The 224,609-nt window shown below is 71.5% G+C and carries 221 protein-coding genes (1 of these 221 only partly in view); 117 read left to right on the forward strand and 104 right to left on the reverse strand.

Features of this window, described 5'->3' with window-relative positions; genetic code table 11:
* The 6 genes from ABFJ78_RS29830 to ABFJ78_RS29855 all read right to left on the reverse strand — a co-directional run.
* On the reverse strand, nt 1–603 hold the 5' portion of the coding sequence (locus ABFJ78_RS29830) for a hypothetical protein (protein WP_436389889.1). Its footprint begins 393 nt before the window's first position; only the first 603 of its 996 coding nucleotides appear in the window; its start codon is at nt 601–603; its stop codon lies off the left edge, out of view.
* A gap of 77 nt (nt 604–680) precedes the next feature.
* Nucleotides 681–1,835, reverse strand: coding sequence for a sensor histidine kinase (locus ABFJ78_RS29835; protein WP_436390159.1), 1,155 nt, complete (start codon nt 1,833–1,835; stop codon nt 681–683).
* Between the two features lie 21 nt (nt 1,836–1,856).
* Nucleotides 1,857–2,246, reverse strand: coding sequence for a DUF1707 SHOCT-like domain-containing protein (locus ABFJ78_RS29840; RefSeq protein ID WP_436389890.1), 390 nt, complete (start codon nt 2,244–2,246; stop codon nt 1,857–1,859).
* A gap of 7 nt (nt 2,247–2,253) precedes the next feature.
* Nucleotides 2,254–2,796: a DUF1707 SHOCT-like domain-containing protein gene (locus ABFJ78_RS29845; protein WP_436389891.1), complete on the reverse strand. Its 543-nt coding sequence runs from the start codon at nt 2,794–2,796 to the stop codon at nt 2,254–2,256.
* 58 nt (nt 2,797–2,854) lie between these two features.
* Entirely contained in the window at nt 2,855–4,648 is a 1,794-nt protein-coding gene (locus ABFJ78_RS29850; protein WP_436389892.1) for an acetyl/propionyl/methylcrotonyl-CoA carboxylase subunit alpha, read from the reverse strand.
* A 106-nt stretch (nt 4,649–4,754) separates the two neighbouring features.
* A complete protein-coding gene (locus tag ABFJ78_RS29855) occupies nt 4,755–5,030 on the reverse strand; it encodes an SAV_915 family protein (protein WP_086673790.1) in 276 nt (91 codons plus the stop codon).
* 130 nt (nt 5,031–5,160) lie between these two features.
* Between ABFJ78_RS29855 and ABFJ78_RS29860 the strand changes: the two genes are divergently transcribed.
* Nucleotides 5,161–5,886, forward strand: a complete 726-nt coding sequence (locus ABFJ78_RS29860) for a hypothetical protein (RefSeq protein ID WP_436389893.1) — start codon at nt 5,161–5,163, stop codon at nt 5,884–5,886.
* A 75-nt stretch (nt 5,887–5,961) separates the two neighbouring features.
* Here the strand turns inward: ABFJ78_RS29860 and ABFJ78_RS29865 are convergent, their stop codons facing one another.
* Together ABFJ78_RS29865 and ABFJ78_RS29870 are read right to left on the reverse strand one after the other, a co-directional pair.
* Nucleotides 5,962–7,314, reverse strand: coding sequence for a dicarboxylate/amino acid:cation symporter (locus ABFJ78_RS29865; RefSeq protein WP_436389894.1), 1,353 nt, complete (start codon nt 7,312–7,314; stop codon nt 5,962–5,964).
* A 99-nt stretch (nt 7,315–7,413) separates the two neighbouring features.
* A complete protein-coding gene (locus ABFJ78_RS29870; RefSeq protein WP_436389895.1) occupies nt 7,414–8,043 on the reverse strand; it encodes a Maf family protein in 630 nt (209 codons plus the stop codon).
* A gap of 118 nt (nt 8,044–8,161) precedes the next feature.
* On the opposite strand from ABFJ78_RS29870, the gene ABFJ78_RS29875 reads away from it, so the two are divergent.
* Nucleotides 8,162–10,009 carry a glycoside hydrolase family 3 protein gene (locus ABFJ78_RS29875; protein WP_436389896.1) on the forward strand — a complete coding sequence of 616 codons (1,848 nt, stop codon included), beginning with the start codon at nt 8,162–8,164 and terminating at the stop codon, nt 10,007–10,009.
* 62 nt (nt 10,010–10,071) lie between these two features.
* On the opposite strand, the gene ABFJ78_RS29880 is transcribed toward ABFJ78_RS29875, so the two are convergent.
* The 3 genes from ABFJ78_RS29880 to ABFJ78_RS29890 form a co-directional block, all read right to left on the reverse strand.
* Nucleotides 10,072–11,685: a DHA2 family efflux MFS transporter permease subunit gene (locus ABFJ78_RS29880; RefSeq protein WP_436389897.1), complete on the reverse strand. Its 1,614-nt coding sequence runs from the start codon at nt 11,683–11,685 to the stop codon at nt 10,072–10,074.
* Complete coding sequence (locus tag ABFJ78_RS29885) at nt 11,666–12,295, reverse strand: PadR family transcriptional regulator (protein WP_436389898.1); 630 nt, start codon at nt 12,293–12,295, stop codon at nt 11,666–11,668. The genes ABFJ78_RS29880 and ABFJ78_RS29885 overlap by 20 nt, the downstream gene beginning before the upstream one ends.
* 151 nt (nt 12,296–12,446) lie before the next feature.
* Nucleotides 12,447–14,024 (reverse strand): TROVE domain-containing protein, encoded by a 1,578-nt coding sequence (locus tag ABFJ78_RS29890; protein ID WP_436389899.1) that lies wholly within the window; start codon nt 14,022–14,024, stop codon nt 12,447–12,449.
* A 415-nt stretch (nt 14,025–14,439) separates the two neighbouring features.
* On the opposite strand from ABFJ78_RS29890, the gene ABFJ78_RS29895 reads away from it, so the two are divergent.
* Together ABFJ78_RS29895 and ABFJ78_RS29900 are read left to right on the forward strand one after the other, a co-directional pair.
* Nucleotides 14,440–15,333 carry an LLM class flavin-dependent oxidoreductase gene (locus ABFJ78_RS29895; RefSeq protein WP_436389900.1) on the forward strand — a complete coding sequence of 298 codons (894 nt, stop codon included), beginning with the start codon at nt 14,440–14,442 and terminating at the stop codon, nt 15,331–15,333.
* A gap of 9 nt (nt 15,334–15,342) precedes the next feature.
* Nucleotides 15,343–15,795: a MarR family winged helix-turn-helix transcriptional regulator gene (locus ABFJ78_RS29900; protein WP_436389901.1), complete on the forward strand. Its 453-nt coding sequence runs from the start codon at nt 15,343–15,345 to the stop codon at nt 15,793–15,795.
* Here ABFJ78_RS29900 and ABFJ78_RS29905 read toward each other — a convergent pair.
* Entirely contained in the window at nt 15,792–16,013 is a 222-nt protein-coding gene (locus ABFJ78_RS29905) for an acyl-CoA carboxylase subunit epsilon (RefSeq protein WP_436389902.1), read from the reverse strand. The genes ABFJ78_RS29900 and ABFJ78_RS29905 overlap by 4 nt on opposite strands.
* Nucleotides 16,010–17,647 carry an acyl-CoA carboxylase subunit beta gene (locus tag ABFJ78_RS29910; RefSeq protein ID WP_436389903.1) on the reverse strand — a complete coding sequence of 546 codons (1,638 nt, stop codon included), beginning with the start codon at nt 17,645–17,647 and terminating at the stop codon, nt 16,010–16,012. Before ABFJ78_RS29910 ends, ABFJ78_RS29905 begins: the two co-directional genes overlap by 4 nt.
* Nucleotides 17,648–17,701: 54 nt before the next feature.
* Here ABFJ78_RS29910 and ABFJ78_RS29915 point away from each other — a divergent pair, with 54 nt between their 5' ends.
* Nucleotides 17,702–18,484: a GNAT family N-acetyltransferase gene (locus tag ABFJ78_RS29915; protein ID WP_436389904.1), complete on the forward strand. Its 783-nt coding sequence runs from the start codon at nt 17,702–17,704 to the stop codon at nt 18,482–18,484.
* A 40-nt stretch (nt 18,485–18,524) separates the two neighbouring features.
* Here ABFJ78_RS29915 and ABFJ78_RS29920 read toward each other — a convergent pair whose 3' ends face one another.
* Genes ABFJ78_RS29920 through ABFJ78_RS29935 form a run of 4 tightly spaced genes read right to left on the reverse strand, consistent with a single transcriptional unit; the run spans nt 18,525 to nt 21,546 of the window.
* Nucleotides 18,525–19,172, reverse strand: a complete 648-nt coding sequence (locus ABFJ78_RS29920) for a response regulator (protein WP_436389905.1) — start codon at nt 19,170–19,172, stop codon at nt 18,525–18,527.
* Nucleotides 19,172–20,272, reverse strand: coding sequence for a sensor histidine kinase (locus tag ABFJ78_RS29925; RefSeq protein WP_436389906.1), 1,101 nt, complete (start codon nt 20,270–20,272; stop codon nt 19,172–19,174). Before ABFJ78_RS29925 ends, ABFJ78_RS29920 begins: the two co-directional genes overlap by 1 nt.
* A gap of 34 nt (nt 20,273–20,306) precedes the next feature.
* Nucleotides 20,307–21,098, reverse strand: coding sequence for an SRPBCC family protein (locus ABFJ78_RS29930; RefSeq protein WP_436389907.1), 792 nt, complete (start codon nt 21,096–21,098; stop codon nt 20,307–20,309).
* Between the two features lie 31 nt (nt 21,099–21,129).
* The gene (locus ABFJ78_RS29935; RefSeq protein WP_436389908.1) at nt 21,130–21,546 is read right to left on the reverse strand and encodes a MarR family winged helix-turn-helix transcriptional regulator; all 417 of its coding nucleotides are present in this window, start codon (nt 21,544–21,546) and stop codon (nt 21,130–21,132) included.
* A gap of 78 nt (nt 21,547–21,624) precedes the next feature.
* Between ABFJ78_RS29935 and ABFJ78_RS29940 the strand changes: the two genes are divergently transcribed.
* Nucleotides 21,625–22,185, forward strand: a complete 561-nt coding sequence (locus ABFJ78_RS29940) for a flavodoxin family protein (RefSeq protein WP_436389909.1) — start codon at nt 21,625–21,627, stop codon at nt 22,183–22,185.
* A 59-nt stretch (nt 22,186–22,244) separates the two neighbouring features.
* Here ABFJ78_RS29940 and ABFJ78_RS29945 read toward each other — a convergent pair whose 3' ends face one another.
* Nucleotides 22,245–22,610 (reverse strand): winged helix-turn-helix transcriptional regulator, encoded by a 366-nt coding sequence (locus ABFJ78_RS29945; RefSeq protein ID WP_436389910.1) that lies wholly within the window; start codon nt 22,608–22,610, stop codon nt 22,245–22,247.
* 82 nt (nt 22,611–22,692) lie between these two features.
* On the opposite strand from ABFJ78_RS29945, the gene ABFJ78_RS29950 reads away from it, so the two are divergent.
* Nucleotides 22,693–23,544: an NAD(P)-dependent oxidoreductase gene (locus ABFJ78_RS29950; RefSeq protein WP_436389911.1), complete on the forward strand. Its 852-nt coding sequence runs from the start codon at nt 22,693–22,695 to the stop codon at nt 23,542–23,544.
* On the forward strand, nt 23,541–24,281 hold the full coding sequence (locus tag ABFJ78_RS29955; protein WP_436389912.1) for an SDR family oxidoreductase: 741 nt from the start codon (nt 23,541–23,543) through the stop codon (nt 24,279–24,281). The genes ABFJ78_RS29950 and ABFJ78_RS29955 overlap by 4 nt, the downstream gene beginning before the upstream one ends.
* A 198-nt stretch (nt 24,282–24,479) precedes the next feature.
* On the opposite strand, the gene ABFJ78_RS29960 is transcribed toward ABFJ78_RS29955, so the two are convergent.
* The gene (locus tag ABFJ78_RS29960) at nt 24,480–25,256 is read right to left on the reverse strand and encodes an NAD(P)H-dependent oxidoreductase (protein ID WP_436390160.1); all 777 of its coding nucleotides are present in this window, start codon (nt 25,254–25,256) and stop codon (nt 24,480–24,482) included.
* Nucleotides 25,257–25,393: 137 nt separating this feature from the next.
* Here ABFJ78_RS29960 and ABFJ78_RS29965 point away from each other — a divergent pair, with 137 nt between their 5' ends.
* Nucleotides 25,394–26,392: a GlxA family transcriptional regulator gene (locus ABFJ78_RS29965; RefSeq protein WP_436389913.1), complete on the forward strand. Its 999-nt coding sequence runs from the start codon at nt 25,394–25,396 to the stop codon at nt 26,390–26,392.
* 8 nt (nt 26,393–26,400) lie between these two features.
* On the opposite strand, the gene ABFJ78_RS29970 is transcribed toward ABFJ78_RS29965, so the two are convergent.
* The 3 genes from ABFJ78_RS29970 to ABFJ78_RS29980 all read right to left on the reverse strand — a co-directional run bounded on the left by ABFJ78_RS29970 (nt 26,401) and on the right by ABFJ78_RS29980 (nt 28,987).
* On the reverse strand, nt 26,401–27,300 hold the full coding sequence (locus ABFJ78_RS29970; protein WP_436389914.1) for a LysR family transcriptional regulator: 900 nt from the start codon (nt 27,298–27,300) through the stop codon (nt 26,401–26,403).
* Nucleotides 27,301–27,546: 246 nt separating this feature from the next.
* On the reverse strand, nt 27,547–28,158 hold the full coding sequence (locus tag ABFJ78_RS29975) for a TetR/AcrR family transcriptional regulator (protein ID WP_436389915.1): 612 nt from the start codon (nt 28,156–28,158) through the stop codon (nt 27,547–27,549).
* Nucleotides 28,159–28,168: 10 nt separating this feature from the next.
* The gene (locus ABFJ78_RS29980) at nt 28,169–28,987 is read right to left on the reverse strand and encodes a class I SAM-dependent methyltransferase (protein ID WP_436389916.1); all 819 of its coding nucleotides are present in this window, start codon (nt 28,985–28,987) and stop codon (nt 28,169–28,171) included.
* Nucleotides 28,988–29,178: 191 nt separating this feature from the next.
* Here ABFJ78_RS29980 and ABFJ78_RS29985 point away from each other — a divergent pair, with 191 nt between their 5' ends.
* The gene (locus ABFJ78_RS29985; RefSeq protein WP_436389917.1) at nt 29,179–29,772 is read left to right on the forward strand and encodes a dihydrofolate reductase family protein; all 594 of its coding nucleotides are present in this window, start codon (nt 29,179–29,181) and stop codon (nt 29,770–29,772) included.
* On the opposite strand, the gene ABFJ78_RS29990 is transcribed toward ABFJ78_RS29985, so the two are convergent.
* Nucleotides 29,756–30,607, reverse strand: coding sequence for a sigma-70 family RNA polymerase sigma factor (locus ABFJ78_RS29990; RefSeq protein ID WP_436389918.1), 852 nt, complete (start codon nt 30,605–30,607; stop codon nt 29,756–29,758). The genes ABFJ78_RS29985 and ABFJ78_RS29990 overlap by 17 nt on opposite strands.
* Before the next feature lie 64 nt (nt 30,608–30,671).
* Between ABFJ78_RS29990 and ABFJ78_RS29995 the strand changes: the two genes are divergently transcribed.
* On the forward strand, nt 30,672–31,715 hold the full coding sequence (locus tag ABFJ78_RS29995; protein WP_436389919.1) for an alkene reductase: 1,044 nt from the start codon (nt 30,672–30,674) through the stop codon (nt 31,713–31,715).
* Between the two features lie 105 nt (nt 31,716–31,820).
* On the opposite strand, the gene ABFJ78_RS30000 is transcribed toward ABFJ78_RS29995, so the two are convergent.
* The 3 genes from ABFJ78_RS30000 to ABFJ78_RS30010 are packed head-to-tail and all read right to left on the reverse strand — an operon-like array spanning nt 31,821 to nt 32,572.
* Nucleotides 31,821–31,949, reverse strand: coding sequence for a hypothetical protein (locus tag ABFJ78_RS30000; protein ID WP_436389920.1), 129 nt, complete (start codon nt 31,947–31,949; stop codon nt 31,821–31,823).
* A 4-nt stretch (nt 31,950–31,953) separates the two neighbouring features.
* Nucleotides 31,954–32,289: a VOC family protein gene (locus tag ABFJ78_RS30005; RefSeq protein ID WP_436389921.1), complete on the reverse strand. Its 336-nt coding sequence runs from the start codon at nt 32,287–32,289 to the stop codon at nt 31,954–31,956.
* A 10-nt stretch (nt 32,290–32,299) separates the two neighbouring features.
* Nucleotides 32,300–32,572, reverse strand: coding sequence for a DUF6223 family protein (locus tag ABFJ78_RS30010; RefSeq protein ID WP_436389922.1), 273 nt, complete (start codon nt 32,570–32,572; stop codon nt 32,300–32,302).
* Between the two features lie 230 nt (nt 32,573–32,802).
* Here ABFJ78_RS30010 and ABFJ78_RS30015 point away from each other — a divergent pair, with 230 nt between their 5' ends.
* Nucleotides 32,803–33,897, forward strand: coding sequence for a sensor histidine kinase (locus ABFJ78_RS30015; RefSeq protein ID WP_436389923.1), 1,095 nt, complete (start codon nt 32,803–32,805; stop codon nt 33,895–33,897).
* A complete protein-coding gene (locus ABFJ78_RS30020) occupies nt 33,894–34,559 on the forward strand; it encodes a response regulator (protein ID WP_436389924.1) in 666 nt (221 codons plus the stop codon). Before ABFJ78_RS30015 ends, ABFJ78_RS30020 begins: the two co-directional genes overlap by 4 nt.
* Here ABFJ78_RS30020 and ABFJ78_RS30025 read toward each other — a convergent pair.
* Nucleotides 34,528–34,674: a hypothetical protein gene (locus ABFJ78_RS30025; RefSeq protein ID WP_436389925.1), complete on the reverse strand. Its 147-nt coding sequence runs from the start codon at nt 34,672–34,674 to the stop codon at nt 34,528–34,530. The genes ABFJ78_RS30020 and ABFJ78_RS30025 overlap by 32 nt on opposite strands.
* A gap of 66 nt (nt 34,675–34,740) precedes the next feature.
* Nucleotides 34,741–35,763 (reverse strand): C40 family peptidase, encoded by a 1,023-nt coding sequence (locus tag ABFJ78_RS30030; protein WP_436389926.1) that lies wholly within the window; start codon nt 35,761–35,763, stop codon nt 34,741–34,743.
* Nucleotides 35,764–35,844: 81 nt separating this feature from the next.
* Here ABFJ78_RS30030 and ABFJ78_RS30035 point away from each other — a divergent pair, with 81 nt between their 5' ends.
* The 5 genes from ABFJ78_RS30035 (at nt 35,845) to ABFJ78_RS30055 (ending at nt 39,639) form a co-directional block, all read left to right on the forward strand.
* A complete protein-coding gene (locus tag ABFJ78_RS30035; protein WP_436389927.1) occupies nt 35,845–36,642 on the forward strand; it encodes a biotin--[acetyl-CoA-carboxylase] ligase in 798 nt (265 codons plus the stop codon).
* An 85-nt stretch (nt 36,643–36,727) separates the two neighbouring features.
* Entirely contained in the window at nt 36,728–37,312 is a 585-nt protein-coding gene (locus ABFJ78_RS30040; RefSeq protein WP_436389928.1) for a PH domain-containing protein, read from the forward strand.
* Nucleotides 37,312–38,241: a hydroxymethylglutaryl-CoA lyase gene (locus ABFJ78_RS30045; protein ID WP_436389929.1), complete on the forward strand. Its 930-nt coding sequence runs from the start codon at nt 37,312–37,314 to the stop codon at nt 38,239–38,241. Before ABFJ78_RS30040 ends, ABFJ78_RS30045 begins: the two co-directional genes overlap by 1 nt.
* A 166-nt stretch (nt 38,242–38,407) precedes the next feature.
* Nucleotides 38,408–39,379 (forward strand): TNT domain-containing protein, encoded by a 972-nt coding sequence (locus ABFJ78_RS30050; protein WP_436389930.1) that lies wholly within the window; start codon nt 38,408–38,410, stop codon nt 39,377–39,379.
* A complete protein-coding gene (locus ABFJ78_RS30055) occupies nt 39,379–39,639 on the forward strand; it encodes a hypothetical protein (protein WP_003105220.1) in 261 nt (86 codons plus the stop codon). Before ABFJ78_RS30050 ends, ABFJ78_RS30055 begins: the two co-directional genes overlap by 1 nt.
* Before the next feature lie 70 nt (nt 39,640–39,709).
* Here ABFJ78_RS30055 and ABFJ78_RS30060 read toward each other — a convergent pair whose 3' ends face one another.
* Nucleotides 39,710–42,952, reverse strand: coding sequence for a GH92 family glycosyl hydrolase (locus tag ABFJ78_RS30060; RefSeq protein WP_436389931.1), 3,243 nt, complete (start codon nt 42,950–42,952; stop codon nt 39,710–39,712).
* 131 nt (nt 42,953–43,083) lie between these two features.
* Entirely contained in the window at nt 43,084–43,869 is a 786-nt protein-coding gene (hisN, locus tag ABFJ78_RS30065; RefSeq protein ID WP_436389932.1) for a histidinol-phosphatase, read from the reverse strand.
* Between the two features lie 42 nt (nt 43,870–43,911).
* Between hisN and ABFJ78_RS30070 the strand changes: the two genes are divergently transcribed.
* Nucleotides 43,912–44,607: a response regulator transcription factor gene (locus tag ABFJ78_RS30070; RefSeq protein ID WP_364460515.1), complete on the forward strand. Its 696-nt coding sequence runs from the start codon at nt 43,912–43,914 to the stop codon at nt 44,605–44,607.
* 3 nt (nt 44,608–44,610) lie between these two features.
* On the forward strand, nt 44,611–45,894 hold the full coding sequence (locus ABFJ78_RS30075) for an ATP-binding protein (protein WP_436389933.1): 1,284 nt from the start codon (nt 44,611–44,613) through the stop codon (nt 45,892–45,894).
* On the opposite strand, the gene ABFJ78_RS30080 is transcribed toward ABFJ78_RS30075, so the two are convergent.
* From ABFJ78_RS30080 to ABFJ78_RS30115, 8 genes are all read right to left on the reverse strand, one after another.
* Entirely contained in the window at nt 45,891–46,316 is a 426-nt protein-coding gene (locus ABFJ78_RS30080) for a Pvc16 family protein (protein ID WP_436389934.1), read from the reverse strand. The genes ABFJ78_RS30075 and ABFJ78_RS30080 overlap by 4 nt on opposite strands.
* A 3-nt stretch (nt 46,317–46,319) precedes the next feature.
* On the reverse strand, nt 46,320–46,952 hold the full coding sequence (locus ABFJ78_RS30085; protein WP_436390161.1) for a response regulator transcription factor: 633 nt from the start codon (nt 46,950–46,952) through the stop codon (nt 46,320–46,322).
* A 119-nt stretch (nt 46,953–47,071) separates the two neighbouring features.
* Nucleotides 47,072–47,716: a response regulator gene (locus ABFJ78_RS30090; RefSeq protein ID WP_086677051.1), complete on the reverse strand. Its 645-nt coding sequence runs from the start codon at nt 47,714–47,716 to the stop codon at nt 47,072–47,074.
* A gap of 18 nt (nt 47,717–47,734) precedes the next feature.
* Nucleotides 47,735–48,589, reverse strand: coding sequence for an NAD(P)H-binding protein (locus ABFJ78_RS30095; protein ID WP_436389935.1), 855 nt, complete (start codon nt 48,587–48,589; stop codon nt 47,735–47,737).
* Nucleotides 48,586–49,905, reverse strand: a complete 1,320-nt coding sequence (locus tag ABFJ78_RS30100) for an MFS transporter (RefSeq protein WP_436389936.1) — start codon at nt 49,903–49,905, stop codon at nt 48,586–48,588. Before ABFJ78_RS30100 ends, ABFJ78_RS30095 begins: the two co-directional genes overlap by 4 nt.
* Nucleotides 49,906–50,147: 242 nt before the next feature.
* Nucleotides 50,148–50,675: a GtrA family protein gene (locus tag ABFJ78_RS30105; RefSeq protein ID WP_436389937.1), complete on the reverse strand. Its 528-nt coding sequence runs from the start codon at nt 50,673–50,675 to the stop codon at nt 50,148–50,150.
* Nucleotides 50,676–50,713: 38 nt separating this feature from the next.
* On the reverse strand, nt 50,714–51,211 hold the full coding sequence (locus ABFJ78_RS30110; RefSeq protein ID WP_372672012.1) for a GtrA family protein: 498 nt from the start codon (nt 51,209–51,211) through the stop codon (nt 50,714–50,716).
* A 10-nt stretch (nt 51,212–51,221) separates the two neighbouring features.
* The gene (locus ABFJ78_RS30115; RefSeq protein WP_436389938.1) at nt 51,222–53,408 is read right to left on the reverse strand and encodes a sigma-70 family RNA polymerase sigma factor; all 2,187 of its coding nucleotides are present in this window, start codon (nt 53,406–53,408) and stop codon (nt 51,222–51,224) included.
* 269 nt (nt 53,409–53,677) lie between these two features.
* Between ABFJ78_RS30115 and ABFJ78_RS30120 the strand changes: the two genes are divergently transcribed.
* The 5 genes from ABFJ78_RS30120 to purE all read left to right on the forward strand — a co-directional run bounded on the left by ABFJ78_RS30120 (nt 53,678) and on the right by purE (nt 58,825).
* The gene (locus ABFJ78_RS30120) at nt 53,678–54,511 is read left to right on the forward strand and encodes a GGDEF domain-containing protein (RefSeq protein ID WP_436389939.1); all 834 of its coding nucleotides are present in this window, start codon (nt 53,678–53,680) and stop codon (nt 54,509–54,511) included.
* 71 nt (nt 54,512–54,582) lie between these two features.
* Nucleotides 54,583–55,932 (forward strand): glycosyltransferase 87 family protein, encoded by a 1,350-nt coding sequence (locus ABFJ78_RS30125; RefSeq protein WP_436389940.1) that lies wholly within the window; start codon nt 54,583–54,585, stop codon nt 55,930–55,932.
* The gene (locus ABFJ78_RS30130; protein ID WP_436389941.1) at nt 55,907–57,115 is read left to right on the forward strand and encodes a glycosyltransferase 87 family protein; all 1,209 of its coding nucleotides are present in this window, start codon (nt 55,907–55,909) and stop codon (nt 57,113–57,115) included. Before ABFJ78_RS30125 ends, ABFJ78_RS30130 begins: the two co-directional genes overlap by 26 nt.
* A 13-nt stretch (nt 57,116–57,128) precedes the next feature.
* The gene (locus ABFJ78_RS30135) at nt 57,129–58,313 is read left to right on the forward strand and encodes a 5-(carboxyamino)imidazole ribonucleotide synthase (protein ID WP_436389942.1); all 1,185 of its coding nucleotides are present in this window, start codon (nt 57,129–57,131) and stop codon (nt 58,311–58,313) included.
* 14 nt (nt 58,314–58,327) lie between these two features.
* Nucleotides 58,328–58,825 carry a 5-(carboxyamino)imidazole ribonucleotide mutase gene (gene purE, locus ABFJ78_RS30140; RefSeq protein WP_436389943.1) on the forward strand — a complete coding sequence of 166 codons (498 nt, stop codon included), beginning with the start codon at nt 58,328–58,330 and terminating at the stop codon, nt 58,823–58,825.
* Nucleotides 58,826–58,829: 4 nt separating this feature from the next.
* Here the strand turns inward: purE and ABFJ78_RS30145 are convergent, their stop codons facing one another.
* Complete coding sequence (locus ABFJ78_RS30145; protein WP_436389944.1) at nt 58,830–59,516, reverse strand: SDR family oxidoreductase; 687 nt, start codon at nt 59,514–59,516, stop codon at nt 58,830–58,832.
* A 106-nt stretch (nt 59,517–59,622) separates the two neighbouring features.
* Here ABFJ78_RS30145 and ABFJ78_RS30150 point away from each other — a divergent pair, with 106 nt between their 5' ends.
* A complete protein-coding gene (locus ABFJ78_RS30150) occupies nt 59,623–60,636 on the forward strand; it encodes an Lrp/AsnC family transcriptional regulator (RefSeq protein WP_436389945.1) in 1,014 nt (337 codons plus the stop codon).
* Here ABFJ78_RS30150 and ABFJ78_RS30155 read toward each other — a convergent pair.
* Entirely contained in the window at nt 60,633–62,306 is a 1,674-nt protein-coding gene (locus ABFJ78_RS30155; protein WP_436389946.1) for a class I adenylate-forming enzyme family protein, read from the reverse strand. The genes ABFJ78_RS30150 and ABFJ78_RS30155 overlap by 4 nt on opposite strands.
* 110 nt (nt 62,307–62,416) lie before the next feature.
* Between ABFJ78_RS30155 and ABFJ78_RS30160 the strand changes: the two genes are divergently transcribed.
* The 3 genes from ABFJ78_RS30160 (at nt 62,417) to ABFJ78_RS30170 (ending at nt 65,609) form a co-directional block, all read left to right on the forward strand.
* Complete coding sequence (locus ABFJ78_RS30160) at nt 62,417–63,574, forward strand: acyl-CoA dehydrogenase family protein (RefSeq protein ID WP_436389947.1); 1,158 nt, start codon at nt 62,417–62,419, stop codon at nt 63,572–63,574.
* A gap of 611 nt (nt 63,575–64,185) precedes the next feature.
* The gene (locus ABFJ78_RS30165; RefSeq protein WP_436389948.1) at nt 64,186–65,115 is read left to right on the forward strand and encodes an esterase/lipase family protein; all 930 of its coding nucleotides are present in this window, start codon (nt 64,186–64,188) and stop codon (nt 65,113–65,115) included.
* A 68-nt stretch (nt 65,116–65,183) separates the two neighbouring features.
* Nucleotides 65,184–65,609 carry a hypothetical protein gene (locus tag ABFJ78_RS30170; protein ID WP_436389949.1) on the forward strand — a complete coding sequence of 142 codons (426 nt, stop codon included), beginning with the start codon at nt 65,184–65,186 and terminating at the stop codon, nt 65,607–65,609.
* Here ABFJ78_RS30170 and ABFJ78_RS30175 read toward each other — a convergent pair.
* Complete coding sequence (locus ABFJ78_RS30175) at nt 65,606–66,001, reverse strand: hypothetical protein (RefSeq protein WP_436389950.1); 396 nt, start codon at nt 65,999–66,001, stop codon at nt 65,606–65,608. The genes ABFJ78_RS30170 and ABFJ78_RS30175 overlap by 4 nt on opposite strands.
* 137 nt (nt 66,002–66,138) lie before the next feature.
* On the opposite strand from ABFJ78_RS30175, the gene ABFJ78_RS30180 reads away from it, so the two are divergent.
* A complete protein-coding gene (locus ABFJ78_RS30180) occupies nt 66,139–66,954 on the forward strand; it encodes a DUF1206 domain-containing protein (protein WP_436390162.1) in 816 nt (271 codons plus the stop codon).
* Here ABFJ78_RS30180 and ABFJ78_RS30185 read toward each other — a convergent pair.
* Nucleotides 66,951–68,795 (reverse strand): GTP-binding protein, encoded by a 1,845-nt coding sequence (locus ABFJ78_RS30185; protein WP_436389951.1) that lies wholly within the window; start codon nt 68,793–68,795, stop codon nt 66,951–66,953. The two genes, ABFJ78_RS30180 and ABFJ78_RS30185, sit on opposite strands and share 4 nt — an antisense overlap.
* Nucleotides 68,796–69,042: 247 nt before the next feature.
* On the opposite strand from ABFJ78_RS30185, the gene ABFJ78_RS30190 reads away from it, so the two are divergent.
* On the forward strand, nt 69,043–69,483 hold the full coding sequence (locus ABFJ78_RS30190) for a DoxX family protein (RefSeq protein ID WP_436389952.1): 441 nt from the start codon (nt 69,043–69,045) through the stop codon (nt 69,481–69,483).
* Here the strand turns inward: ABFJ78_RS30190 and ABFJ78_RS30195 are convergent.
* Nucleotides 69,480–70,190, reverse strand: coding sequence for a TIGR03089 family protein (locus ABFJ78_RS30195; RefSeq protein WP_436389953.1), 711 nt, complete (start codon nt 70,188–70,190; stop codon nt 69,480–69,482). The two genes, ABFJ78_RS30190 and ABFJ78_RS30195, sit on opposite strands and share 4 nt — an antisense overlap.
* 107 nt (nt 70,191–70,297) lie before the next feature.
* On the opposite strand from ABFJ78_RS30195, the gene ABFJ78_RS30200 reads away from it, so the two are divergent.
* Complete coding sequence (locus ABFJ78_RS30200) at nt 70,298–71,128, forward strand: NmrA family NAD(P)-binding protein (protein ID WP_436389954.1); 831 nt, start codon at nt 70,298–70,300, stop codon at nt 71,126–71,128.
* A gap of 63 nt (nt 71,129–71,191) precedes the next feature.
* Here ABFJ78_RS30200 and ABFJ78_RS30205 read toward each other — a convergent pair whose 3' ends face one another.
* Together ABFJ78_RS30205 and ABFJ78_RS30210 are read right to left on the reverse strand one after the other, a co-directional pair.
* Nucleotides 71,192–72,487, reverse strand: coding sequence for an LCP family protein (locus ABFJ78_RS30205; RefSeq protein ID WP_436389955.1), 1,296 nt, complete (start codon nt 72,485–72,487; stop codon nt 71,192–71,194).
* 38 nt (nt 72,488–72,525) lie between these two features.
* A complete protein-coding gene (locus tag ABFJ78_RS30210) occupies nt 72,526–74,052 on the reverse strand; it encodes an LCP family protein (protein WP_436389956.1) in 1,527 nt (508 codons plus the stop codon).
* Between the two features lie 138 nt (nt 74,053–74,190).
* On the opposite strand from ABFJ78_RS30210, the gene rfbB reads away from it, so the two are divergent.
* Nucleotides 74,191–75,180 (forward strand): dTDP-glucose 4,6-dehydratase, encoded by a 990-nt coding sequence (rfbB, locus tag ABFJ78_RS30215; protein WP_436389957.1) that lies wholly within the window; start codon nt 74,191–74,193, stop codon nt 75,178–75,180.
* An 8-nt stretch (nt 75,181–75,188) separates the two neighbouring features.
* Complete coding sequence (gene rfbD, locus ABFJ78_RS30220; RefSeq protein WP_436389958.1) at nt 75,189–76,076, forward strand: dTDP-4-dehydrorhamnose reductase; 888 nt, start codon at nt 75,189–75,191, stop codon at nt 76,074–76,076.
* Here the strand turns inward: rfbD and ABFJ78_RS30225 are convergent.
* The 3 genes from ABFJ78_RS30225 to ABFJ78_RS30235 are packed head-to-tail and all read right to left on the reverse strand — an operon-like array spanning nt 76,070 to nt 80,616.
* Nucleotides 76,070–77,155 carry a glycosyltransferase family 4 protein gene (locus ABFJ78_RS30225; protein ID WP_436389959.1) on the reverse strand — a complete coding sequence of 362 codons (1,086 nt, stop codon included), beginning with the start codon at nt 77,153–77,155 and terminating at the stop codon, nt 76,070–76,072. The two genes, rfbD and ABFJ78_RS30225, sit on opposite strands and share 7 nt — an antisense overlap.
* Nucleotides 77,148–79,649, reverse strand: coding sequence for a glycosyltransferase (locus ABFJ78_RS30230; RefSeq protein WP_436389960.1), 2,502 nt, complete (start codon nt 79,647–79,649; stop codon nt 77,148–77,150). The genes ABFJ78_RS30225 and ABFJ78_RS30230 overlap by 8 nt, the downstream gene beginning before the upstream one ends.
* A 31-nt stretch (nt 79,650–79,680) precedes the next feature.
* The gene (locus ABFJ78_RS30235; protein ID WP_436389961.1) at nt 79,681–80,616 is read right to left on the reverse strand and encodes a glycosyltransferase family 2 protein; all 936 of its coding nucleotides are present in this window, start codon (nt 80,614–80,616) and stop codon (nt 79,681–79,683) included.
* 9 nt (nt 80,617–80,625) lie between these two features.
* On the opposite strand from ABFJ78_RS30235, the gene ABFJ78_RS30240 reads away from it, so the two are divergent.
* The 4 genes from ABFJ78_RS30240 (at nt 80,626) to ABFJ78_RS30255 (ending at nt 84,261) form a co-directional block, all read left to right on the forward strand.
* Nucleotides 80,626–81,702, forward strand: coding sequence for a glycosyltransferase family 4 protein (locus ABFJ78_RS30240; protein WP_436389962.1), 1,077 nt, complete (start codon nt 80,626–80,628; stop codon nt 81,700–81,702).
* 71 nt (nt 81,703–81,773) lie between these two features.
* Nucleotides 81,774–82,904, forward strand: a complete 1,131-nt coding sequence (locus ABFJ78_RS30245; protein ID WP_436390163.1) for a glycosyltransferase family 4 protein — start codon at nt 81,774–81,776, stop codon at nt 82,902–82,904.
* 13 nt (nt 82,905–82,917) lie between these two features.
* Nucleotides 82,918–83,346: a hypothetical protein gene (locus ABFJ78_RS30250; protein ID WP_436389963.1), complete on the forward strand. Its 429-nt coding sequence runs from the start codon at nt 82,918–82,920 to the stop codon at nt 83,344–83,346.
* Between the two features lie 54 nt (nt 83,347–83,400).
* Nucleotides 83,401–84,261, forward strand: coding sequence for a glycosyltransferase family 2 protein (locus tag ABFJ78_RS30255; RefSeq protein ID WP_436389964.1), 861 nt, complete (start codon nt 83,401–83,403; stop codon nt 84,259–84,261).
* On the opposite strand, the gene ABFJ78_RS30260 is transcribed toward ABFJ78_RS30255, so the two are convergent.
* Entirely contained in the window at nt 84,258–84,725 is a 468-nt protein-coding gene (locus ABFJ78_RS30260) for a hypothetical protein (RefSeq protein WP_372671984.1), read from the reverse strand. The genes ABFJ78_RS30255 and ABFJ78_RS30260 overlap by 4 nt on opposite strands.
* A gap of 141 nt (nt 84,726–84,866) precedes the next feature.
* Between ABFJ78_RS30260 and ABFJ78_RS30265 the strand changes: the two genes are divergently transcribed.
* Nucleotides 84,867–85,946: a sugar phosphate nucleotidyltransferase gene (locus ABFJ78_RS30265; protein ID WP_436389965.1), complete on the forward strand. Its 1,080-nt coding sequence runs from the start codon at nt 84,867–84,869 to the stop codon at nt 85,944–85,946.
* Nucleotides 85,947–85,948: 2 nt separating this feature from the next.
* Nucleotides 85,949–86,845 (forward strand): DNA-3-methyladenine glycosylase family protein, encoded by an 897-nt coding sequence (locus tag ABFJ78_RS30270; protein WP_436389966.1) that lies wholly within the window; start codon nt 85,949–85,951, stop codon nt 86,843–86,845.
* 39 nt (nt 86,846–86,884) lie between these two features.
* On the opposite strand, the gene ABFJ78_RS30275 is transcribed toward ABFJ78_RS30270, so the two are convergent.
* The 7 genes from ABFJ78_RS30275 to ABFJ78_RS30305 are packed head-to-tail and all read right to left on the reverse strand — an operon-like array spanning nt 86,885 to nt 91,584.
* Nucleotides 86,885–87,160 carry a hypothetical protein gene (locus ABFJ78_RS30275; protein ID WP_436389967.1) on the reverse strand — a complete coding sequence of 92 codons (276 nt, stop codon included), beginning with the start codon at nt 87,158–87,160 and terminating at the stop codon, nt 86,885–86,887.
* Nucleotides 87,160–87,525 (reverse strand): GntR family transcriptional regulator, encoded by a 366-nt coding sequence (locus tag ABFJ78_RS30280; RefSeq protein WP_436389968.1) that lies wholly within the window; start codon nt 87,523–87,525, stop codon nt 87,160–87,162. Before ABFJ78_RS30280 ends, ABFJ78_RS30275 begins: the two co-directional genes overlap by 1 nt.
* Nucleotides 87,522–87,920 (reverse strand): hypothetical protein, encoded by a 399-nt coding sequence (locus ABFJ78_RS30285; protein WP_436389969.1) that lies wholly within the window; start codon nt 87,918–87,920, stop codon nt 87,522–87,524. The genes ABFJ78_RS30280 and ABFJ78_RS30285 overlap by 4 nt, the downstream gene beginning before the upstream one ends.
* 26 nt (nt 87,921–87,946) lie before the next feature.
* Nucleotides 87,947–88,492: an NUDIX hydrolase gene (locus ABFJ78_RS30290; RefSeq protein ID WP_436389970.1), complete on the reverse strand. Its 546-nt coding sequence runs from the start codon at nt 88,490–88,492 to the stop codon at nt 87,947–87,949.
* On the reverse strand, nt 88,489–89,883 hold the full coding sequence (locus tag ABFJ78_RS30295; RefSeq protein WP_436389971.1) for a coenzyme F420-0:L-glutamate ligase: 1,395 nt from the start codon (nt 89,881–89,883) through the stop codon (nt 88,489–88,491). The genes ABFJ78_RS30290 and ABFJ78_RS30295 overlap by 4 nt, the downstream gene beginning before the upstream one ends.
* Nucleotides 89,819–90,808: a 2-phospho-L-lactate transferase gene (gene cofD / locus ABFJ78_RS30300; protein WP_436389972.1), complete on the reverse strand. Its 990-nt coding sequence runs from the start codon at nt 90,806–90,808 to the stop codon at nt 89,819–89,821. Before cofD ends, ABFJ78_RS30295 begins: the two co-directional genes overlap by 65 nt.
* The gene (locus ABFJ78_RS30305) at nt 90,805–91,584 is read right to left on the reverse strand and encodes a GNAT family N-acetyltransferase (RefSeq protein ID WP_436389973.1); all 780 of its coding nucleotides are present in this window, start codon (nt 91,582–91,584) and stop codon (nt 90,805–90,807) included. The genes cofD and ABFJ78_RS30305 overlap by 4 nt, the downstream gene beginning before the upstream one ends.
* A gap of 58 nt (nt 91,585–91,642) precedes the next feature.
* Here ABFJ78_RS30305 and ABFJ78_RS30310 point away from each other — a divergent pair, with 58 nt between their 5' ends.
* The 3 genes from ABFJ78_RS30310 (at nt 91,643) to dapC (ending at nt 93,334) form a co-directional block, all read left to right on the forward strand.
* Nucleotides 91,643–91,816, forward strand: coding sequence for a hypothetical protein (locus tag ABFJ78_RS30310; RefSeq protein ID WP_436389974.1), 174 nt, complete (start codon nt 91,643–91,645; stop codon nt 91,814–91,816).
* Between the two features lie 109 nt (nt 91,817–91,925).
* Nucleotides 91,926–92,246 carry a ferredoxin gene (gene fdxA / locus ABFJ78_RS30315; RefSeq protein ID WP_003083029.1) on the forward strand — a complete coding sequence of 107 codons (321 nt, stop codon included), beginning with the start codon at nt 91,926–91,928 and terminating at the stop codon, nt 92,244–92,246.
* On the forward strand, nt 92,243–93,334 hold the full coding sequence (gene dapC, locus ABFJ78_RS30320; protein WP_436389975.1) for a succinyldiaminopimelate transaminase: 1,092 nt from the start codon (nt 92,243–92,245) through the stop codon (nt 93,332–93,334). The genes fdxA and dapC overlap by 4 nt, the downstream gene beginning before the upstream one ends.
* On the opposite strand, the gene ABFJ78_RS30325 is transcribed toward dapC, so the two are convergent.
* Complete coding sequence (locus ABFJ78_RS30325) at nt 93,328–93,975, reverse strand: TetR/AcrR family transcriptional regulator (protein WP_436389976.1); 648 nt, start codon at nt 93,973–93,975, stop codon at nt 93,328–93,330. The genes dapC and ABFJ78_RS30325 overlap by 7 nt on opposite strands.
* A 44-nt stretch (nt 93,976–94,019) precedes the next feature.
* On the opposite strand from ABFJ78_RS30325, the gene ABFJ78_RS30330 reads away from it, so the two are divergent.
* Nucleotides 94,020–95,426: an FAD-dependent monooxygenase gene (locus ABFJ78_RS30330; RefSeq protein ID WP_436389977.1), complete on the forward strand. Its 1,407-nt coding sequence runs from the start codon at nt 94,020–94,022 to the stop codon at nt 95,424–95,426.
* Nucleotides 95,427–95,517: 91 nt separating this feature from the next.
* On the opposite strand, the gene ABFJ78_RS30335 is transcribed toward ABFJ78_RS30330, so the two are convergent.
* Genes ABFJ78_RS30335 through ABFJ78_RS30345 form a run of 3 tightly spaced genes read right to left on the reverse strand, consistent with a single transcriptional unit; the run spans nt 95,518 to nt 97,895 of the window.
* Nucleotides 95,518–96,447 carry a CHAD domain-containing protein gene (locus ABFJ78_RS30335; protein ID WP_436389978.1) on the reverse strand — a complete coding sequence of 310 codons (930 nt, stop codon included), beginning with the start codon at nt 96,445–96,447 and terminating at the stop codon, nt 95,518–95,520.
* Between the two features lie 28 nt (nt 96,448–96,475).
* The gene (gene dapD, locus ABFJ78_RS30340; RefSeq protein ID WP_436389979.1) at nt 96,476–97,459 is read right to left on the reverse strand and encodes a 2,3,4,5-tetrahydropyridine-2,6-dicarboxylate N-succinyltransferase; all 984 of its coding nucleotides are present in this window, start codon (nt 97,457–97,459) and stop codon (nt 96,476–96,478) included.
* A gap of 28 nt (nt 97,460–97,487) precedes the next feature.
* The gene (locus ABFJ78_RS30345) at nt 97,488–97,895 is read right to left on the reverse strand and encodes a hypothetical protein (protein WP_436390164.1); all 408 of its coding nucleotides are present in this window, start codon (nt 97,893–97,895) and stop codon (nt 97,488–97,490) included.
* 44 nt (nt 97,896–97,939) lie between these two features.
* On the opposite strand from ABFJ78_RS30345, the gene dapE reads away from it, so the two are divergent.
* Together dapE and ABFJ78_RS30355 are read left to right on the forward strand one after the other, a co-directional pair.
* Complete coding sequence (dapE, locus tag ABFJ78_RS30350) at nt 97,940–99,010, forward strand: succinyl-diaminopimelate desuccinylase (protein ID WP_436389980.1); 1,071 nt, start codon at nt 97,940–97,942, stop codon at nt 99,008–99,010.
* A 174-nt stretch (nt 99,011–99,184) separates the two neighbouring features.
* On the forward strand, nt 99,185–99,985 hold the full coding sequence (locus ABFJ78_RS30355) for a DUF3152 domain-containing protein (RefSeq protein ID WP_436389981.1): 801 nt from the start codon (nt 99,185–99,187) through the stop codon (nt 99,983–99,985).
* Here ABFJ78_RS30355 and ABFJ78_RS30360 read toward each other — a convergent pair.
* From ABFJ78_RS30360 to ABFJ78_RS30385, 6 genes are all read right to left on the reverse strand, one after another.
* Complete coding sequence (locus ABFJ78_RS30360; RefSeq protein ID WP_436389982.1) at nt 99,982–101,034, reverse strand: chitinase; 1,053 nt, start codon at nt 101,032–101,034, stop codon at nt 99,982–99,984. The genes ABFJ78_RS30355 and ABFJ78_RS30360 overlap by 4 nt on opposite strands.
* Nucleotides 101,035–101,202: 168 nt before the next feature.
* Complete coding sequence (locus ABFJ78_RS30365; RefSeq protein WP_436389983.1) at nt 101,203–102,807, reverse strand: M28 family peptidase; 1,605 nt, start codon at nt 102,805–102,807, stop codon at nt 101,203–101,205.
* A gap of 113 nt (nt 102,808–102,920) precedes the next feature.
* Entirely contained in the window at nt 102,921–105,185 is a 2,265-nt protein-coding gene (locus tag ABFJ78_RS30370) for a M4 family metallopeptidase (RefSeq protein ID WP_436389984.1), read from the reverse strand.
* Between the two features lie 302 nt (nt 105,186–105,487).
* Nucleotides 105,488–106,753 carry a helix-turn-helix domain-containing protein gene (locus ABFJ78_RS30375; RefSeq protein WP_436389985.1) on the reverse strand — a complete coding sequence of 422 codons (1,266 nt, stop codon included), beginning with the start codon at nt 106,751–106,753 and terminating at the stop codon, nt 105,488–105,490.
* Between the two features lie 74 nt (nt 106,754–106,827).
* Nucleotides 106,828–108,849, reverse strand: a complete 2,022-nt coding sequence (locus tag ABFJ78_RS30380) for a M4 family metallopeptidase (protein ID WP_436389986.1) — start codon at nt 108,847–108,849, stop codon at nt 106,828–106,830.
* Between the two features lie 288 nt (nt 108,850–109,137).
* Nucleotides 109,138–110,430, reverse strand: coding sequence for a helix-turn-helix domain-containing protein (locus tag ABFJ78_RS30385; protein WP_436389987.1), 1,293 nt, complete (start codon nt 110,428–110,430; stop codon nt 109,138–109,140).
* Between the two features lie 95 nt (nt 110,431–110,525).
* Between ABFJ78_RS30385 and ABFJ78_RS30390 the strand changes: the two genes are divergently transcribed.
* The 3 genes from ABFJ78_RS30390 to ABFJ78_RS30400 all read left to right on the forward strand — a co-directional run bounded on the left by ABFJ78_RS30390 (nt 110,526) and on the right by ABFJ78_RS30400 (nt 113,806).
* The gene (locus ABFJ78_RS30390; protein ID WP_436389988.1) at nt 110,526–112,349 is read left to right on the forward strand and encodes a glycoside hydrolase family 9 protein; all 1,824 of its coding nucleotides are present in this window, start codon (nt 110,526–110,528) and stop codon (nt 112,347–112,349) included.
* Nucleotides 112,350–112,436: 87 nt separating this feature from the next.
* Nucleotides 112,437–113,222, forward strand: coding sequence for a TIGR00730 family Rossman fold protein (locus ABFJ78_RS30395; RefSeq protein WP_436389989.1), 786 nt, complete (start codon nt 112,437–112,439; stop codon nt 113,220–113,222).
* Nucleotides 113,222–113,806, forward strand: a complete 585-nt coding sequence (locus tag ABFJ78_RS30400; RefSeq protein ID WP_436389990.1) for a TIGR00730 family Rossman fold protein — start codon at nt 113,222–113,224, stop codon at nt 113,804–113,806. Before ABFJ78_RS30395 ends, ABFJ78_RS30400 begins: the two co-directional genes overlap by 1 nt.
* Before the next feature lie 71 nt (nt 113,807–113,877).
* Here the strand turns inward: ABFJ78_RS30400 and ABFJ78_RS30405 are convergent, their stop codons facing one another.
* Together ABFJ78_RS30405 and ABFJ78_RS30410 are read right to left on the reverse strand one after the other, a co-directional pair.
* A complete protein-coding gene (locus ABFJ78_RS30405) occupies nt 113,878–117,348 on the reverse strand; it encodes a DEAD/DEAH box helicase (RefSeq protein WP_436389991.1) in 3,471 nt (1,156 codons plus the stop codon).
* Nucleotides 117,349–117,508: 160 nt separating this feature from the next.
* Nucleotides 117,509–118,342 (reverse strand): LysR family transcriptional regulator, encoded by an 834-nt coding sequence (locus ABFJ78_RS30410; RefSeq protein ID WP_436389992.1) that lies wholly within the window; start codon nt 118,340–118,342, stop codon nt 117,509–117,511.
* A gap of 70 nt (nt 118,343–118,412) precedes the next feature.
* Here ABFJ78_RS30410 and ABFJ78_RS30415 point away from each other — a divergent pair, with 70 nt between their 5' ends.
* Nucleotides 118,413–119,129 (forward strand): SDR family oxidoreductase, encoded by a 717-nt coding sequence (locus ABFJ78_RS30415; protein ID WP_436389993.1) that lies wholly within the window; start codon nt 118,413–118,415, stop codon nt 119,127–119,129.
* 1 nt (nt 119,130) lies between these two features.
* On the opposite strand, the gene ABFJ78_RS30420 is transcribed toward ABFJ78_RS30415, so the two are convergent.
* The gene (locus tag ABFJ78_RS30420) at nt 119,131–119,805 is read right to left on the reverse strand and encodes a lysophospholipid acyltransferase family protein (RefSeq protein ID WP_436389994.1); all 675 of its coding nucleotides are present in this window, start codon (nt 119,803–119,805) and stop codon (nt 119,131–119,133) included.
* Nucleotides 119,806–119,856: 51 nt separating this feature from the next.
* Between ABFJ78_RS30420 and ABFJ78_RS30425 the strand changes: the two genes are divergently transcribed.
* Nucleotides 119,857–120,759, forward strand: coding sequence for a glucosyl-3-phosphoglycerate synthase (locus ABFJ78_RS30425; protein ID WP_436389995.1), 903 nt, complete (start codon nt 119,857–119,859; stop codon nt 120,757–120,759).
* Here ABFJ78_RS30425 and cydC read toward each other — a convergent pair.
* From cydC to ABFJ78_RS30445, 4 genes are read right to left on the reverse strand one after another with little or no spacing between them, the layout of a single operon-like run.
* Nucleotides 120,695–122,287: a thiol reductant ABC exporter subunit CydC gene (gene cydC, locus ABFJ78_RS30430; protein WP_436389996.1), complete on the reverse strand. Its 1,593-nt coding sequence runs from the start codon at nt 122,285–122,287 to the stop codon at nt 120,695–120,697. The genes ABFJ78_RS30425 and cydC overlap by 65 nt on opposite strands.
* Nucleotides 122,284–123,843, reverse strand: a complete 1,560-nt coding sequence (gene cydD, locus ABFJ78_RS30435; RefSeq protein ID WP_436389997.1) for a thiol reductant ABC exporter subunit CydD — start codon at nt 123,841–123,843, stop codon at nt 122,284–122,286. The genes cydC and cydD overlap by 4 nt, the downstream gene beginning before the upstream one ends.
* Before the next feature lie 8 nt (nt 123,844–123,851).
* Nucleotides 123,852–124,820 carry a cytochrome d ubiquinol oxidase subunit II gene (locus ABFJ78_RS30440; RefSeq protein ID WP_436389998.1) on the reverse strand — a complete coding sequence of 323 codons (969 nt, stop codon included), beginning with the start codon at nt 124,818–124,820 and terminating at the stop codon, nt 123,852–123,854.
* A gap of 3 nt (nt 124,821–124,823) precedes the next feature.
* Nucleotides 124,824–125,984, reverse strand: coding sequence for a cytochrome ubiquinol oxidase subunit I (locus tag ABFJ78_RS30445; RefSeq protein ID WP_436389999.1), 1,161 nt, complete (start codon nt 125,982–125,984; stop codon nt 124,824–124,826).
* 60 nt (nt 125,985–126,044) lie between these two features.
* Between ABFJ78_RS30445 and ABFJ78_RS30450 the strand changes: the two genes are divergently transcribed.
* From ABFJ78_RS30450 to ABFJ78_RS30470, 5 genes are read left to right on the forward strand one after another with little or no spacing between them, the layout of a single operon-like run.
* A complete protein-coding gene (locus ABFJ78_RS30450) occupies nt 126,045–126,362 on the forward strand; it encodes a helix-turn-helix transcriptional regulator (RefSeq protein ID WP_436390000.1) in 318 nt (105 codons plus the stop codon).
* Nucleotides 126,359–127,027, forward strand: coding sequence for a permease prefix domain 1-containing protein (locus tag ABFJ78_RS30455; protein WP_436390001.1), 669 nt, complete (start codon nt 126,359–126,361; stop codon nt 127,025–127,027). The genes ABFJ78_RS30450 and ABFJ78_RS30455 overlap by 4 nt, the downstream gene beginning before the upstream one ends.
* Complete coding sequence (locus ABFJ78_RS30460) at nt 127,024–127,347, forward strand: DivIVA domain-containing protein (RefSeq protein ID WP_436390002.1); 324 nt, start codon at nt 127,024–127,026, stop codon at nt 127,345–127,347. The genes ABFJ78_RS30455 and ABFJ78_RS30460 overlap by 4 nt, the downstream gene beginning before the upstream one ends.
* Nucleotides 127,344–127,802 carry an SRPBCC family protein gene (locus ABFJ78_RS30465; protein ID WP_436390003.1) on the forward strand — a complete coding sequence of 153 codons (459 nt, stop codon included), beginning with the start codon at nt 127,344–127,346 and terminating at the stop codon, nt 127,800–127,802. The genes ABFJ78_RS30460 and ABFJ78_RS30465 overlap by 4 nt, the downstream gene beginning before the upstream one ends.
* Nucleotides 127,795–128,358, forward strand: a complete 564-nt coding sequence (locus ABFJ78_RS30470; RefSeq protein WP_436390004.1) for a DNA-3-methyladenine glycosylase I — start codon at nt 127,795–127,797, stop codon at nt 128,356–128,358. The genes ABFJ78_RS30465 and ABFJ78_RS30470 overlap by 8 nt, the downstream gene beginning before the upstream one ends.
* An 18-nt stretch (nt 128,359–128,376) precedes the next feature.
* On the opposite strand, the gene ABFJ78_RS30475 is transcribed toward ABFJ78_RS30470, so the two are convergent.
* Nucleotides 128,377–129,171 carry an enoyl-CoA hydratase-related protein gene (locus ABFJ78_RS30475; protein WP_436390005.1) on the reverse strand — a complete coding sequence of 265 codons (795 nt, stop codon included), beginning with the start codon at nt 129,169–129,171 and terminating at the stop codon, nt 128,377–128,379.
* Between the two features lie 197 nt (nt 129,172–129,368).
* Here ABFJ78_RS30475 and ABFJ78_RS30480 point away from each other — a divergent pair, with 197 nt between their 5' ends.
* Together ABFJ78_RS30480 and ABFJ78_RS30485 are read left to right on the forward strand one after the other, a co-directional pair.
* On the forward strand, nt 129,369–129,536 hold the full coding sequence (locus tag ABFJ78_RS30480) for a DUF3117 domain-containing protein (protein WP_013222969.1): 168 nt from the start codon (nt 129,369–129,371) through the stop codon (nt 129,534–129,536).
* An 89-nt stretch (nt 129,537–129,625) separates the two neighbouring features.
* Nucleotides 129,626–131,080, forward strand: coding sequence for a leucyl aminopeptidase family protein (locus tag ABFJ78_RS30485; RefSeq protein ID WP_436390006.1), 1,455 nt, complete (start codon nt 129,626–129,628; stop codon nt 131,078–131,080).
* Nucleotides 131,081–131,215: 135 nt separating this feature from the next.
* Here the strand turns inward: ABFJ78_RS30485 and ABFJ78_RS30490 are convergent, their stop codons facing one another.
* Complete coding sequence (locus ABFJ78_RS30490) at nt 131,216–132,118, reverse strand: LysR family transcriptional regulator (protein WP_436390007.1); 903 nt, start codon at nt 132,116–132,118, stop codon at nt 131,216–131,218.
* 62 nt (nt 132,119–132,180) lie between these two features.
* Here ABFJ78_RS30490 and ABFJ78_RS30495 point away from each other — a divergent pair, with 62 nt between their 5' ends.
* Nucleotides 132,181–133,368: an MFS transporter gene (locus tag ABFJ78_RS30495; protein WP_436390008.1), complete on the forward strand. Its 1,188-nt coding sequence runs from the start codon at nt 132,181–132,183 to the stop codon at nt 133,366–133,368.
* A gap of 424 nt (nt 133,369–133,792) precedes the next feature.
* Here the strand turns inward: ABFJ78_RS30495 and ABFJ78_RS30500 are convergent, their stop codons facing one another.
* Complete coding sequence (locus tag ABFJ78_RS30500) at nt 133,793–134,437, reverse strand: O-methyltransferase (protein WP_372672258.1); 645 nt, start codon at nt 134,435–134,437, stop codon at nt 133,793–133,795.
* Nucleotides 134,438–134,646: 209 nt separating this feature from the next.
* On the opposite strand from ABFJ78_RS30500, the gene sigE reads away from it, so the two are divergent.
* From sigE to ABFJ78_RS30530, 6 genes are all read left to right on the forward strand, one after another.
* Nucleotides 134,647–135,246 carry an RNA polymerase sigma factor SigE gene (gene sigE / locus ABFJ78_RS30505; RefSeq protein ID WP_372672293.1) on the forward strand — a complete coding sequence of 200 codons (600 nt, stop codon included), beginning with the start codon at nt 134,647–134,649 and terminating at the stop codon, nt 135,244–135,246.
* A complete protein-coding gene (locus ABFJ78_RS30510; RefSeq protein WP_436390009.1) occupies nt 135,243–135,890 on the forward strand; it encodes an anti-sigma factor family protein in 648 nt (215 codons plus the stop codon). Before sigE ends, ABFJ78_RS30510 begins: the two co-directional genes overlap by 4 nt.
* 453 nt (nt 135,891–136,343) lie before the next feature.
* Nucleotides 136,344–137,861, forward strand: coding sequence for a trypsin-like peptidase domain-containing protein (locus tag ABFJ78_RS30515; protein ID WP_436390010.1), 1,518 nt, complete (start codon nt 136,344–136,346; stop codon nt 137,859–137,861).
* Between the two features lie 76 nt (nt 137,862–137,937).
* Entirely contained in the window at nt 137,938–138,381 is a 444-nt protein-coding gene (tatB, locus tag ABFJ78_RS30520) for a Sec-independent protein translocase protein TatB (RefSeq protein ID WP_436390011.1), read from the forward strand.
* A 391-nt stretch (nt 138,382–138,772) separates the two neighbouring features.
* Nucleotides 138,773–139,249, forward strand: coding sequence for a transposase family protein (locus ABFJ78_RS30525; protein ID WP_436390012.1), 477 nt, complete (start codon nt 138,773–138,775; stop codon nt 139,247–139,249).
* 100 nt (nt 139,250–139,349) lie between these two features.
* Nucleotides 139,350–140,390, forward strand: a complete 1,041-nt coding sequence (locus ABFJ78_RS30530) for a hypothetical protein (protein ID WP_436390013.1) — start codon at nt 139,350–139,352, stop codon at nt 140,388–140,390.
* Between the two features lie 6 nt (nt 140,391–140,396).
* Here the strand turns inward: ABFJ78_RS30530 and ABFJ78_RS30535 are convergent, their stop codons facing one another.
* Genes ABFJ78_RS30535 through ABFJ78_RS30550 form a run of 4 tightly spaced genes read right to left on the reverse strand, consistent with a single transcriptional unit; the run spans nt 140,397 to nt 144,308 of the window.
* Nucleotides 140,397–141,542, reverse strand: coding sequence for an Mrp/NBP35 family ATP-binding protein (locus ABFJ78_RS30535; RefSeq protein WP_436390014.1), 1,146 nt, complete (start codon nt 141,540–141,542; stop codon nt 140,397–140,399).
* A 10-nt stretch (nt 141,543–141,552) separates the two neighbouring features.
* Entirely contained in the window at nt 141,553–142,053 is a 501-nt protein-coding gene (locus tag ABFJ78_RS30540; protein ID WP_436390015.1) for a DUF1003 domain-containing protein, read from the reverse strand.
* Nucleotides 142,046–143,323: a magnesium transporter MgtE N-terminal domain-containing protein gene (locus ABFJ78_RS30545; protein WP_436390016.1), complete on the reverse strand. Its 1,278-nt coding sequence runs from the start codon at nt 143,321–143,323 to the stop codon at nt 142,046–142,048. Before ABFJ78_RS30545 ends, ABFJ78_RS30540 begins: the two co-directional genes overlap by 8 nt.
* 10 nt (nt 143,324–143,333) lie before the next feature.
* Nucleotides 143,334–144,308 carry an aminoglycoside phosphotransferase family protein gene (locus ABFJ78_RS30550; protein WP_436390017.1) on the reverse strand — a complete coding sequence of 325 codons (975 nt, stop codon included), beginning with the start codon at nt 144,306–144,308 and terminating at the stop codon, nt 143,334–143,336.
* Nucleotides 144,309–144,400: 92 nt separating this feature from the next.
* On the opposite strand from ABFJ78_RS30550, the gene ABFJ78_RS30555 reads away from it, so the two are divergent.
* The gene (locus ABFJ78_RS30555; RefSeq protein ID WP_436390018.1) at nt 144,401–145,282 is read left to right on the forward strand and encodes a slipin family protein; all 882 of its coding nucleotides are present in this window, start codon (nt 144,401–144,403) and stop codon (nt 145,280–145,282) included.
* On the opposite strand, the gene ABFJ78_RS30560 is transcribed toward ABFJ78_RS30555, so the two are convergent.
* Both ABFJ78_RS30560 and ABFJ78_RS30565 read right to left on the reverse strand, forming a co-directional pair.
* A complete protein-coding gene (locus ABFJ78_RS30560) occupies nt 145,279–145,839 on the reverse strand; it encodes a DUF4190 domain-containing protein (protein WP_436390019.1) in 561 nt (186 codons plus the stop codon). The two genes, ABFJ78_RS30555 and ABFJ78_RS30560, sit on opposite strands and share 4 nt — an antisense overlap.
* Before the next feature lie 42 nt (nt 145,840–145,881).
* Nucleotides 145,882–146,205, reverse strand: coding sequence for a DUF4190 domain-containing protein (locus ABFJ78_RS30565; protein WP_436390020.1), 324 nt, complete (start codon nt 146,203–146,205; stop codon nt 145,882–145,884).
* Between the two features lie 132 nt (nt 146,206–146,337).
* On the opposite strand from ABFJ78_RS30565, the gene ABFJ78_RS30570 reads away from it, so the two are divergent.
* The 6 genes from ABFJ78_RS30570 to ABFJ78_RS30595 all read left to right on the forward strand — a co-directional run bounded on the left by ABFJ78_RS30570 (nt 146,338) and on the right by ABFJ78_RS30595 (nt 152,787).
* The gene (locus ABFJ78_RS30570) at nt 146,338–147,534 is read left to right on the forward strand and encodes an acyl-CoA dehydrogenase family protein (RefSeq protein WP_436390021.1); all 1,197 of its coding nucleotides are present in this window, start codon (nt 146,338–146,340) and stop codon (nt 147,532–147,534) included.
* 176 nt (nt 147,535–147,710) lie between these two features.
* Nucleotides 147,711–148,235 (forward strand): general stress protein, encoded by a 525-nt coding sequence (locus tag ABFJ78_RS30575; protein WP_372672246.1) that lies wholly within the window; start codon nt 147,711–147,713, stop codon nt 148,233–148,235.
* A gap of 244 nt (nt 148,236–148,479) precedes the next feature.
* Nucleotides 148,480–149,802 (forward strand): ABC transporter substrate-binding protein, encoded by a 1,323-nt coding sequence (locus ABFJ78_RS30580; protein ID WP_436390022.1) that lies wholly within the window; start codon nt 148,480–148,482, stop codon nt 149,800–149,802.
* Nucleotides 149,799–150,764, forward strand: a complete 966-nt coding sequence (locus tag ABFJ78_RS30585) for a carbohydrate ABC transporter permease (protein WP_436390023.1) — start codon at nt 149,799–149,801, stop codon at nt 150,762–150,764. Before ABFJ78_RS30580 ends, ABFJ78_RS30585 begins: the two co-directional genes overlap by 4 nt.
* Complete coding sequence (locus tag ABFJ78_RS30590; protein ID WP_372672243.1) at nt 150,764–151,603, forward strand: carbohydrate ABC transporter permease; 840 nt, start codon at nt 150,764–150,766, stop codon at nt 151,601–151,603. Before ABFJ78_RS30585 ends, ABFJ78_RS30590 begins: the two co-directional genes overlap by 1 nt.
* A gap of 2 nt (nt 151,604–151,605) precedes the next feature.
* On the forward strand, nt 151,606–152,787 hold the full coding sequence (locus ABFJ78_RS30595) for an ABC transporter ATP-binding protein (RefSeq protein ID WP_436390024.1): 1,182 nt from the start codon (nt 151,606–151,608) through the stop codon (nt 152,785–152,787).
* A 53-nt stretch (nt 152,788–152,840) separates the two neighbouring features.
* Here the strand turns inward: ABFJ78_RS30595 and ABFJ78_RS30600 are convergent, their stop codons facing one another.
* Entirely contained in the window at nt 152,841–153,410 is a 570-nt protein-coding gene (locus tag ABFJ78_RS30600; RefSeq protein ID WP_436390025.1) for a dihydrofolate reductase family protein, read from the reverse strand.
* Nucleotides 153,411–153,494: 84 nt separating this feature from the next.
* The gene (locus ABFJ78_RS30605) at nt 153,495–154,358 is read right to left on the reverse strand and encodes a hypothetical protein (RefSeq protein ID WP_436390165.1); all 864 of its coding nucleotides are present in this window, start codon (nt 154,356–154,358) and stop codon (nt 153,495–153,497) included.
* A gap of 286 nt (nt 154,359–154,644) precedes the next feature.
* On the opposite strand from ABFJ78_RS30605, the gene ABFJ78_RS30610 reads away from it, so the two are divergent.
* On the forward strand, nt 154,645–154,839 hold the full coding sequence (locus ABFJ78_RS30610) for a PspC domain-containing protein (RefSeq protein ID WP_372672240.1): 195 nt from the start codon (nt 154,645–154,647) through the stop codon (nt 154,837–154,839).
* Here the strand turns inward: ABFJ78_RS30610 and ABFJ78_RS30615 are convergent.
* The 3 genes from ABFJ78_RS30615 to ABFJ78_RS30625 form a co-directional block, all read right to left on the reverse strand.
* Nucleotides 154,823–155,071 carry a DUF397 domain-containing protein gene (locus ABFJ78_RS30615; RefSeq protein ID WP_436390026.1) on the reverse strand — a complete coding sequence of 83 codons (249 nt, stop codon included), beginning with the start codon at nt 155,069–155,071 and terminating at the stop codon, nt 154,823–154,825. The two genes, ABFJ78_RS30610 and ABFJ78_RS30615, sit on opposite strands and share 17 nt — an antisense overlap.
* Before the next feature lie 8 nt (nt 155,072–155,079).
* Complete coding sequence (locus ABFJ78_RS30620) at nt 155,080–155,916, reverse strand: helix-turn-helix domain-containing protein (RefSeq protein WP_436390027.1); 837 nt, start codon at nt 155,914–155,916, stop codon at nt 155,080–155,082.
* A gap of 82 nt (nt 155,917–155,998) precedes the next feature.
* Entirely contained in the window at nt 155,999–156,664 is a 666-nt protein-coding gene (locus tag ABFJ78_RS30625) for a TetR/AcrR family transcriptional regulator (protein WP_436390028.1), read from the reverse strand.
* 120 nt (nt 156,665–156,784) lie between these two features.
* Between ABFJ78_RS30625 and ABFJ78_RS30630 the strand changes: the two genes are divergently transcribed.
* From ABFJ78_RS30630 to ABFJ78_RS30640, 3 genes are all read left to right on the forward strand, one after another.
* A complete protein-coding gene (locus tag ABFJ78_RS30630) occupies nt 156,785–158,284 on the forward strand; it encodes an MFS transporter (RefSeq protein WP_436390029.1) in 1,500 nt (499 codons plus the stop codon).
* Between the two features lie 66 nt (nt 158,285–158,350).
* On the forward strand, nt 158,351–158,845 hold the full coding sequence (locus tag ABFJ78_RS30635; protein ID WP_436390030.1) for a SigE family RNA polymerase sigma factor: 495 nt from the start codon (nt 158,351–158,353) through the stop codon (nt 158,843–158,845).
* The gene (locus ABFJ78_RS30640; protein WP_436390031.1) at nt 158,845–159,594 is read left to right on the forward strand and encodes a hypothetical protein; all 750 of its coding nucleotides are present in this window, start codon (nt 158,845–158,847) and stop codon (nt 159,592–159,594) included. Before ABFJ78_RS30635 ends, ABFJ78_RS30640 begins: the two co-directional genes overlap by 1 nt.
* Here ABFJ78_RS30640 and ABFJ78_RS30645 read toward each other — a convergent pair.
* The 3 genes from ABFJ78_RS30645 to corA form a co-directional block, all read right to left on the reverse strand.
* Nucleotides 159,591–160,430, reverse strand: a complete 840-nt coding sequence (locus ABFJ78_RS30645; RefSeq protein WP_436390032.1) for a chromosome partitioning protein ParB — start codon at nt 160,428–160,430, stop codon at nt 159,591–159,593. The genes ABFJ78_RS30640 and ABFJ78_RS30645 overlap by 4 nt on opposite strands.
* Complete coding sequence (locus tag ABFJ78_RS30650) at nt 160,427–161,077, reverse strand: metallophosphoesterase family protein (RefSeq protein WP_436390033.1); 651 nt, start codon at nt 161,075–161,077, stop codon at nt 160,427–160,429. The genes ABFJ78_RS30645 and ABFJ78_RS30650 overlap by 4 nt, the downstream gene beginning before the upstream one ends.
* 172 nt (nt 161,078–161,249) lie before the next feature.
* Nucleotides 161,250–162,332 (reverse strand): magnesium/cobalt transporter CorA, encoded by a 1,083-nt coding sequence (corA, locus tag ABFJ78_RS30655; protein ID WP_436390034.1) that lies wholly within the window; start codon nt 162,330–162,332, stop codon nt 161,250–161,252.
* 327 nt (nt 162,333–162,659) lie between these two features.
* Here corA and ABFJ78_RS30660 point away from each other — a divergent pair, with 327 nt between their 5' ends.
* Nucleotides 162,660–163,163 carry a MaoC family dehydratase gene (locus tag ABFJ78_RS30660; RefSeq protein WP_372672231.1) on the forward strand — a complete coding sequence of 168 codons (504 nt, stop codon included), beginning with the start codon at nt 162,660–162,662 and terminating at the stop codon, nt 163,161–163,163.
* A 7-nt stretch (nt 163,164–163,170) separates the two neighbouring features.
* A complete protein-coding gene (locus ABFJ78_RS30665; protein ID WP_436390035.1) occupies nt 163,171–164,265 on the forward strand; it encodes a DUF2332 domain-containing protein in 1,095 nt (364 codons plus the stop codon).
* Here ABFJ78_RS30665 and ABFJ78_RS30670 read toward each other — a convergent pair whose 3' ends face one another.
* Entirely contained in the window at nt 164,266–164,679 is a 414-nt protein-coding gene (locus ABFJ78_RS30670; protein ID WP_436390036.1) for an NUDIX domain-containing protein, read from the reverse strand. It lies immediately after the preceding gene.
* Between the two features lie 195 nt (nt 164,680–164,874).
* Between ABFJ78_RS30670 and ABFJ78_RS30675 the strand changes: the two genes are divergently transcribed.
* The 7 genes from ABFJ78_RS30675 to ABFJ78_RS30705 all read left to right on the forward strand — a co-directional run bounded on the left by ABFJ78_RS30675 (nt 164,875) and on the right by ABFJ78_RS30705 (nt 171,449).
* Entirely contained in the window at nt 164,875–165,039 is a 165-nt protein-coding gene (locus ABFJ78_RS30675) for a hypothetical protein (protein WP_167379843.1), read from the forward strand.
* A 20-nt stretch (nt 165,040–165,059) separates the two neighbouring features.
* The gene (locus tag ABFJ78_RS30680) at nt 165,060–165,620 is read left to right on the forward strand and encodes a PH domain-containing protein (RefSeq protein ID WP_072481681.1); all 561 of its coding nucleotides are present in this window, start codon (nt 165,060–165,062) and stop codon (nt 165,618–165,620) included.
* 48 nt (nt 165,621–165,668) lie between these two features.
* Complete coding sequence (locus tag ABFJ78_RS30685; protein WP_436390037.1) at nt 165,669–166,532, forward strand: PHP domain-containing protein; 864 nt, start codon at nt 165,669–165,671, stop codon at nt 166,530–166,532.
* Nucleotide 166,533: 1 nt separating this feature from the next.
* The gene (locus ABFJ78_RS30690) at nt 166,534–167,163 is read left to right on the forward strand and encodes a MarC family protein (RefSeq protein ID WP_372672227.1); all 630 of its coding nucleotides are present in this window, start codon (nt 166,534–166,536) and stop codon (nt 167,161–167,163) included.
* A gap of 135 nt (nt 167,164–167,298) precedes the next feature.
* On the forward strand, nt 167,299–169,761 hold the full coding sequence (locus ABFJ78_RS30695) for an alpha-L-rhamnosidase C-terminal domain-containing protein (protein ID WP_436390038.1): 2,463 nt from the start codon (nt 167,299–167,301) through the stop codon (nt 169,759–169,761).
* A 68-nt stretch (nt 169,762–169,829) separates the two neighbouring features.
* Entirely contained in the window at nt 169,830–170,681 is an 852-nt protein-coding gene (locus tag ABFJ78_RS30700; RefSeq protein WP_436390166.1) for a RecB family exonuclease, read from the forward strand.
* A gap of 18 nt (nt 170,682–170,699) precedes the next feature.
* Complete coding sequence (locus tag ABFJ78_RS30705) at nt 170,700–171,449, forward strand: hypothetical protein (RefSeq protein WP_436390039.1); 750 nt, start codon at nt 170,700–170,702, stop codon at nt 171,447–171,449.
* Here the strand turns inward: ABFJ78_RS30705 and ABFJ78_RS30710 are convergent.
* Entirely contained in the window at nt 171,442–172,782 is a 1,341-nt protein-coding gene (locus tag ABFJ78_RS30710) for an Rv3212 family protein (protein ID WP_436390040.1), read from the reverse strand. The genes ABFJ78_RS30705 and ABFJ78_RS30710 overlap by 8 nt on opposite strands.
* A 24-nt stretch (nt 172,783–172,806) precedes the next feature.
* Nucleotides 172,807–174,270 (reverse strand): DEAD/DEAH box helicase, encoded by a 1,464-nt coding sequence (locus ABFJ78_RS30715; RefSeq protein WP_436390041.1) that lies wholly within the window; start codon nt 174,268–174,270, stop codon nt 172,807–172,809.
* 553 nt (nt 174,271–174,823) lie between these two features.
* Here ABFJ78_RS30715 and ABFJ78_RS30720 point away from each other — a divergent pair.
* Nucleotides 174,824–175,477: a ferritin-like fold-containing protein gene (locus ABFJ78_RS30720; protein WP_372672222.1), complete on the forward strand. Its 654-nt coding sequence runs from the start codon at nt 174,824–174,826 to the stop codon at nt 175,475–175,477.
* A gap of 119 nt (nt 175,478–175,596) precedes the next feature.
* On the forward strand, nt 175,597–175,827 hold the full coding sequence (locus tag ABFJ78_RS30725; protein ID WP_013223016.1) for a DUF3107 domain-containing protein: 231 nt from the start codon (nt 175,597–175,599) through the stop codon (nt 175,825–175,827).
* Nucleotides 175,828–175,887: 60 nt separating this feature from the next.
* On the opposite strand, the gene ABFJ78_RS30730 is transcribed toward ABFJ78_RS30725, so the two are convergent.
* The gene (locus tag ABFJ78_RS30730) at nt 175,888–176,205 is read right to left on the reverse strand and encodes a DUF4873 domain-containing protein (protein WP_436390042.1); all 318 of its coding nucleotides are present in this window, start codon (nt 176,203–176,205) and stop codon (nt 175,888–175,890) included.
* The gene (locus ABFJ78_RS30735; protein WP_436390043.1) at nt 176,202–176,975 is read right to left on the reverse strand and encodes a TetR/AcrR family transcriptional regulator; all 774 of its coding nucleotides are present in this window, start codon (nt 176,973–176,975) and stop codon (nt 176,202–176,204) included. Before ABFJ78_RS30735 ends, ABFJ78_RS30730 begins: the two co-directional genes overlap by 4 nt.
* A gap of 55 nt (nt 176,976–177,030) precedes the next feature.
* Here ABFJ78_RS30735 and ABFJ78_RS30740 point away from each other — a divergent pair, with 55 nt between their 5' ends.
* Nucleotides 177,031–177,939 (forward strand): AurF N-oxygenase family protein, encoded by a 909-nt coding sequence (locus tag ABFJ78_RS30740; RefSeq protein WP_436390044.1) that lies wholly within the window; start codon nt 177,031–177,033, stop codon nt 177,937–177,939.
* A complete protein-coding gene (locus ABFJ78_RS30745; RefSeq protein WP_436390045.1) occupies nt 177,936–178,856 on the forward strand; it encodes an alpha/beta fold hydrolase in 921 nt (306 codons plus the stop codon). The genes ABFJ78_RS30740 and ABFJ78_RS30745 overlap by 4 nt, the downstream gene beginning before the upstream one ends.
* 74 nt (nt 178,857–178,930) lie before the next feature.
* Here the strand turns inward: ABFJ78_RS30745 and ABFJ78_RS30750 are convergent, their stop codons facing one another.
* Nucleotides 178,931–179,557, reverse strand: a complete 627-nt coding sequence (locus ABFJ78_RS30750; RefSeq protein WP_160701635.1) for a TetR/AcrR family transcriptional regulator — start codon at nt 179,555–179,557, stop codon at nt 178,931–178,933.
* A gap of 77 nt (nt 179,558–179,634) precedes the next feature.
* Between ABFJ78_RS30750 and ABFJ78_RS30755 the strand changes: the two genes are divergently transcribed.
* The 11 genes from ABFJ78_RS30755 to ABFJ78_RS30805 all read left to right on the forward strand — a co-directional run bounded on the left by ABFJ78_RS30755 (nt 179,635) and on the right by ABFJ78_RS30805 (nt 193,873).
* Nucleotides 179,635–180,648, forward strand: a complete 1,014-nt coding sequence (locus ABFJ78_RS30755; RefSeq protein ID WP_436390046.1) for an alpha/beta hydrolase — start codon at nt 179,635–179,637, stop codon at nt 180,646–180,648.
* A gap of 79 nt (nt 180,649–180,727) precedes the next feature.
* On the forward strand, nt 180,728–181,891 hold the full coding sequence (locus ABFJ78_RS30760) for a DUF3152 domain-containing protein (protein ID WP_436390047.1): 1,164 nt from the start codon (nt 180,728–180,730) through the stop codon (nt 181,889–181,891).
* 93 nt (nt 181,892–181,984) lie between these two features.
* On the forward strand, nt 181,985–183,160 hold the full coding sequence (gene moeZ, locus ABFJ78_RS30765) for an adenylyltransferase/sulfurtransferase MoeZ (protein ID WP_436390048.1): 1,176 nt from the start codon (nt 181,985–181,987) through the stop codon (nt 183,158–183,160).
* A gap of 132 nt (nt 183,161–183,292) precedes the next feature.
* Nucleotides 183,293–184,090, forward strand: a complete 798-nt coding sequence (locus tag ABFJ78_RS30770; protein ID WP_436390049.1) for a TIGR02569 family protein — start codon at nt 183,293–183,295, stop codon at nt 184,088–184,090.
* A 194-nt stretch (nt 184,091–184,284) separates the two neighbouring features.
* Nucleotides 184,285–186,333 (forward strand): molybdopterin oxidoreductase family protein, encoded by a 2,049-nt coding sequence (locus ABFJ78_RS30775; protein ID WP_436390050.1) that lies wholly within the window; start codon nt 184,285–184,287, stop codon nt 186,331–186,333.
* Entirely contained in the window at nt 186,330–187,757 is a 1,428-nt protein-coding gene (locus tag ABFJ78_RS30780) for an FAD-dependent oxidoreductase (protein ID WP_436390051.1), read from the forward strand. Before ABFJ78_RS30775 ends, ABFJ78_RS30780 begins: the two co-directional genes overlap by 4 nt.
* The gene (locus ABFJ78_RS30785) at nt 187,754–189,145 is read left to right on the forward strand and encodes a nitrate/nitrite transporter (protein WP_436390052.1); all 1,392 of its coding nucleotides are present in this window, start codon (nt 187,754–187,756) and stop codon (nt 189,143–189,145) included. Before ABFJ78_RS30780 ends, ABFJ78_RS30785 begins: the two co-directional genes overlap by 4 nt.
* A 1-nt stretch (nt 189,146) precedes the next feature.
* Nucleotides 189,147–191,669 (forward strand): nitrite reductase large subunit NirB, encoded by a 2,523-nt coding sequence (gene nirB / locus ABFJ78_RS30790; RefSeq protein WP_436390053.1) that lies wholly within the window; start codon nt 189,147–189,149, stop codon nt 191,667–191,669.
* Nucleotides 191,666–192,007, forward strand: coding sequence for a nitrite reductase small subunit NirD (gene nirD, locus ABFJ78_RS30795; protein ID WP_436390054.1), 342 nt, complete (start codon nt 191,666–191,668; stop codon nt 192,005–192,007). Before nirB ends, nirD begins: the two co-directional genes overlap by 4 nt.
* Nucleotides 192,004–193,107: a uroporphyrinogen-III synthase gene (locus ABFJ78_RS30800; protein ID WP_436390055.1), complete on the forward strand. Its 1,104-nt coding sequence runs from the start codon at nt 192,004–192,006 to the stop codon at nt 193,105–193,107. The genes nirD and ABFJ78_RS30800 overlap by 4 nt, the downstream gene beginning before the upstream one ends.
* A 100-nt stretch (nt 193,108–193,207) precedes the next feature.
* On the forward strand, nt 193,208–193,873 hold the full coding sequence (locus ABFJ78_RS30805) for a DUF4097 family beta strand repeat-containing protein (protein WP_436390056.1): 666 nt from the start codon (nt 193,208–193,210) through the stop codon (nt 193,871–193,873).
* A gap of 3 nt (nt 193,874–193,876) precedes the next feature.
* Here the strand turns inward: ABFJ78_RS30805 and ABFJ78_RS30810 are convergent, their stop codons facing one another.
* Both ABFJ78_RS30810 and ABFJ78_RS30815 read right to left on the reverse strand, forming a co-directional pair.
* The gene (locus ABFJ78_RS30810; protein WP_436390057.1) at nt 193,877–194,980 is read right to left on the reverse strand and encodes a DNA glycosylase AlkZ-like family protein; all 1,104 of its coding nucleotides are present in this window, start codon (nt 194,978–194,980) and stop codon (nt 193,877–193,879) included.
* A 9-nt stretch (nt 194,981–194,989) separates the two neighbouring features.
* The gene (locus tag ABFJ78_RS30815; protein WP_436390058.1) at nt 194,990–195,385 is read right to left on the reverse strand and encodes a DUF3224 domain-containing protein; all 396 of its coding nucleotides are present in this window, start codon (nt 195,383–195,385) and stop codon (nt 194,990–194,992) included.
* A 63-nt stretch (nt 195,386–195,448) separates the two neighbouring features.
* On the opposite strand from ABFJ78_RS30815, the gene ABFJ78_RS30820 reads away from it, so the two are divergent.
* Together ABFJ78_RS30820 and ABFJ78_RS30825 are read left to right on the forward strand one after the other, a co-directional pair.
* A complete protein-coding gene (locus ABFJ78_RS30820; protein WP_436390059.1) occupies nt 195,449–196,417 on the forward strand; it encodes a helix-turn-helix transcriptional regulator in 969 nt (322 codons plus the stop codon).
* Nucleotides 196,410–197,216: a uroporphyrinogen-III synthase gene (locus ABFJ78_RS30825; RefSeq protein ID WP_436390060.1), complete on the forward strand. Its 807-nt coding sequence runs from the start codon at nt 196,410–196,412 to the stop codon at nt 197,214–197,216. The genes ABFJ78_RS30820 and ABFJ78_RS30825 overlap by 8 nt, the downstream gene beginning before the upstream one ends.
* A gap of 89 nt (nt 197,217–197,305) precedes the next feature.
* Here ABFJ78_RS30825 and ABFJ78_RS30830 read toward each other — a convergent pair whose 3' ends face one another.
* Entirely contained in the window at nt 197,306–198,163 is an 858-nt protein-coding gene (locus ABFJ78_RS30830) for a siderophore-interacting protein (RefSeq protein WP_436390061.1), read from the reverse strand.
* Between the two features lie 28 nt (nt 198,164–198,191).
* Nucleotides 198,192–198,515, reverse strand: coding sequence for an MGMT family protein (locus tag ABFJ78_RS30835; RefSeq protein WP_436390062.1), 324 nt, complete (start codon nt 198,513–198,515; stop codon nt 198,192–198,194).
* Nucleotides 198,516–198,777: 262 nt separating this feature from the next.
* Between ABFJ78_RS30835 and ABFJ78_RS30840 the strand changes: the two genes are divergently transcribed.
* Both ABFJ78_RS30840 and ABFJ78_RS30845 read left to right on the forward strand, forming a co-directional pair.
* A complete protein-coding gene (locus ABFJ78_RS30840; RefSeq protein WP_436390167.1) occupies nt 198,778–201,951 on the forward strand; it encodes an ATP-dependent helicase in 3,174 nt (1,057 codons plus the stop codon).
* Nucleotides 201,952–202,117: 166 nt separating this feature from the next.
* The gene (locus ABFJ78_RS30845) at nt 202,118–205,357 is read left to right on the forward strand and encodes an ATP-dependent helicase (protein ID WP_436390063.1); all 3,240 of its coding nucleotides are present in this window, start codon (nt 202,118–202,120) and stop codon (nt 205,355–205,357) included.
* On the opposite strand, the gene ABFJ78_RS30850 is transcribed toward ABFJ78_RS30845, so the two are convergent.
* Nucleotides 205,358–205,726, reverse strand: coding sequence for a DoxX family protein (locus ABFJ78_RS30850; RefSeq protein WP_436390064.1), 369 nt, complete (start codon nt 205,724–205,726; stop codon nt 205,358–205,360). It lies immediately after the preceding gene.
* Nucleotides 205,727–205,817: 91 nt separating this feature from the next.
* Between ABFJ78_RS30850 and ABFJ78_RS30855 the strand changes: the two genes are divergently transcribed.
* Both ABFJ78_RS30855 and ABFJ78_RS30860 read left to right on the forward strand, forming a co-directional pair.
* A complete protein-coding gene (locus tag ABFJ78_RS30855; RefSeq protein ID WP_436390065.1) occupies nt 205,818–206,900 on the forward strand; it encodes a potassium channel family protein in 1,083 nt (360 codons plus the stop codon).
* A gap of 78 nt (nt 206,901–206,978) precedes the next feature.
* Nucleotides 206,979–207,398: a hypothetical protein gene (locus ABFJ78_RS30860; RefSeq protein ID WP_436390168.1), complete on the forward strand. Its 420-nt coding sequence runs from the start codon at nt 206,979–206,981 to the stop codon at nt 207,396–207,398.
* Here ABFJ78_RS30860 and ABFJ78_RS30865 read toward each other — a convergent pair.
* A complete protein-coding gene (locus ABFJ78_RS30865) occupies nt 207,391–208,410 on the reverse strand; it encodes a neutral zinc metallopeptidase (protein WP_436390066.1) in 1,020 nt (339 codons plus the stop codon). The two genes, ABFJ78_RS30860 and ABFJ78_RS30865, sit on opposite strands and share 8 nt — an antisense overlap.
* A gap of 250 nt (nt 208,411–208,660) precedes the next feature.
* Between ABFJ78_RS30865 and ABFJ78_RS30870 the strand changes: the two genes are divergently transcribed.
* Genes ABFJ78_RS30870 through ABFJ78_RS30890 form a run of 5 tightly spaced genes read left to right on the forward strand, consistent with a single transcriptional unit; the run spans nt 208,661 to nt 213,902 of the window.
* Nucleotides 208,661–209,875, forward strand: a complete 1,215-nt coding sequence (locus ABFJ78_RS30870; RefSeq protein WP_436390067.1) for a hypothetical protein — start codon at nt 208,661–208,663, stop codon at nt 209,873–209,875.
* Nucleotides 209,869–210,510, forward strand: a complete 642-nt coding sequence (locus tag ABFJ78_RS30875; RefSeq protein ID WP_436390068.1) for a DUF4129 domain-containing protein — start codon at nt 209,869–209,871, stop codon at nt 210,508–210,510. The genes ABFJ78_RS30870 and ABFJ78_RS30875 overlap by 7 nt, the downstream gene beginning before the upstream one ends.
* Nucleotides 210,507–211,646, forward strand: coding sequence for a DUF4350 domain-containing protein (locus ABFJ78_RS30880; protein WP_436390069.1), 1,140 nt, complete (start codon nt 210,507–210,509; stop codon nt 211,644–211,646). The genes ABFJ78_RS30875 and ABFJ78_RS30880 overlap by 4 nt, the downstream gene beginning before the upstream one ends.
* Nucleotides 211,643–212,608: an AAA family ATPase gene (locus ABFJ78_RS30885; RefSeq protein ID WP_436390070.1), complete on the forward strand. Its 966-nt coding sequence runs from the start codon at nt 211,643–211,645 to the stop codon at nt 212,606–212,608. Before ABFJ78_RS30880 ends, ABFJ78_RS30885 begins: the two co-directional genes overlap by 4 nt.
* Nucleotide 212,609: 1 nt before the next feature.
* Entirely contained in the window at nt 212,610–213,902 is a 1,293-nt protein-coding gene (locus ABFJ78_RS30890; protein WP_436390071.1) for a DUF58 domain-containing protein, read from the forward strand.
* Here ABFJ78_RS30890 and ABFJ78_RS30895 read toward each other — a convergent pair.
* Nucleotides 213,899–214,906: a stage II sporulation protein M gene (locus tag ABFJ78_RS30895; RefSeq protein ID WP_436390072.1), complete on the reverse strand. Its 1,008-nt coding sequence runs from the start codon at nt 214,904–214,906 to the stop codon at nt 213,899–213,901. The genes ABFJ78_RS30890 and ABFJ78_RS30895 overlap by 4 nt on opposite strands.
* A gap of 34 nt (nt 214,907–214,940) precedes the next feature.
* Between ABFJ78_RS30895 and ABFJ78_RS30900 the strand changes: the two genes are divergently transcribed.
* Nucleotides 214,941–215,951, forward strand: a complete 1,011-nt coding sequence (locus ABFJ78_RS30900; RefSeq protein WP_436390073.1) for an RDD family protein — start codon at nt 214,941–214,943, stop codon at nt 215,949–215,951.
* Here the strand turns inward: ABFJ78_RS30900 and ABFJ78_RS30905 are convergent.
* Complete coding sequence (locus ABFJ78_RS30905; RefSeq protein ID WP_436390074.1) at nt 215,948–216,913, reverse strand: neutral zinc metallopeptidase; 966 nt, start codon at nt 216,911–216,913, stop codon at nt 215,948–215,950. The two genes, ABFJ78_RS30900 and ABFJ78_RS30905, sit on opposite strands and share 4 nt — an antisense overlap.
* A gap of 672 nt (nt 216,914–217,585) precedes the next feature.
* On the opposite strand from ABFJ78_RS30905, the gene ABFJ78_RS30910 reads away from it, so the two are divergent.
* The 5 genes from ABFJ78_RS30910 to nudC are packed head-to-tail and all read left to right on the forward strand — an operon-like array spanning nt 217,586 to nt 224,578.
* On the forward strand, nt 217,586–219,301 hold the full coding sequence (locus ABFJ78_RS30910; protein WP_436390075.1) for a DUF2207 domain-containing protein: 1,716 nt from the start codon (nt 217,586–217,588) through the stop codon (nt 219,299–219,301).
* 2 nt (nt 219,302–219,303) lie between these two features.
* Complete coding sequence (locus ABFJ78_RS30915) at nt 219,304–220,881, forward strand: DUF2207 domain-containing protein (RefSeq protein ID WP_436390076.1); 1,578 nt, start codon at nt 219,304–219,306, stop codon at nt 220,879–220,881.
* A 9-nt stretch (nt 220,882–220,890) separates the two neighbouring features.
* Nucleotides 220,891–222,183, forward strand: coding sequence for a M16 family metallopeptidase (locus ABFJ78_RS30920; RefSeq protein ID WP_436390077.1), 1,293 nt, complete (start codon nt 220,891–220,893; stop codon nt 222,181–222,183).
* A complete protein-coding gene (locus tag ABFJ78_RS30925) occupies nt 222,180–223,559 on the forward strand; it encodes a M16 family metallopeptidase (RefSeq protein ID WP_436390078.1) in 1,380 nt (459 codons plus the stop codon). Before ABFJ78_RS30920 ends, ABFJ78_RS30925 begins: the two co-directional genes overlap by 4 nt.
* Nucleotides 223,559–224,578, forward strand: a complete 1,020-nt coding sequence (nudC, locus tag ABFJ78_RS30930; protein ID WP_436390079.1) for an NAD(+) diphosphatase — start codon at nt 223,559–223,561, stop codon at nt 224,576–224,578. Before ABFJ78_RS30925 ends, nudC begins: the two co-directional genes overlap by 1 nt.
* Nucleotides 224,579–224,609 lie beyond the last annotated feature (31 nt).

Genomic DNA, 224,609 nt, shown 5'->3' on the forward strand with positions numbered 1-224,609 from the left:
CCACAGTGCCGAGCCGGTGCCCGAGTCCAGCAGGATCGTGCCGTCGTCGTCCAGGTCGCGCGGGTTCGCGAGGTCCCCCGTCTCCGGGATGACCACCGGCGCGCTGCCGTCGGCCCGCCACAGGACGATGGCGCTGCCCACCCTGGGCTGGTAGGCCTCGCCCAGCACGTCGCCGCGCGTGTTGATCGCGACGCCGGTGACCTCCTGGTAGCCCGCCGGGTTGTCCTTGATGTGGTAGCCCGACGCGTCCAGGGTGTACGTCCGGCTGACCATGCTCTCGTAGTCGTGGATCGTGCCCACGACTACGCCCGAGTCGTTCTCGTCGTTGGCGTCCACCCGCTCGAACCCGCTCGGTACGCCGCGCAGGATCGGCTGGCCGTTGCGCCAGCTCACGACCTGCGTCACGCCGTTGATCGTGAACGTGCCGGTGTACTCGCCCTTCCCGTCCGTCCCGGTCAGGTTCCCCGCGCCCGCGCCGGGCGGCAGCGGCAGCACCGTCGGCCGCCACGGGATCCGGACCGCCGCGTCCGCCGGGGCACCCAGTGCGGTGACGGCGATCGCCACCGTGGCGAGCACTCCCGCCCGCATCCACGTCTTGTTCATTGCGTCCCCTTTCCCCCGGACCTGCGTGCTCTCCACGTCCGGAGGCGGGAACCGGTTGTCCGGCGAACGGAGCAATCTCAGAGCGCGGGGACCTGGGCACTCACCGCAGTGCCGTCGCCGGGGGTGCTCTCCACCGAGAGTGTGCCCGCGACCCGCTGGACGCGCCGGCGCATGGCCTCCAGGCCGAAGCCCGTGCCGTCGCCGCGGTCGCCCGGGCGGAAACCGACGCCGTCGTCGACGACGTCGAGCAGGACCAGATCGTCCGAATAGGACAGGGTGACCCCGATCCGGGACGCGCGAGCGTGCTTCTCCGCGTTCGCCAGCGCTTCCTGGGCGACGCGGTAGAGCGTCACCTCCAGCTCGGGCAGCAGGGGCCGGGTCTCGCCGGTCGTCTCGACGCGGACCGCGACGCCGGACGTTTCGGCGACGCGGGCGGCCAGCTCGGAAAGCGCTTCCGGCAGCTGGGCCGCGTCGAGGGGTTCCGGCCGCAGTGCCTGGACCGCGCGACGCGCTTCGCCGAGGCTGTCGCGGGCCAGTTCCCGCACCCGCGCCAAGCGCCGGTCGCGGTCGGGGCCCTCGGCGGCCTGCAGCTGCGTGACGATCCCGGTCAGGCCCTGGGCGAGCGTGTCGTGGATTTCACGCGCCAGCCGCTGCCGTTCGTCGAGCACGCCCGCTTCCCGCGCCCGCGCCACCAGTTGCGCGTGCAGGCTCGCGTTCTCCGCCAACGCGGCTTCCAGCCGGACGTTGGCCTTCCGCCGCTGCTCGCTCTCCACCCCGACGAACCACGCCGCGTACAGCAGCGGCCCGGCCATCGACAGGACCAGCACCCAGGTCGGGCTGGGCGAATCCGAGTTCGCGGCCAGCAGCGGCAGCGTCGCCGTCGCGGCCACCGCGAAGAACCCCCACCTCGCCGGAAAGAGCACGAAGGCGAGCGGATATCCGAAGGACGCGAAGCCCATGAACGTGTCGTCGCGCGCCACGAGCACCGTCGCCGCCGCGAGCACCCCGGCGTAGTAGCCCGCGGCGAGCCACGGGTGCGCCCGCCGGTGCGGGAACAGCGGGACCAGCAGCGGCACCCACACCGCCGTCAGCACGACGACGGCCAGCGTGACGCCCCGGATCCCGGGCCCCCAGACCACGCACGCGGCGAGCGCGGCCAGGCCGACCCCGGTGAAGATCGGGCCCGCCAGCCGTTCGCCTCGGGCGTCCAGCGCGCCCGGAACCACGCCCATCACGGGCCGATTCTCGCAGGCTCAGCGCCGCCTGCGGGCCCCCGCGAGCATCGCGATCACCAGCGGCAGCGCGACCGAGACGATCAGCAGCCGGCCGCGGGACAGGATGAGCACCACGATCGCCAGGACGATCGCGATCGGAACCGCGCCGCGCTGCAGGAAGGTGACCAGCGGGCTGTCGCCGGACATCACCGGCACCTGGGGCGCGGTGGCCCCGTTGAGCAGGGCGCTCGGGCGCGGCGACGGCAGGTCGTCGAACAGCGGGACGAGCTCGCTGACCCGTTTGGCCGCGGTGACCTTCGCGGAGCGGGTCCCGTACTCGTCGATGTCGAGGCGCCCGCTGCGGACGTGCTCTTCGAGGACGTCCAGGGCGTCCTGGCGTTCGGCGTCGCTCAACCGCATGTCGCTCACGGCGGGCTCAGCGGTCCAGGCCACGCCGGTGGTCGCGGAACGAGTCGCGCAGCTCGCGCCGGCGCTCCCGGTCGCGCAGGTGCCGGTCGTGGCGGTCGCGGTGGTTCTGGTCGTGGTTCCAGTCGTGGCCCCACATCGACTTGCCGAGCACGGTCAGCCCGATCGGGACGAAGATGATCGGCCAGGCCAGCGTGCCCGTGGCGATCAGCGCGATCGCGGCGATGAAGGCCAGCGGCACGATCGCGGCGAGGAACCGCTGCGGCGGCGACCAGTTGTCGGGTGTCCCCGGCCGCGCCGGCACGGGCGCGGCGGCCGGCTCGGGCGCCGCGACGGCCTGGGGGACGTCCTCGTACTGGGGGTGCGGCGCGGGCAGGTCCGCGAAGATCTCGACGAGCTCGCCGCGCGTCTTGGCCGCGGTGATCCGCGCCGAGCGCTCGCCGTACTCGTCGATGTCGATCCGCCCCGCGCTCATGTGCTCACCGAGCGCGGACAGCGCGGACTCGCGGTTCTGGTCGCTGATCCGCAGCTGCGGAGACGGGACTTCGGTCACGTAGTCGATGGTAGGCCGCCTCGGGGGCGGCCCACCACGACATCTGTAACGAACTGTCCTACTTGATCTCGAGAAGCTGCGTGCCCTGCGTCACGGCGGCGCCGACCTCGACCGCCAGGCCGGTGATCGTGCCCGCCTTGTGTGCGGTGACCGGATTTTCCATCTTCATCGCCTCGAGGACGACGATCAGCTCGCCGGCTTCGACGCTCTGGCCCTCTTCGACGGCGACCTTGACGATGGTGCCCTGCATCGGCGCGGTGACGGCGTCACCGCTCACGGCCGCCTTGCCGCCGCCGGCGCGCTTGCGCGGCTTCGCCTTGACGGCGGTACCGCCCCCGCCGCCGCCTTCGAGCGCGAACCCGCCCGGCAGCGAGACCTCGAGCCGGCGTCCACCGACCTCGACGACGACGTTCTGCCGCGGCGACTCTTCGGGCGTCTCGACGTCCGGCGCGACGAACGGCTCGATCTGGTTGTCGAACTCCGTCTCGATCCAGCGCGTGTGCACGCTGAAGCCGTTCTCGTCGCCGATGAACGCGGGGTCGTCGACGATCACGCGGTCGAACGGCAGCACCGTCGCCATGCCCTCGACGACCATCTCGGCCAGCGCGCGGCGGCTGCGCTCCAGGGCGTTGTTCCGGTCCGAGCCGGTGACGATCAGCTTCGCCAGCATCGAGTCGAACTGGCCGCCGATCACGCTGCCGGACTCGACACCGGAGTCGACGCGCACGCCCGGCCCGCTCGGCGCGACGAACTTCGTCACCGTGCCCGGGGCGGGGAGGAAGCCGCGGCCGGCGTCCTCGCCGTTGATGCGGAACTCGATCGAGTGGCCGCGCGGCTCGGGGTCCTCGGTGATCCGCAGCTTCTCGCCGCGCGCGATGCGGAACATCTCGCGCACCAGGTCGAGCCCGGTGGTTTCCTCCGAAACCGGGTGCTCGACCTGCAGCCGCGTGTTGACCTCGAGGAAGGAGATGGTGCCGTCGGTCGCGACCAGGTACTCGACCGTGCCGGCGCCGTAGTAGCCGGCTTCCTTGCAGATCGCCTTCGCGGACTCGTGGATGCGCTTGCGCTGCTCGTCGCTCAGGAACGGCGCGGGCGCCTCCTCGACGAGCTTCTGGTGGCGGCGCTGCAGCGAGCAGTCGCGGGTGCCGACGACGATCGCGGTGCCGTGCATGTCCGCCAGGACCTGGGCCTCGACGTGCCGCGGCTTGTCGAGGTAGCGCTCGACGAAGCACTCGCCGCGGCCGAACGCGGCGACCGCCTCACGCGTGGCCGACTCGAACAGCTCGGGGATCTCTTCGCGGGTGCGCGCGACCTTCAGGCCGCGGCCACCACCGCCGAACGCGGCCTTGATGGCCACCGGCAGGCCGTGCTCGTCGGCGAACGCCACGATCTCCTCGGCGTCCTTGACCGGCTCCTTCGTGCCCGGCACCAGCGGCGCGCCCGCGCGCATCGCGATGTGGCGCGCGGTGACCTTGTCGCCGAGGTCGCGGATGGCCTGCGGGCTCGGCCCGATCCAGGTCAGCCCGGCGTCGAGGACGGCCTGGGCGAAGTCCGCGTTCTCGGAGAGGAAGCCGTAGCCCGGGTGCACCGAGTCGGCGCCCGCGCGCTTGGCGGCGTCGAGGAGCTTGTCGAAGTTCAGGTAGCTCTCGGCGGCTGTCGTGCCGCCGAGCGCGAACGCCTCGTCGGCCAGGCGCACGTGCGGTGCGTCGCGGTCCGGGTCGGCGTACACCGCGACGCTGGCCAAGCCGGCGTCCTTGGCGGCTCTGATCACGCGTACCGCGATCTCGCCCCGGTTGGCGACCAGGATCTTGGTCACCGGACCACCGGTCGATTCGCCGACCTGCTCGGCCACCCCGCACCTCCTGCGTCCCGACAGCTGCATTGCTGACCGCTTTCGCGGTACGGGGAAGTCTACGGATATGCCGTCGGGAGTCCCTTGAGTGAGAGCTGAACCACGCTCAGACGTGGTGGCGCAGCTCCTGGGGCAGCGGCGAGTCGAGCACGATGACGTCGTAGGGGTTCGCCGCGTGCACCTTCGGCAGGTGCTCGGTGTTCACCAGCACCCACGGCTGGTGCTCGCCGCAGCAGTCGATCAGCCGGTCCAGCGCGGTGAACGCGACCAGCGCGGTGCGGCCGTCGGGTGTGCGGCGCAGCTCGATCGACGCGCCCTCGGTCTCGGCGCTGGCCGGGCCGGTCGGCAGGTACAGGGCGGGGGGAAGATTCGGGTTGGTCACCCGGACAACATAGACGGACACGCTGCGTCAAGCCGGGTTGACCTGGTGGGGTGCCCGGCCGGGGGATTTCGGCCACACCCCGCCGGGGCGCCGCCCACACACAGTCGCGAAGCGGCTTACGCTCTGTCTCATGCGGACTTCGGCAGCGCGGACGCCTCGGTCGGCGTTGCTCACCGCGGTGCTGGCGGCGGTGGTGACGCTCGGCGCGATCGGCGCGGTGTTCCTGCTGCGCCCGCGGCCGGAGGCGCCGTCCGGCGCGGCCGAGCCCGCGGCGGCCCCGGCGCCCGCGGTGGTGACGTGCGGCGGCGGCCCGTGCCGCCAGCTCGCGGCCGTGACGGTCGGCGGGACGCCGGTCGTGCTGCTCGCCGACGCGGCGGGCGGGTCGGCGCGGGTGCGCGTCGGAGCCGAGCCGGGGACGGTGTTCGAGCTGACGATCGCCCAGCTGGGCGTGCGGCTGGACCAGAACTCGCTGCGCTGCATCGACGGCGCGGCGCCGACGTGCCTGGTCCGCGGCGACGTCGGCGACGAGGGCAAAGCGGCGTACGGCGAACTGCTCGTGGCGAGCGCGGGGGTGTGGCGCGCGCCGGGCAAGCCGTACTTCGCGGACGCGGGGACGTTGTCCCTCTACGACGTCACGGCCGACGGGCGCCCCGACGTGATCGTGGTCCGCCACGACTGCCGCGGCGCGGACTCGGGCACGGCCAAGTGCGACGCGGCCCCGGTGCTGGGCCAGGTGTACGACGTGACGGGCAAGTCGCTCGGCTGCACGCGCCGCTACACGTCCCCCTCGGACCTGCGCGGCTGGCCCGACATCCGCCTCACGCGCGCCGACCTCCGCACCTGCCCCACCTCCTGACCCAACCCCGAACTTTCCCCGTGAAAGTGTTGTGGAGGGCGGGGCTCCGGAACACTTTCACGGGGAAAGTGACGGTCAGGCGGGGGCCGGGGCGGTGTGGCGGGCCGCCGAGCCGTCGTCCGTCGTGAGCGGGCGGTCGGTGGGGGCGTTGAGGACTTCGTCGTCGAGGAGGCCTTCGCCGCGGGCCACGATCGTCGGGACCACGATCTGGCCGGCCACGTTCGTCGCGGTGCGCATCATGTCCATGATCGGGTTGACCGAGTAGATCAGCGCCAGGCCGATGGCCACCTGCTTGGCGTCGAGGCCGATGAACGACGTCGTCAGCGTGAACGCCGTCAGCCAGCCGGTGGTCCCGGCCGTCGCCAGGGCGCCGACCACGGCGACCACCACGATGCCGACGTACTGCCAGAAGTTCAGCGACACCCCGGCGATGTTCGCGACGAAGATCGCCGCGATCGCCGGGAAGACCGCCGCGCAGCCGTCCATCTTCGTCGCGCTGCCGAGCGGGGTCGCGAAGGCCGCGTACGCCGGCTGGACGCCGAGGTTCACCGCGGACTGGCGGGTCAGCGGCAGCGTCGCGGCCGAAGACTGCGAAGCGAACGCGAACTGGATCGCCGTGCCGGCCTTCGCGAAGAACTTCAGCGGGCTGACCTTCGCCACGAACTGCAGCAGGATCGGGTAGACGACGAACAGCACGAACAGGCAGCCGACGTAGACCGCGAGCGTCGTCGAGAACAGCGGGCGGAACAGCGCGTCGCCGTAGTTGGACACCGCCGCGCCGATCAGGCCGATGATGCCGATCGGGGCCAGCCGGACGATCCAGCCGAGGTAGCGCTGGATGATCTCGAACACGCTCGTCGTGAAGTCCACGAACGGCTTCGCCTTGTCACCCAGGCTGTACGCGGCCGCGCCGATCACCAGGGCGAGGAACAGCACCTGCAGCGTCTCGCCGTCGGCAAACGCTTTCACGAAGTTCTCCGGCAGCAGCCCGTTCACGAAGGCGCTCCACGAGCCCCAGTGGTCGACGCTGGCCGCGGCCTTGTCGGCGTTCTTGGCGGTCGCCGTGACGCCGCCGAGCCCGCCGGAGCCCGGGTTGAAGATCCGGCCGACCGCGATACCGATCAGCGACGCGATGAACGACGTGATCGCGAACCACAGGACCGTCTTGCCGCCGAGGCGGGCGGCGGTGCGGCCGCCGCCGAGCTTCCGCAGGCTGTTGATGCCGACCACGATCGCCGTGAAGACCAGCGGGATCACCGCGATCTGCAGCAGCGTGGTGAAGATGGTGCCGATCTGGTCGAGGAGATCGGTCAGCCAGCCGGCTTCGGTCTGCCGCGCGACGACGCCGAGCAGGGCGCCGACGACGAGGGAGCCGAGAACCGCGGCCGCGAACACCCGCGGCTTGGTGTATGTTCGTACGAAAGACACGGGGCTACTCCGGTGCTCGAAATTTCCTGTCTTGCCTCGTCAAAAGAACGTTAAGCAAGGCAGGACTCTTCCGGATCACCCGTTCGTGTGGCGTCCTTCTCAGGATGCGGGACGTCGCCAGAGATCCACGACACTCACGCCGACCTCGGCGAGCAGCCGGCGCGTCAGCGGCAGGCTGAGGCCGATGACGCTCGTGTGGCCGCCGTCGAGCCCATCGACGAACCAGCCGCCCAGGCCGTCGATCGTGAAGCCGCCGGCCACGTGCAGCGGCTCGCCGGTGGCGACGTAGGCGTCGATCTCCTCCGGGCTGGGCGTGCCGAACCGCACGGTGGTCGATTCCCAGCCGCTGGTCTCCTTCGCGCGCGTCCCGCCGTCGAGCCGGACGACCGCGTGCCCGGTGAGGAGTTCACCGGACGACCCCGCCATCGCGGCCCAGCGCTGCCGCGCGGTGTCCGGATCGGCCGGTTTGCCGACCATCCGCCCGCCGATGTGCAGCATCGAGTCGCAGGCGACGACGACGGCGTCCGGGTGGACCGCGGCGACCTGGTCGATGACCGCTTCGGCCTTGGCCGCGGCGAGAGCGGCGACCAGCTCCGACGGCGACGGGTCGGTCAGCGAAGCCGCGACGGCGTCCTCGTCGACGCCGGAGACGAACACGGCCGGGTCGAGGCCCGCGGAACGCAGGAGGGCGAGGCGGGCGGGGGACTGGGAGGCGAGGACGAACTGCACGGAGTGAACGTACCCGGGCGCCCGTCGTGACCGAATTGTGACCGGCGCCACTTCGCAACGGAGTTAGTTTGTTGTGGCTCGCAACATATGGGTCGATTGATCGTTTTCGGAGGGAACAATGCCGCTCCCCCGCGCCAAGAGATCGCTGCGCGCCACTGTCTTCGCCGCTCTCCTCCTGTCCGGCACCGCACTGGCACCGGCGGCCTCCGCCGCGGCCACGCCGCTTTACAAGAACCCGCACGCCCCGGTGTCCGCCCGCGTCAAAGACCTGATGTCGCGGATGACGCTCGACGACAAGATCGGGCAGATGACCGAGGCCGAGCGCCAGGCCGCCACGCCCGCCCAGGCCGCGACCGCCCGGCTCGGCTCCATCCTCTCCGGCGGCGGTTCGACGCCGACGCCGAACACGCCGGCCGGCTGGGCCGACATGATCGACGCGTACCAGCGGGCGGCGACGTCGACCGGCCTCGGGATCCCGATCGTCTACGGCGCCGACACCGTCCACGGCCACAACAACGTCTACGGCGCGACGGTCTTCCCGCACAACATCGGCCTCGGCGCGGCGAACGACCCCCGGCTGGTCGAGAAGATCGGCGCGGTCACCGCTTCCGAAGCCGCCGCCACCGGCGTGAAGTGGGGTTTCGCGCCGTGCCTCTGCGTCGCGCGTGACGACCGCTGGGGCCGCACGTACGAGTCCTTCGGCGAGATCCCGCGCAACGCCGTCGCGAACTCCGTGGTCATCGAAGGCCTGCAGGGCCGCTCGCTGTCGGACCGGTCGTCGATCATGGCGACGGCCAAGCACTTCATCGGCGACGGCGGCACGACCGGCGGCGTCGACCAGGGCAACACGCAGATCAGCCTCGACGAGCTGCGGCGCGTCCACCTCCCGCCGTTCCGGGCCGCGGTCGACCACGGCGTCGGCTCGGTGATGATCAGCTTCAACAGCTGGAACGGCGTCAAGGACCACGGCAACAAGTTCCTGATCACCGACCTGCTGAAGGGCGAGCTGCACTTCACGGGCTACGTGATTTCGGACTGGGACGGCATCAACCAGATCGACGGCCAGCCGGGGTTCACCGCGGCCGAGGTCAGCCAGGCCGTCAACGCCGGCATCGACATGGTGATGGTCCCCTACGACTACCAGAAGTTCATCGACACCCTGCGCGCGGAAGTCCAAAATGGACATGTTCCGCTGTCGCGCATCGACGACGCCAACCGGCGGATCCTCACGAAGAAGTTCCAGCTCGGCCTGTTCGAGCACCCGTACACCGACCGCTCGCTGCAGAAAGACTTCGGCAGCGCGGCGCACCGCGCGGTGGCGCGGCAGGCGGTGCGCGAGTCGCAGGTGCTGCTGAAGAACTCCGGGGTCCTGCCGCTGGCCAAGAAGAACAACAAGATCTTCGTGGCCGGGAAGAACGCGAACGACATGGGCAACCAGGCGGGCGGCTGGACGCTCACCTGGCAGGGCCAGAGCGGCGAGCGCGTCATCCCCGGTACGACGATCCTCGACGGCATCCGCTCGGACGCCGGGAAGGGCACGGAGGTGACCTATGACCGTGCGGGTAACGGAATCGACGCCAGCTTCAAGGTCGCAGTCGCCGTGGTGGGCGAAACGCCGTACGCCGAAGGGCAGGGAGACCGGCCGGGCGGACTCGGCCTCGACGCCGAAGACGTCGCCCTCATCGGCAAGCTGAAGGCCTCGGGCGTCCCGCTGGTCGTGGTGACGGTTTCCGGGCGGCCGCTGGACATTTCGGCGCAGCTGCCGTCCATCGACGGGCTCGTGGCCGCTTGGCTGCCGGGTTCGGAGGGCGCCGGCGTCGCCGACGTCCTGTACGGCGACTACAACCCCACCGGGAAACTCAGCTTCAGCTGGCCGAAGAGTTCCGCGCAGGAACCGATCAACGTCGGTGACGGCCAGCAGGCCCTGTTCCCGTACGGGTACGGCCTGTCCTACCGACGGCGCTAGAACCACCGCTCCCGCGGTCCGTGCGAGCCTCCGGTACCCGACCACCGGAGGCTCGCACGGTTTTATGCCGCGGCGGCCTCGGGCGCCGGCGCCGGGGCCTGCCAGCGCGGCTTCACCTGCCGCAGCACCGCGGCCGAGATGACCCCGAGCAGCAGCACCGCCATCGGGAGCAGCATCGTCACGCGGGCCGCGTCGGTCAGTCCACTGTGGACTGCCTCCGTGGCCAGCTTCCCGGCCTGCGCCGCGATTTCCGCGGGGAGACCCGGGATCGGCGCCGGGCCGCCGGCCGACCCGAACTCGCCGGTGCTCGCCGCCGCGTGAGCGATCCCCTCGGCGAACGGCGCCCGGTACTGCTCCGGCAACTGGGCGGCCGCCTTCGTCGCCTCGTCCGCGATCGACGAGCTCACCTGCGCCTGCAGCATCACGCCGATCGCGGCGCTGCCCAGCACGCCGCCGACCTGGCGCGAGGTGTTGAAAATGCCCGACGCCGTCCCGGCCAGCCGGGGCTCCACCGAACCCATCGTCATGTTGCTCATCGGCGAGAAGATGCAGCCGATCCCCAGGCCGCACACCAGCAGCGCCGGGACGAAGCTCCACGGGCTGCTGTCCGGCGACGCCTGGAGCGCGATGATCCCCAGCCCGGCCGCCAGCGCCGCGAGGCCGAACATCACCAGGTACTTGCCGTTGACCTTGTCGGACAGGTTCCCGACGAACGGCGCCACGATCCCGGACAGCAGCGACATCGGCGCGGTCAGCAGCCCGGCCATCGTCGGGGTCAGCCCGAGCACCGACTGGATGTAGATCACCAGCGGCAGGAACATGCCGGTCATCGCGAAGCCGACCGTCGTCGCCGTCAGCGTGCCCGCCGAGAAGTTGCGGTTCGCGAACACCTGCAGCGGCAGCAGCGGCTCGCGCTTGTTGTACCGCTGCCACACCACGAACGCGATCAGCAGCAGCACGCCGGCGCCGATGATCTCGAACACCGTGATTCCGCCGAAGACCGTGCCCCAGTCGTACTGCTGCCCGTTCTGGACGCCGAACACGATGCAGAGCAGGGCCGCGCTGGAGAGAATGATGCCCAGCAAGTCGAACGAGTGCGAGTGCTTCGGCTGCCAGTCCGGCACCAGGACCAGGGTCATCCCGATGGCGATCACGCCGATCGGCACGTTGACGTAGAAGATCCACTCCCAGCCGAAGTGGTCGACGAGCACGCCGCCGAGCAGCGGGCCGGTGATCGTCGCCAGGCCGGCGACGCCGCCCCACATGCCCATCGCCGGGCCGCGCTTGGCCGGCGGGAACAGGTGCGTGATGAACGCCAGCGTCTGCGGCGTCATCAGCGCGGCGCCGAGCCCCTGCACCGCGCGCGCCGCGATCAGCATTTCGACGTTGCCGGACAGCCCGCACCACAGCGACGCGCCGGTGAACACGACCAGCCCGGCGAGGAACACCCGCTTCGGGCCGAAGCGGTCGCCGAGCCGGCTGGTGAACAGCATCGGCACGGCGTAGGTGAGCAGGTAGACGCTGATCACCCAGACGACGGAGTTCAGCCCGGCGTTCAGTTCGCGCAGCATGGTCGGGATCGCGATCGACACGATCGTCGTGTCGAGCAGGATCATGAAGAAGCCGAGGCACAGCGCGCCGAGCGCCGCCCACGGGTTAGCTTGTCTTGCGTTCATCGTCGTCTTCCCCGGTGATGAGCTTCAGGATGGGTTCGTGGTGGTGGTCCTGGAACGGGATCCGCCCGGAGCGCAGGTCGTCGAGCAGCCGCTCGGTCCACTCGAGCTCGAACTTCCGGTGGTCGCACTGGTAGCGCCAGTCGAGCCAGTAGATCTCCGGCGTCCCGTCCCCGGTGAGGTGGTCGAGCACGGCCTGGTCGGCGGCCACGCCGGCGCGCAGCCGCGTGACGCGGTGCTCGAGTTCGAGCAGCGACGCTTCCCGGCCCAGCTCGTCGATGACGGCGAGCCCGGACAGGTAGGTGGGGTACTCCTTCGTGAGGTCCCCCAGGAGCTCGCGGCCGCGCTGGTTGAACTCGTCCAGGCCGGCCTGGGTCATGCCGTAGACGGTCCGTTCGGGCCGCCTGCCGTCGCGCTGCGTGTCGACGACTTCGATGAAGCCGTTGCGCTGCAGGCGTTCCACGGTGTGGTAGAGCGAGCCCGCCTTCACGTTGACCCGCGTGTCGACATACCGCTCGCGCATGAGCTGGGCCATTTCGTACGGGTGCATGGGCTTCTCGTGGAGCAGCTCCAGCACGGCGATGCCGAGCGGGGTCAGCTTGGCCGAGGCCATGATCGTTAGTCCCTTCGGATGACTCCAGGTCGGTTATTCCACGTGGACTATACGGCGCAGACTAGCCTCCGGTCCACGGTCATTCCTGTGACAGCCCGTACACAGCGCGGAGGCCCCCATGATCCCGTCATGGGGGCCTCCGCGGCTTCTCTCAGAACGGCCAGTCGGCGTTCTTCCCCGCCTCGAGCAGGGGAATCATCCGGAAACCCTGGTCGGTCAGGCCGCCGAACACGTGCCGCCGCGCGACCCCGGACGGCGCGTGGCCGAACCGGTAGCCCGCCAGGTTCCACGTGTACAGCGGCACGTGCGACGGCAGCGCCTGCCCGACGTCGCCGTCGCCGGCCTGCTCGTCGGTGAGGATGACGACGCGGTCGTGCTTCGCGAAGTGCTTCCGCACCGCGCCGGCGGTGTTGGTGCCGCCGCCGAGGAAGAACCCGCCGGACTTCCAGCGCTCGACGTCGCTCAGCAGCGACCCGCCGGGCCGCAGCTTGAACACCTTGGTGCGCGTGCCGCCGAGCAGCCGGTCCGAGAACGACACGACGTCGGCATCGGCGCACCGCCGGCCCAGGGCGAGCCCGAAGACCGCGGCGGCGTCCCAGCGCAGCAGGGTGCCGTCGCGGCTGAAGCCCATGTTCATCGACGTCGAGGTGTCGACGAGCACGAGCGTCCGGCCCGGCAGCTCCGGAACGTTCGCCAGCGAGTGCGCGATCGCCTGCTCCAGCGCCCACGCCCACCGCAGCGACGGTGCCGCCCGGTAGGCGGACAGGAACCGCATCGGCAGCTGCCGCGACTTCGCGACCTGCGCCGGATCGGCGAGCTTCGCGGCGACGCGCTGCGCGACGTCGTCCGAGACGCCGGCCTCGTCGAAGTTCCTCAAGTTGCGCAGGAGCGCCATGTAGCCCATGGACGGGATGAGCGCCTCCCAGACGCGCGCGTCCAGGGGACCCTGCAGCCAGCCGGCGACCGACTCCCACGTCATGCCCGCCGCGCGCAGGACGTCCGCCGCGTCCGGCCGCGCGAACAGCTCGCGCCGGCGCGGCGCGTCCCACGCCGTCAGCTCGGCGCGGGCACGCAGCACGTTCAGCTTGGCCGGTAGCGGGTTGCCGCGGTCGTGGCGCTCGTCGAGGACGTGCTTGAACAGCTCGCCCTGGGCGGCGTCGCGGTTGGCCGGGTGCGTCAGCTCGAGAACGTCGGCGAAGCGGAACGCGCGTGCGGCCGAATCCCACTTGACGTACGAGCGCTCGTCGTAGAGCTTCCGCGCCCCGTCGGCTACGCCGCGCTTGACCGGCTTCGGGATGTTCTTGCCGTGCACGGAAGTCCAGTAGGCGAGCAGCTCCCCGGGCTCGTCGGCCCGCTGCAGGACGTCGCCGACGACCTGCCGGCCGAGCCCGTCGAGCCCGGCGTCGAGGCGAGCCTTGGCGAACTCGGCCGCGCCGACGAGCGACGCGGTCCGCAGGTTCGCCTCGGAGCGCAGCCAGCGCAGGAACCGAGCGGTCCACTGTGGATTCTCGAGGGTCGACTTCCGGACCAGCTCGGTGTACCGCGTGTCGCGCGCGTTCGCGGACTCGTAGAAGGTGTGCTCGCCGACCATGTTGGTGACGGCGAGCAGGAAGAGCTCGGACCGGGCGTCGCGCGCGTAACCGGCGCCACCCTCGTAGGTGACCCCAGCCGCCTCGCCGCGGACGGGCGAAGTCGCGGCGGGCGCGCGTGCGGTGTTGAACTTGCTCATTTCTCCCCCTGATTTTCACTGGGAAGCCACGGCCACGGCGATGCCCGAGATCGAATTCGGTGAAGGTACGTTGCTGCTCTGCCGGGCTGAGCTACCGGACCTGCCGGCCCGGGAGGGATTCGAACCCTCGACCTGCCCATTACAAGGAAGTAACCCTCGCCTGCGCACCGGGCACCGATGCGGCCGTGACTCCGCCCGAGATCGAAGTGGTGAAGGCTTTCGGGAGTCGAACCCAAGGGATACCAGAGAAGTAACCCTCACCGCCGCACCGGGCGAGAGCAACGTTAGCCGCCGCGGCGCCCCGGCGAAACCGAATATCCAGCCGGCCGCCGGCAGCGCCTGGCACCTCGGGGTTAGTTCGTGCTAAGAACTATGTATAGTAAGTTCGTAACACGAACTACCACTGGGAGGAATCATGACGCACTTCGGCATCGGCGTCTCCACAGCCGTCTCCGCGGTCCCCGGCACCCTGGACCTCGCCGTCCAGGTCGATCGCGCCGGGCTGGACCTGCTCACCGTCTCCGATCACCCCTACCACGCCGACCGGCTCGACGCGTACGCCGAAATCGGCGTCCTCCTCGGGCGCACCGAACGGATCTCCGGCCTGGTCAGCGTCACCAACCTGCCGACGCGCCCGGCACCCATGCTCGCGCGCACCATCACGAGCCTGTCCGCGCTCACCGGCGGGCGGATCGTGCTCGGCATGGGGGTCGGCGGCCTCTGGGACGACATCGCGCGGCTCGGCTTCACCAAGCTGACCCCCGGTCAGGCCGTCCGGGCCTTCGAAGAGGGCATCCGGCTGGTCAAAATGCTCGGCGGAGGCGGCGACCCCGTGACCTTCGACGGCGAGTTCTACCAGGTCACCGATCTGGCGCCGGCAAAAGAAGAAATGCCGCCGGTCTGGACCGGGTCCGTCGGGCCGAAGTCCCTCGCCGTCACCGGGCGGGTCGCCGACGGGTGGATGCCCGGCCACGCCGCCGACTGGCTCAGCGAGCGCTTCCGCACCTCGCGTCCACTCATCGACAAGGCCGCCGTCGACGCCGGGCGCGACCCCGCCGACATCGCCACCGTCTACAACTTCCCCGGCCGCATCACGGCGGAGCCGCTGCCGCGCACCCGCACCGAGGACGGCCGCTGGATCGGCGGCTCGCCGGACCAGTGGATCGAGGAGCTGACCGGCGCGGTCCTGGAGCACGACGCCGCCGGGTTCGTCCTCTTCGGTCCGGGCGGCAGCACGCCCGACGCGGTGTCCGCCGCGCGCTGGGCCGAGGAGATCGTGCCCGCCGTGCGGGAAGCCGTCGCGAAGTAGGCTGGCGCGATGGGGAAACACGGGGAGGACCTCGGCGTGGTGGCCGGGCTCGTGCGGGCGTCGTTCCTGGTGAACGCCGTCTACGCCGAGTCGGCCCGCGAGTACGGGCTGACCGTGCAGCAGGGGCAGCTGCTGTGCGTGCTGATGGGGCGGCCGTACGGCATGGGCGACCTCGGCGCGACGCTCGGCCTCGAGAAGTCCAGCTTGACGGGCCTGGTCGACCGCGCGGTCCGGCGCGGGCTGGTCCGCCGCGAGCCCGACCCGGACGACCGCCGTGCGGTCCACGTGGTGCTGACGGAGGAGGGACGCGACCTGGCGGAGGAGTTCTACGCGGCGACGTGCCGCCGCGTGGACGAACTGGCGGCCGGACTGCCCGCGCCGGACCGCGATCGGCTCGCGGCGCTGCTGGGCCGGGTCGTGCGGGACAACGAGGTCCCGACGGTGTTCCTGGACGTCGTCTAGAAGCCGGGAAGCCCCGAAGCGCGCCAAGCACCTTCGCCGGGGTGGAGCGGTCGACGCAGCGAAGCAGCGTGATCGCCCCACCACGACGTACGCGGCTTCGGCTTCTCCGCGGGCGGAGCGGCCGACGCCGCGGCGACGACCGCCGTCAGCGCCGCCAGTTCGGCGTCGCTCGGGTTTCCGCGGACCACCCGCAGCAGGGGCTTCTCGTCGTCGCTCACAGCGGGATGTTCCCGTGCTTCTTGGGCGGCAGCGACTCGCGCTTGTTGCGCAGCAGCGACAGCGCCCGCGCGACGTGCCCGCGGGTGTGCGCCGGGACGATCACCGAGTCGACGTAGCCGCGTTCGGCCGCCGCGTACGGGTTCAGCAGCGTGTCTTCGTACTCTTGGATCAGCTCGGCGCGCAGGGCGTCGACGTCCTGTCCTTCGGAAGCCGCCTTCGCGAGGGTCTTGCGGTGGACGATGTTCGCCGCGCCCTGGGCGCCCATCACCGCGACCTGCGCGGTCGGCCAGGCGAGGTTGATGTCGGCGCCGAGGTGCTTGGAGCCCATGACGTCGTACGCGCCGCCGTACGCCTTGCGCGTGATGATCGTGACGAGCGGGACCGTGGCCTCCGCGTAGGCGTAGATCAGCTTCGCGCCGCGGCGGATGATGCCGTTCCACTCCTGGTCGGTGCCCGGGAGGAAGCCCGGGACGTCGACGAAGGTGAGCACCGGGATGTTGAACGCGTCGCAGGTGCGGACGAACCGCGCGGCCTTCTCGGAGGCGTCGATGTCGAGGCAGCCGGCGAACTGCGTCGGCTGGTTGGCGACGACGCCGACGCTCTGGCCGTCGACGCGGCCGAAGCCGACCAGGATGTTCGGCGCGAACAGCTCGTGGACCTCGAGGAACTCGCCGTCGTCGAGGACGCGGGTGAGCACCTCGTGCATGTCGTACGGCGTGTTCGGCGAGTCCGGGATGATCGTGTCGAGCTCGCGGTCCGAGTCGGTCACGTCGTCGAAGAACCCGGGCGGGTTGTCCGACGGCTCGAACACCGGCGGGTCCGAGAGGTTGTTCTGCGGCAGGTAGGAGAGCAGTTCCTTGACGTAGGCGATGGCGTCTTCGTCGTCGTTGCCGAGGTAGTGCGCGACGCCGGACTTCGTGTTGTGGGTCCGGCCGCCGCCGAGCTCCTCGAAGGTGACGTCCTCGCCGGTGACCGTCTTGACGACGTCCGGGCCGGTGATGAACATCTGCGACGTCTCGTCGACCATCACGATGAAGTCGGTCAGCGCGGGTGAGTAGACGTGCCCGCCGGCGTTGGCGCCCATGATCAGCGAGATCTGCGGGATCACGCCGGACGCCTTGACGTTGCGGTTGAAGATCTCGCCGTAGAGGCCGAGCGAGACGACGCCCTCCTGGATGCGCGCGCCGCCGCCCTCGTTGATGCCGATGATCGGGCGGCCGGTCTTGATGGCCAGGTCCATGACCTTGACGATCTTCTCGCCGTAGACCTCGCCGAGGCTGCCGCCGAAGACGGTGACGTCCTGGCTGAAGACGCAGACCGGGCGGCCGTCGACGGTGCCGTAGCCGGTGACGACGCCGTCGCCGTAGGGCCGGTTCTTCTCCTGGCCGAAGTTCGTCGAGCGGTGCCGGGCGAGCTCGTCGAGCTCGACGAACGAGTTCTCGTCGAGCAGCAGCTCGATGCGTTCGCGTGCGGTCTTCTTGCCCTTGGCGTGCTGCTTCTCCACCGCGCGGGCCGAGCCCGCGTGCACCGCCTCGTCGTAGCGGCGGTACAGGTCGGCCAGCTTGCCGGCCGTGGTGTGGATGTCCGGTTCATCCTCGGGCGGCGTCCCGAGCGGCTCCGTCGCACTGCTCATTCCCGGGAGCTTAGCTACTTGCCGGTCACTTCGCGTGTGGCGTAGGCAACGTCCATGGAGATCCGGACGCTGGACGTCGCCGACCTGCCGGCTTGCTCCGACCTGGCCGAGTCCCGGTCGTGGCCGCGCGAGCCGCCGAAGTGGCGGTTGCTGCACGAGGTGGGGCAGCTGTTCGGGGTCGACGCCCCAGGTGGCGGGCTCGCGGCGTGCGCGGCGGTGGTGTCGTTCGGGACGGTGGCGTCGATCTCGATGGTGCTGGTCGCGCCCCGGTTCGAGCGGCGGGGCCTGGGCCGCGCGATCACGGCGCAAACGCTTGCGGCAGCGGGCGAGGCGGTGGTGTGGCTGCACGCGTCGACGTTGGGGCGGCCGCTGTACGAGTCGATGGGGTTCGTCCTCGACGGCGGGTGCCAGGGCCACGTCGGGAGGTTCGTCGATGACGGTGGGCCGGGTGCCGCGCTCGGGTCGGTGGCCGACGTGATCGCGCTGGACCGCGCGGCCCAGGGTGTCGACCGGCGGCCGCTGCTGGAGCGGCTGGGGACGCCCTACGTGACCGACGGCGGCTTCGCGTTCGGGGTCGACATCGGCCACGTGACAGTGATCGGCCCGGTGGTCGCGGAGTCGGAGGAGGCGGCCAAGGCGGTCGTCCGCGGGGTGGCGAGGTCGGTATCGGGTGAGGTTCGGGTGGACCCCGATTACCGGTTCCCTTCCTTCACGACGTGGCTGCGGGAACGCGGCCTGGTCCCGGGACCGCCGGCGCCCCGCCTGGTCCTGGACGGCCGCCCGCTCCCGGGCGATGCCTCACTCCGCTTCGCTCCGTTCACCCGCGCCCTCGGCTGACGCCCTCGTGAGTGAGAAACGTTGGAACACTGTTTCTCACTCACGAGGCGGTGGGTCTCACCAGGCCGGACTCGTACGCGGCGATCACCAGCTGGGCCCGGTCGCGGGCCGCCAGCTTGTGCAGCAGCCTCCCGATGTGGGTCTTCACCGTCGCGATCCCCAGGTGCAGCCGCGCCGCGATCTCGTCGTTCGACAACCCGCGCGCGATCAACGCCAGCACCTCCTGCTCTCGCGCCGTCACCCCCTCCAGCCGCTTCACCGGCCCCGTCGGCAGCCGCGCGAATTCCGCCACCAGCCGCCGTGTCACCGATGGCGCCAGCAACGCCTCGCCGGCGGCCACGATCGAGATCGCCGACAGCAGGTCCGCCGGCCGCGTGTCCTTCAGCAGGAACCCGCTCGCGCCCGCCCGCAGCGCCGCGTACACGTACTCGTCCAGGTCGAACGTCGTCAGCATCAGGACCCGGACGTCCGATCCGGCGCAGATCCGGCGCGTCGCCTCGATGCCGTCCATCGACGGCATGCGGACGTCCATCAACACGACGTCCGGGGTGAACCGCCGGGCCAGCGCGACCGCCTCGACGCCGTCCGAAGCCTCGCCGACCACCTCCAGGCCCGGCGCGCTGTCGACCAGCACCCGGAAGCTGCCGCGCAGCAACGCCTGGTCGTCGGCGATCAGGACGCGGGTCATCAAGCCACCGCCGTCTCGTAAGGCAGCCGCGCGAACACGCGGAAGCCGGGGTCGGCCGGGCCGGCGGAGAACTCGCCGCCGTAGACGGCCACGCGTTCGCGCATGCCGATCAGCCCGTGGCCCGGGGTCGCGGACCCGCCGCGGCCGTCGTCGCGGACCTCGATCGTCACCTCGCCGTCGGCCCCGGTGACGCGGATGCGGCACGTCGCCGCGCTCGCGTGCTTGACCACGTTGGTCAGCGCCTCCTGCACGATCCGGTACACCGACTGGCCGACGCCGCCCGGCAGCTCCTCGAGACCGTCGACGGCGAGGTCGACGGACGGGCCCGCCTGCTCCGCACGTTCGGCGAGCGCGCGCAGGTCGTCGAGCGTCGGGGCGGGCGCCAGAGCCGGGACGCCGGTGCCGTCCCGCAGCACGCCGAGCATCCGCCGCAATTCGGCCAGCGTCTCGCGGCTCGTGTCTTCGATGACGCGCAACGCTTCGCGCGCTTCGGCGGGCTGTTCCAGGGCGACGTGGTTGCCGACCGCGGCCTTCACCGCGATCAGGCTCATGCTGTGCGCGACAACGTCGTGCATCTCTCGCGCGATCCGCAGCCGTTCCGCCGAAACCGCTTCCCGCGCGTGGTTTTCCCGCTCGGCCGCGGCGTACTCGCGGCGACCGTGGACGGCGATGCCGAGCGCGAACCCGACGATCAGCGCCGACACCCCGAAGTTCACGGTGGTGGCGACGCTCGGGTTCGGCACCGCGATGCCGAGCAGGCCGACCGCGAGCAGCCCGGCCACGAACCCGACCCGCGACGCCCGGCTGCCCCGCGCCACGACGAACGTGTACAGCGCACACCCGGCCCCCACGACGGCGACCGCGAGCACCGGGCCGCCGATCGGGATGGCCGCCGCGGTCAGCACGAGCGCGAAGATGTACGCGGGCCGCGGCCACCAGCGCCGCAGCAGGATCGGGCTGACGCTCGCCAGCATGATCGTCCAGCCCAGCCACCCGGGCAGCCACGGCGGCAGCGCCCACGCCCCGGCGGCGAGGTTGCCGCCGGCCCCGAACGCCAGCACCACGACCGCGAGCGCGTCCAGCACCACGCGAATTCGCATGACCCGAACGTAATGCGCCACCCGCGCGCCCGCGTCAACCCTGGGTCGGACGCTCCGCGTAGTGCTTCTTCACGGCCTCGACGCGGTCGGCCGGCCAGTCCGGCAGGTCGACGCCGTGCGTCGCGGCGAACAGCTTGTCGAGCTGCTCGTGCCGCCGCGCCAGCTGAGCGGGGACGTCCGCTTCCGCCGCTTCGGTGAACTCGACGCGGGTGCCGTCGAGGGGATCCTGGGTGACGTGCCAGCCGGGTTCGTCCGGGAGCAGCGCGCGGACCTCGTCGACCGGCTTCCACACGAGGTCACGGCGGAAGCGGATCGTCCCGTCGCCGAGCACTTCCCCGTAGCCGAGGCCGAATTCGTCCACATAGGACGCCATGCGGGCGTGCCAGTTCCCGGGCTGCTCGGCGTCGCGGCCGGACAGGCGCGCGTCGAGGGCGTCGAGGCAGACGTCCCAGCCGGCGGCGGTGCGGCCCGCGGCCAGCTTCGCGATCGCCGGCTCGCCGCGGCCGAAGGTGTGCGTGAACTCCAGGAGGCTGCCGTCGCCGTCCGGGGTGATGAGCCAGCGCAGGGTGTCGTCGTTCCAGACGAAGGTGAACTCGCGCGGCGGTTCGGCCGTGACGACCCGGCCGGTCGTCGAGGTGTCCTCGCCGGGGAAGGTGAACCGGATGGCGCCGCCGGCGCGCAGTTCGACGTCGACCTTCGCCGGGAACCAGTGCTCGAGCTCGGCCGGGTCCGTGATGGCGCGCCAGACCTGCTCGGGCGCGTGCTTCAGCCGGCGTTCCAGCCGGAGGGCGGGGCGGTCCTCGTCGGTCAGCAGTTTGGCGGGCATGCCTTTATATAACCACCGAGGCATATACGGGTCAAGCGCCGCGGACGGCGGCGACCGCGGCGGTGAGCTCCGGGTCGCTCGCGGCTTTGTCCAGCGAGGTCCGCAGCACCGAGCAGTACGTCGGCTCGGTTTCGGCGTAGCGCTTGCGGCCGGCGTCGGTGATCACCGAGTAGACGCCCCGGCGGTCGTCTTCGCACAGGTCGCGGATGGTCAGGCCGGCGTCCTCGAGGCGCGCGCACATCCGGCTGACCGAGCTCTGGTTGAGCCCGATCGCCTCGGCGAGCTCCTGCATCCGCAGGCCGCCGCGCGGGCCCGCGACCAGCTTGCCGAGCGCGCGGTACTCGGACAGGCCGAGCCCGTGGCGCCGTTGCAGTGCCTTGCCCAGTTCCTGCTCGATGCGGGCGTGCAGCACGAGCATGCGGCCCCAGGACTGTTCGTCGACGGTCATTTCCCGCCCTCCTCTTGACTCCAGGATAGTCCATGGGCAGTCTTTATATGTACATGCAAGTAACTGAGGGGATCGACGATGACGCGGAACTTCCTCTTCCTGGTCGGCGCGGCGCGGGCCGGCGGGAACACCGAGATGCTGGCCCGGCGGGCGGCGAAGGAGCTGCCTTCCGACGTCGAGCAGCGGTGGCTCCGGCTGCCCGAGCTGCCGCTGCCGCCGTTCGAGGACCGCCGCCACGGCGCCGGTTCGCACCCGGAGCCGGGGGAGAACGAGCAGCTGCTGATGGACGCGACCTTCGCGGCGACCGACCTGGTGATCGTGTCGCCGGTGTACTGGTACTCGGTCGCGGCGAGCGTGAAGCTCTACCTGGACTACTGGTCCGGCTGGATGCGGCTGCCCGTCGAGTTCAAGCCGAAGATGCGCGGCAAGACACTGTGGGGCGTGAGCGTCCTGAGCGAGACGGCGCGCGAGGCCCAGCCGCTGATCGGCACGCTGGAACTCTGCGCGGAGTACCTCGGCATGAACTGGGGCGGGGTGCTCCTGGGCAACGGCAGCCGCCCCGGCGACGTGCTCCTCGACGCCGACGCGATGTCGGCGGCTTCGACGTTCTTCGCCGGCGCGGACCTGGTTACCGCGTAAGGACGTCGCTCCCGTCGTCGAGGTGATCGAAGAGCTGCCGCTCAAGGCGGGCAACGCGATCACGCTGAAGGAGCATGCGGGGGTGCCGGTGTGACGCCGCGGCGCTTCGCGATGCCGGCCATGTTCTCTTCGCCCCAGTCGCCCAGCGGCAGCAGCGCGGTGTTCAGCCGCTGACCCAGCTCGGTCAGCGAGTACTCGACCTTCGGCGGGATCTCGTGGAACACCTCGCGGTGCACGACTTCGTCCGCCTCCAGCTCCCGTAGCGCCTGGATGAGCATCTTCTCGCTGATGCCGGCCACCTTCCGCTTCAGCTCGCCGAACCGCAGCGGCTCGGCGTGCAGCGCCCAGAGGATCAGGGCCTTCCAGCGGCCGCCGACCACGTCGATCGCCGCGTCCAGGCCGCAGCGGTAGGTTCTCGCCAGCATCCAGGATCCTTACGTTCTGGTGGGTACCTGACTTATTAGTCGGTACTTGTCCATCGTAAAGCGCGTCAGCAGCATGATCGGCATGGGAGAAAGCAAGAAACAGGTGGGCGTGCTCGGCCTCGGGCGGATGGGCGCCGCCCTCGCCGGGGCGCTGCTGGGGGCGGGCCACGAAGTCGTGGTGTGGAACCGGTCGCCGCTCAAGGCGGGACCGCTGCTCGACCGCGGTGCGCGTCTCGCGGCGACGCCCGCGGAGGCGGCCTCGGCGGACATCGTCCTCAGCTGTCTGTCCACATACGACACTCAACGCCCGGTGCTCGAAGCCGCTTCGCCGAAGGTGCTGGTCAACCTGACTTCGGGGACGCCCGCGGAAGCCCGCTCGACCGCCTTGTGGGCGTCGTCGGCGGGCATCGAGTACGTGGACGGCGTGATCATGGCCGTCCCGCAGGGAATCGGGACTCCCGCCGCGCGAATCCTCTACTCCGGTTCGCCGGCGACGTTCGACGGGCAGCGCGACCTGCTGACGGTGCTGGGGGAGCCGGTGTACCTCGGCGAAGACGCCGGGCTGGCGGCGCTGTACGACCTGGCGCTGCTGGGCATCATGTGGTCGACGATGGCCGGGTACCTGCACGCGCTGGCGCTGGTCGGCACGGAAGGCGTGGCGCCGTCGACGTTCACGCCGATGGCGCAGTCGTGGCTCACGGCGGTCGGCGGGTTCCTGCCGGGGATCGGCGCGCAGGTGGCCAGCGGTGACTACGCGACCGATGTGTCGGCGTTGGACATCAACGCGGCCGGGCTCGGTCTCCTGGTCGAGACGAGCCGCGCCCAGGGCATCGGCGCTTCGGTCCCCGCGGCGGTGCGGGAGCTGTTCGACCGCGCGGTGGCTTCGGGCCACGGCGCGCACGCGATCGCGAGTGTCATCGAGGAGATCCGGTGAGGTTTTCGGGGAAGAAGGCGGTCGTGACGGGCGGCACGCACGGAATGGGCCTGGCGGTGGTGCGCGCGCTCCTGGACGGTGGCGCGGAAGTCCTCGCCACCGGCCGGGACGTTTCGGGGTTGGACATCCCGGGAGCGCACCTGGTGTCGTCGGATGCTTCGTCGCTGGCGGACATCGACTCGCTGGCTGCGGCGGCCGAGGACAAGCTGGGGTCGTTGGACCTGGTGTTCATCAACGTCGGGTTCGCCACGCTGACGCCGTACGCGGATGCGACACCGGAGATCTACGACCGCACGTTCGACGTGAACGCGAAGGGCGCGTACTTCACGGCCCAGCGGCTGGCGGGCCTGGTCCGGCCCGGCGGGTCGTTCGTGTTCACGACGTCGGTGGCGGCCGGGGCGGGAATCGCGGGAATGGGCCCGTATTCGGCGGCGAAGGCGGCGGTCAGGTCGTTCGCGCTGACGTACGCGGCCGAGCTGGCGCCGCGCGGGATCCGGGTCAACGTGGTCAGCCCGGGGTACACGGACACCCCGACGATGGGGGTGACGGGGGTGCCCGCTTCGGTGCTGGCGGCGTTCAAGGAGACGGGCGACGAGGTGACGCCGTTGAAGAGGCACGCGACGGTCGAGGAAGTGGCAGCGGCGGTGCTGTTCTTGGCGTTCGAGGCAACGTTCACGACGGGCGCGGACCTGCCCGTGGACGGCGGCTTGGGCCAGCGGCTCACCTTGCCCGCGTAAGACCTCTCGCTGGCGCGGCTCAAGCCTTGCCGAACCTGCGCCGGGCGGCGCCGAGCCCGCGCGAACCTGCGCGGTGCGTCGCCGAGCCCGCGCGAACCTGCGTGGGGCGTCGCCGTGCCCGCGCGAGCCCGCGCGTGCGGCGCCGAGCCCGCGCGGCGCCGGTGCGTCGCCTGCCCGCGCGCCGACCTTCGGTGCACCTCACTCTGCTTGCGTGAGGTGAACGGCCAGGCCCGTCGCGCCAGGCGCGTGTTCCGGGCGCAGCACCAGGTTGTCGTCGTAGTCGCCGCCGTTCTGCGTGCGGAACGGGATCGGGTCCGTTGTCTCCAGCGTGCTCAGGCGCGTGCGCAGCAGTTCCCTCGCCTCGGCGAACTGCTCGGCGGGCAGCCGGTCGGCGCCGTACACCGGCACCGGCGGCAGGACCGACATCCCCGCGTAGAACAGCGTTCCGTGCTGCAGCGGCCACAGGACCTCGTTCAGCGCGCCGTTCACCCCGCGCGGACCCATGGCCGGCTCGCGGGCTCCCGCGGTGAGCACCACCATCGCGCGCTTGCCCGCGAGCCGGCCTTCGCCGTAGCGCACCGTGCGGCCGTCTTCCGCGCGGACGCCGTAGCCGAAACCCTTCACGAACACGCGGTCGAACCAGCCCTTCAGGATCGCCGGCAGGCCGTACCACCACAGCGGGAACTGCACGACGAGCGCGTCCGCCCAGTCGAGTTTCTCCTGCTCTGCCACGATGTCCGGGCTCAGCTCGCCGTTCGCGTGCGCGCGTGCCGACGTCGTTCCGACGACCAGCCGCTCGTCGCCGGCCTCGGCGCCGAAGTCGGCCGCGTCGACCACCGGGTTCCACTTCATCGCGTACAGGTCCGATTCCCGGACGTCGTGACCGAGTTCGCGAAGCGTCCGGAGGCCGTCGTCGCGAAGGGCGCCGCCCAGCGAGCGCGGTTCGGGATGCGCGAAAACCCACAACACGTTCATGACCTCGATGGTCACGCGGGCCGCTCGCTCGATCGAGTGGCCTGATAGCCAACATGTGCAAGAATCGAGCCATGGCTCTGTCATTCGGGGCTGAGCCCCGAACCCCAACCGGGGGGCAAGCCCCCCTGGACCCCCCAGTGCGCGGATTCGTGCACCCGGACCGTCACCACGTCGCCGTGCTGGTCCGGCACGGCATGCTCGTGATGGAGCTGGGCATCGTCCACCGGCTGTTCGGGCAGGCGCGCTCGGCGTCGGGCGAGCCGCTGTACGAGGTCGTGACCTGCGCCCTCGAACCCGGCCCGGTCCGCACCGACTCGGACTTCACCATCCCGATCGACCGCGGGCCGGAGGTGCTGGCCGAGGCCGACACGGTGATCGTCCCCGCGTCCCGAGCCGAATACGAACCCCTGGCGCACGTGCTGACCCCACCGCTCGCGGCCGCGATGGACCGCATCCCGGCGAACGCGCGGATCGCCTCCATCTGCACCGGCGCGTTCGTGCTCGCCGCGGCCGGCCTCCTCGACGGCCGCCGCGCGACCACCCACTGGCGCTCCGCCGACGAGCTCCAGAACCGGTTCCCGGAGGTCGAGGTCGACCCGTGCGTCCTCTACACCGACGACGGCAACGTCCTGACGTCCGCCGGCGTCGCGTCGGGAATCGACTTGGTGCTGCACATGATCCGCCGCGACCACGGCGCGGCCGTCGCCAACGAGGTCGCCCGCGGCACGGTCGTCTCCCCGCACCGCGAAGGCGGCCAGGCCCAGTTCGTCCGGCGGCCGGTGCCGGAGCCGCGCACGTCGTCGACGAAGGCGGCCCGCGCGTGGGCGCTGGAGAACCTGCACCGCCCGCTGACGCTGCGCGAGCTCGCCGCCCGCGAGGCGATGAGCACCCGAACGTTCACCCGCCGCTTCCGCGAGGAGGTCGGCATCTCGGCGCTGCAATGGCTGACGCAGCAACGGATCGAGCGCGCCCGCCAGCTCCTGGAGGAGTCGGACCTCCCGGTCGACCGCGTGGCGGCCGAAGCCGGCGTCGGCACGGCGGCCTCGCTGCGCCAGCACTTCCAGGCCGCGCTCGGGGTGTCGCCGAGCGCGTACCGGTCGACGTTCCGCGGCGAACTGGCGGCGCAGGCGGGCTGATCCGCTCGTCACCCCGCCGGGACGGCTCCCCGCCGAGGCTGTGCTTCGCAGATCTCGACGGCGGTCCGCACGAACCGCGCGATCCGCAGGTCTCGCGCGCCGGCCGGCCAGGCCAGGGCGAGCGAGTACGGCGTCGCGTCGCCGACCGGCCGGTAGACGATGTCGGCTCGCTGGTGCCACTCCGCGAACGACACCGGCAGCAGCGCGATCGCCTGCCCGAGCGCCACCGTCTCCAGCAGCTGGGCGCTGTCGCGCACCACCGGGCCCGGGGTGACCGAGCGGCCGGTCACGTCCTGGCCCGCCCAGTAGGCCCGGTCCGCGGCCGAGGCGTCCGGCCAGCACGGTGTCGGCCGCCCGGCGAAGTCCGCGCACGTCAGCGCCGACCGGCCGGCCAGCTCGTGCCGGAAGGACAGCGCGGCGACGCGCGGCTCGGTGAACAGCACCTCGACGTCCAGGTCGCCGTGGTCGCCCGGGCAGCCGAGCAGGGCCAGGTCGGCCCGGCCGTCGCGCAGCCTGTTCGCCTGCTCGCCGAACCCGCCGACCCGGATCTCGACCGGGCCTGGGAACCCGTCGGCGATCCGCCGCAGCAGTTCGGTGGCCACGCCGGGTTTCGCGGTGACGACGAGCGCCGGCGGCTGCTGAGCCACCCGCCGCGTGCGCCGGACGGCGTTCGTGACCGCGTCCAGCGCCTTCGCCGACTCGGCGAACAGGACGTTCCCGGCCGGCGTCAGCTCGACGTGCCGGCTGGTGCGTTCGAAGAGCTGGACGCCCAGCCGCCGCTCCAGCAACCGGATCGCGCGCGACAGCGGTGGCTGCGCCATCCCGAGCCGTTCGGCGGCGCGGGAGAAGTTCAGCTCTTCGGCGACCGCGCGGAAGTACCGCAGCTCACGGACCTCGACGTCGTCCATACCGCGAGGGTATCGCGGCAGAGTCCATCGGTCTTTCCCTTCTTTGTCGGCGGATGGTGGGGTTGGTGTCGAGAACTCCACAAAGGACGGACAGCGGTGCGCGGGTCGGCGGGCCGGACGCGGGTGGCCGGTGTGGTGGGAGCGGGCTGTGGGCGTGGTCGGCGCGAGCTGTGGCCGAGAGGCGATGCTGTCGGCGCGGCCGAATCGCGCTGGGGGAGTGGGCCTCGTACGCGGTCGGCGCGAGAGCTACGGCGCGATGCCATCGAGCACCGCCCGCACCACCGACTCCGGTGTCGGTGGGTCGAGCGGGCCCGTGTGCGGGAAAACCGCCGCCATGACCGAGGCGTGGCAGTAGCCGACCAGCATGGCCGCCGCCGCGTCCACTTCGGACTCCGGGCGCAGCCTGCCGAGGGTCCGCTCCTCCTTCAGGTACGCCAGTAGTCGGTCGCGCCAGTACCCTGATCGCTCGCTGATCTCCGCGAAGCGCTCCAGCACCCTCGGCTGACCGAGCAGGCCGCTGAACGCCGGCACGATCACCTTGTGCAGTGCCAGCCCGAACTCCAGGTGGCGGTGGAGGTTCTCCGCCACCGTGCCTTCGCCCGCCACCGGCAGGTCGCCCAGTTCCGCTTCCGTCGTGCGCACGTGCTCCAGCAGGGCCCGGGCCACCAGCTCCTCCTTGTCGGAGAAGTGGTTGTAGAGCACGCCGTCGGCGACGCCCGCCATGCGCGCGATCTCGCGCACGGTCATCCCGGTCGTCCCGTGCGTGGCGATCATCTTCTGGGCGGTCTCGACCAGCAGGTCGTGCAGCGACTGGCCGTCCCGCTGCGCCGCGGCTTTCCTCGGTGACATCACCGCCATCGTAAGGGCCTCACGACCTCCTTCCCATGACCAGCCACGCCGTTCCGCGCAGGCGGACCGCGTCCGGGCCCGCGTACGGCGCCAGCGCCGCCGTCAGGGCCTCGGTCGCCTTGGCCGCGGTCTCGCCGTCGACCATGCCCAGGTGGTGGCGGACCGGGCCCCAGTCGCTGATGAACCGGGCCGCGTCCGGGATGTCGCGGCCCCAGACCTGGTCGGCCTCGACGCGGGTGCACACCACGTCCGAGAAGCCGGCTTCGGTCAGGATCGCCGTCGTGTGGTCCGGGTCCGCGAACGACGTCGGCCCGCTGCCGTCGGGGCCCGTGGGCTGGGGCAGGTACTCGGCCAGCGCGCCGAACACCCGGCCGAGGTCGGTGCCCGCCAGCGCCGTCATGCACAGGAACGCCAGCCGCCCGCCGGAGCTCAGGGCCCGCCGGACGTTGGCGAACGCCGCCACCGGGTCGGCGAAGAACATCACCCCGAACCGGCTGACCGCCAGGTCGAACCCGCCTTCGGTGAACGGGTGCACCTGGACATCGCCCTGCTCGAACGCCACGTTCGGCACCTCCGCCGCGCGGGCCCGCGCGGTCGCCAGCATCGGCCCGGACAGGTCGACCCCGGTCGCGGACCGGCCCCGGGCCGCCGCCAGCCGTGTCAGCTGGCCGTTGCCGCAGCCGATGTCGAGCACCCGGTCGTCAGCGCCGACCAGGTCGAGCAAATAACCGTTGAACCCGCTGTTCACGGCGTCATACCGGTCCGCGTGCGACGCCCAGTGTTCCCCTTCGTACCCGTTCCACGCCTCGGCCTGCGCGGTGTTGACGATCCCGGTCATCCCCATCTCCTCCATTGTGAACACGCGTTCATGAACGCGTGTTCATGGTTCCCGGATCCGCCACGGCTGTCAAGGCATCGGCCACCCCGGAGCCGGATGTCGGCCAGGTGGCAGATCTTCCGGCCCGGGAAGCGCGGAAGACTTCTCATCAGCGAGGCAAACCGCCTCCGACCAGCACAAAGGAGCTAGAAATGGCCGACGTTATCGCCAACATGTCCATGTCCCTCGACGGCTTCGTGGCCGACTCCGAGGACCGCATCGACCACCTGTTCGGGTGGTTCGGCAACGGCGACGTCGAGGTCCCGACCGCCGTCGAGTGGGCGACCTTCAAGACCTCCGAGGCCAGCGCCGAGATGCTGCGCAACGCCATGGCCAACGTCGGCGCGCTGATCACCGGCCGCCGCCTGTTCAACCTCACCCAGGGCTGGGGCGGCGCGCACCCGATGGGCGTGCCGGTCTTCGTCGTCACCCACGAGGAGCCGGCGGACTGGCCGCACCCCGACGCGCCGTTCACCTTCGTCACCGACGGCCTCGAAAGCGCCGTCGAGCAGGCCAAGAAGGTCGCCGGCGACAAGAACGTCGCGGTCGCCAGCACGACGATCGCGCAGCAGTGCCTCAACCTCGGGCTGCTCGACGGCATCCAGGTCGACCTGATCCCGGTGCTCCTCGGCGAAGGCGTCCGGTTCTTCGACAACCTCGACGCCACCATCGCGCTGACCGGCCCCGACGTCGTCGAAGGCACCGGCGTGACGCACCTGTCCTACCGGGTCACGCGAGGAGCGTGACGTGCAGCGCGGCCAGGCGGGCGGGCTCGGCGACCACTTCGTACGCCGCCACCCGCTCGCCTTCGACCGCCACGGCGAGCGCGAGCAGCAGCCGGCCGCGCGGGGCCACGACGACGCCGACCGCGCCGTCCACCAAGGCCGCTTCGGCGAAGTGAGCCCGTTTCCCGAACACCTGCGTCTCCTCGGCCACCGCCCGCGCCCCACGCACTTCGAGGGCCGCTCCGACCGGCAACGCGGCCGCGTCGGCGCGGCGGACGACGTCGGGGGCCAGCACGTCGAGGAGCTCGTCGAGGTCGCCCCCGCGGGCCGCGGCGAGGAAGGCGTCGACCACCCGCCGGTGCCTGGCCAAGTCGGCCGGCGGCAGCGGGGACGTGCCCCGGACCCGCTGCCGCGCACGGCTCGCGAGCTTCTTCGCCGCGACCGGCGTGCGGTCCAGCACCGGCGCGATCCGCTCGAACGGCACCGCGAACAGATCGTGCAGCACGAACGCGATCCGCTCGGCCGGGCCCAGCGCGTCGAGCACGACGAGCAGCGCACGACCCACCGAGTCGGCCAGCTCGACTTCGGCGGCCGGGTCCGCGTCGGCCGCCGGCTCCGGCAGGACCTCGAACGGATCCTCGCGACGCGCCTTCCGTGAACGCAGGACGTCGAGGCAGACGCGGGAGACGACCGTCGTCAGCCACGCCGCCAGGTTGTCGACCGAGTCCACGCGGTTCAAGCGCAGCCAGGCCTCCTGGACGGCGTCGTCCGCCTCGGTCAGTGAGCCGAGCATCCGGAACGCCAGCCCGCGCAGCCTGCCGCGTTCGGCCTCGAACTCCTCGGCCAGCTCGTCCATCGGTCACCTTTCGCCCGCACCCACCGTCGCACTCCCGACGAATCCCGGCGACCAGAGGTGACCGATGAGCTTGCTGACCCCCGTCGACCTGGGCGCGTGGCGCCTGCCGAACCGCGTGGTGCTCGCCCCGACGACCCGCGCGCGCGTCCCGGACGGCGTGCCCGGCGACCTGCAGGCGGCCTATTACGCGCAGCGCGCCGGCGCCGGGCTGATCGTCACCGAGGGCACCTGGGTGAGCGAACGGGCCGTCGGCTTCCAGGGCGTTCCCGGGCTGTACACCGACGACCAGGTCGCCGGGTGGCGGCCGGTCACCGACGTCGTGCACGCGCTCGGCGCCCGGATCGTGGCGCAGCTGTGGCACACCGGCGCGGTGTCGCACCCGGACTTCCTCGGCGAGCGGCCGGCCGGGCCGTCGGCGGTCGACCCCGAGGAAACCGTGCACACCGCCTCGGGCCGGCGGCCGACCGTGACCCCGCGCGAGCTGAGCGCGGCCGAAATCCAGGCGGTCGTCGCGGACTACGCCCACGCGGCGGAGAACGCGCGGCGCGCCGGCTTCGACGGTGTCGAGCTGGCGGCCAACGGCGTGTACCTGCTCGCGCAGTTCCTGCACCCACGGCTGAACCGCCGCACCGACGGCTACGGCCGGTCGCGGAGCAAACTGCTGCTGGACGTCGTCGACGCCGTGCGCGCGGCCGGGATCGCCGTCGGGGTACGGCTTTCGCCGTGGTGGACCGGCGGACTGTTCACTGTGGACGAATCCCTGCGCGCCGAGTACGACGAGCTGGTGGCTTCACTGGAGGTCGCTTACCTCCATCTCCGCGGGCCCGATACCGGACCGGACTTCGCCGGCTTCGCCCGGTATCGACGGCTCTTCCGCGGCTCGCTGATCGTGAACAACGGCTTCGACCGCGACTCCGGCGACGCCGTGGTCGAGGCCGGGATCGCCGACGCCGTCTCGTACGCACGGCACTTCGTCGCGAACCCCGATCTTGTGACGCGGTTCGCGCTCGGCCTCCCGCTGGAAACCGCCGATCCGGCGACGTACTACGGCGGTGGCGCCGCCGGTTACGTCGAGCAGGCGGCCGCGCTCGCCGCGGTGTCCCGGTAGAACGGGCGGACTTCGGTGATGCGGCCGTCCGCCACAGCACCACGAGCGGGGACGCGGTGCTGAGGAACGCCTGCTCACCCAGCTCGAAGACGGCCCACGTGCGGCTCAGCTCGGAGAAAAGCCGCCGGTGGCGAAGTACCGGGCTTCGGCGGCATACATGCCTTCGAGAACGGAGACGCTCATGACGATCATCATGGCGGCCCGGCGGGCGGACGACCGGCGGAAACCGGCCATCGCGCTACTCGGGGCACCACACCGCCAGCTCGCTCCCGCCGGGCTCGCGGAAGTGGAAGCGCCGGCCGCCGGGGAAGGCGAACGGTTCCTTCGTCACCTCCCCACCGGCTGACTCGATCGCGGCGCGGGCCGCCGCCAGGTCGTCCGTGCGGACCGTGACCAGCGGCGCGCGGGCTTGCTCGGCCGGGTCCGCCTGGAAGCCGAAGGTGAGGCCGGCGGCCCGGACGTCCGTGTAGTCCGGGCCGTACGGCGTCACCTCCCAGCCGAAGGCGCGCGCGAAGAACTCGCCGGACGCGGTGGCCGACGTGGACGGGAACTCGACGAAGTCGACTTCGTACATGCTCCGGACGTTAGCGGCGGCCACCGACAAAACCGCGCGAGCGAGCCAGCGCCAGCCCGCCCAGCGCGACGGCGGCCAGCCCGATCACCAGGGCCGCCCAGCCCCCGACGATCCCGTACCCGGTGCCGGGACCGCCCTTGGCCATGGCGACGACGACCCCGCCCCCGGCCGCGCCGGCGAGCCCCGAACCCAGCGCGACGACGGCTCCCCGGCCGCGGGTCAGGGCCAGCACGCCGGCGACGACGCCGGCCACTCCCACCACCGCGGCGACCACGGACCACACACGCCCTGGCGTAAAGGCGTAAGTACTGACAGCGGCAAGGGTCATGGCGTACTCCCATCTTCGGTGTCCGGGAAGCATGTCCGCCGGACCGCCGCCCGTCGTCGTGCGGGCGCGGGCACTTCCGGCTGCCGCGGCCGGCGCAGGAACCGCGGATGTACCGCGTCCGCGGTAGCCCGCGACTGCTCTCCGAGCCGGATTCGCCGTCCGGAACATCCGGTTAGGGTGCGGGGATGCGGGTCGTGGACGGAGTGATCGCCGGCGGGGTGGCGGCGACGTTGCTGATCGCCGGGCTCTCGGCGCGGCACGCGCCCACGGACCTCGACGCGCTGGGGTACGCGCTCCTCGTGGCCGGCGGGCTGGCGCTGGTGGTGCGCCGCCGGGCTCCGATCGTCGTGCTGGCGGTGACCGCGGTGTGCGCGCTGGGCTACCAGGCCGCCGGGTTCGAAGTTCCGGTCGTCGCCTACCTGTTCGCGGTGTACGCCACTGTCCGGGCCGGACATCGCGTCGCCGCGGTGGTCGCGTCGGTGCTCATGCTCGGCGCGGTCCCGCTCGCGATCCTGGCTTCGGGCCTGCACGACACCGCCCAGGCGTTCACGCAGTCCCGCGACGTCCTCCAGATCGCGTGGCTGATCGCCGCCGGCGCCGCGGGGGAGGCGTTGCGCCAGGCCGAGCGCCGCGCCGACGAAGCCGAACGGACCCGCGAGGAGACCGCGCGCCGGCGTGCCGACGAGGAGCGGCTGCACATCGCGCGGGAGCTGCACGACTCGCTCACCCACCAGATCTCCGTCATCAAGCTCCAGGCCGAAGTGGCCGTCCACCTGGCGACCAAGCGCGGCGAAGAGGTGCCGGAGGCCTTGCTCGCGATCCGCGACGCGGGCCGTGACGCGGCGCGGGAACTGCGTGCGACGCTGGAGGCGTTGCGCGACGACGGCAAGAACCCGCCGCGCGGGCTCGACGACGTCCCGGACCTGGTGGACCGGGCCCGCTCGGGTGGTCTCGACGCGCGGTTGACGATCGAAGGCCGGTGCGACGACGTGCCGGCGGCGGTCGGCCGGACCGCCTACCGGATCGTCCAGGAGTCGCTGACGAACGTCGCCCGGCACGCCGCCGCGGCCACCGCGTCGGTCCGGATCGACCACCGGCCCGGCGCGCTGGTCGTCCGCGTCGACGACGACGGCAAGTCCACTGTGGACAGTACGCCGGGTGTCGGCCTGACCGGGATGCGCGAGCGCGTCACGGCGCTCGGCGGGCGGCTCCACGCCGGGCCGCGCAGCGAAGGCGGGTTCAGCGTCCGGGCCGAGCTCCCCGTGGACCACCCGGCATGATCCGCGTCCTGCTGGCCGACGACCAGCCACTCATCCGCAGCGGGTTCCGCGCGCTCCTCGACGCCGAGGCCGACGTCGAGGTGGTGGCCGAGGCCGCCGACGGCGGCGAAGCCGTGACACTCGCGCTGCGGCACCTGCCGGACGTCGTGCTCCTCGACGTCCGGATGCCGGGCGTCGACGGCCTCGAAGCGACCCGCCGGATCGCCGCGGACCCCGCGCTGGCCGCGGTGCACGTCGTCATCCTGACCAACTACGGCTTCGACGAGTACGTCTTCGAAGCCCTGCGCGCCGGCGCGGCGGGGTTCCTGGTGAAGGACATCCGGCCGGAGGACTTCCTGCACGCGGTGCGCGTCGCGGCCCGGGGCGACGCGCTGCTCGCGCCGTCGATCACCCGCAAGCTGATCGACCGGTACGTGACGCAGCCGCCGGTGCCCGAGGCGGGGCTGGCCGAACTGACCAACCGGGAGCGGGAGGCGGTCGCGCTGGTCGCGCGAGGCCTGTCCAATGACGAGATCGCGGCGCGGATGGTGATCAGCCCGTTGACCGCGAAGACGCACGTCAACCGGGCGATGGCGAAGCTGCGCGCGCGGGACCGGGCCCAGCTCGTGGTGTTCGCTTACGAGTCGGGCCTCAGCTCGCCGGCGAATCCGTCGCACGGCTGACGGTGAGCAGCAGCGGAACCCCCACGCCTTCCCGGGCGGCCAGGTCGGCGAGGAAACCGCCGAGCCGGCCGATCGCGTCCGGCGACCACTCGCGCAGCGTGCCTTCGAAAGTCACGCGGTGACGCGGCGGGCCGGCCCAGAGCGTGCCGGTACCACCGACCGAGTGCGGCGGGCTGGCGGGTCAGGCCGGGCGGCCCGCGCCCGCGTAGTCGTCGCCCTTCGAGTGGTACGTGTGGATCTGGATGGCCTGGCCCTCGGTCGGCGCGTTGATCATCAAGCCGTTGCCCAGGTACAGCCCCACGTGGTGGATGCGGGTCGCCGGGCTGCCGTAGAACACCAGGTCGCCCAGGCGGGGCTCCTGCGTGGCCGGCACCGGCGGCAGCGCGCGGAACTGGCTGTCCGCCGTCCGCGGCAACGCCACCCCCGCGCTGTCGTACGACGCCTTGGTCAGGCCCGAGCAGTCGAAGCCCGCCGCGCCCGCGTCGGGGCCGTTGCCGCCCCAGACGTACGGGAGGCCGAGCTGGCCCAGGGCGAACCGGGTCGCGTGGACCCGGGGCGATGACGCCGACGCCGGGTCCAGGGAGAGCGTCGCGTACAGCTGGGCCATACCGAGGACGCGCTGGCGGAACAGCTCCGTGTCATTGCCCGGGTGGTAGGCCGCGATCGCCTTCCACCAGCCCGGGCCCGCGCCGAGGTCCGTGCCGCCCGCGCACAGCGCCCGGCCGGCCGCGACCGGGGCCTCGCCGCCGTACTTCTTGGTCTGCGCCGCCGTCAGGCCCAGCAGGTTCCCGCCGCCGCGGCCGTGGTTCGACGCCGCCGAGCCGACGCCCGCCAGCGTGACCCACGAGAGGTGGCACGACGGGTCTTCGCTCCGCAGCGCCAGCTCGCCGTTCGCGTAGCCGATCAGCGCGTCGGCGGGGATGTCCAACGGCCCGGCCAGCTGGTCGGCCCACTGCTGCAGCGGGCTCTTGCCGCCCTGGCCGGACGCGCCCTGACCCGGCTCCTGTGCCTTCACCGGTGCGCTGACCTCGAGGACCGACGGGCCCGACGCCGCGTCGCGCGCCACCGGGAGCGGGGCGGGCGCGGGTTCGGGAGCGCGGTCGGCCAGCAGGAAGCCCGCGGTGACCAGACCCGCGACGAGCGGCAGCGCGACGAGCCCGCGCAGGGCCGCGCCACGAGCCCAGGAGGTCGGCTTGGTCGTCACGGGGTCCAACTTAGAAGAGCGCACCTCTAAGTGAACGACTGAGTAGCTTGCACGTTAGGGGGACTCTCATATGGTGGACACATGACCGAGATCGACGCTGCCCGCCTGGGTGCGGCACTCAAGGACCGGTACGCGCGGATCGACGTCGTCGAGCGCACCGGCTCCACCAACGCCGACCTGCGGAAAGCCCTCGAAGACGGCGCCGTGGACCGGACCGTTCTGCTCGCCGAAGAGCAGACCGCGGGCGTCGGACGCAGGGCGCGGCAGTGGAGCTCGCCGAAGGGCGCCGGGCTGTACCTCAGCGTGGCGCTGCGGCCGGAGGTCCCGTTCACGGCGCTGGGCTCACTCTCCGTCGTCGCCGGACTGGCCGTCCGGGCGGCCGCGGCCTCCGTCGGGGTCGACGCCACGCTCAAATGGCCCAACGACGTCCTCTCCGGCGGGGCCAAGTGCGCCGGGATCCTCGCCGAGGCCGTCGCCGGGAACCCGCCGTCGATCGTGCTCGGCATCGGCCTCAACGTCCTGCCGCTCGGCGACGTCCAGCCGGGCCCGGGCGGCCTGCCCGCGACGTCGCTCGCCGAGCTCGGCGCCACGAACACCGACCGCACCGACGTCGCGATCGCGCTGCTCACCGAGTTCGACGAGCTCGAGCAGCGCTGGCGCCTGGCGGGCGGCGACCTGACCGAGGCGGGCCTGCTCGGCGACTACCGCGCCCACTGCGCGACCCTCGGCCAGGACGTCGAGGTGCAGCTGCCGGACGGCACGTCGCTCACCGGGCGCGCCGCCGACATCGACGCCGCCGGCCAGCTGCAGGTCGACATGGTGGGCGGCCAGCGGCACACCGTGTTCGCGGGTGACGTGGTGCACGTCCGCCCGGCCTGATTCTTCGGGGCGTTGCACTCACCGGCCGGGCGTCTCGCCGGTACGGTGAGGCGACACCGCCGCACCGACCTTGGGAGCGTCCGCCGTGGCTTATCCGGACGATTTGCTCAGCGAGCAAGAGCACGTCGTGGTGCACAGTCACCCCCACTTCAAGATGCTGATCTTCCCGACGCTCGCGTTCCTGGTCACCCTGGGCGCCGGCAGCTGGCTGGCGATCCTCGCGAAGGACGCCGGCTCGCCGTGGAACACGGTCGGGCTGATCGCCATCGGGGTCGTCGCCCTCGTGCTGATCGTGTGGCTGTTCCTGGCGCCGCTCGTCCGCTGGCGGACCACCCACTTCATCGTGACCACCGACCGCCTCATCGCCCGCGAGGGCGTGCTGAAGCGCACCGGCATCGACATCCCGATGGGCCGCATCAACAGCGTCCAGTTCGAGCACGGCCTGCTCGACCGGGTCTTCGGCTGCGGCACCCTGATCATCGAGTCGGCGTCGGACGAGCCGCTGCGGTTCGAGGACATCCCGCACGTCGAGAAGGTGCACACGGTCATCTACCGCGAAGTCAACGACAACCCGTACGACGACTACCGCCCGGGCACCCAGCAGCCCCAGCGGACCGAGCCGTTGCCGCCCCAGGGCGGGCACCCGCCGCGCGGCGATCGCCGGCGCTGATGGGTACGCGCGAACTGGGCCTGCCGGAGCGGGTTCCCTCGGCGGGGGAGCTGCCGGAGCGGGTGACGATCTGGGAGGTCGGCCCGCGGGACGGCCTGCAGAACGAGAAGACGATCGTCCCGGTCGAGGTCAAGCTGGAGTTCCTCGACCGGCTCGCGGGCGCCGGCCTGACGACGCTGGAGGCGACGAGCTTCGTGCACCCGAAGTGGGTGCCGCAGCTGGCCGACGCCGAGCAGCTGCTCGCCGGGCTGGACCGCCGCGACGGCGTCCGCTACCCGGTGCTGGTGCCGAACGAGAAGGGCCTCAACCGGGCCCTCGACGCCGGCGTCGAGCACATCGCGATCTTCGCCAGCGCGACGGAGACGTTCGCGCGGAAGAACCTCAACTCGTCGCTGGACGAGCAGTTCGGGATGTTCGAGCCGGTCGTGACGCGGGCCCGGGAAGCCGGTCTGGACGTGCGCGGCTACCTCTCGATGTGCTTCGGCGACCCGTGGGAGGGGGCCGTGCCGGCCAAGCAGGTCGCCGACGCCGGCCGCCGCCTGCTCGACATGGGGTGCTCGCAGCTTTCGCTGGGCGACACCATCGGCGTCGCGACCGCGGGCCAGGTGGAGAACCTGGTCGGGCTCTTCGGCGATGTCGGTACTTTGGCCGTGCACTTCCACGACACCTACGGTCAGGCTCTGGCCAACACCCTGGCCGCGCTCCGATGTGGAGTGTCGACTGTGGACTCTTCGGCGGGCGGGCTTGGCGGCTGCCCGTACGCCGAGTCGGCGACGGGGAACCTGGCCACCGAAGACCTGGTGTGGATGCTCGACGGGCTGGGTATCGCTCACGGAGCCGACCTGGACGCGCTGGTGGCGGCCAGCACGTGGATGGCGGGACAGCTCGGCCGCCCGAGCCCGTCCCGCGTGGTCGCCGCGCTGAGCTGAGACATCCGGGGCCTCCGCCCCGGGCCGGGGGCTCCGCCACCCGGAGCCCTCGGAAAGAAGCAGACTCGCCCGCGCCCGCACCAGGGAGGTGCGGTATCAAGGGGGACCGGCAGCACCGCGGCCGCGTCGACCAGCACGTGCCCGCGGGCACCGACCGAGCCGGAGGATGGGTGTGACCGAGCCTTCCGAGGCGGGCTCCGAACCGGTCGAGGCCGACCTCGACACGGGGCCGATCCGGCTGCCCGATTACGGGCTGACGGATTCCGGTGCCTTCGAAGAGGCGCCGACCCCGCCCTCGGGCAACCCGGCGGCGTGGCCGCACGCGGTGTCACCGCTGCTGCCGCCGTTCCCCCTGCCCCCGGCCCCGCCGGCCCCGGCACCGGCTCCCGCTCCGGTCGCGCCACCGCCGCCGGTGGCGGGCCCGCCGCTCAACCCCGGTTCGCCGTCGCCGCTGCCGCCGCTCGGGTCGCCGCGCACGGAACGGGAAAGCGTTGTCGCGCTGTTCCTGGTGCACATGTTCCCGATCGGGCACCTCCCGGTCGCCATGGACAAGCCGGCGCTGCAGCTGCCGCTGCCCGACGACCCGGACGGCTTCGGCCCGAACGACCACCCGGACGCCCGGCTGATCTTCGACGACCAGGCGCTCACCAACGTCACCGCCGGGTTCCGCCGCTCGCCGACCGCGCCGTCGCGGCCGGTGCCACGGCACCTGACCGACGGGTACGTGCCGTACGCCCACGCGACGCAGGCGGTGTGGATCCGCCGGTTCGTCGTCGGGCACAGCGACCTCGGACCCGAGTACGCGTGGCCGCCGGGCGACTACTACCCGGAGGGCAGCGTCGACCACGCCGAGCCGGTGATGGTCCCGGCCAACACCGTGCTCGACCGCTTCGGCCCGGCGTACGGCCGCGTGTTCTTCGCCGACGGGACGCCCTTCGCGGAACGCTCGCTGCCGCCCGGGATGCTGGACGCCGAGTACCGCCGGTACGTCGTCGTGCGCGCGGTGCCGATGTGGCGGTCGGAGACGGCGAACTGGTTCGGCCAGGTCGGTGGCGGCACCCGGTACCGTGCGCTGCTGGCGGCCGACGAACTGGTGACCCTCGGCTACCTCGCCGAGGCCAAGGGGGATGAGGACTGATGAACACGCAGTCGATCCAGCGCTGGCTCGGCGTGCTGGGCGTGCCGCCGGAGGTCGTCTCGCTCGGCGCCGAGGTCGACAACGCCTGGTGCCTGATGCAGGGCGAGGACGAGGCTTGGGAGGTCTTCTGGCGGGAGCAGGGCAACCGCTACGACTGGGCGCGGTTCACCAGCGAGCAGGTGGCGTGCCACTACCTCTTCGGCCGGCTGGCCTGGGCGCAGGTCGCCCGCGGCGCCGTCGGCCTGCTGCCCGGCTCCTGAACGCCAAAGCCGCACTTTCACGTGAAAGTGCGGCCCGCAGGTCGGCACTTTCACGTGAAAGTGCGCATTTTCAGCTTATGGCGTTGGTGAAGATGTGTGCCTGACCCGCGCCGGTGGCCGTGGGCAGGGTGAGGGACTTGACCTGCTTGGCCGGGTCGAGGGCGATCGGGGCCGTCGCGAACAGGTACGACGTGTACGGCCGCTGCAGCCGGAACATGTACCGGGGGAACCCGGAATTCACGTACGGCACCGTCGCGACGACCGTGTTCCCGAACTGCGGTGTCTCCTCGCCGCCCTTCAGCAACCACTCCGACAGGCCCAGTTGTGCTTGCTGCGTCGAGCCGTCGGTGTAGGTGACGGTCACGCTGCCCTGCGCGTCACCGCCGGTCGCCGAACCGAGGAACGACAGCTTCGTCGCCCCCTTGGCCGCGTTCACCGCAAGCGTTTGCCCCGCGGCGATCACGTTGTCCGGAGACCCCGCCGGACTCGACGGCCAGGTGAACTCCCGCACCTTCGCGCCCGGCTCGATGCCACTCTTCGCCAGGCCTTGGGCGGAGTAGGCGAACTGGCCCGGGTAGAGGTCGGTCTCGCCGAAGTCGCCGTACTGGACGAACCGGTCGTCCGTGACGCCGACGTTCGTGTTCGCCGCGTGCAGCGACCCCGGCGTCCCGACCGTCACCGGCAGCCGCGCGGGCACTTGACCGCCGAACTCCACGGGCACGCTCGTGTACGCGTCCGCCGCGCCCGCGGCCGCGGACACGCGAACTTGCTGCGAAGCGGACCCGTGCGGGCCCACGGTGAGCGTCCCGCTCGACGGCGTCACGGTGATCCCGGCCGGCGGTTTCGCCTGCCACGTCACCGTGCCGGCGCCGGTGATGCCTTCCGCGATGACCGTGGCCGTCGTCGCGGAGCCGGGCGCGACGACCACGCGACCGGGTCCGACGCGTCCGCGCACCGGAACTTCACCGTCGCGGAAGGACGGTGGGACGTCGGAAGCGCCCGAGCCCCACGACGTCGGCGACGCGCCGAGCGTGAAGTCGAGCCGGCCGCCGTTGACCGCGAAGGACTCCGGCAGCCACGGCTTGGTGCTCGGCTTGCCGTTCACGCGGAGGGCCTGCACGTACTTCACCGAGCTGGACGCGCCGGGCGCGGTGATCGTGATCCGCTGCCCGGTCGCGCGGGTCAGCGTGATCTTCGGGAACATCGGGCTGGCCAGCACCATCTCGGCGCGGCCGGGTGCCTCCGGGTACATGCCGAGCGCGGCGAAGACGTACCACGCCGACGTCGCGCCGAGGTCGTCGTTGCCGGGCAGGCCGTCCTCGGTCGGCTTGAACAGCAGTTCCGCCGAGCGGCGCACGATGTCCTGCGTCTTCGACGGCGCGCCCGCGTACGCGTACTCCCACGGCACCTCGAACGACGGCTCGTTCGACATGAACGCGTACGGCGAATCGGCGTCGCTGTTCAGCTTCGTGAAGAAGAAGTCGAGCCGCTTCTTCGCCGCGTCGTCGCCGCCCATCGCGTCGAAGAGCCCGCGCACGTCGTACGGCACCATCCACGTGTACTGCGCCGCATTCCCTTCCTGGTAGCGCATTTCCTCGTACTTCGCGGGGTCGAACGGCGACAGGAACTGGCCGTCGCGCAGCCGGGTCTGGAGGTAGCCCGTCGCCGGGTTGTAGACGTTCTCCCAGTACTGGGCCCGTGACATGAACCGGTGGTAGGTATCGGAAGCACCGAGCCGCTGGGCCAGCTGGGCGATGCCGAAGTCCGCCGTCGTCTCCTCGAGCATGTCGGAGACGTTGTTGGGGTGGTAGCCGAGCGTCAGGTAGTCCGACAGGCCCGGCCGTTCGAGCGCGCGTTCGCCGGCCTGCTGGACGCGGGTGGCGCCGGTGACCATCGACTTCAGCGCCCGGGACGCGTCGAAATCCGTGGCTCCGAAGGCATATGTGCTCGCGATGATCGAGTGGTACGGGTCGCCGCCCATCACGCCCATGAAGTCGTTGTTCTGCGACCACCGGTCCCAGATCCCGCCGGCCTGGTCAGCCTGGTTGAGCATCGACTGCGCCATGTCGGCGGCCTCGTGCGGCGCCAGCATCGACAGCAGCTGGACCTCGTCGCGGTAGGTGTCCCAGCCGGAGAAGTTGGCGTACTGCGCGTGGCCCGGCTTGGCGAGGTGGATCTTCTTGTCGAAGCCCGCGTACCGACCGTCCACATCGGAAAAGACGTTCGGCTGCATGAGCGTGTGGTAGAGCGCGGTGTAGAACGTCCGGGTCGCCGCGTCCGTGCCGCCTTCGACGGTGATCTGCCGCAGCCGGTCGTTCCAGGCTTGACGTGCTCGCGTCCGCACCGTGTCGAAGGAGTCGTGACGTTGCTCCAGCAAGGCGTTCAGCCGCGCACCGGCCAGGTCCACATAGGACACGCCGACGCGCACCTGCACCGGCTTGGCCGGGTCGAAGGTGAGGTAGGCGCCCGAGCCGCCGTCGGCGGTGACGACCTGCTTGTCCCACGTCGTCTTGCTCAGGTTGCCGCCGCGGGCACTGGTGCCGCCGGGCGTCACGGTGGCGTCTTGCCAGGTCCCGGACGTCGTGAACGGCTGGTCGAACGCCGCCGTGAAGTAGATCTTGTACGTGTTGGGGCCACGGCAGAAGTGGCCGCTGGACACCCACCCGGAGACGGTCCGGTTCGCCGCGTCGACGGTCACGGCCGCGTCGTCGCTGCCCATCGCCGACTGCGCGACGTCGATGAGCAGCGTGGCGGGGGAGTTCTTCGGGAAGGTGAAGCGGCCCAGGCCGGAGCGCTGGGTCGCGGTCAGCTCGGTTGTGATGCCGGAGTCCGTGGTCACCTTGTAGTAGCCGGGCGACGCGGATTCGTTGGCGTGGCTGAAGGTGGGGAAGTACTTCGTCGCGTCGACGGCGGGCGAAGTGGTGATCTTCCCGGCGAACGGCAGGAACGGGACGTCACCGGCGGCGCCGCCGCAGCCGGCGCCGTTGAAGTGGGTGAGGCTGAAGCCGCGGAGCCCGTTCTCTTCCCAGGCGTAGCCGCCGTCGCGGTCGCGGGCGTAGTACCGGCCCTGCCCGGCGGGCGGCTTGGGCTGCAGCGGCGTGTCGGGACTCCACTGCACCATGCCGAAGGGGACGTCGGCGCCGGGGAACGTGTCGCCGGCGTAGGTGTTGGTCTCGGGGGTGTCGCCGGCCTTCGCGCCGACGAACGGGTTGACGTACGAGGCGGGATCGTGGCTCGGGGTCTCGGCGAGTGCGGGGCTGGCCACGGCCGTGACCAGGGGAATGACCAAAGCCGCGGTGACGACTCTGCGCATGCTCTTCCTCCCGGGGAGCGGGCCGCCCGTGGTGACAACGTTGTCAACGGACCGGGTGACCCGGCGAGCACTGGGAGTGAACCACCGGTGGTCGGACCGGTCAAGAAGTTCCCGCCGAGCGGCCTATCCGGTTACCGCTTGAGGAGCGCGAGCGCGTCGTCGTGGAGCAGGCCGTTGGTCGACAGCGCGCTCCCGTTGTCGTACCGCGCGACGCCGTCGAGGTCGCTGAAGCGCCCGCCGGCCTCGGTGACGATCACCTGCGCCGCCGCGACGTCCCACGGGTTCACGATGCACTCCGCCGCGACGTCCAGGGCGCCCTCGGCCACCAGCGCGTGGTGCCAGAAGTCGCCGAACGCGCGGGTCTCCCAGCACGCGTCCACCAAGCCGAGGTACTTCTCGCGCGAGTGGTACTCCGTCCACGAGTTCAAGTCCGTAGTGGACAGATAAGCGTCCGAAAGGGACGAAACCTTCGAAACCGACAGCTGCCGCGTCCCGGCGGAATCCGACGAAAACGCGCCCGCTCCCGAAGCCGCCCACCAGCGGCGGCCCAGCAGCGGCGCGCTGATCATGCCGACGACCGGGTCGCCGTCCTCCACGAGGGCGATAAGGGTCGCCCAGACGGGTACACCTCGGAGGAAGTTCTTGGTGCCGTCGATCGGGTCGAGCACCCACGCCCGGCCGGTCGCCGCCGAGCCGCCGCGCTCCTCGCCGAGCACCGCGTCCGCCGGCCGCGCTTCCGCGAGCACGGAACGGATCGCGTCCTCCACCGCGGTGTCCGCGTCGGTCACCGGGGTGCGGTCGGGCTTGCGCTCCACCGCCAGGTCCAGCGCGCGGAACCGCGCCGTCGTGATCGCGTCGGCGGCGTCGGCCAGCCGGGTGGCGAGGGCCAGATCATCTTCGTAGCCAGGCACGGTCACGATGGTTTCACGCCCGCGCGCCGTAGAGTTGGCCAGGTGAGCATGGTCCTACTTGCCGAAGACGATCCGGCCATCGCCGAACCGCTCTCCCGCGCCCTCGAACGCGAGGGATACGAGATCCACGTCGTCACCGACGGCCCTTCTGTCCTCGACGCGACCGCCGCCCAGAAGGTCGACCTGCTCGTGCTCGACCTCGGGCTGCCCGGCATGGACGGGCTCGAGGTCTGCCGGCGCCTGCGCGCGGGCGGCACCGAGCTGCCCGTCCTGATGCTCACCGCCCGGACCGACGAGGTCGACTTCGTCGTCGGCCTGGACGCGGGCGCCGACGACTACGTCGCCAAGCCCTTCCGGCTCGCCGAGCTGCTCGCCCGGATCCGTGCGCTGCTGCGCCGCCGGGTGCCCGAGGTGCTGGAGGCCGGCGGGGTGCGGATGGACCTCGGCGCGCGGCTGGTCACCGTCGACCTGCACGAGGTCCAGCTCGCGAACAAGGAGTTCGAGCTGCTGCGCGTCCTGATGAGCCGCGCCGGGCAGGTCGTCAGCCGCGACGAGATCCTCGCCGAGGTCTGGAACGACCTCGAGTCGAAGACGTCCAAGACGCTCGACATGCACATGTCGTGGCTGCGGCGGAAGCTCGCCATCGCCGCCGACGAGGCCGCCGGGCGCACCAGCAAGGCCCACGACGGCGAGCGGCGGATCGCGACCGTCCGCGGCGTCGGCTTCCGGTTCAACGCCGAATAAGCCGTGCGCCGCCGCATCCTGCTGGCCATCCTGCTGGCCGTCGCCGTCACCGCGGCGGTACTGGGCATCCCGCTGGGCATCGTGGCGAGCTGGCAGATCGAGTCGAGCTACCGCGAGACGCTCGCCGAGAACGCCCGCGCGGCGGCGGCGATCCTGGACACCGAGATCGCCAACGGCCAGGCGATCGACCTCGACCAGGTGCGCGCGGCGGTCCCGGCGAACGGCCTGCTCACCGTGCAGGTCCCCAATCAGCAGGAGAAGCGCTACGGCAACGACCCGGGCCCGGCCACCGTCGTCGAGACGGCCGATCTGGCCCGCGACGGCAAGGTCGCGATCGCCGTCCCGGCCGGCCCGATGCACGAGCGCCAGACGACCGTGACGCTGGTCGTCGTGCTGCTGGTGCTGCTGTCGGTCGCCACCGGCGCGGTGGTCGCGATCGCGACGGCCCGGCGGCTCGCGAAGCCCCTGCGGCACGTCGCCGAACGCGCGTCCCGCCTCGGCGGCGGCGACTTCCGGCCCGACCCGAGCCGCTACGGCGTCGGCGAGCTCGACATGGTCGCCGAAGCGCTCGACGCGTCCGGCACCGCGCTCGCCCAGCTCGTGCAGCGGGAACGCCAGCTCGTCGGCGACGTCTCGCACCAGCTGCGCAGCCGGCTGACGGCGCTGCAGCTGCGGCTGGAACCGCTCACCGTGCACCCGGACGAAGAGGTGGCCGACGAGTCGAAGGCGGCCCAGGAGCAGGCCGACCGGCTCGCCGAAGCGCTGGACGAGCTGCTGGCCGCGGCCCGTGCGGCGCGCGAGGTCGGCGCCGAACCGGTGGACCTGCCGACCCAGCTGCCCGAAATGGCGCAGGAGTGGCGTGAGCTGCTCCGCTCGGAAGGCCGCAACCTCCGCATGCGGGTGGCCGACGGCCTGATGGCCCGCGCGACCCCGGGGCGCCTGCGCGAGGTGGTCGGCGTGCTGCTGGACAACGCCCTGCGCCACGGTGCGGGCACGGTCATGGTGTCCGCCCGCCGCGGCGACGCCGAGGGCACGGTGGTGATCGAGGTCAGCGACACGGGTTCGGGCGTGCCGGACGAGCTGGCCCCGCACATCTTCGAGCGCGGGTTTTCGGGCGGCGGGTCGACCGGCGTCGGGCTGGCGCTGGCGCGCGCCCTGGTGGAGGCGGACGGCGGCCGGCTGGAGCTGTCGAACCGGCGGCCGGCGGTGTTCAGCCTCTTCCTCAAGGTGCCGCGGCCGAGCGACGTGCCCGAGGTCCGGTGGCCCGCGGAGCGCGTCCCGCGTTAGTCGGCGTCGGCCGTGACGAGCAGGACGAACCCGGCTCGCGCGGGCATGCCCAGGCTGGTCCACAGTCCCGTCGGATCCGTTGCGGCCAACGACATCCGTACCGGGGAAGCGCTTTCCGAGGGCAGCTGCCCGGCGTCGAGGACCGCGTGGAGCGCGGCGTCGAGCAGGGCGTGTTCGTCCTGGACCGCTCCGGCCCGGGCCGTGACGAGGTAGGAAAGCGCGCAGCGCCGGGCCGCGCGCTTCCCTTCCCCCTCGTTTCCCTCCCCGACGGCGTCGCGCAGCGCGAAGAGGAACAGCTCCACGCTCCGCACCTGCGACTCCGTCTGCCAGGTCGGTTTCGGCGGATCGAGCCGGATCTGTGTCCCCGCCGGCAGGCGAGGCCGCAGCAGCCGGCACAGGGCCTCGTCGACCTGGGCGATCATGGGTCAGATCAACCCTTCACGCAGCGCGTACGCGACCGCGTGCGACCGGTTGCGCAGCTGGAACCGGTTGGTCACGTCGTGCAGGATGCTCTTCACCGTGCGCTGCGAGTAGCACAGCTGGTCGGCGATTTCCTGCGTCGAGTACCCCGCCGCGACGAGCCGCAGCACCTCCGTCTCCCGGTTGCTCATCCCGCCCAGGTGCAGGCCGCGTGGCTGGAGCACCTGGCGCTGCAGGCGGGACACCCGGCTCAGCAGCCGGCCGAGCAGGTCGGGCGGCAGCGCGCCCTCCCCGGCCGCGGCCGCCTTGATCAGTCGGACGAGCACCTCCGGCCCGGCGTCGGCGCGGCGGGCGACCGCGCAGACCCCGTGCTCGACGGCGTTCAGGATCTCGTTGTCGTCGACCTCGCCCGCGACCAGCACGATGCGGGTGAAGCCCTGGTGGTGCAGCGCGGACAGCAGCTGGGTCATCGTCTCGTCGAGCCGGTCGGCGACCAGCAGCGCGACCATGGCCGAGTCGGCCGCCTCCCCGTCGACCACCCGGACTTCGTCGCGCGAACGCAGCGTCATGCAGACGCCGTTGTGCAGGATCGGATCGGTGGCGCGGACCACCACCGGCGTCCTGTCGGATTCGAACATCGTCACCCATTCCCCTCGAACGGTGCGAGGGTTTCCACCCCTCACCCTGTCCACAGTGCCCGGAAAGGTGTCCCGAGCGCATGGGACCGGCGTCCCGAATTGCCCGGAAATACTGCCCGTCAGGACCGGCCGAGTCCCGCGTCCCGGGCCCGGACGATCGCTTCCGCGCGGTCGGCGACGTGCAACTTGGCGAAAACGTTGGAAATGTGGTTGCGCACCGTCTTCGGGCTCAGACACAGCGTGTTCGCGATGACGCCGTTGCTGTGCCCGGCCGCGATCAGGGACAGGACCTCGCGCTCGCGCCCGGTCAGCTCCGGGAACACCGGCTCGCTCGTGGGCGGCGGCTGGTTGAAGAAGCCGAGCACGCGGTTCGCGATGTCGGGGCCGAAGATGGCCTCGCGCCGCGCGACGGCCTGGACGGCGCGGATGATTTCGTCCGGCTCGGCGTCCTTGAGCAGGTAGCCGCGGGCACCGGCGCGCATCGCCGCGAAGACCGATTCGCTCTCGTCGGCCATCGTCAGCATCAGCACGCCGGTGTCCGGGCTGACGGCCGCGATGTGCCGGGTCGCCTGGATCCCGGACAGGTCGGGCAGGTGCAGGTCCATCACCACGACGTCCGGGAGCAGCGCGCCCGCGGCCTCGATGGCCGCGGCGCCGCTGGCCGCCTCGCCCACGATCTCGATCTCGGGCTCGGCGTCCAGCAGCGTGCACACGCCGAACCGGAACAACGGGTGGTCGTCCACGACGAGCACGCGCAGACCCATCCGGTCACCTCCCCGCTGTCACCCCCCGTAATGGTAGGTGAATGCGGCCGCGTTCTCACGTGCCCATTTCGCGAAGGTCAGCGGCGGCCGGCCGAGCAGGCGTTCGACGGTGTCGAAGACGACGTGTTCGAACTCGGCGGATTCCCGCTTCAACGCGAAGATTCCGTCGACAGCATCGACGGGCCAGCCGAATCGGTGCAGCATGCGTTCCCGCGCGGCGGTTTCCGGTTCTTCGACGAATTCAATCGGTCGGCCGATCGTGTTGGCGAGGATCGCGACCTGCTGGGCGGTGGTGAGGGCTTCGCCGCCGGTCAGCTCGTAGGTCGCGCCTTCGTGGCCGGACGTCGTCAGGACGTGGGTGGCGACCGCGGCGATGTCCCGGACGTGGACCAGCGCCGACGCGGGGTCGCCCTCGGGCACGTACACGGCGTTCTCGTCGCGGATCGAGCCGAGCCAGGCGAGCCGGTTGTCCATGAACGCGCCGGGCCGCAGGATCGTCCAGGCCGGCCCGGCTTCGCGGACCGCCTGCTCGGCCTCGGCGTGGGAGCGGCTGATCGGGTCGTTCTGTCCGAAGTGGACACCCGTGGTGGACAGCTTGACGAGGTGGGCGACGCCGGCGCGGGCGGCGGCCTGGGCGACCGCCGCTTCGAGGTCGGCGCGGTGGCCCTGGGTCAGCACGAAGACGCGGTCCGCGCCGTCGAGCAGCGTGGGCAGGTCCGCGGTTTCGAGATCGGCTTGGACGACTTCGGCGCGCGGATCGATCCGGGCCTTGGCCAGGTCGCGGGTCAGCGCGCGGACGGCGGCGCCGGCGTCGAGCAGGGCGGGGACAAGGGCGCGGCCGACCTTGCCGGTGGCGCCGAGGACGAAGATCATCGGGGTTCTCCTTTTCCGCGGAGCGGGACGTGGGGAAGCGCGAACGCCGTGACGAGGGCGAGCGCGAGGACCGGCAGCAGGGCGACGAAGACGCCGTGAGTGCCGGCGGTGTAGGCGAAGCCGAGCGCGACCGGGCCGAGGCTCGAACCGAGCGCGCGGGCGAGGTTGACGCCGGCGGCGACCGCGCCACGGTCTTCGGGTGGCGCGGTGTTCTGCGTGGCGAGAGCGAGGACCTGCAGGTTCAGCCCGGCCGCGAGGCCGAAGACGACCAGGCAGGCCACGGACGCCGGGAGGCCGTCGACGGTCAGCAGGCCGAGGACGGCGAGCAGGCCGAGCGCCATGCTGAGCCGCGGGGCCCAGCGGTAGTGCCCGGTGCGGGCGATGACCTTGCTCGCGACGACGGAGGAAGCGGCCACGGCGAGCGTCATCGGCGCGAGCAGGAGCCCGCCTTCGGCCGGTCCCGCGTCTTGCTGGAGGAAGACAGCGATGTAGTTGACCGAGCCGAGGAACGCGAACCCGGCGAGCACGCTGAGGAGGACGGACACGGTGAACGTCCGGTCGTTGAAGAGCCTCAGCGGCAGCACTGGCGCTTCGGCCTTCCGTTCGACGAGCACGAACGCGACGGCGGCGACCGCACCGAGCGCGGCCGACCACGGCGTGAGCAGGGTGAACCCGGTGATGGCGCAGCCGAGCAGGACGACACCGGCGAAGTCGAACGGTGCTTCTCGCCGTCGTCTCGGCAGGTCGAGTTTCCGCAGAAGCGCGACGGCGACCAGGCCGAGCGGCAGGTTGACGAGGAAGATCGACCGCCACCCGGCGACGCCGGTGAGCAGCCCGCCGGCCACGGGCCCGGCGAGCGACGCGACGGCGAAGCAGATCGAGAACCACCCGAAGTACTTCGCGCCTTCGCGGGGCGTGAACATCTCGCCGAGCGAAGCGCCGACGGAGACGAAGAGGCCTCCCGAGCCGGCGCCCTGCAGAACGCGCCCGGCGACGAGCGTCCCGGCCGACGGCGCGAGCCCGCAGGCGAGCGAACCGAGCAGGAAGAGGGCGAGCGCGCCGAGGAGCACGCGCTTGCGGCCGAAGACGTCACCGAGCTTGCCGTAGAGGGGAGCGGTGACGCTCCCGGCGAGCAGGTAGGCGGTGGTGACCCAGGCGTAGGTGCCGGTGGTGCCGAAGTCGGCGGCGATCCGGGGGAGTGCGGTGGCGACGACCTGGGCGTCGAGCATCGCGAGGAAGACGGACAGGAAAAGCCCGGCGAGAGCCGGCGTTTTGACATGTTTCAGCTGAGCGCGTTTCAACGCGGTCGTGCTCAAGAGGAAGTCCTTGGTTCGTCAGAAGGGACGAGAGATGCGGACGTGCTTTGACGCACGTCCCGTCGAGTCGGGAAAAGGCTCCATCGTCACCTGCGGGGCAGGTGCGACCTCTTCGCGCTCGGAAACCACCTCGAATCGTCCCGCTCGCCCGGCCGAACCCGGACGGCGTCCTCACGAAGGAACACTGACGAGGATGACTTTAGACAACTACATGTCAGAAGACAAGTAATTTCCGGAGACGGTCAGCGCAGCCGGGTCACGTCGCCCGTGTCCCGCCGGCGTTCGCCCAGTTCGTCCGGGAACACCCACTTCTTGAACCCCCAGAAGCGGAAGAACATCGCCAGCAGCATGCCGATGATCGAGCCGCTCGCGAAGTCCGCGACCTCCTGCACCAGCCGCGTCACGTGCGGGACTTCCAGGTCCAGCACGTACCGGGACACGTACAGCGGGATCAGGTTCACCACGACCGCGATCCCGCTGATCACGAAGAACAGCGCGGCCTCGTGGTGGCGTTCGCGGCCACCCCGGGTGCGGAACGACCACTCGCGGTTGAGGATGTACGACACGATCGTCGCGACGATGATCGCGATCGCCTTGGCGGTGGTCGGTTTCGGCTCCAGCACCGAGAGCTTGAGCAGGTACCAGACCCCGTTGTCGACCAGGAACGTCGTGCCGCCCACGATCGCGAACTTCAGCAGCTCCCGGTGCTTGATCAGCACCGAACGCAGTGGCTCCGGCGTGCGCTTGAGCACGGTTTCCACAACGGTCACACCACGCAGTCTAGGAGCACACCGCGTTGACCTGTGGTTCAGGCGGCCTTGCGGTCCTGAATGTCCGGATCTTCCGCAACCTGGAGGAGCCGGGCCCCCTCGGCCGGGAACACCCACTTCTTGAACGCCCACCAGCGGAACACCGTGCCCAGCAGCGTCCCGATGACGATCCCGCTCACGAAGTCGGCCACCTCGACGCCGAACGGCGACAGCCGCGGCGCCTGCAGGTCCAGCACGTACCGCGAGAACCACTGCGGCAGCGCGTTCAAGCCCAGCGCGATGCCGCTGATCAGGAAGAACAGCGCGGCCTCGTGGTGGCGCTCGCGGCCGCCGCGGGTGCGGAACGACCACTCGCGGTTGGCGACGTAGGAGAAGATCGTCGCGACGAGGACGCCGATGATCAGCGCCGTCACCGGGTGGGTCCGCAGCACGGTGAACTTCAGGCCGTAGTTGACGGACATCGTGATCACGAAGCTGATCCCGCCGACGACGGCGAAGCGGAGGAGCTCGCGATGCTTCTTCAGCAGCTCGCGCACCGCGCGGACGCTACCCGGTCAGCCAGCCGAAAGCCTTCTCGGGGGTGACGGTCGGCGGCTGGTTGCCCGGCTTGGTGCCCGGCCGCGGCGGCGCGCTGGTCGTCGTCGACGACGTCGGTGGCTCGGTCGTCGGCTCCGTCTCCGAGGTCGTGGTCGGCGGGGTCGACGTCGGCTTCGAGGGCTTCGTCGGAGTCGGCTTGGACGGCGTGGTCGACGGCGCCGTGGACGTCGGCAGCGGGTCCTTGCCGCACCAGTGGTGGTAGCAGCCGAAGTCGATCGTCACCGGTTCCGCCGACGCCTTGCCGAGCTTGGCGGTGATCGTGACGCGCCCGTCGTCGGGTCGGCCCTTCAAGCGCACCCACAGGTTGACGTGCTGGCCGGGGGCGACCGCGGTCTTCGTGGTGCAGGTCGCGCCGTCGGACGTCGTCGTGCAGGGGAAGCCGCGCAGGCTCCACCACTGCCACAGCGGGTGGTCGAAGGTGACCGTGACCGGCCGGGTCGTCTCGCCGGTGTTGCGGACCCGCACGTAGACCAGCGGGTTGCGCGTCCACGGGAAGGCCGAGAGCCCGTCGCCCTGCGCTTCGAGGACCACCGCGTCCGGCGGCTGCTTCACGGTGACCTTGACGCTCACCGCGACGTTGATCCGCACGCCGGCGGTGACCGACCCGGTCACCGTGCCGCCTTCGGTGTCCTGGTCGGCCTGGAGCCGGAAGTTCAGCGTCGCGCTCTGCCCGGGCTGCAGGCCGGTGCCGGTCTTGCACGTCACCGTGCCTTCGCCGCCGGGGCAGTTCACCGAGATCGGGGCGCCGTCCTGGGCGAACGCCATCGGCGCGCCGCCTCCGCCGGTGTCGACCGCGCGGACGCCCGGCGGCAGCTTCAGCGCGACGGCGACCGGCTCGGACAGCGTCCCGCCGTCGTTGCGGACGGTGATCGGCAGGTTCGTCGCGGAGCCGGGGCTGAGCTCGACGCCGTCCGGCGGGGTCGTCGCGGACATCGACGGCGGGGCCGGCGCGGGTGGGGCCGGGGGCGCCGGTGCCGGGGCGGGCGGCTCGACCGCGGGCGGCGGGGGCTCGACCGCCGGCGCCACGGGCGGGGGCGGCGGCTGCGGCGGCGCGGGCGGGGCCGGCGGCGCGGGGGGCGGCGGGGGCGCCGGGGGTTCGGCGGGCTGGGCCGCGGGCGGTGGCTGCTGGGCCGCGACGGGGATCTCCTGCGTCCCCCCGCCGGCGGTGAGCGCGATGACGACGGCCGCGACGATCGCCGTGCCCGAGGCCGCGACCCCGGCGAACTGGCGGGGACCCGCGGCGGCGGCTCCCGCGGCCGCGCCGGCCTTGCCCCCGGCCGCGGCGGCACCGGCGGCCGCGCCCGCGGCCGCCGCGGTGACCGCGCTGGCTTTCGCCGCGCCGATGGTCGCGAGGTAGCCGAGCGCCGCGCCGCCCAGGACGATCGGGGCGATGATCGCGCGCAGCCCGCCGTTGACGTCGGCGAGCTCCGCGGCCAGCGCGCGGCAGTTCTCGCACTCGTCGAGGTGGTTCTCGACCTGGTTGCGTTCGCGTTTGGACAGTCCGTCGCGGGTCCACGCGCCGAGCCGCTCGGCGCACGCGCGGCAGCGTTCTTCGGCGTTCTCCTGCAGGTGGACCTGCAGGTACGCCTGGCGGAGGCCCTCGCGGGCGCGGTAGGCGAGCGCCGAGACGCCGTTCGCGGTCAGGCCCAGCAGCGGCGCGACCTCGGCCGGGCTCTGCTGTTCGATCTCGGTGTGCCAGAGCACGGCCTGCCAGCGTTCGGGCAGCCGAGCGAACGCCTTGGCGGCCATCGTGCGCTCGAGCCCGGCGACGGCGGTGTCGGAGAACGGCACGGTCAGCGCCTCGGCCGAGACGTCGGCCATGTCCTCGTTGAGGTCGACCCGGCGTTCCTTGCGCGTGCGGTCGTAAGCGGTGTGACGCAGCGCAGTCAGCAGGTACGCCCGGAAGGCGGTATCCGGCCCCTTGCCGCCACGGAGCGTGTCCAGCACCTTGGAGAACGCCTCGGACACCAAGTCGTCGGCCTCGGAGCTCGATCGGGCCAGCTGACGAGCGAGGTTGTGCGCCGCTCCGGTGTGGCGTTCGTAGAGCGGGCCATACGATTCGATCTTCCCGGCGCGGACCTCGGCGATCAGCTCGGCGTCACTCTTTCCGCTGAGATCGGCGGGAACGGTGGACACGGCACTCCTCGGTCGGTTAGGGCCAGGACCTGCCATTACAGGCCGGTCCGGGGCGCGAGACAAGTGTGACTGACCCACCCGGGGCCGTCACGCGGTGGTCGGGGTGTTGACTCCGACGGCGGAGCAAAATCACCCATCCCCGGGTCGCGCCGTGGAAAAGCTTCTTAACAAAACTCGCGAGTACGCGTCACGGGATCCGGTGGGGCACGTCCTCACCGTGAAGCACCGAGCAAGATCGACACGGACCGGATGAAAGGGACAGGGGGCCAGTGGACGTTCCGGCTACGCGTTCCGGTCCCGGTGACGCTCCGCCCGCCGACCGCGCCCTGCTCGCGCTGCGGGCCCGCTGGCGCACGGCCAGCCTGGCCGCGGGCTGGCGCTTCCCCAGCGACTGGGCCCTGCCCGAGGTCGACGCCGTCTGCGCGGCGGTGATGGCCAAGGGCCGCGTCGAAGCCGCCGAAACCGCGCTGGCCGGGCTGGCCAGGGCCCGGGCGGCGGCCGGCGCCGGTCTCGCGGAAACCCTCGCCGACCTGGCCGCGCTGCACGCGGTGCTCGGCCACGGTGAGGACGGCTTCGTCTCCCCGGACGTCGACGCCACCCCGGCGCGGCTGCTCCGGACCACCGCGCTGGCCTGGGCCGACGTCGCCACCGACCAGCTCGCGCACACCGAGGTCACCGACCCGCTGACCGGCCTGCCGTCGGCCGCGTACCTGCGCACCCGGCTCGCCGAGGTCTACCAGGCCGCCGCCGCGCGCGAGCGGCCCGCCGCCGAGGACCACGTCCTGCTGGTCGTCTCGATGGACCTCGGCGCGGTTGTCGGGTTCTCGCGACTGACCGGGATGATCCTGGTCGCCGACGCGCTGCGGGCGGTCTTCGACAGCGGGCAGAGCGTTGCGTCGCTGGGACCGTCCGTAGTCGCCGCGTTGGTCCCGAAGGGCGAGGGGGTTGCTTCGCACGGCGTCGCGCTGCGAAGGGCGTTGCATGAGCGGCTGTCGGTCGACTCGCAGCTGGCCGACGCCGGCCGGCCGCGGGTGTCCGCCGTGCGCCTGCCCGCCACCCACGAAATGGCCTGCGACCTGCTGGCCCGTCTCGCCCGGGTGTAGAACGCGGGAAAAGTCCGGTTCGCCCCGGACCCTTCCGACCGGGATCGGGCGGCTCATGATTTCCTGGTGAGGTGACCCGGACCGTACCCACCGACGTCGACGGCGCGATCGCGGCCGGACCCCAGCACCGCCTGGCCCTGCGGAAGTCGCTCGCCCGCCTGTCCGTCCGCCCGCGGTCGATCCTGATCCTCGCGGTGATCCCGCTGGTCGCGATCGGGTACGGCATCTGGGGCTGGCAGCACGACTGGGTGCTCGGCGTCGACAGCGCGGTCTACCGGGCCGGCGCGCTCACGCTGCTGCACGGCGACTCCCTCTACGACGCGAACACCCTGGCCCCCGAGCCGTGGTGGGCGCTGCTGCCGTTCACCTACCCGCCGACGGCCGCGCTGATCTTCGTGCCGCTCGCCGCGTTCCCGACGCAGATCTCCTGGGGCCTGATCACCGCCGTCTCGCTGGGGGCGATGGCGCTGTCGATCCGCATCGCGATCGGCGCGCTGCCGCGGCCCGCCTCCGACGGGCCGCGCTGGTGGGCCTCGCCCGCCCGCTCGACCATCGTGTTCTTCCTGGTCTTCCTCGCCCTCGAGCCGGTGTGGCGGACGATCTTCCTCGGCCAGATCAACCTCATCCTGATGGCCATGATCCTGCTGGACATGCTGGTCATCGGAGCGCGGGGGAGCCGCTGGGGCGGCGTGCTGGTCGGCGTCGCGGCGGCGATCAAGCTGACGCCGCTGGTGTTCCTCGGGCACCTGTTCGTCACCGGCCGCCGGATGGACGCCATCCGCGGCTTCGCGACCTTCGTCGTGCTGCAGGGCCTGATGTTCCTGATCAACGCCCACGACGCGGCGAAGTACTGGACCGTGACGCTGCCGGACACCGGCCGGATCGGGCCGGTGCACTGGGCGGGCAACCAGTCGCTGAACGCGCTGATGAACCGGGCCACCGACCTCGCGCCGTGGGCGTCGAAGGCGGCGATGGGCATCGGGTTCCTGCTCGCGATCCCGGCGCTGTGGCTGCTGATCCGCTTCCACCGCAAGGGCCAGGCGCTGGCGGCGCTGCTCGTCACGGCGTTCTGGACGCTGCTGATCTCGCCGATCTCGTGGACCCACCACTGGGTCTGGGTGATCCCGCTGATCGTGCTGCTGGTCTCGCGGCTGCCGAAGACCACCCCGAAGACGGCGTGGAAGCGCTGGGTCGGAACCGGCCTGGTCGCGTTCGTGTTCGTCAGCTGCGTGCTGCTGATCCTGCCGAACGGCCGCAACGTCGAGCTGCACTGGAAGGTGTGGCAGAACGTACTGGGGGACGCCTACATCCTGATGCCGGTCGTGCTGGCCGCGGCGCTGATCCTGCGCTGGGGCCTGCAGCGGCGGGCGCGGAAGAAGGCGGCTTCGGACGAGCATGTCGACGTCGCGACCGGCGTCTGAGGCGCGCGCCGGCCGCTTCGCCGCCGGCGGGATCGCGCTGCTGGTGCTGGCCTTCGGCGTGGTCGTCTGGCTGGCCGGCTGGCACCTGGGCGCGGACAGCGCCGTCTACCGCGCCGGTGCGTTGACGCTGGTGCACGGCGATCCGCTGTACACGCGGGACGTGCTGACCGCGTTGCCGGACTGGGTGCGGCTGCCCTTCACCTACACCCCGGCCGCCGCGCCGCTGTTCCTGCCGCTCGCGTTGGTGCCGTCCGGCCTGGTGTGGGGCGTGATCGTTTTTTTGTCGGTGGTCGCCCTTATCGTCGTCATCACGGTGGTTTCGTCGCCGCCGGGGCGTGCGTCACTTCTGGGAAGAAGGTGGTGGGCGCTGCCGGCGGGAACGGCCATCGCTCTGGTCCTGGAACCGGTGTGGAAGACGCTGTTCCTGGGCCAGATCAACTTGATACTGATGGCGTTCGTGGTGCTGGACGTCCTGGTGCTCTCCCTGCGCCGGTCGCGGTGGGCGGGTGTGCTGATCGGCGTGGCGGCGGCGATCAAGCTGACCCCGCTGATCTTCGTGCCGCACCTGTTCTTCACGGGCCGGTGGAAGGACGGGCTGCGGGCCCTGGGCACGTTCGTGGCGCTCGAAGCGGTGATGTTCGCGGTCATCCCGGTCGATGCGGCGCGGTTCTGGCGGGATTCGGCGACCGACCCGAGCCGGGTCGGGTCGGTGCACTGGATCTTCAACCAGTCGCTCAACGGGCTCGTCAACCGGGCCACGCATCTGGCGTCCTGGTCGCTGGCGGTGGCGGTCGGGGTGGCGGCGGTGCTGGCCGTGCCCGCGGTGTGGCTGGTCGTGCGGCTGCACCGGCGGGGCGAGGACGCGGCGGCGCTGCTGGTGACGGCGTTCTACGGGCTGTTGCTGTCGCCGGTGTCGTGGTCGCACCACTGGGTCTGGTGCGTGCCGTTGCTCACGCTGCTGGTGGTGAAGGCGCGGTGGTGGGCCGCGGCGGCGGTCGCGCTGCTGTTCGTTTCGCAGATCGTGATGCTGGTGCCCAACGGCGGCGACACGGAATTCGGCTGGGGCCTGGGCTGGTCGGTCCTCGGCAACGTCTACGTCCTCGCGGCGGCGGCGGGGATCCTCGGGCTGGCGGGGCGTGAGCTACGTCTGGTCCGGCGGTCACCCCAGGTCGTGACCGTTTAGGCTGACTGGCGCTATGGACAAACACACCGGTCTGCCCGTCGTGGGCATGGTGGGCGGCGGCCAGCTGGCCCGGATGACCCACCAGGCGGCGATCTCCCTCGGCCAGTCCCTGCGCGTGCTCGCCGCGAGCGAGAACGAAGCGGCGGGGCTCGTCGCGGGCGATGTCACGCTGGGGCACCACACCGACCTCGACGCGCTGCGGAAGTTCGCGGCCTCGGTCGACGTGCTCACGTTCGACCACGAGCACGTGCCGGGCGAGCACCTGCTGACGCTGGCGTTGGAGGGCTACGCGATCCGGCCGGCGCCGACGGCGCTGGGCTTCGCGCAGAACAAGCTGGTGATGCGCGAGATGATGGCCGGGCTCGGCGTGCCGGGTCCCGCCTTCGCCGAGGTGTCCACTGTGGACGACGTCGTGGCGTTCGGCGGCGAGCACGGCTGGCCGGTGGTGCTCAAGGCGTCGACCGGTGGCTACGACGGCCGCGGCGTCTGGATGCTGGACACCGCGCGGCACGCCCGCGAAACCGTGCCGGAGCTGCTCGAAGCGGGCACGGCGCTGCTGGTGGAGGAGAAGGTGGCGATGCGGCGGGAGCTGGCCGCGCTCGTCGCCCGCTCGCCCTTCGGCCAGGGCGCGGCGTACCCCGTGGTCGAGACGGTGCAGGAGGGTGGCATCAACACCGTGGTCCTCGCCCCGGCGCCGGGCCTCGCGCCCGAGCGCGTCCACGAGGCGCAGGACCTCGCGCTGCGGGTGGCGTCGACGCTCGACGTCACCGGGCTGCTCGCGGTGGAGCTGTTCGAGACCGACACCGGGCTGCTGGTGAACGAGCTGGCGATGCGCCCGCACAACTCCGGGCACTGGACGATGGACGGTTCGCGCACGTCCCAGTTCGAGCAGCACCTGCGCGCGGTGCTCGACTACCCGCTGGGCCGGACCGACCTGGTCGCGCCGGCGTGCGTGATGGCGAACGTGCTGGGCGCGCCGGAGCTGCCGGAGATGGGGCCGGACGAGCGGCTGCACCACCTGTTCGCGCGGTACCCGGAGGTGCGCGTGCACCTGTACGGCAAGCAGGAGCGGCCGGGCCGCAAGCTCGGGCACGTCAACTTCACCGGCGAGCGCATGGACGACCTGCGCAACCGCGCGCTGCTGTCGGCGCACTGGCTGTCCCACGCCGTCTGGCTCGACGGCTACGAGATCCACTGACGGGAGTATCGGCTATGGCGCCGCAGGTGGGCGTGATCATGGGCAGCGACTCGGACTGGCCGGTGCTGGAGGCGGCCGGCACGGCGCTGGACGAGTTCGGCGTCGAGTACGAGGTGGGCGTGTATTCGGCGCACCGCACGCCGCAGCGCATGCTGGACTACGCGACGTCGGCGGTGGCGCGGGGCATCCGCGTGATCATCGCGGGCGCGGGCGGCGCGGCCCACCTCCCGGGCATGGTGGCGTCGGCGACGGTGCTGCCGGTGATCGGCGTCCCGGTCCCGCTGAAGTACCTGGACGGAATGGACTCGCTGCTGTCGATCGTCCAGATGCCGGCGGGCGTCCCGGTGGCCACGGTCTCGGTGGGCGGCGCGCGCAACGCGGGCCTGCTGGCGGTCCGGATCCTGGCGGCGTCCGACGAGGGCCTGCGCTCGAAGATGGCGAAGTTCCAGCAGGACCTCGAGAAGCTGGTCCTGGACAAGGACGCGGCGCTGCGCGCCAAGGCCGGTCGCTGACGGTTCACCAGGGGACGGTCTCCCCGTTCCGGTCCAGGTAGTCGAGGCCGGGCTTGCCGAGCTTGGCCAGCAGGACGTCCACGATCAGTGGCACGGTCTCCTCGAGGGTGAACGGCGCCTGGTCGCCGCCGAGAGCGGTGCGGATCCAGCCGGGGGCCACGAGCAGCAGGGCCCGGTCGGCCTGCCGCGCGGCGAAGCTGCGCATCAGCATGTTCAGCGCCGCCTTGCTGGCGCGGTAGACCTCGCGCGAGCCGGCCGTGTTGTTCGTGATGCTGCCCTGCCCCGACGACATCGCGCCGATGAGGCCGTCGGTGGGCACGAGGTCCTGGAGCGCTTCGATGACGCGCATCGGGCTGAGCGCGTTGGTGACCATGACGTCGACGAAGTCGGCGGTCGGCACTTCGCCGATCGGCGTCGCCGGGTTGTTCGTGGTGCCCGCGTTGACGAAGAGCACGTCGAGCCGGCGGCCGGCGAGCCGTTCGCGCAGGGGCGGCAGCTGACCGGGCTCGGTGATGTCGAGGTGCTCGACCTCGACGCGTCCGTCCGACGCGTCCGCCAGGTCGTGCAGCGGAGTCCGGGCCGACGGGTCCCGGACCGTGCCGATCACCTGCCACCCGCGGGTGGCCAGCTCGGTGGCGATGGCGTGGCCGAGGCCGCGCGAGGCGCCGGCGATGAAAGCGGTCTGTGACATGGGGTTCTCCTTCGAGCCGATCTGTCCCCGAGTGTCCGCGCCAGCCGGTCGGGAAGGCGGGTTCAGATGGCCGATCTGTAGGATTGCCTCGCTGAGAGGAGCCTCGATGGCTGAATCCGTCTCTGTGCAGCCCGACGATGTGCGTCTCATCCGGGCGCTTCAAGTGGCTCCGCGGGCTTCGTTCGCCTCGATCGCGGCCGTGTTGGGGGCCACGGAAGCCGCCGTCGGGCGGCGGTACCGGCGGTTGCGGGCCGAAGGGATCATCCGGGTCGCCGGCATCGTCGACCCCGGGATGCTCGGGCAGAGCAAGTGGCTGGTGCGGCTGCGCTGCCGTCCCGGTGCCGTCGAGACGATCGCCGACGCCCTCGCGAAGCGGGATGACGTCAACTGGGTGGCGCTCTGCGCGGCCGGCTCCGAAGTCACCTTCGCGGTCCGGTCCTGGACTCGCGAGCAGCGAGACGACCTGCTGGGCCGTCAGCTGCCGCGGACGGCGGCCGTGCTCGACATCCACGCGGCCGCGATGCTGCGGCAGTTCCTCGGTGGCCGCGGGCACTACTGGGCGGCCCTGGACGGCACGTTGACGCCCGCGCAAGAGGCCGCGCTGGGGGCCGACGGCGCGCCGTTCACCGAGTCGCCGGTCGTCGGGCGCGATCCCGTCCGGCTCACGCCCGAAGACGAGAGGCTGCTCGCCGTCCTGGCCGAGGACGGCCGGGCCGCGCTGGTCGACCTCGCCGAGGCGGCCGGCCTCACGCCCGGCCGTGCCTCGCGTCGGCTGGAGTCCTTCCTGCGGCGGCGGGTCGTCCACATCGATGTCGAGATCGCGGCCGGGGCGCTGGGCTACCGAGCTGGGGCGAACCTCTGGCTGCGGGTGCACCCGTCGGCGGTGAAGGAGGCCGGGCGCACGCTCGCGCAGTGGCCGGACATCGCCTTCGCGGCGGCCGTTTCCGGCCCGCACAACCTGCACGCCGTCGCGCACTGCCGGGACCTCGACGAGCTGTTCGAGCTCACGTCGGACCGCGTCGGCGCGCTGCCCGGGCTGCAGAGCCTGGAGGTCTCGCCGCTGCTCCGGCACGTCAAGCAGGCAGGCACCCGCCTGGCGGGCGACCGCCTGGTGGCCTAGTCGAGCTTGCCGATCAGCTGGTCCCGCAGCTGCCGCTTGAGCACCTTCCCGGCAGCGGACACCGGGATCTGCTCGACGACGTGCACCTCCCGCAACCGCTTGTACGGCAACACCTTCTCGTTCACCGCGGCCATGAGCTCATCGGCGTCCAGCGAGCCGCGGGGGACGACGAACGCCACCGGCAGCTCGCCGACCTCGACGTCCGGCCGGCCCACCACGGCCGCCGCCGCGACGCCCGGCATCGTGATCAGCAGCTCCTCCAGCTCGCGCGGGAAGACGTTGTACCCCTTGTACAGCAGCATGTCCTTCTTGCGGTCCACGATGGACAGATAGCCGTCCGCGTCGAGGATGCCGATGTCGCCGGTGTGGAGCCAGCCGTCGACCAGGGCGGCCGCCGTCTCCTCGGGGCGGTTGCGGTAGCCCTGCATGATCTGCGGCCCGCGCAGGCAGACCTCGCCCTTCTCGCCCGCCGGGAGCGGGTCCTCGCCGCCCTCGGCCGGGACGACCTTGACCTCCGTGTCGAACAGCGGGACGCCCACCGAGCCGACCTTCCGCGTGCCGGAGGCGTACGTCGGCGAGATCACCGCGCCCATCGTCGCCTCGGTGAGGCCGTACCCCTCGCTCACCACCACGCCCGGGAACCGCTCACGCAGCGCGTTGATCATCGCGTGGTTCATCGGCGCGGCGCCCGAGCCGATCGCGCGCACCGACGAGAGGTCCGCGGTGTGGAACGACGGCGTCGCGAGCAGCGCGGCGAACAGCGCGGGCGCGCCGCCGATGCCGGTGATGCGCAGCCGTTCGGCGTCGGCGACGTACGCCGGCGGGTCGAAGCGCGAGTGCAGGACGATCGTCGTGCCGGCGATCACCGCGGCGTTCATGCCGCCGATGATGCCCATCGCGTGGAACCACGGCGTCAGGTTGATCGCGACGCCGGTGCCCAGGCGCGTCGGCCACTCGTCCGGGCTGCCGATCTGGTCGAGGGTGACGTCGCCGTGTGCGTCGAGCGCGGGGACCGAGCCGCTGCCCCAGCACGAGTGCTGGAGGGTGTTGACCACGACGTTGCGGTGCGTGAGCCGCACGCCCTTCGAGCGGCCGGTGGTGCCGCCGGTGTAGGCGAGGTGCGCGAGGTCTTCGTGGACGTCGATGTCCGCCGACGGGCGCGTCTCGGGGTGGCCGGCCTGGAACGCCTCGAACTCGAAGCCACCCTCGGGCAGATCGCCGGTCGGGCCGACCACGACGGTCAGCCGCGCCGGGATCTGGTCGGCGACGCTCGCCAGCGCGCCCGCGACCGGGCCGAACGTCACGACGGCGGCGGCCTCGCAGTCGGTCAGCTGGAAGGCGAGGTCGTCCGGCGGGAGCAGCGGGTTGGCCGGGCTGAAGGTGGCCCCGGCCAGCTGCGTGCCGTAGTAGGCGACCGGGAAGGCGAGGCAGTTCGGCAGGTGCAGCGCGACGACGTCGCCGCGGCCGATGCCGTGGGCCCGCAGCGCGTGGGCGAAGCGGCAGGCCGCGCGGTAGGTCTCGGTGAAGGTGAGGCTGCGGCCGTCGTGGGCGAAGGCGGTCCGGTCGCCCCAGCGCGCGGCGCCCGCGGCGAGGATCGAACCGACCGGGACTTCGGGGTAGTCGAGGGAGGCGGGCAAACCGGGCGGCGTCGTCGGCGCGGTGAGCGGCATCACTCGACCTTACGAATTCTGCGGTCCACGACACAAGGACGCAGCCGGTCGGTGAACGAGCGCTAACATCGAGCAGGACTCTCCCGACGTCGTAGAGAAGGTGACCCGAAGTGACCGACGGCCTGTACCAGCTTGCCGAGGAGCACGAGGAGCTGCGGGCCGCGGTCCGGGCTCTGGCCGAGAAGGAGATCGCGCCGTACGCGGCCGAGGTCGACGAGAACGAGCGCTACCCGATCGAGGCGTACAACGCGCTGGTCAAGTCCGGGTTCAACGCCGTCCACATCGGCGAGGAGTACGACGGCCAGGGCGCGGACGCCGTCGGCGCCTGCATCGTGATCGAAGAGGTCGCGCGGGTCGACGCGTCGGCGTCGCTGATCCCGGCGGTGAACAAGCTCGGCACGCAGCCGATCATCCTGTCCGGTTCGGAGAGCGTGAAGAAGCTCGTGCTGCCGTCGATCGCTTCGGGCGAGGCTTCGGCGTCGTACGCGCTGTCGGAGCGTGAGGCGGGTTCGGACACGGCTTCGATGCGGACGCGGGCTCGGCTGGATGGTGACCACTGGGTGCTCAACGGCACCAAGTGCTGGATCACCAACGCCGGTGAGTCGTCCTGGTACACGGTGATGGCCGTGACCGACCCGGATGCGGAGAAGAAGGCCAACGGGATTTCGGCGTTCGTCGTGCACAAGGACGACCCGGGTTTTTCGGTGGGACCCAAGGAAAAGAAGCTTGGTATCAAGGGCTCGCCGACTCGTGAGATCTACTTCGAGAACTGCACTATTCCGGAGGATCGGATCATCGGTGAGCCGGGTACGGGGTTGAAGACCGCGCTGCGGACGTTGGATCACACCCGGCCGACCATCGGTGCGCAGGCTCTCGGCATCGCGCAGGGCGCTCTCGATGCTGCGGTCGCTTACGTGAAGGACCGCAAGCAGTTCGGCAAGTCGATCGCCGAGTTCCAGGGTGTTCAGTTCATGCTGGCTGACATGGGGACCAAGATCGAGGCCGCCCGGCACTTGGTTTATGCCTCGGCGGCGGCCTCCGAGCGTGGGGACAAGCGGGCTGGGTTCATGGCTTCGGCCGCCAAGGCTTATGCGTCGGATATCGCCATGGAGGTGACTACCGATGCCGTTCAGCTTTTTGGTGGGGCTGGGTATACGCGGGACTTCCCCGTGGAGCGGATGATGCGGGACGCCAAGATCACGCAGATTTATGAAGGTACCAACCAGATTCAGAAGGTTGTCATGGCTCGGGCTCTGCTCAAGGGCTGACCTTCGGAAGACTGGAACGGCCCTCGGCGCGGTGATCGCGCTGGGGGCCGTTCTGCGTGTGGGGTCGGTGTTGAGGTCGGGGCCGGCTTCGCCAGCCCCGAGCCTGGAGCGGCTTCGCCGCCCCTGAGGCCGGGACCTCTGACTCCAGTTGGTCTTCGCCACCCCGCTCGCCCATTGTGACTACGGCCGGCGGTACCGCGTCAAGGCGGGAAAGATGCCTTGACCCGGCACCGCCGGCCGTGTCCTGGCTTCGGATCGGGGTTGCGGGGAGGTCTGGGCCTCTTTGCCCTTCGCGGCCCACGGGCCCTCGGTGGGATCCTCACCGAGGGTCGTGGTTTGCCGGCAACTTCTTGATCAACTTCTTGATAACCACGTCACGTGCGGCGTGCCCCGGCTCGGGCGCGGCCACCAAGCCGCGCGTCGGAGAACTGTCGAACGAGACCTGGCTATCCGCTCCTGATTCTTCCCGACTCCCAGGGGCGGCCGCAAGGCGTCTACCAGGTGCGACCGGGGAAGAAAATGACCCACTCGGGGGAGTGTCCGAACAAGTTACCCGCGCGTTAAGTCACTGGTGACGCGGATCACCATCGGTTCACAGAGAGGTGAAACGGATGGGTGCAACGACGCGCGGGTGGCTCATGACCGCCGCTGCCACGGTGGCGGTGCTCGTACTGGGGCCGGGGACCGCACGAGCGGCCGAACGAGAACCGACCGGGCCCGTTCAGCCCAACATCCTCACCGCCGCCGTCTACTCGCTCGGCAACCCGACCATTGCGCCGCCCGGAGCCAACGACTGGAACTGCAAACCCACCGCTCAGCACCCCAACCCCGTCCTGCTCTCCAACGGGACCACCGCCAACGCCTACGAAAACTGGGCCAACCTCTCCTGGAAGCTCGCCAACGCCGGCTACTGCGTCTTCGCCGGCAACTTCGGCGGGGCGCCCGGCTCCTTCCTGCAGACCGTCGGGCCCATCGCCGACACCACGAAAGCGCTTGCCGCCTTCGGGGACAAGATCCTCGAAAAGACCGGGGCGGCCAAGCTCGACGTCGTCGGGCACTCGCAGGGCGGGATGAACGTCCGTTACTGGATCAAGTACCTCGGGGGCGCCGACAAGATCAGCCGGGTCGTCGGGCTCTCGCCGTCGAACCACGGGACCGATCTCTTCGGCCTGCTCAGCACCCTCGAAATGATCCCCGGCGTGCCCGCCGCGCTCGGGACCGTCTGCCAGGCCTGCAACGAACAGGCCGTCGGCTCGGACTTCCTCACCGACCTCAACTCCGGTGGCGAGACCGTCGACGGCATCCAGTACACCGTCATCCAGACCCGGTACGACGACGTCGTCACGCCCTACACCAGTGCCTTCCTGGCGCAAAAACCCAACGTCAAGAACATCCTGCTGCAGAACGTCTGCGTGCTCGACTTCACCGACCACCTCGGCATCACCTACGACCCCGTCGCCGAGGGGCTCGTGCTCAACGCGCTCGATCCGGCCCACGCCAAGACGCCGCCCTGCGTGCCCGTGCCGCCGGTGATCAGCTGAGTTTCGCCACATGAGACATAACCCACCGCCGGGGCGGATTTCCGCTCCGGCGGTGTCACTCTCGAAGGATGTACTGGCCGGTTCCGGCGTCCTGGACGCCCCACGACGAAGCCGAGCTGGTCGCCGGCTGGCGGCTGTGGCTCGAGCTGTCCGACCGCGCCTGGCCGACGGCCGCCTGGGACGGGACCCCGGCCGGTGCCGTCCGCCAGCTGCGTGACCTGCTCGCCGCCTGTGACGAGATCGAGACGGCCTATCGCGCCGCTGCCGCCGAGCCGTCGCCCGGGTTCCTGAGCCTCACCCAGGGGCTGGCCGTCAGGGCGGGCTCGGCCATCTCGCTCTGGTGGGACGACTTCGACCAGCTCGACGGCGAACGCGCCGCCCTGCTGCACGACGACCTCGCGCGCTTCGCCGAGCAGGCCGAGCAGGTGCTGACGCTGCTGGCCGTCAACGGCGGCTGGGCGCGCCTCGACGAAGTCCGGCGCCGGCCCGCCTAAGCCGGCGTCGGGTCCGTGCCGCCGCCCTCGACCGGCCGGAACCGCGTGCCGCCCAGGAACTCGTCGAGCGGGCGGTCGAGCGTCAGCTCCGGGCCCGGCTCCAGGGCCCAGGCCAGCTCGATGAGCTCGTCGACGTGCTGTCGGCGCTCGACGCGGTGGGCGACCTCGGCGCCGTCCAGCGACCACGTGCCGTCGAGCTCCATCCGCAGCCGCAGGGCGAGCCGGCCCGGTTCCGGCTCCGCCCAGTCGAAGCGGTGGACGGCGAACTCCGTGCTCCAGCTCGACCAGTACTGCCAGCCCGTCCCGTCGGCGCGGAAGCCGAGTTCGGTGTACTCGGGCGAGCCGGGGTACAGCTCCGACTCCGACCAGTAGCCGACCAATCGCGCGTTCACACCGCGATCGTTCCACAGGCACAGCAAGTGATTAGGCCGCTTGGCCCAACCGATCACGACCCGGAGCGGGTACCTGACCAGGCATGAACCGGACATCAGACCGCGCGAACCGGGCCGAGGCGAAGGCCGAAAGAGGAGTGCGCCGGACCGAGGCGGACGCCCAGCGAGGCGAGAAGAGCGACACCGCTCAGCTGCTCGGCCGGATCGGCATGGCCTGCTACGGCGTCGTGCACCTCGTCATCGCCTACCTCGCCGTCCAGGTCGCCTTCGGCGACAGTGAGCAGGCCGACCAGAAGGGCGCGCTGCAGCAGATCGGCTCGACGGCGTTCGGCCAGGTCCTGCTGTGGATCGTGGCCATCGGCCTCGTCCTGTTCGGCCTCTGGCAGTTCATGATGGCCGCCACCGGCTACGAGTGGGTCAGCGGCGGGAAGCGGACGCGCAAGCGGATCGGCGCCGCCGCCCGCGGGGTCGTCGTCATCGTGCTGGGCTTCACCGCCTTCCGGATCGCCACCGGCAGCAGCTCCGGCGGGTCGAGCAGCCAGAACCAGCAGGAGTTCACCGCCGAGCTGCTGAAGCTGCCCGCCGGCCGGGCGCTGGTGGTCATCGCCGCCGCGGGCGTCCTCGGGGTCGCGATCGCCGCCGAGGTGAAGGGCGTCAAGAAGAAGTTCCTCGAAGACCTGAACACGACCGAGCTGCCGGGCAAGACCCAGCGCTGGATCGGCGGCGTCGGCCGGGTCGGCTACCTCGCCAAGGCCGTCGTCTTCACCGTGGTCGCGATCCTCCTCGCCATCGCCGGGTTCCAGGCCGACCCGAACAAGGCCGGCGGGCTGGACACCGCCCTCAAGACGCTCGCCGCCCAGCCCTTCGGCACCGTGCTGCTCACCGTCGTCGCGCTCGGCCTCGCCGCGTTCGGCGCGTACTGCTTCGGCGCCGCCTGGGCGCACAAGCGCTAACGCCGGGCCACCTGGGCGAGGTATTCCTTGCGGTCCAACGGGTTCTCACCGGTCTGCGGCCGCGTCGGCGGCGGACCGGGGTACGGCCGGTAGTCGGCGAACTCGCTGAGGAAGACGCCCTCGCCCTGGCTCAGGGCCGGCAGCGCCTGCTCGAACGCGTGGACGTGCTCTGCCGGGATCGTGCCGTGCAGCGTGCACGACGACGGCCCGGCGACGGGCTCGCCGGGCAGCGCGCGCAGCTGCCCGAGCTTGAGCAGCACCGCGCTGATGGCGTTCGCCGGGATTTCCAGCTCGAAGCGGTGTACCGGCTCGTGCACCCGCGTCCCGGCCTCCTTCAGCGCCGCCATCAGCACCAGCGGCGTCATCTTGCGGAAGTCACTGGCCGCGCTGAGCGGGCTGAAGAACGCCGTGTGCGTCAGCGTGACGGCGACGTCGAGCACCTCCCAGCCGTGCAACCCCTGCTCGAGCGTGCTGTGGACGGTTTCCTCGATCGCCTTGTGGAACGCCAGCGGCAACGAGCCCAGCTCGACCGACAACCCGAACGAAACCCCGGAACCGGGTTCCACCCGCAACCCGACCGTGGCGAAGAAGTACAGCCGCTGCGCCGGATCCAGCTCCTCGACCGCTTCCCCGGCGCCGATCGGCTTCTCGACGTACAGCGTGCGCGTCTCTTCGAACGTGACGTCGATGCCGGCGCCGTCGGCCAGCATCGAGCGCAGCACCTCCTTCTGCACCTCGCCGTAGAGCCGGACCGAGACGTCGTGGCCGCGGCGGCGGACGTCGATCAACGGGTCCTCTTCGGACAGCCGCGTCAACGCCGTGAACAGCGCCGCGGCTTCCCCGGGCCGGACCGGCCGCACCACGGTCTCCAGGCTCGGCGGCGCGAACCCGCCGTCGCGGGCAGTGCCGGGAGTGCCGAGCCGGTCGCCGATCCGGACCTCACGCAGCCCGCGTACCCGGGCGACGTCGCCGGCGAGCGCCACGTCGTCGCCGGCGACCTCGATCGCCGAGACCCGGCCGGTCAGCTCGGTTTCACCGCGGTAGAACGGAATCCGCTGCCGCGGGGCCAGGGAGCCGGAGTGCAGGCGCGCGTAGGCGATCTTCTCGCCCGCGCGGCCGCGGTCGATCTTGAACACCGTCGCGGCCAGCCGGCCGGCGCCGGTGCGTTCGGTCGCCGGGAGCAGCTCGGTCATCGCCGTGACGAGGTCCGCGACGCCGGTACCGGTGATCGCCGAGCCGGTCAGGACGGGGTGCGCCAGGCCCCGCGCGACCTGCCGGGTCAGCTCGGCGCGGCAGGCGGCCTCGTCGACGCGGTCGTCCACATAGGACTCCAGGAACGCGTCGTCGCCGTCGGCGAGGAATTCCGGTGACGTCGCGTCGGTCAGCGGGATCGCCCGCGGCGCCAGCTTCGCGCGGATGTCGCCGAGCTGGTCGCGGGCGCCCATCCGGTCGATCTTGTTGACGAAGATCAGCGTCGGGATGCCGAGGCGGCGCAGCGTCCGCATCAGCACGCGGGTCTGGGCTTGGACGCCTTCGACGGCGGACACCACGAGCACGGCGCCGTCGAGCACGCGCAGCGCGCGTTCGACTTCGGCGATGAAGTCCGAGTGGCCCGGGGTGTCGATCAGCGTGATCCGGGTGTCGCCGACCAGGAACGAGACCACCGCGGAGCGGATGGTGATGCCGCGACGGCGTTCCAGCTCGAGGGTGTCGGTCTGGGTGTCGCCGTCGTCGACGCTGCCGAGGTGGTCGATGGCGCCCGCTTCGAAGAGCAGGCGCTCGGTCAGGCTGGTCTTACCGGCGTCGACGTGCGCGAGGATGCCGATGTTCAGGGTTTTCACGGTGGTGGGAGGTCCTTTGTGATGCGGGTGACAGGCCGGGCAGGACGGTCTGTCGGCGCATCGGGGTCTCCTCACGGTCGTGAACGCAGGTCAGGGCGAAGATAACCCTGGGGCGGGTCGCGCGAAAAGCGAATTTCGATCCCTGTCGGTTCCCTGTCGATCACCCTCCGGAGCTTCGATCCGGCGATCCGGGGCCCTAACTTGGGGCGGGTCAGTTGAAAATTCACCCACCGGGGAGCTGAAACCGATGTTCGGACGATTCAAGGACGTGGCGCTGCTGCTGGGGAGGATCGGCGTCGCGGTCGTCTTCCTCGCGCACGGGCTCCAGAAGTGGAACAACGGCATCGACGGCACGGCGAAGTTCTTCGAGATGACGGGCATCCCGCTGCCCACGGTCGCCGCGGTGTTCGCGATGACCGTCGAAATCCTCGGCTCGATCGCGTTCATCGTCGGGTTCCTGATGCCGCTGGTGGGCATCGGGTACGTCGTGATTTCGGTGGGCGCGCTGCTTTCGGTGCACATCGACAACGGCCTGACCGGGCAGGGCGGGTACGAGCTGGTCCTGGTGCTCGCGCTGGCCGGGCTCGCCCTCGGCTTCAACGGCGGCCGCCTCTCGCTGGACCACCTGTTGTGGGGCCGCAAGCGGGCCCGCCGCGAAGCCGAGGCCGGCGAGCTGCAGAACGCCTAGGCCGGGAGGTCCGCCGTGGTGCGCTCGGCATCACGGCGGGCCTGCAGCTTGGCCTCGTCCGCGTTGCTCACGTGGACCAGGTGGGCGCCCGCGGCGAGGGGGACGAGCAGGCCGTCGAGGATGCCCTCCGGCCCGCTCCAGTCCCGGGTGGACAGCACCCGGTCGGCGGCGGTGAGGCCCAGTTTTGCCGCCCGCGCCCGGGCTTCGGCCAGCACCTCGTCCACAGTGGACTCGAAGAGTGTGGCCGTGTCACCTGGGATGGGGAACAGCGGGCTGTACTGGTCGCCCGCCGCGCGGGACTCCGTCAGGTAGTCGAACGCGCCGCCGCCGGGCGGCTCGGCCAGCCCGCGGCCCATCGGGTCGAGCGTGACGACGGCCGTCGCCGCGGCTCCGGTCGGCTCCGGGTCGTCCGGTCCGACGAACGCGACCCGCGCGCCGGCGCCATCGGTCACGACGCGCGCCCCGCACCACCACGCCCCGAGCAGGACGCCGACGGTCTGCCAGTGCGCCGGGAGCTGCACGGCCACCGCGTCGCCCGGCTCGACGTCGAACTCCTCGGTCAGCCAGTTGGCCGTCTTGGCCGCCCAGTTGGCGGTCGTCACCACGGACAGCTCGACGCGGCTGCCCAGCTGGTCGTCGTAGTGGGTGATCAACGGTTTCGCGGGCGAGGCCAGCAGCGGGCGCAGCAGCTCGTCGGTCAGGCTCATGCGGACAGGCTAAAGCGCGGACCACGCGCTTCGCCGGTTGACACCGACACGTCGGTCTCAGTACGTTTGCTTTGCAAACAAATGTAACTTGGGAACTGGGGACAACCATGACCATTCTCGTCACCGGCGCGCGCGGACACGTCGGCCGCGCCGTGCTCGACGCGCTCGTCGCCGCAGGTCAGGACGTGCGCGCGTCGAGCCGCGACGCCACCACGCTCGACGTGCCCACGGCGAAGGTGAGCGCCGACCTCGAAGATCCGTCCACACTGGACGCGGCGCTCGACGGCGTCGAATCGGTGTTCCTGTACACGCGGCCGTCGGGGATCGAGGGCTTCGTGAAGGCGGCCGAAGCGGCCGGCGTGCGGCACGTCGTGCTGCTGTCGTCGGGCGCGACGCTCGAACCGGATTCCGCGCACAGCCGCATCGCGCGCCTGCACCGGGTGGTGGAGGAGGCGCTGATCGCGGCGCCGTTCGCGGAGACGATCCTGCACCCGGGCGCGTTCGCGACGAACGTCCTGGGCTGGCGCGCGGACATCGCCGAGGGTGTCGTCCGCACCCCGTACCCGGACGCGCGGATCGGGGCCGTCCACGAGCGGGACCTGGGCGACGTCGCGGCGAAGGTCCTCGCGGACGGCTCCCACTTCGGAGCGGCACTGCAGCTGACCGGGCCGGAGCCGATCAGCTTCCGCGAGCAGGCGGCCGTCCTCGCCGACGTCCTCGGCCGGCCGCTGTCGCTCGAGGAGCTGACGCCCGAGCAGGCCACCGAGCGGATGGTCGCGCTGGGCTGGCCGCCCGAGGTGCCGCCGGGGGTGCTGCGGGTCTGGGAACGGACGACTCGCGAGCCGTCGCCGGTGACGGACGTCGTGCGCGAGGTGACCGGGAACCCGCCGCGGACGTTCCGGCAGTGGGTGGAGGACCACCGCGCCGACTTCGCCTGACCGAACCCGCACTTTCACGTGAAAGTGCGGGTTCGGGCCGTAGCTTTCACGTGAAAGCTCCGGTCAGTTGACGCAGGGGACTCCGTCGGAGGCCTGGAGCAGTGGTGCCGCCGCGGGGGCGGCGCCGCTGCCCGAGCCGCCACCCGCGGGGACCGCGCCGCCGGCCGCCGGGGAGCCGCCCGGCGCCGGGCGGCCGGCCAGGCCCGCCACGAACGCGCGGACCGCCTTCGGGTCGATCTCCACGATGCTCTGGCCGTCTTCGCTGCGCCCGTTCGCCGTGATCACCGGGATCGTCGCGAACGACAGGTCGCCCGACGCGATGCCCTTCGCCTGCTGCGCGAACTGCAGCAGGTCGAGGCCCGGGTCGAGGACCAGCGACCGGTGCACCGCGTCCATCAGGTTGTTCAGCGTGCCCGGGCTGGTCAGCGTCCCCGCCGAAAGCACCTGGTGCAGGGCCGAGGACAGGAACGCCTGCTGCCGCACGATCCGGTCGAGGTCGCCGCGCGGCAGGTTCTTGCGCTGCCGGACGAACGAAAGCGCCTCACCGCCCGAAACCGTCTGCTCGCCGCGGTGGAAGTTCGCGCCCGAGTCCTTGTCCTCGGTCGAGTGGTTCAGGCACACCTTGACCCCGCCGAGCGCCTCGGTGAGCAGGTAGAAGCCCAGCAGGTTGATCTCGGCGTAGTGGTCGACGCGCACCTGCGTGAGGTCCTGCACCGTCTGCACCAGGACCCGGCGGCCCTCGGTGTCCGAGTCTCGCTCGATCTTCGCCTGGTCGCGTTCGCCCTGCGCGCGCAGCTGCTGCGCGAAGTGGGCCTTCGCGATGCCGTACGCCGAGTTGATCTTCGCCTTGCCGCGGCCGGGGACGTCGGTCCACGTGTCCCGCGGCACGGACACCGCCGACGGCTTCGAGCCGTCCTTCGGCACCCGCAGCAGGATGACCGTGTCGGTGTTGACCGCGCCGTTGTTGGCCTCGGTCCGCAGCTCCTTCAGCACGCGCAGCGGGAGCTGGTTGCCCTGCGCGTCCGTCCGCGCGTCGCTGCCGACGAGCAGGATGTCGTCGGCGCCGTCGTCGGCGGGCGGCGGCGCGGGCTCGCCGGCCCGCGGGGTGAGCGCGTCGGTCGTCGGGACGTTCTGCTGCAGCTGGTCCTTGGTGACGTAGGCGTAGCCGCTGGCGCCGAGCGCGAGCAGCGAGACGAGCCCGACCGCGATCCGGCGCGTGACCCGCCCGGCGCGTCGCGCCCGCGAAGGCGCCTCGGCCACCGGAGCCGTCCGCGGGAACGGCGACGGCTTCCACTCCGGATCGTCGCGCTGCGTCACCGGCGTTTCGGCCGGTTCCGGCTGTTCCTGCTCGTCTTCCATCCCCTGCTTACCTCCCCCGACCACCCTGCGTGCTCAGTCTAGTTGACGCAGGGAACGTCGCCCGCGGTGATCGCCGGAGCGGCGGGGGTGGCCGGAGTCACGCTGGACGGCGGCGCCTTCGGGGCCGACGACGTCGGCGCGCCGCCCGCGCCGGCGGCCGAGCTGCGGAAGTCCTTGCCCAGCAGCACGCGCACGTGCCCGGCGGTGACGTCGCGGTCCGGCTCGGCCTGGACGCTCGTGCCCAGCGCCTGCTTGACCAGGTCCAGCGCGGCGCTGTCGGCCGGGTTGTACCGGACGACGGTGGTGTTGCGGGTGCTCAGCTTCTGGTCGGCGGCGAGGGTGAAGCCCTTGCTCTGGAGCATCGTGTGGGTCTGGCCGGCCAGCGACGCCGAGCCCGAGCCGTCGAACAGCTCGATCGTGACGGCCTTCGCGCCCGGCAGCTGCGTCGACGTCGGCTGGGCCGGGGTGTCGCCGTCCGAAGTCAGCCGCGTCACCTCGGCCTGGACCGCGGCCTGGTCGACGCGCAGCACGTCGGCACCGCCGATCACCGCGTTGCCCAGCGTCGGGATGGTGTGGAACTCGATGTTGCCGCCGGTCAGGCCGCGCATCTGCTCGGCGAACTCGGTCAGGTCCCAGCCCTGCGAGACCACGACGGACTTCTTCACCGCCGAGACGAGGTCGGCGATCTTCGCCGGGCTGGTCAGGACGTCGCTCGAGATCACCTTGCGGGCCAGCCCGGAGAGGAACGCCTGCTGGCGCGCGATCCGGTCGAGGTCGTAGTTGGGCAGGCCGTAGCGCTGGCGGACGAACGCGAGCGCCTGCACGCCCTCGATCGTCTGGCGCCCGCCCGGCAGGTCCACCCCGGACTTCACCTCTTTGACCGGTCCGTTGAGGCAGACCTCGACGCCGCCGATCGACTTGGTGATCTCGTAGAAGCTCGCCAGGTTGACCTCGGCGTAGCGGTCGATCATGCCCGGCTTGCCGATGAACTTCTCGATCGTGGCGATCAGGTTCTTCCGGCCGGCGACCTTGGCTTCCGCGTCGGCCTGCTTCAGGTCGGTCATGCCCTGGCGCTGCAACGTTTTGTAAGTGTCCGTGTACGCGTAGACAAAGGCGCTGTTGAGCTTGTGCTTGCCGTAGCCGCCGGCGAGCTCCACCCAGGAGTCGCGGGGGAACGAGATCGCGATCGCGTGCTTCCCGTTCTGGGGGATGTGCACGAGGATCATCGTGTCGGTGTTCAGCTCGCCGTCGGAGACGCCGGCGTGCAGCATGTCCAGCACCTCGCGGGGGAGCGGGTTGCCCTGCGCGTCGGTGCGGCTGTCCTGGCCGACCAGGAGGATGTCGATCGCGCCGTCGAGCGGCTTCGCGTGGGCTTCGGTGTCGGCGAAGACGTTCGTGGTGGTCAGGCCGGTGTTCGGGTCGCCGATGTAGTGCCAGCCGTACCAGGTCAGGGCCAGGATCGCGACGGACAACAGGGACACGACGACCTTGCCGCCGCGGCGCGCGAAGACCGCGACGCCGTGGTTGCGGCGCGCCGGGACGGTCGGCGCAGGCCATTCGGTCACGCGCTTCCTCCCCTGTGAACCCCGTGCTTCCCCCAGGGCACCGATGTGCCTCCCACCATGACTCTACTGAGGGTGTTGTCAGGCCTCCGTAGGCTGGGGGCCGATTGCCCCGGTCGGGGCCGAGGGAAAGGCGGGAAGATGCGGGTCCTGGTCACCGGTGGTGCCGGCTTCATCGGGTCGCACTACGTCCGGCAGACGCTGAGCGGCGCTTACCCGGCGCTGCGCGACGCCGAGGTGGTGGTGCTGGACAAACTCACCTACGCCGGCAACGAGGCCAACCTGGCCCCGGTCGCCGCCGACCCGCGGCTGCGGTTCGTGCGCGGCGACATCTGCGACGCGCGGAAGGTCGCCGAAGTCATGCGCGGGGTGGACCTGGTGGTGCACTTCGCCGCCGAGTCGCATGTGGACCGCTCGATCCTCGGGGCCGCCGACTTCGTGCTGACGAACGTGCTGGGCACGCAGAACCTGCTGCAGGCGGCCCTGGAAGCGGGCGTCGCCAAGTTCGTGCACGTGTCCACCGACGAGGTGTACGGCTCGATCGAGACCGGGTCCTGGACCGAGGACCACGTGCTGGAGCCGAACTCGCCCTATTCGGCGTCGAAGGCGTCGTCCGACCTGGTGGCGCGCTCGTTCTTCCGCACGCACGGGCTTCCGGTCTGCATCACGCGGTGTTCCAACAACTACGGTCCGTACCAGTTCCCGGAGAAGGTCATCCCGCTGTTCGTGACGAACCTCCTCGACGGCCGGAAGGTGCCGCTGTACGGCGACGGCCTCAACGTCCGTGACTGGCTGCACGTGGACGACCACTGCCACGGCATCCAGCTGGTCGCCGACGGCGGGCGGCCGGGCGAGATCTACAACATCGGCGGCGGCACCGAGCTGACGAACCGGGCTCTGACGGAGAAGCTGCTCGCGGCGGTCGGCGCGGGCTGGGACAGCGTCGAGCCGGTCGAGGACCGCAAGGGCCACGACCGCCGGTACTCGGTGGACATCACGAAGATCGGTTCGGAGCTGGGGTACGCTCCGCGCGTGTCCTTCGAGGACGGTCTGGCCGCGACAGTGGCCTGGTACACGGACAATCGCGCGTGGTGGGAGCCCCTGGCGGAGCGGGCCGCGCTGAAGAAGTAGGGGTTTTCGTGCCGCTGACGGTGCTTGTGCCCGGGGGATCCGGGCAGCTCGGCCGGGACCTGGCCGCGCTGGCTGGTCCCGGTCTCGAGGTCGTCGCTCCGGGTTCGGCCGAGCTGGACGTGACGGCGACGGGCCAGGTGCTGGCCGCGGTCGGCGCGCTGGCCGACCGGGCCCGCGAGAACGGGTCGGCCCCGGTCGTGATCAACGCGGCGGCGTACACGGCGGTCGACAAGGCCGAGACGGACGAGGAACGGGCGTTCGCGGTGAACGCGGACGGGCCCCGCGTCCTGGCCGCGGCTTGTGCTTCCCGGCGGGTGCCGTTGATCCACGTGTCGACGGATTACGTGTTCCCCGGGGACGCTTCTTCGCCGTACGAGCCTTCGGACGAGCTGGGGCCGCGGTCGGCGTACGGCCGGACCAAGGCGGCGGGTGAAGACGCCGTGCTCGGGTCGGGGGCTTCCTCGTGGGTCGTGCGGACCGGGTGGCTGTACGGGCATGCGGGCTCGAACTTCGTGAAGACCATGGCGCGGTTGGAGTCTTCTCGTCCGGAACTGTCTGTTGTGGACGATCAGGTCGGCGGTCCTACGTGGACTTCCGATCTGGCTTCGGGGTTGCTGGAGCTGGCTTCCCGGGTCGCCGCGGGGGATGGGCCGGAGCGGCGGATCCTGCACTGCACGAACGCCGGGTCGGTGAGCTGGTGCGGGTTCGCGAAGGCGATTTTCCGGCACCTGGGCGCGGATCCGTCGCGGGTCAAGCCGTGCACGTCGGCGGAGTACCCGCAGGCGGCGACGCGGCCGGCGTACTCGGTGCTGTCCCCGGCGTCGTGGAAAGAGGCGTGGCTGACCCCGATGCGGCCGTGGGAAGAAGCCCTGGCGGCCTATTTCGAGGCTCAGTGACGGCCTGAGGCCATCCGGTAGGCGCCGACGGTCAGCTCGGCGCACGTACGCCAGGTGAAGTTCGCCGCGTGCGCTCGACGGGATGCCGACGTCGCCACCGCGTGCGGGTCCGTCACCGCCGTGCGCAACGCCTCCGCCAGCCCGTCCACGTCCCCGTACGGGACCAGGCTCGCGCAGTCGCCCGCTACCTCACGCAACGCCGGGATGTCCGTGCACACCACCGGGACGTCCGAGGCCATCGCCTCCAGTACCGGCAGCCCGAACCCCTCGTCGCGCGACGGCAGCACCAGTGCCGACGCCCCCGCCACCACCGTGCGCAGGTCCACATCGGACAGATAGCCGGTCTGCGCGGTCCGGGACGAGCGCGGGAACGGGCCCGGGCCGGCGAACACCAGGTCCGGCAGGTCCGGGGCGGCCTCGTGCGCGCGCGTCAGCCAGTCCAGGCCCTTGCGCGGCCCCGCCGCCCCCGCGAACAACAAGTACCGCGCGGGCAAGCCGAGGCGCTCACGACGCTCGTCGTCGGGCGGGCGCGCGGTGAACCACGCCGGGTTCACGCCCAGCGGTGTCACCACGATCTTGTCGCGGGAGACGTCCAGGCGCTCCGCCACCGAGTCGGCCACCGCCGCCGTCGGGGTGCAGATCACGTTGGCTCGGCGGGCGCCGCGGCGGACCAGCTCCGGCAGGCCGCGGTCGCTGGGTGCCAGCTCCGCGGGATTGTCCAAAAAGGCCAGATCGTGGATCGTCACCACGCCCGCCGCGCGGAAGCGGGCCGGCAGCACGAAGTTCGTGCCGTGCACGACGTCCGTCGGGCCGGCGAACAGTTCCACCGGCGGGAATTCCGAGCGCATCCACGCCGCCCGCAGCAGCCGCGCCGCCACCGGCATCCCGCGCGCCCGCGCGCCGTACGGGAGCACGTGCCGCAGCCGCCGCCAGCCGCGCAAGGTGAACGCCACCGCGCGCGTGTCCACCTCGGGGATCGACACCAGCTCTTCGATCAGCGCCGAGGTGTACCGGCCGATCCCGGTGCGCGCGCCGAGCAGCGGGGTGCCGTCGAGGAGGACGCTCAGGGACCTAGCCACGGCGGAGCCGCTGCTTCACGATCTTCAACGCCCGGCCGCCCGCACGCCGCGCCAGCTCCGACGGACCGCCCGCGGCGAGGTACTCGCGGATCAGGTCGGCGTCGCGGCGCAGCATCGCGCGGCCGCGAACCGGCGCGGTCGTCGTCAGGTCCGCCGACCCGGGCAGCCGGTCGGCCGCCGGGCGCGGGTCGCGGCAGAACTCCACCAGCGGCTTCAGCGCCTCCGGCCAGGTGTACCGCTGCGCGACGACGGCGATCCGTTCGACGCAGCCGGCGGCGAACTCCTCGTCGTACAGGCACTTCTCGAGCGCGTTCGCCAGCGCGGAAGCGTCCTCGGCCGGGACGACGACACCCAGCCGTTCGGCGCGCACCAGGTCGGCGAACGAGTCGCCGTCGGTGGTGACGATCGGCAGCCCGGCCCACAGGTAGTCGAGCACCCGGGTGCGGAAGGCGAACGTCGTCTCGACGTGCTCGTAGTGCGTGGTGACGCCGCAGTTCGCGTCCAGCAGCCAGTTCTGGCGCTCGTGGTAGGGCACCCACTGCTCGTTGAAGTAGACGTGCTTCCCGGTCAGCCCCAGCGAATCCGCGAGCCGGATCGTGCGCGTGCCGATGTCCATCTCGGCGACCTCGGGGTTCGGGTGCTTCATGCCGAGGAACACCAGCCGGACGTCGGCGCGGCGGCGGCGCAGTTCGTCCATCGCGCGGATCAGCGTCAGCGGGTCGAACCAGCTGTACACCCCGCCGGCCCACAGGATGACGTGGTCGGTGCCGCCGATGCCCAGCGACGAGCGCAGCCCGGGCCCGGTGCGCACCGGGGCCTGCGGTGACAGTCCGAAAGGGACTACCGCGAGCAGCGACTGCGTTGTCGGGTCGGCGTCGTAGAGCCGCGGGGAAAGCCGGCCGAGCGCGGCGAGGTGGCCGAGCCACAGGTGCCGCTGCCGCTCGGACGCGCAGAGGAAGAAGTCGCCGCGCTCGATCTGGGCGTCCAGCACGCGGGTGACGCCGGCGAGGTCGGCCGCGCGCCGGTCGTCGGCGACGCCCTTGCCCTGCTCCAGCAGCTCCAGGTGCATCGGGTCGTAGAGGTCGGCGACGACGATCTTGCCGCTGTGCTCCTTCTTCAGCGACGGCGCGAGCTCGAGCACGTGGCCCTGCAGGACGACGACGTCGGCCCAGGCGATCGGCGCTTCCAGCTCGCGGTGCTTGCCGGCGCTGACGCGGAACGGCGCGGGCGGCGGCGTGGCGAGCGGGTTGGTGGTGACGAGGTGGACGTCGTGCTCGGCGGACAGCGCCAGCGCGATGTTCCAGGCGCGGATCGCCGGGCCGGCCATCCGCTCGGTGAGCGCGTCGCCGGTGATCACCAGGATCTTGCGACGCCGGCCGAACGCTTTCTCGATGCCGAACGCCTCGACGAGGATGTCGTGCGCGGCGAGGTAGCGCGGCAGCGGGTACGCGGGCTCCAACGCCTTGCGCAGCAACGGAAGCAGGTCGGCGTCGGTGCGGACGCGGGCGGCCTGCTCGACCGCGCGCGACTCGGCCAGCGACGGCAGCTGCTCGACGAACTGGTCGATCGCGAGGAGCCCGGCGAGCGTGGTCCGCGGGATGGCGACGTCGCCGGACTCGATCGGGCCGACGCCCTGTTCGAGGTCCAGCTGGGTCGCGTCCAGCTCGCCGCGCGCGGTCGCCCGGCGGACGGCCAGGGCGAGCGCCGCGGGCAGCGCGCGGGCGAGCGTCTCGTCGGAAAGGTTCTTGTAGAGCGCGGCCAGGGCGTTGCGCTCGAGGAGGAAGGTCTCGCGGCCGGTTTCCGGCGCGTCGACCGCGGCCATCGTGCCGTGGTGGCGGTGGTAGGTCAGCGATTCGGGGACGTACCGGACGCGCCAGCCGCGCAGGTTGAGCCGCCAGCCGAGGTCGACGTCCTCGTAGAACATGAAGAACCGCTCGTCGAAGCCGCCGAGCTCGGCGAACACCGACGAGCGCACGAACATCGCGGAGCCCGTGCCGAACAGGACGTCCTTCGCGACCTCGTGCTCGGCGGCCGGGACGTCGGCCAGGGGCGAGCCCGCGTGGCGCTTGTAGCCCATGCCGAACCAGGTCAGGCCGCCGTCGACGAAGTCGGTGCCGGTGCCGTCCCAGTCGAGGACCTTGCTGGCCACGGCGGCGACGCGGGGCTGCGCGCGCAGTTCGGCGACCGCGGCGGAGACCCAGCCGGGCGCCGGGCGGGCGTCGTTGTTGAGGAAGCCGAGGACAGTGCCCTTCGCGTGCTTCGCGCCGAGGTTGCAGCCGCCGGCGAACCCGGTGTTGCGGCCGGCCTCGACGACGTTGGCCTGGGGGACGGCTTCGCGGATGCGCGCGGCTTCGTCGGAGTTGTCGACGCAGATCAGCTCGAGCTCGGGGTAGTCGTGCTCGGCGAGCGCGCGCAGGCAGGTGATCGTGTCGTCGGCGCCGCGGTAGTTGACCACGATCACCGAGACGAGCGGTTGCGGTTCCCCCTGCGCCAAAGCCAGCTCCTTCGTCGGATTGAGCGCCAGCTTAAAGGCCAGCCCAAGCCTCCCAGACCGCGCCTCGGCTGAGCGCGGCGTCACGGCCGATCCGGCGGCGGGCCGCCAGCGTCGCCGGCAGCCGCGTCACCACCTCGGCCAGCACCCGGCAGCGCAGGCCGAACCGGAAGTTCGCCGCGGCGGGACGTCCCGGCCGCAGCGGCAGCACCGCTGTCAACACGGCGAACTTCACCAGCTGGTTCACCGCGATCCCGCGGGGCGCGCAGCGCAGCAGCATGAGCAGCCGGTTGCGCTCGTTCCAGCGGTGGAACAGCGGCGATCCCAGCTCGCTGCTGACGCCATGGGCGTGCCGGACGCGGGCTTCGGGCGCCGCGACGACGTCCCAGCCGGCCAGCCGCAGCCGCCACGCCGTGTCGGTGTCCTCGTAGTAGCAGAAGAAGCCGGCCGGGACGCCGTGCACGCTCTTCAGCACGTCCGTCCGCAGGAGCGCCGCGCCGCCGCAGAAGCCGAACACCTCGGCGGCGGGCTCGGTGAGGTCGGCGCCGTGGCCGTCGGCGGTCAGCCGGACGCCGGCGGACTGCGTGGTGCCGTCGGGGCGCACGAGCCGGGACGTCGCCGCGCCCGCCAAGGGCGCTTTTTCCAGGGTGTCTTCGAGTGTCGCCAGCCAGTCCGGCTCCGGTTCGGCGTCGTCGTTTAGCCACGCCATCAGCGGCGTCTCGACGCGCTTCGCGGCGACGGCGAGCGCGCCCGCGTAGCCCGTGTTGCGCGGCAGGCGAATTACTTGCGGGTGCGAAGGATGGGCCGCGAGCAGGGCGGCGGTGCCGTCGTCGGAGGCGTTGTCCACCACGAGCGTCCGATGTGGACGCGTCTGCGCGGCGAGCGCGTCGAGGCAGGCGGTGACGTGCCCGGCGCCCCGCCAGGTCACGACGACCACCGTGGTGGCGGGATTCGCGGTCACGTCCCGCACAATAGCCGCGTGCCCGAACTGGTCGTGCTCGCCGAGCAGCTCCTCGCGCCCGTGCCCGGTGGCACCGGGCGCTACACGGCCGAGCTGCTGCCCGCGCTCGCGCAGACCGCGCCACGCGGCTGGACGGTGTCCAGCGTGGTCGCGCGGCACGCCGACGTCGGCGCGGCGCGGCTGGACGGCGTCGAAGGGCCGCGGGTGCTGCGGATCCCGCCGCGGGCGCTGGTCGCCGCGTGGCAGCTGGGCCTGCGCTGGTGGCCGGGCGGCGACGCGGTGCACGCGCCGACGCCGTTCGCGCCGCCGCGCGCGCCGGCCGGGAAGACGTTGAGCGTCACCGTGCACGACACCGTGCCCTGGACCCACCCCGAGACGCTCACCGCGCGCGGGGTCAGCTGGCACCGGTCGATGATCGCGCGGGCCGCGCGGCGGGCGTCCGGGCTCGTGGTGCCGACGCGGGCGGTCGCCGACGAGCTGGCGGTGCTGATCGACGTCGACGTCCCGGTGCGCGTGGTGCCGCACGGCGTGCGGGTCCCGGCCGGTTCGGCGCCGCTGGACCTGCCGCCGAGGTACGTGCTGGCCGTCGGGACGATCGAGCCGCGCAAGGGGATCGACGTCCTGGTCGACGCGGTCGCGGCGCTCGACGACGTGGTGCTGGTGCTCGCCGGGCAGCCGGGCTGGGGCGGCGTCGACCCGGCCGCGCTGGCCGCCGACCGCGGGCTTCCCGCCGAGCGGCTGCGGATGCTGGGGAAGGTGTCGGACGCCGAGCTGGCGACGGCGTTGCGCCAGGCGAGCGTCCTGGCGGTGCCGAGCCTGGCCGAGGGGTTCGGGATGGGCCTGCTCGAGGCGATGGCGGCCGGGGTCCCGGTGGTGCACACCGACGTCCCGGCGCTGGCCGAGGTGGCGGGCGGCGCCGGGATCACGGTTCCGCGTGGCGACGCCCGGGCCTTGGCTTCGGCGTTGCGAGAGGTCCTGGGATCACCCTCCGTGTCAGCCGACCTCACTCGATCGGGGCGCGAGCGCGCGCGGACGTTCACCTGGCGCCGCGCCGCGGAAGCCGTTTGGGCGATCCACACCCGCGCCCGTCCCTGACCGGTTTGCCAGTTCCCCACCATGACGCGGGGTCACCGCCGTACCCTGCAGGGGTGAGCGATGACCCCCGGGTGCTGATCGACGCGACCGCGGTTCCCGCGGACCGCGGCGGGGTCGGCCGGTACGTGGATTCGCTCGTCGCCGCGCTCGACGCGGACGGGGCGCGGCTCACCGTCGTCTGTCAGCCCCGGGACCTGCAGCTTTACGATCGGCTGGCGCCGCGCTCGCGCGTGGTGCCCGCGTCGCCGTCGACGACCACCCGCACCGCGCGGCTGACCTGGGAGCAGGCGACGCTGCCCCGGTTGGTGCGCCGCCTGGGCGCGGACGTCGTCCACTCGCCGCACTACACGATGCCGCTGGCCACGTCGGCGGCATCGGTCGTCACGCTCCACGACGCGACGTTCTTCACCGACGCCGTGCTGCACTCCTCGGTGAAGGCGCGGTTCTTCCGGGCGTGGACGGCGACGGCGTTGCGCCGCGCGACGCTGTGCGTGGTCCCGTCGGCGGCGACGGCGGCGGAGCTGGCCCGCGTGGGCCCGGTCCGGCACGCGTCCTTGGAAGTGATTCACCACGGCGTCGACAGCGAACGCTTTCACCCACCGTCACCATCGGAGGTCGAGGCCGCCCGTTCGGCGGTAGGCCTCGGGCGGACGCCGTACGTGGCGTTCCTGGGGGCGTTGGAGCCGCGCAAGAACGTGCCGGCGCTGATCCGCGGGTTCGCCCGGGCGGTGGCGGGACAGCGTGACGCCCCGGCGTTGGTCTTGGCGGGGCAGCCGGGGTGGGACACGCAGGTGGAACGGGCTCTGGACGCCGTTCCGCATCGGCTTCGCGTTATCCGGGCTGGATATTTGCCCTTTGGGACCCTGGCGGGTTTTCTCGGCGGTTCCGAGCTGGTGGCCTACCCGTCGCTGGGCGAGGGATTCGGGCTGCCGGTGCTGGAAGCGATGGCGTGCGGGGCGTGCGTGCTGACCACGCGGCGGTTGTCGTTGCCCGAGGTGGGCGGGGATGCCGTGGCGTACTGCGGGGTTGGGGCCGGCGACGTGGCGGCGGGGTTGTCGGAGCTGCTGGCCGACCCCGGGCGGCGGGCGGAGCTGGCCACGGCGGCTCAGCAGCGGGCCAAGGAGTTCTCGTGGGCCACCACCGCGGAACGGCACCGGGAGGCTTACGCCAAGGCCTGGTCCCGGCACCTCCGGACCCGCTGAGCGCGGCGTACTCGTGTTCACGGAGATCGCCGGGCTCCTGCTGTGCTGCGTGCCGGTGGCGGGCGTGGTCCTGCTCGTCGTCTTCGTCCGGCGGCGGCGTGACCAGCGGCTCGCGGGCGAGTGGCAACGGCTGCTGGACGTGCACGCCCGGCTGGCCGGCGAGGCCGCCATCGCCCTGGTCGACCACGTCGACCAGCACGCCGAAGGCGGTGCGAAGGCCGTGATCCGCTGGCACGCGACCGATCGCCAGCAGGACGCGTGGTTCGAGGGCCGTCATCCACCGCCCGGGAGTGCCTGGCTCGTCCGGAGCCCGGGCGAGCGGAATCCGGGCACCTTCGCCATCCATCCCGGCGACGTCATCGATTTCGCGCCGGCCGGGGCGGTGGCCGCCGCGCGGAGGCAGCGCCGGCGTGCCGCCGAGAAGCCGCGTGACGGCAGGTGAGCACGCCCTGTGGGGTGGCGGGGTCGCGGTCCGTGACCGGTGGACAATGGCCGGGTGACTGAGCACCCCCGCTATGGCGACGAAGTCGGCGTCGTGACCGTGACCTACTTCTCCGAGGACACCATCGAACGGTTCCTCGACACCCTCGAGAAGGCCACCGAGCGCGAGGTCAAGGTGGTCGTCGCGGACAACGCGTCCGTCGAGGGTGCCCTCGAGAAGGCCACCGCCAACCGGAAGAACGTTCAGCTGCTCAGCATCGGCGAGAACGTCGGCTACGGCACCGCCGCCAACCGCGGGGTCGCCGAGCTCGACGACCGCTACGGCTGGGTCGTCGTCGTCAACCCGGACCTCGAATGGGAACCCGGGTCGCTCGATGCCCTGCTCGAGGTCGCGAGCCGGTGGCCGCGGGGTGGGGCCTTCGGGCCGCTCATCCGCGACCTCGACGGCACCGTCTACCCCTCCGCCCGCCTGCTGCCCTCCTTCGGGCGCGGCATCGGGCACGCCGTCTTCGGGAAGGTCTGGCCCGGCAACCCCTGGACCCGGCAGTACCGCCAGGAAACCGGCACCCCGGTCGAGCGCACGGCGGGCTGGCTGTCCGGGTCCTGCCAGCTGATCCGCCGGGAGGCGTTCGACTCCGTCGGGGGCTTCGACACCCGCTACTTCATGTACTTCGAGGACGTCGACCTCGGTGACCGCCTTGCCGAGGCCGGCTGGCTGAACGTCTACGCGCCGTCCGCGCGCGTCACCCACGAAGGTGGCCACTCGACGTCGCAGGCGTCGGAGAAGATGCTCAAGGCGCACCACGACAGCGCCTACCGCTACCTCGCCGACCGCCACCAGGGCCTCGCCTGGAAGCCGGTGCTCGCGCTGGCCAAGCTGGGCCTCGCCGTGCGGCTGAAGCTCGAGACCCGCTAGATCCCGTCGAGCCGGCGCGAGAGGTCGGATTTGCCGTTCGTCTGCGTCACCGTCGGCACCAGGCCGGTGTCCTCCGGATCCGGCTCCTTCAGCGGGCTCGTGATCGGCTCGGCCTGGGGCCGGCGCGCGAGCGGCGTGGTGACCGGCGGTGTGGGCAGCGGGGTCGTCTGCGACGGCGTGCTCAACGGCGTCGTGGCCTGCGGGCGACGGCCGCCCCGGGCCTCGAGCCGCCGCGTCGGCGCCGCGCCGGCCAGCGGGTGGTCGTTCTCCTCGATCAGCGACGCCGGCAGCTGCGTGGTCGTGTCGGGGTCCTGGCTGCGGTCGAGCCCGTCGATCTGCGCCCGGGGTATCTGCTGGGTGTTCGACGAGTCCATCGGTGACGTCGCGCTGTCAGGTGTCACGACGAACACACCGCGCGCCTGGGCTCGTGCGAGCAGGGCGTCCGCCCGATCGCGGGGGTCCATCCCCTCGGCCTCCCGACTGACCCGGGGCCCTCTGGGGAAAGGCCCGCCTGTTTCCTGTCTAGGGTAGGCCCTCCGGGCGACCTCCGTCAGGGTTTCCCGCGGCTTGTCGCTCAGCGGTGCGTGATACAAGAGGAGATTTCCGTGACGTCCGAGGTCGAGATCGACGCCGTCGTGCTGGTCGGGGGCAAGGGCACGCGCCTGCGGCCACTGACCCTTTCGGCACCGAAGCCGATGCTCCCGACAGCCGGGACGCCCTACCTGAGCCACCTGTTCTCCCGCATCCGCGAGGCCGGGATCCGGCACGTCGTGCTGGGCACGAGCTACCGTGCGGAGGTGTTCGAGGAGTACTTCGGCGACGGCAAGTCGATCGGTCTGGACCTCGAGTACGTCGTCGAGGAGGAGCCGCTCGACACGGCCGGCGCCATCCGCAACGTCTACGACAAGCTGCGCGCCGACCACGTGATCGTCTTCAACGGCGACATCATCTCCGGCTCGGACCTCGGCGAGCAGCTGCGCGTGCACCGCGAGTCCGAGGCCGACGTCACGCTGCACCTGCAGCGCGTGCCCGACCCGAGCCGGTTCGGCTCGGTGCCGACCGACGAAACCGGCCGCGTCGAGGCGTTCCTCGAGAAGACGCCGAACCCGCCGACCGACCAGATCAACGCCGGCTGCTACGTCTTCCGCCGCCCGGTGATCGAGGCCATCCCCACCGGGCGCCGGGTTTCCGTCGAGCGCGAGACGTTCCCGCAGCTGCTGGAGCAGGGCGCGCACATCCACGGCTTCGTCGACGCCTCCTACTGGCTGGACGTGGGCACGCCGGAAGCGTTCGTGCGCGGGTCGGCCGACCTGGTGCGGGGCGTGGCGCCGACGTCGGCGCTGCCGGGGCGGCCCGGCGACTTCCTGGTGCTCGACGGCGCTTCCGTCGCCGAAGACGCCCACCTGTGCGGTGGTTCGACCATCGGCGGCGGCGCGGTCGTCGGCTCCGGCGCGAAGATCGACGGTTCGGTGCTGTTCGACGGCGCGGCCGTCTCCGAAGGCGCGATCGTCGAGCGTTCGGTGCTCGGGCACGGCGCGCGCGTCGGCGCCGGCGCGGTGCTGCGCGGCGTGGTGCTGGGCGACGGCGTGTCCGTCGGCGCCGGCTGCGAGCTCCTGGACGGCGCCCGGATCTGGCCGGACACCGTGCTGCCCGACGGTTCCGTCCGCTTCTCGAGCGACGCGTAGCGATGTTCTGGCGTCCCGCGTTCGAGGTCGACTTGGGCAGTGTCCTGAGTCCGCTGAAGCGCGGGCGCGGGTCGCTCAACATCCTCACCGACGAGCGCGGCATCACGTGGCTCGCGTCGAACACGCCGGACGGCCCGGGCACGCTGGCGCTGCGCAAGCTCACCGACGGCCGGATCGAGGCGGCGGCCTGGGGCGACGGCGCGGACCGGCTGCTCACCGGCGTCCCGGCGCTGCTCGGCGCGGACGACGACGATTCGGAGTTCGTCGCGCACCACGACGTCGTCGCGCGCGCCCGGCGGGAGAACCCGGGGCTGCGGCTGGGCGCGACGGGCGTGGTGTGGGACTGGCTGGTGCTGGCGGTGCTGGAGCAGAAGGTGACCGGCAAGGAGGCGATCCGGTCGTGGGCCGAGCTGTGCCGCCGGTTCGGCACGCCGGCGCCCGGGCCGGGGCCGGAGCGGCTGCGCGTGCCGCCGACGCCGGTGGCGCTGCGGTCGTTGCCGGACTGGCACTGGCACCGCGCGGGCGTCGACATCAAGCGGCGCACGGCGTTGCTGAACGCGGCGCGGGTGGCGCACCACCTGGAGCGGGCGGTCGAGCTGCGCGGGCTGGCGGGCCGGCACCTGCTGCGCAACGTCCCGGGCATCGGGGTCTGGACGGCGGCGGAGATCGCGCAGCGCGCGTGGGGCGACCCGGACGCGGTCAGCTTCGGCGACTACAACATCCCGTCGATGGTGGGGAACGCCGTGCTGGGCGTGAAACTCGACGACGCGGGGATGGCGGAGGTGCTGGCACCGTACGCGCCGCAGCGGCAGCGGACGGTGCGGTACCTGGAGGCGGCCGGGCACCGGCGGCCGCGGTTCGGGCCGCGCATCGAGCTGCGTGACTACCGCGCCATGTGACCAAGCCGAAAGCCGTGAATGGCACATTCACGGACTTGGTTACTGCTGCGGGGGATAGCCGCCCTGCTGGGGTGGGTACGGCGGCTGCTGGCCCGGATAGCCTTGCTGCGGCGGGTATCCCGGCGGCTGCTGACCGGGGTAGCCCGGGTAGCCCGGCTGCTGCCCCGGATAGCCCTGCTGGGGCGGGTAACCCGGGTACTGCTGCGGCGGGTACGGCGGCTGCTTCGGCTTGTTCATGTTGACGATCAGCAGCACCGCTCCGGTGAGGCCCCCGAGCACCACCACGATGATCAGCAGCATCAGCAGGCTCACCATCAGTTCTTCCCCTCGTCGAGTGCGGCCCGGGCGATCGCGAGCGCTTCCGCGTCGGCCAACCCCAGTTTGCGGGTCAGCGCAGCGTATTCCGCCGCCGCCTGCTGGGCGCGGCGGCGGCTCTGGTCGCCCGCCGCCGCGACGAAGCTGCCCGCCCGGCCGCGCGTCTCGATCAGCCCGGCCTCCTCCAGCTCGCGGTACGCGCGGGCCACCGTGTTCGGCGCGATGCCCAGGTCGGCCGCCAGGGCGCGGACCGTGGGCAGCTTCGTGCCGACCGGCAGGCTCCGGTCGGTGATCCGCGTCGCGAGCCCGGACCGCACTTGCTCGAACGGCGGGACCGGGGAAGCGCTGTCGAAGGCGATGATCACCAGCTCTGCGGACCCGCTCCCGGGCCCGGCGGCCGCTGCCCGTACGGCCCCTGCGGCACCGGCTGCGACGGCGGGAAGCCCGGTTGCTGCGGCACCGGCTGCGACGGTGGGAACCCGGCCTGCGGCCCCGGCGCGAACCCCGGCGGCGGGTACGCCTGCTGCTGGAACCCCTGCGGCGGGAATCCCTGCTGCGGCGGGAAGTTCTGCGGCGGCGGGAACTGCCCGCTCTTCTTCATCGCCTCTTCGCGGCGCATCTTCGACACCCGCACCGCCACGACGATCACGAACACGATGATCGCCAGGATCAGCAGGCCGACGACGATGTAGCCGAACACCCCGTCGCCGCCGCCCCCTCCCGAGTGGTAGTGCACGCGCTGCGGAAACTGCGTAGCCATGTGGTCCCTCCCTGTCCGCACCCAGGCTAGTGCCCGGCACCGACAGGAACGGCCGCTTTCACCAGATCGGCGAGATCTTCCGACCCCGCCGGCAGCGCGTCCACCGGCCACCACCGCAGGTCGTCGGACTCGTCGCTGCGCACCGGCGAAGCACCCTCCGGGGCGTGCACCGCGAACCGGACGTCGAAGTGCCGGGTCGGCACGCCGAGCGAGCACGTGATCGGGTGGACGTCGAGGTGCACCGGCTCCGGGGCGATCCGCAGCCCGGCCATGCCGGACTCCTCGGTGGCCTCCCGCAGCGCCGCGCCGGCCAGCGAAGCGTCCGCGGGCTCACAGTGCCCGCCCAGCTGCAGCCACCGGCCGACGCGCGGGTGCAGCGTCAGCAGCACCCGCGTCCCGGTGTGGTCCAGGACCACCGCCGACGCCGTCAGGTGCCCGGCCGCGCACGACCGTTGACACGAGTCCTCGCGCGCCGCCAGGAACCCCAGGAACGCTTGGCGCAGGGACTCCTGGGAAGCGAGAGCAGGCCGCCACGAACCCAGCGTCGCGATGGCTTCCGCGTGCAGGCTCACAGCTCCAGCAGCCCCTCTCCGGGCGTGATCGGCCCGCGCGGGCCGGGGTCGGACAGCGGGACGCCGATCGCGACCGAACCCAGCGGCTGCCAGCGCTCGTCGAGGCCCAGGACGTCCCGGACGACGTCGGCGGCGAAGATCGTCGACCCGATCCAGCACGAGCCGAGCCCCTCGGCCGCCAGCGACACCAGCAGGCCCTGCACCGCGGCGCCGCCGGCGACGGTGAACATCGTCTTCTCGCAGTCGTTGCGGCGGTCGTCGCGGTAGGTGTGCGCGCCGTCCGGCACCAGGAACGGGATGACGACTTCCGGGGCCCGGTAAAGGATGTCGCCGCGGCTGAGCCGCTTCGCGATCTGCTCCGGCGTGAACTCGTCGCCCTCGAGGTCGGCCCGCCACGACTCGCGCATCGCGTCGAGCAGCTTGTGCCGCAGGCCGGCGTCGCGCAGCCAGGCGAACCGCACCGGGTGCGTGTGGTGCGGCGCGGGCGCGGTCAGCGCGGACGCCACCGCGCGGCGCATCGCGGCGGGGTCCACCGGCTCGTCCGAGAACTGCCGCACCGACCGCCGCGACGGGACGGCGGCCCGCCGCCCCTGCTCGATGGCCTCGTTCGTGCCCAGCCGGAAGAGGTCCTCCTCCAGCGGGCGGACCAGGTTCCGGGCGGTCGAGCCGTCGTCGAAGATGTCGAGCCCGCGCACGACCGCGACCGGCGTCCCGCCGAGCTTGCCCTTGACCAGGTCGGCGGCCGCGGCCAGCTCGTCGGCGACGGCGACCTCGGTGACGGCCAGCTCGTTGCCCTGCCCGTCGACCTCGCCGCGGTAGGCGTGCAGCACGCGCAGCCCGGACGAGCCGATCGCGGCGTCGGTCTGCCCGACCCGCCACGCGCGGCCCATCGTGTCCGTGACGACCACCGCGACCTCGACGCCGAGCCGCTCGCGCAGCCCGTTGCGCAGGGCCAGCGCCGACGCGTCCGGGTCGGCGGGCAGCAGCGCGACCTCGTCGCCCTCGACGTTCGACGCGTCGATGCCCGACGCCGCCTGCACGATCCCGAGGTGGTTCTGCGTGATCACCGTGCGCGCGATCCGCGCGACCACCCGGATGGCCTCGCGCTCGACGAGCTTCCGGCGTTCGGCGTCGCGGGCTTCGGGGTCGGCGGGCACCTTGACGAGTCTGCCCTCGGCCTTCGAGACGATCTTGCTGGTCACGACCAGGACGTCACCCGAGCGCAGCCACGGCGCGGCCTTGACGATCGCGCCGGTCAGGTCGTCGCCGGGGCGGAACTCCGGCAGCCCGGTGACGGGCAGGATCTCCAGTTTGGGGGAGGCGTGGTCAGTCAACGGGGGCTCCGGCCAGTTCGAGCGCCGCGCGAGCCATCGCCGCGGTCGCGTCCACATCGGACATCAGCAGCGGGACGTCGCGGACGGTCACGCCCGGCACGTCCGCCGTCTCGCCTTCGGCGATCAGCCAGCCGTCCAGCACGCCGCCGTCCTGGCGCGAGCCGTAGTGCCGGCCCACCGCCTCCGCCGACGTCTCGACGCCGATCGCGGTCAGGCACGCGTCGGCCATCCCGCGCAGCGCCTTGCCGCCGATGATCGGCGACACCCCGACGACGCCCGCGGACGTCTTGCGCAGCGCGTCCCGGACCCCCGGCACGCCCAGCACGGTCCCGACCGAGACCACCGGATTGGAGGGCGCGAACAGCACCGCGTCGGCGTCCTTGACGGCGTCGAGCACGCCTGGCGCCGGCTTGGCCTCGTCGGCCCCGACCGCGACGATCGAGTGGGCCTTCGGCTCGGCGCGGTAGCGCACCCACCACTCCTGGAAGTGGATCGCCTTCTGCTGGCCGTCCTGCTCCGGGTCGTCGATCACGACGTGCGTTTCGACGCGGTCGTCGGACATCGGCAGCAGCCGGACGCCGGGCTGCCAGCGGTCGCACAGGGCCTCGGTCACCGCCGAGAGCGGGTAGCCCGCGCGCAGCATCCGCGATCGGATCAGGTGGGTGGCGATGTCCTTGTCGCCGAGGCCGAACCACGTCGGCTCGGCGCCGTAGGCGGCCAGCTCCTCCTTGACGACCCAGGTCTCGCCCGAGTGCCCCCAGCCGCGTTCCTTGTCGATGCCACCGCCGAGCGTGTACATGCAGGTGTCCAGGTCGGGACAGATCCGCAGCCCGTGCATCCAGACGTCGTCGCCGGTGTTGACCAGCGCCGTCACCTCGTGCTCCGAGTCCCCGGAACCCTCCGCCGGCATCCCCAGCGCTGCCTTGACACCCAGCAGGAAGCGGGCCCCGCCCACTCCGCCGACCACTACCACGATCTTCACGACGTCGAATCCTCGCACGAGCCGGGTGCGGGCACCCAGTACCGGTATCTGTGGTGCGGGGCGTAGCCGAGCCCCGCGTAGAGCGCGAGCGCGCCCGCGTTCCCCTCCGCCACCTGCAACACCGCGTGGTCGGCCCCGTGTTCCGCGCCCCACGTGTGCAGTGCGCCCATCAGCGCCTTCGCGAGCCCGCGGCGGCGGAACTCCGGGGCGACCTCCAGGCGGCCGACGTGCAGCCAGCCGTCGACGAGGGCCCCACGGACGACGCCGGCGGTGGCGCCGTCGAGCGTCGCGACGCCGTAGCCGACCTTCCCACCGGTCAGGACGCTCCGCGCGGCCGGGATGTCCTCACCAGGCCCCAGCGTCAGCGCCCACCACTCCGGCGCCGGCTCATCCGCCACTTTCGTCGAGAAAGATGCGTCCGAGAGGCCGGAGGCGTCACTTTCCCTAGGAAAGATGCGTCCTGTGGTGAGCACGACGACCTCGTGGCCGCGGTGGTGGCGCGTCGCCTGGAACCAGCCCTCGGTGGCGATCGCGCGCTCGTTCGGGCTGTCGCGGATCACCTGCACCATCGGCTCGATGCCCCGATCGTGGGCGAAGTCACACACCGCCCGCAGGGCGTCCGGGATCGGCCGGCCGGGGGCGCCGACCGCGAGCGCGCTGTTCGCGCGGCCCGTGAAGCCCCCTGCCCAGCGCAGCCGCCAGTCGTTCAGGGGTTCCTCGACCAGGGGCGGCCATGCTCTGCTGCAGACGATTTCGAGCGCTTCACGTGCGTTCACGACTAGATTGTGACCGAGGCCGTGAAAGGCGCGGAGCGGATTTCCCGAGGAGGTGGCCGTGGGCATCCAGCGCAAGGACGAGCGGCACAACGAGAAGCTCGTCGACGAGATCTCCGAGGGGTTCAACCGGGCCGTGGGGGAGAAGAAGGACGAGGACGAAGCGCCCAAGCCGCGGTTCGTCATCACCGGCGACGCCCGGGCCACCCCGCCCCCGCGCCGTCGGCAGAGGTGAGCGCCATACCCCGGGTATGGCTAAGGCTTGCCTCACCAACCGAACGGGTGGCCGAACCGCGTAGTGTCGGCCACGACTGGCTGTTTGCAGAGAAAAGCAGGAGTGCGCAGTGACCTACGTGATCGCCGAGCCCTGCGTCGACGTGCTCGACAAGGCGTGTATCGACGAGTGCCCCGTGGACTGCATCTACGAGGGCGAGCGGATGCTGTACATCCACCCCGACGAGTGCGTCGACTGCGGCGCCTGCGAGCCGGTCTGCCCGGTCGAGGCGATCTACTACGAGGACGACGTCCCCGACAACTGGTCGGACTACACCAAGGCCAACGTCGACTTCTTCGACGAGCTGGGCTCGCCCGGCGGCGCCTCCAAGGTGGGCAAGACCGCGCACGACCCGGCGTTCATCAAGGCGCTGCCCCCGCAGGGCGAATGAGCCCGGTCGCGCTGCCCGACTTCCCCTGGGATTCGCTCGCCGAGGTCAAGGCCAAGGCGAGCGCGCACCCCGGCGGGGTGGTCGACCTCTCCATCGGCACGCCGGTCGACCCGGTCCCGGCCGGCATCCGCGACGCGCTCGCGTCGGTGTCGGAGATCCCGGGCTACCCGACCACGCACGGCATCCCGGCCCTGCGCGCGGCGGCCATCGCCGCCCTCGGCCGCCGGCACGGCGTCACCGGCATCGAGCCGGACGCGGTGCTGCCGACGATCGGGTCGAAGGAGGCCGTGGCCTGGCTGCCGCGCCTGCTCGGCTTCGGCCCGGGCGACCTGGTGGTCATCCCGGAGCTGGCGTACCCGACGTACGAGGTCGGCGCGCTCCTGGCGGGCGCGTCGATCCTGCGCGCCGACAGCACGGTCGCGCTCGGCCCGCAGCGGCCGGCGATGATCTGGCTGAACTCGCCGTCCAACCCGACCGGCAAGGTGCTTCCGGTGGAGCACCTGCGCAAGGTCGTCGAATGGGCCCGCGAGCGTGACGTCGTGGTGGTGTCCGACGAGTGCTACCTGGCGCTCGGCTGGGAGACGTCCCCGCTGTCGATCCTGCACCCGGACGTCTGCGACGGCCGCACGGACGGCCTGATCGCGGTGCACTCGCTGTCCAAGTCGGCGAACCTGGCCAGCTACCGCGCCGGCTTCCTGACCGGTGACCCGCGGCTGATCAAGCGGCTGCTCGACATCCGCAAGCACGCGGGCATGATCGTGCCGCGCCCGGTCCAGGAGGCGATGGTCGCCGCCCTGACCGACGACGAGGCACTGGCCGCCCAGCGCGAGCGGTACGCCCGGCGCCGGCTGTCGCTGCGGAAGGCGCTGCAGGACAACGGTTTCCGCATCGACCATTCCGAGGCGGGGCTGTACCTGTGGGCGACCCGGGACGAGGACGCCCCGGCGACCGTCGAGTGGCTGGCCGACCGCGGGATCCTGGTGGCACCGGGGACGTTCTACGGGCCGAAGGGCGGCAAGCACGTCCGGGTCGCCTTGACCGCGACCGATGAGCGCGTCGACGCCGCTGTGGAGCGCCTCGCTCAGTAGTCCCGGCCGGTGAAGCCCCGGTAGACGAACCGGGTGAGCGCCTCGACCGCCTCTTCGTCGGTCGGGGCCGTCCAGCCCGCCGGGGCCGGGGCGAGCAGCCACATCTGCGCGAAGCTGTCGATCAGCTGGTACATCATCGCGATCGACAGCTCCGTGCTCGCCGGCAGCCGCAGCCCGGCCGCCGTCACGTGGGCGAGGTGGCCGGTGAGGTCCGCGGCCTGCGTCGCGCCGAACCCCGCCACCGTCCGGGCGAACGTCTCGTTGACCATCGCCGCCTGGCGCAGCGCCTGCATCGTCGGCGCGTGCTCCTTGTAGAAGTCCCAGTACTGGGCGACGTGCCAGCGCACGGCCGCCGGGTCGCTGAAGTCCGACAGGTGCCCCTCGGTGCGCGCGCTCTCGTCACCTGACGCCGCCAGGTCGGCGAGGAGCGACTCCAGCAGCTCCTCCTTGCCCGCGAAGTGGTTGTAGAACGACCCCGCGGCGCGGCCCGCCTCGGCGGTGATGTCGGTGATCTTCGTGTTCAGGTAGCCCTTGCGCGCGAACACGCGCCGGGCCGCCGCCTTCAGCGCCGCCTCGGTCTCCGCGGCCTTCTCCCTGCGGTTCACCGCCACCTCCTTGACGCCGGACGCTAGCAGTGTCATTCTGAATCCAGATTCACTGAATTTCAATTCACTGGGAGGGCGACATGGATACTCGGGTGCTGATCGCGGGGGCGGGACCGACCGGGCTGACGCTGGCCATCGAGCTGACGCGGCGCGACGTCGCGGTACGGATCATCGACAAGGCCGAGACTTTCTTCGTCGGCTCGCGCGGCGACGGGCTCCAGCCGCGCACGCTGGAGGTCTTCGAGGACCTCGGCGTGCTCGACGCGGTGCTGGCGCGGGGATCCGCGCCGGTCCCGATTCAGGTCCACGTCGGCGGCGAGGTCGTCGGCGAACGGATGATGTTCGACGTCGTCGACCCGACGCCGGACCGGCCGTACACCACCGGCTGGTTCCTGGGCCAGTCGCAGACCGAAGGCATCCTTCGCGACCGGCTCGCCGAGTTCGGCGTCCACGTCGAACTGGCGACCGCGTTGACCGGCTTCGAGCAGTCCTCTGACGGCGTCACGGCCACGCTGAGCACGGGCGAGACCGTCCGCGCCGAGTACCTCGTCGGCGCCGACGGCGGCAAGAGCTTCGTGCGCAAGGCGCTGGGGATCCCGTTCAAGGGCACCACCGACGAGTCGATCCGGATGCTGCTCGGCGACGTCCACGCCGAAGGCCTCGACCGCGGCTACGGGCACTGGTTCGGCGACGCGGAGAACCCGATGCGCGGCATGATGTTCAGCCCGCTGCCGGGTACGCCGTGGTTCCAGTTCGGTTCGCCGCTGGGCGACGGCGACCTCGACGCCGAGACGGCGCTGCCGGCGATCCAGGCCCGCCTCGACGCGCTGAGCGGCGGCGGGATCACGCTGTCGGACCTGGCGTGGTCGACGGTGTGGCGGCCGAACGTCCGGCTGGCCGCGCGGTTCCGCGACGGGCGCGTCTTCCTGGCCGGCGACTCCGCGCACGTCCACCCGCCGACCGGCGGCCAGGGCCTGAACACCGGCGTCCAGGACGCGTACAACCTGGGCTGGAAGCTCGCGGACGGCTCGCCCGAGCTGCTCGACAGCTACGAGGCCGAGCGCCGCACGGTGGCGGCGCGCGTGCTCGGGGTCTCGACCGGGCTGATGCAGAAGTACGTCGACGGCGACGAGGACGCCCACCACCGCGGCGAGGAGACGCAGCAGCTGGACATCAGCTACCGCGGCGGCCCGCTGTCCCCGGCCGGGACGGGCGCGCTGCGGCCGGGCGACCGGGCACCGGACGCACCGCTGGTCTCTTCCGACGGCCGGAAGGTTCGGCTGTTCGAACTGTTCCGCGGGCCGCACGCGACGCGGCTGGCGTTCGGCGACGGGCCTTCGGAGGGTGTCCGGATCTTGCCGGCGGGGAGTGCGCCGGCGCCGGGAGCGCTGGTCGACGAGGGCGGCCACGCGTACGCGGCCTACGACGTCAAGCCGGGTGCCGAGGTGCTGGTCCGCCCGGACGGTTACGTCTGGTCCATCGCCTGATCACGACGTTCCGCTGGGAGCAGGACCACTCCGCCGAAATGACGTGAATGACTCATTCATGTCGTCTGGTGACATGAATGAGTCATTCACGTCATTTGGTCAGGGCGTGGGCCGCCTTGTCGACCTTGGCCCAGGCGTCTCGCCAAGCCGCGCGGGCCTCGGCACGGCGAGCCAGCTCACGCTCGGCGATCCGCCCGGCGACGAACCCCATCTCGCCGTCCGCCGTAGCGAGAACCGTGCGCATCCGTTCGGCCGCGATCACGGCGTCTTGGTGGTCGCCCAGCACGGTCTGGAATTCCCTCGTCGCCTTGATCAGCTTCTTGATCCGCTTCGCGCGCTTCTTCTTCGCTGACGTCTGGGCCAGCTCCGCCGCGTACCGCAGCTTCTTGCCGTGGATGCGCAGGGCGTGCAGGTCGTCGTCCGGCGGGTCGGCCGGCAGCGCGCGGACCGCCTTGGCCAGCTTGCGATGCGGCTTCGCCAGCCCGGTCACCAGGTCGTGCGGCTCGCCGGGCGCCTCGCCGGACGACCGGGTCAGCAGGCTGACCTCCCGCAGCAACGTCGAGTAACGGGCGCTCGACAGCGCCCGCGTCAGCCGCCGCTTCGCCGCCGCGCGCTCGGTGACGAAACGGGAGATCAGCCGGCGGCCGGCCGGCTGGTCGCGAACCTCGAAGTCGGCGATGACCTCGCGCAGGTGCCCGATGAGGACGTCGTGGTCGCGCACCTCGCCGAGCGACTGCCCGAGCCAGCCCAGCTCCGCGCGCACCGGCTCGGCGCCGTCCCCGACCAGCCGACCCGACAGCTTCAGGACGCTGCGCATCCGCCGCAGGGCGACGCGCATCTGGTGCAGGTCCTCGGGGTCGGCGCCGGAGCGCGTCCCGGGTTCGTGCGCGAGCAGGGCGCGGATCTCCCGGTCGAGCTTGGCGCGCACGTGGTGGACCGCCGGATCCGCCGGGCCCACCTCGACCGGGAGCTCCGGCAGACCCAGCTCCGCCGGCGTGCGAGGCAACGATTCGGTGGTCACCTCATGAATACTAAGTGAACAGCCGGCCTCAGTCGTTCGCGTGCAACATCGAGTTCAGCTCGACGCCGACGCCGGTCCGCGGCACGACCTCGACCGCGCCGGTCGCGGAGTTGCGGCGGAACACCGCGCCCGAGATGCCGTTGAGTTCGCGCGCCTTGACGACCTTGCCTTCGACGACGACCTTCGTCCCGGCCGTGACGTACAGGCCGGCCTCGACGACCGTGTCGTCGCCCAGCGAGATCCCGACGCCGCCGTTCGCGCCGATCAGGCAGCGCTCGCCCAGCGAGATCGTCTCCTTGCCGCCGCCGGAAAGCGTGCCCATGATCGACGCGCCGCCGCCGACGTCCGAGCCGTCGCCGACGACCACGCCGGCCGAGATCCGGCCCTCGACCATCGACGCGCCGAGCGTGCCGGCGTTGAAGTTGACGAAGCCCTCGTGCATCACGGTGGTGCCGGACGCCAGGTGCGCGCCGAGCCGGACGCGGTCCGCGTCGCCGATCCGGACGCCGGACGGCAGCACGTAGTCGACCATCCGCGGGAACTTGTCGACGCTGTAGACGGTCACGGCGCCGCGCGAGCGCAGCCGCAGCCGGGTCGTCTCGAAGCCCTCGACCGGGCACGGGCCGTGGTTGGTCCACACGACGTTGGCCAGCAGGCCGAACATGCCGTCGAGGTTCTGGCCGTGCGGGCGGACCAGCCGGTGCGAGAGCAGGTGCAGCCGCAGGTACATGTCGTGCGTGTCGGCCGGGGCGTCGGCCAGCTTGCCGATCGTGGTGCGGACGGCGACGACCTCGACCCCGCGGTCGGTGTCCGGGCCGAGCAGCGCCGCGGCGGCTTCGCCGAGCAGCTCGGTGGCCTCGTCCGCGCTCAGGCGCTCGGTGCCGGCCGTGCCGCCGTCGGTCAGCTTGGGGTGCGGGTACCAGGTGTCGAGGACCGTCCCGTCGGTCGCGACGGTGGCCAGCCCGACGCCGCTGGCGCCGGTGGTTTCGGGGTTCGGGCTCTGCTCGCTCACGCCCGACACGGTAGTCGAGTGACGCGGATCAACCACTCGTGGGCCGGGCCGCTACCTGCTTCTTCAAGTCGGTCAGCGCGCCGGCGATGTCGACGAGCGCCTGGGTGCACGGGCCGCCCGGATCGGGCACGGTCGTGCAGCCCGCGCCGCGGAACGACTTGACCGCCTGGTCGAGCTTGTCCGCTTCGGCGACCAGCTGCGGGTCGCGGTCGTCGGCGCGCTTGCGGGCCGAGCCGGGGACGTTGCCGACCTCCGTGACGTACTTCTCACAGCCCTTCGGCAGCTGGGTGCGGGGGCTCGCGTAGCACTGGTCGACGGTCAGCGCGTCCAGCTTGGTCGGGAGCGCGTCCGGGCCCGGCTCGCCGCCCTGCTTGGGCGTCGGGCCCGCTTCGTTGCCGCAGCCGGACAGGACCAGGACCAGCAACGTGCCGCCCACGGCGACTCCGAACCTACGCACACCCTCACGGTAGCGTGCCGGGCATGAGCCTCGACCTGCACGCCGACCCCGTCGACCTGACCGCCGCGCTCGTGGACACCTTCAGCGTGTCGGGCGCGGAGGCCGAGATCGCGGCGGCGGTGCAGAAAGCGCTGCAGGAGCAGGCATCCCACCTCGAAGTGGTCCGCAATGGCGACGCCGTCCTCGCGCGCACGAACCTCGGCCGCGCGTCGCGGATCGTGCTCGCCGGGCACCTGGACACGGTGCCCGAGAACGGCAACCTGCCTTCGCGGCGCGAAGGCACCGGCGACGACGAGGTCCTGCACGGCCTGGGCACGGTCGACATGAAGGGCGGCGACGCGGTCTTCCTGCACCTCGCGGCGACGCTGGCCGAGCCCAAGCACGACGTCACGTTCATCTTCTACGACAACGAAGAGGTCGAAGCGGTCAAGAATGGCCTCGGCCGGATCGAGCGCGAGCTGCCGGAGTGGCTGGCGGGCGACCTGGCGATCGTCGGCGAGCCGTCGAACGGCGTGATCGAGGCCGGCTGTCAGGGCACCATGCGCGTCGAGCTGCGGCTGTCCGGCAAGCGCGCGCACACGGCGCGGGCGTGGATGGGGGAGAACGCGATCCACGCCCTGGCCGAGCCCCTGCGGCGGCTGGCGGAGTACGCGCCGCGGGTCGTCGACATCGACGGGCTGACCTACCGCGAGGGCCTCCAGGCGACGAAGATCGGCGGCGGCGTGGCCGGCAACGTGGTCCCGGATTCGGCCGTGCTGACGGTCAACTTCCGCTTCGCGCCCGACCGCACGCCGGAGGCGGCGGAACGCCACGTGCGCGAGGTGTTCGACGGGTACGAACTGTCCGTTGTGGACATGTCCCCGGGCGCGTTGCCGGGCCTGTCGGCCCCGGCGGCGGCCGAGCTGGTGACGGCGGCGGGCGGCCGCGCGGCGGCCAAGCTGGGCTGGACGGACGTGGCCCGGTTCGCGGCGCTGGGCATGCCGGCGGTCAACTTCGGCCCGGGCAACCCGACGCTGGCGCACACGAAGCAGGAGAACGTCCGGACGGCGGAGATCCGCCAGGTCGCCGAGGTCCTGCGCAAGTTCCTCAGCTGAACGTCCCAATGTGGCCTTGGTTGCGTCTGACGCACCGAAGGCCACATTGGGGCGCTGTGGCCGTGGTCACATCCGGGGGTCCTGAGCTGCGGTGACGCTCCGCCATCGCGCGTCACCGCAACTTTTCCGGGTTCCCGGCCGTATCTCCCGGTGAAGCCGCTTCCTGGAGGAGTCATGCCCAAAACCGCCGGACGGGCCGCGGCCGTCGCCGTGCTCGCGCTGGCGGTGGCCGGGGTGCTCACCGCCTGTGAACAGCAGCCCGTCGCCGCGCCCGCGGCCGGGCCGGTCGTCATGGCCATCGGGGAGGCCACCTCCGTTCCGCCGCCGCCCGACGAAGCCGCGCCCGTCACCCAGGCCGCGCCCGTCGAGGTCGCCATCACCTTCCCGCGCACCGGCTCGGGCCAGTGGATGTTCACCCCGGGCAGCGCCGAGGTGGCCGGGAAGTCAGGCAAGCTCATGCGGTACCGGATCGCCCTGGAGACCGACATCGACGGCGTCGGCCCCGCCACTTTCGCGAAGCAGATCCGCGGCATCCTCGGCGACCCGCGCGGCTGGACCGGCGGCGGCGAGTGGCGGCTGCAGCAGGTCGGCCCGGACGACGACGCCGACTTCACCATCTACCTGGCCACCCCCGCCAGCCGCGACAAGCTGTGCGGCGGCACCGCGGACGGCTACACGTCCTGCCGCAACGGCAGCAACGTCGTGCTGAACGTCGCCCGCTGGGCCAACGCCGTCCCGAACTACGGCGCGCCGCTCGACGTCTACCGCCAGTACATGGTCACCCACGAGACCGGGCACCGGCTCGGCCACGGCCACGAGCTGTGCCCGGGCGCGGGCCGGCCGGCGCCGGTGATGGAGCAGCAGACGCTCGGGCTGCACGGCTGCGTCCCGAACCCCTGGCCGTTCCCGAACGGCAAGTCCTACGCCGGCCCTTCGGGCGAGTACGACGACCCGATCCCGGCCGGCGACTCCTAGCGGCCCTGCAACGACTTCACGTTGTCGCCGAACGTCCAGCCCTTCGAGCCGTCCCAGTTGATGGACCAGTCCATCAGGCCCTTCAGTCCCGGAACCGACCGCCACGCCTGGGAAACCAGGCTCGGCGACATGTACCCGCCGCCCGCGCCGGGCTGGGCCGGCAGGCCCGGGACCTGCTTGTCGTACGGCACCCGGATCGTCGTGCCCTGCACGACGAGGCCGTTGTTCAGGCACTGCGTCTGGACGGTGAAGCCCTGCACGGTCCCGGCCTGGTAGGAATCGCCGGAGCAGCCGTACATCGACCCGTTGTAGTACTGCATGTTCAGCCACCACAGCCGGCCGTTGTCCGCGTACTTCTTGACGATCGGCAGGTACGCGCCCCAGATCGAGCCGTACGTGATGCTGCCGCCGGTCACGTACGCCGTCTCCGGCGCCATCGTGAGCCCGAAGCCCGCGGGCATCTGCGCGAGCACGCCGTCGATGATCCGGATCAGGTTCGACTGCGACGCCGAGAGCGTCTTGATGTTGCCGCTGCCGGTCAGCCCGGTCTCGATGTCGATGTCGATCCCGTCGAAGTTGTACTGCTTCAGGATCGGGACCACCGTGGCGACGAACCGGTCCGCGACCGCCGACGAGGACAGGTCTATACCAGCGGCCGCGCCGCCGATCGACAGCAGGATCGCCGCGCCCGCGGCCTTCGCCGCGCACATCTCGGTGGGCGTCGACACCTTGACGCCGGCGTCCATCCCGTTCTCCCACAACACGGTCCCGTCGGAGCGGATCACCGGGAAGGCGGCGTTGATGACGTTGTAGCCGTGCTGGGCCATCCGGCTGTCGGTGATCGGCACCCAGCCCATGCCGGGGTGGACGCCGTTCGCGCCGCCGTCCCAGTTCTCCCAATAGCCCTGGAGGACCTTGCCCGCGGGCCGCGGTTTCACCGCGCACGTGTCGGCCTGCACCGCCCCCTGCGCGGGGGCCGACACGAGCAGCGGGACGGCCAAAGCCACTGCCAGAAGGGTTCCGAACAGGCGGTTTCTGCGACCGGACATACCGATTCCCATCGTCGTTGAGGGCGAACGCGGCGTGTCCGATCACGATATGGGCCGACGGGAACCGTTGACTACCTACGATCGGGTGGTCTAGACAAGTCGCACTTTCACGTGAAAGTGCCCACCTGGGGGCGGCACTTTCACGTGAAAGTGCCGCCCACGACGGGATCAGACGGTCAGCGTCCAGGAGGACAGGTAGCCGGTGTCGGCCGGGCCGACGTCCCGGATCCGCAGCTGCCAGGCACCGTTCGCGGCCTCCGAAGAAGCGTTGACGGTGTAGGTGGTGTCGAGGTTCGGCGTCGAGTCGCTGCTCGAGTTCTTCAGCCGGTACGCCGTGCCGTCCGGGGCGACGAGGTCGATGACCAGGTCACCGCGGTAAGTGTGGGTGATGTGCACCTCGGCCTTGGTGGTGCCGGACGCGTTGCGCGCGCAGCCGGCCACGGTCGCCGTGCTGTTCACCGCGGCGGCCGGGTAGTCCGGGATGTCGAGGCGCGTCGAGTTGGTCACCGGCGCGCACGACGACGTCCCGACGCCGAGCGAGAACGACGCCGTGTGGTCGGCGCTGGCGCCGTCGGCCGTCACGGTGACCGGGAACGTGCCGGTCGGCGTGGAAGCCGACGTCGAGATGGTCAGCGTCGAAGAGCCGCCGGACTGGATGGTGGCCGGGCTGAACGACGCCGTCGCGCCCGCGGGCAGACCCGACGCCGACAGCGAGATCGACTGCGCGCTCCCGGACGTCGTCGTGGTGTTCACCGCGACCTGCAGCGACTGTCCCGGTTGGACGGTCCCGGCGGTCGGGTTGAGCGCGACGGAGTAGTCGTTGCCCTGCGTCGTGGCGACGGCGAGCTTCCAGAGCGCGTACCCGATCGCGTCGGAGTTCTTCTCCAGCGGCGTGTCCGGGATGTTGGCCGTCGTGTCGCAGGCGCGGTGGTAGCAGTTGTCGAACGGCGAACCCGCGGTGCCGCCCCACTTCTGCGCCTGCGCCGAGCTCTTGATGTCGCCGGCGCCGGTGGCCAGGCCGCCGACCGGGATGCCCGCGCTCTTGAAGGATGCGTGGTCGGAGCGGCCGTCGCCTTCGCTGTCGCCCTCGGTCTGGATGCCGATGGAAGAGAAGTACTCGTCGAAGATCGCCTTGACCGAAGCCACGTCGTCGTAGACGAAGTAGCCCCAGTTCTTCGAGCCGATCATGTCGAAGTTGAGGTAGGTCTTGATCTTCGTGCGCTCGGAGCTCGGCAGGTTGTTGACGTAGTACTTGGAGCCGACCAGGCCGGACTCCTCGTCGGCCCACCAGCCGAACCGGACGCGCTTGGCCATCGCCGGGTTGGTACGGGCCAGCGTCAGCGCGACCTCGAGGATCGACGCGCTGCCCGAGCCGTTGTCGTTGATGCCCGGGCCGGCGCTGACGGAGTCGAGGTGCGCGCCGAGCATGATGACCTGGCTCGCGTCACCCTGCGGCCACTCGGCGATCAGGTTCTGCGACTGCCCGATGCAGCTGGTGCAGGTCTGACGGGTCGTCGTGTACCCCGCGTTCTTGAGCAGGTTTTCCACATAGGACACCGATGCCGCGTACCCGCCGCCGCGCGGCGACCGCGTGCCGCCGTTGTTGTTGGCGATGGTCTGCAGCTGGTTGAGGTGGGTCTTGATGTTGGCCAGCGAGATGTCCGGCGCGGCGAGCGCGGTGGCGGGCGCGGCGGTGGCCGCGGGCGCCGTGACGACGCCCAAAACGGCGGCCAGGGCGGTGACCCCGGCTCCGAATCTGGTCTTCCACTTCATGGCGGTGAGTTCCTTCGGTGGGGGTTGGGGACAACTCTGGGGGCGGCACTTTCACGTGAAAGTGCCGCCCCCAGGTGGTCACTTCCACGTGAAAGTGACGGCTTCGGGATTCATCAGACGGTCAACGTCCAGGAGGACAGGTAACCGGTGTCGGCGGGGCCGACGTCTCGGATGCGGAGCTGCCACGCGCCGTTCGCGGCTTCCGAAGAAGCGTTGACGGTGTAGGTGGTGTCGATGTTCGGGGTGGAGTCGCTGCTGGAGTTCTTCAGCCGGTAGGCGGTGCCGTCCGGCGCGACCAGGTCGAGGACCAGGTCACCGCGGTAGGTGTGGGTGATGTGCACCTCGACCTTCGTGCTGCCGGACGCGTTGCGCGCGCAGCCGCTGACGGTGCTGGTGCTGCTGACCGCGCTCGCCGGGTAGTCCGGGATGTTCAGCCGCGTCGAGTTGGTCACCGGCGCGCACGACCCGGTGGTCCCGACGGACAGCGTGTACGTCGCCGTGTGGTCGGTGCTCGCGCCGTCGGCGGTGATGGTGACCGGGAAGCTGCCGGTCGGCGTCGACGACGTCGTCGCGATGGTCAGCGTCGAGCTACCGCCGGACTGGATCGTCGCCGGGTTGAACGTCGCGGTCGCGCCGGCCGGGAGACCCGACGCGGACAGCGTGATCGACTGCGCCGCGCCGGAGGTGACCGCGGTGCTGATCGTGGTGGTGGCCGAGGCGCCCGGCTGCACCGAACCCGAAGCCGGGTTCAGCGCGACGGAGAAGTCCGGGCCGCCGCCGCTGCACGAGGTGGGCTCACCGGTCGCCGCGGTGACGGAGATGGCGTCCCACGCGGCCTTGGTGGCGTTGTACTCGGTGCAGCTGCCCGGGAAGAGCGCGATCGCGGCTTCGAGGGTCGCCTTGCGGGCGGCCTTGTGGTTCCACGACGAGGTCTTCTTCAGCAGGCCGTTGTAGAAGATCTTGCCGGCCTTCTGGATGCCGATGCCGGTGACCGAAGAGTTGTTGCAGGTCGGGCTGGTGGGCTTGCCGCCACCCGGGTTCGAGCCCTCGGCCAGCAGGTAGAACCAGTGGTTCTGCGGACCGGCCGCCGCGTGCACCTCGGTGCTCGGGATCGACGACGAGTAGCAGTTCGGGTCGCCGACCTTGGACGGCTGGTACATGTAGCGGATCGGGCCCTGGTCGACCAGGTTGACGCCCTCGCCGACCTCGTAGTCCGGGGTGTCCTTGGCGTTGTTCGCGTACGCCTCGGTCAGCGCGCCGAAGATGTCACCGGTGGACTCGTTCAGCCCGCCGTTCTCGTTGCCGGAACCCGCGCCACCCGGGGTGGTCTGGAAGATGGCGTGCCCGTACTCGTGGGCGACGACGTCGATCGAGGTGGCCTGGCGCTGGTTGTCCTGCGAGTGGCCGAAGTGCGTCGACGAACCGTTCCAGTAGGCGTTGACGTCGGACAGGCCGACCGACGCCGGGTAGCCGCCGCCGTTGCCGTTGATACCGTTGCGGCCCAGCCAGTCGCCGAGCATCTTCCACTCGGTCTGGGACCCGAACAGCGTGTCGACGCAGGCGGTTTCCAGGTCGGTGCCGGAGCCGTTGCCCCAGTTGTTGTCCGGTCCACTGTAGACGGACCCGCCTTCGCGGCCGCAGCTGAGGCCGGTGCGGGCGGGGTCGCGCAGCGTGTACGTGCTGCCGGACTGCGTGGTGTCGATGGAGACCTGGCCGACGTAGTAGCTGTTGCCGGTGCCCACGACGTTCACCGTGGCCGGCTGGGCCTGGCCCTTCGCCCCGGAGGCGAACACCTTGACGTCGTCCCGCTTGTCGAGCACCGCGCCGGTCGCCGCGTCGACGAACACGTGCAGGTTGCTCGGCGCGGTCGCGGTGCGCCCGGTGACGACGACCTCGTACGCGAGCTTCGGGTTCGCCCCGGCCAGCACGACCTTCTCCGGCGTGCTCACACTGTCCACAGTGGGCAGTCGAGCGCGCGCGGTGGCCGCGGCCTTCGCGGCGTCGACGAGCGCCTGCGTCCCGACGCTGATCGGGGCGGTGTCGGCGGCACTGGTGCCGCGCACGCGACCGGCCCCGTCGGCGACGACGACCGCGTCCCCGCCCACGACCCGCAGGCCCTGGTAGGTGCGCTGGTAGGCGCCGTAGAACAGCCCGCCGCCGCCGGCCGTGAGGCCGACGCGCTGGAAGGCTTCGGCGGGGCCGCGCTTGAGCGCGTCGAGCCCGCTGGCGGCCGCTTGGTCGGCGGCGCGGGCGGCGGCGACGTCCGGGGCGGCGGGCTGGGCCGCCGGGGTCGCGCTCGCCGGGGTCACCGGCAGCGCGAGCGTCATGGCGAGCCCGGCGGCGGCCGCCAAGCCCGTTCTGAACCCACGATGGGTCATCGAGGTCTTCCTTCCACGAAGATGGGTGTGGCGAAGGAAAAGGGGACGTGTCCCGGGGACTAACAGGAGGTATGCGTCCGGACGCATCCGAGTAAAGGATCAGCGGTTCCGGGCGTCAATGCGCCGAACGGACCAACACCATGTTCCGGATTCACCGGTCAATTCGTACAAACCCCGCCGGTGCTGGGGATTCGCCGCGCGTTCCGCGCCGGAACGACTTTCGTAGGGACTGTCCCGGACACCATCCGAACGCCGGACGATCTCGATCATCGGGATTCCTCAGCGCCGCTTAGGAAAACGATTCAGTCGGCTTCGGCGCCCAACGCGATCAGCCCGTTCCGCAGCACGTTCGCGGCCTCTTCCTGCTTTCCGATCTCACCCAGCAGTTCGCTCAACGGCCGCAAAGCGCGCACCAGCACGCCCCGCGCCCCGAGCCCGGTGGCGAGCTCGACCGCCGCCCGCAGGTACTCCGCCGCACCGCGGGCGTCGCCGCGCGCCCGGGCCAGCGACCCGAGCTGCAGCCGCAGTTCCGCCGCCAGCGCCGTGCCCGCGACGACGGCCGGGCGGACCTGGTCGAGCAGCGCCGACGCCGTCTGCAGCCGGCCCGCCGCCAGGTACTCGGCCGCCAGCTCGACGGTGATCGCCGGGACGTCGTCCGGCCACGCCGTCTCCCGCGCCGCGCCGAGGTCGGCCAGCGCGCCTTCGACGTCGCCCGCGCGGCCGCGGACCCGAGCCCTGGCCAGCAGGCAGTGCGCCATCGCCGGGTGCAGCGCCCGCTCCTGCATCAGGTCGTAGGCCGCGGAGACGGACGCGGCCGCGTCGGCGAACCGGTCGGCCGCCAGGTGGCTGCGGCACACCTCGAGGTGGCTGCGGGTCAGCTCGGCCAGCACCGCCGGCCCGCCCCGGGCGAGCCGCAGCGCCGACTCGGCGTACTCCGCGGCCCGCTCCAGGTCGCCCTGCCGCAGGTGCCGCTCGGCCAGGCACGCCCGCAGCGTCAGGAGCATCGACGGCTGCGGGTAGCCGTCGCGCAGCAGCTCCGCGTGGCAGGTTTCCAGCAGGTGCAAGGAATACTGCGCCTCGCCCCAGCCGGACAGCACCGCCGCGCGCAGCGGCACGACCATCGCCCGCACCGGCGGCGGCTCGCCCGACAACGCCGTTTCGGCCTCCGCGACGTATTTCGTGCGGACGTCACCGGTCGAGTACCCGGCCAGCCACAGCAGCGCGATCCCCGCCTGCCGCGGCCGGTCGAGGCGTTCGGCCTGGCGCCGGATCCGTTGCATCCGCGGGACCGCGCGGCGGGCGTCGCCGGCCAGGAACCGTTCCGCCGTCTCGATCAGCTCGAGGTCGAGCTCGATCAGCTCGCGCGGGGAGCTGCCGCCGAGCAGCTCGTCCGGCTCGATGCCCAGCTGCTGGGCGAAGAACCGCAGCGCGTCGCCCGACGGCGTCCGCGCGCCGGTCTCGACCGACGACACGTACGCCGCCGAGTACTGCGGTCCGGCCAGTTCGCGCTGCGTGAGCCCGCGCTCGGTGCGCAGCTCACGCAGGCGTTCGCCGACGCTTTCGCTCACTCGGGTCGCCCTTCCACCGGTTCAGGGTAGGCCGCGCGGCGGCGGGGGAGTCGCCCGCCGCCGCACGACCGGGATCAGCAGGCGCCGGCGTCGCTCCACACGGCCCACGAGCCGGGCGCGCCGGGCTCGGCACCGGTCGAGTACCACAGCGACGTCCACTTGTGACCGTTGTGGCCGACGACGTCGTTGGGCACGTACGCCTTCGCGGAGTCCCACTCCGCCAGCCCGTCGCAACCGGTCGGCGGGGTGCCGGTACCGACGGTGAGCGAGAACTGCGCGGTGTGGTCGGCGTCGGTGCCGTCGCCGGTGACCGTCACCTGGCTGGTGCCCTGCGGCGTGGTCGCCGAGGTGGTGATGGTCAGCGTCGCGGTGCCGCCGGACTGGACGCTCGCCGGGCTGATCGTCGCCTTCGCGCCCTCGGGCAGGCCGGTGGCGAGCAGCTGGACGGTCTGGGCGTTGCCCGAGGTGACCCGCGTGGTGATGGTCGTCGTCGCGGTCTGTCCGGGTTGGACGGACGCGGACGTCGGCGAGAGGGTCAGCGAGTAGTCGTTGCCCGCGGGCGGCTGGCCGCTGCAGGTCGGCTCACCGCTGACGGCCGCGACGCTCACGGCGTCCCACGCGGCCTTGGTGGCGGTGAACTCCGCGCAGCTGCCGGGGAAGAGCGCGATCGCGGCTTCGAGTGTGGCCTTGCGGGCCGCGCGGTGGTTCCACGACGACGTCTTCTTCAGCAGGCCGTTGTAGAAGATCTTGCCGGCCTTCTGGATGCCGATGCCGGTGACGGTCGAGTTGTTGCACGTCGGGCTGGCGCTGCTGCCCTGGGAGAGGAGGTAGAACCAGTGGTTCTGCGGGCCGGCCGCGGCGTGCACCTCGGTGCTGGGGATCGACGACGAGTAGCAGTTCGGGTCGCCGACCTTCGACGGGTTGTCCATGTAGCGGATCGGGCCCTGGCCGACGAGGTTGACGCCCTCGCCGACGGTGAAGTCCGGCCGGTCGACGGGGTTGTTCGCGTAGGCCTCGGTCAGCGCGCCGAAGATGTCGCCGGTGGACTCGTTGAGCCCGCCGTTTTCGTTGCCGGAGCCGGCGCCGCCCGGGGTGGTCTGGAAGATGGCGTGCCCGAACTCGTGCCCGACGACGTCCATCGGCGTCGCCTGGCGGCGGTTGTCCTGCGAGTGCCCGAAGTGGGTCGAGGAGCCGTCCCAGTACGCGTTGACGTCGTTGAGGCCGACGCTGGCGCGGAAGCCGCCGCCGGCGCCGTCGATGCCGTTCCGGCCCAGCCAGTCGCCGAGCATCTTCCACTCGGTCTGGACGCTGTAGAGCGCGTCGACGCAGGCGGTTTCCAGATCGGTGCCGGAGCCGTTGCCCCAGGTGTTGCTGCTCTTGGTGAAGATCGAGCCGCCTTCGCGGCCGCAGGCGATGCCGCGGCGGCCCGGGTCGGTCATCGAGTAGGAGCTGCCGGAGCCGGACGTGTCGATCGAGACGGTGCCGCCGTAGTAGGAGTTGCCGGTGCCGGCTTCGCGGACGTCGTCGCGGGTGTCGAGGACCTGGCCGGTCACGCTGTCGACGAAGACGTGCAGCCTGGTCGGACGGGCTTGGTCGTGTCCGGAGACGACGACCTCGTAGGCGAGCTTCGGGGCGTCCCCGGCGAGCACGACGAGCTTCGGCGGGGTCGCGCTGTCCACTGTGGACACCTTGCTCCGGGCGATCTTGGTCGCTTGACCGGCGCTGAGCGTGGCCTGGGTCGGCACTTCGATGGGCGCGGTGCGGGCGGCTTCGGTACCGCGAACCCGGCCGGCGCCGTCCGCGACGACGACCGCGTCCCCGCCGACGACCGGCAGGCCGTGGTAGGTGCGCTGGTAGGAGGCGTAGTAGAGGCCGCCGCCACCGGGGGTGACGCCGGTGCGGACGAAGGCTTCACCGGAGCCCTTGGCGAGCCGGTCGACGCCGTTGAGCGCGGCCTGGTCGGCAGCTCGGGCGGCGAGCGCTTCGGGCGGGGCGGCTTGTTGTCGGGCTGGGACGGCGGCGGCCGGGATCGCCGGCACCGCCGCGAAGGTCAGGGCCAGGCCGGCGATCGCCGCCAGCCCTCGTGGGGATCTCATGGGGCACCTTTCCGGGGAACGCGGGGAGTGTGACCGGCGGAATAACTGGTGTTATTGCGCCGGACGCGTCCGAGTAAAGGTTCCGGTCGTGCGCCGGTCAATGGGCCGAATGGCCTAGTGGTGTCGGTTGAAGATCACGGCTTTGCGGGCGAAACCGCAGGAAGCGGCGAGGTTGACGACTGGTCTGAACCAATTCACCAACTTTGGTAGGGAGTTGGGTTTGGTTCGGACCAGTGAGCCCAGTGGTCCGGCGGATCGGGGTGGTTGCCCGAGCCGGAGCCTGTCGCGCTACCCCTCGGTGCCCGCCGCCGAGTCGAGTCCTCGCCGGTACGCCTCGATGGCCTCGTCCACATGACCACGTTGCCGGAGCACGTCACCCAACCTCAACGCCGTCGAAACCGCCGCCCCGTGCAGCGATGCCCGAGTCTGGATCTCCGCCGCCTCCCGCAGCAGCCGCGTGGCCGTCTCCAAATTCCCCTCGGCCTGCGCGATCTGCCCGCGCAACCCCGTCGCTTCCGCCAGCCCCTCCACATCGCGCTCCAGCAGCGGCCACACCTCCGAGACCAGCGCAGCCGCCTCCGAGGCTGCCCCTTGGCGGAGCCGGACCTCGGCCAGTTCGACCGTCGCCCCCGCGACGCCCTCCTCCGAACCGATCGCCGCCAGCTGGTCGCGGGCCGCTGTCAGCTCCGCGCGCGCCTCGTCCAACCGGCCCAGCCGGCGCAGCAGGTACCCCCGGGCCCAGCGGCAACGGGCCGCGTCGCGGTCGAATCCCACCGACGCGAACAGCCGGCACGCCTCGATCAAGTCCTGCTCGGCCCGCTCCGGCTGCCCGATCGCCTGCCACACCTGCGACGCCTGCCGGTGGAACCGCGCGACGAAGTCCGGCCGCGAAGCCGCCCGGGTCAACCGGACGCCGTCGTGCGCCGCGCGCTCGGCCCGGTGCAGCCCGCCCATCTCCATCAGCGGGTGGATCAACGCGCTGAGCAGGCACAACTCGGCGTCGGCATCGAGCTCCGGGGAAGCCAGCGCCTCTTCGACGCGCGCGATCGCCGTGCCCGCGTCGCCGCTCAGGTACCGGCAGCCCGACCAGCGGTGCACGATCATCGCCCGCAGCCACGGCGGCGCCGCCTCTGCCAGCTCCGCCGCGTGCTCCAGCTCCTTCTGCGCGCCCGCGACGTCGAAGAGCTGCCACTTCACCTCGGCCCGGCAGAACCGCGCGTAGCACTCGACGTCGGCGAGGCGGTAGCCCGCGGCCTGCCGCGCCACCGTCGCGAACCGCTCTTCCGCCACGGCGACCCGGCCCTGTTCGAGGTCGCGGTACCCCTCGTCGAGCGCCGCGCGCAGCTCCTCGGCGATGCCGGGCGGCCGGCCGAACCGCAGCTCGTCGACGGTCAGTCCGAGCCGGCGCGCCAGGTACGCCAGCATCTCCTCCGACGGCGGACGGCTGCCCGTCTCGACCTTCGCGAGGAAGCCCCGGTCGTAACCCGGCTCGGCCAGCTCGCGCTGGGTCCACCCCCGGTCGGTGCGCAACCGCCGGATCCGCGCGCCGAGCGGTTCGGTCATCTCCCCACGGTAGGTCATCACCTGTCAAGTCCCGGAAACGGACATATTGACGCCCTGGCCACGGGCAGGCTAGCGTTAAATAGGAAACTTTCCTAACAAAGCGGAGGCCGATCATGCGCCTGCTTCCCCTCGCGACGGCGGCCGCGCTCGCCGTGCCCCTCGCCGCCACCCCGGCCGAAGCCGCGACGCCGGCCGAGGTGCGCGTCGACCAAGTCGGCTACGCGCTGGGTGAGGCGAAGCACGCATACCTGCTCGGCGGCGCGCCGGGGAAGTTCACCGTCGTCGACGAGCGCGGCCGCACCGTCCGGGAGGGCCGCGTCGGCGCGAGCCTGGGTGCCTGGAACACCCGCTACCCGAACGTCTTCGACCTCGATCTGTCCACTCTGGACCGGCCGGGCACCTACCGCGTGAAGGCCGCGGGAGCGACGTCGCCGCCGTTCCGGATCGACACCGCGAGCCGCCTGTTCCGCCCGCTCGTGCGTGCTACGACCGAGTTCTTCCAGGCTCAGCGCGACGGCCATGACGTCATCCCCGGCCGGCTCGACCGCCGGCCGTCGCATCTCGCAGACACGAAAGCCACCGTCTACGCCGAACCGAAGTTCGCCGGCGAGGGCGGCGACGAAATCGTCGAACCGCTGAAGCCGCAGGGCGGTCCGGTCGACGTCGAAGGCGGCTGGGTCGACGCGGGCGACTTCGTCAAGTTCACCTCCAACACCGCGTACTCGCTGGCCGAACTCGGTTTCGTCCTGCGGGATGACCCCGATCCGGTGCTGGCCAAGGAAGTCCGCTTCGGGCTCGACTGGCTCGACAAGATGTGGGACGGCCGGACCAGGACCCTCTACGCCCAGGTCGGCATCGGCACCGGGAGCGAGGAGTTCGGCTTCCTCGGCGACCACGACGTCTGGCGCAACCCGCAGGACGACGACGCCCTCGACGTCAAGCCCGGCGACCCCGCGTACTTCGTCAAGTACCGCCCGGTGTTCCCGGCCGCCCCGGCGGGCGCGCCGCTGTCGCCGAACCTCGCCGGCCGCGTCGCCGCCGCGTTCGCACTGGGCGCGCAGGTGCAGGTCCACCGCGACCCGCGTCTGGCCCGGCACTACCTGGCCGAAGCCGCCGCGGTGTTCGCCCAGGCCAAGACGACGGACGTCGGCGAGCTCGTCAGCGCGTTCCCGCACGCCTACTACCCGGAGTCGTCCTGGGCGGACGACCTGGAACTCGGTGCGACGCAGCTCGCGCTCGCGGGACGCGCACTGCATGACCCGCGCGCGAACGCCTGGGCCCGCGACGCGGCGAAGTGGGCGAAGGCGTACATCACCAGCGACGACACGAGCACGTTGAACCTCTACGACACCAGCGCGCTCGCCCACGCCGACCTCGCCGGGCTGCTGCGCACCGGCGTCCCCGGCGCCGCGCTGGGCGTCCGGGAACTGGCCGCGGACCTCCGCCGGCAGCTGGACGCCGGCGTCGAACAGGCGAAGAAGAGTCCATTCCGGACCGCTGTCGACGTCACCGACTTCGACGCCGCCAGCAAGAGCTTCGGGTTCGCCGCCACCGCCCGGCTCTACCAGCGCGTCACCGGCGACACCCGGTACGCGGCCTTCGGCGCGCGACAGCGTGACTTCACGCTCGGCGCGAACGCCTGGGGCGTGTCGCTCGTGGTCGGCGTCGGCACGACGTCGCCGCAGTGCCCGCACCACCAGGCCGCGAACCTCGCCGGACCTTCCAAAGTGCTGTACGGCGCGGTCGTCAACGGCCCGAACGGCGCGGACAACTTCGCCGATCTGCCGTTCCCGGCGGGCGCGAAGGAATGCACCCGTCCGTATGAACCCTTCGACGGCCAGGGAAGTCGCTACGCCGACGACCTCAGTTCATGGCCCAGCAACGAGCCGGCCATCGACTTCACCTCCACGGCGCTGCTCGCGTTTTCGCTGCAGTGACATGTGGGGGCCGAGCCCCCACGCCCCCGCCGGGGGCCCCGCCCCCGGACCCCCGGAAAGAAGGTGGGGAGGCCGTAGCATGGCGTAGTGAGCGAACAGTCTGAATGGCCGGACGGCCAGTACCCCGAACGCCCGGTGGAGCGGCACAAGGGCCCGGTCGTGCTGCGCCGCGACCGCCGCGACCAGGGCAGCACCACCGACCAGCGGCTGCTGGACTCGCGCGGCCCGAGCGACTGGGTGCACACCGACCCGTGGCGCGTCCTGCGGATCCAGGCCGAGTTCGTCGAGGGCTTCGGCGCGCTCGCCGAGGTCCCGCGCGCGGTCACGGTGTTCGGCTCGGCGCGCACCAAGCGCGACAACCCGGAGTACGAGCTCGGCCGCAAGATCGGCGGCGCGCTGGCCAACGCGGGCTTCGCCGTGATGACCGGCGGCGGCCCGGGCGCGATGGAGGCGGTCAACCGCGGCGCGGCCGAGGCCGGCGGCTTCTCCGTCGGGCTCGGCATCGAGCTGCCGTTCGAGCAGGGCCTGAACCCGTGGGTCGACCTCGGCGTCAACTTCCGGTACTTCTTCGCCCGCAAGACGATGTTCATCAAGTATTCGCAGGCCTTCATCTGCCTGCCCGGCGGCTTCGGCACGCTCGACGAGCTGTTCGAGGCGCTGACGCTGGTGCAGACCAAGAAGGTCACGAAGTTCCCGGTGGTGCTGTTCGGCAGCGACTACTGGGGCGGCCTCTACGACTGGATCGCCAAGACCGTCCAGGCCGAGGGCAAGATCAGCCCGCACGACCTGGACCTGCTGCACGTCACCGACGACATCGACGACGCCGTCCGCGTGGTGCAGGAGTCCTACCAGGCCTGGGAGGACACCCACTGATGAGCCGGATCTGCGTGTTCTGCGGTTCGTCGATGGGGTTCTCCCCGCGCTACGCCGAGCAGGCGGCGGCGCTGGGCAAGCTCCTGGCCCAGCGCGGCATCGGCCTGGTGTACGGCGGCGCGAGCGTCGGCACGATGGGCGTGGTGGCGGACGCGGCCCTGGCGGCGGGCGGCGAGGTGATCGGCGTGATCCCGGAGGCGCTGTCGTCGGTCGAGATCGCCCACGCGGGCCTGTCGGAGCTGCACGTGGTGGCGGACATGCACGAGCGCAAGGCCAAGATGGCGGCGCTGTCCGACGGCTTCCTGGCGCTGCCGGGCGGCGCGGGCACCCTGGAGGAGCTGTTCGAGGTCTGGACGTGGGCCCAGCTGGGGCTGCACGGCAAGCCGATCGGCCTGGTCGACGTCGACGGCTACTACGGGCCGCTGCTGGCGTTCGCCGACCACATGGTGACCGAGGGGTTCGTCAAGGAGGACTACCGGAAGCTGCTGATGGCGGACGCCGACCCGGCCGCGCTGCTGGACGCGTTCGAGAAGTACGAGCCGCCGGCGCCGCCGAAGTGGGCCAAGGAACCGCCGGGGATCTGACGTTGGTGCTCGCCCGGACGAACGCCGTTCGGGTCCGAGCCAGGGTGGGGTCGTGCCCAGTACTCCATTGTTCACGCACCGGGCAGCTGTTCACGCACCGGCAGCGTTCGGGGGAGGGTGGCGCGGAGAACGTCGAAGTACTGTTCACGGCCCCAATCGGCTCGGTTGCCGATCACGATCAGCCTGCGCTTCGCGCGGGAAACGGCAACGTTGAGCAAGTTGGGCTTCTCCGCCGCCCAGGCACGGGCTCGCTGCTTGCCCGGCCCGCCACCCAGGACGAGGATCACCACGTCGGCTTCCTTCCCTTGAACGGTGTGCACGGTTCCGATGTTCTCCTTGGCGAAGTCCCAGCCGAACTGCGACCCGACGACCCGCTGGCTGCCCTGGACCACCTTCCGGAAGGGACTGATGATCCGGACGTCGTTCAGCGGGACGCCGTCGGCGAGCAGGTCGCGCAGCAGGCGCACCAGCACGAGGCCTTCCTCGGGAATCCACTTGTCTTCCGACTCTCCGGACACGACATCGATCCACTGGTTCGAGCCGGGGTACGGACCGCGGTCACCCGTCCCGTAGACCATCACTGTGCCGCCGTAGGCGATCCGGTTGGAAATTTCGAACATCGGCCGGTCGCACCTCCGATGCACCCGCAACGGCGAGCCCACCCAAAGCGGTGGGCCGTCGTCGTCCTGTGGAAGCGCGGTGCCGAAGCGAGCCAGACGGTCGGCGATCTGCTGAGCCGAAGCTCGTCCGGGAGACCACCTCCGATCCACGCGGAGATGTCGGCTCAACGCATCCTGAGTTGCCTGGGGCAAGGAGACAATGGGCTCCAGCTGCCGGGGATCACCGACGAGCAAGGCGCGTCGAGCGCGCCAGATCCCGCCCACAACCTGCTGCGGAGCCGCTTGCCCGGCTTCGTCGACGAACAACCAGCCGAACGTGTCGGCCCCGAACTGACCGAACAAGCGGGGCAGCGAGGCGAACGTCGTGGAGATGATCGGGACGACGAGGAACAGTGACTGCCAGGCGGCCAGTAGTACGTCCGTCGCGATCGTCAGGCGGTCTCGCAAAGCGGTCATGACGGTGTTCAGGTTGTCCCTCAGCCGAGCCTCGGAACCGAGCACGAAGGCTTTGTGCAGGCGGAGGGCCTCGAGGAAGACGTCGTTCCTCGCGCGGGTGAACTCGGAGTCGGCCCACGGGGTCCACAACTGGAAGTGGTCGGGGTCGCGGAAGCTGTCGGCCTCCGGGAGCACGCCCGGCCACCGTGCGCGAGCCGAGTCGACGATCTCCGTGGTGGCCGTTACCTTCCGGTGCTCCTCCAGGCGTCGCTGCTCGTGGTGCCGGCACTGCCCGGCCAGCCGATTCAGTTCGGCGTCGAGGTTGGCCTGGTGGAACTCGCTTTCCCGAAGCTCTCGGCGGGCGAGTTCGCGGGCGCGGGCGAGCTCGTTGTCGCGTTGACGCCAGTCGGTCAGCCGACGGAACAAGCTGAGCAACTGTTCCCAGAATCCCGGCTTGCGTCGCAGGTGCAGCTCGTATTCCCGATCGGCCTCGGCGAAGGCGCCCCGAGCTCGGTGCAGCCGTGCCGCGACCGCGGGAACGTACTGGTGGGTGCGCCGCCAGTGCTTCTGCGCTTCGGAGAGGTTTCTATCGGCGCTTTCGAGAGCGGCCCGCTCGCGCGCCAGCCGGGTTACCGCTTCGGCGATGAGCTGGCGTTCGTCGGCGAGCTTCCGCACCTTCGCCAAAGCTGTCTTGAACTGGGCCACCGAACGTGCCCAGCCGGCAGCGTCGAGTGGCTCTCGTGCGGCGGCGTCCAGGAGCGCCCGCATCCCCTTGATCTGCTCCGGTTCGGTCTGGTCCTGGTGGTCGGTGCTCGGCGAGGGCCGGCTGTCGCCCCACCAGAAGCTCTTGACGAAGGCCGCGCAGTGGGACTTCTTCCCGAGTTTTGCCGCTACGAGGCCCCACGCTTCGGCGCCGAGCACATGGGTGGCCAGTTCGGTGAAGTAATCGGCGGCCAGGGCGGCTTCTTCGCCACCGCGAACCGCACCGATACCGGGGATCTCCGCCGTGACGTTCTCCGCGGCGTCGTTGCCCGCTGTCGCCAGCAGAATTTCGAACCCGGTGAGGTCGGCACGTGGAGCGCGGACGGTCGCGGTGTAACGGTCCGTGAGAGCGACTTTGCGCGGCGGCCCGGGGAAGCCGTCGACGGGATGGTGCAGCGTGGACAGCGCTTCGGCGCGCTGGACCACGATCGCGGCAAGCACGTCGCGCAGAAGCGTCGTCTTGCCGGTACCCGGGGGGCCGTTGACGGCGAAGACACCGCCACGCGGGTAGAGGTCGCCGATGACCTGGTCGACGGCGAACTGCTGGCTCACCACCAGCGACCGGGCCGGGTCCTGCGGCCATCTTCCCGGCGGGATCCGTGCGGGTTCGACGCCCCGGGTGACCGCCGCGGTGTCCGATCGGACATCGATCCGGTCGCCGGCCGGGATCGTCCGGTCGGCTCGGAGGTACTCGGCGAGTGCGATTCCGGTCTTCCCGCTCTCGACCGCGCCCGCGACGCGCGCCAGGTCGTCCATCAGGTAACTGTTCAAGAAGTTCTGCTCGACGGGCTCGGCCGCGTCGCGGGCTCGGACGACGGAAGTCTTGATTCGGATGCCGCCGGTTCCGAGCAGGTCCTTGATACCCAGTTCGGTCCCCAGCTCCTCGGCGAACCAATGCAGCGCGCGGGAGGTGATGACGAATCGGGGCGCGCTCGATTCGGGTGCTTCTACACCCTCGTCCTTTTCGTCTTTTTCCGAGGTGCCGGGCGAGTTCTGCTTCTTGGGGGTGAGCAGTGCTTCGGCGAACTTCCCGGCGACGGCTCCGGCGACACCGCCCACGATCGGACCGGCCACGGCCCCGACCGTCGCCGCGGCTGCGGTGGTGACGGCTGCTCCGGTGGACTTGGCTCCTTCGGTGCCCGCTTCGACCGCGGCGGACTTCGCCTTGGAGGCGAGCGTGTGCACCGCCGCACGGGCGACGCTCGCGGCTCGGGACTTCAGTGCGGTGGAAGAGGTCAGCGCGTTCAGGGCGGTCGCGAAGTCGCGCTCCTCCTGCTTGAAACCCTCCAGCCAGTCCGGCGTCTCCGGATCCACCTTCGTCGTCCGCCCGATCGCCCAGGCGCAGGCCGACAGTGTTCCGGAGTTTTCGATGAGCGCGCCTCGTGCATCGAGTGTGAAGGCGAACGAGGCGGCTTCACCCCGGAGGGGCTGGTCGACGTACTTGCCGTCGTTGCCGAAGTGCCGCTCCAGAACCGATTGCACCCCGGCGAGGTCGAACAAGCCGCCGTAGACGGTGTATTGCCTGGTCAACCCGGGACGCAGCGGCTTCTTGTGAATCGGATGCCGTTCGTCCCAGGGGCACACCGCACCCGGCGAGAGATCGAGAACCCACTCGCCACTGTTTCGCGCACCCAGCTCGGTCGGCTTGGGTGCTTTTTGCGGGCTGAGTATTTCTATCGATCGCCAGAAACGCAGTATCCGGCCGGCTTCGATTTCGTTCCTCATGGTCCCCCTGTCGCGCCCTCCCTGGCGCCAGGAAGAGTACTAGGGTTACTGAGGGTTCAGCATCAAGTTGCCGAGTGTGCTTGATTTGGATTAATCGCGCGTTCTCGGAGGAATGACGCAGGTTTGCGCATCCACCGGAGTTCGCCGACATTGAACGCGGCTAAGGAACCGCCGGGGATCTGACGTCGGTGCTCGCCCGGACGAACGCGGCCACCGCCCGCGAGCGCGTCCGGTCGGGCCACGCCAGCAGCACCGACGTCCGGGGCGCGTCGAGCACCGGGACGCACACGACGTCCGCGCGCGCGTGGCGGCGGGCCGACTCCGGGACCACCGCGACCACCTGGCCCAGCGCCACGAGCTGGAGCAGCTGCCCCGCGTCCCGCACCTCGGGCCCGCGCCCGTCGCTGCCGGGCCAGCGCGGGAACGGCTCGCCGTCGAGGTCGGCCATGACCAGCGCCGCCCGGCCGGCCAGCCGGTGCCCGCGCGCGAGCATCGCCACCTGGTCCTGCTCCAGCAGCAGCTCGGTGTCGAACCCGACGGAGTCGTCGTGGGGGCCGTGCAGGAACGCCAGGTCGACGCGGCCGTCGCGCAGCATGCGGGACTGCTCGCCGACCCCGCACACGACCACCTCGACGTCGATCGCGTCCGGGTCGGCCCGGTAACCGGGGAGGATCCGCGCGAGCAGGCCGGCGTCGCCGTCGGGCTTCATCACCACGAGCAGCTTCGGCTCCTCCTGCCCCGCGCGCTGCGCCCGGCGGACGGCCGCGTCGACGGCGTCGAGCGCTTTCCGGCTCTCCGCAAGGAAAACCTCGCCCGCCGGGGTCAGGTGCACGCCGCGGCTCGTGCGGTTCAGCAGCGGCACGCCCATGCGGCGTTCGAGCTGCTGGATGGCGCGCGACAGCGGCGGCTGGGCCATGCCGAGGCGCTGCGCGGCGCGGCCGAAGTGCAGCTCCTCGGCGACGGCCACGAAATACGCGAGCTCCCGCGTCTCCATACCGCCAGAGTATCGGCCGATGCGGCATCGGTGTTGGCTCGCGCGGGCAGTCCGCTGGTGTGCTGGAGCCATGGACGAAATCACTCTGGTCACCGGCGCGAACAAGGGCATCGGCCGCGAGATCGCCGCGCAGCTCGCCGCCCTCGGGCACACCGTCGTCATCGGCGCCCGCAACGCGGAACTGGGCGAGAAGGCGGCCGCGGAGCTGGGCGTTTCCTCGGTGGCCCTCGACGTCACCGACCCCGCTTCGGTCGCCGCGGGGGCTTCCGCTCTCGAGGAGCGCTACGGCCGTCTCGACGTGCTGGTCAACAACGCCGCCATCGCCCGCCCGCCGGGCACCGACCTGGCGCAGCAGAGCCCGAGCACGGCCGACCTCGGCACGCTGCGCACGATCTTCGAGACGAACTTCTTCGGCGTCATCACGGTCACGAACGCCCTGCTGCCGCTACTGCGCCGGTCGGCCGCGCCGCGCATCGTCAACGTCTCCAGCAGCGGGGCGTCGCTGGCCAGGAACGCCGATCTCGCCACGCAACTGCCGATCTCGGCGGGCTACACGCCGTCGAAGACCGCGCTGACTTCGTTGACCTTGCAGTACGCGAGGGAGCTGCGCGGCGACGGGGTCCTGGTCAACGCGGTCTGCCCGGGCTACTGCGCCACCGACCTCAACGGCCATTCGGGGTTCCGGACGCCGGAGCAGGGCGCGGTGGCGGCGGTCCGGATGGCGACGATCGGAGCGGACGGCCCGACGGGCACCTTCGTCGACGACGAGGGTCCGGTGCCGTGGTGAGTCAGGCGACGCCCTCGCTGGGCCGCTTGTGGTAGGTGTCCACGTACTCCTGGCCCGAGAGTTCCAAGATCGCGTACATGACCTCGTCGGTGACCGACCGGCGGATCGCCGGCGAGTAGTCCTGCCCCTCGTACCGCGAAAAGTCGAGCGGCTTGCCGAACGTGATGCCGATCTTCGCCAGCCGCGGGATGCGAGCCCCCGCGGGCTGGAGGCCCTCGGTGCCGGTCAGCGCCACCGGGACCACCTTCGCGCCCGTCGCCAGCGCCAGCGCCGCGACACCCGTGTGGCCGCGGTGCAGCCGGCCGTCCAGCGAGCGCGTGCCCTCGGGGTAGATCGCGAAGACGCCGCCCGCGTCGAGGACCTTGCGGGCCGCCTCCAGGGCGGCCAGCCCGGCCTGGGCGTTGCCGCGCTCGACCGGGATGTAGCCGAGGCCGCCGACGAACCCGGCCATCAGCTTGCCCTTGACGCCCTTGCCGGTGAAGTACTCCGCCTTGCCGAGGAACTTGACCCGCCGCGGGGTCGCGAACGTGATCACGCCGGTGTCGAGCGCGGCGCGGTGGTTGGCCGCCAGCAGCACCGGGCCGTCGGCGGGCACGTTCTCCACGCCGTGCACCTCGGGCCGGTACACCGCCCTGGCCAGCGGGCCCAGCACGAACCGGACAAGCAGCGCGATCAAGTGGTCCTCCTCCTCGGGTGCGGTGCCACCAGCATGGCACGATCGTTACTCGTGAGTTGGTTCGAGCGGCGTACGTGGCAGGAGCCCGGGTGGACGCCCGGGGACATCGTGACCGCGAAGGGTGACCGGACGGTTTCGGTCGTGCTACCGGCGCTGGACGAAGAGCGGACCGTGGGTGACGTCGTCGCGTCGGTGCGCCCGCTGGTCGGGACCGTCGTCGACGAACTGATCGTCATGGACTCCGGCTCGACCGATCGGACGGCCCAGGTCGCCCGGGCCGCCGGTGCGCGGGTGGTGCGCCGCGAGGACGTCCTGCCGGACTTGCCGCCGGTGCCCGGCAAGGGCGAGGTGCTGTGGCGCTCGCTGGCCGCGACCAGCGGCGACGTCGTCGTGTTCCTCGACTCCGACCTCGTCGACCCGGATCCGGCGTTCGTGCCCTCGCTGCTCGGGCCGCTGCTCACCGAAACCGGCGTCCACCTGGTCAAGGGCTTCTACCGCCGACCGCTGCGGCTGGAGAGCACCGGCGGCGGCCGCGTCACGGAGCTGCTGGCGCGGCCGGTGCTCTCGGCGCTGCGCCCGGCGCTCGGCGGGCTGGTCCAGCCCCTCGGCGGCGAGTACGCGGGCACGCGCGAGTTCCTCGAGTCGGTGCCCTTCGCGGCCGGCTACGGCGTCGAGATCGGGCTGCTGCTCGACGCCGAAGCGCGCTACGGCCTCGACGGGCTCGCGCAGGTCAACCTCGGCGTCCGCAAGCACCGGAACCGATCACTGTTGCAGCTGGGTGCGATGTCCCGGCAGATCCTGGGCACGGCGCTGGCCCGCTGCGGCGTCCCGGCCGCGGACGCGCCGTTCACGCAGTTCGTGCAGGTCGACGAGGAGTGGCTGCCGGACGTCACGGACGTCCGGGTTGCCGACCGGCCGCCGATGCGGGAAGTGCTCGCCCGTCCTCGAGGGTGACGACCTCGTCGAAGCCCGCCAGGTGCTCCGGCCGGTGGGTGACGAGGACGACGCTGCCGTTCGCTTTCGCCAGCACCTTCGCGAGGACGGCGTCGCCGTGCGCGGGGTCGAGGCCTTCGACCGGCTCGTCGAGGACCAGGACCTCCGGCGCCGCGAGAACGGCCCGGGCGAGGATCAGCCGTTGCCGCTGACCGCCGGAGAGCGCGTCGCCGTCCGGGCCGGTGTCGCGGTCGAGGCCGAGGTCGAAATCGGCGGTCGCGCAGGCCGCCGCCAGTTCGTCGTCGGTCGCGTCCGGCTTGGCGAGCAGCAGGTTTTCGCGGACGGTCGTGTGGAAGACGTGCGCGTCGGCTTCGGCGCCCGAGATGATCCGCGGCAGGTCGGCGTACTCGGCGAGCGGGTGGCCGTCGAGGAGCACGTGACCGTCCGTCGGGGTCTCGCTGCCGAGCAGGAGCCGCAGCAGCGTCGTCTTCCCGGCGCCGCTGGGGCCTAGGATCCCGACGCGCTTGCCGGGTGGCAGGTCGAGGTCGATGTGCTGCAACGCGGGGGCACGTCCCGGGTACCGGACGCCTGCCTTTTCCAGCCGGAAGTGTCCACTTTGTACTTTCTTCGTGCGCGGGGCGGGCGCGGGCGTCTCGAGAACGGCCTTCACGCGGGCGGCCGACGCACGGATCTCGGGCACGCGCCGGGCGGCGCCGATCAGCGGGAGGACGACCTCGAAGCTCGTCAAGGCGGCGAGGGTCAACGCCGCGGTCCATGGCACGGAGGCATGGCAGAGCAGCGCGACGGCCACGGTGGTCAGCAGCTGGACCAGCGTCCCGGCGGCGGCCGCCGCGGCGACTTTGCGCGAAACGGTCCGTTCGTTGCGCGCGAGCCGGTCGACGACCGCGGTCGCCCGGTCGCGGTGGTCGTCGAGCGCACCGGCGGCGACGAGTTCCCGGTGCCCGGTGACGAGTTCGACAGCGCGTTCGGCGAGTTCAGCCCGCTTCGGAGCCTCTTCGCGAGCGGCTCGCCGGGTGATCCGGATGACCAGCCACGGCAGCAGCACCCCGGCGACGACCAGCCCGGCACCGAGCGCGACGGCGGCGGACACGGACGCAGTCAGCGTGACCGCGACGGCGGTGGTCCCGACGAGAGCGGCGACGCCCGCGGGCAGCAGCCACCGCAGGACGGCGTCCTGCAGAGCGTCCACATCGGACACCAGTCGCGTGACGAGATCACCGCCGGACAACCGCGAGCCAGGTACGAGAGCCTCGTAGACGCGGGTCCGGACGGCGCCGAGCCAGCGCAGGACGACTTCGTGGCCGGCGAGGCGTTCGGCGTACCGGAGACCGCCGCGGAGCAGGGCGAGCGTCCGGACGCCGACGATGGCGACGGTCAGGGCGCCGAGCGGCGGCTGTTCGGCGGCGCGCAGGAGCAGCCACGCGGCGGTGGCCATGAGCGCGAGGGCGGCGAGTTCGGCGCCGGCACCGAGGAGAGCGGCGCGAAGCAGCCGGAAGACGTCCCTTGTGGACAGAGCCCAGACGCTCACGCCGCCACCTCCGCGCACACGCGCCCGTCGCGCAGCCCGATCACCCGATCCGCCAGCGAGACCATCGCCGGTCGGTGCGCGACCAGCACCGCCGTGCGCCCGGGCAGCAACCGCCGGGTCGCGGACAGGACCGCGGACTCCGTGCGGGAATCCAGCCGGGCCGTCGGTTCGTCGAGCAACACCAATCCCGCCGAAGTCCGTGCCAGCGCGCGTGCCAATCCGACGCGCTGACGCTGGCCCGCCGAGAGAACTTCGCCCAGCTCGCCGATCGGCGTCTCGAACCCGGCGGGCAACCCCGCGGCGACCGAGTCCAGCGCGGCCGCCCGGGCGGCCGCGGGAACGTCGGCCGGCGAGCCGAGGGAGATGTTGAACGCCAAGGTTCCCCGGAACAACGTCGGCCGCTGCGGGACCCAGGCCACGTCGGCCAGCCAGTCCGCGGGCGACAAGGAACGCAGGTCCACGCCGTCCACGAGCACCCGTCCCGAAGAGGGCGCCACGAACCCCAGCAGGACGGCCAGTATCGTGCTCTTCCCCGACCCGCTGGGCCCGACGAGAGCCACCTGTGAACCGGCGGGCAGCGAAAAGTCCACTTCGGACAAAGCCGGAACGCCTTCGTAACAAACCGAAACCCGCTCGAAGACGATCGACGGCGCACCGCGCCGCCGAGTGACCACAGCCGAACGCGAAGAGACCACCGGCACCGCGAGAGCCTCTCGCAACGCCGTCAACCCTTCCGCCGCCGCGTGGAACTTCGCGCCCGCCGCGCGCAGCGGCAGGTACGCCTCCGGCGCCAGCACGAGGATCAGCAGCGCCGTCCGGGCGTCGAGCTCGCCCGCGAGCAGCCGGAACCCGATCGGCACCGCGACCAGGGCGACCGACAGCGTCGCGACCAGCTCCAGCACCAGCGACGACAGGAAGGCCACCCGCAGTGTCTTCAGCGTCGCGTCGGCGTGGGCGGCCGCCATCGAGCGGACCGTCGAAGCCTGTGCGGACGCCCGGCCGAATACGCGAAGGGTCCCGAGCCCGCGCACGACGTCGAGGAAGTGCCCGCCCAGCTTCAGGAGCAACGACCACTGCCGCGACGTCCGGGCGGCCGTGTGCTTCCCGACGAGGATCGCGAACACCGGGATCAGCGGCAGCGTCGCCGTCACGACGAGCGCCGACACCAGGTCCGTGGTGAACAGCCGCACGACCACCGCGATCGGCACCACCACCGAGACGACCAGCGACGGCAGGTAGCCCGTCAGGTAGCTGTCTGTCGCGTCGACGCCCCGCGTGACCTGCGTCGCGACGACGCCGGCGCGCTCCGGCGACGAGCCGAGCAGCCGCCGCCGGAGCCCGCCGCGCACCGACGCCGCGAACCGTCCACTGAGGACACCATGACCCCAGGTGAGCGCGACCCGGCCGAGTACCGCCACGACCAGGAACAGGGACACCCCGCCGCCCGTGAGCAGCGCGGCCAGCCCTTCGGCTTGGAGCAGCACCGCCACCGCGGAGAGCACGCCGAGCGCGGCCAGCGCGGACAAGTACCGCCGGAGGCCAGGCAAAGCAGGCACGGGAACTCCTAGAAGTGCAGCAGCGAGCGCTGGTCGACGGGGTGCCGGTGCGCGCGCCAGGTCAGCCACTGCACCACCAGGAGCACGACCAGCGCCGGGGCGGCGAACCAGCCCAGGACCGCGAACGTCCCGGACGTCGTCGCGGCGTCGCCGACGGTCAGCGCGGCTCCCGAAGACACCAGCACGGTCGGGAACCGCAGCGTCCCGGCCAGCAGCGCCGGGCACGCCGACAGCACCATCGACCCGACGAGCGCCACCCGGTGCCGGCGCGTCCGCAACCCCAGCCAGCAAGCGGCGAACGCTCCGAACGCCAACACGGCGACACCCACGCCGAGTGCCGTCACGCCGTCCAGCGCGAAGTACCCCCAGCCCGTCGCGATCACCAGGAACGCGAACACGGGCGCGGTGAACGAGCGGGCCAGCCGCACCGCGCGGCCGGTCAGCTCCGCCGGTGCGCGGACCGCGAGGAACGCCGCGCCCTGCAGGCAGAACAACGCGACGAACCCGAGCGCCCACAGCGCCGCGTACGGGTTGAAGAACGCGAGCACGTCGGCGATCGGCGGCAGGCCGAGCACCAGGTTGCCGAGGAACAGGCCCCACGACAGCGCCGTCACCAGCGCGCCGCCGACGATGCCGGCCGTCCAGGCGCCGCGGCGCGCGTCCGGGCGGCGGCTGCGCAGCTGCATCGACGCCGTGAACGTGACCAGGCCGAGCAGCAGCGTCACGACCAGGACGTACGCCCCGCTGAACACCTTGCCCTCCAGGTGCGGGAACGCGCCGAAGAGCAGGCCGACCGCGGCCACCAGCCACACCTCGTTGGCCAGGAAGAACGGCCCGAGCGCGCCGAGGGTCCGCCGCCGCTTCCGTTCGTCGGCCTCGAAGGCGGGCAGCAGCATGCCGACGCCGTAGTCGTAGCCCGCCAGCGCGAAGTACCCGCAGGTCAGCAGGCCGAGCACGCACCACCAGAAAGTCGCCATCGGTCAGACTCCGCTCAGGACGGGCAGTCCGGCGGGCTCGTCGACCGGGTCCGGGCCGCGCTTGGCGACGCGCGCCATGAGCACCCAGTCGGCCACCGCGAGCGCGGCGAACAGCACGGAAAAGGCGATGAAGGAGAACAGGAGCTGGCCGGCGGGGACGCCCGCGATCGCGTCCGCGGTGCGCAGCTTCCCCCAGACCAGCCACGGCTGGCGGCCGAGCTCGCGCACCAGCCAGCCCATGATCGCGGCGATGAAGGGCAGCGGGATTGCGGCAACCATCAGGTAGTGCAGGAACCGGGCCCTGGTGATCCAGTTCTTGACCAGCAGCAGCGTGCCGAGGATCGCGCAGAGGAACATCAGGAAGCCGAGCCCGATCATCGCCCCGAGCGGCGCGCCGACCGCGCTCTCGCCCAGCTTGTCCGGCTGGTACAGCTTGAGGTGGCCGAACTGCGCGAAGCCCTGGTTGACCACGAAGATCGAGCCGACGAGCGCGGTGACGACGCCGATCCGCATGGAGCGGCGGAAGAACTCGACCTCGCTCGTGCGCTTGAGGAAGTGCCACGCGCTGACGCCGACGACGAAGAACCCGCCGGTCACCAGCGCGGCGCTGAGCACGTGCGGCAGGGACGCGGTCAGCGCCGGGTTCGAGAACAGCGCGCCGAAGTCGTCGAGGTGCAGCGTGCCGCCTTCGAGCCGGCTGCCGACCGGGTTCTGCAGGAACGAGTTGGCCAGCATGATGAACAGCGCCGACGCGTACGCGGTCAGCGTCACCAGCCAGATCAGCGCCAGGTGCAGCCACTTGTGCAGGCGCCCGAAGCCGAAGATCCACAGGCCGAGGAACGTCGACTCGAGGAAGAACGCGACGAGCGTCTCGATGGCCAGCGGTGCGCCGAAGACGTCGCCGGCGAAGGCGGAGAGGCCGGTCCAGGTGAGCCCGAACTGGAACTCCATCACGATGCCGGTGACGATCCCCAGCGCGTAGTTGATGACGTAGAGGCGGCCCCAGAAGCGCGTCATCCGCAGCAGCTCGGGCTTGCCGCCGAGCGTCCAGCGCGTCTGCATCACGGCCACCAGCGTGACCAACCCCAGCGTGAGCAGCACGAACAGGAAGTGCAGCGATGTCGTCGTCGCGAACTGGAGTCTCGCGACCGGGAGAGCGTTCATGTAGACAGGCTACACATAGTCTGGCTACATGTAGCAAGGCGACGTGTAGACTGCGTACCCATGAAGGCGGACATCCTGCGCGGCCACCTCGACGCGCTGCTGCTGGCCGTGCTCGACGGCCGCAAGCTGCACGGCTACGCGATCATCGAGGCGCTCCAGCTGCGCAGCGACGGCGCGCTCGACCTGCCCACCGGCACCGTCTACCCGGCGCTGCGCCGGCTCGAACGGGCCGGCTGGCTGGCCAGCGAATGGGACGTCGTGTCCGGCCGCAAGCGCCGGACCTACCGCCTCACCCGCTCCGGGGAACAGGCCTTGGCTGCCGAACGCACCGAGTGGCGGGAGTTCACCACGGTCATCGGGGGAGTGCTGGGGACATGATCGACGAATACCTGGGGGACCTGGACCGCAGACTGCACGGCTGCGGCCGGTTCAAGGCCGACCTGCTGGAAGAAGCCCGCGACGGGCTGCACGACGCCGCCGACGCCTACCGCGCGGGCGGCTGGAGCGACGAAGACGCCGAGCGCCGCGCGGTCGCCGACTTCGGCCCGGCGGCCGTCGTCGCCCGCGACTACCAGGCCGAGCTCGGCATGCTCAGCGGCGTCCGGACGCTGTGGAAGCTCGTGCTGGGCGTCCCGGCGATGCAGATCGCGTGGGACTACGCGCGAATCCTCACCTTCGGCGAGTGGACGAGGCTCTCGACCCCGACGCCGGAGTGGTACAAGGTCGTCACGCACGCCGCGCACGGCGCGGTGTTCGTCGTGCCGGTGATCGGGCTGCTCGCGCTGCTCGGCATCCGCTGGCTGAGCCGGCGGCTGGACGGCACCGGGCTCGCCCGGTTCTGCGGCGTGCTGATCGCGATCGCCGTCGGCGTCAACCTCGCCTCGGTCGGGCTGCTGATCTCCGCGACCGGGTTCGTCGACGTCTCGCGGCTGTTCCTGAGCGTCCCGTGCGCCCTGTTGATGGTCGCCTGGGTGCTGCTTTCGCTGCGGCTCGTCGTGCTCGCGAGACGATCCTGGGGCGGGTATGCCACGATCGTCGCGTGACGACCGCGCTGATCTACCTCGTAGTCATGCTGCTGGTGGCCGCCGTGGTGTTCCTGCTCGCCGCGGTCGTGTTCGGCCGGGGTGAGGAGCTCGCCCCGCTGCCCCCGGGCAGTTCGCCGACGCGGCTGCCCGCCGAGGACATCACCGGCGAGGACCTGACCGAGGTCCGGTTCCAGCTGGTGCTGCGCGGCTACAAGATGTCCGAAGTGGACTGGGTGATGCGCCGCCTCGGCGTCGAGCTCGACGGGCTGCGCGCCCGGGTCGCCGAGCTGGAGCAGCGCGAACGCGAGCGGGAGAGCTCGCCCGAAGGCGCCCAGTGACGGATCTGATCCTGTCGGTCGACGTCCGCGCGCCGGCCGGCACGACCTGGCTCGCGCTGACGGACTGGACGCGCCAGGGCGAGTGGATGCTCGGCACCGAGGTCGAGGTCGTCGAGGGCAACGGCCGCAGCGTCGGCTCGCGGATTTCGGCGTTCACCGGGCTGGCCGGGCTCGGGTTCACGGACACGATGGAGATCACCAGCTGGGAGCCACCGGTGCGGTGCGGCGTCCGCCACCTCGGCAGCGTCGTCCAGGGTACGGGCGTGTTCCAGGTGGTGCCGAAGGGCGCGACGCGCTCGACGTTCGTCTGGGCCGAGCACCTGCGGCTCCCGTTCGGGCCGCTGGGCCGGCTGGGCTGGCCGGTCGTGCGGCCGGCGTTCGCGCTGGGAGTGCGCCTGTCGCTGCGGCGGTTCGCGCGGTTCGCGGAGGACTATTCGGTGGGTGGGGATGAGTGAGCTTCTCGGCGCCGACGGCGTCGCGCGGTGCAGCTGGGGCAATTCGACGCCGGACTACGTCGCGTACCACGACGAGGAGTGGGGCGTCCCGCTCCACGGGCAGGACGAGCTGTACGAGCGGCTGTGCCTCGAGTCGTTCCAGTCGGGGCTGTCGTGGATCACGATCCTGCGCAAGCGGGAGGGCTTCCGGAAGGCGTTCAAGCAGTTCAAGCCGGCGAAGGTGGCGAAGTTCGGCGACGCCGACGTCGAGCGGCTGATGCAGGACGCGTCGATCGTGCGGAACCGGGCGAAGATCCTGGCGGCGATCAAGAACGCGCAGGCGATCGCTTCGCTGGACACGCCCTTGGACGACCTGCTGTGGTCGTTCGCGCCTTCTTCGCACAAGCGTCCCGCGACGATGGCGGACGTCCCGGCCATCACGGACGAGTCCAAGGCGATGGCCAAGGAGCTGAAGAAGCGCGGGTTCGTCTTCCTCGGCCCGACCACGTGCTACGCGCTGATGCAGGCGACCGGCATGGTCGACGACCACGTCGAAGGCTGCTTCCGGGCCGCCTGACCCGGAAGCAGCACCTCGCTACTTGCCCTGGAAGTTCGGCTTGCGCTTGCCGACGAAGGCCTCGACGGCCTCGGTGTGGTCGGCGGTCGCGCCGAGCGCGGTCTGGGCGGCGTCCTCGGCGTCGAGGGCTTCCTCGAACGTCGACTGCGCGGCCAGGTTGAGCACGCCCTTGATCTTCGCGTAGGCCACGGTCGGCCCGTTCGCCAGCTTGGCCGCGATCTTCTGGGCGCGGGCCGGCAGCTCCTCGTCCGGCACGACCTCGCCGACCAGGCCGAGGCGCAGCGCCTCGGCCGCGTCGACGGTCCGGGCCAGCAGCATCAGCTCGGCGGCGCGGCCGTAGCCGACCAGCCGCTGCAGCGTCCACGACGCCCCCGAGTCCGGGCCGAGGCCGACGTTGGCGAAGGCCATCAGGAACGACGACGACTCGGCGGCGATCCGCAGGTCGCTGGCGTAGGCGAAGGCGGCGCCCGCGCCGGCGGCCGTGCCGTTGATCGCCGCGATCACCGGCTTCTCCATCGACACGATCGCCTTGACGATCGGGTTGTAGTGCTCCTTCACCGTGTGTAGCGGGGCGGGGTCACCCGCCTGGAGCAGCCCGACGTGCTCCTTCAGATCCTGGCCGGCGCAGAACGCCTTGCCGGAGCCGGTGAGCACGACCGCGCGGACGGCTTCGTCGCCGGACGCCTCGCGCAGCGCCGCGAGCAGTGCTTCCTTCAGCTCGACGGTCAGCGAGTTGTACGCCTGCGGCCGGTTGAGCGTGAGGGTGCGCACGCCATCGGCGTCGGCGGACAACAGGACGTCGGATGTGGTCACGTCTTCTCCTTGCGCGGAAACATCGGTCGTCCGACAGTCTTCCACCCCGTGCGAGCCGCATACCAGCACCGATACGGCGGCAAAAGATCGGTCCGCTGATGCGCCCGGCCGCTGATGAGGGACAATGGACACCAGACCCGGCTGGCTTTCACGCGAGCGCGACCCGGGCGCGCCGGTTGAGACGGAGGGAGCACGCTATGGCGGCCATGAAGCCCCGGACCGGAGATGGTCCCCTCGAAGTGACTAAGGAGGGGCGGGGCCTCGTGATGCGCGTACCGCTCGAGGGTGGTGGGCGACTCGTCGTCGAACTCTCCGCGGAAGAAGCGAAGGACCTCGGCGCCGCTTTGGCGGAGGTCACCGGCTAGCCGATCCCCCCGAACCGTCCTTCCGTCGCACCCCGGTCTCCCTTCGGAGGCCGGGGTCGCGGTTCCTCTGCGCCCGAAGGTTGCTCACTGTGCGTAATCCGCTACCCCCCGTTCCGACCAACGTGCTCGAGATCGAGGTCGCGGGCGACCTCCGCCGCGGCGCCCCGACGGCCCGGCTGGTGACCGCGCCGGCCGACGACGTCGAGTCCGAGCCGCTGGAGATCGGCGGCGTCCGGATCACCGGCAAGGCGGGCGACGTGCAAACGGTCCCGGCCGACGGTCCCCGCTGGGTGGCGGGCCTGGGCGACGGCGAGCCGAAGCAGTACCGGAAGGCGGGCGCGGCGCTGGTCCGCGCGGTCAACGCGGCGCTGGCCGACGACGTCGACCACGGCGGCAAGGCGTTCCGCGCGGTGCAGCTGGAGCTGCCGGAGGAGGCGTCCGGCGAGCACGTCACCGAGCTGGCGCTGGGCCTGTTGCTGGGTGGTTACAAGTTCAAGGTGACGGGTTCCGACCCCTCGCCGTCCGTCCGGACGATCCGGCTGGTGACGTCCGATCCGGGTCTTGGCGAGCTGGTTTCCCGGGCGTCGGTGCTGGCCGCGGCGACGGCGCTGACCCGGGACCTGGCGAACACCCCGTCCAACGTGAAGACGCCGGCGTGGCTGGCGGACACGGCGGCCCGCGTGGCCGGCCCGCGCGTCGAGGTGTCGGTCCGCGACGAGAAGTGGCTGGCGGCGCAGGGGTTCGGCGGAGTCCTGGCGGTCGGCGGCGGTTCGTCGCGGCCGCCGCGGCTGGTCGAGATGGCGTACCGGCCGTCGGGGGCGTCCCGGCACCTGCTGCTGGTGGGCAAGGGCATCACGTTCGACACGGGCGGCCTGTCGATCAAGCCGGCCGACGGAATGCACTTGATGCGCACGGACATGGCGGGCGGCGCGGCGGTGATCGCGGCGGTGCGCGGCATCGCTGCTCTCGGGCTGCCGATCCGCGTGACGGCTTTGGTCCCTTGTGCGGAAAACCACGTGTCGGGGTCGTCGTACCGGCCGGGCGACATCGTCCGCCACTACGGCGGCAAGACGACGGAGGTCGGCAACACGGACGCGGAGGGCCGCATGGTCCTGGCCGACGCGCTGGCGTACGGAATCCGCCGCTTCAGCCCGGACGTGGTGGTCGACGCGGCAACGTTGACGGGCGCGATGAAGGTGTCGCTGGGGCTGCGAACGGGCGGGTTCTTCGCATCGGACGCGTCGCTGGCCGCCGAGGTGATCGCGGCGGGCGCGCGGGTGGGCGAGGCGTGGTGGCGAATGCCGCTGGTGGAGGACTACGCGGAGAACGTCCGCGGCGAGTTCGGCGACGTGCGCCAGACACCTGCGGGGCCGGGGAGCATCACGGCGGCGTTGTTCTTGCGCGAGTTCACGGAGGGGTTGCCGTGGGCGCACTTGGACATCGCGGGGCCGGCGCGGTCTGAGAAGAACTACGACGAGGTGGTGCCGGGAGCGACGGGGTTCGCGGCGCGGACGTTGGTGGAGCTGGCGGCTTCGCTGGGCTGACGGGTTGTCCACAGGCCGGTTGGGCTGTGGACAACCGGCTGTTCGGGGTCGGTGTTGTCGGTGGGGGCCGATAGACTGGAGCCGGGACGCCCCCCAGGGTTGGGCGGGGGCTGTCCGGCGCCGGCCCTGGTGGCTTCACCCTCCGGCAGCAGTCGCCAGCACGTGGTCGCGGAAGCCCGCCACCGCCGGGGTCATCGGCTCCTCCGCCCGCCAAACCAGCCCGATCGTCCGATAGGGCCGCGGCTCCAGCGGCACCTCCGCCACCCCCGCCGGCGTCCCCGGGCCGAACCGCGGCAGCAGCGCCACCCCCAACCCCGCCGCCACCAGGCCGCGCACCGTGTCCGACTCCTGTCCCTCGAACGCGATCCGCGGGGTGAACCCCGCCGCCGCGCACAGTTCGTCCGTCAGCGTCCGGACCCCGTACCCCTGCTCCAGCAGCACGAACTCCTCCGACGCCAGCTCCGCCACCCGCACCGACCGCCGCCCGGCCAGGTGGTGGCCCGCCGGGACCGACAGCAGGATCTCCTCGTCCACCAGCCCCGCCGAGGCCAGCGACGGCACCGAGGGCAGCGGCGCCACCAGCGCCAGGTCCAGTTCGCCGTCCGCCAGCCGGTCGACCATGTCCTGCCGCGAGCCCTGGACCAGCGTGAACCGCACCCCCGGGAACCGCGCCCGGTACTCGCGCAGCAGCGCAGGCACCAGCGACCGCCCGAGCAGGTGCAGGAACCCCAGCACCACGTGCCCCGACTCCGGCGCCACCTCCTCGCGCGCCAGCCGGACGCCGCTCTCCACCGCCGCCAGACCGCGTTCGGCCGCCTCCGCCAGCAGTTCCGCCGCGCGCGTGAGCCGGATGCCGCGGCCGTCCGGGACCGTCAGCGGCGCCCCCAGCGCGTCGGCCAGCGCCGCCAGCCGGCGGCTCACCGTCGGCTGGGGCACGCCCAGCAGCTCGGCCGCGCGTGTGACGTTCCTCGTCTCCCGCAGGGCGGCCAGCAGCGGCAGGTGCGGCGCCACCTGCGCCGACAGCGAGTCATACGTCACCGCATCGATTCTGCCAGCCGACTGCATTAGACGTATTGGTTAGGCCTGCTTACTTTCAGGTGGTGACCTCCACGCGCCGAGTCAAGACCGCCGTAGCCGCGGCCGGGATCTCCTCCTTCGCCCTGCTCTACGCGCCGCAGCCGGTGCTGCCCCAGCTCGCCGCGCAGTACCACCTCGACCCCGGCGGCGCGGCGCTCGCGGTCAGCGTCGCGACCGGCGCGCTCGCCATCGCCGTCCTGCCGATCGCCGCGCTGTCCGAGGTCGTCGGCCGGCGCCCGGTGATCCTGACGTCGGTGATCGCGTCCGTCGTGTTCGGGCTGCTGCTGCCGCTGATGCCGACGTACCCGGCGTTGCTCGTCCTTCGCGCGCTCCAAGGCATCGCCATCGCGGGCTTCCCCGGCGTCGCGGCGGCGTACCTGGCCGAACGGCTCGGCCGCGCGGGCGTCGCGGCGGCCGTCGGCGCGATGATCGCGGGCAACACCATCGGCGGCATGCTCGGCAGGCTGGCCAGCGGGTTCACCGCCGGACCGCTGGGCTGGCGCGGCGCGCTGTACGTCGTCGCGGGCGTGGGCGCGATCTGCTCGGCGATCACCGTCGTGACGCTGCCGCCGGGCACGCACCCCCGCGGCGACGCGCAGCTCCGCGCCGTCGCGAAAGGCCTGGTCACGGCGTTGAGCAAGCCGGTCCTGCTGGCCCAGTACGCGGTCGCGCTGCTGGCGATGGGCTCGTTCGTCGCGCTCTACAACGCGGCCGGCTTCCGGCTGACGGGCGACCCGCTGGACCTGTCGCCGGCGATCGCGTCCCTGGTGTTCCTGGCGTACGCGACGGGCTCGGTGTCCTCGGCGGCGGCCGGCCGGCTGGTGGCGCGCGTCGGCCGCCGCCGGGCGTTGATCGGCGCGTTGCTGCTGACGGCCGTGGGCGCGGCACTGACGTTGCCGGACTCGTTGCCGCTGGTGATCGCCGGTTTCCTGGTCCTGACGTGCGCGTTCTTCGCGGCGCACGCGGTCGCGAACGGCTGGGCGGCGGCCGACGCACCGGAGAACGCGCGCGGACAGGTGGGCGGCATGTACACGGCGACGTACTACCTGGGCAGCAGCGTCGGCGGGGCGGCGGGAGCGTGGGTGTACGGGCACGCGGGCTGGCCATGGCTGATCGCGCTGGTGGCGGTGTGGCTCCTGCTGGCGGCGGCCGCGGTCGGCGTCGGCACGCGAGTCCGCGAAGAGCGGCGCGAGCTGGTCAACGCCGCGTGAGCCGACGCCCGTCCGCGGTGCGCCGGACGGGACGTCATGAACGACTCGTTCACCTCGTCCGACGCCAGGGCTCCGGCAAATTCGTGGCCGCGCGGTCTGCCCGGCGTCGCGGCGATGTCATGAAAGGGTCGTTCATGTCGTCTGACGAGGTGAACGACCCGTTCATGACGTACGGGCGACCGGATCGGCCGCGCTGACCTGACTTTGCCGGGACCCTGTCGTCCGACGCCAGGAAAGAGTCGTTCATGACGTCCGGGGCCGCCGCCCATGCCACCTCGATTTTGCGGAGCCCCGGCCCAAGCCCCACCAGACAGCCCCCGCCACTCCCAGGGGGGCGTCCCCGCTCCAGTCTATCGGCACCCACCGACGAAAGCCCCCGCCGAGGCCCAGTTGCCCACAGCCGCCGCGACCTGTGGACAACCGCTCAAACAGCCGCCGCGACCAGCAGCCCGCCACCCACCGGCAGCAGTGCCGGCACCAGCCGTTCGTCCTCCCGGAAAGCCCGCGCGACCTCGCGCAACGCGAGCGTCTCCGGATCCCGGTGCGACGGGTCGATCACCCGGCCACCGGCCAGCACGTTGTGGAACGCGATGATCCCGCCCCGCCGCAGCAGCGAGACCCCCAGCTCGTAGCACCCCGGGTACTCGATGTGCGCCGAGTCGACGAACACCAGGTCGTACCCGCCCGGCGTCAGCCGCTGCAGTACGTCCAGCGCGCGCCCGATGATGAGCCGCGTGCGGCCCGGTGCGTAGCCGGCCTCGCGGAACGTCGCGCGTGCCGCACGCTGGTACTCCGGCTCGACGTCGATCGAGGTCAGGATGCCGTCGGGGGCCATGCCGCGCAGCAGGCTCAGCCCGCTCACCCCGGCCCCCGTGCCGACCTCGACGACCGCCTTCGCGCACAGCGTCGCGGCCAGGAAGCGCAAGGTCGCGCCCGCACCCGCGCTGAGCGGGGTGCAGCCCAGGTCCTCGGCCCGCGCCCGGGCCGTGGACAGCACCTCGTCGTCGGGCAGGTACCCGTCGACGAACCCGGAATCGGCCGGTGCGGCCGCAGGGGTGGGCGTGTTCACGCACGGAGGTTAGCGTTGGTTGTCGATAAATCCGCGCAGGCTCCCTGGTAAGCACCCGGGGAGAAGTTCTCAGCCTGCTCTCAGTCCAGTCTCACTAGAACCATAAGGAGTCCCGACAGACTCAGTGAGGAACACGGGAACACCGTGCCGACGACCCGCGTTGGGTGGAGCAGACAGGAGTTACGCAGATGGAGGTGCCTGCTCCCGCGATGCAGAACGCCGTTGCCGAAAACGACGCCGACGCGGCTCAGCCCGTGTCCCTGGACGAGGCGGTCTGGACGCCACCGTCCTGGGACGAGGTCGTCCGCGAGCACAGCGACCGGGTCTACCGGCTCGCCTACCGCCTGACCGGCAACACGCACGACGCCGAGGACCTCACCCAGGAGACCTTCATCCGGGTCTTCCGGTCGCTGGCGTCCTACAAGCCCGGCACGTTCGAGGGCTGGCTGCACCGGATCACGACCAACCTCTTCCTCGACATGGCCCGCCGCCGCTCGCGCGTGCGGATGGAAGGCCTGCCCGAGGACACCGACCGCATCGTGGGCGACGACCCGAGCCCCGAGCAGGTTTTCTCCGACACGCACCTGGACCCGGACCTGCAGGCGGCGCTCGACGAGCTGCCCCCGGAGTTCCGCGCCGCCGTCGTGCTGTGCGACGTCGAAGGGCTGTCGTACGAGGAGATCGGCGCGACGCTCGGTGTCAAGCTGGGCACCGTCCGCAGCCGGATCCACCGCGGGCGCCAGGCGCTGCGGGCGTCGCTCGAGCGTCGGCGCGCTTACGCACCGGAGTCTGCGAAGGTGACGGTATGACAGCACCGCGAGGCTGGGGACTCCCCGAGTCGCACCTGATGCCGGACGCCGTGGTGGCGTTCGTGGACGGAGAGCTTTCGCACGGCGCCCGCGACCGCGCGGCGTCGCACATCACGCGCTGCGCGGCGTGCGCCGCCGAGGTGCGCGCCCAGCGCCAGACGGTCGAGGCGATCCGCCGCGCGTCGGCGCCGTCGATGTCGGCCGGGTTCTTGGCGAGCCTGCAGTCGATCCCGCAGCACACGGAGCTGCCGAGCACGCCGGACAACCTGGCGATCACGGCCGACGGCCAGCTGGTCGCGGTCCAGCGCCCGGACCGGGTGGCGGGGCTGCGCGACACGGGCGTGCTGGGTGGTGTTGCGCCGTTGGGATCATCGGCGCCGCTGGGCCAGTCCCCGAACGTGGTGGGCGGGTTCAAGCGCCGCGCCGCGCAAGGGGCCGGCGTAGTGGTGTCCGGCCTGGTGCTGAGCGCGCTCGCCCTGGTGGGGACGACGGCCGACAGCGGTGACGGCGCGCCGGAGACCGGGGGAGGGGCGCCGCAGCAGGCGAACCTGCTGCCGGCCCAGATGGCGGTGCCGCAGCCGGTGGTGCCGACGTCGACCCCGGCGAGCACGACACCCGCGGCCGTGCCGGCGGGTATTCGCTGAGACCTGTTTCCACGAAGGCCGTCATGAGGGATTCCTCGTGGCGGCCTTCGCCATTCAAGCCCCCCCGAAGCCTGCCCCGCCCGTCCCTGGCAGGGTTCCGGCAAAGTCGTGGCCGCGCGGTCTGCGCGGCATCGCGGCGATGTCGTGAAAGGGTCGTTCATGTCGTCTGACGAGGTGAACGACCCGTTCATGACGTGCGGGCGACCGGGTCGGCCGCGCGGACCTGACTTTGCCGGGCCCCCGCCCGTCCCTGGGGGGCGACCCCGAGTCCAGTCTATCGCCGCCCCCTGACGGAAAGTCCTGATCAGCGCCTGGGGCGCCGGTTTGTCCACATTGCGGGTCCCCTGGGGACAACCGGCCCAAGCAACAGCCATTTCACCGCCGGACCGGCAGACTCGGAGCACTGGGCTTGGGTATCGTCACGCCCAGCCACCTGATCTTCTGCACCGGGGAATGATGACCGAGCCGAACGTGAATCCCGAGCAGCCCGGCGCGCGCGACGGCGAGCGGCTGGGGCCGCGGCCGCTCGCGCGCCCTGCCGTCGATCCCGCTCAGGCCGCCGTCTTCGGCAGGCCCACCGGCGTCGACGGCGCGTTCGACAAGCTCTACACCCCGCAGAAGCCCAACGGCGTCAGTCTCGCGCCGCCCGCTCCCGAGTCGCTGGCCGAAGCCTTCCGGCGGCCGCCCGGGGCCGAAGGCGTCCTGCTCGAACGGCCGCGGGAAGCCACCGCGGAACCGAAACCGCAAGATCCGCCCCTCTGGAACACCACCAGCGACCCCTGGCGCGATCCCGGCGCCGGAGCCGTCCTCGCCGGGCCCGCGATGCCCGCCGAAGACGAGGAAAAGCCCGCGAAACGCCCACCCGGCGCGCTGCTCAGCCTGCCCGAGGTGCTCTTCGGCCGCCGCGTGCAGCCGAAGGCGCTCGCGCTGCTCGGCGTCGTCGCGCTGCTCGTCGGGGCCGTCGGGGGGCTGGTCGGGTGGTGGGTCGCCGACACCGGGAACGAGCTCACCGGGTCCGCCACCATCTCCGAAGCCGAGGCCGCCAAGGAGCGTCCCGCCGGCTCGGTCGCCGAGATCGCCAAGCGCGTCGCGCCCGCTGTCGTCTCGCTCGAGGTCTACAAGCCCGGCGCGGACTCGGGGGAGCAGGGCTCCGGCGTCATGATCGACCCGCAGGGCTACATCCTCACCAACGAGCACGTCATCTCCTCCGCGAGCGCCGACCCCGGCGTCAAGGTCACCGCCGTCTTCATCGACGGCACCCGCACCGAGGCCAAGCTCGTCGGCTCCGACCAGAAGACCGACCTCGCCGTCGTCAAGGTCAACGTCACCAACCCGACCGTCCTGCAGATCGGCAAGTCCGCCGACCTGCAGGTCGGTGACACCGTGATGGCGATCGGCTCGCCGCTGGCGCTGCAGAACTCCGTGACCGCCGGCATCGTCAGCGCGCTCAACCGCCCGATCACCGCGGGCGGCGACAACGGCGCCCCGCCGGTCACCTACGAAGCCATCCAGACCGACGCCGCCATCAACCACGGCAACTCGGGCGGCGCGCTCGTCGACGCGACCGGCGCGCTCGTCGGGATCAACTCCTCGATCCGCTCCTCCGGCGCCGACGGCGGCAGCATCGGCATCGGCTTCGCCATCCCGAGCGACTACGCGGTCAAGATCGCGAAGGCGCTGATCAAGGACGGCAAGGTCCAGCACGCCGACATCGGCATCAACGCGTCATCGACGGTCACCGGCTCCTCGACCATGGGCGCCCAGGTGAAGAACGTGGCGCCCGGCGGCCCGGCCGCGAACGCGGGCATCAAGGAGGGTGACGTCATCACGAAGATCGGCGGCCGCCTGGTGCGCGACTCGGCCGAAATGACGGTCGCGGTGCGCGCCCACGACGTCGGCCAGGTGGTGCCGGTGCAGCTGGTCCGCGACGGCGCGAGCTTCGTCGTCGACGTAACCCTGGCTTCCGACTGAGTTCCCGCGTTCGGCCTGCCGGAGCGCGGGCCGGGGCGGGTACCCTGGGCGGGTAGGTTCCGAGCGGAGGTAGACGGTGTTCGACAGTGTCGGATGGGGGGAAATCCTCGTCCTCATCGTTGCCGGTCTGTTCATCCTCGGCCCGGAACGGCTTCCCGAAGCGGCGTCCTGGATGGCGAAGAGCGTGAAGAAGGTCCGCGACTTCGCGACCGGCGCGCGCGAGCAGCTCCGTGAGGAGATGGGCCCGGAGTTCGACCAGCTCCGCAAGCCCCTCGAGGACTTGCGCGGGCTGCGCAACTTCGACCCGAAGCGAGTGGTGACGCAGCACCTGTTCGACGGCGACGCGGACCCGCTCGGCATCAAGGGCATCACGAACGGCAGCCCGAACCTGGGCGGTGCCAACGGTTCCAACGGGACGAACGGGACCAACGGCTCGAACGGGTATGCGCCGAGCCAGGCGAAGCAGCCGGAGCCGTTGAAGCCGGGCGAACGTCCGCCGATCGACCCGGACGCCACGTAGCCGCGGCGTTGTCCCCAGCCCGGCCGCAATGAGGTTTTCTCAGTAGCGGTGTGATGCGTGGGGCCCTGGTAGGACTGGATTTGCGAAGATCAAGTCCGAGGTTCCAGATGCCCCACGTGATCAATTATGGTGCCACGCTCGACGTGGCGCGTGAACTGTTCTGGTTCGTTGCCCGTGTCCTGCAGGCCGAACGACGCCGCCGGGCCAGCCGCTGGTTCCGCGATGCCACCCTCCACCGGCCGGCCACCGATCACCGGATCAGCGGGCCCCGGACCTGCACCAGGTCCTGCAGCAACGCCAGGCCGCCGGCGACGCCCACGGCACCCTGGTCCCGTGTGACCGGGTCGCGGCGACCACGGTCAGAACCACAGCCCGCAACCGCGGCCGGATCGTGCACCTGTGGTACTCCGGCAAGCACCGCGCCTTCGGCGGCAACGTCCAGTTCCTGGCCAGCCCCGACGGGTTCCCGCTCTGGATTTCTGCGGTGCTGCCCGGCTCCCGCAACGATCTGTCCGCCGCCCGCGACCACGACATCGTCGGCGCGCTGACCGCCGCCGCGGCCGGTGGCCTGCCCACCCTGGCCGACAGGGCCTACCACGCCGCCGGCATCGGCATCCACACCCCAGTCGAGAAAGCCGCAGGTCAACCACCCCCGGCCCCCGCCAGCGGGTCTACAACCTGCTGCAGTCCCGAGCCTTCGGCGAACGCGCCATGGCCATCCTCAAAACACGCTGGCGAGCCAGGCGAAGCAGCCGGAGCCGTTGAAGCCGGGCGAACGTCCGCCGATCGACCCGGACGCCACATAGTCTCGGCGTTGTCCCCAGCCCGGCCGCAATGTGGACAACTCGGCCGTTCCCGCGCCATTTAGGGATTTCCTGTGTGCCGCCCCCGATAAAATCGATGCGGGGCCGGACCCCCGGAGAGGGCGGGGGCTGCTTTCTGCGCCCCGCCGACAACTTGGGGGGACGATGAAATTCAAATCGCTGGGCTGCGCACTGCTCGCGGCGGGCCTGCTGGCCTCAGGCCAAACCGCGACCGCCGCGGCGAAAACCGCCGCCTGTAGCTGGAAGCCCACCGCTCTCGGATCCGGCACCTCCGTCAGCGCTCAAGTCACCGCGACCGACGACAAGGGGAACTTCGCCGGCTGGGCGCTCCCCAACGACGACTTCGGCACCCTCCGCCGTGCCGCATCCTGGACCGGTGGTGCCTTCCGCGACCTCGGCACCGCCGGTACCGACGGCGCCGTCGTCACGGCGGAAAACCGGTCGGGCGCCGTCGCCGGGACCGCCAGTTACGCGATGTTCGGGACCGGCCTCTTCTTCGAGAAGGCCTTCAAGAGCTCCGGCGGCGCACTCGTGCAGCTGCCGCTGCCCGCCGGCTACACGCGCTCCGCCGCCGTCGGTATCACCGACTCCGGGGACGTCATCGGCGTGGTGCGCAAGCAGGACGGCTCGGGCCTCACCGCCGTCCGCTGGCCCGCCGACCGGCCGGACGCCGTGACACCGCTGACCGGCGTGCCGGCCGGAGTCGGCCTGGCCGCCGTCGACACCGACGGCTCGATCGCCTTCACCAACGGGGACCTCTGGCGCGACGGGACGCTGACCCACCTCGGCACCCTGCCGGGCCTCAAGTACGCCTGGCCCGACGCCATCAGCAACGGCCGCGTCGTCGGCTACGGCGTCTACAACGGCAAGAACGTCGGCGTCTACTGGGACCAGCAGCACGCCGCCCACATCCTGGCGAAGTCCAGCTACAACCTGTCCAACGGCAACCCGCGGTTCTCGATCAACTCCAGCGGCCTGATCACCGGCCGCCTGGACGAGGCGAACGGCGGTAACGACCTCGCGGGCACCGGCTACGGCGTCTGGGACCAGGGCACCTTCGTCGGCAAGTTCGGCGACCTCAAGGCCGACCTTCCCGTCGTCATCGGCGACGACGGCACCGTGGGCGGCTACCGCTACGACTCCGCCACGCGGCACTCCACCGCCTACGTCTGGCGCTGCTCCTAGGAACGCTCAGCGGCCGGCCGGGGTGACGTTCAGCATCATCCCGGCCAGGCCGCGCGCCTTGACCGTCAGCTTCTTCGCCGCTTCCTTCAGCACCACCGAAGCCGGCGCCTCCGGCTCGACCAGCACCAGCGGCTCGCCCGCGTCGCCCTGGGAGACCATCCGCGGGTCCATCGGGACCTGGCCCAGCAACGGCACCTCGGACCCGATCGACTTCGTCAGCGAGTCGGCCACCGTCTGGCCGCCGCCCGAGCCGAAGAGCTCCAGCCGGGAACCGTCCGCCTGCTCCAGCCACGACATGTTCTCGATGACCCCGGCCACCCGCTGACGCGTCTGCAGCGCGATCGCCCCCGCGCGCTCGGCCACCTCGGCCGCCGCCTGCTGGGGGGTGGTCACCACCAGGATCTCCGCGTTCGGGATCAGCTGGGCCACCGAAATCGCGATGTCGCCCGTGCCCGGCGGGAGGTCCAGCAGCAGGATGTCCAGGTCGCCCCAGAAGACGTCCGCCAAGAACTGCTGCAACGCCCGGTGCAGCATCGGCCCGCGCCACACCACCGGCGTGTTGCCCGGGGTGAACATGCCGATCGAGATCACCTTCACGCCGTGGGACTGCGGCGGCATGATCATCGTGTCGACCTTGGTCGGCTTCTCGCGCGCGCCCAGCATGCGGGGGATCGAGTGGCCGTAGATGTCCGCGTCCACGACGCCCACCGACAGCCCGCGCGCGGCCATCGCCGCCGCCAGGTTCACCGTGACCGACGACTTGCCCACGCCGCCCTTGCCCGACGCCACGCAGTACACCCGCGTCATCGAACCCGGCTGCGCGAACGGGATCACCGGCTCGGCCGCGTCGCCGCGCAGGGACTTCCGCAGCTCGGAGCGCTGCTCGTCGCTCATCACGTCCAGCTCGACCTTGACGTCCACGACGCCCGGGAGCTTCGAAACCGCGTCGCGGGTGTCGTTGGTCAGCGTCGCCTTCAGCGGGCAGCCGGCCACCGTCAGGTAGATCCCGACGGTGACGACGCCGTCGTCGCCGACGGCCACGTCCTTGACCATCCCCAGGTCCGTGATGGGTTTGCGGATCTCGGGATCTTGCACGCTCTTCAGCGCGCTGCGGACGTCCTCGACGCTGGGGAGCTGCTGCGTACTGGTCACCCCGTCCATGTTACGTACCGGTAGGAGTGCGCGGCTTCCTGGGCTTGACGTCCAGGTCCTCCCGCAGCCGGTCCAGCTCGCTGCGCAGGTAGTCGCGCGTCGCGACCTCGCCGATCGCCAGCCGCAGCGCCGCCAGCTCCCGGGCCAGGTACTCCGTGTCCGCCTTCGTCTGCGCGGCCCGGTTCCGGTCCTCCTCCAGGGAGACGCGGTCGCGGTCGTCCTGGCGGTTCTGCGCCAGCAGGATCAGCGGCGCCGCGTACGCCGCCTGCGTCGAAAACGCCAGGTTGAGCAGGATGAACGGGTACGGGTCCCACTGCAGGGAAACCGCCGTGATGTTCAGCACCACCCAGACGATCACGATCAGCGTCTGCCAGAACAGGTACTTCCCGGTGCCGAGGAACCGCGCCAGCCGTTCGGACAGCCGGCCGAAGGTGTCCGGGTCGATGTTCAGCCGGAACCGGGCCTGGCTGCGGGGCTGGTCGAGCCGCCGTCCCGAAGTCAGCTCAGGCACGGTCTTCCTCCAAGGTGTCGTGCAGTCCGGTTTCGCGCCAGTCCTCCGGCAGCAGGTGGTCGAGGACGTCGTCGACGGTCACCGCGCCGATCAGGTGGTCCTCGGTGTCGACGACCGGGCCGCAGGTCAGGTTGTAGGCCGCGAAGTACCGCGTGACCTCCGCCAGCGACGCGCCCGGTTTCAGCGGCGGCAGCCCGGTGTCGACGGCGCTGGCGACCAGCTCGGCCGGCGGCTCCCGCAGCAGCCGCTGGAAGTGGACGACGCCGACGTAGCGCCCGGTCGGCGTCGCCGTCGGCGGGCGGCAGACGAACACCATGCTGGCCAGCGCGGGCGGCAGCTCGGCGTTGCGGATGTGGGCCAGCGCCTCGGCGATCGTCGTGTCCGGGGTCAGCACCACCGGCTCCGGCGTCATCAGGCCGCCCGCGGTGTCCGACGAGTACTCCAGCAGCCGCCTGACCGGCGCGGACTCCTCCGGCTCCATCAGCTCCAGCAGCCGGCTCTGGTCGGCCGGGGCCAGCTCGGCCAACAGGTCGGCCGCGTCGTCGGGGTTCATCGCCTCGAGGACGTCGGCCGCGCGCTCCTCGGCCAGGTAGGCCAGCAGCTCCTTCTGGTCGTCGTCCGGCAGCTCCTCGATGACGTCGGCGAGGCGCTCGTCGTCCATCGCGTCGGCGACCTCGTGCCGCCGCTTGAGCGGCAGGTCGCGCACGGTCGCGGCGATGTCGGCCGGGCGCATCGTGTCGAACAGCATGAGCAGCTGGCCGGCCCCCTGCGGCTGCGCGCCGAGGTCGGCCAGGCCCAGCCCGGCCACCTCCGACCAGGGCAGCACCTGCATCGCCGCGCGCCGGCGGCCCAGCCCGACGCGCCGTTCGCGGATGGCCAGCTTGGCGAGCACCCAGTCGCGGGTGCGGGTCGGTTCCATGCCGGCGTCGACGACGGTGATCCGCGTGTCCGACCCGGCGAGCGTCGCGTGCGCGTCGAGCAGCTGGCCGAGCACCAGGACCTCGTTGGGGCGCTGGTTGAACTGGCGCATGTTGACCGAGCCGGTCGCGAGCGTCACCGCGCTCGGCTCGATCGCGGTGACCCGCAGCATCGGCACGAAGACCCGCCGCCGCGTGGCCAGCTCGACGACCAGGCCGAGGATCCGCGGCGGCTGGGCGTCGAGGCGCAGGCCGGCGACCAGGTCGCGGACCCGGCCGATGGACTCGCCGTCCGGCCCGAACACGGGCAACCCGGACAGCTGAGCTGCGAAAACCCTGTTGACCGCGGCCATGCCGCTGACACTATCGGCTGGCCGCCCAAGGAGCGATTTCCGCCACCCGACTTATTTCGGGGGTCCGGGTGGCGGAGCCCCCGGCCCGGGGCGAAGCCCCGGATGTCACTGTGACGAACGCCGGGTCGTCGCTTTCTTCGCCGGATTCGAGGTGCTCCTCGACCATCCAGATCCAGTTCTGCACGGCTCGCACGAGCGTCCACGCGCGCGCCTTCGCCGCGTCCAGTTCGTGCGAAGCGACGATCAGCGCGAACCGTTCGTCCAGTGTGGACTCGGTGAAGCGGTTCCAGAACAACGGGATCACGCCCCACTCGAGGTCGCCGGCCAGCGGCTTGGGGTCGATGACCAGCCACGGCTCGCGCGTGCCGGCCAGGACGTTCTGGAAGTGCAGGTCCTCGTTCACCAGCAGCTCGCCCGCCGACGGCCCCAGCTCGCGGCAGATCGCGACGGCGTCGTCGACCAGCCGCTTCTCGAACGGCTCGCCGAGCTCGGCCCAGCGGCGGGGGAGTTCCTCGGCCAGCGCCGCGGCTTCGGCGCGCAACCGCCGCCGCATCGACGTCGGAGCGGGGACGGCCAAGCGCCGCGCCAAGCCGCCGATGAGCGGGATCGCCGAGCGCAGCGGAAGGTCGTCGAGGGTGCGGCCGGCGTCGAGCCGTTCGAGCAGCAGGACGCCGTCGTCCGGCGCGGACTCCAGCAGCAGCACCGCGCCCCGGCCGGCCCAGGTGGACAGTGCGAGCGGCTCGTCGGCCGATTCTTCGTCGCGCCAGCCCAGTTTCAGCACCACCGGCGTGCCGTCGGGCAGCCGCGCGGGCTGGACCACGCCGACGTAGCCGTGCATCGCCTCGCCGTCGAACGTCAGGCCCCACTTCCGCGCGTACCCGGCGGCGAGGTCCGGCAGGGCCGCCAGCCACGGGACGGCGCCGGGGCCCAGCACCCGGGGCGCGCGAGCGGCGAACAGCGGCGGGACGCGGAGATCGTTCACCACCCCAGTCTGGCGGCCCGGTCCAGCGCATTTCGTCATGGTCGTCGCGGGCGTACGCTGGGTTTTCAGGGGAAAACGCAACCCCGGGAGCAGCCATGGTGGTGGAGATCCTCAGCGCCGTCGTCCTCGCGGGCGGGGTGTGGCTCGCGTCGAGCGTGCGCGTGGTGAAGCAGTACGAGCGCGGTTTGGTCTACCGGTTCGGCCGGGTGCGGTCGCGGGTCGCGGAGCCCGGGCTGATGGTGCTGGTGCCGTTCGCGGACCGCCTGCAGAAGGTCAACATGCAGATCGTGACCATGCCGGTGCCCGCCCAGGACGGCATCACCCGCGACAACGTCACGGTCCGGGTCGACGCGGTCGTCTACTTCAAGGTCATCGACCCGGTCGTCGCGGCGGTCAACGTCCAGGACTACCGGTCGGCGGTCGGCCAGGTCGCGCAGACGTCGCTGCGCTCGATCATCGGCAAGAGCGACCTCGACGACCTGCTCTCCAACCGCGAACGCCTCAACGAGGGTCTGGAGCTGATGATCGACAGCCCGGCGCTGGACTGGGGCATCCACATCGACCGCGTCGAGATCAAGGACGTCGCGCTGCCGGAGGCGATGAAGCGCTCGATGTCGCGGCAGGCCGAGGCGGAGCGGGAACGGCGCGCGCGCGTCATCTCCGCCGACGGTGAGCTGCAGGCGTCGCACAAGCTCGCGCAGGCCGCGGCGCGGATGGCCGACACCCCGTCGGCGCTGCAGCTGCGGCTGCTGGAGACGGTCGTGCAGGTGTCGTCGGAGAAGAACTCGACGCTGGTGCTGCCGTTCCCGGTCGAGCTGCTGCGGTTCCTGGACGCGCAGACGCCCAAGCCGGCGGCTCCGGCGGCGCAGGGGGCGCCGGAGCCGGAACTCGAGCTGACGGACACCAAGCCGGAGGCGAACGGCCACGCGACGCCGTCGCCGCGCAGCCCCGGCGACGCGGTGCTGCCGGCCGACTAGTCCAGCTGGCCGTTCGCGGCCAGGACGATCAGCGTCGTGAAGAAGCTGAACCAGAGCGCGATCACGACGTAGCCGATGATCACGGCGGCCGTGGCCATCCCGCGGCCGCCCGCTTCGCCGCGGTTGGTCTTGCTCAGCGCGACGTGGCCCATGATCAGCCCGGCGATCGCCGTGATGCCGGAGCAGAAGCCGAGGATCGAGCAGACCAGCGCGCCGATCGCCAGCGCGTTGTCCTGCCGCTGCGGCGGACCCGGCACGTACGGCGGCTGGACGTAGGGCGCCGGGCCGCCGTACGGCTGACCGTAGGCCGGCGGGGGCGGCTGGTAGATCGGTTGTCCCGGCGCCGCGTACGGCGTGCCGGGGATGTGCGCGGCCGGGGTCTCGAACGACCCGGGCGGCAGCTCGGGGGCGACCGGCTCCGGCGCCGGCGGCTCGGGGAGCGTGTTGTCGCTCGCCGGCGGGTCGTAGTTCTCCGGCGTGTAGGGCGCCGGATCCGCGGTGGGCGGCGGGTCGTAGGACACGGCCGGACGGTCGTTGTCCCCGGACGGGTCGGTCATGGCGGGTCCCCTCGATGCGTGCTGAGCCTCAATTTAGCCTCCTCAGCGGAGGAGCCCGTGCGCGACGCCGAGCCGGAAGAGCAGCACGAGCGCGACGACGTTCAGCACGATCCCGAGGTAGCCCACGGCGAACGCGGCGATCGCCATGCCCCGGCCGGTGGCTTCGCCGCGCTGGGCCCGGCGGTGGGCGACGTGGCCCAGGACGATGCCCGCGAACCCCGCCGGCAGGCACCCCGCGACGCCGGCGATCGAGCAGAGCAGCGCTCCGGCCGCGAGCCCCGGGCCCGGCTCGCCGGGGTCCGGCGGGGGAGTGCTCACCGGGGACCGCCTGCCGAAGGGGTCGTCCGGGTCGTACGGGTGGCTCAAGATCGGCTTCCTCCCCGCCGGACTCTACGGCGCGGAGCGTGAGCGCCCTCATAGCAGGGTTGGGGGATTCGGGTCATACTCACCGGTAACCCAGCGCCGGGAGCCGGCGTCGCAACCGGAAAGGGAGCCGTGATGGCCCGTCTCGCCCAGACCGCCGGCTTGACCGACGTGCAGTCGGAGATCCTCGCGACCGTCCGCTCGTTCGTGGACAAGGAGGTCATCCCGCACGCGCAGGAGCTCGAGCACTCCGACACCTACCCCGCGGACATCGTCGAGGGCATGAAGGAGATGGGCCTGTTCGGGATCACCATCCCGGAGGAGTACGGCGGGCTCGGCGAGTCGCTGCTGACCTACGCGCTCGTGGTCGAGGAGATCGCGCGGGGCTGGATGAGCGTGTCCGGCGTGATCAACACCCACTTCATCGTGGCGCACATGATCTCCCGCCACGGCACCGAAGCGCAGAAGCAGCACTTCCTGCCGCGGATGGCGACCGGCGAGGTGCGCGGCTCGTTCTCGATGTCGGAGCCGGACCTCGGGTCGGACGTCGCGGCGATCAAGACTCGCGCCCGTCGTGACGGTGACGGCTACGTCATCGACGGCTCGAAGATGTGGCTGACCAACGGCGGCTCGTCCAACCTGATCGCGCTGCTCGTCAAGACGGACGAGGGTGCCGAGAAGGCGCACCAGAACCTGACGACGTTCCTCGTGGAGAAGCCGGAGGGCTTCGGCGAGGTGGCGCCGGGCCTGACCATCCCGGGCAAGATCGACAAGATGGGCTACAAGGGCGTCGACACGACCGAAGCGGTCTTCGACGGCTACCGCATCGGAACCGACATGGTGCTCGGCGAGGCGCCGGGCAAGGGCTTCGCGTACATGATGGACGGTGTCGAGGTCGGCCGCGTGAACGTCGCGGCGCGGGCGTGCGGCATCGCGATCCGGGCGTTCGAGCTGGCGGTGGAGTACGCCCAGCAGCGCAAGACGTTCGGCAAGGCGATCGCGGAGCACCAGGCGGTGGCGTTCAAGCTGGCCGAGATGGCGACGAAGGTCGAGGCGGCGCACCTGATGATGGTGAACGCGGCCCGGCTCAAGGACTCCGGCGAGCGCAACGACGTCGAGGCGGGGATGGCGAAGCTGATCGCGTCGGAGTACTGCGCGGAGGTCACGCAGGACTCGTTCCGCATCCACGGCGGGTACGGGTACTCGAAGGAGTACGAGATCGAGCGGCTGATGCGCGAGGCGCCGTTCCTGCTGATCGGCGAGGGCACGAGCGAGATCCAGAAGACGATCATCTCCCGCGGTCTGCTGCGCGAGTACAAGTCCCGCGGCTGAGGTCGCCACTTTCGTCGAGAAAGATGCGTCCGGAGGCCCCGCGGACGTAACTTAATCAGGGAAAGTGCGAAGCGACTTGTCGACATGGTGGGGCGTCCGGCCTTTCGGGGTAAGCGGCTCGCACGGTCCGGGCGTTCTTGACAAGATGGACGCCCAGACCCACGAGTGCGCAGGTGATGATGGTGAGTAGTCCCTTCGGCGGGAGCCGGGCGCCCGGCAACCTGCCACGGCTGCCGACCCCGCCGACCGGCTGGCCGATCGGGTCGTACGCGACCTACGGCGAGGCGCAGCAGGCCGTCGACTTCCTCGCGGACAGCGAGTTCGCCGTCAGCGACGTCACGATCGTCGGGGTGGACCTGATGCTCGTCGAACGGGTCATCGGAAAGCTGTCCTGGGGCCGCGTGCTCGGCACCGGTGCCGTCTCCGGCGCCTGGTTCGGCCTCTTCGCCGGGCTGCTGCTCGGCCTGTTCGTCAACCAGGGCTTCGCGCTGCAGCTGCTGACCGGGCTCGTGCTCGGTGTCCTCTCCGGGCTGATGTTCGCCGCCATCGGGTACAGCATGTCCCGCGGGCGGCGGGACTTCTCCTCGGCGAGCCAGCTCGTCGCCGGCCGTTACGACGTCCTGTGCCAGCCGCGCACGGCCGAACAGGGCCGGGAGCTGCTCGCCAAGCTCGCCCTCAAACCACCCCCGGCGACGACCTGAAAAAAGCCGCCATTATCAGGGGAAAATCACAGTTCGAGCTGCAGTGGGCTGAATCGTTACCGATACTGCTTGCGGGGTGTGATCGCCCGGCATAAGTTGTCCGACACCAGTCGGGCGGCCTCGCCCAACCAGCGCGGCGGCCCGAGCACTAGCACGTCGGGGTGCTGGCGCGGTTTCGCCTCATCGCGTCGTGGTGCCCGCCGGGCACCGCGGTAACCGGCGTGCACGCGGGTGAGGAGGCCTGATGGGGAAGAGGATCGGCGCGGGCAAACGGGGACGCTCGCCCGGCCGCACCGCGGTCCTGCTGGGGGCAGGGGCTTTGGTGACCGGCATGCTGGCCGGTTGCGGATCGGGTGGCGGCCTGAAGATCAACGTCTACTACGCGCCCGAGGACAGCTTCCAGAAAGTCGTCGACAACTGCAACGCGGCGGCGAACGGGAAGTACGAGATCGTCTACAACAAACTGCAACGCGGCTCGGACGACCAGCGGCTGCAGATGGCCAGACGGCTCGCCGCGGGTGACACCGCGATGGACGTCCTGGGTCTCGACGTGACCTGGGTTTCGGAGTTCGCCGAAGCCGGCTGGATCGACGAGTGGAAGGACCAGAACAAGGCCGCGGCGTCGCAGGGCGTCCTGGCGGGGCCGCTGGAAACGGCGACCTACAACGGGAAGCTCTACGCGGCCCCGAAGAACACGAACATCCAGCTGCTCTGGTACGACGACCGGATCACCCCGATCCCGCCCAAGACGTGGGAGGAGATGATCCAGAAGTCCAAGGACCTGAAGGCGCAGGGCAAGCCGTACAGCATCGTCTTCACCGGCGCGCAGTACGAAGGACTCGTCGTCTTCTACAACACGCTGGTCGAGTCCATGGGCGGGCACATCCTGTCCGACGACGGCAAGTCCGTCGTGATGGACGAAGGCGCGGTGAAGGCGCTCGCGCTGCTGAAGCAGATCTCCGGGTCGGGGATCACCGACCCGTCGCTGACCAACTCGAAGGAGGACGACGTCCGGCAGACGTTCCAGCGCGGTGACGCCGCGTTCGAGCTGAACTGGCCGTTCGTCTACGCCTCCTACGCCAAGGACAAGCCGCAGGACGTCCAGCACATGAAGTGGGCCGTCTACCCCGAGGCGCAGGCCGGCACCCCGGCCAAGACCACGATCGGCGGGTACGACCTCGCGGTCAGCTCGTTGTCGGCCCACAAGCCCGAGGCGTACGAAGCGGCGCTGTGCCTGCGGAGCGCGGAGAACCAGAAGTTCTCGGCGATCAACGACGGTGTGCCGCCGACCATCGAATCGGTGTACCACAACGACACGCCGCTCGACCCGTCGAAGCCGGCGGGCGCCGACAACCCGAACATGGCGCTCAAGTACCCGATGCGCGACTCCATCCTGGACGCGCTGAAGGACGCCGCCGTGCGGCCGCTGACCCCGGCGTACCAGAACATGTCGACGGTGATGTCGAAAGTCCTGTCACCGCCGGCCGAAATCGATCCGAAGGCCACCGCGGACAAGCTGCGCGAGCAGCTCAACGACGCTCTCCAGTCGAAGGGAGTGATCCCGTGACCGTCCAGGACCCGACCACGGCGGGAGCCACTGCGGCACCGGAACCCGTGTCGCACAAGAAGAAGGGCAAGCCCGCCCTCTCCGAAGGGAAGAAGGCCGAGCGGCGGCTCGGGCTGTGGCTGTGCGCGCCCGCGTTCGTCGTGATGATCGCGGTCACCGGCTACCCGATCGTCTACTCGATCTGGCTGTCGCTGCAGCGGTACGACCTCAGGTTCCCGGCGCAGCAGCAGTTCGTCGGCTTCGACAACTACGCGGCCGTACTGTCCAATTCGTACTGGTGGACGGCGTTCGGCACCACGATGTTCCTGACCGTCGTGTCGGTGGCCATCGAGTTCGTGCTCGGCATGGCGCTGGCGCTGGTCATGCACCGGACGCTCGTCGGCCGCGGCCTGGTCCGCACGGTCGCCCTGATCCCGTACGGCATCGTCACGGTCGTCGCGGCGTTCTCGTGGTACTACGCGTGGACGCCGAAGACCGGCTACCTGGCGAACTGGCTGGCCGCGGACGCGGCGCCGCTGACCGACCAGTGGCCGTCGATGTTCATCATCATCGGCGCCGAGGTGTGGAAGACCACGCCGTTCATGGCGCTGCTGCTGATGGCCGGCCTCGCGCTGGTGCCGGACGACCTGCTCAAGGCCGCGGCGATGGACGGCGCGAGCGCGTGGCAGCGGTTCACGAAGGTGATGCTGCCGGTGATGAAGCCGGCGATCCTGGTGGCGCTGCTGTTCCGCACGCTCGACGCGTTCCGGATCTTCGACAACATCTACGTGCTCACCGGCGGCGCGCAGGACACCGGCTCGGTGTCCATGCAGACCTACGACAACCTGGTCAAGGGCCTCAACCTCGGGATCGGGTCGACGATGGCGGTGCTGATCTTCATCACCGTGGCGATCATCGCCTTCATCTTCATCAAGGTGTTCGGCACGGCCGCACCGGGTTCGGACGACGGGGGTAAGCGCTGATGGTGATGGGAACCGTCACGACGGGCCGCAAAGTCAGGTGGGGCCTGGTCGACATCCTCGTGCTGGTGTTCGCGCTGGTGCCGGTGCTCTGGGTCGTTTCGCTGTCGTTCAAGACCAAGGACACGCTGACCGACGGGTCGTTCATCCCGCAGTCGTGGACCTGGCAGAACTACGCGGACATCTTCCAGACGTCGGAGTTCCTGCTGGCGCTGGTGAACTCGATCGGCATCGCGATCATCTCGACGCTGATCGCGGTGGTGCTGGGCACGATGGCCGCGTACGCGATCGCGCGGCTGGAGTTCCCCGGCAAGCAGCTGCTCGTCGGGCTCTCGCTGCTGATCGCGATGTTCCCGCAGGTGTCGCTGGTGACGCCGCTGTTCAACATCGAGCGGAACCTGGGCCTGTTCGACACCTGGCCGGGCCTGATCCTGCCGTACATCACGTTCGCCCTGCCGCTGTCGATCTACACGCTGTCGGCGTTCTTCCGCGAAATCCCGTGGGAGCTGGAAAAGGCGGCGAAGATGGACGGCGCGACGCCGGCCCAGGCCTTCCGGCGGGTGATCGCGCCGCTGGCCGCGCCGGGCGTGTTCACCACCGCGATCCTGGTGTTCATCTTCTGCTGGAACGACTTCCTGTTCGCCATCTCGCTGACGTCGACCACGGCGTCGCGCACGGTGCCGGCGGCGCTGTCGTTCTTCACCGGGTCTTCACAGTTCGAGGACCCGACCGGGCAGGTGAGCGCGGCCGCGGTCGTGATCACCATCCCGATCATTGTGTTCGTGTTGTTCTTCCAGCGTCGCATCGTGGCGGGGCTGACCTCCGGTGCGGTGAAGGGGTAGTCATGGCTGAAATCGTCCTCGACAAGGTGTCGAAGAAGTACCCCGACGGCGCGCTCGCGGTGTCCGAAGTGGACATCACCATCGCCGACGGCGAGTTCATCATCCTCGTGGGCCCGTCCGGCTGCGGGAAGTCGACGACGCTGAACATGGTGGCGGGCCTGGAGGACATCTCCTCCGGCGAGCTGCGCATCGACGGCAAGCGCGTCAACGAGAAGGCCCCGAAGGACCGGGACATCGCGATGGTGTTCCAGTCCTACGCGCTCTACCCGCACATGAGCGTCCGGGAGAACATGGCGTTCCCGTTGCGGCTGGCGAAGGTCGACGACAAGACCGTCCGGGCGAAGGTCGAGGAGGCGGCGCAGATCCTCGACCTGACCCAGCACCTCGACCGCAAGCCGGCCAACCTCTCCGGTGGCCAGCGGCAGCGCGTCGCGATGGGCCGGGCGATCGTCCGCAGCCCCAAGGCGTTCCTGATGGACGAACCACTGTCCAACCTGGACGCCAAGCTGCGCGGCCAGATGCGCACGTCGGTGTCGAAGATCCAGAAGCAGCTCGGCACGACGACGCTGTACGTCACGCACGACCAGACCGAGGCCATGACGCTGGGCGACCGGGTCGTGGTGCTGCGCGGCGGGTACGTGCAGCAGATCGGCGCGCCGCAGTTCCTCTACGACAACCCGGCGAACCTGTTCGTGGCCGGGTTCATCGGCTCGCCGTCGATGAACTTCGTCCCGGCGACGCTGGAGAACAACGAGCTGCGCAGTGCCCTGGGCACGACGCCGCTGACGGACCGCGTCCGGCAGCTGGTCGAGAAGGCGAACGCCCCGCGTGAGCTGATCGTCGGCATCCGGCCGGAGCACTTCGAGGACGCGGCGCTGGTCGAGGCCGGCCAGAAGTCTGGCGGCGCCACGTTCACCGCGCACATCGACGTGCTGGAGTCGATGGGCTCGGAGAAGTTCGCCCACTTCACGCTGGAAGGCGACGTGGCGACGTCCGAGGAGCTGGCGGAGCTGGCCGCGGACAGCGGTTCGTCCGACGTCCCGGGCGCGGAGTCCCAGATCGTGGCCCGGCTGTCGGCGGAGTCGTCCGCGGCGGAGAACGCGGACCTCGAAGTCTGGTACGACGCGGACAAGATCAAGCTGTTCGACCCCGCGAACGGCAAGAACCTCACTTACGAGGACTGAGCACGAGTTCGTGAAGGCCACCTTGAGGAACGCAAGGTGGCCTTCACGGCGTTTCAGGGGTGCCGGGTCGGGCGGTAGACGAGTTCCTGGGTGCGGCCGTCGAGCGTCCGGGTCTCGAGGAGCTCGAGGTCGAAGTCCTCGACGCCCGCGAAGATCGGGTCGTCGCCGGACTTGCCGGTGAGCACCGGGAAGACCGTCACCTGGACGCGGTCGATCAGCCCGGCGGCCAGCAGCGCGCGGTTCAGCGCCAGGCTGCCGTGCGAGCGCAAAGGCACGTCGGACTCCTCCTTGAGGCGAGCCACTACGTCCACGGCGTCGCCGCTCACGACGGTCGCGTCGGGCCAGTCCAGCGGGCCGCGCAGCGTGCTCGAGACGACCGTGGCCGGCAGCACCCGCAGCCGGCGGACCCACGGGTCGAACGCTTCGTCGTCTCCGGCGAGCAGCTCGGTGTTGACCCGGAAGGTCCTGGCACCGAACACCATCCGCTGGTCTTCGCGGTACTGGTCGAGGCGGTGGGCGAGCAGTTCAGGGCCCTGCTTGCCCCAGTAACCGCCCCAGTCGCCGTGGTGACTGCCGAAGCCGTCGAGGCTGGCGAAGACGTCGAAGGTGTAGGTCGCGGTCATGGCGGACTCCGTTCCGGCTTGAGGTGTTCTCACCCCGGCAACGAACGGGCGCGACGCGATCCGACAGCCACCGCGAAAAAGCTCCTACGCCCGCGGGAGGAGCGGGAAGATCGCGGTCGCCGCGGTGCGGGCCTGGGCGCAGGTGCCGTCGCCCGCGGTGCCCGCCGTCTCCACGACACTGAGTTCCGCCAGTTCGCGACGGCCCGGCAGGCCCGGCGCCGGCTGCGTCGTGTCGACCAGGCAGAACGCGCCCGACAGCCGGACGACGGCCGGGCGGCCGCCGAGCGTCTCGGGCGGTGCCGACGGCTCGTCCGTCTGGACCGTCAGCTTGAAGCTCACCTTGCCGCGGATGCAGCTGTGCCCGGACAGTCCCGTCGCCGGCCGGCTGCCCGCGCCCGCGACCGCTTCGAGATCGGGTTTGTCCAGCAGCACGCACGGTGCCACCAGGCCCCACGAGCGGTCCGGGAACGTCAGCCGCCCGACCTTGTTCGAGGTGATCGCGGCCAGCGCCGAGCCGACCGCCGCGTCCGCGACGCCGCAGCGCGCGGCCTGGTCGTCGCCGGCGTCGGTGACAGACAGGTCGAGCCGGTTGCCGTCGGCGAAGGTGATCGCGCGGGTGCACGCGCTGCGGTCGTTGAACATCGACTGCTGCACCGCGACGCCGTCCGGCACCGGCCCGGGGTATTCGTAGGGCCGGATGTTCGGGTCGGAGTCGAAGGCCAGCGGCCCGACGAGGATCGTGCGCCCGCCGGCGTCGGCCCGGCAGGTCTCGAACGTCGGCGTCTCGACGGCACCGGGCGCCACGGCGGGCACGTCGAGCAGGCTGCAGTAGTCGACGGTCGCGTAGTCCCCGAGCGCGGCGGACGCGGTCAGCGGCGTCGGCCCCGAAGACGGTTCGGGAGCGGCCTGGGTGGTCGCGCACCCGGCGGCGAGCAAGGCGCCGAGCATCGCGACGACCAACGGTTTCGGACGCGGGTACACGGTGAGCCAGTATCACCGCATCGCACGGAAAATCCAGCCCTGACGGGGACATCTCTCAGTATTTTCCCAGCCTCGGACGGAGAAGGCGCAGGTCATCGGAGTACGGCCCGGTTTCCGGCGTTTCGCGCGGCCGTCCGAACGTTTTTCGCTTTTGCCGTCCCCTAAGGGAGCGATCCTTCGCGCGGGCGATGCGGAAGCGGGTACTCCGGTGGTGAAGTGGAGATATCGGAACTTCGAGGAAAGGGAAATGACGATGAGCGCACCGGTCACCCGACGGCTGTCCCGTCCCCGCTACGGCCGCATGATCGGCGGTGTGTGCGCGGGTCTCGCCCAGCGGTGGGGCATGAAGACGAGCACCGTGCGGCTGCTGGCCGTGCTGTCGTGCCTGCTGCCCGGGCCGCAGTTCGTGGCTTACCTGATCATGTGGGCGATCATTCCGTCGGAGTGACGGAGGTGAGGAAGCCGCGCCACGAAGAGGGGGCGACGGTGAGGTGCGGGCCGGAGGGATCCTTCGAGTCCCGCACCGCCACGGCCGGAGAAGTGCGGGAAGCGAAGGCGACTTCGACGCAAGCGGTGTTTTCGCCCTGGCTGTAGCTGCTCTTCCGCCATGCGAACGCCACCTCGACACAGGCTTGGTTCTCGTCGCCGCTGTAGCTGCTCTTGCGCCAAGCCAGTTCCACAGCTCACCTCATGCGCTCATCTCGTTGGCCAGCGCGAAAACGAGATCTCTCGACTCGCTTTCGCCGAGGGCCATCCTACTCAGCTTGCGGAACTGGCGGATGAGCTCGGCGACCTGGGTCTGCTTCACCAGCTGCAGGTGGCCGCCCGCGTGGTCCACGTAGCCGAGGTCGGTGATGGTGTCCTCCGGGAACCGGAGCACCGAGAAGGCGCCCCGCAGGCCCGGGTGCACTCCTGCCGCCGCCGAAACCACCTGCACCCGCACATTGTCGAGCTCGGAGAGCTCGACAATGTGCAGCATCTGCGCCACCAGGGCGCTGGGCTTCGCGATGCGGCGGCGGAGAGCCACCTCATCGATGATCGTGTGGAGCTGGAGCGGCTCTTCGGTGTGAAGCCGCTTCGCGCGGTGCATGCGTACGTTGAGGTTCCGGTTGCGCTCGCGAGTGCCGCTCTCGGCGAAGAAGGCCGCGGCGTAGTCCTCCGTCTGCAACAGGCCGGGCACCGTCGCGACCTCGAAGTTGCGGACCGAAACCGCCTCCGCCTCGAGCGCCGGGTAGCTGTTGACCGACACCCCCTCGATCCGGTTCTGGTTGGGCCGCTTCGCCTCCCGCGCGATGTCGACCACCCGCACGAGATCGTCCTCAGGTAACCGGTACAGCTCCGCCATCGCCCGCGCGTGCAGCGGATGGATCGCGCCCTGCCCCTTCTCCATCCGCGAGAGCGTGCTCTTGGAGATGTCCAAGTCGCCGCCCGCTTGCTCCAGCGTCAGGCCGGCCTTCTCCCGCCAGGCCTTCAGCTCCCGGCCCAGCTGCAGCCGCCGGATCGCCGGAACGCTGTAGTACGCCACCGCACCTCCCCGTCACCATGATCGCGCGGGGTGCAGTGTCCGGGCGGGAGGGCGGCGCCGGGATCCCGCGCCGATCACCCCATCAGGGGCGCCAGCAGGACATCGCGCGGTCGATCTCCTGCTCGTCGAGCGGCGGGCGGGGCAGCTGGGAGGGCTTGCCGGGCTCGGCGCGGAGTCCGTCGAGCAGCATGCCGAGGCTGCGGCGCCACAGGTCCGGGTCGACCGCGCACGTGAACTCCACGACCGAGCCGACCATCATGTGCACGAGCGCCATGTCGGACGGGGCGAAATCCGCCCGTAGCCCACCGGCGGCCTGCGCCCGCTCGACGAGCTGTGTGATCAACGGCACCATGCGGGCTTTTTCCTCGGCGACGTGCTCGTGGCCGAACTTGTTGGACAGCATGATCTCGCGCAGCCCGCGGTCGGCGGAGTGCATCTCGGCCGCTTTCCACGTGAAGTCGACGAACGCCTGCCAGGCGTCTTCCGCCTTCAGCGCTTCCGCGGCCAAATCGCCGATCTCTTCCATCCGCTCGGCGAACATGGCCTCGACCAGGTGTTCCTTGCTGGGAAACCGGCGGTAGACCGTGCCGACGCCGAGGCCGGCGTGGTGAGCGATGTCGTCCAGCGTGGCTTCGAGCCCACGTTGGCCGAACACTTCGCGGGCCGACGCGAGGATGCGACGGCGGTTGAGTTCAGCGTCACGTCGCAGCGGCCGCGCCGGTGCGGCGGGACCAGCGTCCCGTGCCATGCCGTCCAGTCTAACCCCTGAAGTAGAGGCGTCATCTCCGGTTCTTGTGTACCTTGGGTCGCGTAAGGGGAGATACCTACTCCACATAGCTTCCTGATCACTCCCAGTGAGGGGACACCCATGTCCGAATCCACTCTCGCCGTCGCGCCGCCGGGGGACGCGCGCGCCGCCGAGAACCCCCACCACAGCCGCAGATGGCTGATCCTGGTGATGATCGGCATCGCGCAGCTGATGGTCGTGCTGGACGCGACCGTCGTGAACATCGCGCTGCCGTCCGCGCAGGTCGACCTGGGCTTCTCCAACGACGCGCGGCAGTGGGTCGTCACGGCGTACGCGCTGGCGTTCGGCAGCCTGCTGCTGCTCGGCGGCCGCCTCGCCGACCTGTTCGGCCGCAAGAACGCGCTGCTCGTCGGCCTGGCCGGCTTCGCCGCGGTGTCCGCCCTCGGCGGCTTCGCGACCAACATCGAGATGCTGCTGATCGCGCGCGCGGCCCAGGGTGTCTTCGGCGCGCTGCTCGCGCCCGCCACGCTTTCGCTGCTGACCACGACGTTCACCGACCCGAAGGAACGCGGCCGCGCGTTCGGCGTGTTCGGCGCCATCGGCGGTGGCGGCGCGGCGGTCGGGCTGCTGCTCGGCGGCGTGCTCACCGAGTACCTCGACTGGCGCTGGTGCATGTTCGTGAACATCATCTTCGCGGTCGTCGCGTTCGTCGGCAGCTCGGTCCTGCTGCGCAACCAGCGGGACGCCGGCCCGCGCCCGAAGCTCGACCTGCCGGGCACGGTCACCGCGTCGGCCGGTCTGTTCGCGCTGGTCTACGGCTTCGCGAACGCGGAGTCGGACTCGTGGTCGTCGGCGTCGGTGTGGGGCTTCCTGGCCGGCGGTGTCGTGCTGCTGGGCGTGTTCGTGTGGCTGCAGCAGCGCGTGTCGCACCCGCTGCTCCCGCTGCGCGTCCTGCTGGACCGCAACCGCGGCGGCTCCTACCTGGCGATGTTCCTGCTGGCCATCGGCATGTTCGCGATCTTCCTGTTCCTGACGTTCTACGTGCAGCAGAACCTGCAGTTCACGCCGATCCAGAGCGGCCTCGGGTTCCTGCCCATGGTGGCGACGCTGATGCTGGCCGCGACGACGGCGACGGCCGTGCTGCTGCCGCGGTTCGGCCCGCGTCCGCTGGTCCCGACCGGCATGGCGATCGCCGCGGTGGGCCTGTTCTGGCTGAGCGGCATCGGCCTGGAGAGCACGTACGCGTCCGGCGTGCTCGGCCCGCTGCTGGTGATGGGCTTCGGCATCGGCCTGGCGATGGCACCGGCGATGAGCGTCGCGACGTTCGGCGTCGAGGCACACGACGCGGGCGTCGCGTCGGCGGCGGTCAACACGATGCAGCAGGTGGGCGGCTCGATCGGCACGGCGCTGCTGTCGACGCTGGCCGGCAACGCGGCGACGTCGTACCTCGCGGGCAAGGTCCCCACGCCGCAGCTGGCGGCCGAGGCGGCGATCGAGAGCTACACGACGGCATTCACCTGGGCGGCGGTGATCTTCGCGGCCGGCGCGCTGCTGAGCGGCCTGCTGCTGCGCCCGGGCGTCCCGAAGGGCGAAGCTGCCCCGGGCGCCATCCACATGTGAGATTCGCTTGAACCTTCCCGGCCCTCCGCGCACTAGTAAGACTGAAAGCGTGCGAAGGAGGGCCGGGTGGGGGCGTCGAGAGACTCCGATTTCAGCGAGTACTTCGCGGCGCGGGTACAGCGGTTCCGCCGGGTGGCGTTCGCCTTCTGCGGTGACTGGCACCAGGCCGAGGACCTGGTCCAGGCCATGTTCGTGCAGCTGTACCGGCGCTGGCGACGCGTCCGCCCGGACACGGTGGACGCGTACGCGCGCCGCATCCTGCTGAACCTGTTCCTCGCCGGGCGGCGCACGTCCGGCCGCGAATACGTGACCGCAGTTGTTCCGGAGACGGAGTCACCACCGGGCCGGGACACGCCCCTGCGCCTCGACGTGGAGCGCGCGCTGTCCGGCTTGACGCCCCGGCAGCGCGCGATGGTCGTGCTGCGGTTCCTCGAAGACCTTCCGGTGGCGGAGGTCGCTTCGCTGCTCGGCGTCGCCGAGGGCACGGTCAAGTCCCAGACGGCCCGCGGGGTCGAAGCCCTACGCGCGGCCCTGCCCGCGCCGACGCCGGAGGAGCGGTGATGGAAGACGTCCGATCCGCCTTGACGGCGTACGTGACCGAGGGCGAACCGCCTTTGGGTCTCAGCGGCGAAGCTGTTCTTTCGGCAGCGCGCCTTTCCCGCCGGCGGCACTTGCTGACGGGAGCGGCGGCTCTGGTCGTCGTGGTGCTCGCCTTGGGCTTGGCGGTGGTGGTGCTGCCGCACCGCGATCAGGTGGCCGGGCCGCCGTGCCCGACGGCGGTGAACACGCGGTCGGCGCTGGTCGACCGGCTGAGCTGCGTGGTGGGCAAGGCGGTGCGGTCACTCTTGCCTTCGGACGTTCGGATCACGCGGTTGACGATTCCGGGGGAGACCCCGCCATCGGATCCGTTCCGCCTGATCGCCGACCCGATGGGTGGCGCCCCGCGAGAAGCCCTGTTCCACCTGGGTGTCCGGGTGACGGATGCGTCGGGTTCGGGCTCGGTGTACGTGCTGATGTACCCGGCGCCGAATTCGGCGGTGCCCCGCTGCGGCCGCCCCGAAGTGGTCGAGATCAGCTGCGGGGTGGAGCAGCTCCCCGCCGGCGGCCTGATGCTGACCACGGACCGGACATCGGGCGCCTTGAGCTACCGCGCGGCGCTGTCGGCGCCTTGGGGGTACGTCGTGTTCTGGTCGAACAACAGCGGGGTGCTGGAGCAGAAGGACGTCCGGCTGCCGGAGCAACGCCCGGAGCCGGTGCTGACGGAGGCCCAGGTGCGGGAACTGGCGTTGACGCCGGGGTTGGCCTTCTAGGACCGGCGGGACCGGAGGGTTTCGATGACTTCGTCGTCCCAGCGGTGCGTGCGGATCAGCCGGTACCGCTCCGCCGCCACCCACATGTACGCCTCGGCGTCCGTCCGGTCCCCGATCAACCCCGCCTGCCGCAACATGCCCACCACCGGCACGAACTCCTCGTCGAACCACCGCTGGGCCACGCTCGCGCGGTCGCAGAACTTCCCTTCGTCCTGCATCAGCCGGAAGCCCCACGCCTCCACGTGCTCGCCCAGCTTCGCGTAGTCCCACGGGTCCGACACGATCACCGACGCCCGCGCGTGCCCCGTCAGCGGCACTCGCTCCAGGAACAGCCGGCGATAGTCCTTGACGATCAGGTCACCCCGGTGCCGGATGCCGCTCGGGTTCAGCTTGGTCCGGACCACCGTGACCGAAGCCTCTATTGTGGACAGTCCCTGCGCGATCGCCACCGACACGCGGTGGTGGCCGTCGATGATGAAGTGCAGCTCGCCCACCCGGTACACCTCGATCGGCGGGATCTCCTCGCCGCGGCGGGCCGCCAGGGCCAAGCGCTCCCAGCGCTCGCGCACCCGGGCCGAGGTCGGGCGGAAGTGGCGGTCGAAGTCGCGGCTGCGGTCGACCGTGCCCGCGATCGAGTCCAGTTTGATCACCCGCAGCCCGATGCGGTGCTCGCCCAGGTAGCCGAGCGCCTCCACCACCTCGTGGAACGGCAGCATGATGTTGACGTCGTCGGGCTCGCGACGCAGCCACGTCGAAAGCCGCGAGAGCACTTGGCCCCGACGCGCGCGGAGGAAGTCGTTCTCCGCGTCCGCGCGGGGAAACCCCGTCTCTTTCATGAGAACTCCATGATCCGGTGGCCCACCACGTTGCGGATCCGGGTTTCGCCGACGACCCGGTCCGGCACCGGCTCGCCGTGGGGGTGGATGTGCCCGTGCAGCAACCACTTCGGCCGCAGCACGTCGATCGTCCGGTGCAGGCACGCGAACCCGCGGTGCGGCGGGTCCGCCCGGTCGCCGAGGTCCAGCGGCGGCGAATGCGTCAGCAGGATGTCGACGTCACGGCCGTCGCGACGACGCCGCCACCGCGCGCGGCGCACCAGGCCGCGGGCCCGGCGCGCCTGCTGGCGCTGGGTCCACTGGTTCGGCCCGTCGTTGTAGCGGATCGAGCCGCCGAGCCCGGCGAACCGCAGGCCGGCGACGTCGACGACGCGGCCGTCGGCGTTGATGCCGCCCGCCGGGCCCGGCCACGCCGTCGGGAAACCGTCCTTCATGGACAGCCCGCCGTAGCGCGTGTAGCCGCTCAGGTCCGGGTCGTGGTTGCCGGGCACGAACACGCACGGCACGTCGAGCGCGCCGGCCAGGAACGCGAGGTAGTCGTACGGGAGGTCGCCGGCGCCGATGACGAGGTCGACGGAGACGGTGCGGACCGCGTCGGTCCACAACCGCTCGTCGACCTCGTCGGAGACGACCAGCGCTTTCGGCATGGCCCCAGGGTACGACCCGGGACCGTCATTTCATGCCGTGCGCGAACCCGGGGTCGGCGACGATGACGAAAGTGATGACGAAGATCCAGACGAGGCTGAGCGCGAGCGCCCAGAACTTGAGGTTGGACAGCATGCGAGGCATCACGAACACTCCAGTGGGGGAAGAGGGGACCTAGAGCCAGCCGTTCTTCCGGAATATTCGGTACAGCAACAGGCAGATCCCGAGGATGACCGTGATCACCAGCGGGTACCCGAACTTCCAGTGCAGCTCGGGCAGGTAGTCGAAGTTCATCCCGTAGATGCCCGCGATCATCGTCGGCACGGTGATGATCGCCGCCCACGACGTGATCTTGCGCATGTCGGTGTTCTGCTGCAGCGAGATCTTCGCGACCGTCGCGTCGACCAGGGTGGACAGCAGCTCGTCGAACGCCGCCACCCGCTCGGACACGGTCGTGAGGTGGTCGGCGACGTCGCGGAAGTACGAGCGGACCTCGTCCGGCACCAGCCGCGTGTAGCCCTCGGCCAGGCGCTGGACCGGCGTCGCGAGCGGCATCACCGCCCGGCGCAGCTCGAGGACCTCCCGCTTCATCAGGTAGATCTGCTCGGCGCTGATCTGCGAGCGCGGCGCGAAGACCTGCGCTTCCATGACGTCGATGTCGTTTTCGATCCGGCCCGTGACGTCGAGGTAGTGGTCGACGACGTGGTCGGCGATCGCGTGCACGACCGCGGCCGGCCCCAGCTGCAGGCGCTCGGGGTCGTCGTCCAGCTCGCGGCGCAGGCGCGCCAGGCCCGAGTGGTTCCCGTGGCGGACGGTGATCACGAAGTCCCGGCCGAGGAACACCATGAGCTCACCGGTCTCGACGATCTCGTTCGCCGTGGTGGGTGATTCGTGTTCGACGTACCGGACGGTCTTCACCACGAGGAACAGCGTGTCGTCGTAGCGCTCCAGCTTCGGCCGCTGGTGCGCTTCGAGCGCGTCCTCGACCGCCAGCTCGTGCAGCCCGAACGTCTCCGCGATGCCCTGGATCTGGTTGGAGTCGGGCTCGTGCAGCCCGATCCAGACGAACCCCTCGTGCCGCTTCCGGACCTCTTTGATCGCTTCGGTGTGCGTCCAGCGGCCGGGCAGGCGCTCGCCCGCGACGTACACCGCGCAGTCCACGACGTACGCGGACAGCGGCACCGGGACCGGCCGGACGGGAGCGGCGCCCTTGTTGCCGCGGCCGCGCAGGCCGCCGAGCGAGGGAATGGCAGGCATGGGATCTCCTGGGCGTCGTGCGTTGGTCGTGCGAGACGACTGACCAGGGGCGGAACGCGTCCGCCCGGCGACACCAGCGTTCCCGGGAAGAGAGAAGGCCTACCTGGAGACGACCCGTGAGGTGGGAACGCTGGGACTACTAGGGAGCGGACTATCGCCACTACTCATCGGGGTTCCTCACCTCCTTCGGGCCGGGTGCACCGCAGTTGAGAGTGCAGAGTGGTGGGGCTCGCGTTGACGCGCGAGAACCAATGGTTGAGGGTACTCCTCACTACGGATGCGTGTCGTACCAGCCTCACGCGGTGTTACGCGGAACGGGAGAGACGAGTGCAGTTCGGTCGGTACTACGAGGAGTTCGAGGTCGGTGCGGTCTACAAGCACTGGCCGGGCAAAACGGTCACCGAATACGACGACCACATGTTCTGCCTGCTCACCATGAACCACCACCCGCTGCACCTCGACGCGCACTACGCCGAGGAGACCACCGACTTCGGCAAGAACGTCGTGGTCGGCAACTACATCTACTCGCTGCTGCTGGGCATGTCCGTGCCCGACGTCTCCGGCAAGGCCATCGCGAACCTCGAGGTCGAGTCCCTCAAGCACGTCAAGCCGACGTTCCACGGCGACACCATCTACGGCGAGACCGAGGTGCTGGACAAGACGCCGTCGAAGTCCAAGGACGACCGCGGCGTCGTGTACGTCGAAACGCGCGGTTACAAGCAGGACGGCCTGATCGTGTGCACCTTCCGCCGGAAGGTGATGGTGCCGAAGCGTTCCTACGGCGAGACCCGGGGCGGGGAGCAGCCGGGCCGGCCGGTGCCGCACGAATGAGGCTCTGATGGACTTGGACGGGATCAAGGGCGTACTGCGCACGTTCGCGGAAGTCGAGGCGCGCGGGGTGTCGCCGCTGTACGAGCACCTCGCGCTGCAGGCGGCGGAGGACGACGACGTCGCCGGGCTGCTGTCGGCCGCGCGTGACGGCGAAGTCCGCGGGACGCTGCTGATGGCGACCGCGCACCGGCTGGTCCAGGCCGACCCGATCCACCCGCTGTCGCGGTACTACCCGTCCCTGGGCGGCTTCGACGGCGTCGATTCGGAGACCTGGCCGCTGTTCCGGTCGTTCCTGCTGGAGCGGGCCGAGAAGGCCCGCGCGTTGATTTCGGCGCGGTACACGCAGACGAACGAGGTCCGCCGCGCGGCGCTGCTGTACCCGGGCGTGGCGCGGGCGGCGAAGGAAGCGGGCGGGAAGGTTTCGCTGCTGGAGGTCGGCTGCAGCGCGGGGCTCCTGCTGGGGCTGGACCGCTTCGGCTACCGCTACCAGTGCGACGGCGGCGAGCAGCTGACGGCGGGCCCGGCGAAGGCCGCGGTCGGGCTGCACTGCGCGCTGGACCTCGCGCCGGGCGCGGTGGCGCCGAAGCTGCCGAAGAAACTCGCGATCCTCGACCGGGCGGGCCTGGACCGGGCGCCGGTGGATCTGTCGGACGAAGACGAGCTGGCGTGGCTGGAGGCGTGCGTCTGGGCCGACCAGCCGGACCGCATCCGGCTCCTGCGCACGGCGGCGGCGGAGCAGGCGAAGCACCGGCCCCGGCTGATCGAGGGCGACGGCGTTTCCGGCCTCGCCTCGGCGGCCGCCACGCTGGAGGGGCCGCTGGTCGTGGTGACGAGCCACGCGCTGGCGTATTTCCCGCCTGAGCGGCGTGCGGAGTTCGTCGAGGGGCTGGCTTCGCTGGCGGCTTCGCGGCCGGTGTGGTGGGTGTCGGAGGAGTTCTACGGCGCCGGGCTCGAGATCGTGCTGCCGGGCCGTTCGGACCTCTCCGGGGCCGACGGGCTCGCGACTTTGGGCGTCGTGCGGTGGGAAGACGGGAAGGCGGAGGCCCACGCCCTGGCGCGAACCGCCCCGCACGGGCAGCGGATGACCTGGTTGCCGCTGTAGTCAGGCGCGGGGGAGCGCTTTCCAGTCGCGGAGCGTCACGTACAGGAGATCCACCAGCTCCCCCGCCGCCTCGAGCGCTTTCAGGTCTGCCGCATCGGACCAACGGACGTCCGTCGCGTCGTCACCCGCCGTGAGCACCCCGCCGGCCACTTCGCACCCGTAGTCGAAGATTTCGTAGGGGCCCCTGGTCACCGACCCCACGAGTGTGCCGGGAATCACGTCGAGCCCGGTCTCCTCGGAGAGTTCCCGGATGACCGCCTTTTTGTCTGTTTCGCCCGGTTCCACTCGGCCACCCGGCAGCGACCACTGCCCCGAACCAGGGTCGTTCCGGCGCCGGATGAGCAGCAAACGGCCGCGTGTGTCGTACGCGATGCCGCCTACGCAGCGGATTGTGGTGCCGACGGGGCTGTCCATGCCCGAAGGGTAGACGTGACCGAACTGAAAACGGATGTCCTGTACACGGAGAGTAGCCGTACGGTACACTTCGGACCGCGTGCTGACCCAAGCGCGGGACTTACCTCCCCAGCGCCTGTTCAGTGCGGTACAACGTAAAAAGTCAGGATTTCTGCTGTTGTCCGGTGTCACCGTAAGAGACGGGATTTGATCGCGGTGAACGTGAAGAAGATTGCGGGCCTCGCCGGTATCGCGTTGGTGCTGTTCTTCGTCATTGCCCAGCCGGGTCAGGCCGCGGGCCTTGTCGGCAACATCGTCGACTTCCTGCGCAGCTCGGCCGAATCGGTGATCACCTTCGTCAGCAACGTGTTCAAGGGCTGATCGGGGGCTACCCTCGAACCATGTTCGCGCCACGCGACCCCGACGAGTACCTCCTCGACACCGAGCGGCGGGTCATCCGGATCCGCCGCCACTGGGCGGTGCTGCTGTGGGACACCTTCGAGGCGGCCGCCCTGCTGGCCGTCTGCGTCCTGGTGTCCTACCTGCTGCCACCGGCGCTGTACATCGGCCAGAACATCCTCTGGTACGTGGCGCTGCTCGTCGTGCTGCGGTTCGCCTACCAGGTGATGGAGTGGTGGGTCGAGCGGCTGGTGGTCACCGACAAGCGGTTCGTCATGACCACCGGGGTGTTCACCACCAAGGTGCTGATGATGCCGATCAGCAAGGTCACCGACCTCAGCTACGTGCGCACCGCCACCGGCCGCATGATGGGCTACGGCACGATGGTCGTCGAGTCCGCCGGTCAGATCCAGGCACTGAACCGGATCGACTACCTGCCGCGGCCCGAAGAGTTCTACGACACGATCTCGGAGCTGGTCTTCGGCGACAAGCAGAAGCAGGCCGAGCGCTTCTCCATGATCAAGGCCCAGCGGGCGGCCCGGGGCAAGAAGCCGGTCGGCTGACTCATCCCGCCGCAGCTGTGACCTAGCGCATCGTCGACAATGGACCCGATGCGCATCGACCTGCACGCCCACTCCACCGCTTCCGACGGCACCGACACGCCGGCCGGTCTCGTCGCCGCCGCGGCGAGAGCCGGGCTCGACGTCGTCGCCATCACCGACCACGACACCACCGCGGGCTGGGCGCCCGCTTCCGAGGCCATTCCGCCAGGGCTGACCCTCGTCCCCGGCGCCGAGCTCTCCACGGTGTCGATCGATCCCGAAACCGGGCGCCAGATCAGCGTCCACCTGCTCGCCTACCTCTTCGACCCGACGTCGGAGGCGGTCGTCACCGAGCAGACCCGGCTGCGCGTCGAGCGCCGCACGCGGCTGCGCCGGATGGCCGAGCGGATGGCCGCCGACGGCCTCCCCGTCGACGCCGACGAGATCTTCGGCCTGCTGCCCGAGGACTCCCCGCCCGGGCGCCCGCACCTGGCCCAGGCGCTGGTCCGCGCCGGGCTGGTCAAGTCCGTCGACGAGGCCTTCGCCGACTACCTCAGCCCGCGCCGCGGCTACTACGTCGCCCGCCGCGACACCCCGGTCGAAGAGGCGATCGACATGATCGCCGCGGCCGGCGGCGTCACGGTCATCGCGCACCCCTTCGCCTTCAGCCGTGGCGCCACGATCAGTGAAGACACCCTCGCCGGCCTGGCCGAACACGGCCTCACCGGCGTCGAAGCCGACCACCCGAACCACGACGCGCCGACGCGGGCCCGCACCCGCGCGCTGGCCGGCGAGCTCGGCCTGCTCGTCACCGGGTCGAGCGACTACCACGGCACGAACAAGACGATCGCGCTCGGCGAGTGCACCACCGACCCCGGGCAGCTCGAGGAGCTCGTCTCGCGGGCGACGGGGTTCCAGGTCGTGAAGGGCTGACATGGCGATCGCCGACGTCTTCGACGCGAAGCTCTTCATGAGCGCGACGATCACCCTGATCGTCATCATGGACCCGCCCGGCACGGTGCCGGTGTTCCTGAGCCTCGTCGGCCGCAAGCCGATGGCCGTCCGCGCCCGCGCCGCGCGGCAGGCCGTCCTCGTGTCGCTGCTGGTCATCAGCCTGTTCGCGGTCGCGGGCCAGGCGATCCTCGCCTACCTCGGCATCGGCATCCCGGCGCTGCAGGGCGCCGGCGGCCTGCTGCTCCTGCTCATCGCCCTGCAGCTGCTCACCGGCAGCGGCCACGAACCCGAGGCGGCCGCCGAGGACGTCAACGTCGCGCTCGTCCCGCTCGGCACGCCGCTGCTGGCCGGGCCGGGCGCGATCGCCGCGACCATCGTGTTCGTCCGCCAGGCCGACGGCCACATCGGCGCGTACATCGCGCTGGCGCTGGCGATCGTGATGACGCACTTCGTGATCTACATCTGCATGCGCTACTCCGGCGTCGTCATCCGGCTGATCAAGGAAAGCGGCATCACGCTGCTGGCCAAGGTGGCCGGCCTGCTGCTCGCGGCCATCGCCGTCGAGCTCGTCGCGAACTCCGTGCGCGGCTTCATCGCCGGCGGCAGCTGACCCCGCCTTTCGGGTTGTCCTGCCGGACAGGAACCGGCGGGTTCGTTGACATCGTTGGCACCGCTCGCGCAGCCTGAACCTCAGCTCAGCGGTTGAAACGATTCAAACGCCCCTGTGTCGGTTTCGGAGGCCTCGATGAAGTGGCTCAGAGCATTCCTGCCGGTGACGGTGCTGGTGGCGAGCGGCGTGGTCGCCGCACCCGCCGACGCCGCGCCGAGCTGGCAGAAGTACGTCGTCGCGCCGGCGAGCCGGGACGTCCGGCCGGTGAAGGTGCTGTCGACGACCGGCGACGTCACCAACCCGGACGGCCTGCTCGGGAAGGGCGTCGCGACGTTCAAGCGGCAGGCGCCGCCGCCGAAGCCGGCCTGGCCCGCGGGGACCACCGCGGCCGCGTCGTCGTTCCACGCGCCGAACAACGGCGGGAACGGTCAGCCGCGGACCTACGACCCCGGCAACGCCGTCGACGGCAACACCGAGACGTTCTGGAACGACGACACGATCGGCGCCTACCCGGACGTCCTGACCATCACCTCGGCCGCGCCGGTCACGCTGCCCGGCGTCACGCTGCTGTCCAGTGTGGACGGTGTGCCGCAGGACTACACCGTCGAAGTGCTGGACGCGGGCACGTGGCGCGTCGCGGCCACGGTCACCGGCAACACCGCGGTCCAGCGGGCGGTGCAGTTCGACCGGCCGGTGACGACCACGCAGGTCCGGATCACCGTCACGAAGGACCAGAACACGCCTTCGGGGGAGTTCAGCCGCGTCACCGAGGTCTGGCCGGGCCTGGTCGCCGACCCGCCGGTGCCGGTCGCGGTGGTGGACTTCGGCAAGGTCGTCGCCGGGTACCCGAAGATCTCCTTCGCGGGCGCGTCGCCGAACCACCCCGGCGTCCGGTTGTCGTTCTCCGAAACCCAGCAGTACCTGGGCGAACGCTCCGACTTCACGCGTTCGGACTTCTCCGGCGGGCCGGGCAGCGACCAGTACGCCGTGCCTACGACGCCGACCGTCTGGCGGGACACGAAGGGCTGCCAGAGCGGGACGCAGGTGTGCGCGGACGGCCTGCACGGCTTCCGCTACCTGCGGATCAGCCTCGACGCGCTGGCGTCGGACGCGCCGCTGGCCCAGCCGTCCGGCGAGGTGCGGATCACCGGCGTCTCGCTCGACTTCACGCCGTTCCTCGGCACGCCGGACACCTACCGCGGCTGGTTCGAGTCGTCGGACGCCGAGCTGAACCGCTACTGGTACGCGGCTTCGTACACCAACGAGCTGGGCATGGACACCTTCCGCGAGTCCGATGTGGACCCACGCGGCGCGTTCTCGCCGTCGCTGGACGGAAAACTGGTGCTGCACGACGGCGCGAAGCGCGACCGGGACCCGTACGTCGGCGACGTCGCGGTGTCCGGGCTGACCCAGTACCTGACGCACCAGGACGGCACGGCGGCGAAGAACGTCCTCGCCGACCTCGCCGACCACCAGCGGGCGGACGGCTGGATCCCGCCCGCGTCGATCAACAACTACACGCTGCCGCTGTTCGACTATCCGCTCTGGTGGGTGACGTCGAGCTGGGACTACGTGCTCTACACGGGCGACACCGCGTACGCGGCTTCGTACTACTCGCACCTCGTGAAGACGCTCGACTCGTGGTACCCGTCGGTCACCGATTCGCGCGGGTTGCTCGCGAAGGGGCTCAACGGCACCGGCGGCTACGGCGACTACGCGTTCCTGCCGCGTACGGGCGAAGTGACGTACTACAACGCGTTGTACGTCCGGGCGCTTCAGGGCGCGGCGGGTCTCGCGCGGGCGACCGGGCATCCTGCCGACGCCGATCGCTGGCTCGCGCGTGCTTCCGGCGTCGCTTCCGCCGTGAACACTTATTTGTGGGACCCGGCGGCGGGGGCGTACCTCGACTCCGGGACGGGCGCGGTGCGGCACGGCCAGGACGGCAACAGCCAGGCCATTTTGGCCGGTATCGCGTCGCCTTCGCAGGCCACATCGGCGTTGGCGCGGCTCGCGGCGGGTGCGTTGCCGTACGGGAATCCGTTCATGGACAACGACACTCTCGTTTCCGACGGCACGAAGCGCGTGTACGCGTTCACGTCGTTCCCGGAGCTGCAGGCGCGGTTCCGGAGCGGGCAGCCGGACTCGGCGATCGACCAGATCAAGCGGATGTACGGCTGGATGGCTTCGCGCGACCCGGGCATCACGGCGTGGGAAGGCATCGGTGAAGGCGGTTCGCACTACGAGCAGGGGTACACGTCGGCGGCGCACGGCTGGTCGACCGGTGTCGTGCCGGCGTTGACGAACGAGCTGCTGGGCGTCTCGCCCGCTTCGCCGGGCTTCGCGACGTGGACTGTCGCGCCGCACCCGGGTTCGGTTTCGTGGGCGCGTGGCGCGGTGCCGACGCCGAAGGGCGCGTTGTCGGCTTCGTGGTCTCAGCAGGGTTCGGTGTTCTCGTTGACGGTCACGGCTCCTCGCGGGACTTCGGGTTCGCTGGTGGTTCCGTCGGGCAAGCTGGTGCTGCTGGACGGGAAGCCGCTGCGGTCCGGTGGGGCGCTGGCCGTTTCCGGTGGTACGCACACCGTGTTGGTCGTGCGGTAGCTGCCTTCACGGGTGCCACGCGGAAACTGTCGGTGGTGGTGCGTAGCGTGGCACCCGTGAAGGAGCAGATGGGGTTCGACTTCGGCGTCGCGCAACCGGTGCGGCTCACGAAGGTGTCGCCGGCGCGGCTGGCCACCTTCGACGACTGCCCGCGCCGGTACCGGCTCGCGTACCTCGAACGGCCGACCCCGCAGCGCACCGGGCCGTGGGCGCACAGCACGCTGGGCGCGGTGGTGCACAACGCGCTGCGGGCGCTGTTCGACCTGCCGGTGCTCAAGCGGGTGCCGCAGCGGGCGGTGGCGCTGGTGGCGGAGTTCTGGAAGGACGCGGGCTTCGAGACCGAGGAGCAGGCGGCCCGCTACCGGGCGCGCGCGAAGGGGTGGGTGGCGGAGTACGTCGAGGACAACGACGTCACCCACGACCCGGTCGGGCTCGAGCGGTGGGTGTCGGCGCCGGTGAGCCCGTCGCCGGGGGAGAAGCCGTCGATGATCATCGAGGGCCGCGCGGACCGGATCGACGCGCGGGACGGTTCGCTGGTCATCGTGGACTACAAGACGGGACGGCGGCCACCGGACGAGTACGAGGCGCGGGCGTCGCAGGCGCTGGCGCTGTACGCGGTGGCGGCGGCCCGGACGCTGCGGACGCCGTGCACGACGGTCGAGCTGCACCACCTCCCGACGGGCACGATCGCGGCGGCCGAGCACACGCCGGAGAGCCTGCAGCGGCACCTGCAACGCGCGGGCGAGACCGCCGCGGACCTGAGGCTGGCCACGGATACCCTGGACGCGGGCGGCGACGCGGACGTGCTGTTCCCGGCCCGCCCGGACCGCCGTTGCGCCTGGTGCGACTTCAGGCCGAGCTGCGCGGTGGGGCAGGAAGCCGCCCCGCAGGCACAGCCGTGGGACCTGCTCGCGCCCTGACAGGGGAGAGGAAGAGGTTTGGCTTCACCGGACACCGACGAGTTGCAGGCCGGGGGCCCGGGCCGGGGGCAGGATGTGGTCGGGCCCGGGGCGGCCGGGGTGCAGCCGACCGAGCCGCTTGCCGCTGCCGGCGTGCGCGAGCAGGCCGAGGCGGCCGCCGCCGGGGCGCAGCAGACTGAGCCGCTCGCGACCGGGGCCGAGCCGCCGGGGCCGGTAGAGCCTGCCGCCGCCAAGCCCGGCGCCGCCGGGGCGCGGGGGCAGGGTAAGTCGGTGGCTGCCGGGCCCGGGGCGGCCGGGGTGCAGCCGACCGAGCCGCTTGCCGCTGCCGACGTGCGCGAGCAGGCCGAGGCGGCCGCCGCCGGGGTGCAGCCGACTGAGCCGCTCGCCACCGAACCTCTCGCCGCCGAGGCGCAGACCGTTCCTCAAGAACGCGTCGAACCCGAGCGGATCGAGCCCGCCGATGCCGCGGCCGAAGAGCCCGCCGAGCCGGAAAAGCCGCGCGGCCGCTGGTGGCGGGGGTTCACCGGCTCACTCGCCGCCGGCCTCACCGTCCTGGCCATCGGGGTCCTCGCCGTCGCGGGCATCGGCCTCTACACCGGCGCCCCCGGCCCCGGTCCCGCGCTCCTCATCGGCCACCCCATCGCAGCCGTTCTCGCCTTACTGGCCCAGCGGGTCGCCGATCGCCGAAATGGCGCGGCAGCCGCGGGCGCGGGTCTGGCCGTCGTGCTCTTCGCCGTCGCGGCCCTGACCCTCTTCTGGCTTACTTGAGCGCCGTCAGCGTTCCGCCGCGCTCCTCCAGGAGCACCGGACCCGCCGCACCGAGCCGGACCACGCCCGCGTAACCGCGGCGGTCCACCCCGACCGTCCGGATCGTCGACCCGTCGTTCTCGTTGAGCACCGCCAGCCCGCCCTTGATCGGCACCACCAGCTGCGAAGCGAACACGATCCCCGGCCCCGAAGCGCTGCTCAACGTCCACCGCGGCGACAAATCGTCGCGGGACAACGCCACCACCTTCGACCCGCTGAACCAGTACACGTTCTGCGCCGTCTGGGTCGTCGCCTCGACACCCGCCGGCGGGTCCGCCGCCAAGTCGCCGGCCGGCACGTCCAGCGGGTACGCCGCGCGCTGGGAACCGTCGCCGTTGTAGACCACCAGGAGCTTCTGGTCCGGCAACACCACCGCCGTCAGGTCACCCGACATCGCGATCACCCGCGCGCGCTTGCCCGCCAGGACGCTGCTGAACGCCACCTGCGGCTCGTCGTCCTTCTCCGGCGCCGCCTTGTAGACCGTCAACCGGTCCGCCGGGTCGCCCGGGCAGCGCTCGATCACGCCGACCTTGCCCGACGCCGCCGCGACCGTGCCGTACGTGCAGCCCGTGCGCGGCTGCTTGCCCGCGTTGACCAGCGCCGGGACCTGGCCGTACTCGGCGCTCTGCACCAGGTCGTCGCGCCAGGTCGTCAGGAGCTTCTTGCCCGTCGCCGTCACGTGCGACCCGTCGCTGACCAGCTGCGTGCCCAGCTCCGCGTTGCCGTTGCGCTGCGCCGTGATCCGGCCCGTGCCCGGGTCCAGCTGCGTGACCTCGCTGCACGAAGTCTTCGAATAAACGGCGTTCAGCCGCCCCCACGTCTCGTTCACCGTGCACAGCGGGAGGTCGCGCGCGTAGTGCCAGCGGATCTGGCCGGTCAGCGGGTCGCGCGCGTCGACCTCGCCGCCGTCGGCCGTCGCCACGGTGTCGCCCGCCACCACCGGGACCGGCGTCGCGCCGCTGCGGGCGCTCCAGATCTCGGTCAGCGAGCCGGGCACCTTGTCCGGTGCCGCGGGCAACGGCGGGGGCGGCGCCGCCTCGGTCCGGTCGGTGGCCGCGCTGTCGCTCGTCACGCCGATGACCAGCGCGACGGCGACCACGGCGACCGCGATCAGCGCGGCGATCGCCCGGTCCCGCCCGCGGTTCCACGGCGATCGCCGTGCCTTGACCCGCGGGGCGGGCGGGGTCGGAGCGACGTCCTCCAGGACGTCCTCGGAGCCGTACTCGGGGGCCGGTTCTTCCGCGGGCGCGACCGCTTCAGGCGCGCTTTCGGGCGCCTTCTCGTCTTCGCTCACTTACCCGACCCCCGTGCGTAGGCCTCAGTCTGCCGACGCAGGTGTATCAGACGTCGCGGCGGGACGGCGACGGCGGCGCCGCCGAGCCGGCCGCTCGGCGTTCTCGCCGGCTTCCTTCTCGGCCGCGGGACCGGTCGTCTCCGGCGCCGTGCCGCGGGTGCGGCGACGCGTCCGGGTGCGGCCTTCCGAGGCAGGAGCGTCATCCGAAGCGGCGGCGGCGTTGTCCGCGGCCTCGATCGCCTCGGCGGCCCGCGAACCACCGCGGGTCCGCTTGCGCGGGCTCCGGGCGCGCTTGCGCGGCGCCTCTTCCGTGGTGTCGTCGGCGGCCTTGCCCCGGCCACGCGGGCCGCGGCGCTTGCCGCCCAGGTCCTCTTCCACCTCGGCGCCCAGGCCGGCGCGGGTGCGCTTGCCCAGCGGCAGCCGCCCGGTCGTGCCCTCGGGGATGCCCAGGTCGGCGTACAGGTGCGGCGACGACGAGTACGTCTCCACCGGCTCCGGCTTGTCGAGGCCCAGGGTGTCCGAAATCAGCTTCCAGCGCGGCTCTTCGTCCCAGTCGACGAGGGTGACGGCGACGCCGGTCCGGCCCGCGCGGCCGGTGCGGCCGATGCGGTGGACGTAGGTCTTCTCGTCGTCCGGGCACTGGTAGTTGATCACGTGCGTGACGTCGTCGATGTCGATGCCGCGGGCCGCGACGTCGGTCGCGACCAGCACGTCGACCTTGCCGGAGCGGAACGCGCGCAGCGCCTGCTCGCGGGCGCCCTGGCCCAGGTCGCCGTGCACGGCGGCGGCCGCGAAACCGCGCTCGACCAGGTCGTCGGCCACCTTCTGCGCGGTGCGCTTGGTGCGGCTGAAGATCATGGTCAGGCCGCGGTCCTTCGCCTGCAGCACGCGGGCGATCACCTCGGGCTTGTCCATCGAGTGCGCCCGGTAGACGAACTGGGTGGTGCGCTCGTGGATCGCGCTCGCGTCGTTCTCTTCGGCGCGGATGTGCGTCGGCTGGCGCAGGAACGTGCGGGCCAGCGTGATGATCGGGCCGGGCATGGTCGCCGAGAACAGCATCGTCTGCCGCTCGTCCGGCACCATCCGCAGGATGCGCTCGATGTCGGGCAGGAAGCCCAGGTCGAGCATCTCGTCGGCCTCGTCCAGCACCAGGCCGCGGACCTTGCCCAGCACGAGGTGCTGCTGCTCGGCCAGGTCGAGCAGGCGGCCCGGGGTGCCGATCACGACGTCGATGCCCTTGCGCAGGGCTTCGATCTGGGGCTCGTAGGGGCGGCCGCCGTAGATGGCCAGGGTGCGGATGCCGAGGTGCTTGCCGGCGCCCTTGAGGTCGTTCGCGACCTGGATGCACAGCTCGCGGGTCGGGACCACGACGAGCACCTGCGGGGTGCCGTCGCCGGGGACCTGCACGCGGTGCAGCAGCGGGACGCCGAAGCCCAGCGTCTTGCCCATGCCGGTGCGGGCCTGGCCGATGAGGTCGTCGCCGGCCATCGCGAGCGGCAGCGTGAGCGCCTGGATCGCGAAGGTCCGTTCGATGCCGGCCTCGCCGAGGGCCTTGACGATCTCCGGCTTGACGCCGAAGGACGCGAAGGTCGGGGCTTCGGGCTCGACCTCGACGCCCGCCTGCAGCGGGTGCGACGTGTCGAGCGCGGCCGGGCCGGTCTCGCTGTGTTCCAGCGCGACGGCGGGGGTCTGTTCGGTTGTGGGAATTTCTGCGGTCAGGGTGATCGCCTCTCTCGTGACCAGCGCGCACAGCCCTGGGTCCGCTCGACACTCGACCGGGAGTAAACCCTGGTCCCTGGCGCTGATCTGGAGCGCGGAACCGGTCCGTCCCGGGAATGCCGGAAGAGGCGTGCACGCACATTGCAGTACGTCGGCAAGCCGCGTGACCTGCCTGTTCCCGACGCCGGTATGGCGTACGGAAGCTTCTATATCATTCGCAGTGTACCTGGTCAGCAGTTTTTCGACAGTACCCGGCGCGCCGTAACCAGTGTGATCGGTCTCGTCGCGGCACGCCCGGGCGCTTCGGCGATACCCTGCCCCCGTGACCGAGCCGAAAGAGATCTCAGAGGGCGTAGTCGACCTTCTGGGTGTGATCGCCTACCTCGAACTTTCCGCGTTCGACCGGATGGCCGAAGACGCGCGCAGCGCCCCCACCCTGGCCGGGCGGGCCGCGCTGGCGAGGATGGCGGCCGCGGAGATCGGTCACTACGGCCTGCTGGCCGACCACCTGGCCGCCCACGACGTCAAGATCGAAGACGCGATGACGCCGTTCGTGGCCCAGGTCGACGCCTGGCACGCGTCGACGCCGCCGAAGTCGTGGCTCGAGTCGCTGGTCAAGGCCTACGTCGGCGACGGGCTGGCCGCCGACCTCTACCGCGAGATCGCCAGCTGGCTCGACCCGGAGACCAAGGACCTCGTGCTCACCGTGCTCGCGGACACCGGCCACTCCGCGTTCGCCGAGCGCGAAGTCGCGGCCGGCATCGAAGCCGACCCCAAGACCCGTGACAAGCTCGCTCTGTGGGGGCGCCGCCTGCTCGGCGAGGCGCTCACGCAGGCCCAGTACGTCGTCGCCGAGCGCGACGGGCTGGCCGAGCTGATCATCGGCGGTTCGGGTGACCTCTCCGGAATCGCCGCGCTGTTCCGGCGGTTGCAACAGGGGCACACGAAGCGCATGCAGGCGCTCGGCCTGGGCTGAACCCGATGGAGTACCCGGAAGTGACGACGCGGTCGGGCGCGGACATGCGCCACCGGAACGAGCCGGTTCGGTTAGCCTTGGCCGGCACATCCCTTACGAATTTCCAGCGGAGGTCCCACGTGGAGGTCAAGATCGGCATCAAGGACACGCCGCGCGAGCTGGTGGTGTCCAGTGGCCAGTCTCCCGAAGAGGTGGAGAAGCTGGTCGCCGAGGCCCTGACGGCCGGTGACGGGCTCTTCCGCATCAACGACGAGAAGGGGCGCAAGTACATCGTCCCGTCCGACCGCATCGCGTACGTCGAGATCGCCCCCTCCGACGTCCGCAAGGTCGGCTTCGGCGTCGGCGACTGACCCAGCGCGAACAGCCGTGAAGGCCACCCCGGGACGTTCCCGGGGTGGCCTTCACGGACTTCAGGCGTTGAGTTCTTCCAGCGTCGTGGGGACGTGGAACGGCGGCGTGCTCGTGCCCATGACGCGGTAGCGGCCCCACGGGTCCGGGTCGGAAAGCTCGCCGTCCGCGGTGTACTCGCCGGCCTGGATCGTGACCGGCTTCTTCTTGCCGCCGGCCAGCTTGGTCAGCTCCTCGTTCACCGCCACCCGGCCGTACCAGCGGTAGAACCCGTCGATCGGCTGGAAGTAGCCGCGCAGCTCCACCGTCACCGGCAGGGAAACGCCGTCGACCACCAGCGTGGCCGGACCGCCGTAGCCGTCTTCGTCGTGCTCGCTCATGACGTCTCCTCCGCCGAATCCGGCTCCGAGCGGCCCAGCTGGACCACCTTGTTGGCTTCCAGGGGCAGGTTCGGGTCGATGACCACGCCGTGCTGGCGGGTCAGCCCGTCGATCGCCGCCCAGATGATCTGCGTCAGGTACTCGACGACCGCGTCACGGCCCATCGACCTGCGGTCCAGCCACCACTCGCCGGTGTTCTGGACCATCCCGACGATGCCGTGCGCCCACGGCTCGGCCGCGCCGGAGTCCATGTTGAACATCCGCATGTAGTCGCCGAGCAGCGCCGTCAGCGCCGTCGCGATCAGTTCCTTGTCCTCGGCCACGACGTCCGACGACACCGGCTTCTCCGGCCGGCCGTGCGCCAGCAGCCGGTAGAGGTTCGGGTGCTCCTCGATCACCGTGAAGAACGCGTCGAGCGCCATCCGGATCCGCGGGACCGGCGCGAGCTCGGCGTTGATCGCCGGGATCAGCCGCTCGAACAGGATCTCCGTGCCGCGCTGGCCGAGGGCGACGTAAAGGTCGGCCTTGTCGTCGAAGTGCCGGTACAGCACCGGTTTCGTGACGCCGGCCTCCGCGGCGACGTCCTCCATGCCGAGGTCGGGGCCGTGCGTGTCGAGCGCCCGCAGCGCGGCCTCGACGAACTCCTTGCGCCGCGCGATCCGGTGCTTGCGCCAGCGGTCGCGGCGGGCGTCGCCGGTCGCCTCCTCGTCTCGCGACGAGGACCTGGGCTGCTTGCCGGAGCGCTTGACACGTTCGATCACGGGGCTCATGCTACGCACAGGTAACTGTTACCTCAAGTTACACATTGCGGAAGGGGTGTCGGCAATGACGCGGACGCTGAAGGAACCGGATCGCGAAAAGACCGCGGACCGCCTGCTGAAGTCGTCGGCGAACAAGTTCTACGACCCGGACGTCGACATCGACTGGACCGCGCCGCTCGTCGAGGGCAAGCGCTTCATCCTGGACGAGCGCTCGTCGCTGTACGGCACCGAGCTGTGGGACAAGCTGACCCCCGAGCAGCGGATCGAGCTGGGCAAGCACGAGGTCGCGAGCGTCGCGACGACCGGGCTGTGGTTCGAGATCCTGTTGATGCAGATGCTGCTCAAGGAGGTCTACGAAGAGGACCCGACGTCCGCGCACGCCCAGTTCGCGCTCACCGAGATCGCCGACGAGTGCCGGCACTCGACGATGTTCGCGCGGATGGCGTCGCGGATCGGCTGCCCCGCCTACGGCCCGGTGCCGTGGCTGCGTCGCCTGGCGAAGCTGATGCCGACGATCTCCTACGGCCCGGCCCGCTACGGCGCGATCCTGGTCGCCGAGGAGGTCCTGGACCGGCTGCAGCGCGAGCAGATGAACGACGAGGGCGTCCAGCCGCTGGTCCGGATGGTCAACCGGATCCACGTCCTCGAAGAGGCGCGGCACGTCACCTTCGCCCGCGAAGAGGTCACGCGCGGCATGGCGAAGCTGTCGAAGGCCGAAATCGCCTACCAGCAGTTCATCATCGCGCTGATTTCGTACTTCGTGACGCGGGCGTTCATCAACCCGAACGTCTACAAGGCGGTCGGCATCCGGCCGCGCGACGGCGTCGAGGCGGCGCTGAACAACCCGCACTGGCAGGGGACGATCGCGTGGGCCGGGGAGAAGATCATGCCGTTCCTCGAGGAGTCCGGCCTGGTCGGGCTGCCCGGGAAGTACTTCTGGCGCAAGTCGTTCCTGCTCCCGGCGGGCCGGTGACCACCGCGTCGCGGCTGCGCGACCCCTCGATCGAGCACCGGTTCGTCGCGAGCGACGGCGCCGCGCTGCACGTCTCGCAGTCCGGGCCGGCCGACTCGGTGGTGACGCTGGTGCTCGTGCACGGCTGGACGCAGGACCACCGGACGTGGGACTTCGTGCTGCCGCACCTCGACCCCGGCGTGCGCGTGCTGCGCTACGACCTGCGCGGCCACGGCGGTTCGGCGCACGCCCGGCCCGGCGGCGCCACGATCGCCCGCCTGGCCGACGACCTCGCCGAGCTGATCGCCGACCGCGTCCCGGAAGGGCCGTTGGTGCTCGCCGGGCACTCGATGGGCGGCATGACGCTGATGGTGCTCGCCGAACGGCACCCCGCGCTCGTCCGGGAGCGGCTGGCCGGGGCGGCGTTCGTGGCGACGTCGTCGGGCGACATGGACAAGCTGACGCTCGGCTTCCCGGGCCTGGTCGGCCGGGGCGTGACGCGCTTCGAGCCGCGGGTGGCCCGCCTGCTGGCGGGGCTTCGGAGCGAGACCCTGCGGCTGCGGCCGGGGATGGTCCGCTCGGGCGCGCGGCGGCTGGTGTTCGGGGTCCGCCCGGGGCGCGAGCAGGTGGACAGCGTCGTCGAGCAGCTGCTGGCGGCGCACCCGGCGAGCGCGGGGATGTTTCTGGACGCGATCGCGGCCCATCGGGGCGTGGGCGGGCTGGGGGCGCTTTGCGACGTGCCTTCGGTGGTGCTGGCGGGGGAGCGGGACCGGTTGTGCCCGCTGGCGCACGCGAAGGTGATCGCGGACGAGTTGCCGCACGCGGAGTTCGTCCGGTTCCCGGGCGCGGGCCACATGCTCCCGCAGGAACGCCCCTACGAAGTCGCCCGCCGCATCAGCACCCTGATCCGCACCGCCGCCACTGCTGACACCCGGTAAACAATGCATCTTTCCTAGGGAAAGCTCGGCTTTGTGCCGCAAAGTAGCGAGCTTTCCCTACGAAAGATGCGTCCTCAGGCGTCCTTGAGCGGGAAGCCGCCGCCGATGCCGCGCCACGCCAGGTTGGCCGTCAGCGCCACCGCTTCCTCGCGGCTCATCGACTGGTGGTGCTGCAGCCAGAACCGGGCGCTGACCTGGCTCATCCCGACCAGGCCCACCGCCAGCAGCCGCGCCTTGTCCTCGTCGAGGCCCGCGTCCGCCGTGATCGTCTCGGTGATCGCGTCCACGCTCGCCGACGTCGCGCGGTCGACCGCTTCCTGGACCGCCGGCTCGCCGCGCAGGTCGGACTCGAACACCATCCGGAACGCGCCCGCGTCCTCGCTGACGAAGTCGAAGAACGCGCCGACCGTGGCCGGGACGCGCTGCTTGTTCTCCGTCGTCGAGTCCAGCGCGTTCTGCACGCGTTTCACCAGCTCGTCGACGTGGCTTTCCAGCAGCGCGATGTACAGGTCGAGCTTGCCGGGGAAGTGCTGGTAGAGCACCGGCTTGCTGACACCGGCCACTTCGGCGATCTCGTCCATCGCGGCGGCGTGGTAGCCGTTCTCGGCGAAGACCCGCTGCGCCGCGGCGAGGAGCTGGGCCCGCCGTTCCGTCCGGGGCAGGCGCACCCCACGTTGCTGCAGCCGCGTCATCTCCGTCATGCTCGTCCTCCCGTCATCGCTTCTTCGACGGGCGGGGTCGCCACCGCGTGAAGTCGACCTGAAGATTACTCGCCGGTATGTATGCCTTGCCACGGGTCGGGCATCCTGAATCCGTGAACACCGCCGCGACCACGCGGGCGCCGCTGACGCACGTGCCCCTGTCGACCAGGGAATTGCCGTCCCTCGAGCCGTTGAAACCGCCGTGGCCCGCGGCCTTCGAAGAGGTCGGCACCGCCCGCCTCCACGTCCGCCGCACGCCGGGCCCGGACGGCGTGCCCGCGGTCTACGTGCACGGCCTCGGCGGCTCGTCGACGAACTGGACGGACCTGGCGGCGCTGCTCGCGCCCGTCGCCGGCGGCACCGCGCCCGACCTGCCCGGCTTCGGCTGGTCCGAGCCGGAACAGGGCTTCGACTTCAGCCTCCAAGCGCACGCGGAAGTCGTCGCGCGGCACATCGAGGACGTCGGCGCGCCCGTCCACCTGCTCGGCAACTCGATGGGCGGCGCCATCGCGCTGCTCATCGCCGAGCGGCGCCCGGAGCTGGTCAAGACGCTGACGCTCATCTCGCCCGCGATGCCGGACCGCCGCCTCGACCCGCGGCGGCTGTCCGACCCGCGGATGGCGCTGGCGTACCTCCCGCTGGTCGGCGCCCGCGTGCGGGCCCAGCTGGCCGCCCTCGGCCCGCGCGAGCGCGCCGCGCAGGTGATCAAGCTGTGCTTCGCCGACCCGTCGCGGTTCCCGGCCGAACGGCTCGACGAACTGGCCGACGAGCACGGCGCCCGCGCCGGGTTCACCTGGGCCGCGCCGGCGATGGCGCGCAGCACGTTCGCGATCTTCCGCGCGTGGTCGACGCTCGGGAAGGCGTCGCTCTGGTCGGCGGCGCCGCGCGTCCAGGCCCCGACGCTGGTGGTCTGGGGGCGCGAGGACCGCGTGATTTCCGTGAGACGCGCCATGCGGACGGCCAAGGTGATCCCGAAGGCCCGGCTGCTCGTGCTGCCGCGGACCGGCCACGTGGCCCAGATGGAACGCCCGATCGTCGTAGCGAAGGCCGTCTTGGGCATGTGGGAGCACGTCGAAGCCGGAACTTGGTAGTCCGATCGGGTGACAACAAAACCCGGGTGGTCCGCCAGTCGCCGATAACGGTTCGGTGGCGCTGTGGCACCCTGGTGCGGTGGACCGGGTGAGGCAGGACGCGCGAGGCGACGATCGGCGGGCTCCCCACCGCGCGTCGGCCCGCCGCGCGACCGGCGGCCCCGAACCCGAGGACGCCCCGCGGACCGGGCAGTACCGCCCGGCCAGGCAGTCCGCCCAGCGCGTCGGCGAGGACCGCTACCGCCCCGGCGGCCGGCGGACCAGCGCCGAGCCGCTGAGCGCGTCGTGGAAGCCGCGTGTCGAGGCCTCGCGCGAGAAGGCCGCACCGCCGCAGAAGACGGGGATCGCGAAGCTCACCAAGACCTACGGCTGGCGCGTCTACGCCCTGCCGATCCTCGTCGTGCTGACCGTGCTCGTCGTGGTCAACACCGCGAACAGCCCGGCCGAGCCGATCGCGGAGCAGGGCACTCCCGCCGGTATCGAGTCGGCGGGTGGTGACGCCGCGGGCGGCGCGATCGACGGCAACGGCGAGCAGGCCATCCCCGAGAACCCGGCCACGCCGGTCGACCTCAAGGTGCCGACCGCCGACCTGCCCGAGGGCACCCCGTTCACCCAGGCCGGCGCGGGGAAGTGGCACGTGGTGCCCGGCACCGGCCCGAAGATCGGCACCGGGAAGCTCTACACCTACACCGTCGAGGTGGAGGACGGGATCGACCCGGCGAGCTACGCGGGCGACGACGCCTTCGCGACCGCCGTCCAGGGCACGCTGTCCGATCCCAAGAGCTGGACGTGGGACGGCAAGATCGCGCTGCAGCGCGTCGACGCCAACTTCCCGAACCCGTCGTTCAAGGTGAGCCTCACCACGCCCGAGACGACGCACCGCGCCGACGCCTGCGGGTTCCAGATCACCTTCGAGGCGTCCTGCTACCGCAAGAGCCTCGGGCGCGTGCTGATCAACCTGGCCCGCTGGGTGCGCGGCGCGAAGGCCTTCGGCGCCGACATGACCGGGTACCGGCAGTACGCCATCAACCACGAGGTCGGGCACGCGCTGGGCAACCAGCACGTCGGCTGCGGCGGCAACGGCCAGCCCGCGCCGGTGATGATGCAGCAGTCCTTCGGCGTGTCCGACGACTACGTGTCGATGCTCAACGACATCCCCGGCGGCGACAAGGGCAAGGTGGCCAAGGACGGCCGTGTCTGCGTCCCGAACGCCTGGCCGAACCCGACACCCAAGAAGCAGTAGCTCTTCCCACCATCTGGACGTGGGAAGGCTTATTTGCCCGCGGGCGTTGTGCATAGTGGGATGGACGCGACCCGCGTGCGAGATGGAGGACCAATGTCAGCACTGCCGCCGCTCGTCGAGCCGGCTGCCGAGCTCACGAAGGAAGAGGTGGCCCGGTACAGCCGGCACCTGATCATCCCGGACGTCGGGGTGGCCGGGCAGAAGCGGCTGAAGAACGCGAAGGTCCTGGTGATCGGCGCCGGCGGCCTCGGCAGCCCCGCGCTGCTGTACCTGGCCGCGGCCGGCGTCGGCACGCTCGGCATCGTCGACTTCGACGTCGTGGACGAGTCGAACCTGCAGCGCCAGGTCATCCACGGCCAGTCCGACGTCGGCAAGCTCAAGGCCGCCTCGGCGCAGGAGTCGATCGCCGACGTCAACCCGTTCGTGAAGGTGCACCTGCACACCGACCGGCTGGACTCGTCGAACGCGCTGGAGATCTTCGAGCAGTACGACCTGATCGTCGACGGCACCGACAACTTCGCCACGCGCTACCTGGTCAACGACGCGGCGGTGATCCTCGGCAAGCCCTACGTCTGGGGCTCGATCTTCCGGTTCGAGGGCCAGGTCAGCGTCTTCTGGGAGGACGCGCCGAACGGCAAGGGCCTCAACTACCGGGACCTCTACCCGGAGCCGCCGCCCCCGGGCATGGTCCCCTCCTGCGCCGAGGGTGGCGTGCTGGGCGTGCTGTGCGCGTCCATCGGCTCGATCATGGTGACCGAGGCGATCAAGCTCATCACCGGCATCGGCGAGCCGCTGCTCGGCCGCCTGATCAGCTACGACGCGCTGGAGATGAAGTACCGCGAGGTCAAGATCCGCAAGGACCCGGAGACCCCGAAGATCACCGAGCTGATCGACTACGAGGCGTTCTGCGGCGTGGTTTCGGACGAGGCGGCCCAGGCGGCGTCGGGCAGCACCATCACCCCGGCCGAGCTCAAGGCCAAGTTCGACAGCGGCGAGAACTTCGCCCTGATCGACGTCCGCGAGCCGCACGAGTACGAGATCGTCAACATCAAGGGCGCGACGCTGATCCCGAAGGACCGGATCCTCTCGGGCGAGGCGCTGGCCGAGCTGCCGCAGGACAAGCCGATCGTCCTGCACTGCAAGTCGGGCGCGCGCTCGGCGGAGGCCCTCGCGGCGCTGCACGCGGCCGGCTTCAAGGACGCGACGCACCTCGGTGGCGGCGTGCTGGCGTGGGCCAAGCAGATCGACCCGAGCCTGCCGACCTACTGACAGTGGTTCTTCGTGAAGGCCGCCTCCGGCTTCGGAGGCGGCCTTCACGGCGTTTCGTCCGAGTCGCAAAACACTCCGTGACCAGCGCGTCTTCTCGTTCGTGGACCACCCGGCCGGGTACCGTCGGCAGTTGTGCGGACAACCCTCGAACGCCCTCCGGAGCACGTTTGCGCGGCCTTCGGCGGGCTCGGCGACGCCGGCGAACCGCTGCCGGACTCGACGGCGTGGCGCAGCGGCGACCTCGTGTTCAAGCCGGTCACGGACAAGGCCAGGACGCTGTGGACGGCCCGCGCGCTCGACTACGTGAACGAGCCGGGCCTTCGGGTGGCGAAGCCGGTCCGCTCCAGCGACGGCCGCTGGATCGTCGGCGGCTGGACGGCGTCCCGGTTCGTCCCGGGCACACCCGAGCACCGCGGCGAAGAGTCGGTGCTGGCGGCGGTGAAGCTCCACCGCGCGACGATCGGCCTGCCCCGACCGGAGTTCCTCGCGGGCCGCCGCGACGTCGACGCGATCGCCGACCGGGTGGCGTGGGAGGAACTCGAGGTCCCGCTGGAGGAAACGAAGGGCGGCCGCTGGTTCGAGGTCCTGGCCGGCGCGCGCCGTCCGATCAAGCTGCCGTCGCAGGTGGCGCACGGAGAGCTGCTGGCGGGCTTGCTGTTCGACGGCGACGCGGCCCCGGGGCTGGTGGACTTCGTCCCGTACTACCGGCCGGGCGAGTACGGCGCGGCGATCGTGGCGGTGGACGCGCTGGCGTGGGGCGGGGCTTCACGGGAGCTGCTGGAGCGGTGGGCGCACCTGCCGGAGTGGCCGCAGCTGCTGTTGCGCGCGGTGTTGTTCCGGTTGGCGTCGAACGCGCTGAACCCGAGGTCGACGCAGGCATCGCTCGACGGGCTTCGGGCGGCGGCGCGTGAGGTGTCCGGCGTCTTGTGACCGAGGTCGCAAGATCGGACGTCACGACCGGCGATGCGCCGCTGACCTCCCGACTCCCACACCTCGGACGCGGATCTCACCGGCCGGGCGCCGGACACACCGCCGTAATGTCAACTGCCTGAAACATTCGGTCGAATCCGGTTAACACGGCCTCCTTAGCGTCAGGGCATCCCCGAACCGCCGAGGAGGTGCCCGTGCCGCAGGTCGACACCCACTGCCCGTACTGCGCGCTGCAGTGCGGCATGTCCCTCGACGGCTCTCGCGTGACGCCGCGGGACTTCCCCGTCAACGCCGGCGGCCTCTGCCAGAAGGGCTGGACCTCCGGCAGTCTCCTCACGAGCCCGAAGCGCCTCACCACCCCGATGATCCGCGTCGACGGCGCTCTCGAGCCCGTCAGCTGGGACTTCGCCCTCGACTTCGTCGCGCGCAAGGTTGCCGCGTTGCAAGCCGACCACGGCCCCGACGCCGTCGCGATCTTCGGCGGCGGGGGCCTCACCAACGAGAAGGCCTACCTGCTCGGCAAGTTCGCCCGCGTCGCGCTCGGTACCTCGCAGATCGACTACAACGGCCGCTTCTGCATGTCTTCGGCCGCCGCCGCGGGAACCAAGGCCTTCGGCGCCGACCGCGGGATGCCCTTCCCCGTCACCGATCTCAAGAACGCCGACGTCGTGCTGCTCGCCGGGGCGAACCCGGCCGAGACCATGCCGCCGTTCACCCAGCACCTGCGCGGCGCCGACCTGATCGTCGTCGACCCGCGGCGCACCCCCACCGCCGAGCTGGCGAGCCTGCACCTCGCCCCCGCGCCCGGCACGGACCTCGCGCTGGCGCTGGGCATCCTGCACGCCGTCGTCGAAGGCGGTCACCTCGACCAGTCCTATGTGGATACGCGCACGAGCGGGTTCGAGGACGCCTGGCGGATCGCCGCGAGCTGGTGGCCGGAACGCGCCGAGCGCGTCACCGGGGTCTCGGCCGCCGACATGCGCCTCGCCGCCGCGAAGCTCGCCAACGCCCGCAACGTCTACATCCTGACCGCGCGCGGCACCGAGCAGCACGCGACCGGCACCGCGACCGTCGGCGGCTGGATCAACCTGGCCCTCTCGCTGGGCCTGCCCGGCCGTGAAGGCGCCGGCTACGGCTGCCTCACCGGCCAGGGCAACGGCCAGGGCGGCCGCGAGCACGGCCAGAAGGCCGACCAGCTGCCCGGCTACCGCAAGCTCGACGACCCCGCCGCGCGCGAGTACGTCGCCGGCGTCTGGGGTGTCGCCCCGGACAGCCTGCCCGGCCCCGGCCGCTCGGCCAGCGAGCTGCTCGAAGCGCTCGGCCAGGAAGACGGCCCGAAGGCGCTGATGGTGTTCGGCAGCAACGTCGTCGTCTCGGCGCCGCGGTCCCAGCGCGTCCAAGATCGGCTGTCCGAACTGGACTTCCTGGTCGTCGCCGACTTCGTGCTGTCGGAGACCGCCGCGCTGGCCGACGTCGTCCTCCCGGTCACCCAGTGGGCCGAGGAAGACGGCACGCTCACCAACCTCGAAGGCCGCGTCCTGCTGCGCCGCAAGGCGATCGACGCGCCCCCGGGCGTTCGATCCGATTTGGCCGTCCTCAACGGACTCGCGCACCGGTTGGGACAGCCGGAAGACCGGTTCCCGACCGACGCCGAGACGGTGTTCGAGGAGTTGCGGATCGCGTCCAGGGGCGGGATCGCGGACTACTCCGGCGTCAGCTACGACCGCCTGCGGGCAGGCGAAGCCCTGCACTGGCCGGTGCCGGCGGACGACCACCCCGGCACTCCGCGGATGTTCCTCGAGTCGTTCGCCCACCCGGACGGCCGCGCGCGGTTCGTGCCGGTGGAGCACACCGGTCCGGCCGAGCTGCCGGACGACGAGTTCCCGTTGCAGGCCACCACCGGCCGCGTGCTGCAGCACTACCAGTCGGGCGCGCAGACGCGCCTGATCGAGGAACTCAACGACGTCGTGCCGGAAGCGTTCGTCGAGGTCCACCCGGACACCGCCAAGCGGGCCGGTCTCGAGGAAGGCGACGCCGCGAGGATCCGGTCTCGCCGAGGCGAAACGATCGCCAAGGTCCGGTTCGCCCAGTCGCTTCGGCCGGACCTCGTCTTCCTGCCGTTCCACTTCCCCGGTGAGCAGCGCGCCAACCTGTTCACCAATCCGGCGCTCGACCCGGTGAGCCGGATGCCGGAGTTCAAGGTGTGTGCCGTGTCCCTGTCTACTGTGGATGGTGCCGCATGACCCCCCGTGAAGTCGTCATAGTCGGCTACGGCATGGCCGGTGCCCGGCTGGCCGACGAGATCCGCCGCCGTGACCCGATCGCCGAACGCGTCCGCCTGACCGTCCTCGGCGCCGAAAAGCACGCCGCCTACAACCGCGTCCTCCTCTCGGCCGTCGTCGCCGGCGGGATGAGCGCCGAAAGCGTCCGCCTGCACGACGACGAATGGGCCGCGCGCCACAACATCGACCTGCGGCTCGGGGTCGACGTCACCCGCATCGACCGCGAGAAGCGCTGCGTCGAACTCGGCGACGGGTCCACAGTGGACTACGACGCCCTGGCCCTCGCGACCGGCGCGAACCCGTGGATCCCGCCCGTCGAAGGCCTCGAAGCCGGGCCGGGCGTGGTCGCCTTCCGCAGCCTCGACGACTGCGCCAAGATCCTCGACGCCGCCCGCTTCGGCGCCCCGGTCGCCGTCCTCGGCGGCGGGCTGCTCGGGCTCGAAGCCGCCCGCGGGCTGGCCGGGCGCGGCAACCAGGTGACCGTCGTGCACCCGCTCGGGCACGTCATGGAACGCCAGCTCGACCCGGCTGCCGGGCACGTGCTGGCCCGGCAGCTCACCGACATGGGCGTGACCTTCAAGTTCGGCGCCACCGCCGCCCGCTACCTGCCCGGCGACGGCCTCAAGCTCGACGACGGCACCCTCGTCCCGGCCGACCTGGTCGTGGTCGCCGCCGGTGTCCGCGCAGAGACGGCCTTGGCCGCCGACGCCGGGCTCGACGTCGACATGGGCATCCTCGTCGACGACGTCCTGCGCACCAGCGACGGCCGGATCCACGCCCTCGGCGACTGCGCCCGCCACCCCGGCGCGCCGGCCGGGCTGATCCAGCCCGCGTGGGAACAGGCCGAGGTCCTCGCCGACGTCCTGACCGGCACCAACGCGGCCGCCCGCTACCGCGGCACCACAGCCGTCACCCGGCTGAAGGCCCGCGGCATCGACCTCGCCGCACTCGGCGAGACGCAGCTCGACGCCGGTACCCCGGACGTCGAGGTGCTCACCTTCAACGACCCCACCGGCGGCCGATACGGCAAGCTCGTCGTCCGCGAAAACCGCGTCACCGGGGCGATCCTGCTCGGCCTGCCCGACGCGGCCGCGTCGATCACCCAGTTCCACGACCGCGGCACCCCGCTGCCCGACGACCGCCTGGCGGTCCTGCTGGGCCGCGCGCTGCCCAGCGGCAGCGCCCCGGCGGCCAGCCCGGCCGACCTGCCCGCGGCGGCGGTGATCTGCCGCTGCAACAACGTCACCAAGGGCCGGCTGATCGAGGCCTGGAAGGCCGGGGCCACCGACACTCCCGCACTGGCGCGGGCCACGCGAGCCACGACGGGCTGCGGCGGGTGCACCGACGCCGTCGGCGGCATCGCCAACTGGCTCGCGGCGCAATGACCGACCCGACCCGCTCTGAGGAGAACCCCGTGGCACACCAAGGAAAGCACTGGATCGAGCACTGGGAGCCGGAGAACGAGGAGTTCTGGGAGGCGACCGGCAAGAAGGTCGCGCGCCGGAACCTCTGGTTCTCCGTGCTGGCCGAGCACATCGGCTTCTCGGTCTGGACACTGTGGTCGGTCATCGTCCTGTTCATGGGCAAGGACTACGGCTTCTCCGCCGCCGACAAGTTCCTGCTCGTCTCGACGCCGACGCTGATCGGCGGCCTGATGCGGCTGCCCTACACCTTCGCCGTGGCGAAGTTCGGCGGTCGCAACTGGACGGTCGTGTCCGCCGCCCTGCTGCTGATCCCGACGATCCTCGCGGCGGTCGTGCTGCACCCCGGCACGTCACTCGGCACGTTCCTGCTGGTCGCGGCCCTCGGCGGGGTCGGCGGCGGCAACTTCGCGTCGTCGATGACGAACATCAACACCTTCTACCCGGAGAAGCACAAGGGCTGGGCGCTCGGCCTCAACGCGGGTGGCGGCAACCTCGGCGTCGCCGCGATCCAGCTGATCGGGCTGCTGGTGATCGGGACGGCGGGTGCGACCGCGCCGCGGATCGTGCTCTACGTCTACATCCCGCTGATCGTCGTCGCCGCGGTGTGCGCGTACCTCTACATGGACAACCTCGCCACCGTGAAGGGCGACACCAAGGCGATGCGCGAGGTCGTCAAGGAGCCGCACACCTGGGTGATGTCCTTCCTCTACGTCGGCACGTTCGGCTCGTTCATCGGCTACAGCTTCGCCTTCGGCCTGGTGCTGCAGAACCAGTTCGGCCGCACCCCGCTGCAGGCGGCGGCGGTGACCTTCCTCGGCCCGCTGCTCGGCTCGCTCTCCCGGCCCAGTGGCGGCTGGCTGGCCGACCGGATCGGCGGCGGCAAGATCACTTTCGTCACTTTCATCGGGATGGCACTCGCGACGGTCGTGCTGATCCTTGCCTCGACGTCGAAGTCCCTCGCCCTGTTCACGGTCGCGTTCATCGTGCTGTTCGTGCTGGCCGGCGTCGGCAACGGCTCGACCTACAAGATGATCCCGGCGATCTTCCGCGCCAAGGCGAAGATCGCGATTTCGAACGGGGCCGAAGAGGCGGCCGAGCTGCTGAAGGCGCGGCGCCTGTCGGGCGCGCTGATCGGCCTGGCCGGCGCGATCGGTGCCGAGGGCGGGCTGTTCATCAACCTCGCCTTCCGGCAGTCGTTCGCCGACGCGAAGAGCGGCGTCCCCGCCTTCATCGGATTCCTCGTCTTCTACGGGCTGTGCTTCGCCGTCACCTGGGCGGTCTACCTGCGCAAGCCCGCCGAACAGCCCACGAGTGAGCGCGGTCTGGCGCTCGCGGGAGCGGAGGTCTGAGATGCCCACCCTGGTCGTCGCCGGACACGGCATGGTCGCCCACCGGCTCGTGGAGGCGGTGCGCGCGGAAGACCCTTCCGGCAACTGGCACATCGTCGTCCTGTCCGAGGAGCCGCGCCCGGCGTACGACCGGGTGGCGCTCACGTCCTACGTGGACACCTGGGACCCGGCTTCGCTGGCGTTGCCCGGTTCGGACTACGCGGGCGATTCCCTCGTGGATCTCCGGCTCGGTGAGCTGGCGGTGTCGGTCGACCGGGCCGCTCGCACGGTCACCACGGCCTCCGGCGACGTCGTCTCCTACGACGCATTGGTGCTGGCGACCGGCTCGCGGCCGTTCGTACCGCCGGTGCCCGGGCACGACCTGCCCGGCTGCTTCGTCTACCGGACGATCGAGGACCTCGACGCGATCCGCGCGGCCGCGGTCGACAAGCCGGGCCGCGGGCGCCGCTCGGCCGTCGTCATCGGCGGTGGTCTGCTCGGCCTGGAAGCCGCGAAGGCGTTGCGGGACATGGGTCTTTCGCCGCACGTCGTCGAAATGGCGCCGCGGCTGATGCCGTTGCAGGTCGACGAAGGCGGTGGGTCGCTGCTGCGTCGGCTCATCACCAACCTCGACGTGACCGTCCACACGGGAACGTCTACCGACGCCATCGAAGCGGACGGCTCGCGATTGCTGGCTCGTCTCGGGAACGGCACCGAACTGGACGTCGACCTCGTCGTGTTCTCCGCCGGTGTCCGGCCGCGCGACGACCTGGCCCGGCAGTCGGGCCTCGAAGTGGGCCCGCGCGGTGGTGTGCTGACGGACGCGTCCTGCCGCACCAGCGATCCCGCGGTGTACGCGATCGGTGAATGCGCCGCCGTCGAGGGGCGCGTGTACGGCATCGTGGCGCCCGGGTACGCGATGGCGGAGATCGTCGCCGCCCAGCTGACCGGCGGATCCGGCGAGTTCCCGGAGCCGGACACGTCCACCAAGCTGAAGCTGATGGGCGTCGACGTGGCGTCCTTCGGCGACGCGCACGCGAAGACCGAAGGCGCGCTGGAAGTCGCCGTCAACGACGCGGTCGCCGGGACGTACAAGAAGCTCGTCGTCACCGACGACGGCAAGACGCTGCTCGGTGGCGTGCTCGTCGGCGACGCGACCGAGTACAACACCTTGCGCGCGCTGGTCGGCCGTCCGCTGCCCGCGGAGCCGGGCGCGATCCTCGCGCCGGCGGGCGGCGGTGCCGCGGTCGGCGTCGACGCGCTGCCCGACGCGGCGCAGATCTGCTCGTGCAACGCGGTTTCCAAGGGCGCGATCACCCGCGCGATCCACGAAGACGGCTGCGACAGCGTTCCGAAGCTCAAGGCGTGCACGCGCGCCGGCACCGCGTGCGGCTCGTGCGTCCCGCTGCTCGGCAAGCTGCTGAGCGCGGCCGGCGTCGAGCAGTCGAAGGCCGTGTGCGAGCACTTCCCGCAGTCGCGGGCGGAGCTGTTCGAGATCGTCCAGGCGACCCGGATCACGACGTTCAGCGAGCTGATCGGCCGGTACGGCTCGGGCAGCGGCTGCGCGATCTGCAAGCCGGCGGTGGCGTCCATTTTGGCCACGCTCGGCAACGGGCACGTCCTCACCGGCGAACAGATGACGCTGCAGGACACCAACGACCGGTACCTGGCCAACCTGCAGCGCAACGGCACGTACTCCGTCGTCCCGCGGATCCCGGGTGGCGAGATCACGCCGGACAAGCTGATCGTGATCGGGGAGGTGGCCCGCGACTTCGGCCTGTACACCAAGATCACCGGCGGTCAGCGCATCGACCTGTTCGGGGCCACGGTGGACCAGCTGCCGGAGATCTGGCGCCGGCTGGTGGACGCGGGCTTCGAGTCCGGGCACGCGTACGGCAAGGCGCTGCGGACGGTCAAGTCGTGCGTCGGGTCGACGTGGTGCCGCTACGGCGTCCAGGACAGCGTCGGGCTGGCGATCGAGCTGGAGCTGCGCTACCGCGGCCTGCGGTCGCCGCACAAGCTCAAGTCGGCGGTGTCCGGGTGCGCCCGGGAGTGTGCCGAGGCGCGGAGCAAGGACTTCGGCATCATCGCCACGGAGAACGGCTGGAACCTCTACGTGGGCGGCAACGGCGGCACGACCCCGCGCCACGCCGAGCTGCTGGTGTCCGATGTGGACACGGAGACGCTGATCCGGACCATCGACCGGTTCCTGATGTTCTACGTGCGCACCGCCGACCGGCTGCAGCGGACAGCACCGTGGATCGAAGAGCTGGAGGGCGGCCTCGACCACCTGCGCGCGGTGATCGTCGACGACTCGCTCGGCATCTGCGAGGACCTCGACGCGGCGATGGCCAAGCACGTCGACAACTACGCCGACGAGTGGAAGGGCGTCCTGGAGGACCCGGAGAAGCTGGCCCGGTTCACCTCGTTCGTCAACGCGCCGGGCACGCCCGACCCGGCGATCTCGTTCCGCTCGGAGCGGGAGCAGAAAGTGCCCGTGATGCTGGGAGTCCCGCGCTTTTCGAACAGCGAGGTGCGCCGATGACGACGTCGATCGAACGGACCTGGACGGCGGTCTGCGCCGCCGAAGCCGTGCCGGAGTACGCGGGGGTCGCCGCGCTGCTAGACGGCGTGCAGGTGGCGATCTTCCGCCTGCCGGGTGATCGCTGGTACGCACTGTCCAATTGGGACCCGTGCAGCGGCGCGGCAGTGCTTTCGCGCGGCATCGTCGGGGACGCGGGCGGGGTCCCGGTGGTCGCCTCGCCGGTCTACAAGGAACGGTTCGCGCTCGACAGTGGACAGTGCCTGGACGCCGACGACGTCTCGGTCCCGGTGTACGAAGTGCGCGTGCGAGAGGGCGTGGTCGAAGTGGAGAGCCCGTGACCGGTGTTCTCCCGCTGACCGGCTTCGTGGTCGGCATCACCGCGGCGCGCCGGGCGGACGAGCTCGGCGCGCTGCTGGTGCGCAAGGGGGCGAGCGTCCGCTACGGGCCGGCGATCCGGATCGTGCCGCTGACGGACGACACCGAGCTGCACACGGCGACGTCGCGGCTGTTGGAGTCGCATGTGGACGCGGTGGTGGCGACGACGGGCATCGGCTTCCGCGGCTGGCTGGAGGCGGCCGAGGGCTGGGGGCTGGGAGACGCGCTGCTGGCGCGCCTTTCGTCGGCTTCGCTGCTGGCTCGCGGACCGAAGGTGACCGGGGCGATCCGCGCGGCGGGGCTGTCGGAGGCGTACTCGCCGGCGTCGGAGAGCAACGCGGAGTTGTTGCAGCACTTGCTGTCTTCGGACGTGTCGGGCAAGCGGATCGCGGTGCAGCTGCACGGCGAGCCGCTGCCGTACTTCGTGGACGCCCTGCGCGCGGCGGGGGCGGAGGTCATCGAGGTGTCGGTGTACCGCTGGGTCGGCCCGGTGGACCCGGGCCCGGTCGACCGGTTGCTGGACGGGGTGCTGGACGGATCGATCCACGCGCTGCCGTTCACGAGCGCGCCGGCGGCGGCCTCGTTGCTGGCGTTGGCCCGGCGCACGGGCCGGTTGCCGGGGTTGGTGTCGGCGTTGTCGGGGCCGGTGGTGGCGGCGTGCGTCGGCCCGATCACGGCGGGCCCGCTGGCGGCGCTGGGGGTACCGACGGTCCAGCCGCACCGGGCGCGGATCGGCGCGCTGGCCCGGACGGTGTCGGAGACGTTGCTGGCGCGCTCACCCCGGTTTTCGGCGGGTGGGCTGTCGATCGAGCTGCGAGGCCAGGCGGCGGTGGTGGACGGCGAGTGGCGCGAGGTGGCTCCGGCACCGATGGCGTTGTTGCGCGCGTTGGCGGCCTCCCCGGGGCGGGTGGTTTCGCGGCGCGAGTTGATTTCGGCGTTGCCTGGGGGCGGGGAGGAGCACGCGGTGGAGACCGCGATCGGTCGGCTGCGGACTTCGCTGGGGGGCGGGAAGGTCGTGCAGACGGTGGTGAAGCGGGGGTACCGGCTGGCCGTGGACGCCTGACGGCGGCGTGTCAGCGGCCGTGTCAGGGCGGTGGCCCTTCGCTGTCAGCCGCACCCGTGATGGTGGCTTCATCACCGAGCACGAGCCACCAGGAGACACGATGCAGAACTTCGCCACCACCGCCCCGATCACCGCCGTCCTCGACCTTCCCGCGGGCCGCGTCCGGCTCGTCGCCGCCGAGGTGGCCGAGACCACCGTCGAGGTCCTGCCCGCCGATCCCGCCAAGAGCCGGGACGTAAAGGCCGCCGAGCAGGTCAAGGTCGAGTTCCAGGGCGGTGTCCTGCGCATCGAAGGCGCGGTGAAGAACCAGTACTTCGGCCCGTCCGGCTCGCTGGACGTGACCGTCCACCTGCCCGCCGGCTCGGACGTCCGCGTCAAGGCCGCCAGCGTCGCACTGCGGGGCGTCGGCCGGCTCGGGGACGTCACCGTCGAAGGCGCGCACGGCGAGGCCGTCTTCGACGAGGCCGCGAGCCTCCGCCTCACCGCCCACGCCGGCGACGTCTCGGTCGGGCGCCTCACCGGCGCGGCGGAGATCAGCACCGGCAAGGGCGACATCCGGATCGCCGAGGCCGTGCGTGGCAACCTCGTGCTCAGCACCCAGGCCGGCGACCTCACGGTCGGCGCGGCCACCGGCGTCTCCGCGTCCCTCGACGCCGGCGCCACCTACGGCCGGATCCGCAACTCCCTCGAGAACACCGAGGGCGCGGCGGACCTGACCATCCGCGCGACCACCGCGTACGGCGATATCGACGCCGCCGGCCGGTGACCGTCAGCCCACCCAGGAGACGGCGTGCTTCTCGAACCCCCGCGCCGCGGCCACCCGCTCCGCCTCGGCTTCCGCTTCTTCGCGGACCGCCGGGCGGAGCGGGTCGAACGCCGTCACCGTGAACGTCAGCTTCGCGCCGCTGCCCTTCGTGCGCCACGTGCCCGCGATGTCGCCGTCCGCGATGAGCACTCCCGGGTTGCCCAGCATCTTCCAGACCTCCTTGCGGCAAGCCGGGTCCGGGACCAGCAACGCCTTGTCGCGGGCCTGGATGAACGGGTCCAGCGGCGGCAGCAACCGCACCACCTCCGGCTCCGGCGGGTTCTCCAGCGCCGCCACGCGATCCGAAGGCAGGTAGCGCGTCTTGCCTTCGACCCGCACCGACGCCAGGTCCGCCGGCCACGTCTTGTCGACCACCGCGCGGGCCGTCCCGGCGAACTCGGCGGCTTCGCCCGGCGACGCGGGACCGTTCAGGCGCAGGTACGACTCGACCACCGCCGTCGCCGCGGCGACATCAGGTGTCCTGCGCATCCGGCCGCGTCCTTCCAGGGGTGCCAACGTCGCCGGGGACGCGCCGGCCACCAGCCGGACCCCCGCGTGCGGCGTCGCGATGCGCATCAGCTGCTCGTGGATGTGCGTCGCGTTGCAGCCGCGGCACCAGCGGGCGAACGCCGGCGGCAGCTTCTTCGTCACCGCCGTCGACACCGCGCCCTTCGTCATCGGCGCCTTGACCACCGCGCGGAGGGCGGCCGCCGCCGTGAAGACCACTTCGGACGCCGCGAGGCCGGTCGCCGCCAGTTCCTTGCGCTGCCACAGCATCCGGGCCAGCGCGTCCGCGTCGTCCAGCGGGACCAGCGCCCGGATCACCTCGGGCAGGTCCGTGCGGAGGTGGTAGTGCGGCGCGCCGCGCAGCGTCCACGCCAGCACCAGCCGCTCGTCGTCCACAAGGGACACGTCGCCGTCGAGCCGGGCGGCGAGGGCGAGCAGCGCGGTGTCGCGCATGCTGTCCTGCAGCCCGGCCCGGACGACCGCGAGATCGGCCACGTCCCGCGCGGTGCGGTGCAGCCCGTGCTCGGCGATCCGGTAGGCGAGTACCTGACGACGGTCCACTTGCGACTCCTAGAACGCGTACTCGAACGTGTAGCCCACCTTGTCCTCGCCGGTCGCGCCGCCGGTGGTCCCGTTGCCGGTCAGGCCGGCCAGCCCGCCGGTGGCCGACCCGGGAACGACGGTGAACGTCGAGGCGAAGCCCTTGGCGTCGAACGTGTACTCGTGGCGCAGGATGAACGTCCCTTCGCGACCGTCGACCTTGCCTTCGATGCGCTCGAAGCTCGGCGACGTCGTCTGCCCGCTGTCGTAGCCTTCGCCCGCGTAGTACAGCAGAAGGTCGCAGATCGACTCACCCTCGATGACGCCTTCATATGCGAACGTGACGTGGGCGTAGGCCACCCGCGGGCCGCCTTCGACGCCGCTGACGATCTTTTCTTCCCAGTTCTTCGTCGAGAATCGGTTCATGGGGACCACCCTGCCGGGCATACCTGTCAGCTTGTGTCAGGTATTTCTGCCAAACTGGGGAACATGCGCGCCAGCCGGCTCCTCTCCGTCCTCCTGCTGCTGCAGAACCGCGGCCGGATGACGGCCGAAGAGCTGGCCGAGGAGCTCGAGGTCTCGGTGCGGACGGTCTACCGCGACATCGACGCGCTGTCGGCGTCCGGCGTCCCGGTGTATGCCGACCGCGGCCGGACCGGCGGGTACCGCCTGGTCGACGGCTACCGCACCCGGCTCACCGGGATGACCGAGGAGGAGGCGCAGTCGCTGTCGCTGGCAGGGCTGCCCGTCGCGGCCGCCGAGCTCGGGCTCGGCACGGTCCTGGCCGCGGCGCAGCTCAAGCTGTACGCCGCGCTGCCGCAGGAGCTGCGCGACCGCGCCGGCCGCGTCGCCGAGCGGTTCTACCTGGACGTCCCCGGCTGGCACCGGGGCATCGAAAGCCTGCCGGCGCTGTCCGCGATCGCCGACGCCGTCTGGTCGTCGCACCGGATCCGGATCCGCTACGAACGCTGGGGGCAGCGCGTGGTCGAGCGGGACGTCGAGCCGCTGGGCCTGATCCTGAAGGCGGGCAACTGGTACCTCGCGGCCCGCTGCGAGGGCACCGACCGGACGTACCGGATCTCGCGGGTGCTGGAGCTGACCGACCTGGGCGAGGAGTTCGAGCGGCCCGCGGGGTTCGACCTCGCGCGGTACTGGCAGGAGTGGTCCGAGCAGTTCGAACGCCGGATGTTCCCGCGGGTCGCGGTGGTGCGGCTGTCGCCGCGGGCGCAGGCTCTCGTACCGTTCTACGCGGGTTCGGTCGGCGCCCGCGCGCTGCGGGCGGCGACCGGGGAGCCCGACGCGGACGGCTGGCTCACCGTGGAGCTGCCGGTGGAGCCGGGCGAACCGGCCATCGGCGAGCTGCTGCGGTTCGGGCCGCACCTGGAGGTCCTCGAACCGGCGGACCTGCGTGCGGAGCTGGCGGAAGCGATCGAGGAGATGGGCGCGTTCTATGGGTGAGCTGAGCGGGATCGCGATCGGGGTGACGGCCGAACGCCGCGCGGAAGACTTCATCACGGCCCTCGAACGCCACGGCGCCGACGTCCGGCACGCGCCGACGATCACGATCGTGCCCTTGGACAGCGACCCGGAGCTGCGCGCGGCCACTTCGACGCTCGTCGACGCGCCGATCGACTTCACGGTGGTGACGACGGGAGCGGGCTTCCGTGGCTGGCTCACCGCGGCTTCGGACTGGGGGCTTGCTGATTCTCTGCTGGACCGGCTGCGGACCTCCCGGATCTACGCGCGGGGGCCGAAAGCGGTCGGTGCGGTTCGTGGTGCGGGGCTGCGCGAGTCCTTTTCGGCCGACTCGGAGTCCAATGCGGAGCTTTTCGGTTCGCTCGCTTCGGCAGGTGTTTCGGGAGCGCGGATCGCGGTCCAGTTGCACGGGACGCCGCTGCCGGAGCACACCGCGCCGCTGGTCGAGGCCGGGGCTTCGCTGGTGGAGCTGCAGCCGTACCGGTGGTACTCGCCGCCGGACGTGACGCCGGTGCACTCCTTGATCGACGCGGCGGTGGCCGGTTCGCTGGGGGCGCTGGCCTTTACGAGCGCTCCGGCGGCGGCGAACTTCCTGACCTTGGCTCGGGAGTACGGGCGGTATGACGAGTTGCTTGCCGCTTTGCGTGGGCCGTTGGTGGTCGCGTGTGTGGGTCCGGTGACGGCGGCGCCGTTGGAAGAGATCGGGGTGGAGACGGTGCAGCCGGAGCGGCAGCGTCTCGGCGCCCTGGTGAAACTCCTGGTCACGACGCTCGGCGGTTAGCGCCCCAAGGTGGCCTTCGGTGCGTCTGACGCACCCAAGGCGGCCTTCGGTGCGTCGGACGCAACCAAGGCCACATTGGGGCGCTTGGCTCAGTCCTCGTCGGCCGGTGCTTCGCCCGCTTCCGCCGCGCGGACCGCTTCCCGGCTCGCCGCCTCCTCACTGATCCCCTGCCGCCAGTAGCCGGTGAAGCAGATCCGCCGCTTGTCGACTTCCCGCTCGCGCACCAAGTGGCGACGCACCAGCTTCACGACGCCCGCTTCGCCCGACACCCACGCGTACGGCGCTCCGCCGGGGAAGGTCGCCGCACGCACCGCGTCGAGCAGCGCCTCTCCCATCGGGCGCGCCCCGCGGACCAGCCAGTGGACTTCGACCGCTCCGCGCGTCTCGAACGTCTGACGCTCTTCGCGCTCCGACACCTCGATGTACGCCGAAGCGCGCGTGCCGGCCGGGAGCTGCTCGATGATCGCGCCGATCGCGGGCAGCGCCGTTTCGTCGCCGACCAGCAGCTGCCAGTCGGTGCCGCCGGGCACGTCGTACAGGCCGTGCGGGCCGAGGAACGCCACCCGGTCGCCCGCCGTCGCGCGCGTCGCCCACGCCGACGCCGGCCCGGTGTCGCCGTGCAGCGCGAAGTCGACGTCGATCTCCGTCGACTCGGGCCGGTGCGCCCGGACCGTGTACGTGCGCATCGGCGGCCGGACGTCGTCCGGCATCGCCAGGTACGTGCGGTACCACGACATGACGTCGGAGCCGGTCTCCGGCAGTCGCGGCTCCTCCTGCCCGGGCTGCGGGAAGAAGACCTTGACGTACTGGTCCGGCGCCCCGGGCGGCACTTCGCGGAAGCTCGGCGACTCGAACGTCACGCGCACCATCTGCGGCGTGATCGGCCGGACCGCGGTCACCCGGGCCCGGTGGTACGTCAAAGCCGGCCGCTCCACCTGTGTCGTCATTAGGCGAGGCTAACCTAAAAATCAGCGGTCAGAACAGTCCCTCCTCACCGGGATCTTCGTCACCGTCGGGCTTCCAGCGGTATCTCCTCAGGTCGACGCGCTGGCCGTCGGCCAGCACGCCCTCCGCGCGCAGCCGCTCGAGCTGGTCGTGCACCAGGTGCGGCGCCGGGGTGCCGTTCGCGCGCAGGATCCGGTGCCACGGCAGGTCGTGCCCGTCCTCGGCCAGGATGGCGCCGACCATCCGCGGCGAGGGCGCGCCGGCGAGCGCCGCGATGTCGCCGTACGTGGCCACTGTGCCGGCCGGCACCGACTCGATGATCTCCCGCACGCGCTCGTGCAGAACGTCGTCCATACCGACACTCTGCCGGATGGGTACGACACAGTGAGGCTTATTCCGCCGTCGGCCGGCGCAAAGGAGCCTTTCGCAGGCGAGTTACGGTCCGTTGCGCCGGCCTAACCAAAATAAGCCTCATTTCGTGGCCGCCTGCCGCACGCTCGGGCACCTTCACCGAACGTGCCCGCGTTAAGGCGTGCCGGTGCGCCACCCGGGTGAGCGGGCGTGGTTCCATCGCTGGGTGAACGCGAGGCGAACGGGGCGGGCGGACGCGCGGCTGGTGCGCCCGCCGATCACCGACGCACCCACGTTCACCTGGGACGACGGCGCCCGGCGCGTGCTCTCCGCACCCGGGGGATTCCGCCGCGTGCTCGGCGGTCCCGGCACCGGCAAGACGTCGCTGCTCGCGTCGGCCGCCACCCGCCGCATCGCCGAGGGGGCCGACCCGGAGAGCGTGCTGGTGCTCACCACGTCCCGCAAGGCCGCGGACGCGCTGCGCGCCGACATCACCCGCCGGCTCACCTTCGACCCGGAGCAGGCGCGGCCACTGCCCCGCACCGTCCGCGAACCGCTCGTCCGCACGGTCCACTCGTACGCGTACTCGCTGCTACGGCTGGAAGCGATGGCCGAGGAGCTCCCGCCGCCGCGCCTGCTCGCCGGCGCCGAGCAGGACGTCGTCGTCCGCGAGCTGCTGGCCGGCGACCTCGACGAGGAGGCCGGGTACTGGCCCGAGCAGCTGCGGCCGGCGCTGATGGTCCCCGGGTTCGCCGAGGAGCTGCGCGACCTGCTGATGCGCGCCGCCGAGCGCGGGCTGGGCCCGGAGGACCTCGCCGAGCTGGGCCGCCGCCGCGGCCGCGAGGAGTGGATCGCCGCGGGGCAGTTCTGGGCGCAGTACGAAGAGGTCACGCAGCTGCAGGGCGCGGGCGGCAACGCGCTCGGCGTGGCGAGCGCGCCCGCGCTGGACGCCGCCGAGCTGGTCACTTCGGCGTTGCTCGCCCTCGAGGACGACGAGGAGCTGCGCGAACGCGAGCGCACCCGCGTGCGGCACCTGTTCGTCGACGACGCCCACCACCTCGACCCCCTGCAGACCAGCCTGGTCCGGGTGATCGGGCACACCGCGGCGGAGTTCGTCGTCGCGGGCGACCCCGACCAGAACGTGTTCTCCTTCCGCGGCGCCGACGCGAGCCTGTTCGCCGACGCCGACCCGGACGGCAGCCGGACCGTCACGCTCACGACGTCGCACCGGCTCGCCCCGGCCGTCCGCCTGGCGGTGGCGAAGATCGGCGCGACGCTGCCGGGCGCGTCGCCGCACCGCAAGATCCTCCCGCCCGCGGGTGCTACCGGGGGAAACGTGCGGGTCCGGGTGATGCCGACCCCGGCCGCCGAGGCCAGCTGGATCGCCGACCAGCTCCGCCGCGCGCACCTCGTCGACGGCGTGCCGTGGTCGGAGATCGCGGTGCTCGTCCGGTCGCCGGCGCGGACTTTCCTGGTGCTGCAGCGGGCGTTGCGCGCCGCCGGTGTCCCGATCGGATCGGCGACCGAGGAGCTGCCGCTGGCGCGCCAGCCCGCGGTGCGGCCGCTGCTGGCCGTGCTGAAGCTCGCGCCAGCGCCCGAACTCCTCGACGTCGACCTGGCCGAGATGCTGCTGTCGTCGGCGCTCGGCGGCGCGGATCCGTTGGCGCTGCGACGGTTGCGCCGCGGTTTGCGGCGGCTCGAACTGGCCGGTGGCGGCCAGCGGTCGAGCGACGAGCTGCTCGTCGAAGCGTTGCGTGGCGGGGACATCCTCGCCGGGCTCGCCGATGCCGAGGCCGAGCCGGTGCGGCGCGTCGGCGGGCTGCTGCGCGTCACGCACCAGGCCGTGGCGCGCGGCGACGGCGTCGAGCAGGTGCTGTGGCAGCTGTGGAACGAAAGCCGGCTGCAGGAGAAGCTGCTGAAGCAGGTCGAAGGCGGGGGATCGCTGGGTGCCCAGGCCGACCGCGACCTCGACGCCGTCGTGGCGCTGTTCGACGCCGCCGGCCGGTACGTCGACCGGCTGCCGCGTGCGAGCGTCGCGTCGTTCGCGGACTATCTTGGAGCGCAACAGATCGCGGGTGACACGCTCGCGCCGGCGGCGGTGCCTACGGATGGCGTCTCGCTGCTGACCGCGCACGCGGCCGCGGGTCGTGAGTGGACGGTCGTCGCCGTCGCGGGTGTCCAGGAAGGAGCGTGGCCGGACCTGCGGCTGCGGGGATCCGTGCTGGGCGTGGAACGGCTCAAGGACCTGATGTCCGGTGTGGACGATGACGCCGTCTCGGCGACCGCGCCGATCCTGGCGGAGGAGCGGCGGCTGTTCTACCTGGCGATGAGCCGGGCGAAGCGGACGCTGCTCGTCACGGCGGTGTCCGGAGAGGACGAACAGCCGTCGCGGTTCCTCGACGACCTCGAGGAGAACGGCGCCGACGACGGCGGGCTCGACTCGCGGATGAAGCCGCCCGGGCGGTCGCTGGTGCTGGCCGAGCTGGTGGGGGAGCTGCGCGAAGTCGTTTGCGACGACAAAGCCGACCCGGTGCGTCGGCGTCGCGCGGCCAAGCAGCTGGCGCGGCTGGCGGACGCGAAGGTGCCCGGCGCGCACCCGTCCACTTGGTACGGCCTGCTGCCGGCGTCGACCGACGAGCCGGTGCACCGGCCCGGCGACCTGGTCCGGATCTCACCGTCCACAGTGGAAATCCTGACGAAGTGCCCGCTGCGCTGGATGATCGAGCGCCACGGCGGTTCCGACCCGGCTCAGCTCGCCGCGGTCACCGGGACGCTGGTACACGGGCTGGCGCAAGCGGTGGCGTCCGGGCGCACGGACGCCGAGCTGCAGGCGGCGCTGGACGAGGCGTGGGTGCGCGTCGACGCCGGGGCGCCGTGGTTTTCCCGCCGGGAGCGGCGGCGGGTCGAGCAGATGCTGCAGAACTTCGTGACGTGGCTGGAGCGCAGCCGCGCGGAGCTGAAGGCGGCGGGGGTCGAGCAGGACATCGAGGTCGAGCTGCCGGCCGGCGGCGAGGACGAGGTCCGCGTGCTGCTGCGCGGGCGGGTCGACCGGGTGGAGCTGGACGCCGACGGGCGGCCGGTGATCGTCGACATCAAGACGGGCAAGGTCCCGGTGTCGGGCGCGGACGCCGAGGCGCACCCGCAGCTGGCGGCGTACCAGCTGGCGGTGCTGCTGGGGGCGATCAAGGGCAGCAACGAGCCCGGTGGCGCGCGGTTGGTTTACGTCGCGAAGGCGAACAACAAGACGGGGTCGACCGAGCGGTCCCAGCCGCCGTTGGACGAGGTGGGCGGCAAGCAGTGGCTGGAGCTGGTCCGCGACGCGGCGGCTTCCGCGGCGGGGCCGGATTACCAGGCGCAGGAGAACCCGGACTGCGACCGGTGCCCGGCGCGCGGGTGCTGCCCGCTGCGGCCCGAGGGGCGGCAGGTGCCGGGCCCGTGACCGACTCGACGACCGCGGCACTTTCACGTGAAAGTGCCGCTTTGCGCCGCAAAGCGGAGCTTTCACGTGAAAGCTCCGCGCCGATCCGCCGGGAGGCGGCGGCCGGGCTCCGCAGTGCCTTGAATGAGTCATTCATGACGGTGCCGGGCGGCCTTGGGGGGCGTGCGTGAGCCCGCTCGTCATCGCCAACCCCGTCGAACCGGCCGAACTCGCCGACGCTCTCGGGCTGCACCGGCCGACCCCCGAACAAGCCACCGTCATCGCCGCGCCCGTCGAACCCTCCCTCGTCGTCGCCGGGGCGGGCGCCGGGAAGACCGAAACCATGGCCGCGCGCGTTGTCTGGCTCGTCGCCAACGGGATCGTCAGCCCCGATCGCGTTCTCGGCCTCACCTTCACCCGGAAAGCCGCGCGCCAGCTCGGTGAGCGCGTCCGCGCGCGGTTGCGGCGGCTGGCCGGCTCCGGGCTGCTCGACCGGCTCGACCCCTCCGGCGGCCTGCGGTCCACTGTGGTCGCCGGCGAGCCGACCGTCCTCACCTACCACGCCTACGCCGGCCGCCTCCTCTCCGAACACGGCCTCCGCCTCCCCGTTCAGCCCGGCGTCCGGCTGCTGTCCGAAACGTCGTCGTGGCAGATCGCGCACCGGGTCGTGTCCACTTGGGACAACGAGCTCGACACCGACCGCGTGCCGCCGACCGTCACCGCGGACCTCCTGCAGCTGGCCGGCGAACTCGGCGAGCACCTCATCTCGACCGACCAGCTCGCCGAGTACACGACGTGGATGTGCCGTGTCATCGAGAACGCCCCGCGCGCCAAGGGACAACGGGCCGCGCTTCCGCAGAAGCTCACCGAAATCATGGCCGCGCAGCACTTCCGGCTCGCGCTGCTGCCGCTCGTCGAGGACTACCACCGCCGCAAGCGCAACGAGGGCGCGCTCGACTTCGCCGACCAGATGTCGCTGGCCGCTCAGCTGGCCAGCGGGTACCCGTCGGTCGTGCGCGGCGAACGGGAACGCTTCGGCGCCGTCCTGCTCGACGAGTACCAGGACACCGGGCACGCCCAGCGCGTCCTGCTGCGGGCGCTGTTCGGCGGCGTCGAGAACCAGCCGATGCCTGTCACCGCGGTCGGCGACCCGGCGCAGGCCATCTACGGCTGGCGCGGTGCCAGCGCGGCCAACCTGCCCCGCTTCACCACGGACTTCCCGCGCCACGACGGGGAAAACCTGGTCCCCGCGCACGAATTCGGCCTGCTGACGAGCTTCCGCAACCCGCCGGAGATCCTCGAACTCGCCAACGCGATCGCCGAACCGCTGCGGGCGCGCGGCCTCGGCGTCGAACGGCTGCGGGCGCGTGACGGCGCCGGTCCGGCGGACATCGCGGCCGCGCTGCTGCCGGACATCCGCGCCGAGCGCGAGTGGGTGGCCGACGCGATGGCGCGACGGTGGCACACCCAGCAGGAAGAGACCGGGAAGCCGCCGACGGCCGCCGTGCTCGTGCGGCGCCGCGCCGACATGGCGCCGATCGCCGCCGAGCTGCGGGCGCGCGGACTGCCGGTCGAGGTCGTCGGGCTCGGCGGCCTGCTCGACGAGCCCGAGGTCGCAGACCTCGTTTCGACGCTGAAGGTGCTCGCCGACCCGTTGTCGGGCAGTGCGGCGGCCCGGCTGCTGACCGGCGCGCGCTGGCGGCTCGCGGCCGCCGACGTCGCCGCGTTGTGGCGGCGGGCCGGCGAACTTTCCAGCCCGGAGAAGGCGTCGGACGAGCCGGAGCTGGTCGTGGAGCGCGTCGAGCAGGCCGGGCTGATCGACGCCATCGACGAGCCGGGCTCGCCGGAGCGGTACTCCGAAGAGGGGTACAAGCGCATCCGGCGGATCGGCTGGGAACTCGCGGCGCTGCGTCGGCGGCTCGACCAGTCGCTGCCGGAGCTGGTCGCCGACGTCGAACGCACGATGCTCCTCGACGTCGAGTCCCTGGCCCGTCCGGGATCCGCCGGGCGGGCGCACCTGGACGCGTTCGCCGAAGTCGTCACCGACTACGCCGAAACGGCGCCGACGGCGACCCTGCTGTCCTTTGTGGACTACCTGAACACCGCCGCGCACGCCGAAGACGGGCTGACCCCGGGCGAGGTCGAGGTCGTGCCGGACCGGGTGCAGGTGCTGACCGTGCACTCGGCGAAGGGTCTCGAGTGGGAGGTCGTCGCCGTCCCGCACCTGGTGCAGGACGTCTTCCCGGGCCGGCGGCGGTCGTCGTCGTGGCTGCGGACCGCGACGTCGCTGCCCGCCGCGTTGCGCGGCGACTCGCAGGACCTGCCGGAGCTGCGGATCGCGGAAGGCTACGACCGCAAGGAAGTCCAAGAAGGACTGGAACTGCACGAGGCCGGGTTCGTCGAGCGGGAACAGGCGGAGGAACGGCGGCTCTGCTACGTCGCGCTGACGCGGTCCGAGCGCGCGCTGATCGTGTCCGGGCACTGGTGGAACGAAAGCAGCAGCCGGTACAAGGGCCCGTCGGAGTTCCTGACGGAGATCGGCGACGTCCTGCGCGAGACCGGCGCCGGGCAGCTCGCGGAGTGGGCGCCGGAGCCGGAAAAGGAGGACGAAAACCCGCTGGTGTCGGACTCGCGGAAGGCGCGCTGGCCCGTCGATCCGCTGGCCGACCGCCGCACCGGCGTGCAAACCGGCGTGGAGCTGGTCTCCGAAGCGATGTCCACTGTGGACGAAGAAGAGTCCGAAGAGGACGATCCGGACGGCTGGCTGACCGACACCGACGTCCTGCTCGAGGAGTGGGCGCGCAAGGATGACCACGTCCACCGGGTCCCGCTGCCGTCGCGGCTTTCGGTGAGCCAGCTGGTCAAGCTGGCCGACGACGCGGGCAAGCTGGCGGCCGACCTGCGCCGTCCGCTTCCGATGGAGCCCAACAGCTTCGCCCGCCGCGGCACGGAGTTCCACGGCTGGCTGGAGCGCCGCTTCTCGGGCGACCAGCTGATCGAGATCGACGACCTCCCGGGCGCGGCAGACTTCGGCGAAGCCCCGGACGCGGACTTCGAAGAGCTGCGGGCGGAGTTCGAGAAGAGCGAGTGGGCCACGCGGGTGCCGCACGCGGTGGAGGTGTCGTTCACGGCCGACGTCGAGGGCATCACCCTGCGCGGCCGGATGGACGCGGTGTTCCAGAACCCGGACGGCACGTGGGAGGTCGTCGACTGGAAGACGGGCTCGGTGCCGCCGGAGTCGAGGCAGCCGGCGCTGGCGGTCCAGCTGGCGGCGTACCGGATGGCGTGGGCGGCGCTGAAGAACGTCCCGGTGGAGCGGGTCGGCGCGGCGTTCCACTACGTCCGCGCGAACCGCACGATCCGCCCGGCCGACCTCCTGGACCCCGAGGGCCTCCGGCGGCTGCTGCGGGACATCCCGGAGGCGTGATCAGGCCCGGTCGCGGACCTTCAGCGCCCAGGTGATCAGCGGCCACTGCAACGGCAACCGGGCCCACGCGATCGCGCGGCGCGGGGCCGGCGCCGAAGACGCGTCCACCGCCATCTTCACGTTCCCCGGGAACACTCCCAAGTACAGCAGCGCCGCCGCCAGCCCGCCCAGCCGGCGCGTCCGCGGGACCGCCACCGCGACCCCGACCGCCAGCTCGGCCACTCCCGACCCGTACGTCCACGCCCGCCGCGGACCCGGCAGCGAAGCCGGGATCAGCCCGTCGAACGGCTTCGGGACCGCCAAGTGCAGGAGGCCCATCGTGCCCAGCACGCCGGCCAGGACGTGGGCCGGTCGTTGTGAATTGGCCATGACCTGATCGTTCCACGCGGCGGCCGGGTACTCCGTTCGGCTATCCTCCGGGCGTGAGTGACGCTCGACACCCGCCGCTGGGAGCGGGTGCATGAAGGCCCTGAAGCGATTGCCGCTGGGCAGTCTCACCGATCGGCCGGACCACGAGCTCGTCGGCGTCCTGCGCATGCCCGAGCTGACCGTCAGCCCGCTCCGCGCGATCGTGAAGCGGATCGTCGGCGCCCTGCTCGCGCTGCTGGCCACGGTGGTCATCGTGTACGTCGACCGCGACGGCTACCGCGACGCCAACGGTGACGGCCTGTCCTTCCTGGACAGCCTGTACTACGCGACCGTCTCGCTGTCGACGACCGGCTACGGCGACATCGCGCCCGCCACGTCGTCCGCCCGTCTGGTGAACGTGCTGGTGATCACCCCGCTGCGGGTGCTCTTCCTCATCGTCCTGGTCGGGACCACCCTGGAGGTGCTCACCGAGCGCTCCCGGCAGGCGTTCAAGATCCAGAAGTGGAGGACGAAGGTGCGCGACCACACGGTCGTCGTCGGGTTCGGCACCAAGGGCCGGTCCGCCGTCAACGCGCTGCTCGGCGACGAGAACATCGCCCCCGGTCAGATCGTCGTCGTCGACACCGACCAGCAGGCCCTCGACGCGGCGAGCGCGCTCGGCCTGGTCGCCGTGCACGGCTCGGCCACCCGGTCCGACGTCCTGCGCGTCGCCGCGGTGCAGCACGCCCGCGCGGTCGTCGTCGCCCCGAACCGCGACGACACGGCGGTCCTCGTCACGCTCACCGCCCGCGAGCTGGCGCCCAAGGCGCACATCGTCGCGTCGGTGCGGGAGGCGGAGAACGTCCACCTGCTCAAGCAGTCGGGCGCCAACCAGGTCGTCGTCTCCAGTGAGACGGCCGGGCGGCTGCTCGGCATGGCGACGTCGACGCCGCTGGTCGTCGACATCATGGAGGACCTGCTCACGCCCGAATCGGGCCTGGCGATCGCCGAGCGGCCGGTCGAGCCGTCCGAAGAGGGCGGTTCGCCGCGGCACCTGTCCGACCTGGTGCTCGGCCTGGTCCGCGACGGCGTCCTGTACCGCGTCGACGCCCCGCAGGCCGACGCCATCGAGCCCGGCGACAAGCTGCTCTACGTCCGGAAGGTGACCCCGGCGGAGAAGATCGAGCAGCGCTGAGGCGGCCTGGGATTCGGCCCGGGGATCTGGAACCATGGCGAGGTGCCCCCGCGATCCCTCGCCTTGAAGTGGCCCACGGTGGCGATCCCCGCCGCGGCGGGCGTGCTCGTCGTGCTGCTCGCCTGGCTGGCCGGGCCCGGGTTGCTGGGCATCTCCAACGACGACCTGGGCGCGCCGGTGCAGGCCGAGGTCACCAAGCCCGCGCCGTGCGACCGGCCGGACGCCGTCGAGACCGTGAAGTTCACCGTCGCGGGCAAGACGCACGAGGGCACGCTCAACGGCTGCGGGCACGGCCAGAACGAGCGCATCGAGGTCGGCGTGCCGGAGGTGCTGCCGGACCAGGGCACGGTCACCGTCCGGGCCGCGGACACGTCGGCCGGGGCGTCGGACGCGCGGCGCCCGCTGGGACTCGCGCTGCTCGTGTTCGCCTGCTTCTCCGGCGGGATGTTCGTCTACCTCTGGCTGAGCATCCCGCTGCGGCCCAAACCGGCTAGCTGACCTCGGACGACGGCGCCGCGAAGGTGTTGCAGTCGGCGATCCGGTTGCTCGTCGCCCCCGCCCGCCACCACGACGCGTAGTGCGCGTTCGTCCCGTGGTCGTGGCTGCGGGACGTGTTGTCGCCGCGGGTCTCCTGGTCGTTCCAGGCCTTGTTGTACATGTCGCGGCTGATCGTGCCGCCCTGGTCGACGTGCGCGCCGAGGAACATGCCCGAGAAGCACTGGGCCTGCAGCTCCTTGCGCCGCGACATCTCCAGCCCGGCCGGGCTGTTCTGGCCGGCCTCGTAGATCTTCTGCCAGGCCGCGTCCATCAGCCCGGCGACCTCCTGCACGTGGTGGCCGTACTCGTGGGCGAACAGGGCCAGGTAGACGCCGGGGTTGTTGCCGTACTGGTCGGTCTGCAGCCCGCGGAACGGGACGTACAGGTTGTTTTCGCAGTAGTACGCGGCGGTCGCGATGCCGACCTGGATGGTGCCGCACTCGGTCTCGAAGCTCGCGCCCGTCGGGAAGTGCAGCGCCGGCGGGGTGAACGGCAGGTGGTAGGCCTCGAGGAACGGGCCCCACGCCGCGTCGAGGCACTTGCTGGCGGCGGTGAAGAACGCTTCCGCGCCGTCCTGCGTGCTCTGCCAGGCGGGGAGGTTGCAGACGCGGTTCTGCAGGCCGGCGTTCGGGTCCTGCAGGATCGGGTGGTCGGCCAGCTTGAGGATCTTCTGCGGGCCGGTCGGGCTGGGCGTCGACAGCTCGGACGTCGGGGGCGACGCCGACGCGGGCGCGCCCGCGCCACCCGGCGGCAGCTGCGAGGGGACGTCCTGCGACGACGGGTTGTCGCGGAAGTTCGCGTTGGCCAGCGGCGTCTCGCCGCGGTTGAGGGCCACGATCGCGACCAGCCCGAGCACCAGCACGGCCACGGCCCCGAGGCACACGCCGATCACGGCCGCCGGGGAGCGGCGTCGCGGCGCGGAGACGGTGTGGGGACGGCCCAGCCAGGGAAGATCCGGTTGCGCATCCGGCACCGGCGGCGGCTGGACGGTCCCGCGAGGCGGTACCCGGCCGTGGGGCGGTTGCGTCACTAGGCAGTCCCGAAGGGTCTCGGTACGGACCGGGGGTACCCGATCCCGCCGTTCAGCATATCGGGGGAACGGGGCCTCTCGCACCCGTCCGTGCGCACCGCGTCACCGCGCACGGACGTCACCCCAGGTCTGGCCGGGTGCGAGCGGCTCTGAGAGAGTGTCGCCAAGCAGGTACTGCAGGCGAGGGGCTTCGATGACAGACACCGGTGGCGCGCCCGGCGGCCAGGGCGACGACACGCCGACACCCAGCCAGGGCGTCCCCCAGATTCCCGCCCCCGGATCGGGTGATCCGAAGCCCGGCGAAGACCACTCCGCGTCACCGGCGACGCCGCCGCGCGGGTGGCAGCCGCCGGACGCCCCGGCGAACCCCGGACCGGCGACGCCGCCGGGCTGGGAACGCCCGGCCGCCGGGCAGCAGCCCCCGTACGGCGGGCAGCAACCGCAGTGGGGTGCTCCCCAGTACCAGCAGGTCCCGCCGTACCAGCAGCAGCGGCCCTGGAGCCCGCACGGGCTCGGCAAGCCCGGCGTGATCGCGCTGCGGCCGCTCAACATCGGCGACATCCTCGACGGCGCGATCACCACGATCCGCCGCTACCCGCTGGTGGTCCTCGGCATCGGCGCGGTGGTCGCGGTGATCACGGCCGCGCTCAGCTTCCTCGTGCAGAAGTTCGTCTTCGCCGATCTGCAGAACCTGGCCACGACCGCCGAGCTCGGCCCGGGCGCGACGGAGGAGGAGCTGCGCAACGCCGTGTTCGGCGCGTTCGGGGACGTGCTGATCGCCGTGCTGCCGACGGCCCTGCTCACCACGTTGCTGACGACGATGGCGAACGGCTTGCTGGCCGCGGTGATGGGCCGCGCGGCGCTGGGCCGGGAAGTCACCTTCGGCGTCGCGTGGCGCGAGGTGCAGCCGCGGCTGCTGCCGCTGCTGGGCGTCGGGTTCGTCTACTCGATCGCCACCACCATCGGGGTGATGCTGTGCATCGTCCCCGGCGTCGTCGCGTACGTGTTCTGGGCGCTGGCCAGCTCGGCGCTCGTGCTGGAGCGCGGCACGTTCCGGCAGGCGTTCTCGCGGTCGGTGCGGCTGGTCAGCGGCTCGTTCTGGCGGGTGTTCGGCATCCTGCTGCTGGCCGGGGTGATCGAGTACCTGGTCAACAACATCATCCAGTTGCCGTTCAGCCTCGGCAGCGGCCTGTTCAGCGGGCTCTTCAACCCGTCGGCGCAGGTGTTCGTGCCCAGCACCGGCGACCTGCTGCTGCAGTCGGTCGGCCAGATCATCTCCGGCACCATCGCCACGCCGTTCGTCGCGCTGGTCACCGTGATCGTGTACCTCGACCAGCGGATGCGCCGCGAGGGCATGGACATCGAGCTGGCGCGCGCGGCCGGGGTCCAGCCGCCGCAGGCATGGTGACGCTGCTGCTCACCGACGTCCCGGTCGACATCGACCGGGACTCAGCCCGCCGCGCCGCCGCGGAAGAGCTGTCCGACCCGAAGTACCAGGCTGCCAGGCCGAGCCCCCTGCAGGAGTTCGGGCAGTGGCTCGCCGAGCAGCTCGGGAAACTGCTGAACGGCGTGTCGAACGTGGTCCCGGGCGGGATCTTCGGGGTGCTGCTGGTGCTCGTGGTGCTGATCGTGCTCGTCGTGGTCATCCGGCTGCGCACCGGCAAGATCGCCCGCTCGGCGCGGGCCGGCCGGGTCGTCTTCGGCGGGAAGCGGCAGAGCGCGGACGACTACCGCCGCGCGGCCGCCGAAGCCGCCGCGGCCGGCCGGTACGACGACGCCGTCCGCGACCGTTTCCGCGCCGTCGTGCGGGCCCTGGAGGAGCGCGCGCTGCTCGACGCCCGCTCCGGCCGGACAGCCGACGAAGCCGCCGCCGAGGCCGGGGTGCTGCTGCCGAACGTCGCCGCGGACCTGCGCCACGGCGCCCGGCTCTTCGACGACGTCCACTACGGCGGCCGCGAAGGCACCGAAGCCGCTTACCGCGCGCTGACCGAGCTGGACGAGCGTTGCCGCCGTGAACGCCCGGTCGCCATGGCGGTCTCGTGAGCACCTCGGTATCGCCGGACGTGCGCCGGATCTGGCGCGGGGTACGGATTCCCCTCGCCCTGATCGCGCTGATCTTCGCCGCCGGCGCGCTCCTGCTGCTCGGCCGCGGTGAGCAGACGCACGGCGCCCTCGAACCCGGCTCCTACGAACCCGGTGGCGCGCACGCGCTCGCGCAGCTCCTGCGGGACCAAGGCGTCGACGTCCGCACCGCCCACTCGATGGACGAAGCGGACGCGGCCGTCGGCGAAGACGCGACGCTGCTGGTCACCCAGCCGGACCTGGTCCCGGCCAAGCGGCTCGACGCGCTGCGGCAGCACGCCGCCGACGTCGTCCTCGTGACGCCGGGAGCGCCGACGCTGCAGGACTCGCTGCCGCTGGTGCAGCCGGTCGGCCAGAGCGACGTCGGCACGCTGCGCCCGGAGTGCACGGTCGCCGCGGCGGTCGCGGCCGGCGAGGTCACGCTCGGCGGGATCGGCTACGCCTCGCCCGGCGCACGGTCGTGCTACCCCGGCGAAGACGGCGGCGGCACGCTGCTGCAGCTCGCCGACTCCGGCGGCACGACGACGCTGCTCGGCTCGGCGGCGCCGCTGACCAACGCCCGGCTCGCCGACGACGGCAACGCGGCGCTGAGCCTGCGCCTGCTCGGGCAGCACCCGACGCTGGTCTGGTACCTGCCGTCGACGGCCGACCCCGGGCTCGACGACACCCGCAAGTCCATCTTCGAACTGATTCCGGACGGCTGGTACTACGGTGCGGCGCAGGCGTTCATCGCCGTGGCGCTGCTGGCGCTGTGGCGGGCGCGCCGGCTCGGCCCGGTCGTCACCGAGCCGCTGCCGATCGTCGTCCGCGCGGCCGAAACCGCGGAGGGCCGCGCCCGGCTGTACCGGCGGGCGAAGGCCGCGGACCACGCGGGCGAGACGCTGCGGGAGGCGTCGCGGACCCGGCTGCGGACCGTGCTCGGGCTGCCGCGCGACGCCGACGCGGCCGCGCTGGTGCAGTCGGTGAGCGAGCGGACCGGGCGGCCGGCGAACGAAATCGGCGTGGTGCTCTTCGGCCCGCCGGTGCCGGACGACCCGGCGCTGGTCCGGCTGGCCGGCGAACTGGATCGGGTGGAACGAGAGGTGGGGCGAACTTGACCAGCGAGAACGCGACGGGGGCCCGGGAGGCGCTGATCGCGCTGCGCGCCGAGGTCGGCAAGGCCGTCGTCGGCAACGACGCCGCCGTCACCGGCTTGATCCTGGCGCTGCTGTGCCGCGGGCACGTGCTGCTCGAAGGCGTCCCGGGGGTGGCGAAGACGCTGCTGGTGCGGGCGCTGGCCGCGGCGCTGGACCTGGAGACCACGCGCGTGCAGTTCACGCCGGACCTGATGCCCGGCGACGTCACCGGCTCGATCGTCTACGACGCCCACAGCGGCGAGTTCTCCTTTCGCGAGGGCCCGGTGTTCACGAACCTGCTGCTCGCCGACGAGATCAACCGGACGCCGCCGAAGACGCAGTCGTCGCTGCTGGAGGCGATGGAGGAGCGGCAGGTCTCGCTCGACGGCAAGTCGCGGCCGCTGCCCGACCCGTTCATCGTGATCGCCACGCAGAACCCGGTCGAGTACGAGGGCACCTACCCGCTGCCGGAGGCGCAGCTGGACCGGTTCCTGCTGAAGCTGACGATGCCGGCGCCGTCGCGTGAGGACGAGATCGGCATCCTGTGGCGGCACGCGCAGGGTTTCGACCCGCGCAACCTCGCCGCGGCGGGGCTCAAGGCGGTCGCCGGGGCCACCGAACTCGCGGCGGCGCGCGAAGCCGTGGCGCGCGTGACGATCGGGCCCGAGGTGATCGGGTACGTCGTCGACCTGTGCCGGGCGACGAGGCAGCTGCCGTCGGTGCGGATCGGCGTTTCTCCCCGTGGAGCCACGGCTTTGCTCGCGGTGACCCGCGCCTGGGCGTGGCTCGCCGGACGCGACTACGCCACCCCGGACGACGTGAAGGCGTTGGCGCGTCCCGCGTTGCGGCACCGCCTGGACGTCCGGCCGGAGGCCGAGCTGGAAGGTGTCACCGCGGACGGCGTCCTCGACCGCGTGCTCGCGTCCGTGCCCGTGCCGCGCTGACATGGCCGTCACCGGAAGGCTCGGGCTGCTCGCGCTGTTCGGCGCGCTGGTGGTCGGGCTGCTCGCGCCGTCGGACCTCGGGATCCTGGCGGTCGGCGGGGTGCTCCTGCTGCTCGTGGTCGTCGACCTCGTGCTGGCTGGGAGCGTGCGGCCGCTGGTTTTCCGGCGGTCGGGCGACACGTCGGTGCGGCTCGGCGAACCGTGCGAGGTGACGCTGGTAGTCGCGAATCCCGGCCGTCGTGCGGTGCGGGGATTGCTGCGGGACGCGTGGCCGCCTTCGGCGGGCGCTTCGGACCGGCATGCCCTGCGCGTCCCGCCGGGGGAGCGCCGGGCGTTGGTGACCGCGTTGCGGCCGTCGCGGCGCGGCGACCGGACGGCGGCGCGCGTGACGGTCCGGTCGGTGGGGCCACTGGGTTTGGCCGCGCGGCAGGGTTCGCACGAGGTGCCGTGGACCGTGCGCGTGCTGCCGCCGTTCCACAGCCGCAAGCACCTGCCGTCGCGGCTGGCGCGGCTGCAGCAGCTCGACGGCCGCAACGCGGTGCTGATCCGGGGCCAGGGCACGGAGTTCGACTCGTTGCGCGAGTACGTGATCGGCGACGACGTCCGCTCGATCGACTGGCGCGCGACGGCGCGGGCGGCGGACGTCATGGTCCGCACGTGGCGTCCCGAGCGCGACCGGCACGTGGTGCTGGTGCTCGACACGGGCCGCGTGTCGGCGGGCCGGGTCGGCGACGCCCCGCGCCTGGACGCGGCGATGGACGCGGCGTTGCTGTTGGCGGCGTTGGCTTCCCGCGCCGGCGACCGCGTCGACCTGCTGGCGTACGACCGGCGGCTGCGCGCGGCGGTGCAGGGTTCGTCGGGCGCTTCGCTGTTGACGTCTTTGGTGAACGCGATGGCGCCTCTGGAACCTTCGCTGGTCGAGACGGACTCGCGGGGGATGGTCGCGGAGGTGCTCCAGCGGACGCGGCGGCGGGCGCTGGTCGTCCTGCTGACGGGGCTCGACGCGGCGCCGCTGGAGGAAGGGCTGTTCCCGGTGCTGAGTTCGCTGACCGCGCGGCACGAGCTGATCGTGGCGTCGGTGGCGGACCCGCGGGTGGCGGAGATGCTGGCCGGGCGTGACGACGCGGAAGCCGTGTACGACGCGGCGGCGGCGTCCCGGACGGTGGCGGAACGGCAGCGCGTGACGGAACGCCTGGGGCGGCATGGAGTCAGCGTGGTGGACGCGGTGCCGGAGGAACTGCCGCCGGCGTTGGCGGACCGGTACTTGGCGCTGAAGGCGGCTGGGCGGCTCTAAGCCGCTTCGGGCAACGCGTCGCCGGCGTCGCGTGCGTCGAGGTCGCCGACTTCGCCTTCCTTCGCCGCGCGCCTGCCGAGGGTGAAGACGTAGACCAAGAACAGCACCTCGACCAGCACGCCGATGCCCACGCGGAGCCACGTCGGCCAGCCCGACGGCGTCACGAACGCTTCGATGATCCCTGTCACGAACAGCACGCACGCCAGCCCGAGCGCCATCACGACGACCGAGCGGCCCTGCTCGGCCAGCGCCGTCGTGCGGGAGCGGCGGCCGGGGTCGACGACCGTCCAGCCGAGCTTCAGCCCGGTGCCCGCCGCGACGAACACCGCCGTCAGCTCCAGCAGGCCGTGGGGGAGCAGCAGGCCGATCATCACGTCGCCGCGGCCGGCCGCGCTCATCGCGCCGATGATCACGCCCGCGTTGAGCGCGTTCATCCACAGCGCGCCGATCACCGGCAGGCCCAGCGCGACGCCGAGGAACAGGCACGTCGCCGCCACCCAGGCGTTGTTCGTCCACACGCGCGCCGCGAACGACGTCGCCGGGCCGGTCGAGTAGTAGGCCTCGGCGTCGCCGCCGGGCTTGGTCAGCTGGTTCAGCTCGTCGGCGCTGCCGAGCGACGCGCGGACGTGCGGGTCGCCCGCGACCCAGACGGCGATCACCGCCATCACCGCGATCGACACCAGCGCGGCCGGGATCCACCAGCGTCGCGAGAGGTAGACGGCGGCGGGGAAGCGGCGCGTGAAGAACAGCGCGACCTCCCGCCACGCGGGGTTGTGCGACCCGGAGATCGCGCTCCGGCCGCGCGCGACCAGGCCGGACAGCCGGCTGACGAGCGCCGGGTCGGGCGCGACCGAGCGGACGATCGACAGGTGCGTCGCGGTCCGCTGGTAGAGCGTCACCAGTTCGTCGGCCTCGGCGCCGGTCAGCTTGCCGCCGCGGTGGGTCAGCTCGCTGAGCCGGTTCCACTCCGCCGTGTGCGTCGCGACGAAGACGTCCACATCCACACCGGTCACCCTATCCGGTCGCTACGCTGGGCCGGTGCACGAGGAATCCGAGCTGGTCACCGGGGAAGCCGTCGTCCTGGACCTGCGCGTCGCGAAGCTCGCCAGCCGCGCGCTGGCGATGCTGCTGGACGTCCTCGTGCAGTTCGCGCTGCTGCTCGGCACGTTCTTCGTCCTGACGCTCACGGTGCCGGGCGAGGACGAATCGCTCGCGCTGACGCTGATCCTGGTGTTCCTGGTGCTGATCCTGGTCGGCTACCCGGTCCTGTTCGAGACGCTCTCGCGCGGCCGGTCGCTGGGCAAGATGGCGATGGGGCTGCGCGTGGTACGCGTCGACGGCGGCCCGATCCGCTTCCGGCACGCGTTGACCCGCGGGCTGGCGGGGTTCGTCATCGACTTCTGGGCGCTCGGCGTGTTCGGCGCGGTGGCGGTGATCGTGTCGCTGTGTTCGTCCGACGGCCGCCGGGTGGGCGACTTCCTGGCGGGCACGCTGGTGATCCGCGACCGCGTCCCGGAGAGCGCGGGCTACCCGGCGATCGGCATGCCCCCGGGCCTGGAGGGCTGGGCGGCCCAGCTCGACCTGACCCGCCTCCCGGACGACCTCGCGCTGGCGAGCCGTCAGTTCCTGGCGCGGTTCAGCCAGCTGGCTCCGGAGGCGGCGCACGCGCTGGGGTGGAGTTTGGCGCAGCAGGTGGGCAACGCGCTGGGGACGCCGGTGCCGCCGGGAGTGCCGCCATGGGCGTTCTTGGCGGCGGTGCTGGCGGAACGGCGCAACCGGGACCACGCGCGGGCGATGCAGGCGTATGCGGCCCAGGTGGAGGCAGCGCGGGGACACGTGCCGACCGGGCCAGGGTTTCAGCGGACGGCGAATGGTCAGCTCGGGGCTGTGGCCACGGGTGGGCAGCCGGTGGCGCCGTCGCCGTGGTCGGCGGCCGCTGCTTCACCTGGGTCCGCGGCTCCCGGCAGCACGGCCGAGGTGGATCCGCCTACTCCGCCGTCCGGCACTCCGGCGCCGGCCGCCGAAAACCCGTTCGCGCCACCGAGCTAGGACACGTCTCCCGAAGCCGAGAGCCACGTGTTGCACTGCTGGTTGCGGTTCTTCGTCGCGCCGTGTTGCCACCAGGCGATGTTGTGCTTGGCGCTGCCGTGGTCGCGCTTGCCGTTGCGGGCGTAGTCGTCGCCGCGGTCCTGGGCGTTCCACGCCTCGTTGTAGATGTTCTTGTCGACCGAACCGCCGGACACCGACGCCGAGCCGAGGAACATCCCCGAAAAGCACTGCGCCTCGAGCTCCATCCGGCGCGACAGCTCCAAGCCGATCGCCGAGTCGGCGCCCGCGTCGTAGCGCTGGTTGCCGTACGCCTCGGAAATGCCGGCCAGGTTCTGCACGTGGTGGCCGTATTCGTGGGCCAGCATCGACAGGTACGGGCCGGGGTGGTTGCCCCACACGTCGATCTCGATGCGGTCCATCGGCATGTAGATCGTGTCGTTCGACGGGCAGTAGAACGGCGTGACACCGGTCGTCGTGCCGCCGCTGCCGCACGGCGTCGACGATTCCGACAGCGACCGCGGCACCGACAGCTTCGGCGACCGGAACGGCAGGTCCACGGCGCCGAGCATGCGCGACCACATCGCGTCGAGGCAGGCGATCCCGGACTCGAAGAAGCGGGTGGCGCTGCCCTGGTCGGTCGCCCAGCGGCTCAGCGAGCAGGGGATGTTCTGCAGGCCGTAGTCGGGGCTGCCGAACATCGGGTTGTTCCCGGTCGCGACGACCGAACGCGGCCCGCTCGGTTGTTCGGACGTGCGGGTCGTGCGCTCGGTGGTCCGGCTGGTGGTCGTCTCTTCGGTGGACGACGTGGTTTCGGTCGTTTCGTCGGCGGAGGTGGTTTCGTAGGTGTCCGACGGGTAAGTGCTCGAGTACCCGGCGTCGGCGACGTGCCGGGTGTTCCCGCCGATGAGCGCGACGGCCGCGACGAGCCCGCCGACCACGGCGACGATCCCGATGATCGCCACGGCGACGATGACCCCGGTGTTCGACTTCTTGGCGACGTAGGGCCGGTAGCCGGGCGCGAACCGCGGGCCGAAGGGATGGCCCGGGGGAGGGCCGGCGTAGGCAGGGGTGAAGACGCGCGGAGGAGCCGCGGCCGGTGGCGGGAGCGGGGCCCGGGCGGGGAAGCCGGGGCGCGGGTAGGGACCGGACGCGGGGAAGCCTTGGGTGCCCTGCGGTCCTCGGGGCGGCTGGCCGGGGAATTGCGGAGGTTGGCCGGGCGCGCTGGCGGGCCCCTGCGGGCCTTGACCCGGTGCGCCGCCCTGCCAAGGCCCCGGCGTGCCGCCGGGGCCTTGCTGGGGAGGGCTGCTGGGCGCTGGGCCGGGTCGGGTTGGCTGCCCGCCGGGACCTTGCGGGGAAGTACCGCCGGGGCCTTGCTGGGGAGTGCCCGGCTGCCCACCCGGCCGCCCCTGGGGCAGCGGCCTCACCCCGGGCGGCGGCAACGGCCGCGCCCCCGGCGGCGGAACCGGCCGCCGCGGGTCGTGTGGACCAGGGCCGGAACCGGGACCCTGCGGGCCGTGCGTCATGAAAGCGGAACCCCCCGTGCGATTTCCCCGTCGGAACCGGCGTACCTGCGGTGATCTCGCCGTTCCGGGCGTCAGCATTTATCGAGTGCTCTAGGGTGTGGTGCTGTGTCGATGAAATGGGGGGCGGCGGCGGTCACCGCCGCCGTCATGGTCCTGGTCACCGCCGGGCCCGCCGCCGCGCAGGGGCCGTCCGCCGGGCCCGTGCTGCCGAACGCGCCTTCCGACCAGGTCAAGAAACCCCAGCAACTGAGCGGCCAGGACGTCCAGCCGCCGGAAGGCGCCACCGCCGACGTCGCCCTCAAAGTCCTGCGCGACGGCTCCCTCGAAGTCACCGAGCACGTCACCGTCCCGGGCGGCAGGCAGCTCACCTCGCGCGTCCCCCTCAAGGTCTCCGCGAGCGACGACCAGGACCGCGTCTTCGCCGTCAAGGACATCAAGACCGAAGGCACCGCGACCAGCCAGCTGACCGGTGACCAGCTCGTCCTCACCTTCACCGGCGGCGCGTCGACCGTCACCTACTCCGTCGACGGCGCCATCGCCGACCAGAGCGGCCGCCAGCAGGCCCGCTGGCAGGTCGCCAGCGGCTTCGACACCCCGCTCGCCAAGCTCACCGCCTCCTTCCTCGCGCCGTCGCCGCGACTGTCCCCTGTGGACTGCTTCGCCGGCCCCATCGGTTCGAACCAGCGCTGCACCCTCGCCGAGCTCGACCACACCGGCGTCGTGCGCCTGGAACAGAACGACGTCCGCCCCGGCGACCGCGTCGACCTCCTCGTCGGCCTGCCCGCGAACACCGTTCCGGCCAACGCGAAGTTCGCCGACGTCGGCCTCTTCGCCACCGCCTTCGCCTTCACGCCGCTGACCGGCATCGCCTTCGCGCTCCTGCTCGTCTTCGTGGTCGCCGGCGGCATCCACGTCTTCCGCCGCCGCAAGGAGGACGCGGGCGCCCTCACCGCCGCCACCGGCCCGGTCGAGGTCCTGCTGCGCGACGGCGACCGCGTCTTCTTCGCGAGCCCGGACGGCGTGCTGCCCGGCCAGGTCGGCACGGTCGTCGACGAGACCGTCGACGTCGTCGACATCAGCGCCACCGTCGTCGACCTCGCCGTCCGCAACTACCTCTGGCTGGCGGAAGTACCCGGGCAAGACTGGCAAATCGCCCGCCGCAACCCGCCCGACGAGCACCTCCACGACTTCGAACGCGCCGTCTACGAGACGCTGCTGCCGGCAGGCACCGACGCCGTGCTCGTCTCGCAGCTGCGCGCCCGCGGCACCCTCGACCTGCGCAAGATCAGCGACGCGATGTACGCCGACGTCGTCACCAAGCGCTGGTTCTCCCGCCGCCCCGACACCGCCCGCGGCCGGCTGACCTGGCTCGGCGCCGGGATCTTCGCGCTCGGCGCGGCCGCCACCGCCGTCCTCACCTTCACGGTCGGCGAAGCGCTGCTCGGCGTCGCGGTCGCCTTCGCGGGCCTCGCCGTCGCCGCGGCGGCCGCGCTGCTGCCGTCGCGCACCGCGCGCGGCCGGGCGCTCGTCGGCCAGGTCCGCGGCCTGCTCGACTACCTGCACACCGCCAAGGCCGAGGACATCCCGCCCGCCGACCGCGAAATGGTGTTCTCGCGCTCGCTGCCGTACGCGGTCGTGCTGGGCGACACCGAACGCTGGCTCGGCGCGTTCGCCGCGCTCAACCCGGCGTCGGACGGCTCGGCCGGCCTCTACTGGTACGGCGGCATGGAGGCCGACCACGACCTGCGCCGGTTCGGCGCGCACTTCCCGTCCTTCCTGACCGCGCTCGACGGGCTGCTCACCGCCGCCGGCCGCACCGCCCGCTGACCGTGCTCGCCGGGGCGGTGCTGGCGCTGGTCCTGGCGGCGGCGCCGGTGGACCAGCCGCCCTTGCCGACCGTGCCGCAGAGCGCCGAAATCCAGCTCAAGGTCGAGCGCGACGGCTCGCTGTCGGTCGCCGAAGCGATCGCCGTGCCGAACGGCGTCACCATGGACCGCCGCGTCCCGCTGCGGGTCGCCGCCCCGCACCACCGCGACCGCGTCTACGGCGTCCGCGACGTCGTCCTCGAAGGCAGCGGGAACGCCCAAGTGGACGAAGACGCGCTGACCGTCCACCTGACGTCCGGCACGTCGATCGTCCGGTACACAGTGGACGGTGCCGTCGCCGGCGACCGGGTCACCTGGGAGCTGGCCGGCGGCTGGAGCACCGACCTCAAGTTCATCCGGGCCTCCTTCGCCGCGCCCGAGATCCCGACCGCCGTCGACTGCCTCGCCGGGCCGCCGGATTCGGACTTCCAGTGCGGCGCCGCGCAGATCGACCACGCCGGGCTGACGCGGTTCAGCCAGCAGAACCTCGCGGCGGGCGAGCGGATGACGGCGACCGTCGAACTGCCCCCGGGCACGGTGCCCGCGAACGAAGTCCTGGTCCCCGCCAAGACGATCGCCGGCGCGTTCGTGCTCACCGCGCCGGTCGGTTGGGCCTGGGCGGGCTTCGCCGCGCTCCTGCTCGCGGCGGCCGCCTGGGCCCTGCTCGCGCGCCGCCGGGACACCGGCGACCCGCCGAAGGCAGGCTTGCTCGCGAAGAACGGCGAATTCGCGTCCCCCGAAGGAGTGCTGCCCGGGCACGCCGGCCTGCTGCTGCACGGCCGCGCCGGGGCCGCCGACCTGGCCGCGACGGTGCTGGACCTCGCCGTTCGCAACTACCTCTGGGTGAGCGACGGCTCGCGGCTGACCCGCCGCAACCCGCCCGACGCCTACCTCACGACCTTCGAGCGTGCCGTGTTCGAAGCCGTCCTGCCGGAGGAGACGGTGACCCTCGCCGAACTGCGGCAGCAGCACGTCGAAATCCCCCACGCGGAGCTGGCCGCGGACCTCGCCGGCCGCGGGTGGCTCGCGACCGGGCGGCTCCGGCGGGCGGGGATCCGGGTCGTGTGCTACGGCGTGTTCCTCACCGTCCTGCTCGCCCTGACCGTCGGGTACGCCCAGCTCGGCGTCATCCTCGCGCTGGCCGGGGTCGCCGCCGTCGCCGTCTCGGCGGCGCTGCCGGCGCGACGTCACGCGGGCGCCGAGGTCGCGCGGCGGCTCCGCGGGGTCGCCGAAGAACTGGCCACCACCCGGGCGAAGGACTTCGACAAGTCCCAACGCGAGCTGGTGTTCTCGCGCGGCCTCCCGTACGCGCTCGCTCTGGGCGAACTAGGGCCCTGGGTGGCCGCGTTCGCCGGCCTCGAGCACCCGCCGCCGGTGTACTGGCACGACGGCGACATCACCCCTGACCAGGCCGGATCCTTCGCTTCGGCGCTGGCGGGCGCGTTCGCCGGCGCCGGCCGCGGCCGACGCCTCGACGCCGTGCGGCAGCACACCCGTTCTCACTCGCCAGTCGGGACGCACGCGGGCGCCGACCCGTCGTAGGGTGGGGCCATGGCCGATCCCGAGCTCGTCCGATACACCCTCGACAACGGTCTGCGCGTGGTCCTCGCACCCGACGCGACCGCGCCGGTGGTCGGCGTCAGTGTCCACTACGACGTGGGCTTCCGCTCCGAGCCCGAGGGGCGCACCGGTTTCGCGCACCTCTTCGAGCACTTGATGTTCCAGGGCTCGGAGAGCCTCGAGAAGCTCGCCCACTTCCGGCACGTCCAGTCCAGCGGCGGCACCTTCAACGGGTCGACCCACCCGGACTACACGGACTACTTCGAGGTGCTGCCGAGCGCCGCGCTCGAGCGCGCGCTGTTCCTCGAGGCCGACCGGATGCGCGCGCCGAAGCTGACCGCCGAGAACCTGGCGAACCAGATCGACGTCGTCAAGGAAGAGATCCGGCTCAACGTGCTGAACCGGCCCTACGGCGGGTTCCCGTGGATCACCCTGCCGCCGGTGCTGTACTCGACGTTCCCCAACGCGCACAACGGTTACGGCGGCTTCGAGGACCTCGAGAGCGCGACGGTCGACGACTGCGCGGCGTTCTTCGACACCTACTACGCGCCGGCGAACGCCGTGCTCACGGTGGCGGGCGACTTCGAGGTCGACAACGCCAAGAAGCTGATCGAGACGCACTTCGGCGACGTCCCGCACCGGCCCGCGCCGCAGCGGCCGTCGTTCGCCGAGCCGCTGCCGACCACCGAGCTGCGCGGCGAGGTCGAAGACCCGCACGCCCCGCTGCCCGCGCTCGGCATCGGCTACCGGATGCCGGACCCGATCAACGACGTCGACGGCTATCTCGCGTACCTCGTGCTCGCCGGCGTCCTCACCGACGGCGACGGCTCCCGCCTGCAGCAGCGGCTGGTGCACCGCGAGCCCCTGGTGGTCGACATCGGCGCCGGCGCCGGGCTGTTCGGCCCGTTCGAGGCGCGCGACCCCGACACGTTCACCATCACCCTGATCCACCCGCACGAGGTGCCGCGCGAGCGCGTGCTCGAGGCGCTGGACGACGAGCTGGAGAAGCTCGCCGAGACCCCGCCGAGCGAGGAGGAGCTGCGCAAGGTCACCGCCCGCTGGACGGCGAGCCTGCACTCGGAGCACGACAGGCTGGTGTCCCGGACGCTGGCCCTCGGTTCGTTCGAGCTGCTCTACGGCGACGCGTCGCTGGTGTACAAGCTCGCGGACCGGATGTCCGCCGTCACCGCGGAAGCCGTTTCGGCGGCGGCCAAGGCGCTGCGCCCCGACGCGCGCGCCGTCCTGGTGGTCAAGCCCGCTTCGGAAGGGACCAACGAGCAGTGACTTCAGCAACGCACCGCAGTGCGGACGAGATCGGCCGCACCACGCGGGGGCCGCGCCCGCTGCCGCCGCTGGGCGCGCAGCGCGCCGCCGCCGATCTGTCCCATGTGGACACCGAGCTGTCCAACGGCCTGCGCGTGCTGGCCGTGCGCAAGGCGACCGTGCCGCTGGTCGAGGCCCGGCTGTGGATCCCGTTCGCGGGCGACGACGCGCTCCACCCGGCCACGGCCGAGGTGCTCGCCGAGACGATCCTGACCGGCACGGCTCGCCGCAACCGCATCGAGATCGACGCCGAGCTGGCGCTGATCGGCGGCGACATCGGCGCCGGCGTCGACCCGGAACGCCTGGTGCTGACCGGATCCGCGCTCGCCGACAAGCTGCCGACGTTCCTCGACGTCCTCGGCGACGTCCTCACCGCAGCGACGTACGCCGACGAGGAGATCGCGCGCGAGAAGGAGCGGCTCGTCGAGCGGATCGCCGTCTCGCGGACCCAGCCGCGCACGATCGCGCGGGAGGCGCTGCAGAAGCACCGCTACGGCGACCACCCGGCCACGCGCGAGGTTCCTCGTGCGGAGGACGTCGCGGTCGTGACGCCCGAGCAGGTCCGTGCGCTGCACCAGGCATCGGTGCTGCCGCGGGGTTCGGTGCTGGTGCTGGTCGGCGACATCGACCCTGCTTCGGTCATCGATGACCTCGAGAAGGTGCTCGGCGGCTGGGCGTCCGACCGCTCCGCCGTCCGGCTGCCGCCGCTGCCGGAGCTGACCGGGCCGAACGTGCTGCTGGTGCCGCGCGCCGGGGCCGTGCAGTCGCAGATCCGGCTGTCGGCGCAGACCGTGCCGCGCACCGACCCGGGCTACGCGGCGCTGCAGCTGGCGAACCTGGCCTATGGCGGGTATTTCTCGTCGCGGCTGGTGGAGAACATCCGTGAGAACAAGGGGTACACGTACTCCGCGCACTCCGGGTTCGAGTTCACCGACGGCACCGCGGTGGTCAACGTCGACGCGGACACGGCCACCGACGCGACCGCGCCGGCGCTGCTGGAAACCCGGTACGAGCTGGGCCGCCTCGGCCAGGTCCCGCCGACGGGCGACGAGCTGGAATCGGTGCGGCAGTACGCGATCGGCTCGTTGCTGACGTCGACGTCGTCGCAGTCCGGGCTGGCCGGGCAGGTGCTGGCGCTGGCGTCGACCGGGCTGGGCCTGGAATGGCTGAACGAGCACCCGGCGCGGGTGGCGGCGGTGACGGCTGCTGAAGTCGCCGAAGCGGCGTTGAAGTACTTCGCCCCCAAGCGGTTCACGGGTGTGGTGGTCGGCGACGCGGGCGTGCTGGAGCGCAAGCTGCTGTCCTTGGGCGACGTCGTCGTGGGCGAGCCGGCCTGATGTCCGTCCCGTTCTCGCTGGGGGATCTGCCCACCCTGTCCCGGTCCACTGTGGACCGTCAGGAAGGCCTGCGCACCAACCCATCGCGGCTGCTGTCGCGCTGGGCCGACGCCCGGGTCGTCCTGCTGGACGACACCGGGCGTACCCCGGTCGTCGAGGGATCGTCGGTGCTGGCGTTCCGGAAGGCGATCGACTTCGGGGCATCGCCGCCGGCGGACGCGGTGTTCCTGGGCGAGTGGCAGGACACGGATTACTGGTCGCTGCCGGGCGGGCCGTCGGGCTCGGCTGACACCGTGAAGATGGCGGGCAGCTGGGGTTTCGTGGAGGAGGTCCCGCGCGCGGACGGCGAGGTCTGGGTCGAGCTGCGCGGGTACGGAGACCTGCTGGACGACACGTCGGCCGGCCTCTTCACGACGGCGCAGGCGTTGCGCTTTTGGCGTCGCCAGGCGAAGTTCTGCACGCGCTGCGGCCATCCGACGGAGCTGATCCAGTTCGGCTGGGCGAGCAAGTGCACGAACGACGGCCGCGAGGAGTACCCGCGCACGGACCCGGCGGTGATCTGCCTGGTCCATTCTTCGGAAGGCGTGAACGGCTCCCACGTGCTGCTCGCGCGTCAGCCGATTTGGCCGGCGGGGCGGTATTCGGTGCTGGCGGGGTTCGTCGAGGCGGGGGAGTCCCTGGAAGCGTGCGTGGTCCGGGAGATCCGCGAAGAGGTGGGTGCGTCGGTGTCCGACGTCCGGTACCTCGGAAGCCAGCCGTGGCCGTTCCCGCGGTCGATCATGCTGGGCTTCACGGCGCGGGCGGATCGATCGTTGCCGTTGGTACCGGCGGACGGCGAGATCGAAGAGGCACTGTGGGTGTCGCGGGCCGAGGTGCGCGAGGCGTTCGCGAACAGTGCGGTGCGGGGCGAGGGTTCAAAGCCGACGCCGATCGCCGGCGGGGCGGCGGAGATCATCTTGCCGGGGAATTCGTCGATCGCCCGCGTGATGCTCAAGGCCTGGGCGGACGCGGAGGAGTGATCGAGGTGGCGGGAGAGCACGCTCTCACGGC

Source organism: Amycolatopsis sp. MEPSY49, from assembly GCF_051337345.1.
In the GTDB taxonomy this organism is placed as follows: Bacteria; Actinomycetota; Actinomycetes; order Mycobacteriales; family Pseudonocardiaceae; genus Amycolatopsis.

Coding starts and splice junctions, on each gene's coding strand:
- ABFJ78_RS29835 (WP_436390159.1), bottom strand. CDS start 1,835: ATGGGCGTGGTTCCGGGCGCGCTGGACGCCCGAGGCGAACGGCTGGCG.
- ABFJ78_RS29860 (WP_436389893.1), top strand. CDS start 5,161: ATGCGGACTTCGGCAGCGCGGACGCCTCGGTCGGCGTTGCTCACCGCG.
- ABFJ78_RS29875 (WP_436389896.1), top strand. CDS start 8,162: ATGCCGCTCCCCCGCGCCAAGAGATCGCTGCGCGCCACTGTCTTCGCC.
- ABFJ78_RS29880 (WP_436389897.1), bottom strand. CDS start 11,685: ATGAACGCAAGACAAGCTAACCCGTGGGCGGCGCTCGGCGCGCTGTGC.
- ABFJ78_RS29885 (WP_436389898.1), bottom strand. CDS start 12,295: ATGGCCTCGGCCAAGCTGACCCCGCTCGGCATCGCCGTGCTGGAGCTG.
- ABFJ78_RS29890 (WP_436389899.1), bottom strand. CDS start 14,024: ATGAGCAAGTTCAACACCGCACGCGCGCCCGCCGCGACTTCGCCCGTC.
- ABFJ78_RS29895 (WP_436389900.1), top strand. CDS start 14,440: ATGACGCACTTCGGCATCGGCGTCTCCACAGCCGTCTCCGCGGTCCCC.
- ABFJ78_RS29900 (WP_436389901.1), top strand. CDS start 15,343: ATGGGGAAACACGGGGAGGACCTCGGCGTGGTGGCCGGGCTCGTGCGG.
- ABFJ78_RS29910 (WP_436389903.1), bottom strand. CDS start 17,647: ATGAGCAGTGCGACGGAGCCGCTCGGGACGCCGCCCGAGGATGAACCG.
- ABFJ78_RS29915 (WP_436389904.1), top strand. CDS start 17,702: ATGGAGATCCGGACGCTGGACGTCGCCGACCTGCCGGCTTGCTCCGAC.
- ABFJ78_RS29920 (WP_436389905.1), bottom strand. CDS start 19,172: ATGACCCGCGTCCTGATCGCCGACGACCAGGCGTTGCTGCGCGGCAGC.
- ABFJ78_RS29925 (WP_436389906.1), bottom strand. CDS start 20,272: ATGCGAATTCGCGTGGTGCTGGACGCGCTCGCGGTCGTGGTGCTGGCG.
- ABFJ78_RS29930 (WP_436389907.1), bottom strand. CDS start 21,098: ATGCCCGCCAAACTGCTGACCGACGAGGACCGCCCCGCCCTCCGGCTG.
- ABFJ78_RS29935 (WP_436389908.1), bottom strand. CDS start 21,546: ATGACCGTCGACGAACAGTCCTGGGGCCGCATGCTCGTGCTGCACGCC.
- ABFJ78_RS29940 (WP_436389909.1), top strand. CDS start 21,625: ATGACGCGGAACTTCCTCTTCCTGGTCGGCGCGGCGCGGGCCGGCGGG.
- ABFJ78_RS29945 (WP_436389910.1), bottom strand. CDS start 22,610: ATGCTGGCGAGAACCTACCGCTGCGGCCTGGACGCGGCGATCGACGTG.
- ABFJ78_RS29950 (WP_436389911.1), top strand. CDS start 22,693: ATGGGAGAAAGCAAGAAACAGGTGGGCGTGCTCGGCCTCGGGCGGATG.
- ABFJ78_RS29960 (WP_436390160.1), bottom strand. CDS start 25,256: ATGAACGTGTTGTGGGTTTTCGCGCATCCCGAACCGCGCTCGCTGGGC.
- ABFJ78_RS29970 (WP_436389914.1), bottom strand. CDS start 27,300: ATGGACGACGTCGAGGTCCGTGAGCTGCGGTACTTCCGCGCGGTCGCC.
- ABFJ78_RS29975 (WP_436389915.1), bottom strand. CDS start 28,158: ATGGCGGTGATGTCACCGAGGAAAGCCGCGGCGCAGCGGGACGGCCAG.
- ABFJ78_RS29980 (WP_436389916.1), bottom strand. CDS start 28,987: ATGACCGGGATCGTCAACACCGCGCAGGCCGAGGCGTGGAACGGGTAC.
- ABFJ78_RS29985 (WP_436389917.1), top strand. CDS start 29,179: ATGGCCGACGTTATCGCCAACATGTCCATGTCCCTCGACGGCTTCGTG.
- ABFJ78_RS29990 (WP_436389918.1), bottom strand. CDS start 30,607: ATGGACGAGCTGGCCGAGGAGTTCGAGGCCGAACGCGGCAGGCTGCGC.
- ABFJ78_RS29995 (WP_436389919.1), top strand. CDS start 30,672: ATGAGCTTGCTGACCCCCGTCGACCTGGGCGCGTGGCGCCTGCCGAAC.
- ABFJ78_RS30000 (WP_436389920.1), bottom strand. CDS start 31,949: ATGGCCGGTTTCCGCCGGTCGTCCGCCCGCCGGGCCGCCATGATGATC.
- ABFJ78_RS30005 (WP_436389921.1), bottom strand. CDS start 32,289: ATGTACGAAGTCGACTTCGTCGAGTTCCCGTCCACGTCGGCCACCGCG.
- ABFJ78_RS30015 (WP_436389923.1), top strand. CDS start 32,803: ATGCGGGTCGTGGACGGAGTGATCGCCGGCGGGGTGGCGGCGACGTTG.
- ABFJ78_RS30020 (WP_436389924.1), top strand. CDS start 33,894: ATGATCCGCGTCCTGCTGGCCGACGACCAGCCACTCATCCGCAGCGGG.
- ABFJ78_RS30035 (WP_436389927.1), top strand. CDS start 35,845: ATGACCGAGATCGACGCTGCCCGCCTGGGTGCGGCACTCAAGGACCGG.
- ABFJ78_RS30045 (WP_436389929.1), top strand. CDS start 37,312: ATGGGTACGCGCGAACTGGGCCTGCCGGAGCGGGTTCCCTCGGCGGGG.
- ABFJ78_RS30050 (WP_436389930.1), top strand. CDS start 38,408: ATGGGTGTGACCGAGCCTTCCGAGGCGGGCTCCGAACCGGTCGAGGCC.
- ABFJ78_RS30055 (WP_003105220.1), top strand. CDS start 39,379: ATGAACACGCAGTCGATCCAGCGCTGGCTCGGCGTGCTGGGCGTGCCG.
- ABFJ78_RS30060 (WP_436389931.1), bottom strand. CDS start 42,952: ATGCGCAGAGTCGTCACCGCGGCTTTGGTCATTCCCCTGGTCACGGCC.
- ABFJ78_RS30070 (WP_364460515.1), top strand. CDS start 43,912: ATGGTCCTACTTGCCGAAGACGATCCGGCCATCGCCGAACCGCTCTCC.
- ABFJ78_RS30080 (WP_436389934.1), bottom strand. CDS start 46,316: ATGATCGCCCAGGTCGACGAGGCCCTGTGCCGGCTGCTGCGGCCTCGC.
- ABFJ78_RS30085 (WP_436390161.1), bottom strand. CDS start 46,952: ATGTTCGAATCCGACAGGACGCCGGTGGTGGTCCGCGCCACCGATCCG.
- ABFJ78_RS30090 (WP_086677051.1), bottom strand. CDS start 47,716: ATGGGTCTGCGCGTGCTCGTCGTGGACGACCACCCGTTGTTCCGGTTC.
- ABFJ78_RS30095 (WP_436389935.1), bottom strand. CDS start 48,589: ATGATCTTCGTCCTCGGCGCCACCGGCAAGGTCGGCCGCGCCCTTGTC.
- ABFJ78_RS30130 (WP_436389941.1), top strand. CDS start 55,907: ATGTCGACGTCGCGACCGGCGTCTGAGGCGCGCGCCGGCCGCTTCGCC.
- ABFJ78_RS30135 (WP_436389942.1), top strand. CDS start 57,129: ATGGACAAACACACCGGTCTGCCCGTCGTGGGCATGGTGGGCGGCGGC.
- purE (WP_436389943.1), top strand. CDS start 58,328: ATGGCGCCGCAGGTGGGCGTGATCATGGGCAGCGACTCGGACTGGCCG.
- ABFJ78_RS30145 (WP_436389944.1), bottom strand. CDS start 59,516: ATGTCACAGACCGCTTTCATCGCCGGCGCCTCGCGCGGCCTCGGCCAC.
- ABFJ78_RS30150 (WP_436389945.1), top strand. CDS start 59,623: ATGGCTGAATCCGTCTCTGTGCAGCCCGACGATGTGCGTCTCATCCGG.
- ABFJ78_RS30155 (WP_436389946.1), bottom strand. CDS start 62,306: ATGCCGCTCACCGCGCCGACGACGCCGCCCGGTTTGCCCGCCTCCCTC.
- ABFJ78_RS30165 (WP_436389948.1), top strand. CDS start 64,186: ATGGGTGCAACGACGCGCGGGTGGCTCATGACCGCCGCTGCCACGGTG.
- ABFJ78_RS30170 (WP_436389949.1), top strand. CDS start 65,184: ATGTACTGGCCGGTTCCGGCGTCCTGGACGCCCCACGACGAAGCCGAG.
- ABFJ78_RS30190 (WP_436389952.1), top strand. CDS start 69,043: ATGTTCGGACGATTCAAGGACGTGGCGCTGCTGCTGGGGAGGATCGGC.
- ABFJ78_RS30195 (WP_436389953.1), bottom strand. CDS start 70,190: ATGAGCCTGACCGACGAGCTGCTGCGCCCGCTGCTGGCCTCGCCCGCG.
- ABFJ78_RS30200 (WP_436389954.1), top strand. CDS start 70,298: ATGACCATTCTCGTCACCGGCGCGCGCGGACACGTCGGCCGCGCCGTG.
- ABFJ78_RS30205 (WP_436389955.1), bottom strand. CDS start 72,487: ATGGAAGACGAGCAGGAACAGCCGGAACCGGCCGAAACGCCGGTGACG.
- rfbB (WP_436389957.1), top strand. CDS start 74,191: ATGCGGGTCCTGGTCACCGGTGGTGCCGGCTTCATCGGGTCGCACTAC.
- ABFJ78_RS30260 (WP_372671984.1), bottom strand. CDS start 84,725: ATGGACCCCCGCGATCGGGCGGACGCCCTGCTCGCACGAGCCCAGGCG.
- ABFJ78_RS30270 (WP_436389966.1), top strand. CDS start 85,949: ATGTTCTGGCGTCCCGCGTTCGAGGTCGACTTGGGCAGTGTCCTGAGT.
- ABFJ78_RS30275 (WP_436389967.1), bottom strand. CDS start 87,160: ATGGTGAGCCTGCTGATGCTGCTGATCATCGTGGTGGTGCTCGGGGGC.
- ABFJ78_RS30285 (WP_436389969.1), bottom strand. CDS start 87,920: ATGGCTACGCAGTTTCCGCAGCGCGTGCACTACCACTCGGGAGGGGGC.
- ABFJ78_RS30295 (WP_436389971.1), bottom strand. CDS start 89,883: ATGTGGACGCGACCGCGGCGATGGCTCGCGCGGCGCTCGAACTGGCCG.
- dapC (WP_436389975.1), top strand. CDS start 92,243: ATGAGCCCGGTCGCGCTGCCCGACTTCCCCTGGGATTCGCTCGCCGAG.
- ABFJ78_RS30325 (WP_436389976.1), bottom strand. CDS start 93,975: ATGACACTGCTAGCGTCCGGCGTCAAGGAGGTGGCGGTGAACCGCAGG.
- ABFJ78_RS30330 (WP_436389977.1), top strand. CDS start 94,020: ATGGATACTCGGGTGCTGATCGCGGGGGCGGGACCGACCGGGCTGACG.
- dapE (WP_436389980.1), top strand. CDS start 97,940: ATGAGCCTCGACCTGCACGCCGACCCCGTCGACCTGACCGCCGCGCTC.
- ABFJ78_RS30355 (WP_436389981.1), top strand. CDS start 99,185: ATGCCCAAAACCGCCGGACGGGCCGCGGCCGTCGCCGTGCTCGCGCTG.
- ABFJ78_RS30360 (WP_436389982.1), bottom strand. CDS start 101,034: ATGTCCGGTCGCAGAAACCGCCTGTTCGGAACCCTTCTGGCAGTGGCT.
- ABFJ78_RS30365 (WP_436389983.1), bottom strand. CDS start 102,807: ATGAAGTGGAAGACCAGATTCGGAGCCGGGGTCACCGCCCTGGCCGCC.
- ABFJ78_RS30370 (WP_436389984.1), bottom strand. CDS start 105,185: ATGACCCATCGTGGGTTCAGAACGGGCTTGGCGGCCGCCGCCGGGCTC.
- ABFJ78_RS30380 (WP_436389986.1), bottom strand. CDS start 108,849: ATGAGATCCCCACGAGGGCTGGCGGCGATCGCCGGCCTGGCCCTGACC.
- ABFJ78_RS30385 (WP_436389987.1), bottom strand. CDS start 110,430: ATGACCTACCGTGGGGAGATGACCGAACCGCTCGGCGCGCGGATCCGG.
- ABFJ78_RS30390 (WP_436389988.1), top strand. CDS start 110,526: ATGCGCCTGCTTCCCCTCGCGACGGCGGCCGCGCTCGCCGTGCCCCTC.
- ABFJ78_RS30400 (WP_436389990.1), top strand. CDS start 113,222: ATGAGCCGGATCTGCGTGTTCTGCGGTTCGTCGATGGGGTTCTCCCCG.
- ABFJ78_RS30405 (WP_436389991.1), bottom strand. CDS start 117,348: ATGAGGAACGAAATCGAAGCCGGCCGGATACTGCGTTTCTGGCGATCG.
- ABFJ78_RS30410 (WP_436389992.1), bottom strand. CDS start 118,342: ATGGAGACGCGGGAGCTCGCGTATTTCGTGGCCGTCGCCGAGGAGCTG.
- ABFJ78_RS30415 (WP_436389993.1), top strand. CDS start 118,413: ATGGACGAAATCACTCTGGTCACCGGCGCGAACAAGGGCATCGGCCGC.
- ABFJ78_RS30440 (WP_436389998.1), bottom strand. CDS start 124,820: ATGGCGACTTTCTGGTGGTGCGTGCTCGGCCTGCTGACCTGCGGGTAC.
- ABFJ78_RS30445 (WP_436389999.1), bottom strand. CDS start 125,984: ATGAACGCTCTCCCGGTCGCGAGACTCCAGTTCGCGACGACGACATCG.
- ABFJ78_RS30450 (WP_436390000.1), top strand. CDS start 126,045: ATGAAGGCGGACATCCTGCGCGGCCACCTCGACGCGCTGCTGCTGGCC.
- ABFJ78_RS30455 (WP_436390001.1), top strand. CDS start 126,359: ATGATCGACGAATACCTGGGGGACCTGGACCGCAGACTGCACGGCTGC.
- ABFJ78_RS30470 (WP_436390004.1), top strand. CDS start 127,795: ATGAGTGAGCTTCTCGGCGCCGACGGCGTCGCGCGGTGCAGCTGGGGC.
- ABFJ78_RS30480 (WP_013222969.1), top strand. CDS start 129,369: ATGGCGGCCATGAAGCCCCGGACCGGAGATGGTCCCCTCGAAGTGACT.
- sigE (WP_372672293.1), top strand. CDS start 134,647: ATGCAGAACGCCGTTGCCGAAAACGACGCCGACGCGGCTCAGCCCGTG.
- ABFJ78_RS30510 (WP_436390009.1), top strand. CDS start 135,243: ATGACAGCACCGCGAGGCTGGGGACTCCCCGAGTCGCACCTGATGCCG.
- ABFJ78_RS30515 (WP_436390010.1), top strand. CDS start 136,344: ATGATGACCGAGCCGAACGTGAATCCCGAGCAGCCCGGCGCGCGCGAC.
- ABFJ78_RS30530 (WP_436390013.1), top strand. CDS start 139,350: ATGAAATTCAAATCGCTGGGCTGCGCACTGCTCGCGGCGGGCCTGCTG.
- ABFJ78_RS30545 (WP_436390016.1), bottom strand. CDS start 143,323: ATGGCCGCGGTCAACAGGGTTTTCGCAGCTCAGCTGTCCGGGTTGCCC.
- ABFJ78_RS30555 (WP_436390018.1), top strand. CDS start 144,401: ATGGTGGTGGAGATCCTCAGCGCCGTCGTCCTCGCGGGCGGGGTGTGG.
- ABFJ78_RS30560 (WP_436390019.1), bottom strand. CDS start 145,839: ATGACCGACCCGTCCGGGGACAACGACCGTCCGGCCGTGTCCTACGAC.
- ABFJ78_RS30570 (WP_436390021.1), top strand. CDS start 146,338: ATGGCCCGTCTCGCCCAGACCGCCGGCTTGACCGACGTGCAGTCGGAG.
- ABFJ78_RS30575 (WP_372672246.1), top strand. CDS start 147,711: ATGATGGTGAGTAGTCCCTTCGGCGGGAGCCGGGCGCCCGGCAACCTG.
- ABFJ78_RS30580 (WP_436390022.1), top strand. CDS start 148,480: ATGGGGAAGAGGATCGGCGCGGGCAAACGGGGACGCTCGCCCGGCCGC.
- ABFJ78_RS30590 (WP_372672243.1), top strand. CDS start 150,764: ATGGTGATGGGAACCGTCACGACGGGCCGCAAAGTCAGGTGGGGCCTG.
- ABFJ78_RS30595 (WP_436390024.1), top strand. CDS start 151,606: ATGGCTGAAATCGTCCTCGACAAGGTGTCGAAGAAGTACCCCGACGGC.
- ABFJ78_RS30600 (WP_436390025.1), bottom strand. CDS start 153,410: ATGACCGCGACCTACACCTTCGACGTCTTCGCCAGCCTCGACGGCTTC.
- ABFJ78_RS30605 (WP_436390165.1), bottom strand. CDS start 154,358: ATGCTCGGCGCCTTGCTCGCCGCCGGGTGCGCGACCACCCAGGCCGCT.
- ABFJ78_RS30610 (WP_372672240.1), top strand. CDS start 154,645: ATGAGCGCACCGGTCACCCGACGGCTGTCCCGTCCCCGCTACGGCCGC.
- ABFJ78_RS30625 (WP_436390028.1), bottom strand. CDS start 156,664: ATGGCACGGGACGCTGGTCCCGCCGCACCGGCGCGGCCGCTGCGACGT.
- ABFJ78_RS30630 (WP_436390029.1), top strand. CDS start 156,785: ATGTCCGAATCCACTCTCGCCGTCGCGCCGCCGGGGGACGCGCGCGCC.
- ABFJ78_RS30640 (WP_436390031.1), top strand. CDS start 158,845: ATGGAAGACGTCCGATCCGCCTTGACGGCGTACGTGACCGAGGGCGAA.
- ABFJ78_RS30645 (WP_436390032.1), bottom strand. CDS start 160,430: ATGAAAGAGACGGGGTTTCCCCGCGCGGACGCGGAGAACGACTTCCTC.
- ABFJ78_RS30650 (WP_436390033.1), bottom strand. CDS start 161,077: ATGCCGAAAGCGCTGGTCGTCTCCGACGAGGTCGACGAGCGGTTGTGG.
- corA (WP_436390034.1), bottom strand. CDS start 162,332: ATGCCTGCCATTCCCTCGCTCGGCGGCCTGCGCGGCCGCGGCAACAAG.
- ABFJ78_RS30665 (WP_436390035.1), top strand. CDS start 163,171: ATGGACTTGGACGGGATCAAGGGCGTACTGCGCACGTTCGCGGAAGTC.
- ABFJ78_RS30670 (WP_436390036.1), bottom strand. CDS start 164,679: ATGGACAGCCCCGTCGGCACCACAATCCGCTGCGTAGGCGGCATCGCG.
- ABFJ78_RS30680 (WP_072481681.1), top strand. CDS start 165,060: ATGTTCGCGCCACGCGACCCCGACGAGTACCTCCTCGACACCGAGCGG.
- ABFJ78_RS30685 (WP_436390037.1), top strand. CDS start 165,669: ATGCGCATCGACCTGCACGCCCACTCCACCGCTTCCGACGGCACCGAC.
- ABFJ78_RS30690 (WP_372672227.1), top strand. CDS start 166,534: ATGGCGATCGCCGACGTCTTCGACGCGAAGCTCTTCATGAGCGCGACG.
- ABFJ78_RS30695 (WP_436390038.1), top strand. CDS start 167,299: ATGAAGTGGCTCAGAGCATTCCTGCCGGTGACGGTGCTGGTGGCGAGC.
- ABFJ78_RS30700 (WP_436390166.1), top strand. CDS start 169,830: ATGGGGTTCGACTTCGGCGTCGCGCAACCGGTGCGGCTCACGAAGGTG.
- ABFJ78_RS30715 (WP_436390041.1), bottom strand. CDS start 174,270: ATGGCCGGCGACGACCTCATCGGCCAGGCCCGCACCGGCATGGGCAAG.
- ABFJ78_RS30730 (WP_436390042.1), bottom strand. CDS start 176,205: ATGAGCGAGCACGACGAAGACGGCTACGGCGGTCCGGCCACGCTGGTG.
- ABFJ78_RS30735 (WP_436390043.1), bottom strand. CDS start 176,975: ATGAGCCCCGTGATCGAACGTGTCAAGCGCTCCGGCAAGCAGCCCAGG.
- ABFJ78_RS30740 (WP_436390044.1), top strand. CDS start 177,031: ATGACGCGGACGCTGAAGGAACCGGATCGCGAAAAGACCGCGGACCGC.
- ABFJ78_RS30750 (WP_160701635.1), bottom strand. CDS start 179,557: ATGACGGAGATGACGCGGCTGCAGCAACGTGGGGTGCGCCTGCCCCGG.
- ABFJ78_RS30755 (WP_436390046.1), top strand. CDS start 179,635: ATGTATGCCTTGCCACGGGTCGGGCATCCTGAATCCGTGAACACCGCC.
- moeZ (WP_436390048.1), top strand. CDS start 181,985: ATGTCAGCACTGCCGCCGCTCGTCGAGCCGGCTGCCGAGCTCACGAAG.
- ABFJ78_RS30780 (WP_436390051.1), top strand. CDS start 186,330: ATGACCCCCCGTGAAGTCGTCATAGTCGGCTACGGCATGGCCGGTGCC.
- ABFJ78_RS30785 (WP_436390052.1), top strand. CDS start 187,754: ATGACCGACCCGACCCGCTCTGAGGAGAACCCCGTGGCACACCAAGGA.
- nirB (WP_436390053.1), top strand. CDS start 189,147: ATGCCCACCCTGGTCGTCGCCGGACACGGCATGGTCGCCCACCGGCTC.
- nirD (WP_436390054.1), top strand. CDS start 191,666: ATGACGACGTCGATCGAACGGACCTGGACGGCGGTCTGCGCCGCCGAA.
- ABFJ78_RS30805 (WP_436390056.1), top strand. CDS start 193,208: ATGCAGAACTTCGCCACCACCGCCCCGATCACCGCCGTCCTCGACCTT.
- ABFJ78_RS30815 (WP_436390058.1), bottom strand. CDS start 195,385: ATGAACCGATTCTCGACGAAGAACTGGGAAGAAAAGATCGTCAGCGGC.
- ABFJ78_RS30820 (WP_436390059.1), top strand. CDS start 195,449: ATGCGCGCCAGCCGGCTCCTCTCCGTCCTCCTGCTGCTGCAGAACCGC.
- ABFJ78_RS30825 (WP_436390060.1), top strand. CDS start 196,410: ATGGGTGAGCTGAGCGGGATCGCGATCGGGGTGACGGCCGAACGCCGC.
- ABFJ78_RS30830 (WP_436390061.1), bottom strand. CDS start 198,163: ATGACGACACAGGTGGAGCGGCCGGCTTTGACGTACCACCGGGCCCGG.
- ABFJ78_RS30835 (WP_436390062.1), bottom strand. CDS start 198,515: ATGGACGACGTTCTGCACGAGCGCGTGCGGGAGATCATCGAGTCGGTG.
- ABFJ78_RS30850 (WP_436390064.1), bottom strand. CDS start 205,726: ATGGCCAATTCACAACGACCGGCCCACGTCCTGGCCGGCGTGCTGGGC.
- ABFJ78_RS30855 (WP_436390065.1), top strand. CDS start 205,818: ATGAAGGCCCTGAAGCGATTGCCGCTGGGCAGTCTCACCGATCGGCCG.
- ABFJ78_RS30870 (WP_436390067.1), top strand. CDS start 208,661: ATGACAGACACCGGTGGCGCGCCCGGCGGCCAGGGCGACGACACGCCG.
- ABFJ78_RS30875 (WP_436390068.1), top strand. CDS start 209,869: ATGGTGACGCTGCTGCTCACCGACGTCCCGGTCGACATCGACCGGGAC.
- ABFJ78_RS30890 (WP_436390071.1), top strand. CDS start 212,610: ATGGCCGTCACCGGAAGGCTCGGGCTGCTCGCGCTGTTCGGCGCGCTG.
- ABFJ78_RS30910 (WP_436390075.1), top strand. CDS start 217,586: ATGAAATGGGGGGCGGCGGCGGTCACCGCCGCCGTCATGGTCCTGGTC.
- ABFJ78_RS30920 (WP_436390077.1), top strand. CDS start 220,891: ATGGCCGATCCCGAGCTCGTCCGATACACCCTCGACAACGGTCTGCGC.
- nudC (WP_436390079.1), top strand. CDS start 223,559: ATGTCCGTCCCGTTCTCGCTGGGGGATCTGCCCACCCTGTCCCGGTCC.